We start from the raw sequence: 194,727 nt of genomic DNA, 5'->3' as shown, positions 1-194,727 counted from the left end.
TCGCTAGAAAAATCGTCGTCCTCGCCAATCGCCTCGTTGCCGAAAATCGAACTTGGTCCCCAATCCATGCTTGACCAACAAGACAGATGCTCGACTTCGCTCGAAACGAACGGAGGTTGGGCATCATTCCAACTCTATTGGCCGCTAAAAATCATAACTCAACGTCACCCTGCTGAGTGTGTTGAAATTGCGCGACGACAGCAACGTCTCAGACTCATACTGAACGTTGTAGGACAAGGCCGCCGACCAGCGCGTCGCCACCTTCGTCTCCATCGACGTCAACGCATTGAGCGAATAAACGTCGCTTTCGGCATAGCCCGCCGCGGTCTGCTTGAAGGTCAAGGTCGGACTGGCGCGCCAAGCCAGCGCCATCGACCCGCGCGCGCCCAGCTTGGTTTCCCGCACCCCGATCAGATATTTGGCGTGCCGCACCGATGGGCCGATATCGACCAGCAGGTCCACCGGCTTGCTGACGATCAGCTTGTAACCCACGCCGATCGACGCGGTGTAGCGCTCATCATAGCCGATCGACGTATCCCGCTCGAACTGCGCCAGCCCATAGGCAAAGCCGCGCGGGTCGAACTGGAACTTCGGCTCATAGCCCGCAAAATAGCGTTCGCGCGACGTCACGCCATTGGCCCGGCGATAGTCAGCGGCTGCGCTCAGCTTGTGCGACCATTGAATGCCGTTGCGGGTGGCGGTTGCAGTCCCGCTGATCCCGATTTCGCTGGTGGACCCGGTCGACCGGAACCCGCCTGCCTCGACCCGCCCGGTCCACAATTCAGTAAAGCGCGCTTCACGAATCACCGTGTCATGAGTGGCCTTGGTCCGCTCTTTCCAGCTGTTGACCAGCCGCTGGATTTCGTCCGCCGACCCCGGATTGGTCTGCCGCGCGATCTTCGCCACGGTCGCAATATCCGTCTCATTGCCATTGGCGATCGCCGCCTCCAGCATCTCCCGCACCGAAGGCGGCAGCAGGGCCGGATCGGCTGCATAGGCCGGAGTGGTAAAGAACAGGGCGAGGGGGATCAAACAAGCGCGCATGATCTATGTCATAGTCGCAAGACCGCGAAGGTTAAGCCCCTAAGCGACGGATCGCTCAGATAAGCGCCCTGAACTCCTGCAAAATGTCGCGATACAGCTTGCGTTTGAACGGCACGATCAACTCCGGCAGCGTCTCCGGGTCGGTCCAGCGCCATTCGCGAAATTCAGGATGCTTGGTCTGGATGTTGATATGCTCATCCTGCCCCAGAAAGCGGGCGAGGAACCAGAACTGGCGCTGTCCGCGATATTTGCCGCCCCACAGCTTGCCGACCAGTTCGGGCGGCAGATCGTAGAAATGCTCGTCCTTGGCGGTGGCGATGATCTTCACATGATCGCTGACGATACCGGTTTCTTCGTGCAATTCGCGCAGTGCGGCATCCTTCGCCTCTTCGCCCTCGTCGATCCCGCCCTGCGGCATCTGCCAGGCCTCCACGACATTATCCAGCCGCTGGCCGACGAAAACCTTGCCATCCATATTGACCAGCATGATGCCGACGCAAGGCCGGTATCCGCGTTCCTGTTCTTCGGGCGTCGAAGCCATTTTGTCCCCTGATTACGCTATTTCGACCGCGACATACCCCCCGGAGCCGCCGACATCGTTCCTGTTTCTCGCGCCAAGGATAGGGTGGGTGGCAGCATCCGTCCATTGATCGAATCACCTTTGGACGGATTTGACCGCCACAAATATGACCATCTGCCTTGGCAAGATGCTTTATCGGTCGCTTGGAACCGGTCCTCTCTGGCGGCATTGCAGCACAATGACCACACCCGTCCTGCTCTGGCTTCGCCAGGATCTTCGCCTGACCGATCAGGCCGCGTTGTTGGCAGCCATCGAAGCAGGGCCAGTAATCCCCATCTATATCCTGGACGATGACACGCCGCGCCAATGGGCGATGGGCGGGGCGTCGCGCTGGTGGTTGCACCATAGCCTGTCGCGGCTCGACGAAAGCCTCCGTGCGAAGGGATCGCGGCTCATCCTCCGGCGCGGCAAGTCGGCGGAGATATTGGCGCAGCTCGCCGCCCAGGTCAGTGCCGGCAGCGTCCATGCCCTCCATCATTATGAACCCTGGTGGCGGAACGCGGAAAAGGCGGTCGCTAAGACGCTCGACCTGCACCTCCATGATGGCGGCCTGCTCCTGCCGCCTGGCGCGGTGCGGACCGGGGGAGGGGGCATGTATCGCATTTACACGCCCTTCTCCCGCGCGGTGATGACCCACATGCCGCCGCCCGCCCCGCGCCCTGCGCCCGACCATATTCCCGCGCCAGCGTCATGGCCCGACAGTGATTCGCTGGACGATTGGGGACTGCTGCCGACCAGCCCAGACTGGGCGACCGGCTTCGTGCAGGACTGGACGCCGGGGGAGGCGGGGGCGCAGGCCAATCTCGCCGATTTCCGGGGCGAAGCGCCCGACTATGCCACAGCCCGCAATCTACCCTCGATCGAGGGAACGTCACGGCTCTCGCCACACCTGCACTTTGGCGAAATCTCCCCCGCTACCGTCTGGCATCAGGTCACAGGTTCGGACGAAGGCCCGACAACCTTCCTTAAAGAGCTGATCTGGCGCGATTATGCCCACAACCAGATCGTTGAATTCCCGACCTATGGCTCTGCCAACGCCCGCGGCGAATTTGATGCGCTGCCATGGCGCGACCTGCGGGAGGCCAAGGCTGACTTCACCGCCTGGCAACAGGGCCGCACCGGCTACCCGATCGTTGACGCAGGAATGCGTCAGCTCTGGACGACAGGCTGGATGCACAACCGCGTTCGCATGATCGCGGCCAGCTTCCTGATCAAACATCTGCTGATCGACTGGCGGCATGGCGCGCGCTGGTTCTGGGACACTTTGGTCGATGCCAGCTACGCCAATAACAGCGTCAACTGGCAATGGGTCGCGGGCAGCGGCGTGGACGCCAACATGTTCGTCCGCATCATGGCCCCGCTGGTCCAATCGGAAAAATTCGATGCTGCTGCCTATATTCGCGCGTGGGTGCCGGAACTCGCCGACCTGTCCGACGCCCATATCCATGATCCTGACGCGCACGGCGTCCGCCCTGCAGCCTATCCGGCCAAGATCATCGGCCATCGCGAAGGTCGCGAGCGTGCATTGGCCGCCTATCGCCACGCCAAGGGGTGATTGCAGCGCGGCGCAGCTTGATGCAAGATTGACGTCATGAATGCAGTCGATCCCCGGCGCGGCAAGCGCCCCCTGTCCGTGCGGCGTCCGCCGCGATCGGGGGCCGTCAGCGCGTTCGCCCGCATGATCGGCCCACAATTCCATCGCCTGCTCGATCGTATCGACAGAGGACTGCATCATGGTGCGATCGACGCGACCCTGCCGGACGGCACTCGCAGGCTGCTGGGCGGCCGCGCGCCGGGGCCGGAATGTGAGGTGCATCTGCTCCACTGGCGCGCGCTGCTGCGGCTGGCAACAGGCGGCTCGTCCGGCTGGTATCGCGCCTGGGCGGCGGGCGAATGGAGCAGTCCCGACCCTGTGCCGCTCTTCGCCCTGTTCATGGCGAACGCCGTCGCGCTGGGCAAAGCCGCTCGCCCATGCGGCCCCGCCCGCTGGGCTGGGCGCCTGACCCACTGGGCGCGCCGCAACAGCCGTCGCGGATCGCGCCACAATATCGCCTTTCACTATGATCTGGGCAATGATTTCTACCGCCTCTGGCTCGACCAGAATATGCATTATTCCAGTGCCTTGTTCCTCGATCCTGTCAGCCGGATCGAAAGTCTGGAACAGGCGCAGAGGCGCAAGGTCGATGCGATCCTCGACCGGCTGGACCTGACCGACGGCGCGTCCCTCCTCGAAATTGGCTGTGGCTGGGGCGGTCTGGCCGAACAGGCGATGGAACGCCACCCGATCAGCTACACCGGTCTCACTTTGTCCACCGAACAGGCCGATTATGCCCGCGACCGGTTGGGGTCAGGGGCCGACATCTGCCTGACCGACTATCGCGATGCGCGGGGGCAATATGACGCCATCGCAAGCGTCGAAATGGTCGAAGCGGTCGGCCAGCGCTACTGGCCCGACTATCTTGCCGCCATTCACCGCCTGCTCAAACCCGGCGGCCGCGCCGCGATTCAATATATCCTGATCGATGATGCGATCTTCGAGGGCTATGCGCGTGGGGCGGACTTCATCCAGACCTATATCTTCCCTGGCGGGATGCTCCTGTCCGAAAGCCGATTCCGCGCTCTTGCAGAGCAACAGGGACTGATCTGGCAGGACGTCCACCGCTTCGGCATCGACTATGCCGAAACCCTGCGCCGCTGGCGCGAACGCTTCGACCGCGCCATCGACGAAGGCCGGTTGCCTGCCAGTTTCGACCAGCATTTCGTGGCCTTATGGCGCTTTTATCTGATGTATTGCGAAGGTGGTTTTCGCGGAGGCGGGATCGACGTGGCGCAGGTTACGCTGGTCAAGCCTGCCGGATAGCGCCACCGGGCTTCACCAACCGCATTGCCAGAGCCGTAGCCAGAATAGGCGCCACCACGCCACTGATCATCATCCACAATGGATGCGGGATCGCCCAGAAATTATAGAGAGTCGCGGCCAGGATCACTGCGCCCACTATGGAGATCGCCATCCTGCGATGCGCAATCTTGCCTGCGACAAAACCACCACCAAGCACACCCAAGAACCAGCCCACGACGACAGATAAGAGCAATGGGATTGGCAATGTTGCGGGATTCCCGGCGTCAAGTGTCGCTGGCCACAGCGCGTGACCGATCATCTCAAAACAAATGACAATTAGAATCGCGACGATGATGCCCACAACCGTGGCAAGGATGATCCTTATCATTGCCAATATCCCTCCGCTCAGGAGAGAATATCATCATCCCAATCACGCGTCACGCCCATGAAGGGGTGATCAGTCGACCCGCATCCGATGCCCGGTCGGCGTATCCGCCACGACCAGATTCACGATCGCGTCCGCCACAACTTCCGGTCCCTTGAGCGTCGCGGGATCTTCCCCTGGAAAGGCGCGCGCGCGCATCGCCGTGCGGGTCGCGCCCGGATCGACGATATGGGTGCGGATGGCAGAGATATTCTTCATCTCCTCGCCATAAGCACCCACCAGCGTCTCCAGCGCGGCCTTGGACGCGCCATAGGCACCCCAATAGGCGCGGGGCTTGACGACCGATGACGTCACCGCCACCACCCGCGCATCCTTGCTCGCTCGCAGCATCCAGTCGAACGCCGCGATCAAGGCTTGCGGCGCAGCGATATTGAGCGTCAGCAACCGCGCAAATTCCTTGGCGTCGATCGCGGGCACTGCCGCCAGCGCGCCCAGCGTCGCAGCATTCAGCACCAATATGTCCAGCGCGTCCCATCGCCCGGCAATCGCCTGTGCCAGCCGCCCGATGCTTTCCCCGTCGATCAGGTCCAGCGGCGCTATCGTCGCATGACCGCCCGCCTTGTGGATCGCGTCCTCCACTTCTTCCAGCCCGCCAGTCGTCCGCCCGGTCAGCACGACATGCGCGCCTGCCGCCGCCAGCGCCTGCGCCGTCGCCGCGCCAATGCCACGGCTGGCCCCGGTAACAAGCGCCAGTTTACCGGAAAGAGCCAAATTACCTGAAGGAAGCGTGTCGGTCATAAGTCTCGCCAGTTCAGCGACGCATTATAATGCGCCAGTCCTATCTTCCGTTCGCCCTGAGCTTGTCGAAGGGCCGCACTTCTTGAACAGAAGGGCAGGGCTTCGACAGGCTCAGCCCGAACGGGGTTTAACATATCAGATGAGCGTCGGAGAAGTCCGTCAGGCGACCCGTTCCGCCAGCAATTCCAGCTGGTCGGTGACCACCACATCATCCTGGTCGGTCAGCGTGGTGGGATAGTCGCCGGTAAAGCAGGCATCGCAATATTGCGGCCGTCCACCTTCGCGCCTTGCTTCGCCCAGAGCCTTGTACAGGCCGTCGATCGAGATGAAGGACAGGCTGTCGGCATGGATGAAATCCTGCATCCCGCCCACGTCCAGCTTGTGCGCCAGCAATTTGGTGCGTTCGGGCGTGTCGACGCCATAGAAGCAGCTATGCTTGGTCGGCGGCGAGGCAATCCGCATATGGACCTCCGCCGCGCCAGCCTCGCGCATCATCTGCACTATCTTGAGGCTCGTCGTCCCGCGCACGATCGAATCATCGATCAGCACGATCTTCTTGCCCTGGATCAGCGCCCGATTGGCATTATGCTTCAGCTTCACGCCCAGATGGCGGACCTTGTCGCCCGGCTGGATGAAGGTGCGGCCGATATAGTGGGACCGGATGATGCCCAGCTCGAACGGTATGCCCGATTGCTGGGCATAGCCGATCGCCGCTGGCACGCCGCTGTCAGGCACCGGAATGACATAATCCGCCTCGACCGGATTTTCGATCGCCAGCTGCGCGCCGATCGCCTTGCGGACCGAATAGACGCTGGACCCGTCAACGATCGAGTCGGGACGGCTGAAATAGACATGCTCGAAAATGCAGGGGCGCGGATGCACGTCGCCAAAGGGGCGATGCGACCGGATTTCGCCCGCATTGGTCACGATCACCAGTTCGCCCGGATCGATCGAGCGGATATAGTCCGCGCCTACCACGTCGAACGCGACGGTTTCCGACGCGAACATGATGGTATCGCCCAGCTTGCCCATCACCAGCGGACGAATGCCCAGCGGATCGCGGCAGGCGATCATGCCTTCGGGCGTCATGACGATCAGCGAATAGGCACCCTCGACCTGCTTCAACGCATCGATGAACTTGTCGAGCAGGGTGCGATAGCTGGACGTTGCGACCAGATGGATGATGACTTCGGTGTCGGACGTCGACTGGAAGATCGACCCGCGCCGAATCAGCTCCCGCCGCACCTTCATCGCGTTGGAGATATTGCCATTATGGGCAATGGCGAACCCGCCCGAATTGAGTTCCGCATAAAGCGGCTGCACATTGCGCAGCGAAGTCTCACCCGTGGTCGAATAGCGTACATGGCCGCAGGCGGAACCGCCCGGCAGGCCGCGAATCACCTCGTCCCGGTCGAAATTGCCCGCGACATGGCCCATCGCCCGGTGGGTATGGAAATCATGTCCGTCCCAGCTGGTGATACCGGCGGCTTCCTGCCCCCGATGCTGCAGCGCATGAAGGCCTAGCGCCACGATGGCAGAGGCTGTGTCAGCGCCGGAAACGCCGAAAATGCCGCATTCTTCGCGCAACTTGTCGTCGTCGAAAGGGTTGGTCGTGATCATGGGTGTGAGCGGGTCCATAGCCGATCCTGTCCGACCGCAGGGGCCGGGCTTTGGCGCGCATATAGTCACTCTCGTCCCGTTTGTCGCCCTCCTGTAACAAAAAAGCGTGGCAGGCCGTTCCTTTACCGACCCCGGTGGGGCGAAACGGCCCGGAAGGGCCTTGCCGTCAGAGCGCAATCAGCCAGCCAGCCGCCGCCCCGCCAGCCAATATGGCGGGCGTGACCCACGCGCCCTTGACCCGCCAGGCGATGACAAGGGCTAGGGCGAACAACGCCGCCGCGATCAGCATAGTGTCCACGCGCGCAGCCGTCGCCAGCGCCAGCTGGGCAAAGGTCGCCGCGATGATTCCCACCACCGCCGCCGCCACGCCGGTCAGCAACCGATGTAATGTCGGATTGGCGACCACCGCCTCCAGCCGCTCATAGAACAGCATCGAAAAGGCAAAGGCAGGCAGGAACATGCCCGCCGTCACGGCGAGCGCGCCCAGCGGCCCGCCCGCGACATAGCCCACAAAGGTCGCGAAGATCACCAGCGGCGCAGGCAGCACCCCTGCCAGTGCTATTCCGTCCAGAAACGCCGAATCGCTGATCCACCCGCGCCCGACCGTGTCGGCCCGCACATAGGGGATCGCCGTATAAGCGCCGCCAAAGGTCAGCAGTCCGCCCTTCAGCCCGGCAATGAACAGCATCGCCAGCGTCGCAGGCGCGTGGGTGACGATCGGCCCGGCCGCACCCGTCGCTCCCACGAAATGCTGCATGATCATCGCGCCCAATATCGGCACCAGCAGCACCACAACCGCCACGAAGGGCCGCTCCGCCGCCGCATAGGCCAGTCCTCCGGCCAGCAGGATGATCCAGAATGGCACCGCCATCAGCGTCGCGATCAGCGCCACTATGGCTATGCCAGCCAGTAAACGGTCCTCGATAATATGCTGGCCGATCCGCACCACCGCGCGCGCAATCACCGCCAGCACGACGATCTGCACGCCCAGCAGCACACCGGTCAGCCCGACATGCCCCGCGATCCAGCCGACATAGAGCCAGCCCGCAATCATCATCAGCGCCAGACCAGGCAGCATGAATCCCAGCCCTGCCAGCAATCCGCCGATGCGTCCGCGTGCCATCATCCCCAAATGGACGCACAGTTCATGCGCTTCAGGTCCGGGCAACACCTGCAACACCGCCAGCAACCGGTTGAAGCGCGCAGGCGCGATCCAGCGCTCCTCCTCGACCAGCGCCTGGCGCACCATCGCAATCTGCGCCACCGGCCCGCCAAAGGCGAGCGCGCCGAAACGCAGGAATTTCAGGAACAAGGCGATCAGGCTGATCGGCGGCGGTCGGGTTATATCCATCGGGTCGGTCATGAAAGCGCTCCTGACGCCGCAGGCACGGCGAAGGGAACGGACTTGGACGGACCCCGTCTGACCGGGCGTCCGTGTTGGCCCGATGCTCCAAGCTATCGGCGAAGGCAGCAGGCGATGTCAATATCGTCCCGGCGCCGGCCACATCCAATCTCACCTCTCCATCGATCGGCCCGTCCATCGGCAAAATGCCCTACTGGCCATGCCGCGCCCGCGCGGCTAAAGACGCAGCCCTGATGCATCGTTTCGCCAATCCCGCCCGCTTCCTCAAGATCGCCCGGCCGCTCACCGGCTGGCTGTTCTGGTCCGGTCTCGTCCTGCTGCTGGCGGGCTGCGCCTGTGGCCTTTTCCTGACGCCAGCCGACTATCTTCAGGGGCAGACGGTGCGAATCCTCTACATCCATGTCCCCGCCGCCTGGCTGGGGATGGCGGGCTGGACCGGCATCGCTGTCTCGGCGTTGATGCAACTTGTCTGGCGGCACCCGCTAGCCGCCGTCGCGGGCCGTGCCATCGCCGCGCCCGGCGCGCTGTTTACGGCCATCTGCCTCGCGACCGGATCGATCTGGGGCCGTCCGACCTGGGGGACATGGTGGGAATGGGACGGGCGCATGACCTCCATGCTCGTGCTGCTCTTCCTCTATTTGGGCTATATCGCCCTGGCCAATGCCAGCGCGCGTCAGGGGGCAGGGCAGGGCGGCGTCAGCAACGTCACCGCCATTTTCGGCCTGGTCGGCGCGATCAACATCCCGATCATCAACCGCTCGGTCGTCTGGTGGAACAGCCTTCATCAGGGACCATCGATCACCCTGCGCGGCTCCAGCATCGACATGGCCTTGCTCTGGCCGCTGGGCCTGACGCTTCTGGGCTTTTCCCTCTGGTTCGGCGCGATCGTGCTGATGCGGATGCGGGCGATATTGGCACAGAATAAGGTCGAGGCGCGGATGCAGCGCCTTGCAAGAGGATAGCCCCATGTACCAATGGACCTTCGTCATCGCCGCCTATGTGGTGACCTTGCTGGGAACAGCGACGGTCAGCCTGATCAGCTGGCGCGCCATGCACCGCGCTGAGGCTCAGGCCGAAACATTGGCGAGCCGTCTATGAAAGCCAAACATCAAAGGCTGATCCTGGCGCTGGTCGCGCTGGCTGCGCTGATCGGCGCAGGCCTGCTCGCCGCCTCCGCGCTCAAGGACGAAGCCGCCTATTTCTACGCGCCGGGCGATGTGAAGGCCAAGGGCGTCGAACCCGGCAAGGCGATCCGCCTCGGCGGCATGGTGGTCAAGGGCAGCCTCAAGCGCGCGGCCGATGGCGTCACTATGTCCTTCGACGTTACCGACGGCAAGGCGACCGTCCCCGCCACCTTCAGCGGCATCGCGCCCGACCTGTTCAAGGAAGGCAGCGGCGTCGTCGCCGAAGGATCGTTCGACGCCAAAGGCACCTTCATCGCCACCAACCTGCTCGCCAAACATGACGAACGCTACATGCCCCGCGAACTGGAAGGCATGAGCTACAATGAAACCACCCGCGTATTGCAGGTGGATCAGTGAACCATTCTCAAACCTCCGTTCGCCCTGAGCGAAGTCGAAGGGTTCGACCGACCGCAGGGAGGTCACTTCGCTACGCTCAGTGTAAGGCTTCGACTTCGCTCAGCCCGAACGGAATTTTCATCGTGGCATCCTTTTCATGATCGCTGAAACCGGCCTCGCCGCGCTCTGGCTTGCCGCGTCGCTCGCGCTGCTCCAGCTGGTCCTCGCCTTCGTCGGCGTCAAGGGCAACAAGCCCGACCTGCTCGCCGCCGTGCGCCCCGCCGCCGTGGCGCAGGGCGTCCTGACCGCGATCGCCTTCGCCCTGCTCATCGCCCTCTTCATGCGATCCGACATGTCGGTGCTGCTGGTCGCGACCAACAGCCATTCGGCCAAGCCCTGGCTCTACAAATTCGCCGGGACATGGGGCAATCATGAAGGTTCGATGCTGCTGTGGGTCACGGTCATGGGCGTCGCCGGAGCCGCCGTCGCCCTGTTCGAGCGCGCGCTGCGCCGCGACACGCATATGGCGACGCTGGGCGGGCAGGCCGCGATCAGCCTGGGCTTCTACGCCTTCCTGCTCTTCTCCTCCAACCCCTTTGCCCGCATCGACCCCGCACCAGCGGACGGGCAGGGGCTTAACCCCCTGCTGCAAGACCCCGGCCTCGCCTTCCATCCGCCCACCCTGTATCTTGGCTATGTCGGCTTGTCCGTCGCCTTCTCCTTCGCCATCGGCGCACTGCTGACGCGGCAGGTGGACGCATCCTTTGCCCGTGCGATGCGGCCATGGGTGTTGGGGGCGTGGGTTTTGCTGACGCTCGGCATCACCGCAGGCAGCTACTGGGCCTATTATGAGCTGGGCTGGGGCGGCTGGTGGTTCTGGGACCCGGTCGAAAATGCGTCGCTCATGCCTTGGCTGGCCGCGACCGCCTTGCTTCACAGCGTGACCGTGCTGGCCACTCGCGATGCCCTGCGCGCCTGGACTGTGATGCTTGCCGTGGTCGCTTTCTCCATGTCGATGGTCGGCACCTTCCTCGTCCGCTCCGGCATCCTGACCAGCGTTCACGCCTTCGCTGTCGATCCGACGCGGGGCAGCTTCATCCTCGGTCTGCTCGCCCTCTATATCGGCGGCGCGCTGGCCCTGTTCGGCTGGCGTATCGGTGCCGTCCGCGAAGGCGCGCCGTTCGAACTGGTCAGCCGTGAGACGATGCTGGTCATCAACAACCTCCTGTTGACCGTGATCCTTGGCCTCGTCCTGATCGGGACCCTCTATCCGCTGATGACCGAAGCCTTCGGCCACAAAGTCTCGGTCGGCGCGCCCTATTTCGATCGCATCGCCGGGCCGATCGCGCTGGCACTGATGATCGCCATGGCCGCGGGGCCGCTGGTGCGCTGGCGACGCGATCAGGCGCGGGTCGTTAGCAAACGTTTGCTGATCCCGTTTGGAATCGCTTTACTATTGTCCAGCTTAGTGTCGGCTTTGGCCTGGGGCCGCATCGGCATCCTCCCATTCCTCGGCCTCGTCATCGCCGGATCGGTCGCCGTGGCCAGCCTCGCCCCATTGTGGAAACGCAACCTGCGCCGCACGCCGCTCTTCACCTATGGCATGGTCATCGCCCATCTGGGCTGCGCCGTCAGCTTAGGGGGCATGGCCAGCGACTCCGCCTTCACCGTAGAAAAACTGGTTGCCGCCCGTCCCGGCGACACGATCGAGACCGCAGGCTGGCAGCTCCGCTTCCTCCAGATCCAGCCACTCGCTGGCGACAACTGGACCGCGCTGCAAGCCGACATGGAAGTCCGCCGCAACGGCGCGTCCGTCACCATCCATCCCCAGTCCCGCTTCTTCGCCTCGCCCCCGACCTCGACCAGCGAAGCCGCACTGCTGACCCGCTGGGACGGCCAGCTCTACGTCGTGCTGGGTGAGGAGGTGGAGGGTGGCCGCTGGCAACTGCGCATCTGGTGGAAGCCCTTTGTCACCCTCATCTGGCTCGGCGGCATCATGATCGCGCTGGGCGGCGCGCTGGCCCTGCTGGGTCGCGAACGGCGCGGCTGGCTGATGAAATGGCGGGCGAGGGCGGCGGCATGAGGAAGTTGCTCATCTGGCTCCCGCTTGCCCTGTTCCTGGGTTTCATCGCCCTGTTCGCGAGCGGCCTGTTCCAGCCTGACGACCGCATCATCCACTCACGCCTCGTCGGCCAGCCGCTCCCGGCCTTCACGCTACCCGCCGCCGCCAGCGACCGCCCGTCTCTCGCCAGCGCGCAACTCGCCACCGGCCAGCCGCGCCTGCTCAACATCTTCGCCAGCTGGTGCGTCCCCTGCGCCGCCGAAGCGCCCCAGCTCGATGCGCTCAAGGCCGCCGGTGTCCAGATCGACGCCATCGCCATCCGCGACGCCCGGCCCGATGTCGATGCCTTCCTGAAACGCAACGGCAACCCCTATGCCCGCATCGGCCTCGACGCCCGCAGCGAAGTCCAGATCGCGCTCGGCTCGTCTGGTGTCCCCGAAACCTTCGTCATCGATGGCAAGGGCCGGATCGCCTATCAGCATATCGGCGAAATCCGCGCCGATGACGTGCCGATGATCCTCGACCGGCTGAGGGCCGCACAATGAAGCTGATCCTTCTCCTCTTCGCGCTGATAGCGACCCCGCTGGCCGCCCAGACCGCGCTCCCGCCCGCACCCTATGCCGACCAGCAGCTCGCCGACCCGGCACTGGAGCGTAAGGCCAAGGCACTGATGGAAACCATCCGCTGCCTCACCTGTCAAAGCCAGTCGATCGCCGACAGTAACGCCAGCATGGCTGGCGACATGCGCTCGCAAATCCGCGAACGGATCATGGCGGGCGAACAGCCAGAAGCGATCCGCGCCTGGCTCATCGCCCGCTATGGCGACTGGGTCAGCTATGAACCCACCGCCGCGCCGATCCTCTGGCCGCTCTGGGCCGCGCCGCTGGTGCTGCTGGGGCTGGGCGTCCTGCTCCTGCGTAGCCGAATCAAGCGAAAGGCACGATCATGACCGGCTGGTTGCTCGCCTTCGGCCTCGCTGCCCTGGCCTTCCTCGCCATGCTGCTCATCGGCCGCATCCCTCGATCGGCGCGCGAAATCAGCGCCGCAGCGCTGCTGCTCGGTCTTGCGGGCTATGCCTGGCAGGGCAATCCCGGCCTGGCTGGCGCGCCGCGTTCCATCAAGCAGGTCGAAGAACCTTTCGACGAGAAGCTGGCCGAACAACGGCGCGGCCTTGCCGAACGCTATGGCCCGGCTGGCCAGTGGCTGGTCATGTCCGACGGCTTGGGGCGGCAGGGCAAAACCAAGGAATCGGCCAATATTCTGCTGGCGGGCCTGCGCCAGACGCCCGACGACGCCAATCTCTGGCTTGGCCTTGGCAATGCGCTGGTCTCCCATGCCGATGGTGTCGTGTCGCCCGGCGCCGATTTTGCCTATCGTCGCGCACTCACCCTTGATCCCGATGGACCCGCGCCCCGCTATTTTTACGGCCTTGCCCTTGCCCGCAATGGCCAGTTGCAGGCCGCGCGTGACCTTTGGGCACCCCTTGCCGCCGCGACGCCGCAGGGCAGTGCGATCAGGACGGAACTGGAAGCCAATATCGCGCGTATCGATTCGCTGCTGGCGGCAGGCGGTCCTACCCGTCCATGACCAGCCGTAAGGCCGCATTGCGTGGTCATGGGAGCCGTGATAGGGCGCGGCGGCTTGCGGGGGTGGCGGGATGTTCCGTGATCGCCTTTCAACGGGTGTCGAACAGAGCATGATTATTCGGCTTTTCCTTCGTGGCTGATCTCCTTCCCAACACCGCACCGGCGTCCGCTCAGGACGATCATGATGGCGGCCATGGCCATTCCCGGCAGAAGGCGACGATCAAGCTGGTCGTCGGTGCGATCGGCATCGTGTTCGGTGACATCGGCACCAGCCCGCTCTACGCCTTCCGCGAAACCTTTGCCGGGCATCACCCGCTCACCCTGGATCCCGACCATATTTTGGGCGTCATCAGCCTGATGTTCTGGTCGATGATGCTGGTGGTGACGCTGAAATATGTCAGCATCATCATGCGCGCCGATAATAAGGGCGAAGGCGGTAGCCTCGCTCTGCTGGCGCTGATCAACGGCCAGACCAAGACACAGCGCTGGTCGCGCGGCATCGTGCTGCTGGGCGTGTTCGCCACCGCGCTTTTCTACGGCGACTCGATGATTACGCCAGCCGTGTCGGTGCTGTCGGCGGTGGAGGGGCTTGCGGTCTATAACCCCGCCCTTGCGCCCGCGATCCTGCCCGTGGTCATCGTCATCCTGCTCGGCCTGTTCTGGATACAGGGGCTGGGCACCAACAAGGTCGCGACCCTGTTCGGCCCGATCATGCTGCTCTATTTCGTCACGATTGCGGGTCTTGGCATCCTTTCCATCGTCAAGACGCCAGGCATCCTCTTCGCCTTCAACCCTTATTGGGCCGTGATGTTCTTCGTCACCGACCCCTTGCCCGCCTTTCTGGCGCTGGGGTCGGTCGTGCTGGCGGTCACCGGGGCGGAAGCGCTCTACGCCGATATGGGCCATTTCGGCCGCAACCCGATCCGGGTCTCTTGGCTGGCCTTCGTCCTGCCCGCGCTGATGCTCAACTATATGGGGCAGGGCGCACTACTGTTTCGGGAAGGGGCTGCTGCGCTCCATAGCCCCTTCTACAATCTCGCGCCGCAATGGGGGCAATTGCCGCTGATCATGCTGGCCACCATGGCCGCGATCATTGCATCACAAGCGGTCATCTCCGGCGCTTTCTCGGTTACGCAGCAGGCGATCCAGTTGGGCTTCATGCCCCGCCTGCGCATCGCCCATACCAGCGCCGCGACCGCAGGCCAGATTTACATTCCCCTGATCAACTGGGGTCTGATGGTCATGGTCATTCTGCTGGTGCTGACCTTCAGGACATCGTCCAACCTCACCGCCGCCTATGGCATCGCGGTCACCGGCGCTATGTTCATCGACAATGTGCTGCTGACGGTGGTCCTGTATCGCCTGTGGAAATGGAAATGGTATTATGCCGCGCCGGTGCTGGGGATATTCTATCTGGTCGATGGTGCCTATCTCGCTGCGAACCTGACCAAGGTGCCGGACGGCGGCTGGTTCCCGCTGCTGATCGGCTTCGTCATCTTCACCTTGCTCACCACCTGGTCGCGCGGTCGCCGCTTGGTGCAGGATCGCCTGCGCGAAGCAGCGATGCCGATCCCGGTATTCGTCGCCTCCGCCGCCAATAGCGCGGTGCGTGTTCCCGGTACGGCGGTGTTCATGACGTCAACGCCCGATGGCGTCCCGCACGCGCTGCTCCACAACCTGAAACATAACAAAGTGCTGCACGAGCGGGTGATCCTGCTGACCGTCAAGATCCGCGACGTACCGGTGGTCGAGGATGACGGGCGCTGCAAGCTGGAGGATCTGGGCCGGGGCTTCTTCCGCATGGTGCTGCAATTTGGCTTCATGCAGGAACCGGACGTTCCCGCCGCGCTCAAAAATGTCGCGGGCTGTGGTCAGGCGTTCAAGATGATGGATACCAGCTTCTTCCTGGCGCGCCAGACGCTGCTGCCCTCGGCAAAGCCGGGTATGCCGCTATGGCGGGAAAAAATCTTTGCCTGGATGCTGCGAAACGCGGAAAGCGCGATGGAATTTTTCCGCCTGCCTACAAACCGCGTGGTCGAACTGGGCAGCCAGGTCGAGATATAAAAAGGGCGCAGCCTTTGGCAGGCTGCGCCCCGACTTGCCTATCAGGCCGCGTCGCGATCCTTTGCGGTGATTTCCACAAGCTGACCGCCATTGATGGCGATCTTCTTGGGCTTCATCGCTTCAGGAACTTCGCGCAGCAGGTCGATCACCAGCAGCCCATCGGCCAGGTCCGCCTTTTCCACCCGCACGAAATCGGCCAACTCGAACCGCCGCTCGAAGCTGCGGTTGGCGATGCCGACATGCAGATATTTGGACCGGTCGGCTGGCGACCCTTCATCCTTGCGACCGATCACCTGGAGCAGATTCTGCTGCGCCGTGATGTCGATCTCGTCAGGACGGAAGCCTGCCACGGCCAGCGTCACGCGATAGCGATCTTCCGAGAGCCGTTCGATGTTGAAGGGCGGATAATTGTCGCCCTGGCTCAAGCGTGCGTTGTTTTCGATCAGGTCGAACAAGCGATCGAACCCAACGGTCGAGCGGCGATAGGGGGTCAGGTCAAAGTTACGCATCGTCATAATCTCCCAAAGAGCAAAATGAACCAGCCGAACCCGAAACCGGCGTCCGGCAATACTGCGTCCAGCCCCATATGGCGGCCGGACGCGCTTGATATGGTTCGGGCTTTTGGGGTTTCAAGAGGATTTTATGCGTGTCCAACTCGGCAAGGAGGGACAAGGGTGGACAGTTTGTCCTATCGCCAGGGTGCGATAAAAAGTGCAGACAAAAAAGCGCCCGGATCGTGCTTTTACGATCCGGGCGCTTAATGGACGATTGCTCGTCTCCCCCTTGGCCTGCCTCAACCGCTTCTCAGCCCCCTAAGCTCGAAGCGGGATGCAGTATCCCTGAACCACGGCCTTTTACCTGTGCTTCGAGTGTCTTGCTATGACCGCTGCGGGGCGGAGTCACGGGCAAAATCAGGTGCGTGTGATTTTGCGCCGGTGCCTGTGGCCACGATGCAACAATCTGGCAATGCTTGCCGTTCAAGGACGCTATGCCTAGACGATCAGCCTGTCCCTTCACAAAGGCCGCCCGCGCCACATGATTCTATCCCGCTACGAACGCATGATCGCCAAACGCTACCTGTTGCCGGGCAAGGGGGAGGGTTTCATCTTCCTCGTCGCCGGGATCAGCTTGGCCGCCGTCATGCTGGGTGTCGCTGCGCTCATCATCGTCATGAGCGTCATGAACGGCTTTCGCGCCGAACTGTTCGACAAGATTGTCGGCCTCAACGGCCATGCCGTGGTCCAGGGCTATGGCGGTCGCCTGCCCGACTGGAAATCGGTTCTGGCAGAGGCCAAAGCAACGCCGGGTGTCACCAGCGCGACGCCGATGATCGAACAACCCTTGCTCGCCACCTTCAACGGCCGGGCCGAAGCCGTGCTGGTGCGCGGCATGACCGTGCCCGACATCCGCACCAACAAGACGCTCAAGGGCAAGGTGATCGCCGGCAGTCTGGACAATCTGACCGCCAATAGCGGCAAGATCGGCATCGGATCACGCCTGGCCGAAAATATGGGTATCCAGTTGGGCGACAGCCTGACCGTCATCAATCCCGCAGGCCGCTCCACCCCCTTCGGCACGGTGCCGCGTCAGGTCGCCTATCAGGTCGCCGCCATTTTCGAGGTCGGCATCTATGATTATGATAAAGCCTTCGTCGTCATGCCGATGGAGGACGCCCAGACCCTGCTCCTGCTCGGCGATGTCGTCGGCATGATCGAGGTCGAGACGGTCAATGCGGACAAGGTCGGCCAGATATTGGAGCCGCTGGCAGGCAAGGTCGCAGGCCGCGCCGTCATCACCGACTGGCGACAGATGAACGCCTCCCTGTTCGAAGCGCTGGCCGTCGAGCGGGTGGCGATGTTCGTTGTGCTGTCGATCATCGTGCTGGTCGCGGTGTTCAACATCCTCTCCTCGCTCATCATGCTGGTGCGCGCAAAGACGCGCGACATCGCGATCCTGCGGACGATGGGGGCCAGCCGCGCGGGCCTCGTGCGGATTTTCATGACCGTGGGCGTCACGATCGGCACGCTGGGCATGGTCGCGGGGCTGATCCTCGGCTTCACCTTCCTCTTCTTCCGTCAGAATGTGGTCAACGCGATCCAGTTCGTCACAGGGCAAAATCTGTGGGACCCCTCGATCCGTTTCCTGACCGAACTGCCATCCCAGGCCGATCCGGTGGAGATCGCCACCATCTGCATCATGGCGCTGCTGTTCAGCTTCCTGGCCACCCTCTATCCGGCCTTCAAGGCCGCCAATACCGATCCGGTGCAGGTTCTCCGCTATGAATGATATTCTAAAGGTCACGGGCCTAACCCGCAGCTTCACTCAGGGCGGCGAGACGATCCACGTCCTGCGCGGCGTCGACCTGATCGTGGGTCAGGGCGAGATCGTTGCGCTGCTGGGGCCATCGGGGTCCGGAAAATCGACGCTGCTTCAGGCGGTTGGCCTGTTGGAGGGAGGCTTTGACGGGTCGATCCGCATCGATGGCGAGGAGGCCGCGAAGCTCGATAATGACGGGCGCACCCGCTTGCGTCGCGATGCCATGGGCTTCGTCTATCAGTTCCACCATCTGCTGCCCGATTTCAACGCGACCGAAAATGTCATCCTGCCGCAGGTGATCCGCGACACCGACATGGCGGTCGCGCGCACCCGCGCGGAATCGCTGCTGACATCGCTGGGCCTTGGCCATCGGCTCGACCACCGCCCCAGCCAGTTGTCGGGCGGCGAACAACAGCGCGTCGCCGTCGCCCGCGCCCTTGCCAACCGGCCCGCTTTGGTGCTGGCGGACGAACCGACAGGCAATCTGGACGAGCGCACCGCCGACATCGTGCTGGCCGAATTTTTGCGGCTGGTCCGCGAAGAAGGATCGGCCGCACTGGTCGCGACCCATAATGAACGGCTTGCGGCCAAGATGGACCGGGTGGTCCGGCTGCATGAGGGCGTTTTGGAATAGCCCTCCAATCTTACCCACAGACTTTTCTCCAGCAGGGCTGGTCACGAATCACGCCTTCTGGATAGTATGCCCCATGCCCCACGCCGCTTTCGTTCCGCTCCGCATCTTCTCGTCCTACACCATGCTGGAAGGGGCGATCGATCCCAAGAAGATCGCCAAGCAGGCCAAGGCGCTGGGCTTTCCCGCCGCTGCTATCACGGACCGCAATGGTCTCTACGGCTCGATGGCTTTCTCCGATGCCTGCAAGAGCGAGGGTGTGCAGCCGCTGATCGGTGCGATGCTGGGCATATTGCGGCCGGGTCGTCCGGCCAACGCGGCCCCGGTGCATGACTGGCTGGCGCTCTATGCGCAGGATGAAACGGGCTATGACAATCTGTGCGCTTTGGTGTCGATGGCACATCTGGACCGGCCGCTGGAGGAAGTACCCCATGTCGGACTGGATGTGCTGGAAGGGCACACAGACGGGTTGATCGCCCTGACGGCTGGGGGTGAAGGCGCACTGGCGCGGTTGTTTGCCGAGGATCAGCCCGATGCAGCGCTGTCCTATGTGGAACGGCTGGAAACGCTGTTCCCCGACCGGCTCTACATCGAAATCTGCCGTCGGCTCGATCCGGTCGAGGGGAAGGCGGAGCCGGAATTGCTGGAGCTGGCCTATGCCCGCAACCTGCCGTTGGTGGCCACCAACCCGACCTGCTTTACCGAGCCGCATTTCCACGCCGCACATGACGTCATGCTCTGCATTGCCGACAGCGCTTATGTCGATATGCCCGACCGGCGCACCAGTTCGCCCGATGCCTGGATGAAACCGGCGGCGGAAATGCGGCGCCTGTTCGACGATCTGCCCGAAGCATTGGCCAACACGCTGGTCGTCGCCCAGCGCTGCGCCGTCGCCGCGCCCAAGCGCAAGCCGATCCTGCCCAGCCTGGCCGGCGATATCGAGGGCGAAGCGCGGATGTTGCGCGATCTCGCCAGTGCCGGTCTCGACGCGCGGCTGGCGAAGCTCGGCATCATCGACGAAGCAGCGCGCCAGCCCTATCTCGACCGTTTGAAGTTCGAGACCGACATCATCATCCAGATGGGCTTTCCCGGCTACTTCCTGATCGTTGCCGACTTCATTAAATGGGCGAAGGATCATGATATTCCGGTGGGTCCGGGCCGTGGGTCGGGCGCTGGGTCGGTCGTCGCCTGGGCGCTGCTGATCACTGATCTTGATCCGCTGCAACTGGGTTTGCTGTTCGAGCGGTTCCTGAATCCGGAACGTGTGTCGATGCCCGACTTCGACATCGATTTTTGCGAAACGCGGCGCGGTGAGGTGATCCGCTACGTCCAGCAGAAATATGGCGTCGATCATGTCGCGCAGATCATCACCTTCGGAAAGCTGAAAGCCCGCGCCGTCCTGAAAGATACCGGCCGTGTTCTCCAGATGAGCTATGGCCAGGTGGACCGCCTCGCCAAGCTGGTGCCTAATCACCCGACCGATCCCTGGACGCTGGAACGATCGCTGAACGGCGTGGCGGAGTTTCGCGCGGAATATGACAATGACGCGCAGGTCAAACGGCTGATCGACTATGCGATGAAGCTGGAGGGCTTTCCGCGCCACAGCTCCACCCATGCCGCGGGCGTGGTGATCGGCGATCGGCCTTTGCAGCAACTGGTCCCGCTCTATCGCGATCCGCGGTCGGACATGCCGGTGACCCAGTTCGACATGAAATATGTCGAGGGCGCAGGCCTTGTGAAGTTCGACTTTCTGGGCCTCAAAACCCTGTCGGTGCTGCAAAAGGCGGTCCAATTGCTGGCGGCGCGGGGTGTCACGGTGGATCTGGAAACACTCGCGTGGGACGATCCGGCCGTCTATGACCTGCTCCAGCGCGGCGATACGGTCGGCGTGTTCCAACTGGAATCGGAGGGGATGCGCAAGACGCTGGCGGCGGTGCGGCCAACCAATTTCGGCGACATCATCGCGCTGGTCTCGCTCTATCGGCCCGGCCCGATGGACAATATCCCGATGTTCGGGCGCCGCAAGAACGGGCAGGAAGAGATTGAATATCCCCATATCCTGCTGAAACCGATCCTTGAAGAGACTTACGGTATCTTCGTCTATCAGGAACAGGTGATGCAGGCCGCGCAGATATTGGCCGGTTACAGTCTGGGCGACGCCGACCTGCTGCGCCGCGCGATGGGCAAGAAGGTGAAGGCGGAGATGGACGCGCAGCGTTCGCGCTTCGTCGAGGGGTGTGCGGCCAGCGATATCAAGCCGGCCAAGGCGAACGAATTGTTCGACTTGATCGACAAGTTCGCAGGCTATGGCTTCAACAAGTCGCACGCGGCGGCTTATGCCTTACTCGCATACCAGACGGCGTGGCTGAAGGCCCATTATCCGGCGGAATTCTACGCCGGGTCGATGGCGTTCGATATCCATCTGACCGACAAGCTGACCATATTCGTCGACGATATGCGGCGCATGGGGCTGACCTGCCTGCCCCCCGACATCAACCGTAGTCAGGCGGACTTTTCGGTCGAGCCGATCGCGCATGAGGGCGACGATCCACGTCTGGGCTATGCGGTGCGCTATGCGCTGGGCGGTCTGAAAGGCGTGGGTGAGAAGGCGATGGACCAGCTGGTCGCCGAACGCGACGCTGGTGGACCGTTCAAGAGCCTGGACGATATAGCCGACCGGATCGAACCGCGCCTGCTCAACCGGCGACAGCTGGAGAGTCTGGCGGCGTCGGGTGCGTTTGATGCGATCCATGCCGACCGGGCGGGCGTTCACGCAGCGGCGGAAACGATATTGAGCGTCGCGTCGAGCGCGGCGCAGGCGCGGGAAAGCGGGCAGGGCGGGTTGTTCGGCGATGTCGAGACGCCTCATGCCGATGTCCGCATCCCGCCGCATCAGGCCTGGTCGGTGGCGGATCGGATGGCGCAGGAGAAGGAAGCGTTTGGCTTCTATTTCTCCGCCCACCCGGTCGATCGCTACCGCCATCTGGCCGATGCGCGCGGCGCCAAAAGCTATGGTGCGATCTGCGTGGAGCCATTGACCGGGGAGGCGCGCGCCACTGGCGTCATGGCGGCGATGGTCGAGGACGTACGCTGGCGCGAGACCAAGCGCGGGGCGCGTTATGCGAATGCGACATTTTCCGACAGTAGCGGCCAGTTTCAGGCTAGCTGCTTCGAAGAGGATGCCTGCAAGGCGATCGAGGAACTGGCGCGCGATGGCGATTGTGCGCTGCTCTATGTCGAGCTGGACCGCTTGCCGGGCGAGGAAACGCCGCGCGTGACGGTGCGCAAGATCGAGCCGTTCAAACTGATCGCCAGCGCGTCGCGGATGGAACTGGTGGTCGATGCGACCGATCCGGCAGCGGTCGAGGCACTGGCCGCACTGATGGCGCAGAGCCGGGGCGGGCGGAGCGAATTGTTTTTGCGCACGCCCGCTGAGAACGGGCAGGCGGTGCGGCTGTTCCTGGGCGATGATTTCCTGCTGGGCGCGGATCAGGTCGATGCCATGTCGGTGATTCCCAACCTGACGATCCACCGGTTCGAGCGGATGGAGGCGACGCAGGATGGCTATCGCACCCGCAACCGCCGGGCCGGGATGCGACTGGTCGGCTGACGATCATAGCAGCCGCATCTGCGCGCCTTCGGGCGGGCGGAACAGGTCGGTGCGCAGGATCAGCCGTTCCGCCCCCAGCCCGGCGCGTTTGCGGGCCTTGATGAAACGGGTGCGGATAAGGTCCGCCCATACGCCTTGGCCCCGCATCCGGCTGCCGAAATTGGGGTCATTGTCACGCCCGCCGCGCAATTCGCGGACGATCGCCATCACCCGCGCCGCGCGGTCGGGATAATGGGCGGCGAGCCAGGCGCGGAACAAAGGCGCGACTTCATGGGGCAGGCGGACGGGAATATAGGTGACTTCGCGCGCACCGGCAGCGGCGACGCGGGCGACGATATTCTCAATCTCATGATCGGTGATGGCCGGGATGATCGGCGAGAGGCTGGCATAGACCGGCACGCCAGCGTCAGCGAGTCGTCGGATCGCCTCCACCCGGCGCAGCGGATGCGGCGCGCGCGGTTCGAGCGTGCGGGCGATCGCCGGGTCCAGCGTCGTCACCGAAATCGCGACCGACACCAGCCTGTCGCGCGCCATGGCGGTGAGTAGATCCATGTCGCGCAGGATACGGTCGGACTTGGTGGTGATGAACAGGGGGTGGCGACATTCCGCCAGCAGTTCCAGGATGGATCGCGTAATCCCCCAATCCTTTTCAATTGGCTGATAAGGATCGGTATTGGTGCCGAGCGCGATGGGCATGACGGCGTAATTTTTCTTCGACAGTTCGGCGCGGAGTAATTTGGCGGCGTCCGGTTTGGCAAACAGCTTCGTTTCAAAATCCAGACCCGGCGACAGGTCATGATAGGCGTGGGACGGGCGCGCATAGCAATAGATGCAGCCATGTTCGCAGCCGCGATAGGCGTTGATTGACTGGTCGAAACCGATGTCGGGCGAGCTGTTGCGGGCGATGATCGTGCGGGGATGTTCGATCATCACCTGCGTCCGACGGCGGGGAATGGGGCCGTCGATATCGGTGATGGCGTCAAGCCAGTCCCCGTCAATTTCGCGTTGGGGCAGAGAAAAACGCACACTTTGCGTGTTGAATGTTGCGCCTCGTCCTTTCTCTATTCCCATATAAGGATAAGAACATAAAAGGAACAAAAGGTCAATCGGAAGTTCGTAAAACTAGCCCATATCGCATATGGCAAGTTTGCGTCAGCGCTCCGTCAGGCGGGGCATCAGCTCGACGAAATTGCAGGGGCGGAAACGGCTGTCGAGCTGGCTCACCAAAATGCCGTCCCACGCATCTTTGACTGCGCCGGTCGATCCGGGGAGCGCGAAGATATAGGTGCCGCGCGCGACGCAGGCGGTGGCGCGGGATTGGATGGTCGAGGTGCCGATCGTCTGGTAGCTGAGCCAGCGGAACAGTTCGCCAAAGCCCGGAATTTCCTTGTCCTGCACCTGGGCCAGCGCTTCGGGGGTAATGTCGCGGCCAGTGACGCCGGTGCCGCCGGTGGTCAGGATCACGTCTATGTCCGGGTCGTCGATCCAGGCATGAAGCCGGGCGACGATGGCGGATTTGTCGTCGCGCTCGATGTAGCGGGCAGCCAATATATGGCCCGCGCTTTCCAGTCGTTCGACCAGCGTGTCGCCGGAGCGATCATCCGCCGCGCTGCGGGTGTCGGATATGGTCAGAACGGCGATGCGGACGGGGATGAAGGTCCGGCTTTCGTCGATCGGCATTAGGGTGCAGACCCATAAATTACGAGGATCGAGACAGGATTGTCCGGGATTCTGTGGGAGGAGAAGCGCGAAGAGCGGGCAAAATTGCCCGGTCGAGGGCTTGGACGTGCCACAGGGCCCGGACAATCCTGCCCCGGAGGGGTGGGACGAAAATGGCCGGTGGAGTGGTCGAACGCTTGCAAGATAGTGCTGCCGCTATCTTGCGGCGCGCTCTCCCTCCCACCAGCCATTTTCGTCTCCATCTCGACCTCGTAATTTATGGGTCTGCACCCTTAGTCCGCGCCACCGCCCATGCTGGCGCGACCGTCAGACTGGCTGAGGCGGACCAGCTTCACGCCCTTGGCATTGGGGAAGGTCGGCCACATGCCCTGCGCCATGCCGGTCAGGCAGTCGGCGGTCCCCTTCGCCTGAATCTGGTACATCCAGTAATTGCGCATGACGATGTTCACATAGGCGCGGGTTTCATAATAAGGCAGCGATTCCATGAACAGCAATGGATCGCCCTTGTCCTTGACCTGCGCGTTCCAGCGTTCGACCGGCAGCGGCCCGGCATTATAAGCGGCCATCACCTTGGGCAGCAGCCCGCCGGTGGCGCTCATGTCGCGCAGCGCCTCCAGATAGCGCTGGCCAAATTCCATGTTGGTGGATGGCACGAAGAGTTGTGCGGCTGACTCCAGCCCCATGTCGCTGCCGGTGCCGGGGCGCACCTGCATCAGGCCGCGCGCGCCCGCGCTGCTGACGACATCGGAACGAAAGCCCGATTCCTGCAAGGTGTGGGCGTAGATGAGCGAAGGATCGACCCGCCAGCCACCATCGGGGCGCCAGTCGGGCGCGGGGAAGCGGGCGAAGCTGGCCGGTTGCTTGCCCGCCGGGCCGTTATGGGCAAGCCAGAGTTGGGTCGCGGGCAGGTTGAGCGCGCTCGCCAGGCGAAGCAGCGCGTCATATTGGCCGGTGCCGCCGATCTTCGCCTGATAGCGGAGCATTTCGTCGGCGCGGCCAGTATCGCCGATCGCGGCGAGAGCGATGGCGGCGCGGGCGTTGGGGCTGTCCTTGAGCGCCAGCCATTCAGCCTGGCCGAACCGGGTCGCGACCGGCGGCGCGCCGAGCGGCATCCCCAGCGATTCGCGCGCCAGCAGACCGTAGAAGGTTTCTTCCGAACGGGCGGCGAGTTTGAGATAATTGGCGACCTTGGGCGCTTCGCCGCAGACCATATAGGCGCGCGAGGCCCAATAGGCGCCAGCGGCGCGCATGTCCGCATTGGTGGCAAAGGCCGCGACATTGGCGAAGGCCGGGGCGGCGGCGCGGCAGTCATTCTGACGCCATGCGGCCAGGCCTGCAGTCCAGTGCGCCTGCACCGTCCAGTCGCCACCCGTGCGGGTTTCGAGCGCGCGGGCGGCCATGCGGCGGGCGTTGGCGTCGTCATTTTCGATATAATAGGCCCAGGCAACCCGCTGGCGCACTTCGGTCAGCCCTTCGGGCGTCAGGCCGGTTTCGCCGCTGGCCAGCAGCGCTTCGGCCCCGACCGGATCGTCGGCCTTGACGAAGGCCTGGATTTGGCCCGCCAGCGCGATCGCCAGCGTGTCCGTCTTGGTCGATCCGACATATTCGCGCCGGGGGGCGGACCCCAGCCATACCATTTTCTGCACCTGCGGCAGGGTGGGCAGCATGGTCGCGCCGCGCTTTTCGGCGAGGCGGGAAAGCTGGTCCGCCTTGGGCAGCCAGGCGGCCTTGTTGATGAGGTCGAGCAGGTCGAACAGTTCGACCTTGGGCGATCCCTTGGCGAGATAGAGTTCGGACAAGGCGAGCGGGCGAACAGCGTCCTGCGCATCCAGCGCGTTGATCAGCGTTCTGGCTTCGGCCCATTGCTGGCCCTGAAGGGCGGTGAAGATGGCGCGATAGCTGGCCTTGGCCCCGTCGCCAATCTGGAGCGGGGAAGCGGGCGCGGCGGTGATTGCGGGAGAAATCGGGGCGGTCTCGGCACGGGCGGGCAGCGTTGCAGCCAGTCCCATCGCCATCAGGGCCAGGCTGGACATTTGGGTCGCGGCACGAATCACGGGCGGACTTCCTCGATCAGGCTTTGCAGGGCGCGCCAGCATTCCGCTTTCGCCGCAGGCTGGGTCAGCAGCAGGCGGGGATGAAATGCGGCGACGGCAGGCACAATGCCGCCTTCATGGTTAAAGTCGCGTAAACCATCGGGGGGCGTGGCGGCATCCGTCGGAAGCAGCGCACGGATCGTCCGATCGCCCAGCAGCAGCAGGCGGCGGGGCCGGGCGAGGGCGACATGGGCGCGCATCCGGTCGGCGACGGCAGCCAGATCAGCCGCCTCCACCATGCCGCCAGGCGGGCGGGCGGTGAAGAGGGAGGCAAGATGGATGGTGGAGCGGTCCAGCCCGATCGCGCGCAGCATCGCTTCGAACAGCGCGCCTGCGCGATCGGCCAGCAATTGCCCCGCCGCCATGTCCGCCGGATCGGGCAGGTCGGTGACGACCATCAGCGGCGCGCCCTCGCCACCCATTGGCAATATGGGTGCGCCGGGCCAGCGTCGTTCGGGCTGTTCGGGATCGGTCGCAAGCCAGCCAAGGAACGAATCGAGGCTTTGGGGCTTTTTTTCGATGGTGGCCGACGCCGGAACGGCGCGAATCGCCCCCTTCGCATCCGCGACAGTCATCGGACGCAACCAGTTCACCGGCGATTCGGCCACGGCGCCATCTACGCCCGCGAGCGTCCACCACGCCATATAGGCGTCGGCAGCCGCCGCATGATCCTGCAATTCACCCCGCATACGATCATCTAGGGCCAGAGGTTGACGAGGGGGTCAAGATTCTTCATCGCCATGGCTGGTAAAGTGTTGGAGTAATAAGGCGACTGGATGGACGGGGTGCAGCCCGCCGGTGGCCCATTGGAGGGTTTATGAGCGAACGGGAATCGATGCCCTATGACGTGGTCATCGTTGGTGGGGGACCGGCGGGATTGTCAGCGGCAATCCGGCTGAAACAGCTGGCCAATGACGCCGGGCAGGAACTGGCCGTGTGCGTGCTGGAAAAAGGGTCGGAAATCGGCGCCCATATCCTGTCGGGCGCAGTGATCGACCCGAAGGCGCTGGACGAATTGCTGCCGGAATGGCGCGACATGGGCTGTTCGCTGGCCGAGACGCCGGTGACCGACAATCAGCACTGGTTCCTGACCAAAAGCGGCAAGATGGCGATGCCGCACATCATGACGCCAGGATGGATGCACAATAAGGGCACCTATACCGGATCGCTGGGCAATCTCTGCCGCTGGCTGGCGGAGCAGGCCGAAGGGCTGGGCGTTGAAATCTTCCCCGGATTCGCCGCTGCCGAGATTCTCTACCATGAGGATGGCAGCGTGAAGGGCGTGGCCACCGGCGACATGGGCGTCGACCGTGAGGGTAATCATAAGGGCGATTATCAGCCCGGCCTGGAGCTGCACGCGAAATATACTTTCTTTGCCGAAGGCGCGCGCGGCCACCTGACCAAGATATTGAAGCGCCAGTTTGCGCTGGACGCGGACTGCGAGCCGCAGGTCTATGGTTTGGGCATGAAGGAATTGTGGGACATTGATCCTGCCATGCACAAGCCGGGGCTGGTGATCCATTCGCAGGGCTGGCCGCTGACCGATGCCTATGGCGGCGGCTTCCTCTATCATCAGGCCAATGGCCAGGTGGCGTTGGGCTTCGTCGTCGGGCTGGGCTATCGCAACCCGCATCTTTATCCGTTCGAGGAGTTCCAGCGCTGGAAGCAGCACCCGGAAATCCGCAAATTTCTCGAAGGCGGGCGGCGCGTGTCCTATGGCGCGCGGGCGATCAATGAGGGTGGCTGGCAGTCCATTCCCAAGCTGGTATTCCCCGGCGGCGCGCTGATCGGCTGTTCGGCGGGCTTTGTGAACGTGCCGCGGATCAAGGGCACGCATACGGCGATGAAGTCCGGTATGCTGGCGGCCGAAGCGGCCTTCGCCGCAGTGCAGCGCCAGCGCGGCAGCGACGTGCTGAGCGATTATGAAGATGTGCTGCGCTCCAGCTGGATCGCGGACGAGCTGAAGTTGGTCAAGAATGCCGAGCCGCTGCTGAGCAAGTTCGGCGGCACGATCGGCACCGCGCTGGCGGGCATCGACATGTGGATGCGGACGCTCAAGATCGGCCTGCCCTTCACGATGAAGCACAAGCCGGACAATGAGAAGATCTGGCCCAAGGATGCCTGCGAAAAGATCGTCTATCCCAAGCCCGACGGCGTGGTGAGTTTCGATCGGTTGTCGTCGGTGTTCCTGAGCAACACCAATCATGAAGAGGACCAGCCGGTCCATTTGCAGCTGAAGGACCCTGCGATCCCGATCAGCTACAATCTGCCCCTTTATGACGAGCCGGCGCAGCGTTATTGTCCCGCAGGCGTCTATGAAGTGGTCGGTCAGGAAGAGGGCAATCCCCGCTTCCAGATCAACGCGCAAAATTGCGTCCATTGCAAGACGTGCGACATCAAGGACCCGACCCAGAATATCAACTGGGTCGTGCCAGAAGGCGGCGGAGGACCGAACTATCCCAATATGTAAGCGCCTGATCCCGTTCGTCCTGCTGACAGTCCCGGTGGCGGTGCCCGCCGGGGCGTCGGTCGATCCCCAAGGCGCGCTGCACGCCTATGCGCGGGCGCGACTGGCGGACGGGGATGGCGCGATGGGGCTGGCGGTGGACAGTTATCGCGCCGCATTGGCGCTCGATCCGGACAGCGTAGAGGTCGCGCGGCGATCCTATGTCCAGGCCGTGGAAAGCGGCGACAGGGTGCTGGCGCTGCGATCGGCGCGATTGCTGGACGATCAGGGCGCCTTGCCGCGCGACGGAACTTTGCTGCTGATCGGCGAGGCGCTAGGGCGCAAGGATTGGACGGGCGCGCGGACGCTGACGGCGCGGATGGTGGAGGAGGGGAATTTCTCTTTCCTCGCGCCCATCATCACTAGCTGGATCAGCCTGGGCGAGGGCCGCTACGGCGCGCCGGTGGTGGCGGGACAGGACCGATTTGCCGCGCTGGCGCAGCGTTATGTCGATGAGCATGTAGCATTGCAGGCGCTGGGACGCGGCGACCTGACGGCGGCGGTGCCGGCGATACGGCGAGCGATTTCGCTGCGGGGCGGGGAGAGCGCGGCGTTGCGCGTGACCCTGGCGGCGCAACTGGCAGGGCGCGGCGCGAAGGCCGAGGCGCTGATGCTGCTGCCAGCGGGAGAGGCTATATATGCGCGAGCGCGGGCCGATCTGGCGCGCGGCAAGGTGAAGGCTGCAGCGATCACCCCGGTGCAGGGCTATGCGCGGCTGCTGTCGCGGCTGGCGGTGGATGTCGCGTCTGACCCCAGCGGGTCGGCGATGGGCATACGGCTTGCGCGGACCGCGACCTTTGCCGATCCGGGCGGGGCGGAGGCGCAGCTGGTCGCGGCGCGGCTACTGAGCGCGGGCGGGCTGGCGGTGGGCGGCGTGGCCGAAGCGCGCAAGGTGCCGGTCGATGGCTGGTATGGCGCGTTGGGGCAGGCCGAACTGGTCGATGCGCTGGCGGCGGCGGGCGAGACGCAGACGGCGCTGGCGCTGGCGCGATCGCTGGCGGCGGAACCGGGCGCGGGGAGCGAACGGCAGGTGCGGCTGGGGCGGTTGCTGGCGGATATGGATGATTTTGACGGCGCGGCGGCGGCGTTCCGCGCGGCGCAGGCGGGCTATGGCGAGGGTGAACTGCCCTGGGCGCTGCTGCTGTTCGAGGGGAGCGCACTGGAACAGGGCAAGCGCTGGGACGAGGCGCGGGTCGTGCTGGAGCGGGCGGCGGCGCTGGCCCCCAATGAGCCTATGGTGCTGAACTATCTGGGCTATGCGCAGATCGAGCGGCGGCAGAATGTTACGGCGGCGCTGGAACTGATCCGCAAGGCCAGTGCGCTCAAACCCCAGGATGCCTCGATCGCCGATTCGCTGGGCTGGGCGCATTATGTGACCGGTGATGTCGCGGGCGCGGTGCCGGTGCTGGAGCGGGCGGCGGCTGGCGCGCCGGGCGATGCGACGATCAACGAGCATCTGGGCGACGCGCTGTGGAGCGCGGGGCGACGGTACGAGGCGCGCTATGCCTGGGCGGCGGCGTCGCTGTTCGCGCAGGGGGATGGCGCGGCGCGGATCGCGGCGAAGGTCGAGCAGGGATTGAAGCCAGAATATGCCGCACCCTGATCTGGACGCGGGCGTAATGATCGAATCCGCCTATGCCAAGGTGAATGTCGCGCTGCATGTGCGGGCGCGGCGGGACGATGGCTATCATGCGCTGGAAAGCCTGTTCGCCTTTGCCGAGCATGGCGACCGGCTGAGCGCGGTGGCGACCGATGACGGGGCGATAGACCTCATCATCGACGGGCCGTTTGGCGGGGCGCTGGAGGCAGGGCCGGGCAATCTGGTGGTGAAGGCGGCGCGGGCCTTGCAGAGCTATCTGGGCGACCAGCGCGGCGCGGCGATCCGCCTGACCAAGATATTGCCGGTGGCGTCGGGCATTGGCGGCGGATCGGCAGATGCGGCCGCGACGCTGCGGTTGCTGGCGCGCTTGTGGGACGTGCGGATCGAGGCGGAGGAGCTGGCCGGGCTGGCGCTCGACCTGGGGTCCGATGTGCCTGCCTGCGTCGCCAGCGTGACGCAGATGGTGACGGGGCGTGGCGAAGGGCTGCGGCGGCACCGGGTCGAGGGGCTGGAGGGTATGGCGATGCTGCTGGTCAATCCGGGGGTTGGCCTGTCCACGGCACAGGTGTTCAGCGGTTGGGATCGGGTGGATCGCGGGCCGCTCAACGCGGCTAGTCTGGAGGCGCTGGTGGCGCAGGGGCGCAATGATCTGGAGGCGCCCGCGATGGCTGCGGCCCCGGTGATTGCGCAGGTGCTGGATGCGCTGGCGGGGCAGCGGGGGGTGCGGCTGGCGCGCATGTCGGGGTCCGGCGCGACCTGTTTTGCGTTGTTCGACAGCGATGCGGCGATGGCCGACGCGGCGATGGCGGTGCAGGCGGCGCATCGCGACTGGTGGATGATGGAAACGCGGATCAGGACGGCATGAGCGAGGCTTTCACCCAGATTGACGGCGGTGCGCTCGACGTGCTGATCATCGCCGATCATGCGTCGGCGCGGGTGCCGGATGATATTGACCTGGGCATCGACCCGGTGCTGCTGGCCAATCATATCGCCATCGACATTGGTGTCGCAGAGGTCAGCGCGCTGCTGGCGGCGCAACTGGGCTGCACCGCGATATTGGGCGGCGTATCGCGGCTGGTGATCGACCTTAATCGCGAGGCGGATGCGCCCGGCCTGTTGCCGGTGATGAGCGACGGCCATGCCATATCCGGCAATCGCGACGCTGATCTGGCACAGCGGATGGTGCGATTCCACCATCCCTATCATCATCAGGTCGAGCGGCAGTTGGCGGCGATGACCGCGCCGTTCATCCTGTCGGTGCATAGCTTCACGCCGCATCTGGCCAGCGATCCGGAGCAGAAACGGCCCTGGGATATTGGCGTGCTGTATAATGGTGATGATCGCGCCGCGCGGATCGCGATCCCCCTGCTGGAGGCGGCGGGGCTGATGGTCGGCGACCAACTGCCCTATTCGGGCAAGCAATTGAATGCGACGATGAACCGCCATGCCGAGTCCAATGGCATCCCCTATCTGGGCATCGAGATGCGGCAGGATCTGGTGGGGGACGCAGCGGGACAGCGGCGCTTTGCGGATATTTTGGGGCCGGTGGTGCTGGCTTGCCGGAGGGCTTTGACGTGAGACTTTTGCTCGCCGGATGTCTGTTGCTGGCGGCCTGTGGCGGGGAAACGGGCAAGCTGGGCAACGAGGCGCAGCCGGAGCAGGCGGCGGAACCGGTCGATGACGGCAAGGCCGACTGCGCGATTGGCGCGGATGCGGCCTGGGCGCGAGATTGCCTGATCGAGCGGGCGGGCGATCTGCTGACGATCCGCCATCCTGACGGAGGTTTCCGCCGATTTCGGGTGCTGGCGGACGGGCGCGGGCTGGAGGCGGCGGATGGTGCCGAGATGGCGCGGTTGCAGATCGTCGAGGCCGGGCTGGTCGAAATCCGCATCGGCGGCGATCGCTATCGCCTGCCCGTGAAGGTCGCCGGATCGGCGCCATGAGTGCCGGAACGCCGATCCTGACCGCCGCGCAGATGCGCGCTGCAGAACAGGCTTTGTTTGACGTCGGCGTCGATGATTATGGATTGATGGAAAAGGCGGGCGCGGCGGCGGCGGAGATTATCTGGCGCGCGGGCGGGCAGCGCGACACGCTTGTCCTGTGCGGGCCGGGCAATAATGGCGGAGATGGCTATGTGATCGCCCGGCTGCTGCGCGCGTGGGGCGTGCCTGTTCGGGTGGCGGCGCTGGGGGAAAGTGGCACGGCGTCCAGCCGCCGCGCGCTGGCGGCGTGGGATGGGCCGGTGGAGGCGTTGGCGACGGCTGCGCCTGCGACGCAACTGGTCGACGCGCTGTTCGGCACGGGCCTGTCGCGGGGGCTTGATCCGGCGGTGGCGGCCCGGCTGTGCGACCTGACCGGGGCGGCGAGCCGCAGCTATGCGATCGATCTGCCGAGCGGGGTGGATACGGACAGCGGGGCGCTGCTGTCGGCAGTGCCGCACTTTGGTGTCTGCATCGCGCTGGGGGCGCTCAAGCCTGCGCATCTGCTCTACCCGGCGGCGGGGCATATCGGGCGGCTCGTTTGCGCGGACATCGGCATCCCGGCATCGGATAGGGTTCACCGGCTGATGCCGCCTCGACTCGCCGTGCCGGGGGCGGAGGATCATAAATATACGCGCGGACTGGTTGCCGTGGTCGGGGGCGCGATGGCCGGGGCAAGCCTGCTGGCGGCGCAGGCGGCGGCGCGATCGGGTGCGGGGATGGTGCGGCGACTGGCGGCGGATGACCTGCGTCATGGGGCTGACGCTATCGTGACGGCGGAGGCCGGGACGATCGAGGCGCTCCGCGATGGGCTGAACGATGCGCGGCTGGCGGCGGTGCTGGTCGGGCCGGGGCTGGGGCGTAATGCTGTGGCGCGGGCGCGGCTCGACAAGGTGTTGGGTTGTGGGCATCGGCTGGTGCTCGATGCGGATGCGCTGACGCTGATCGGCGTCGATCAGATACCAGGTGGCGCGATCCTGACCCCTCATGAGGGCGAATTTGTGCGGCTGTTCGGCGAGCTGCCGGGCAGCAAGATCGACCGGGCGCGGGTGGCGGCAGAGCGCAGCGGCGCGGTGGTGATCTACAAGGGCGCGGACAGCGTGATCGCAGCGCCCGACGGGCGGGTGGCGGTGGCGTCGGGCGCGTCGCACTGGCTGTCGACCGCCGGGACCGGCGATGTGCTGGCTGGGCTGGTCGCCGGGCGGCTGGCGGTGACCGGCGATCCATTTGGCGCGGCAGGCGAGGCGGTGTGGCTGCATGGCGATGCCGCGCGGCGGGCGGGCGCGGCTTTTATCGCCGATGATTTGCTTGCCGCGCTGCCAGCGGCTATCGCCGCGCGATTGTGACCGACACTGACCCAGACATCATCATCCGCATCGCCGCCAAGGGCGATGGCCTCACCGCCGATGGCCGCCATGCGGCGCTGACCGCGCCGGGCGACCGGCTGCTGGCCGATGGCACGACCATCACCGGGCCGCATCGCGTCGCGCCGCCCTGCGTCCATTTCCCGTCCTGTGGCGGGTGCGAATTGCAGCATGTTGACGAGGCGAGCCTGGCCGATTTCGTCACTGGTCGCGTGGTCGGCGCGCTGTCGGGGCAGGGCGTCGTGGCGCAGACGGTGTTGCCGCCGCATATCTCACCGCCGATGACACGGCGGCGGGCATCGCTGCGCGCGGCGCGGGCGGGCAAGACCATCACCATCGGCTTTGCCGAAGCGGGCAGTCATACGCTGATTGACCTTCAGATGTGCGCCGTGCTGGACCCGCGCCTGTTCGCGTTGCTGGCACCGTTGCGCGGGCTGCTGCGGCTGATCCTGCCGGACAAACGGGCGGCGCATGTACGCATGTCGCTGATCGACCAGGGGGTCGACCTGCTGCTGGAGGGCGTGAAGGTCGAGGGGCTGGCGGCGGATGAAGGGCTGGGCGACTTTGCGCGGACGCATGGGCTGGCGCGGCTGACGATCGACGAAGGCGACGGGCCACAGACGCGCTGGGAGCCGGAGGCCGCGACGGTGACATTCGGTGGTGTGCCGGTGGCCTTCCCGCCCTTCTCCTTCCTGCAAGCGACGCCCGATGGCGAGGCGGCGCTGGTCGCGATGGTGCGCGACGCCATGCCGGAGACGGGCGCAGTAGCCGACCTGTTTTGCGGGCTTGGCACATTTGCTTTGGCTTTGGGTGCGGGGAGACCGGTTTATGCGGCAGAGGGAGCGCGCGACGTGGTGCTGGCGCTCAAGCTGGCGGGACAACGGGCGCAGCGGCGGATGGTGGCGAATCATCGCGACCTGTTCCGCCGTCCGCTGACGCCTGAGGAACTGAACCGCTTTGCCGCCGTGGTGATCGATCCGCCGCGCGCGGGGGCGCGGGAGCAGGTGATGCAGTTGGCGCAGTCGAACGTGCCGGTGATCGCCTATGTGTCATGCAATCCGGCGAGTTTCGCGCGGGACGCCGTGCACTTGCTGGCGGGCGGATATAGGCTGGATCAGGTCCGCCCGGTCGGCCAGTTTCGCTGGTCTACCCATGTCGAGATGGTGGGGATATTTCGGCGATAAAAACTGTCCCCCGCTGCGGGGGGACGCAGCGAGGGACAGGCACCCTCTCCAAAGGGGAGCTTGAGCCTTTTAGCCCAGCTTGATGACAGTCGCGCGACGGCGGGCGGGGGCCGGTTCGGCGTAGAGGCTGGCCATCGGCTCGTCCGCTACCTCGACCACCGTTTCCGCCGTGAAGCCGTTGAAGCCGGTGCGCATGGCGCAGCCATAGGCACCCAGCATCCCGATTTCGATATAGTCGCCGGTTGCGACATCGTCGGGCAGCATGAACGGACCGACCATATGGTCCATATCGTCGCAGGTCGGACCATAGAAGGAGAAGCCGGTCATCGCTGCGTCGCTTTCCTCGTCGCGCAGCAGCACGACCGGGAAACGCCAGCCGATATGCGCGGCGTCAAACAAGGCGCCATAGGCACCGTCATTGATGTAGAGTTCGGTGCCGCGACGGCGCTCTACCCGGACGATGATGGAGCTATATTCGGCGGACAGCGCCCGGCCGGGTTCGCACCACAGTTCGGACGAATAGCTGACCGGCAGGCTTTCAAAACCGCGGTGGATCGCGTCGAAATAATTTTCGAGCGCAACCGGCTCCATGCCCGGATAGACCGACGGGAAGCCGCCGCCGACATCGATGATGTCGACCGTGACCGCCGCATCGACGATCGCCGCGCGGACCCGTTCGATCGCGTCGCTATAGGCCTGTGGCGACATCGCCTGGCTGCCGACATGGAAGCAGATGCCAAGGGCATCGGCGGCCTGGCGGGTGGCCATCAGCAATTCACGGGTTTCGCCCAGTTCCGCGCCGAATTTCGACGCGAGGGACAGTTCGCTATGTTCCGACGACACGCGCAGGCGGACGCACAGTTCCAGATCGGTGGCGTCATTGGTGGCGCGCATGATCTTTTCCAGCTCGTCGATCGTGTCGAGCGAGAAGGTGCGCACGCCATGGATGGCATAGGCTTCGGCAATGGCTTCTTCAGCCTTGACCGGATGCATGAAGCAAAGCTTCGCGTTCGGCAGAGTTTCCGCGACAAGACGCACTTCCGCGATGGAAGCGACGTCAAAGTGCGAGATACCGCTGTCCCACAACGTCCGAAGCAAATCGGGCGAGGGATTGGCCTTTACAGCATAAAGCGAGCGCCCCGGAAACTTCTCCACGAAGAATCGGGCAGCGCGGGCCGCAGCCTGCGGGCGAATCAGCGTTACCGGTGCTGCCGGTGTGAGGGTGGTCGCTACCCCCAGCGCGCTAGGATGCTTGTGCAATTCAAGGGACCTCCAGTGTCGTTCATGGGCATAAAAAGCTGCCTTGCGGTGGAAGTCCCATGGGGCAGCGGACGGTCGCTATATGCGTAGGGGTCCCCCCTGTAAAGCGCATGTGTAAATTTTGTTGCGCAGGGGGCCATGAAGCGTGGCTCAGGAGAGGCGGGCCTTGAAATCCTGATAGGAAAAGGCGCGAATTTCCCTGAGTTTGTCGGTGGTTGAGTCCCAGAGCCAGATGGCGGGCAGGGGGACGCCGTTGAAGGTGTTGGTCTTGACCATCGAGTAATGCGCCTGATCAAGGAAGGCGATCCGAGCGCCCGGTTCCGCGCCGCCGGGGATTCGATAGTCGCCGATAATGTCGCCAGCCAGGCAGGATGGACCGCCAAGGCGCGTTTCGGGCCCGTCGAATGGCTCGTGGAGCATGGCGGGGCGATAGGGTGCCTCGATCACGTCGGGCATGTGGCAGGTGGCGCTAATGTCGGTGATGGCGACTTCCATGCCATTGTCGATGACGTCGAGTATTTCGCCGACAAGGATGCCCGCGTCGAGCGCCATCGCTTCGCCGGGTTCGAGATAGAGGTTGAGGCCGGTCTGCGCCTTGACGCCCTGGAGGAAGGCGATGAGGTCGTCGCGCTGATAATCGGCGCGGGTGATGTGATGGCCGCCGCCGAAGTTGAGCCATTTGAGGCTGGAGATGTGCGGCATGATATGTGGTTCGACCGCGGCCCATGTGCGCTCCAGGGGGCTAAGATCCTGTTCGCACAGATTGTGGAAATGGATGCCGTCCACGCCAATCAGATGATCGGGCGTCAGCTGGCTGACCGGGAAGCCGAGGCGGCTGTGCGGCTGGGACGGGTCATATTTGGCGACTTCGCCTTCGGGGTTTTGCGGGTTGATGCGCAGGCCGATGTCGAAGCTGTGCCCGGCCGCGCGGGCGGCGTCGATCTGCGGCTTGAAACGGGCGATCTGGCCGGGGCTGTTGAAGATGACATGGTCGGAAATGGTGAGGATTTCGGCCAGGTCCGCAGGCTTGTAGGCGGCGCAATAGGTCGCGACTTCGCCCTGATACTCCTCGCGGCCAAGGCGCGCTTCGTAGAGGCCCGACGCGCAGACGCCGTCCAGATATTCGCCCACGACGCTGCCCAGCGACCACATGGAAAAGGCTTTGAGCGCCCCCAACACCTTGATGCCCGCGCGGTCGCGGACATCGGCAAGGATGGCCAGGTTGCGCCGGATCGCGGCCTCATCCACCACGAAGGCGGGGGATGGGACGCGATACAGGTCGAAATGCGCGAAGGCGGCGGGATCGCCGGCTTTGGTTTCCATGAAACATCCTCCGCCACCTCGTCACCCCAGCGAAAGCTGGGGTCTCACTTCTTTGTGGCGCAACAGAAAAGGGCGATCCCAGCGTTCGCGGGGATGACGGTGATTGTTCAGAATGCCAGCGGCGCGTCCAGTTCCTTTATCTGCCAGGGCAGGCCATGCTTGTTGAGCATGTCCATGAAGGGATCGGGATCGAACTGTTCGATGTTGAACACGCCTTCGCCTTTCCAGGCGCCGGTCAGCATCATCGCCGCGCCGATCATCGCGGGGACGCCGGTGGTGTAGCTGACCGCCTGATTGCCGGTTTCGGCATAGGCATCCTCATGATCGCAGATGTTGAGGACATAGACGGTTTTCTGGACGCCATCCTTGGTGCCGGTCGCAATGTCGCCGATATTGGTCTTGCCCTTTGTCGTCGAACCCAGGCTCGACGGCTCGGGCAGAACGGCTTTGAGGAACTGGAGCGGGATGATCTCCTTGCCCTCATAGATGACCGGGTCGATGCGGGTCATGCCGACATTCTGGAGGACTTCCAGATGCTTGAGATAAGCGTCGCCGAACGTCATCCAGAAACGGATGCGTTTGATTTCGGGATAGAATTTGGCGAGGCTTTCCAGCTCCTCATGATACATGAGAAACATGTTCTTCGGGCCGACCTGGTCGAAGTCGAACGTCTGCTTGTGGCTGAGCGCCGGGCCTTCGACCCATTCCCCGCCTTCCCAGTGACGCGACGGGGCGGTCACTTCGCGGATGTTGATTTCCGGGTTGAAGTTGGTGGCGAAATGCTGGCCATGGTCGCCGCCATTGCAGTCGAGAATGTCGAGCGTGTCGATGGTGTCGAGCAGGTGCTTTTTGATGTAGGATGCGAACACGCTTGTGACGCCGGGGTCGAAACCCGACCCCAGCAGCGCCATGATGCCCGCTTCCTTGAAGCGCTCCTGATAGGCCCATTGCCAGCCATATTCGAATTTGGGCGTGTCGCGCGGTTCGTAATTGGCTGTGTCGAGATAATCGGTCTTGGTCGCCAGACAGGCGTCCATGATGTTGAGATCCTGATAGGGCAGCGCCAGATTGACCACTAGCTTCGGCTGGACCTTCTCGATCAGGGCGATGGTGGCGGCGACATCGTCGGCATCCACCTGCGCCACGTCGATGGTCACGCCGGTGCGGGCCAGCACTGATTCGGCGACCTTCTCGCAACTGACGATGCGGCGGCTGGCCAGCGTGATATGCGAGAATATATCGCTGTTCATCGCCATCTTATGCACCGCGACCGACCCGACGCCGCCCGCGCCGATGACCAGAACCTTGCTCAATCTCGTCTCCATATGCTGTGCGCGGGCGTCCCGCGAAAGCGCCCATATAGGGGCTTGGGATGACAGCGCAAAGACGCAGTGCAATTGCCTTATCTTCGCCCATGCCCTTTAGGTCATGCCTGCATCCATTAGCCCGCCTCAGGCGTATCAGCGCCGCACCCCGACACTATTTGGGATGCGGAGATAGAAGAAGGATGCCCCCCATGAAATTTTCCCCCGTGACGATCGCCCTTGCCAGCATCATAGTGACGGCCAGCGGTGGCGGGATCGCCCAGGCGCAGATGGCCAAGAACCCGATGGTCGGCGGCGCGGCCATGTATCCCACCAAGGATATTGTCGATAATGCGGTCAACTCCAAGGACCACACTACGCTGGTCGCTGCGGTGAAGGCCGCTGGTCTGGTCGATACGCTCAAGAGCGCCGGGCCGTTCACCGTGTTCGCGCCGACCAATGCCGCTTTCGCCAAGCTGCCCGCAGGCACCGTCGATACGCTGTTGAAGCCAGAGAATAAGGCGACGCTGACCGGCGTGCTGACCTATCATGTCGTGCCGGGCAAGATGAACGCCACCGACATTGCCGCCAAGGCCGCAACCAATGGCGGCAAGGCCGTGCTGACCACCGCGCAGGGCGAAACCCTGACCGTGTGGCAGAAGGGTAAGGACTGGTATGTCACCGACGCGAAGGGCGGATCGGCCAAGATCACCATCGCCGACGTCAATCAGTCCAACGGCGTCATCCACGTCATCGACACGGTATTGATGCCCTGATCCCTGTCAAAATGATGTGATGGCCGACGGGCCGATGGCTACCCCTCGCCATCGGCCCGTTTGTTTGCGGGTCAGAAACTCGCGCCGTCCACCTTGGTGATGGTCAGCGTGTCGATGTCGATCGACGGGACGCAGCGCAGGTTGATTGCGCGCATCGGTGCGCTGGCGGACTGGCCGAGCGCGAACGGCTGGGTTCCGCAGGTGCGACAGAATTGATGCGTGATAGCGTGCTTGTAGAAATGATAGTCGGTCAGATGGTCTGCGCCGCTGTCCAGGGCGAACTGGTCGGCGGGGACGAAGGTCAGGACCAGCCCCTTTGCATGGCAATGGGAACAGTTGCAGGTCATCGCGTCGGTCGGCGCGTCGGCGGCGACGGTGAAGGTGACTGCGCCGCAGTGGCAGTGTCCGGTGTAGGGCATGGGGTGGGTTCCTCTCTGCGATAGAGGATAGTCAGCGGACCAGTTTCTTCAATCCCTCCACCGTATCCGCCTCCGCCGCTGGTTTGTCGCGCCGGATGCGCGCGATCCTTGGGAAGCGCATGGCGAGGCCTGATTTGTGGCGTTTGCTGTCGTGGATGCTGTCGAACGCGACTTCAAGCACCAACGTCTTTTCCACCTCTCGCACCGGGCCGAAGCGGGCGACCGTGTTCTGGCGGACGAAGCGGTCGAGCCATTTCAACTCCTCGTCGGTGAAGCCGCTATAGGCCTTGCCCACGGGATGTAGCTCCCCGTCCGCCGTCCAGCAGCCGAACGTATAGTCCGAATAGAAGGAGGAGCGTTTGCCGTGGCCGCGCTGGGCGTACATCATGACGCAGTCGGCGGTCAGCGGATCGCGTTTCCATTTATACCAGAGCGCGGCCTTGCGCCCGGCGACATAGGGGCTGTCGCGGCGTTTGAGCATCACCCCCTCGATCGCGGCATCGCGGGCGCCGGCGCGGATGTCGGCGAGGGCGTCGAAATCGGCTGCGTCGATGGTGGCGGACAAATCAAACCGCTTGGCATCGAGACCGGGCATATAGGCTTCGAGCCGGGCGCGCCGTTGCGCCCATGGTAGGGCGCGCAAATCTTCGTCGCCTTCGAGCAGCAGGTCGTAAAGGCGGACGAAGGCGGGATAGTCGGCCTGCATCTTGGCGCTCACCAGCTTGCGACCGAGCCGTTGTTGCAGGGCGTTGAAGCTGGCTGCCTCTCCACCCTGAAACTCACCGCGCACCAGTAACTCGCCATCCAGCACGGCATGGCCGGTGAAGGCGGCGGCGATTTCGGGGAAGCTGGCGGAGATATCGTCGCCCGCGCGGCTGTAGAGGCGGGTTTCGCTCCCCGTGCCGACGATCTGGATGCGGATGCCGTCCCATTTCCACTCTGCGGCATAGTCCGCCAAGTCCACGCTGTCGGCTTCGAGCGGGTGGGCGAGCATGAAGGGGCGGAAGAAGGGCGTGCCTGCCGGGTCGGGGCGGGCTGCGCGGCCTTCGGCCCAGTCGAACAGGGCGGTGTAGGGCGGGGAGAGGGCGTGCCAGACTTGCTCGACATCATCGACGTCGAGGCCAAATGCCTGCGCGAAGCCGGTCTTGGCCAGGCGGGCGGAGATGCCGACGCGGAGGCCCCCGGTGGCGAGTTTGAGCAGGGCGAAGCGGCCAGAGGCGTCGAGATGATCCATCATCTGCGCGAGGGCATCGGGCGCGGCGGCGCGGCTGGTGGCGTGGAGGCGATCGACCACGGTGGCCAGCGTCAGCGTGCCATCGTCCAGATCGGGCGGTTCGCCTGGCGGTGGAGGCCACAGAAGGGCGACGGTTTCGGCAAGATCGCCGACATAATCGCGGCTCATTTCATAGAGGACTGGATCGACGCGGGCGCGGATCATTTCGCTGATGGCGGAGGATTTGACGGCTTTCAGGTCCAGATTGCCGGTGAGCGCAGCCAGCGCCCAGCCGCGATCCGGGTCCGGCGCGGCGCGGAGATAGGCGGCGATCAGCGCGAGTTTGCCGTTGCGTGAGCGGGTATAGACGAGCGCGTCGAGCAGTTGCGAGAAGGGTCTCATCGAGAGACACCCCCATCCGTTCGGGCTGAGCGAAGTCGAAGCCTTCTACTGAGCGGAGCGAAGGGGCTTCGACTTCGCTCAGCCATACCCTTCGCCAGGCTCAGGGCGAACGGATTATGGAGCATAATCACCCTTCCTCCTCCTCATCGTCCCGCCCGACCAGTGCCAGGGCGCGGGCGCGGATCTGGTGGGTCATGCACCAGTGGAGCAAGGCTTCCTCGCGCCCGTGGGTGATCCAGGTTTCGGTGGGGGCAACCTCGCGGATCGTGTCGGTCAGTTCGTCCCAGTCGGCATGGTCGGACAGGATCAGCGGGAGTTCGACATTCTTCTGCCGGGCGCGCTGGCGCACGCGCATCCAGCCGGACGCCATCGCGGTGATAGGATCGGGCAGGCGGCGGCTCCAGCGGTCGTTGAGGGCGGAGGGCGGGGCGACGATGATCGCGCCGCGCATATCCTTTGCCGCGACGCCGGTGGCGGGGCGCAGGTCGCCCAACTCGACACCGAGTTCGACATAGAGATTGCACATGCGTTCCATCGCGCCGTGGAGGTAGATCGGGTCGTGGTGGCCGCGCGCGCGCAGTTCGCAGATGAGCCGCTGCGCCTTGCCCAGCGCATAGGCCCCGACCAGCACGGAGCGTTCCGGGTTGGCGTGGAGCGCGGCAATCAGCCGGTCGATCTCGCTGCCCGTATCAGGGTGGCGGAATACGGGCAGGCCGAAGGTCGCTTCGGTGACGAAAATGTCGCAGGGGACCGGCTCGAATGGCAGGCAGGTGGGATCGGGTCTGCGCTTGTAATCGCCGGTGACGACGACGCGCTCGCCCGCATGGGTCAGGACGATCTGCGCCGATCCCAGCACATGGCCTGCGGGGACATAGCGGATGGTGACGCCGCCCAGCCGGATTTCCTCGCCATAGCCGACCGGGGTGCCGGACGCGGTGCCGTAGCGCAGCGCCATGATCGCCAGCGTCTCGCGTGTTGCCCAGACATGGCCATGGCCGCCGCGCGCATGATCGGCATGGCCGTGGGTGACCAGCGCCCGATCACGCGGGACGGACGGGTCGATCCACGCATCGGCGGGGCGAACATAGATGCCGGTGGGGTGGGGTTCGATCCAATGGGCCATATAGGTCCAGAAGATGTGAGAGGGCCGCGGGTTCCGCAAGCTGGTCACAGGTACGTAACGCTATCGTCACGGTGACGACGCGCAGTTGCCCTATGGGCCACGCCACGACCCGATAGCGAGGAGGCTTGAACAGCATGGCGGCACCGGCCCATAAAAAGATCACGCGCGCGGTGCATCGCCACCGCCATCTGTCGAAGCAGGGGGTGCTGGAGCGTGCCTTTACCTTTGCGTTCCGGGGTCTGGTCTATGCCCAGATATGGGAGGACCCGGCGGTGGATATGGAGGCGCTGGCGATCACGCCCGATTGCCATGTCGTGACGATCGCGTCGGGGGGCTGCAATGTCCTGTCCTATCTGACCGCCGATCCGGCGAAGATCACTGCCGTGGACCTCAATACCGCGCATATCGCGCTCAACCGATTGAAGCTGATGGCGGCGCGGACTTTGCCCGATCATGCGGCCTTCCATCGTTTCTTCGCGCAGGCGGACAGCCGCGAGAATGTCGCGGCCTATCGCGACGTGGTGGCCCCGCATCTGGACGAGGCGACGCGGCGTTACTGGGAAGGGCGCGACCTCATTGGGCGGCGGCGGATCGGCGGCTTTGCGCGTGGCATTTACAAGCATGGCCTGCTGGGGCGCTTCATCGGCGCGGCGCATCTGCTGGCGCGGCTGCATGGCGTCAATCCCCGGCGGATGCTGGACGCCACGACGCTGGCCGAGCAGCGGGTGATTTTCGAGGCGGAGCTGGCGCCGATTTTCGACAAGGGCTTTGTGCGCTGGCTGACCAGCCAGCCCGCCTCGCTCTTTGGCCTGGGCATCCCGCCCGCGCAGTTCGAGGCGCTGGCGGGCGATGAGCGGATGGACGCTGTGCTGAAAGCGCGCCTGAAGAAACTGGCCTGTGATTTTGATCTGAAGGATAATTATTTCGCGGTGCAGGCGTTTGGGCGGGGCTATGCTGCCAATGACCCTGCAAGCGAGGGGCCGTTGCCGCCCTATTTGCAGGCCGCCAATCATGATGCGGTGCGGGCGCGGGCGGACCGGGTCGATGTGCGGCATGTCAATTTCACCGATTTCCTGCGCGATCAGCCCGCCGCGTCGGCGGATCGCTACATCTTGCTCGATGCGCAGGACTGGATGGACGACGATCAGTTGAACGCGCTGTGGGCGCAGATCACGCGGACGGCGAAACCGGGCGCGCGGGTGCTGTTCCGCACGGCGGGGGAGCCGAGCATCCTGCCCGGACGGGTCGTGGACGCGGTGATGGACCAGTGGGCGTATCAGGCCGAGGCGTCACGCGATTACACCGCGCGCGACCGGTCGGCCATTTATGGCGGCGTGCATCTCTATGTGTTGAGGGACGCGCAATGAGCGACCATGGGCGGTTGATGGACGGCACCTATCGGTGGCAGCGGCATATCTATGATGTGACGCGCAAATATTATCTGCTGGGGCGGGATGGCCTGATCGCCGATCTCGCCCCGCCATCGGGTGGCAGCGTGCTGGAAATTGGCTGCGGCACCGGGCGCAACCTGATCGCGGTGGGGAAGGTCTGGCCCCATGCGCGGCTCTATGGCGTCGATATTTCGGCGGCGATGCTGGATACGGCGCAGATCGCGGTGGAGCGGGTCGGCATGGCCTGCCGCGTCAGGCTGGCGCGTGGGGATGCGGTCGATTTCGATCCGCAAGCGCTGTTCGGGCGAGCGACGTTCGACCGGGTGTTCATCAGCTATGCGCTGTCGATGATCCCCGACTGGGAGGCGGCATTGCGTCAGGCCGCGCTCTGTGTCGCGCCGGGCGGGCGGCTGGAGGTGGTCGATTTCGGACAGCAGGAACGGCTGCCGGGTGCCTGGCGCGCGGCCCTGTTCGGCTGGCTGGCGCGGTTCCATGTGACGCCGCGCGCGGTGCTGGGCGATGCGATCGAGGCGGTAGCGCGCGATGTCGGTGGTGAGCCGAGCGTACGGGCGCTGTACCGCGGTTATGCGGTGCGGGGTGGGGTGGCGATAGGGCAGATGCCCTCATCCAATTTCGCCTAACTGGCTGCGCCAGTAAGGCTGCGTATCCTTCTCCCGATGGGAGAAGGATTTGCGCTCACGCCGCTTTGCGCTCCGCCAGTTCCAGGTCCAGGCGCGACCAGATTTCCACCAGCGCCTTCACCAGATCGCGCATCATCGCTTCGGTGTGGGCGGGGCCGGGGGTGAAGCGGAGGCGTTCGGTGCCGCGGGGGACGGTGGGATAATTGATCGGCTGAACATAGGCGCCATATTCGGCGAGCAAAATGTCGCTGATCCGCTTGGCCTTGACCGGGTCACCCACCATCAGCGGAACGATATGGGTGACGGTATCCATGACCGGGAGGCCGGATTCGGCCATGAGTTGCTTGAGCAGCGCAGCCGACGCCTGCTGGCCCTCACGTTCCTCGCTGGAGCCTTTCAGATGGCGTACGCTGGCCAGCACGCCTGCGACCAGTACTGGGGATAGCGAGGTGGTGAAGATGAAGCCCGGCGCATAGCTGCGGATCACGTCGACGATCATCTGGTCAGCGGCGATATAGCCGCCCATGACACCGAACGCCTTGCCCAGCGTGCCTTCGATGATGGTCAGCCGGTCCGCGACAGCATCCCGTTCCGAAATGCCGCCGCCGCGCGCGCCATACATGCCCACGGCATGGACCTCGTCCAGATAGGTGAGCGCATTGAACTCGTCGGCCAGGTCGCAGATCGCAGCGATCGGCGCGACATCGCCGTCCATCGAATAGACACTCTCGAACGCGATCAGCTTGGGGGCTTCGGGATCTTCGGCCTCCAGCAATTCGCGCAGATGATCGACGTCATTGTGGCGGAACACGCGCTTTTCGCAGCCCGAATTGCGGATGCCCGCGATCATGCTGGCGTGGTTCAGCTCGTCGGAAAAGACAATGCAGCCGGGCAGCAACTTGGCCAGTGTGGACAGCGTCGCCTCGTTCGAGACGTAGCCCGACGTGAACAGCAGAGCCGCGTCCTTGCCATGCAGGTCGGCCAATTCGCCTTCCAGATCGACATGATAATGGGTGTTGCCGCCGATATTGCGGGTGCCGCCGGAGCCTGCGCCGACATCGTGCAGCGCCTCTTCCATGGCTGCCACGACCTTGGGATGCTGGCCCATGGCGAGATAGTCGTTGGAGCACCAGACGGTGATGGGCTTGGGACCGTTATGGCCGTGAAAACAGCGCGCATTGGGGTAGGCACCCCGGTTGCGGAGGATGTCGATAAAAACCCGATACCGGCCTTCTTCATGGAGACGGTCGATCGCCTGCGCAAAGATATGCTTGTAGTTCACGCTCGCCCTATCCCTTGACAACCCGCATCCTCTGGGGCGCCGTTTACCGGCACTCGCTCCCCATTACCAGCGATAACCACTCTCAGTTAGGGGCAAGAATTACGATCAGAGCAATTGGACTTTTTGTCCAAGCAGCAGGATCAGAGCTGTTCGATCCGGTCGAGACCGTATCGGGCGAGCGCTGGAGCCAGCGCGCGGACATGACCATCGACCCGCGTGAACACGGCGATGCCCGGCGCTGGCGCGTCCGGCCAGGGCTGGCCCTGCGTCAGAAAGGCTATGCGCCGGGCGATCCCTTCGCCGCCATGGACGAAGGTCAGCGGGCGCGATGCCGCAGCGGCCAGTTCCGCCTCCACCAGCGGAAAATGGGTGCAGGCCAGCGCCACGGTGTCCATGCGGTCGCCGCCCGGCTGATCGGTCAGGCCCGCCAGCGCAGCGCGGGCGATTGCGGGATCGAGCGGTTCGCCGCGCAGCTTGGCTTCGGCCAGTTGCACCAGCGCGGCGCAGCCATGGCGCAGCATGATGCAGTCCGCGCCATGCTCCGCCGCCAGCCGATCGACATAAGGCTGGCGCACGGTGGCGTCGGTCCCCAGCACCCCGAACACGCGGCTTTTGGACGCCAGCGCGGCGGGTTTTATCGCCGGGACGGTGCCGACGACCGGGATGTCGAGCGCCGCGCGCACATGGCTGAGCGCGATGGTGGAGGCGGTGTTGCAGGCGATGACGGCCAGGCGCGGGCGGTATCGCTCCACCAGCCGCCCCAGCAGCGCCGGCACCCGCGCGGCAATCTCCGCCTCGCTCTTGGTGCCATAGGGGAAGCCCGCGCTATCGGCGGCATAGACGACCGGCGCGGTCGGTATCAGCGCGCGGGCGGGGGCGAGGATGGACAGCCCGCCGACGCCGGAATCGAAAAAGAGGATGGGAGCTTGTGGCGCGACCGTCATTATGGAGGGACATGTCGCGGGATCGGGCGAGGGTGTCAATCCGGCTGGCCTGTCACTTCGGCCTCCGTCCACCATCGCAAATGATGGATATCGTTTCGTTGGGCCAGGATATCGTCCAACACCGCCGCCAGTTTTTCTACCGTTTCGGTGGTAGAGACTTTTCTGAGCCAGCGTCGTATTGCGGGTTTGGACGGTTCGATGAAACAGAGATGCCCATCTGGATATTCGGCATAATGCCCGCAACCGATCGAAAGGGCGAAGGCGTCGTTGGTGAGGGCGATGTGAACGCCCCAATCCTCCTGTGTGACGGCCACGACCTCGAATCCATGTAACGGCAAATTGTCCTTCAGGATGCCGGCGACCATCCCGCCACCTGCGGCTGGAGACGGATCTATAAGGGCGGCAGACCGAAATTCGACATGGCTACGCATGGCGCAACTCCTAGGTGCATTTCTCGCTCAAATCCATTTCTATTGTCCGCGCCGCCTGTCACGCTATGGTCGCCTTACCCTCTTATCGGCGAGACTATGACACCTCCCTGGCTGCTTCCCCTCTTCGTTCTGGTGCTTGGCTATCTGCTGGGTTCCATCCCCTTTGGCCTGTTGCTGACCCGCTTCACCGGGGCGGGCGATTTGCGGCAGATTGGCTCCGGCAATATCGGGGCAACCAATGTGTTGCGAACGGGGCGCAAAGGGCTGGCGGCAGCGACGCTGCTGCTGGACCTGCTCAAGGGCGCGGCGGCGGTGCTGATCGGCGCGGCTTTGATCGACGGTGGCGGGCCTATGGCGGGCGCGGCGGCCTTTATCGGCCATTGCTATCCGGTCTGGTTGCGCTTTGCCGGGGGCAAGGGCGTGGCGACGATGATGGGGGTGGTGACCGCGCTGCACTGGCCCGCTGGCTGCATTTTTGCAGCGGTCTGGCTGGGCGCGCTGTTCGGGACGAAATGGTCGTCGGTTGGCGGCATGGCGGCGGCGGTGAGCGCGCCGGTCGCCTTGTGGTTCATGGGGCGGATCGAACTGGTGCCGGTGGCGCTGGCGATGGCGCTGATCCTGCTGTGGCGGCACCGCGCCAATATCGCGCGGCTGATGCAAGGCACGGAGCCGAAGATCGGGTCCAGCAAAGGGTGAGCGAGCAGGAGCGGTTCGACCGGCTGCGGCTCATCCGATCGCCCCGGATCGGCCCGGTCAGCTATCGGCAATTGCTGGCGCGCTTTGGCACGGCGGGGGCGGCGTTGCGCGCCATTCCCGATCTGGCGGCGCGCGGCGGGGGCAAGGCCAGCGTTGCCGATGCGGGCGCGGTTGAGCGGGAGATTGCGGCGTCGCGGGCATTGGGCGCGCGCTATTTGTTGATGGGGGATGCGGACTATCCCGCTCTGCTTGATCAGTTTGAAGGCGCGCCGCCTGCGCTGATCGTGCGGGGCGACGCTGCGCTGGCCGCTGGCAAATGCATCGCCATGGTCGGTGCGCGCAATGCGTCGGCGGCGGCGGTGCGCTTTGCGCGGACGCTGGCGCAGGATCTGGGGCAGCGCGGGGCGGTGGTCGTATCGGGACTGGCGCGGGGTATCGACACGGCGGCGCATCAGGGATCGGTGGGCAGCGGGACGATCGGCGTCATCGCCTGCGGGCTGGACGTGGTGTTTCCGCCGGAAAATCGCGATTTGCAGGCGCAGATTGCCGAGGTGGGGTTGTTGGTGACGGAGCATCCGCCCGGCGTGCAGCCGCTGGCGCGGCATTTCCCGGCGCGCAACCGGATCATCGCCGGACTGGCGGAAGGCACGGTCGTGGTGGAGGCGGCGCCCAAATCGGGATCGCTTATCACTGCGCGGCTGGCGGGCGAGGCGGGGCGCGAGGTGATGGCCGTGCCGGGATCGCCACTCGATCCGCGCGCGCAGGGCTGCAACCAGTTGATCCGCGAAGGCGCGACGCTGATCCAGAATGCCGACGATGTGCTGGAGGCGGTGGGCAGCATCGACATCCGCATGGTGCGGCAGGGTAGTTTCGATTTCGCAGGCGAACCGGTGTCGAGCGACGTCGCGGCGGGCGAACGAAGCGCCGTGATTGCGCTGCTGGGCCATGCGCCGGTGCCGGTGGATGAACTGATCCGACTGAGCGGGTTTAGTCCGGCGGTGGTGCAGACAGTGCTGCTGGAACTGGAACTGGCCGAGCGGCTGGACCGGCTGGCGGGGGGACGGGTGAGTTTGCGGTGATTATCAATGCCGTCATGCCAGCGAAGGCTGGCATCTCAGGCGGCCGCGCGTAACATTTGCCCCATACGCGGCGGCTGGACCTACATCATGACCAACAAGCCGCGTGGCGTGCTGTATGTTGGCGTGACCAATTCACTCCATGTGCGCGTGGACCAGCATCGGCGCGGCGTTGGATCGGATTTCTGTCGTCAGTATAATCTGCATCGTCTCGTTCTGGCGGAACGCCATGATCATATCGCGGAGGCCATAGCGCGGGAGAAAGCGATCAAGGCCTGGAAGCGCGAATGGAAAATCCGGTTGATTGAGGAAATGAACCCGGAATGGCGCGAACTGTTCGACTTCATCGTGTAGTCGCCTGAGATGCCAGCCTTCGCTGGCATGACGGCAGCGCCAGGGGGCTGGCGCTCCCCCCGCATCTCCCCTAATCACACGCACCGCTTGACGCCCGCCGTCATCGCCTTCCAGACTCGCGCGTACGTGTGAGGCATCAAATTCCGGGGCCGTAAATGCAGCTTGTCATCGTCGAATCGCCTGCCAAGGCCAAGACCATCGAGAAATATCTGGGCGGGGATTTCCATGTTCTGGCCAGCTACGGCCATATCCGCGACCTGCCGGCCAAGGACGGGTCGGTGGACCCCGATGACGGCTTTGCTATGCAGTGGGAAAATTATGGCGACAAGGGCAAGCAGCTCAAGGCCATCAGCGACGCGGCCAAGGGCGCGTCACGATTGATCCTGGCGACTGACCCTGATCGCGAAGGGGAAGCGATCAGCTGGCATGTGCAGGAGGTTTTGCGCGCCAAGAAGGCGCTGCCTGCGGTGGTTGACCGGGTGACGTTCAACGCGATCACCAAGGCCGCCGTGCTGGACGCGATGGCCAAGCCGCGCGCATTGGACGAGGATCTGATCGACGCCTACCGCGCGCGCCGGGCGCTCGACTATCTGGTGGGCTTTACCCTGTCGCCGGTGCTGTGGCGCAAGCTGCCCGGTGCCAAGTCGGCAGGCCGGGTGCAGTCGGTCGCGTTGCGGCTTGTGGTGGAGCGGGAGCGGGAGATTGAGAGCTTCACGCCCCAGGAATATTGGTCGGTCGCGGCGGAGATGGAGCAGGACGGCACTGCCTTTACCGCGCGGCTGGTCCGCTGGAAGGGCGAGAAGATCGAGCGGCTGACGATCGGTCGCGAGGGCGACGCGATGGCGGCCAAGGCCGATGTCGAGGCCGGTCGCTTCACTGTCGAGAAGGTCGAGACCAAGCCGCTCACCCGCAACCCGCCGCCGCCCTTCACCACATCGACCATCCAGCAGGAAGCCGCGCGCAAGCTTGGCTTTTCCGCCAGTCACACGATGCGGATCGCGCAGCAGCTGTATGAGGATGGCGCGATCACCTATATGCGGACCGACGGCGTGCAGATGGACAGCAGCGCCATTTCCGCCGCACGCGCCGCGATCGCGCAGCGCTATGATGGCGGCTATGTGCCGGACAAGCCGCGCATCTACCAGACCAAGGCGAAGAATGCGCAGGAAGCGCATGAAGCCATTCGCCCGACCGACTTTTCACGCGACAAGGTGGGCAGCGGCGATCATGCCCGGCTCTATGACCTGGTGTTCAAGCGGGCGCTGGCCAGCCAGATGGCGTCGGCGCGGCTGGAACGCACCACCATCGACATGAACGACGCCACCGGCACGCATACGCTGCGCGCGACGGGGCAGGTGGTGATCTTCCCCGGCTTCCTGGCGCTGTATGAGGAAGGTCGCGACGATAGCGATGACGAGGACGGCAAGCTGCTGCCGCGCATGAGCGAGGGCGATGCGCCCGCCAAGAAGAAGGTGAGCGCCGAGCAGCATTTCACCCAGCCGCCGCCGCGCTATTCCGAAGCCAGCCTCGTCAAGCGGCTGGAGGAATTGGGGATCGGGCGTCCGTCCACCTATGCCTCGACGTTGCAGGTGCTGAAAGACCGCGACTATGTGCGGATCGAGAAGAACCGCTTTTTCGCCGAGGAGAGCGGGCGGCTGGTGACGGCTTTCCTGGAGCGCTTTTTCGAGCGCTATGTCTCCTATGACTTCACGGCGGGGCTTGAGGACGAACTGGACGATATTTCCGGTGGCCGTGCCCAGTGGCAGGCGGTGCTGGAAGCCTTTTGGAAGGATTTTAAGCCCAAGACCGCTGAGGTCATGGAGCAGAAGCCGAGCGACATTACCGCGGCGCTGGACAAGTTTCTGGAGCCGATGCTGTTCCCGCCCAAGGCCGACGGCAGCAATCCGCGCGCCTGTCCGTTGTGCGCGGAGGGGCAATTGTCGCTGCGTGGCGGGCGGTTCGGGGCGTTCATCGCCTGCTCCAATTACCCCGAATGCAAATATACCCGCAAATTCGGCCAGCCGGGTGGCAAGGATGGCGAGGATACGGGACCGGAAGTGTTGGGGAAACACCCAGAAACCGGGCAGGATATCGTCAAGAAATCCGGCCGTTTTGGTCCCTATATCGAAATGGGTGAGGGCAAGGAGGCCAAGCGCGGGTCGATCCCCAAGGATTTGCCCGACGGCGAACTGACGCTCGACTGGGGCGTCAAATTGCTGAGCCTGCCGCGCGAAATTGGCCTGCACCCCGAAACGGGCAAGCCGATCGTGGCGAATATCGGGCGCTTTGGCCCCTATCTGCTGCATGACGGCAAATATGGGCGACTGTCATCGACGTCGGAGATTTTCGAGGTCGGGATGAACAGCGCGGTGGTGAAGCTCGCCGAGGCCGCCAACCGTGGGCCACGCAGTGCCGGACGGGAGCCGCTCAAGGTGCTGGGCGCGCATCCGCGCACGGAAGCTGAGATCAAGCTGATGGAAGGGCGCTATGGCGCTTACGTCACCGACGGCACGACCAATGCGACCCTGCCCAAGACGGTGGACAAGGACCAGCTGACGCTGGAAGAAGCCGCGCAACTGATCGACGCGCGGGCAGCGGCGGCACCGGCCAAGAAGGGCGCGAAGAAGAAAGCCGCGCCCAAGAAGGCGCCGGCGAAGAAGGCCAGCTCCAAGACGGACGGCGCGGCGAAAAAGCCGGCGGCGAAGAAGGCACCGACCAAGAAGAAGGCGGCGGCGGAGTAAGCGTCGCGCCCATTCACTCCGTCATCCCGCACTTGATGCGGGATCCATTCGGCGCAGCGCTGTGAGAGTAAGCAGCGTAGCGTCGAATGGATCCTGACTTTCGTCAGGATGACGGTGGTGGGGAACTCTTACTCGACCCAGTCCAGCCCGATGTCGCGGTAGATGCCGCGATCATTTTCCCAATCTTCCTTGACCTTGACGTGCAGGTAGAGGTGGACCTTCACCCCCAGCAGGTTCGCCAGTTCCTCGCGCGCTTTTGAGCCGATTTCCTTGAGGCGCTGCCCCCCCTTGCCCAGCACGATGGCGCGCTGGGTCGAGCGGCCGACCAGGATTTGCTGGTGGATTTCGACCGATCCGTCCTGCCGCTCCTTATATTGTTCGGTATCGACGGCAGCCGCGTAGGGTAGCTCGGCATGGAGTTGATGATAAAGCTGCTCGCGGGTGATTTCCGCCGCCAGCATTCGGTCGGTCGCGTCCGACACCTGATCTTCGGGGAAATGCCATGGTCCCTGCGGCATCGCGGCGGCGAAGGCGGCTTTCAGTTCAGGCAGGCCATCGCCGGTCGCGGCGGACACGAAGAAGATTTCGTCAAAGCCCAGCGTGTCGTTCAGCACCTGGGTATGGGTCAGCAGCTTTTCCTTGATGGCGATATCCACCTTGTTGAGGATCAGCCATTTGCGTTCGGTGCGATGCTTGAGCGCTTCGATGATGGGTTCCAGCTTTGGGCCACGGCCCGCCTTGCCATCCACCACCATCGCGATCAGGTCCGCGCCCTGCGCGCCGCCCCAGGCCGCCTGCACCATGGCGCGGTCCAGCCGCCGCTTGGGCGCGAAAATGCCGGGCGTATCGACCAGCACCAGTTGCGCGTCGCCCTCTATCGCGACGCCCATCACGCGGGTGCGCGTGGTCTGCGCCTTGGCACTGGTGATCGCCACCTTCTGCCCCACCAGCGCGTTGACCAGCGTGGACTTGCCCGCATTGGGCGCGCCGACAACGGCAATGACGCCGCAGCGCTGATTGGTTTCTGAAACTTCCAAATTATACTCCGTTCGCCCTGAGCCTGTCGAAGGGCTTTACTTTTCTGTCTTTGATCGCGCCAATGTCGAGATCAACGTCCAATCCTCACGGATCAGCGCCAGCTTCTTCGCCCGGCCCTAACCCTTAGTCTGTCTCTCGGCTTCGAGCGCCTCTATACGTGTGCCGAACGATTGCGACCAGACCAGTTTCACAGGCAGGCGCGATTGCGTGTAGCCAGCGATGCTGCCCGCTTCATGCTGACCGATACGGCTTTCCAGATCGTCGGTATGGCCGACATAGAAACTGCGGTCTGCGCAATGGAGAAGGTAGGTCCAGAAGGGCATCGTCGGATTTAAGAAGAAGTAAGACCCTTCGACAAGCTCAGGGCGAACGGGGTTGTGATGATCACCCCGTCAGCTTCTCCAGCAACGCCGCCGCTGCCGCTGTCTCCGCTTCCTGTTTCGATCCGCCGGTCGCGCTCGCCTCGCCCGCGCCCTTGATCGTCACTGATACGACGAAACGCAGCGCATGGTGGGGGCCGGAGCGGTCCTTGACTTCATATTCGGGGGGCTTGCGCTTGTTGGCGGCAGCCCATTCCTGGAGCGCGGATTTGGGATGGCGGGGGGCGGCGGTCTGGGTATCGACCCGGTCGGCCCAGAGGCGGCGGACGAGCGTGCGCGCTTCCTCCAGCCCCGCCTCCAGATAGAGCGCACCGATCAGCGCTTCCATGACGTCGCCCAGCACATTGTCGCTATTGGCCGCGCCATCGTCGCGCGCCTGCTTGCCCAGCACCAGATGGGTGGGTACGCCCGCTGCGCGCGCTACCTCTGCGCAGGTTTCGCCTGATACCAGCGCATTGAAACGGCGCGACAATTTGCCTTCGGGTTCGCCAGAAAAGCGTTCGAACACCCATTCGGATACCAGCAGCCCCAGCACCCGGTCGCCCAGAAATTCCAGCCGCTCATAATTGACCGGATTGGCGCTGCCATGGGTGAGTGCCTGGTTGAACGGCGCAGGGTCACGCGGCGGACGCCCGATCAGCGCCGCCAGCCAGCCATCGGTGTCGGGCCGGGGTGCCTTATGATTCAAAAGCCTTCCCCGATCCGGTTCCAGCGCGCAGCCGAGAACCAGGTCCAGGGCAGCAGCCAGTTGGCGCTGCCATCGGTCGAAAATACCGAAATCATCGCCTTGCCGACCAGATTTTCCTCCGGGACGAGGCCGATGCCGCCACCATCGACCGCCGGGAAGCGGCTGTCGGCGCTGCGATCGCGATTGTCGCCCATCATGAACAAATGGCCCTGCGGCACCAGCACCGTGTCGCGATCATCCGCTGCGCCGTCCGGCACCAGATCTAGGACGTTATAGCTTTTCGCGGGCGTATCCTTGGTCGCGGGCAGGGTTTCGCGATATTGCGGGTAGCGACACTGCTTGCCACCGCCGGGTGCGGCTTCCTCGAAATCGGGGCGATAGCAGGGGGACTCCGCGCCTTCCTTGGCCGCCGCATCGGTCATATTCGGGGTCACTGGAATAACGAGGTCGGCGACCTTCTGCTTGGGGATGGCCGCGCCGTTGAGGTAAACGGTGCCACCGCGCACGGCGATCATGTCACCGGGCAGGCCGATCACCCGCTTGATATAGTCGTTCCTCTGGCTTGGCGGCGCCTTGAACACCACCACGTCGCCCCGGTTGGGGGTGGACGCGAAAATGCGGCCGGGGATCAGCGGGATGCTGAAGGGCAGCGAATAGCGCGAATAGCCATAGGGCCATTTGGCGACCAGCAGATAGTCGCCGATCAGCAGGCGCGGCTGCATCGATTCCGACGGGATATTGAACGGCGAAATGATGAAACTGCGCAGCACAAAGACGAACAGGCCCAGCCTGGCGAGGAACCAGATAAAGTCCCGCGTTTCCGATTTTGCAGTCATGGGTGGTCGTTCTATCCCTGTGAAATCGCCGATAAGGCGGCCGTCGCGGCTTTTGAGGCTTGCGCCCTGACACGTCAAGCGCGTCCTGACCGATGCAATTGGTCGAAACATTGGCTAAAGAGGCCAAGAATCGGCAGGTGCAGCGCCGGTTTCGATTTCATCGAAGAGGATATTCCATGCCGAGTCCTGCACTGGCGGCCATCGCCGCCCTGCCGCAAGCCGACCTCAAGTCGATTTTCACGACCGATCCCGATCGCCTGTCCAAGCTGGTGCTGACCCAGGGACCGATCCGCTTCGACTGGTCCAAGACGCATTTGACCGATGATCTGATGACCGGATTTCTGGCGCTCGCGGACGAGCAGGGCTTTGCCCGGCGGCGCGACGCGCTGTTTGCGGGCGAGGCGGTGAACAACACCGAAGGCCGCGCCGCCGAACATCCTGCCGAGCGCGGGGAGGGGAACCCCGACAGCGTTGCCCATGCCAAGATGCTGCATAACCGGATGCGCGGCTTGATCGATGCGATCGAGGCCGGGGCGCTAGGCGAGATTCGCCATATCCTGCATATCGGCATTGGCGGCTCGGCCCTTGGCCCCGACCTGATCGTCGATGCGCTGGACGGCGACGGAGTGCGGTATGACGTGGCGATCGTGTCAAACGTCGATGGCACCGCGCTGGAGCGGGCGATCGAGGGGTTTGATCCCCATGCGACGCTGATCGCGATTGCCTCCAAGACCTTCACCACCAGCGAAACCATGCTGAACGCGGCGAGCGCGATCAACTGGATGGTCGAGGGCGGGGTGGATGATCCCTATGGCCGCGTCGTCGCGCTGACCGCCGCGCCCGACCGGGCGATGGAATGGGGTGTCGATGAAACCCGCATCCTGCCCTTTGCCGAGTCCGTGGGCGGGCGTTATTCGCTCTGGTCCTCGATCGGCTTTCCTGCCGCGCTGGCGCTGGGCTGGGATGCGTTTGAAAGCCTGCTGGAGGGCGCGGCTGAGATGGACCGCCATTTCCGCCTGTCCGATCCGGCGCAGAATATCCCGCTTATCGCGGCCTTTGCCGACCAATATTATGCGCGGGTGCTGGGCTGCCAGACCCGCGCCGTGTTTGCCTATGACGAGCGGCTGGCGCTGCTGCCATCCTATCTCCAGCAGCTGGAGATGGAGAGCAATGGCAAGGCGGTGAAGCTGGACGGATCACCCGTCGATGGCCCGACCGCGCCGATCACCTGGGGCGGGGTGGGGACGGATGCGCAACATGCCGTGTTCCAGCTGCTGCATCAGGGGACGATCATCACGCCGGTCGAGTTTATCGCCGCGATCGAGCCGGGCCATGCGCTGGACCCGGCGCATCATCGCGCCCTGCTGGTCAACTGCTTCGCGCAGGGGGCAGCGCTGATGCGGGGCAAGGATAATGCTGCCGATCCGGCGCGCGCCTATCCCGGCAATCGTCCATCCACCACCATCCTGATGGACGATGTGACCCCGCACGCGCTGGGCGCGCTGATCGCCTTTTACGAGCATCGCACCTTTGCCAATGCGGTGCTGATGGGGATCAACCCGTTCGACCAGTTCGGCGTGGAGCTAGGCAAGGAGATTGCCAAGTCGATCGAGAGTGATGGGCCGACGGGGTTTGATCCATCGACCATGGCATTGATCGAGATTGCGCTGGGGGCGGAGTAAATCACAACAGCCGTTCGTTTCGAGCGCAGTCGAGAAACGCGGAAGCGACGCTGCACGCTTCTCGACACGCTCGAAGCGAACGGAGGTGGTTTGGCTACCAGCAGCACGATTCCCGTTTGTAACTCCCGCGCCCAACCGCCATATCCCCCGCACCCAATCGGAGGCCAGGCATGAGCGAGTTTGATTTCGACCTTTTCGTCATCGGTGCAGGATCGGGCGGCGTGCGTGCGTCGCGCGTGGCGGCGGCGCATGGGGCGAAGGTTGCGGTGGCCGAGGAATTTCGCGTCGGCGGCACCTGCGTCATTCGCGGCTGCGTGCCCAAGAAGCTGCTGATTTATGGCGCGCATTTTGCCGAGGATCTGAAGGACGCGCGCCGGTTCGGCTGGAATGTCCCCGACTGCGGCTTTGAATGGACCACGCTGCGCGACAATGTGCTGGGCGAGGTCGATCGGCTGGAGGGTCTCTACAAGAATACGCTCAATAGCCATAAGGTCGAGATGATCCCCGAACGCGCGGTCGTGACCGGTCCGCACAGCGTGAAGCTGGCGAGCGGGCGGGAAGTCACCGCTAAATATATATTGGTCGCGACCGGCGCCTGGCCGATCATGCCGGAGATTGAGGGCGCGGAACATGGCATCACCTCCAACGAGGTGTTCCATCTGGAACAATGCCCCAAGCGGATCGTCATCGTCGGTGGCGGCTATATCGCCAATGAATTTGCCGGTATCTTCCACCAGTTCGGCAGCCACGTGACGATCGTCAACCGGTCCGGCACTTTGCTGCGCGGCTATGACGAACAGATACGCGACCGGCTGCTCCAGATTTCTATGAGCAAGGGCATCAATTTCCGCTTCAATGCGCAGATGGAGCGGATCGAAAAGACCGAGGATGGCACGCTGTGCGTCCACTTCCAGTCGGGCGACCCGGTGGCCGCGGACGTCATCCTGTTCGCGACCGGGCGCAAGCCCAATGTGGACGGGCTGGGGCTGGAGAGCGCGGGCGTCGATCTGGACGACAAGGGCGCGATCAAGGTCGATGACTATAACAAGACGAGCTGCGAGAGCATCTATGCCGTGGGTGACGTCACAGACCGGTTGCAACTGACCCCGGTGGCGATCCGTGAGGGTCACGCCTTTGCCGACACGGTGTTTGGGGGGAACCCGCGCACGGTCGATTATGACTGCGTGCCGTCCGCCGTGTTCAGCCACCCGCCGCTCGCCGGTGTCGGCATGACCGAGGCCCAGGCGAAGAACAAGCTGGGGACAGTGAAGGTCTACACGTCCGACTTCCGCCCGATGAAATATGTGCTGGCGGGGCGCGAGGAGCGGGCGCTCTACAAGATGATCGTGGATGCGACGACCGACCGGGTGGTGGGCCTGCACATGATCGGTCCCGACGCGCCGGAGATATTGCAGGCCGCCGCCATCGCGGTGAAGGCCGGGCTGACCAAGCAGGATTTCGACGACACGGTGGCGTTGCATCCCAGCATGGCGGAGGAATTGGTGCTGTTGAAATAATCCTCCCCGCTTGCGGGGAGGTGGCAGCCCATAGGGCTGACGGAGGGGGCTTGCCAAGCCTCACGCCCCCTCCACCACTGGCTACGCCAGCGGTCCCCCTCCCCGTGCCGGGGAGGATATGAACGTCACCACCAGCGCATCGCGCCAGGCCGGTTGGGCGACATCCACCGCGTGGATTTCCGTCACCCCGTGCAATATCCGTCGATCGTCGATCAGCATCGCGTCGCCCGGTTCCGCCAGCATGAATTCGCCCAGCGCCGTGCCGTCGGGGGCGCCGATGCGGGTCACGCCTTCGCGCACGTTACGCCGCTCGATCAGCATCACGAACACATGATCCACCCCGTCGCGGTGCAGGCCTTCGGGTGTCGGGCGACCGACTTCGCCGGGCTTTGCCTCGATACGGAATTGATGCATTTCGACATGCGCCGGGCCGCTCATCGGGAAATGTGCGGCGCAAAAGGCGAAGATCGCTTGGCAGACCGGATTATCGACCGTGGCCTGCTCGACCGGATCGAACCAGCGCTGCACATCGCCATTGAGCGCATTATAATCGCGGCTCTGATAATGGGGCTGGTGCGGCTGGCGGGTGAAGGCACCATCCTCACAGCGAAAGGTCGCGTGGCGGCGGCGGCGATAGCGTCCGCCGTCGGCCATATAGAGGTCCGGTCCCAGATCGTTCCAGCTATCGGCGAAAGCGCGCCAGTCCGCCATATCGATGCCCAGCTGCGCAAAGGTCTGACTGCCCGACAGGCGTGCATAGCCAATCGTCGCGAGGGCGTCAGTTACGGGGTCGATCAGTGCGCAGTCGGTCATTATGTCTCCCTACTACCCTGCTGAAACGAGCAATAGGGCCGCTTTCCACATGGTGGCGTCACCCGATCCAGTAGGGGACGATCTGGCGATTGTCCGGGTCGACATGGATCGGCCGGTCGGCGGGCGGGAAGGCGCGCTGGTCGCAGCTTTGGCGCGAACAGAGGCGGCAGGTGATGCCGATCGGTGTCGCCGCGCCCTCATCCTCCAGCCGCAGCCCGTCCGCATAGACGAAGTTGGCGGCATGGGCGGTCTCGCACCCCAGCACCACGGCAAAGCGGCGCGGGGTGCGGCTGTAGCTGCCCGATGGCTTCACCAGCCCCTTGGCCATCGACACATAGCGCACCCCATCGGGCGTCTCGCCCAGTTGCACGTTGATCCGGTCGGGGATGGCGACGGCTTCGTGGACGTTCCACAGCGGGCAGGCACCGCCGAAGCGGGCGAATTGCAGCCGGGTGGCGCTGTGGCGTTTGGTGATATTGCCCGCCATATCGACGCGGCAGAAGAAGAAGGGAATGCCGCGCAGGCCGGGGCGTTGCAGGGTGGAGAGGCGATGGCAGGCCTGCTCGAAACTGACGCCAAAGGTGCGGGCCAGACGGTCGATATCGTGACGCATGACCCGCGCTGCTTCCCGAAACGGGGCATAGGGCATCAGCAGCGCACCGGCGGCATAATTGCCCAGGCCGATCGCCAGCAGCCGGTCCGCGCCAGTGACGGGCAGGGCAGCCTTGGTCACCACGTCGGCAATCACCGCCTGCCCCTCCAGCATCATCAACTGGTGCGCCAGCATGAATTTGCGGCTTTCGGTAGGCAGCGCCGCGTTGATGAACAGGCGTCTGTCCGCCGCGCTATAGGATCGCAGCGCGCTGTCTGGCGTGTCGGCGATCAGCGTTTCGATGCCGTGCCGCCGCGCCAGTGCCTCGACCAACATCCCTTCGTCCAGCGCCTGGCCGGCAGTGAAGCTCGCGGCCATATCCTCGGCCAGGCAGTCGAGCGTGTGGACATAATTGCCCGCCTCATGAAACCAGTCGCGTGCGGCCTCCCACGGCAAGCGTGCCTGCACCGTGCTGTCATTGGCGATCGCTTCCTCGATCATGTTGATGCGTTCATTGGCCCGGATATGGGCGTTGTAGAGGTCGAGATAGCGGGCCGCGAATTCGGGGAATTGCAGATGCAATTTCTCGATCCGCTCCGGCTCCAGCGCGACGCCGGGCAGTTCGGGATGGCTGAGCGCGAAGGTGAAGGCGCCCAGCATCTGCTCGTCCTCACGCGCGTCGAAACTGGCCCAGTCGGTGGGAAAGGCATTGGCGAGCGCCGCCTTGACCTTGGCGGTCAGGGGGCGATCGTCATTTTCCATCTGGGACAAATAGGACACGGATATGCCCAGCGCCTGCGCCATCGTCGCCTGATCCATGCGATGGTCGAGCCGCAGCTGGCGCAGCCTTGGTCCTGCAAAGATACGATTGCCGCGTGCCATGATGGTTGCCTGTCCTTTGTCTAATCCAACCGCCGTTCGTTTCGAGCGAAGTCGAGAAACCGGTGCGCGACGTTTCTCGACTTCGCTCGAAACGAACGGAGGGAAGTGTGGGCGACCCTAATTTGCGAAGTGGTGATTTGCAAATTAGCAAATTTGCATTTGCGAAAAATCGCAAAGACGGGAAAAGGGCGGCTATAACGACGTCCGTGTCCTGACCGGAGAGATATGCCTATGTCGAAGCTCGCCATTATCGAACAGCTGGAAGCCAAGCGCGAAGGCGCGCGTATGGGGGGCGGCCAACGCCGCATCGACGCGCAGCATGGCAAGGGCAAGCTGACCGCGCGCGAGCGGATAGAGGTGTTGCTGGACGAGGGCAGCTTTGAAGAGCTGGACATGTATGTCGAGCATAATTGCACCGATTTCGGCATGGATGAGGCGCATATTCCCGGCGATGGCGTCGTCACCGGCTCCGGCACGATCAACGGGCGGCTGGTATTCCTGTTCAGCCAGGATTTCACGGTTTATGGCGGCGCAGTGTCGGAACGGCACGCGATGAAGATCTGCAAGATCATGGACATGGCGTTAAAGGTCGGCGCGCCGGTGATCGGCCTGAATGACAGCGGCGGCGCGCGGATTCAGGAGGGCGTGGCGTCGCTTGCGGGCTATGCGGAGATTTTCCAGCGCAATGTGCTGGCCAGCGGCGTGGTGCCGCAGATCAGCGTCATCATGGGGCCATGCGCGGGCGGCGCAGTCTATTCGCCCGCGATGACCGACTTCATCTTCATGGTGAAGGATAGCAGCTTCATGTTCGTGACCGGACCCGATGTGGTCAAGACGGTGACGAATGAGGTGGTGACCCAGGAAGAATTGGGCGGCGCGGTGACGCACACGACCAAGTCCGGCGTGGCGGACGTGGCGTTCGAGAACGACATAGAGGCGCTGCTGGCGGTGCGCGATTTCGTCGACTTCCTGCCCGCGTCGAACAAGGAACCGGTGCCGGAGCGGCCGAGCGCGGACCCGTGGGACCGGATCGAGCCCAGCCTCGACACGCTGATCCCGGCGAATGCGAACCAGCCCTATGACATGCACGAACTGATCAAGAAGATCGTGGATGAGGGCGATTTCTTCGAGGTGCAGCCCGCGCACGCCGGCAATATCATCTGCGGCTTTGGCCGGGTTGAAGGGCGCACGATCGGCATCGTCGCTAACCAGCCCTTCGTGCTGGCGGGCGTGCTGGACATCAACTCGTCCAAGAAGGCCGGGCGCTTCGTGCGCTTCTGCGATGCGTTCGAGATACCGATCGTGACGTTGGTGGACGTGCCGGGCTTCCTGCCGGGGACCGCGCAGGAGCATAATGGCATCATCAAGCATGGCGCGAAACTGCTGTTCGCCTATGCCGAAGCGACGGTCCCGAAAATCACCATCATCACGCGCAAGGCCTATGGCGGCGCTTATGACGTGATGGCGTCCAAGCATCTGCGCGGCGATCTGAACTATGCCTGGCCGACCGCCGAAATTGCGGTGATGGGTGCCAAGGGCGCGGTCGAGATCATCTTCCGCGGCAAGACAGCGGACGAGATTGCCGAGCGCACGGCGGAATATGAGGCCCGCTTCGCCAACCCGTTCGTGGCCGCGTCAAAAGGCTTTATCGACGAGGTGATCCAGCCGCACTCGACGCGCCGCCGCATCGCGCTGGGCCTGCGCAAACTGCGCAACAAGGCGCTGGAGAATCCGTGGAAGAAGCATGACAATATTCCGCTTTAACTAGAGTTCCCCTCCCGCTTGCGGGAGGGGTTAGGGGAGGGCATGTCCCTCTCGACAGACTATCCGTTGCCGGATCGGACAGGCCCTCCCCCGTCCCCTCCCGCAAGCGGGAGGGGTGACAAGAAGCATGAAACTCGGCCGTCTCAATCATATCGGTGTCGCCACGCCCAGCCTGGAAAAGAGCATCGCTTATTATCGCGATGTGATGGGCGCGACGAAAATTCATGAACCATTCGACCTGCCCGCGCAGGGGGTGAAGGTGTGTTTTGTCGATACGCCAGGGGAAAACGGGACTGTGGGGACACAGATCGAACTGATCGAGCCGTTCGATGAAAGCTCGCCGATCACCGCCTTCATCGCCAAGAACCCGGCCGGGGGGCAGCATCATATGTGCTATGAAGTGCAGGACATTCTTGAGGCGAAGGCCTGGTTCGAGGCGAAGGGCGCGCGGGTGCTGGGCGAACCGCGGATCGGGGCGCATGGCACGCCGATCTTCTTCGTGCATCCCAAGGATATGAATGGCGTGCTGACCGAGATTATGGAGACGCCGAAGGAGGCGCATTGACGGTTTAACCCTCCCCCCACGGGGGGGAGGCGCGAGACTTGGGGGATGCGTAGCAGACCCTTAGTCGCAACGGAGAGGGGGGTACGACGCCCGATGGGTCGGTCACCCTCTCCAACTTCGGCTAGGCAGACAAGCTGCCAAGCCTGCGTATCCTCTCCCCACCGGGGAGAGGGAGTAAGGGTAGAATATGACCGACAAGCCGACGCTGGACCAATGGGCCGCCGCTGCCGCCAAGGAAGTGAAGGGCAAGGATTTGACCTGGGCGACCCCGGAAGGGATCGCGGTCAAGCCGCTCTACACGGCCGACGACGTGACCGTCGATCCCGGCCTGCCCGGTTTCGCGCCGTTCACGCGCGGCGTGCGCGCGTCCATGTATGCCGGGCGTCCCTGGACCATTCGGCAATATGCGGGCTTTTCGACCGCCGAGGAATCCAACGCTTTTTACCGCCGCAACCTCGCCGCCGGGCAGAAGGGGCTGTCGGTCGCCTTCGACCTCGCCACCCATCGCGGCTATGACAGCGACCATCCGCGCGTCACCGGCGACGTCGGCAAGGCAGGCGTGGCGATCGACACGATCGAGGATATGAAAATCCTGTTCGACGGCATCCCGCTCGACCAGATGTCGGTCAGCATGACCATGAACGGCGCGGTCATCCCGATCCTGGCCTTCTTCATCGTCGCGGGCGAGGAGCAGGGGGTCGATCGCAAATTGCTCGACGGGACCATCCAGAACGACATCCTCAAGGAGTTCATGGTCCGCAACACCTATATCTACCCGCCCGAACCCTCCATGCGGATCATCAGCGACATTTTCGGCTATACGTCGCGCGAGATGCCCAAGTTCAACAGCATCTCCATTTCCGGCTATCATATGCAGGAAGCGGGCGCGACGCAGGTGCAGGAGCTGGCCTTCACCATCGCCGACGGCATGGAATATGTGAAATATGGCGTGGCGTCGGGCTTGGACATCGACAAGTTCGCAGGCCGTCTGAGCTTCTTCTTCGCGATCGGCATGAACTTCTTCATGGAAATCGCCAAGCTGCGCGCGGCGCGCGTATTGTGGCATCGCGCCATGACGCAACTGGGCGCGAAGGACGAGCGCAGCAAGATGCTGCGCACCCATTGCCAGACGTCGGGCGTGTCGCTGACCGAGCAAGACCCCTATAACAACGTCATGCGCACCACGATCGAGGCGATGGCCGCGATGCTGGGCGGGACGCAGTCGCTCCACACCAATGCGCTGGACGAAGCCATCGCGCTGCCCACCGATTTTTCCGCCCGGATCGCGCGCAACACGCAGATCGTGATCCAGGAAGAAACCGGCATGACCAAGGTGGTCGATCCGCTGGGCGGCTCTTATTATGTAGAGGCACTGACGCAGCAACTGGTCGACGAAGCTTGGGCGATCATCGAGAAGGTGCAGGCCGATGGCGGCATGGCGAAGGCCGTTGCGGCTGGCTGGCCCAAGGCGATGATCGAGACGGCGGCAGCGGCGCGGCAAGCGCGGGTCGATCGCGGCGACGACGTGATTGTGGGCGTGAACAAATATCGGCTCGCGAGCGAGGATTTCCTCGAAACGCTCGACATCGACAATGCCAAGGTGCGCGAAGGCCAGATCGCCCGGATCAACCGGGTGAAGGCGGAACGCGACAGCGCAAAATGCGATGCGGCGTTGCAAGCGCTGCGCGACGGCGCAGCCAGGCCGTCCAGCCTCGACAACAACCTCCTCGCCCTCGCCGTGGAGGCCGCCCGCGCCCGCGCGACGCTGGGCGAAATCTCTTCGGCGATGGAAGAAAGCTTCGATCGCTACGGAACCCAGCCGACGCCGGTGAAAGGCGTCTATAGCGCGCCCTACGAGGGCGACAGCCGCTGGCAACAGGTACTCGACGGCGTGCAGGCCGTCGAGCGGCGCCTCGGTCGCAAACCCAAACTCCTCATAGCCAAGATGGGGCAGGATGGGCATGACCGGGGCGCCAACGTCATAGCGTCCGCGTTCGGCGACATGGGCTTCGACGTCGTGTCGGGACCGCTGTTCCAGACGCCCGACGAAACCGTGGTGCTGGCGCTGGAAAGCGGCGTCGATGTCGTAGGCGCGTCGTCGCTGGCGGCGGGCCACAAGACGCTGATCCCGGACCTGATCGCCAAGCTGCGCAAAGCGGGCCGCACCGACATCAAGGTGATTGCGGGCGGTGTCATCCCGCCGCAGGATTATGACTTCCTCCGTGACGCGGGCGTCCAGGGCATTTATGGACCAGGCTCCAACGTCGTGGAATGCGCCGCCGACGTGCTGCGCCTCCTCGGCCACAACATGCCCCCCGCCGGGCTGGAGGACGCCGCATAATGATGATCTTAAATCCGTTCGCCCTGAGCCTGTCGAAGGGCCGGCCTGAGCCTGTCGAAGGCTTTGCGCTTCGCTTCGCTCAGCAGACGGCTTCGACTTCGCTCAGCCCGAACGGAGGTGGGGAATGAACGCCGTGACAACCGCCCGCACCGACTGGACCCGCGCCGAAATCGCCGCGCTGTTCGACCTTCCCTTCAACGACCTGTTGTTCGAGGCGCAGTCGATCCATCGCGCGAATTTCCCGCGTAATGAGGTGCAGCTTTCCACCCTGCTGTCGATCAAGACCGGCGGTTGCCCGGAAGATTGCGGCTATTGCAACCAGTCCGCGTCGGCGGAAAGCGGCCTCAAGGCCGAGAAACTGATGAGCGTGCAGGCCGTGATGCAGGCGGCGGCGCAGGCGAAAGATGCGGGCAGCTCGCGCTTCTGCATGGGCGCGGCCTGGCGCAACCCCAAAGAGCGGGACATGCCCGCCATCGTCCAGATGGTGAAGGGCGTGCGCCAGATGGGCATGGAAACCTGCATGACGCTGGGGATGCTGAGCGAAGGGCAGGCCAAGGTTCTGGCCGATGCGGGCCTGGATTATTACAACCACAATATCGACACCTCGCCCGAACATTATGAGAAGGTGATTACTACCCGGACGTTCGACGACCGGCTGGAAACGCTGGAGAATGTGCGTAATTCGGGGATCAATGTCTGCTCCGGCGGCATTGTCGGCATGGGCGAGACGCGCGAGGACCGCGTTGGCTTCCTGCACGCGCTGGCCGTGCTGCCGACCCATCCGCAAAGCGTGCCGATCAACGCGCTGGTGCCGGTCAAGGGCACGGTGCTGGGCAATATGCTGGCCGACACGCCGCTGGCGAAGATCGACGAGATCGAGTTTGTGCGAACTGTCGCGGTGGCGCGGATCGTGATGCCGGAGAGCATGGTGCGATTGTCGGCTGGGCGTGAGAGCATGTCGGATGCGTGCCAGGCGCTCTGCTTCATGGCGGGGGCGAACAGCATCTTCACCGGCGACAAGCTGCTGACCACCGCCAATGCGGGCGACAATGCGGATGCGGCGCTATTCGCGAAGCTGGGCGTGGTGCCTATGCAGGCCGAGGTGAAGGTTGCGATGGAGGCGGCGGAGTGAATTTCACTCCAACCTTCGTCACCCCGGACTTGATCCGAGGTCCAGTTGTTCTTCTGGCGTCGTAAACCACGCTGATTGATTTGTTTGCTCAGCCCGAACGGGGTGAGAGGAAATGACCGTCAAGCCGGACTTGATCCGGCATCCAGAGCGGCAAGCACAACGCCTGCCACCCTGGACCCCGGATCAAGTCCGGGGTGACGAATTGGATATAGGACTGGGGCAAGGATAGAAGATGGCAATCACCAAGATCCTGATCGCGAACCGTGGCGAAATTGCGTGTCGTGTCATGCGCACGGCCAAGAAGATGGGCATCAAGACCGTCGCGGTCTATTCCGATGCCGATGCGCGCGCGCCGCATGTGTTGATGGCCGACGAGGCCGTGCATATCGGCCCGTCGCCCGCCGCTCAATCCTATCTGATCGCCGACAAGATCATCGCGGCCTGCAAGCAGACCGGCGCGGATGCGGTGCATCCGGGCTATGGCTTCCTGTCGGAGCGGGAGAGTTTCCGCAAGGCGCTGGACGCGGAGGGCATCATCTTCGTCGGGCCGCCCGCAAACGCCATCGCGGCTATGGGCGACAAGATCGAGTCCAAGAAGCTGGCGCTGGAAGCGGGCGTCAATGTCGTCCCCGGCTTCGTCGGCGTCATCGATGACACCGAACATGCCGTCAAAATCTCCAACGAGATCGGCTATCCGGTGATGATGAAGGCGTCCGCTGGCGGCGGCGGCAAGGGGATGCGCCTTGCCTATTCCGAACAGGATGTCCGCGAAGGGTTCGAAGCGACAAAGCGCGAAGGCCTCGCCAGCTTCGGCGACGACCGTGTGTTCATCGAAAAATTCATCGAAAGCCCGCGCCATATCGAAATTCAGGTGCTGGGCGACCAGCACGGCAATATCGTTTACCTGAACGAACGCGAATGTTCGATCCAGCGCCGTCACCAGAAGGTGGTCGAGGAAGCGCCGTCGCCCTTCGTATCCCCTGAAATGCGCAAGAAGATGGGCGAGCAGTGCGTCGCCCTGGCCCGCGCGGTCGGCTATTTCAGCGCTGGCACGGTCGAACTGATCGTGTCGGGCGAGGACAAGACCGGCGACGGTTTCTACTTCCTGGAAATGAACACCCGGCTCCAGGTCGAACATCCCGTCACCGAGGAAATCACCGGCGTCGATCTGGTCGAACAGATGATCCGCGTCGCCAATGGCGAGGCGCTGGCCTTCACGCAGGCTGACGTCAAGATCAACGGCTGGTCGATCGAGAACCGCGTCTATGCCGAAGATCCCTATCGCGGCTTCCTGCCGTCCACTGGTCGCCTGGTCCGCTACAATCCGCCCGAAACCGGCGCGGATGAAAGCGGCGCGCTGATCCGCGTCGATGATGGCGTGGAGGAGGGCGGCGAAGTCTCCATGTTCTACGATCCCATGATCGCCAAGCTGATCACCTGGGCGCCGACGCGGCTGGAAGCGATCGACAAGCAGATCGAGGCGCTCGACAAGTTCGAGATTGAGGGGCCGGGCCACAATATCGATTTTGTCTCCGCGCTGATGCAGCATGAGCGGTTCCGGTCGGGCAACATCACCACCGGCTTCATCGCCGAGGAATATCCCGACGGCTTTCAGGGTGCGCCTGCGTCGGCCGAATTGCTGGTGCGACTGTCCGCCATCGGTGCTTTCGCCGCGATGGCGCAGGCCGACCGCGCGCGTCGGATCGACGGACAGCTGGGCAAGCGCCTGCCCCCGCCGACCGGCTGGCAGGTCAAGATTGGGGACGCGATCCATGACGTCGAAATCGACGGGGACGAAGTGACCGTCGATGGGCAAGCGCTCGACATGGCGCTGGAATATACGCCGGGCGATCGCCTGATCGAGGCGGAATTTGGCGACGAGCAACTCGCCGTCCGCATCGCGCCGGTGCGGTCGGGTTTTGTCCTGACCTGCCACGGGGCCAGTCACAAGCTGCGCATCCTGCCCGCCCATGCTGCACCCTATGCTGCGCACATGATCGAAAAAATCCCGCCAGATCTGTCGCGCTTCCTGATCTGTCCGATGCCGGGCCTGCTGGTTGCGCTGCATGTTGGCGAGGGCGACAAGGTTGAGGCCGGGCAGCCGCTCGCCGTGATCGAGGCGATGAAGATGGAAAATATCCTCCGCGCGCAAAAGGCAGGCGTGGTCAAGAGCGTGTCGGCGGCGCAGGGCGACAGCCTGGCCGTGGATGCGGTCATTCTCGAAATGGAATAAGCGCGAGCTGTGTCGCAGGAACAAGGGCCGCTCCGCTGAGGCAGGGCGGCCCTTTGTTATTTAATGTTTCGCTGGGCTGTCGCGCCTTGCCCCGGTCCCGGCCTTTCCCCTAGCAGCCGCGGCATGAGCAGCCTGCGACAGACGATCCTCCGCCTTTCCGCCCTCTTCACGGCCATGATAGCGCTGCCGGCGCACGGTGCCGAAGATGAGCAATATTGGCTGCAGACCATCGCGCAGGGGCCGATCTCCGGCGACATCGTCTATTTTGCCGAGGTGCAGTCGCGCTTTGGCAGGGACATGGACGGGCTGGACCAGATGCTGCTGAGGCCCGCGATCGGCGTCAAACTGTCCGACCGGCTGACCGTCTTTCAGGGCTATGCCTATGTCCGCACGCCGCGGTCCGGTGGCGGGGATACGCGCGAGCATCGCAGCTTCCAGCAGATCAACTGGTCGCTGGGCAAGTTGGCTGGCGGACCGCTCTCCTCGCGCACGCGGATCGAGCAACGCTGGGTGTCGAGCGGCGACGATATGGGCTGGCGGCTGCGGCAATGGTTGCGGCTGGCGGTGCCGCTGACCGGCAAGCCGGGCGGCGTGTCGGCGCTGACCTATGCGGAAGGGTTCGTGGCGCTGAACGATACCGACTGGGGCGCGCGTGAAGGGTTTGACCGGCTGCGCAGCTTTGCCGGGCTGGAAGTGCCGGTGGCGGGCAAGTCGACCGTGGAGGTCGGCTATCTCAACCAATATGTCAAAAATCGCGGTCGGGCCGATGATGTCGACCATGTCCTGCTGGTCACGCTGCAACTGCGCCGCTGAGGCCTTTTTTAGCCTGTCCTATTGCCCCCGCTTCATGCGATATCGGCCCCTGTTCCGCGCGCCGACAGTGGCGGTTGCGCAAAGCGGTGTTGGAAATTTAATTACCCCGTGGGGTAACGCAATTTCACAATTACCGGGAAAAGTGCGAAGTTAAGGGGGCAGGGGATGAGCGGAGCGGTCGGCAGCGACTATGTGATGGACGTCAGGCGCGACCGGCTGGTCATCACCGCCTCAGCGCTCGGCACCGTGTTCGAATGGTATGATTTCTACATCTATGGCGTCCTCGCACCGATCATCGGGCGGACCTTCTTCCCGACCGACAATCCTACCGTCGAACTGCTCTACACGCTGGCGGGTTTCGCGATCGGCTTTGCCTTCCGTCCGATCGGCGCGGCCTTGTTCGGCTATCTGGGCGACCGGCTGGGGCGCAAATATACCTTCCTGGCCACGATCATCCTGATGGGCGTCGCGACGGCTGGGGTTGGCCTCACCCCTTCCGCCGTCAGCATCGGCATTGCCGCGCCCATCATTCTGATCACGCTGCGGATCGCGCAGGGGCTGGCGCTGGGCGGCGAATATGGCGGGGCGGCCATCTATGTCGCCGAACATGCGCCGCCGGGACGGCGCGGTTTTTATACCAGCTTCATTCAGGCCGGGGTGATCGGCGGCTTCATCCTCTCGCTGATCGTCGTGGTCGGCACGCAATGGCTGGTCGGGCCGGAAATCTGGGCCGATTGGGGCTGGCGGCTGCCCTTTCTTTTCTCGCTTGCCCTGCTCGGCATATCGCTGTGGATGCGGCTGATGCTGCGCGAAAGTCCGGTATTCACCGCGATGAAGAAGGCAGGCACCCAGTCGAAAAATCCGATCAAGGAAGCCTTCACCTATCCGGGCAACAAGAAACGGATGCTGGTCGCGATGATCGGTGTCGCTGCCGGGTTCACAGTGATCGCCTATACAGTCATGTTCCAGGCGCTCAGCTTTCTGCAAAGCGGATTGCATGTCACGCAGGGTATGGCGCAGCTATTGGTCGGGGTCAGCGCCCTGGCCGGGGTGGCGTCGATGATCTATTTCGGACATTTGTCCGATCGTATCGGTCGCCGCAAACCCATTATGATCGGGTATGCGCTGGTGCTTGTTCTGCTCATGCCGCTTTACCAGTTCATGGGCGTCATGGCGAACCCGACGCTCAGCACGGCGGCGGAGCGTGCCCCGGTCGTGGTGCGCGGCCCGGACTGCCTGTTCGATCCCTTTGCCAAGGTCCAGCCGACCGCCTGCGGCAAATTGCTCGACCATTTTTCCAAACGCGGCATCCCCTATGACAAGCAGGCCGCGGCCACGCCCGCGGTGCGGATTGGCGATCTGGTCGTCACGGACCTGAGCGCCGATGGCCTTGACGCCGCGTTGAAAGCGGGGGGCTACCCGACCGGCAGCGTGACGCCGGACTGGCCTCGCGCGATGGCAATTTTCGCGGCATTGTTGTTACTCTGGACGCTGTCAGGCGCGACCTATGGGCCGGTCGCGGCGCTCCTGTCGGAATATTTCCCGGCGCGTATCCGCTATTCGTCGCTGTCGATCCCCTATCATATCGGCACTGGTTATTTCGGCGGTTTCCTGCCGCTGGTCAGCCAATATATCGTCGCGCGAACCGGTGATCCCTATGCCGGGCTTTGGTACACATTGGCCGTCGTGGCCCTGGCGCTTACTAGCTGTCTGGTCGCGCTGCCGGAAACCAGAGACCGCCAGCTCGACGCTTAGCACAACCGGGGAATCATCCATGCCACGCGGCGTTGCAAAGCGGGATCTGCCAACCAAGACCTGCCCGGTCTGCCAGCGCCCCTTTGCCTGGCGCAAGAAGTGGGAACGCGACTGGGACAATGTGGTCTATTGTTCCGACCGTTGCCGCAGCGCCCCGCGCCAAGCCTGACACGAAAAAGGCCGCCGCTCCGTTGGGAGCGACGGCCTTTTGTAATCTCTCAGTCGATCAGCGTTCGATGCACATCGCAACGCCCATGCCGCCGCCGATGCACAGGGTCGCCAGACCCTTTTTCGCATCGCGCTTTGCCATTTCATAGAGCAGGGTGGTCAGCACCCGCGCGCCCGACGCGCCGATCGGATGGCCGATGGCGATCGCGCCGCCATTGACGTTGACCTTGGACGCATCCCAGCCCAGTTCCTGACCCACCGACAGCGCCTGCGCGGCAAAGGCTTCATTGGCTTCGATCAGGTCGAGGTCCGCGATCGACCAGCCCGCCTTCTCCAGCGCCTTGCGGCTGGCCGGGGCCGGGCCGATGCCCATGATCGAAGGATCGACACCGCAGGTCGCAAAGCCGGCGATCCGGCCCAAAATGGTCGCGCCGCGCTTCGCAGCGGTATCTGCGGTCATCAGCACCAGTGCGGCGGCGCCATCGTTCAGGCCGCTGGCATTGGCGGCGGTGACGGTGCCGTCCTTCTTGAAGGCAGGCTTCAGCTTCTCCATCGCTTCGATGGTGGCACCGGCGCGGATATATTCGTCGGCATCAACGATGGTGTCGCCCTTGCGGCCCTTGATCGTGACCGGCGCGATTTCGTCGACGAAACGGCCCGATGCCCGTGCGGCTTCGGCCTTGTTCTGGCTGGCGACGGCAAAGATGTCCTGTGCTTCCCGGCTGATCTGATACTTCTCGGCCAGATTTTCCGCGGTGATGCCCATATGATAATTGTTGAAGGCGTCGGTCAGGCCGTCATGGATCATCGTGTCGACCAGGCTGACATTGCCCATCTTGTTGCCCGCGCGCAGATATTGCGCATGGGGAGCAAGCGACATGCTTTCCTGCCCTCCAGCCACCATGATGTTCGCGTCCCCGGCGCGGATCGCCTGAGCCGCCAGTGCAACGGCGCGCAGGCCGGAGCCGCACAGCTGGTTGAGGCCGATCGCGGTGCGCTCGACCGGGATGCCCGCATTGACGGCGGCCTGACGCGCGGGGTTCTGGCCCTGACCGGCGCTCAGCACCTGGCCCAAAATCACCTCGTCCACTTCGTCGGGCGCGACACCGGCCTGCGCCAGCGCGGCGATGATCGCCTGACGGCCCAGTTCATGCGCCGGGGTCGATCCGAACGCGCCCATGAAGCTGCCGACGGCCGTGCGCTTGGCGGCGGTAATGACGATATCTGACAAAGGCTCGATCCTCTATTATTGGGGTCTCTTTTCGCAGGCGCACATAGCATCATCCGCCATGGCTGGAAAGCCATTGGGACAATGGAAACCACAGCGTTTCGCGCGCCTGTCCGCCCACCACCATGCCGACATGACCCAGTTTGAATTGCCAGTCTGTAGCCAATTGGGTCGAAGCGGCGGCAGGGACGATGCGATCCGTCGTCGAGCGGATCGACAGGGTCGGGCAGGCAAGCCCATGTGGATCGACTGTCTGGCCTCCGACACGCCAACGTCCCTCTCCGCTGGCGTTACCGGCATAAAGGTCATCGAACAGATCGCGTCCCGCCGCATAGGTCAGCGGCGGCCCGCCATTGGCCCAATCCTCCACTGCCATAAAGGCGCGCTCTCCGTCCGATCCCGCCGCTACATCGGCAAAAGCGGCGAATTTGCGGATCGTGCGGGCCGGGTCCATCGCCCAGAAACCCGATTGCAGCACCTCCATCGGCACATAGCCCAGCCGATCGCACATGGGCTTGGCTCCGCGCCACAGGGCGCTGATTTCCTGCCGGTCGGCATCGCTGAAACCGTCGAATCGCCAGGGCGAAGCGATCGTCGCCACCGCCCGCATCGGGTGCAGCATGGCAGCGCCCAGCGCCAACGTGCCGCCCAGGCAATAGCCCACCAATATGGGGGGGCGCGGCAGGGAGGCTATCAATGGCAAAAGCCGGTTCGTGATGTGGCCATCCAGCCCCATCATCGCATCCTGAGCCGACGGACTGCCCCAGTCGACGAGCCAGGCGTCATGTCCTGCTGCAGCCATGTGGCGCAGCAAAGATCGGCGTTCGGACAGGTCCAGCACCTGCGGCGGATTTATGAGCGAGGGTACGAAAACCACCGGCGCGCGGCCATTATCAACACCATAGCGCAGCAACCGCGCGCTGCCGACCTGCACCATGCTGGCGGGGGCAGGCGGGGGGGGAGGGCGCTGCGCCTGTTGATAACGGCGCAGGCCGATGAAGGCGCGTTTGCGCAGCTCTGGATCGCCCTCTGTTTCGCGCCATAAAATGTTGAGAAAAAGGGGTAAAGGCCTTGGGCCATGTTGCGGTGCGGCAACGCCCTGTGCTATTGAGGAGTGTGCAGGTGCGGGAGAGGTGTCCATGGCCAAATCTAAAGCGGCTAATGAATCAGAGCCGGTGGTTATCAAGAAATACGCTAACCGGCGGCTTTATAACACCGAAACGTCCAGTTACATCACCCTTGATCTGTTGTCGCAGATGACGCGCGAGGGCCGCGAGTTCACTGTGGTTGATGCCAAGAGCGGCGAGGACATTACCCATAATGTCCTGACCCAGATCATCATGGAAGAAGAACAGCGCGGCGAAAATATGCTGCCGGTCAATTTCCTGCGTCAGCTGATCTCCATGTATGGCGATTCGATGCAATCGATGGTGCCGCAATATCTCGAAGCGTCGATGGATGCGTTCCGCAAGAACCAGTTGCAGTTTCAGGAAGCGATGCAGGGCGCATTCGGCGGCGGCCCACTGGCCGAGATCGCCAAGCGCAACATGCAGATGTTCGAAGCGGCGACCAGCGCGTTCAAGGGCGCTGGCGGGCTGATGCCGGGTGTCCCCGGTATGCCGGGTATGCCCGGTGTGGCGACCCCGGCCGAAGCCGAAAAGGACGATGAGATCGCGGTGCTGAAGGCGCAGCTTGCCGCGCTCAACGCCAAGATCGACAAGCTGGGCTGAACCCCAATGGCAAAGGCCGACCGGCTGGAACGACTGGACGTGCGGCGGGTCGAGCTGGAAGCCGACTATGACGCGGCGCTGATCGCGGCGCTTCAGGTCACGGCAGGCGGGGTTTGGGGCCTGTTCGACCATAAGCCTGACCGGCAGGCGCGTGCCAAGGCCGCGCCGGTCGTCGCGGCGCTGGATGAACTGGCCGCCGATATCGACAATCTGCGCGATCAATTGGGGCTGGAGCCGTTTGCGCTGCACCAGTCCTTTCTCGCCGCACGCGGCCCGGTGGCGTCTGACGCGCCGGGCGAGCCAAAACAGGCGCGGGCCTGGCTCGAAAAACTGGGTGTCGCCGTTAGCTGAACACCAATGTGCGTCGGGGGTGGACGGGGACAGCGCGCATGGCCTATTGCGCGCCGATCCATTCCCTACAGCAGGCAAGCCATTCCCGTGAAACATGCCCTTTCCATCACCCGCGAGCAGGATTTCTCCGCCTGGTATCAGGCCGTCATTTCGGAGGCTGACCTGGCCGAAGAAAGCGGCGTGCGCGGCTGCATGGTCATCCGGCCATGGGGCTATGGCATTTGGGAACGGATCCAGACCCTGCTCGACGCGCGGATCAAGGCGACCGGGCATGAAAATTGCTATTTCCCGCTGTTCATCCCGCTCTCCTATTTCGAGAAGGAAGCCGAGCATGTCGACGGCTTCGCCAAGGAAATGGCGGTCGTCACCCATCACCGGCTGATCCAGAAGGACGGCAAGCTGGTCCCCGATCCCGAAGCGAAGCTGGAGGAGCCGCTGGTCGTGCGCCCCACATCGGAAACGGTGATCGGCGCGGCCTTCAGCCGCTGGGTCCAGTCATGGCGCGACCTGCCTGTCCTCATCAACCAGTGGGCCAATGTCGTGCGCTGGGAAATGCGCACCCGCATGTTCCTGCGCACGACCGAATTTCTCTGGCAGGAAGGCCACACCGCCCACGCCACCGTCGATGAGGCGATGGAAGAGACGATGAAGATGCTGGAAGTCTATCGCAGCTTTGCCGAGGATTGCGTCGCGATGCCGGTCGTCGCGGGCGAGAAGCCAGAAAATGAACGCTTCCCCGGCGCGGTCGCCACCTACTCAATCGAAGCGATCATGCAGGACGGCAAGGCGTTGCAGGCAGGCACGTCGCATTTTCTGGGCACGACGTTTAGCCAAGCGCAGAATATCAAATATCAGAATGCCGAAGGGCAACAGGAGCTGGCGCAGACGACCAGCTGGGGCATGTCCACCCGCATGATCGGCGGCCTGATCATGGTCCATGGCGACGATGACGGGCTGCGCGTCCCACCGCGCGTTGCGCCCTATCAGATCGTCGTGGTGCCGATGCTGCGCGACACCGACGAGGACGCCGCAATCGTCGATTATTGCGCCGATCTGGTGGCACAGCTGAACGCGCTGGACGTGTTCCGTGAGCCGGTGCGGGCGCTGCTCGACCGTCGCCCGGCGAAGGCGGCGACCAAGCGCTGGGGCTGGGTCAAGAAGGGCGCGCCGATCGTGATCGAGGTTGGGCCGCGTGACGTTGCAAACGGCATGGTTTCATGGTTCCGACGCGACGAACTGTATCGTGAGGATGGCAAGTTAAATTCGGTTCTTTCAAAAAAGGAAACCTTCGTGGCAGGTGTCACTGTTACACTTGGCCAAATCCAAGATTCATTGTTCGCCGATGCCAAGGCGCGTCTCGACGGCAGCATCGACAAGTCGATCACCGACATTGATGCGCTCAAGGCCTATTTCAATGCCAGTGCCAAGCCCGGCTGGGCGCTGGTGCAATGGGCAAAACCGACCGGCGAGGCGCTGGAGAAGGTGGTGCAGTGGCTCAAGGGCGAGAAGCTGACGCTGCGCAATGTGCCCAATGATGCGGAGGCCGCTGACGGGGTGTGCGTGTTTACCGGCGAGACGGCGGTCGAGCGGGTGCTGGTGGGGCGGAGTTATTAAACGGGCAAAATCCCCTCCCGCAGGCGGGAGGGGCAGCGAGACTTTATGAGCCAAAGGCGAATTTAGTCGCAGCGAGGTGGGCATGTAGCGAGGTTGCGCTCGCCCACCCCCTAGCCCCCTCCCGCCTGCGGGAGGGGGAACTGGAAATTACAGCACATATTTACTTAGGTCGGTGTCGTGCGCGATCGCGCTCAACTGCTTCTCCACATAGGCAGCGTCGATCACCAGCGTTTCGCCGCGACGGTCCTCCGCCTCGAAACTCACATCCTCCAGCAGCTTTTCCATCACCGTCTGGAGCCTGCGGGCGCCGATATTTTCGACTTCGCCATTCACCTCGGCGGCGATGCGGGCGACCGCGCGGATGCCGTCTGGCGTCAGGTCGATCGTCACTTCCTCGGTCGCCAGCAGCGCGCGATATTGCGCGACGAGGCTCGCCTTGGTGTCGGAGAGGATCGCGACGAAATCCTCCTCGGTCAGCGCCTTTAGCTCAACGCGGATCGGCAGGCGGCCCTGGAGTTCGGGCAGCAGGTCGCTGGGCTTGGCGACGTGGAACGCGCCGGACGCGATGAAGAGAATATGGTCGGTCTTGAGCGGGCCATATTTGGTCGAGACGGTCGTGCCTTCGATCAGGGGTAGCAGGTCGCGCTGCACGCCCTCGCGGCTGACGGACCCGCCGCGCACATCGCTGACCGCGATCTTGTCGATCTCGTCGAGGAACACGATGCCATTTTGTTCGGCGCTGGTGATGGCGACGCGGGCGACGTCATCCTGATCCAGCCGCTTGTCCTGCTCTTCCTCGACCAGTTTGTCCCACGCATCGGCGACGCGCATCTTGCGGCGCTTCTTCTGCTGCTGGCCAAACGCCTTGGACATCATGTCGGACAGGTTGATCATACCGACCTGACCGCCCATGCCGGGGATTTCCATCGGCATGGAGGGGCTGTCGGCGACTTCCACCTCGACCTCGACATCGTTCATCTGATGCTGTTCGATCTTCTGGCGGAAGGAGAGGCGGGTGGCCTCGCTGGCTTCCTTGCCGGTCAATGCGTCGAGCAGGCGGCCCATGGCGGCCTCGGACGCGGCCTCGCGCACGGCTTCGCGGCGGCGGTCCTTTTCCAGGCGCACGGCTTCCTCGACCAGATCACGGACGATCTGCTCGACGTCGCGACCCACATAGCCGACTTCGGTGAATTTTGTCGCTTCGACCTTCACGAACGGGGCGTCGGCCAATTTGGCAAGGCGACGGCTGATCTCCGTCTTGCCGCAGCCGGTCGGCCCGATCATCAGGATATTTTTGGGCGTCACCTCGTCGCGCAAATCATCGGGCAGGTGCTGGCGACGCCAGCGGTTGCGCAGGGCGACAGCAACGGCGCGCTTGGCGTCGTGCTGGCCGATGATATGCGCGTCCAATGCGGCGACGATGGCTTTTGGGGTCAGATTGTCGTTCATTTCGGTCCTTCTCCCCTCCCTTCAGGGAGGGGTCGGGGGAGGGCATGTCGAGGAACGCCGTTACAGGCCCTCCCCTAACCCCTCCCGCAAGCGGGAGGGGGATTCAAGCAGCGCTGTCCAGCGTTTCGATGGTCAGCTGATCATTGGTATAGACGCAGATGTCCGCCGCCACGGCCATGGCCTTGCGCGCCAGCGTCTCCGCGTCCGCTTCATAATCCACCAGCGCACGGGCAGCCGCGAGGGCGAAATTGCCGCCCGATCCGATCGCGGCTACGCCGTTCACCGGCTCCAGCACATCGCCATTGCCGGTCAGGATCAGGGTCACATCCTTGTCCGCGACGATCATCATCGCTTCCAGGTTCCGCAGATATTTGTCGGTGCGCCAGTCCTTGGCTAATTCCACGGCGGATCGCATCAGCTGGCCATTGTGGCGCTCCAGCTTCGCCTCCAGCCGCTCGAACAGGGTGAAGGCGTCGGCCGTGGCCCCGGCAAAGCCGCCGATGACGCTGCCGTCATGCAGGCGGCGCACCTTGCGGGCGTTGGGTTTCATCACCGTCTGGCCCATGGAAACCTGACCGTCGCCAGCGACGACGACCTTTCCATTCTTGCGTACGGACATGATGGTGGTGCCATGCCAGACCGGCATGGCGCTGCTGTTATGGTCGTTCATGGGGCGGCATATGGGACGCTGTGCCGTGTGGTGCAAGTCACCTCAGCAGCGACGACGAAGCGTTGCATTTTGGCGACAATATTCTGACAATTCGTTCAGGAACAAATGTCGATCAATTGACATTGTGCATCGCAACATCAATCATCAGTATCCGCATTTACGGGGGGACTCGCATGACTCTCAAGGCCAGAGCACAGGAAAAGGTCGAGCGCGCGGGCATTTCCAACTATAGTTTCGATCATGACGTGTTGGTCATGTGTGGTGTGCGCTACACGATCGAAGCCTGCAACTGTGGCGAACCGGGGTGCGACGGCGTCCGTCTGCGGAAAAATGCGACAGCCATCGGGCGCGTGTTGCAATAATTCACCGACTATTGGTCAGCGCATTGCGTCTTTCCCGGCGCGACCCACGGACTCGATATCGCGACCCACACCCTGCACCGTGTTGCACGCGGCCAGCGTGGCCAAGATCACCGGGAACAGCGCTTTACGCATCAATCCGTCACTCCATATTTGCGGCGGGACCGTTTTAAGCGCGTGCGCGACGCAGTGCAAAGGCGCAATTTGCGGGACGGGATGCCCCCGCGCTTGACAGGGCGCGCCAGCGATGCCAATGGCCGCCTCCTCCTTACAAGGGGCGCGTAGCTCAGTGGTAGAGCACACCCTTCACACGGGTGGGGTCGCAGGTTCAATCCCTGCCGCGCCCACCATGGCAGAGCGCCATGGCCGGGACAGATTATTTCCCTCCATTGATCTTTTCAGTCTCATCGGGCTAATCATTGCCCTTGATCCGGCGTCCCGTGCGGTCGCCGACCTGAAAGGATGTCGATGCCTCCCTATTGGAAATCCGGCGCAGCGTTTGGCGCGCTGCTCATGCTGTCCGCCACGCCTGTCATGGCGCAGGAGACGCTGACGCTCGAACGGGTCTTTGCCAGCCCCGACCTGGCCGGGCCGCAGCCGCGCGCGCTCAAATTGTCGCCCGATGGGTCGCTCGTTACCCTGCTAAAGCCCCGCGCGGATGAGAAGGAGCGGCTCGACCTGTGGGCGATCGACACACGCACAGGCAAGCAGCGGATGCTGGTCGATTCGCGTAAGACGGGGAGCGGCGCAGCCCTGTCCGAAGCGGAAAAGATGCAGCGGGAGCGGGACCGCTCGGTTGCGGGCAGCAGCGGCATTACCAGCTATGACTGGTCACCCGATGGCAAGAGCATTTTGGTGCCGGTCGATGGCGATCTCTACCTGGCTGCTCTGGATGGCAAGGTGCAGCGGCTGACCGATACGCCCGATGGTGAACTGAATGGCGTGGTCAGCACCAACGGCGGGTTCGTGTCCTTCGTTCGCGGGGGCAATCTGTTCGTACAGCCCATCGGTGGGGCGGAACGGCAGGTGACGCAGGGGGCCAGCGATACCGTCAGTTGGGGTGTCGCCGAATTTGTCGCGCAGGAGGAAATGGACCGGCGGACCGGCTATTGGTGGTCGCCCGACGATGCCCTGATTGCGGTCGCGCGGGTGGATGAAAGCCCGGTCGGCATAGTCACCCGCACCGCGATCGGCGGGGAGGGGACGAAGGTTTATCAGCAGCGCTACCCCGCCGCCGGGACACCCAATGCGATCGTCGATCTCTATGTCATGAAGCCGGACGGGTCGGGGCAGGTGAAGGTCGATCTGGGGTCGGATCGCGACATTTATCTGGCGCGGGTCGATTGGGCGAAGGATGGCCGGACGCTCTATGTCCAGCGCGAGACGCGCGACCAGAAGCGGCTCGACCTGCTGGCGGTCGATCCGTTTACCGGCAAGGCGAAGATCGTCCTCGCTGAAACGGCCAAAAGCTGGATCAACCTCAGCGACAATTTCCATCCGCTGGCTGGCGGCGATTTCCTTTGGTGGTCGGAAAAAAGCGGCCATGGCCATCTCTACCGGGTTCACGACGGCAAATGGACGGCGCTGACCAGCGGCGACTGGGAGGTCAAAACGCTGGTGGCGGTCGATGAGAAGGCCGGGCTAGTCTATTTCACTGGCAATCGCGAAACCCCGCTGGAGCAGCAGCTGTACAGCGCGCCGATCGGCAAGGCCGCTGCGCCGCGTCAGATCACGACCAGCGGCTGGTGGAATGACGCGGTGATGGATGGCGCGGCAAGCCGGGTCGTCATCACCCGCCAGAATAGCGACCAGCCCAAGCAGGTCTATCTGGCCGACAGTAGTGGCAAGCAATTGCAATGGTTGTCGGAAAACGCGCTGAAGGGTGATCATCCCTATGCGCCCTATCTGGCGAGCCATGTCAAAACCCGCTTCGGCACGATCAGGGCCAAGGACGGCACGACGCTCTATACCAAGATCATGACCCCGCCGATCGAACCGGGCAAACGCTATCCTGTGTTCATGATCCATTATGGCGGGCCGGGCGGCGGGCGGCAGGTGATGAACACCTGGTCCGGGGCGCTGAACCAATATCTGGTCGATCGGGGCTGGATCGTCTTTGCGGTCGACAATCGCGGCACGCCCGATCGTGGCAAGGCGTTCGAGGATCATCTCTATCGCGCCATGGGGACGGTCGAGGTGGCGGACCAACTGGCTGGCGTGGATTGGCTCAAGGCCCAGCCGTTCGTCGATCCCAAGCGGATTGCGACCTATGGCTGGTCTTACGGTGGCTATATGTCGCTGAAGCTTCTGGAGAAGGCACCGGGCATATTCGCGGCGGCGGTCGCGGGCGCGCCGGTGACGAAGTGGGAACTCTACGACACCCATTATACTGAACGCTATCTGGGGATGCCGCAGGACAAGGCCAGCGCCTATCCCGCGTCCGGCGCGATCGAGGAGGCGGTGAAGATCAGCGATCCTTTGCTGCTGATCCACGGCATGTCCGACGATAATGTGGTGTTCGACAATGCCACCGCGTTGATGGCGAAGATGCAGGGCGCGGCAGTGCCGTTCGAGATGATGGCCTATCCGGGCCAGACCCACCGCGTCGGCGGGCCGGGGATCAGCGTTCATCTGTGGCGCACGATCGAGGATTTCCTGGCGCGGCGCGGCGTGTCGCCTGACGCAACCAAGCCATAGGCGGCAAGGACGTTGCCGCATCCCGGCAACGTCCAGCGTCAAAAGCTGGCCTTTCGCGCAACAAACGGCTTGCCACTGGACAAATGGCGCAACGCCGCTATGGCGCGCACTTCCGTTATATCTGCATCGGAGTGGAGTGTTCAGTCATGGGTTACAGGGTCGTCGTCGTAGGTGCCACCGGGAATGTGGGCCGCGAAATGCTGACCATTCTCGCCGAGCGCGAGTTCCCGATTGACGAGATCGCCGCGGTCGCATCGTCGCGCTCGCAGGGGCTGACCGTCGATTTCGGTGACAGCGGCAAGACGATCAAATGCCAGAATATCGAACATTTCGACTTTACCGGCTGGGACATCGCCCTGTTCGCCGCGGGCAGCGGCCCGACGGCTGAATATGCGCCCAAGGCGGCAGCGGCCGGCTGCGTCGTGATCGACAATAGCTCGCTCTACCGCATGGACCCGGACGTGCCGCTGATCGTGCCCGAAGTGAACCCAGACGCGATCGACGGCTATAAGAAGAAGAATATCATCGCCAACCCCAACTGCTCGACCGCGCAGATGGTGGTGGCTTTGAAGCCGCTGCATGACGCCGCGATCATCAAGCGCGTGGTCGTCTCGACCTATCAGTCGGTGTCCGGTGCGGGCAAGGCTGGCATGGACGAGCTGTTCGAGCAGTCGCGCAACATCTTCGTAGGCGATCCGGCCGAAGCCAAGAAGTTCACCAAGCAGATCGCCTTCAACGTGATCCCGCATATCGACGTTTTCCTGGACGATGGGTCGACCAAGGAAGAATGGAAGATGGTCGCGGAAACCAAGAAGATCCTCGATCCCAAGATCAAGCTGACCGCCACCTGCGTGCGCGTGCCGGTGTTCGTGGGTCACTCCGAAGCGATCAACATCGAGTTCGAGAAGGAAATCAGCGCCAAGGAAGCGCAGGATATCCTGCGTGAAGCCCCCGGCATCATGCTGGTCGATAAGCGCGAGGATGGTGGCTACATCACTCCGATTGAATGTGTCGGTGACTTCGCGACCTTCATCAGCCGCGTGCGTGAGGACCCGACGGTCGACAGCGGCATTTCGCTTTGGTGCGTCAGCGACAATCTGCGCAAGGGCGCGGCGCTGAACGCGGTGCAGATCGCCGAACTGCTGGGCCGTCGCCACCTCAAGAAGGGCTGAGCCTGCTTCCTTGCGGTCATGCTATCATGATGATAGCATGACCGCATGGGCCAGGTTCTTATCCGCAATCTCGACGACAGCCTGATCGCGGCCTATCGCGAACTTGCGGCGCGTAACCAGCGTTCACTGGAAGCGGAACTGCGTGAAGCGCTGACGCGCGGGCGACCGATGACAAGTGAGCGCCTGCACGCGACGCTCGCGCGCCTCGAAACCATCCGTGCGATGACTCCGAAACATGTCCGGCAGACACCTGCCGAAGATTTGCTCCGGGATGATGATCGCCGCTGATGCTGGTGGTGGATACCAGCGTGGCGGCCCGCTGGGTCGTCGGTAGCGACGATCCGGCGATGTCTGCTGAAACGACCGTGGCGCTTACGCTGCTGCCGCTTCGGCTGATCGCGCCGGACCTGCTGACCGCCGAACTCGCCAACGTGATGTGGAAGAAGGTGCGCGCGCAGGAAATTGATGCAGCACAGGCGCGCGAAGCCGTGGCGATCCTGCCCGATCTTGTCGACCTGATCCCGACCGGACAACTGGCCGATCGAGCGATGGCGATCAGTCTGGCACTGGACCACCCCGCCTATGACTGCTTCTTTCTCGCCACCGCCGAGATGCTGGAAACGGTTATGGTCACCGCTGACCGCAGGCTGGTCCGGCGCTGTGCTGACACGCCTTTTGCAGCGCTGGTTTCGGCGTTGATGGATCGCTCTTCCTGGGCGGAATGACAGGATAGCGCTCTTGCGCCGCCGCGCCTGACGCCATATCGGCAAGCGCCGCCGCTGTGTAAGGATTTGCCCCGATGACCGACCTGCCGATCGAACGCCATGAGATCAAAGGTTTCGATGGCCTGCCGATCACGGTGCATATGGTGGGGGAGGGTCGGGATCTTGTGTTGATCCACGGCTATTTCTCCAATGCCTACACTAACTGGATTCGTTACGGTCATGCCGCAAAACTGGTCGAGGCCGGTTTTCGCCTGATCATGCCGGACCTGCGCGGTCATGGGGAGAGCGGGAAGCCGCATGACATTTCCGCCTATCCGCCCGATGCGCTGACCGATGACGGGCTGGCTTTGGTCGAGCAGCTTGGGCTGACCGACTATGATCTGGGTGGCTATTCGCTGGGTGCGCGGACGAGTGTGCGGATGCTGGCGCGCGGGGCTGCGCCGCGGCGGGTCATCCTGGCGGGCATGGGGTTGCGCGGGCTGGTGCAGACGCTCGACAAGGGCGGCTATTACAAGAATGTCCTCAACAACCTTGGCACGTTCGAGCGTGGCACGTCGGAATGGATGACCGAGGCGTTCCTCAAGACCACCAAGGGCGATCCGGTGGCGATGCTGCATATCCTGAACACCTTTGTCGATACGCCGCGCGAGACGATCGCTGCCATTCAGCAGCCGACCGAGATTATCTGCGGTGCGGACGATCGGGATAATGGCGTGGCGCAGGAACTGGCCGACCTGCTGCCCAATGGTCGCTATGTCGAAATACCGGGCAATCATATGAACGCCGTCACCCGTAAGGAAATGGGGCAGGCGATGGTCGATTTCCTGACTGCTTGACTGTATCGCCCGGCCAAGTCACCTTCCCTTCATAAGTCTATGAGGGGAATTCCCATGAAAATCGCCATCTCGCTTGCCGCACTTGCGGCCGCGCTTACTGCATCGCCTGTTCTTGCCCAGCAGGCTCCTGCGCCGACCGCAGCTGAGGCCGAAGCCTTCCTCGCCAAGGCGGAAAAGGCGATGTTCGATCATTCGCTGATCTCCAGCCGTGCCGACTGGGTCAATTCCACCTATCTGAGCGATGATAGCGACGCGGTCGCCGCTTATTTCGGGGCGATCCGCACGTCGATGAATGTCGATTATGCGCTGGAAGCCGCCAAATATGCGACCGCGCCGGGCCTGTCAGTGGAAACCAAGCGCCGCTTGGACCTGTTGCGCACTGCGCTGACGCTGCCCGCGCCGACTGCGCCGGGCGCGGCGCAGGAGTTGAACGATCTGGCGACCCGACTCCAGTCCGCCTATGGCAAGGGCAGGGGAACACTGAAAGGTCAGCCGATCAACGGCAGCGACATTGAAGAGCAGATGGGGAATAACCGCAACCCCGAAGAACTGAAGGAAATGTGGGTCAGCTGGCACGACAATGTCGGCGCGCCGATGCGCGGCGATTATGCCAAGCTGGTCGATATCGCCAATGCCGGGGCCAAGGAATTGGGCTTTGCCGATACCGGCGCGATGTGGCGGTCCAAATATGACATGCCCGCCGATGATTTCGCCAAGCTGACCGACAAGATATGGGCAGAGGTCAAGCCGCTCTATGACCAGCTGCATTGCTACACCCGCACCAAGCTGAACGAGAAATATGGCGATGCGGTGCAGCCTGCATCCGGTCCGATCCGTGCCGACCTTCTCGGCAATATGTGGGCGCAATCCTGGGGCAATATCTATGATGTCGTGGCGCCCAAAGGGGCGGGCGATCTGGGTTATGATGTGGGCGAATTGCTGAAGGCCAAGGGCTATGTGGAAACCCGCCCCGGTCAGGTCGATACGCCCGACACGCCCGAACAGCAGCGGCGCGGCTATTGGGAAAAGCAGATGTTCAAGATTGGCGAGGGTTTCTATTCCTCGCTGGGCTTTGCGCCGCTGCCCGCGACCTTCTGGGACCGGACCCAGTTCATCAAGCCGCTGGACCGCGAAGTCGTCTGCCATGCGTCGGCCTGGGACCTGGACAACAAGGACGATATTCGCGTCAAAATGTGTACGAAGGTCAATAGCGACGACTTCGTGACCATCCATCACGAACTGGGCCATAATTATTACCAACGCGCCTATCAGAAGCAGAAGCCGCTCTATCTGGACGGCGCCAATGATGGCTTCCATGAAGCGATCGGCGATTTTGTCGCTTTGTCGATCACGCCGGACTATCTGGTGAAGATCGGCCTGCTGGATGCTGCCAAGGTGCCGGGACCGGACAAGGACATCGGCCTGTTGCTGCGGCAGGCTATGGACAAGGTCGCTTTCCTGCCCTTTGGCCTGCTGGTCGACAAGTGGCGCTGGGGTGTGTTCAATGGCACGATCCCACAGAGCCAGTATGAAAAGGGCTGGACGGACCTGCGTCGCCAATATCAGGGCATCGTCCCGCCCGTGTCCCGCGATGAAACGAAGTTCGACGCGGGCGCCAAATTCCATATTCCGGGCAACACGCCCTATACCCGCTATTTTCTGGCAGGCATTTTGCAACAACAATTCTATGAAGCGGCCTGCAAACAGGCGGGCTGGAAGGGGCCGCTCCACCGCTGTTCCTTCTATGGAAACAAGGACGTAGGGGCCAAACTCAACGCGATGCTGGAAATGGGCGCGTCCAAGCCCTGGCCCGATGCGTTGCAGGCCTTTACCGGCACGCGCGAGATTTCGGGCCAGGCGATGACCGCCTATTTCGCGCCGTTGCAGAAATGGCTGGTCCAGCAGAATAAGGGCAAGTCTTGCGGCTGGTAATGCCCAAGTAAAGTCAGTAAAGGCCCCACCCGTGGACCCGGCGATCATCATCATTGCTTTGCTCTTCTTCACCAGCGTCATCATGGCGCTGGCGATGGGGGTGGCGTGGTTACACTTCGGGCGGCAGCGGCATGTGTTGAGCTGGGCGCTGTCCTATTGTGCGGCGATGATCCAGTGGATCGCCAATGCTGGTGGCATCGCCTTGAAAAGCGGGCCACTGATGGCGCTAGCGGCGAGTTGCATCGTCGTCAGCGGCACGCTGGTTCTGGTCGGCGTTCGCCAGCGATCGACGCAAAAAATCCCATGGCGATTAATAATTGGCGCTGGTTGCGTGGCGGCGGCAGGCGGCATCTATGCAGCATTGACCCACGATCGATCGCTTCAGGGCATGATTGTGCCGGGTTATGTCGGCATCTTGATGCTCTGTTCGGCCGCCTCGCTCTGGCCGCAGGGACGGCGGTTCAATGCACCTGAGATCGCGTTTTTCACGATGTTCCTGCTGTTCGCGCTGTTTCAGTCTGCGCTTGCCATCAGTGCCGCTGCCGATCTGGGGCGGGCACCCGGCGCAGGGCTTGCGGCGTATCGGGCCATATTGGGCCTTGGCCTGCCATCCATCTATGTCGGCACTGGCGTGGCTGCTGTCATGGTCGTGGCTGGCGATCTGGCGCACCAGTTGCGGCGGCAGATGCGGCATGATCCGCTGACCAACGTTCTCAACCGGCGCGGACTGGATGAGGCGGCGGCGCGCGCCATCGCCAATGCCCGGCGTTACAACCGGCCGCTGGCGCTGGTGGTGTGCGATCTTGACGGGTTCAAGGCACTGAATGACGGCCATGGCCATATCGCAGGCGACGCCGCCCTGCGCGGCTTTGCCCAGTTGCTGACCAGTGCGGTACGGCGCGGCGACATCGTAGCGCGCATGGGCGGCGATGAATTCGGCCTGCTGCTGGTGGAAACCGAGGCAGCGGCGGCGGCTGACGTCATGGAGCGGGTGCGCGCGGAAATAACATGCCTGATCCTGCCCAATGCCCCACGCGCGCAACTCCGCGCCAGTTTCGGCGTGGCGGAATTGCAGGCAGGCGACGAGAAACTGGACGACATGGTCGCTCGCGCCGACGCTGCGCTCTACAATGCCAAGCGCGACGGCAAGGACCGTGTCGCTATCTGGCGCAACGCGGCCTGAGCCTTTTCTTGTCGGGATTTCCGAGCCGTGAAATGATCCATTTCACTCGAAATCCCTCTTATCGGAATGGCGGTTCGTTGAACGCGCGCAGCTTGCGGCTGTGCAACTTCGCGCCCCCTTCACGGAGCAACTCGCAGGTCATGAGGCCGACGCGCAAATGGCTGGCAATCGCTTCTTCATAGAAGCGATTGGCCTGGCCGGGCAGCTTGAGTTCGCCGTGGATCGGTTTGTCGGATACGCACAGCAGCGTGCCGTAGGGGACGCGAAACCGATAGCCTTGCGCCGCGATGGTCGCCGATTCCATGTCGATGCCGACTGCTCGCGACAGGCTGAAGCGCAGGGCCGAGCTGGAATAGCGCAATTCCCAGTTGCGATCGTCGGTGGTGACCACGGTGCCGGTGCGTAGGCGGCGCTTGAAATCCTCCGGGTCGCGACCGCCCAATACCGCTTCTGCCGCCTGCGCCATCGCCACCTGCACTTCGGCGATGGCCGGGACCGGGATTTCGGGCGGGAGCATGGCGTCCAGCACCTTGTCATCGCGCAGATAGGCGTGCGCCAGCACATAGTCGCCGATCCGCTGGCTGGGCCGCAGCCCGCCGCAATGGCCGATCATCAGCCAGGCTTCGGGCCGCAACACGGCTAGATGATCGCAGATCGTCTTGGCATTGGATGGGCCGACGCCGATATTGACCAGCGTGATGCCGCTGCCGTCGGGCGCGATCAGATGATAGGCCGGCATCTGATGCTTGCGCCAGGCGCTGTCGGCGATCATCTGCGCCGGATCGGCCGTTTCCGGGGTCACATAGACGCCGCCTGCGCCCGACAGCGCGGTGAAGCGGCTACCCTCCCGCTGTAATTCCGCGCAGGCCCAGGCGACAAATTCATCCACATAGCGATGATAGTTGGTGAACAGGATGTAGCTTTGCACATGATCGGCAGGCGTGCCGGTGTAATGTTTGAGGCGCGCCAGCGAAAAGTCCGTGCGCAATCCATCGAACAGCGCCAGCGGCCGATCGCCATCAGCATCGGGCATGAAGAGGCCATCGGCAATCTCGTCGCCAATCTCGGCCAGTTCGGTCGTGGGGAAGTAGCGCGCCAGTTCGGTCGGCGGGGTGCCGTCGAGCGCGCCCATGTCAAGCCCGTCCAGCACATAAGGGAAGGGGATTTGCTGGTGGCTCAGCCCGGTTTCAATCTCCACCCCATAGTCGCGGACGAGCAAGTCGATCTGTTCGGCGAGATAATCGGCGAACATCGCGGGACGGGTAACCGTGGTGACGTATCTACCGGGTTTGGACAGGCGGGCGAAGGAGCGGCCCGGCGGCGGTGCGTCGCTGTCCCCATGATAGGTGATGCGCAATTCAGGATAGCAGAAACGCTGGTCGTGCCTTGCCTGGGGCGGGGGTATGCTGCCGTCGCGGCCATAGGCGCGCATGGCGTCGCGCAATGTGTCGATGGATGTCTGGTAGAGGCGGTCCAGTTGCGCGACCGTGGCGCTGCCGATGCTTTGTGTCATCGCCCCCTGTTACCGCAGTTGCATGACGGAGGAAAGTCGGCGCGCGATCAAAAACGCGCGCCGACGCCCGAAATCAGAGCTGGCCCAGCATATGGTCGGCCGACGACAGCTTGAAGTCGCCGGGTGCCTCAACATTGAGTTCGGCGACGACACCGTCCTTGACGATCATCGAGAAGCGCTGGCCGCGCTGGCCCAGGCCGAATTTGCTGCCATCCATGGTCAGGCCCACCGCTTTTGCGAAATCGCCATTGCCATCGGCCAGCATCGTCACCTTGCCATCGGCGCCGGCAGACTTGCCCCATGCACCCATGACGAAGGCGTCGTTGACGGCGGTACAGGCGATTTCATCGACGCCCTTGTCCTTGAGCGCGTCGGCCTTTTCGATGAAGCCGGGCAGATGCTTGGCCGAACAGGTTGGCGTGTAGGCACCCGGAACGGAAAAAAGCGCGACCGTACGGCCCGCGAAATAGTCATCCGACGCCACGGACTCCGGGCCATCCTCGGTCATTTTCGTGAAGGTCGTGCTGGGAAGGCGGTCGCCTTTGGTAATGGTCATGCATCGTCTCCTGAAACTCACGAAGGCGCAGGTCGTTGCTGGCGGGCGCACTGTCAAGAGCCGGGATAGAATATGCCGCCTGATCCTTGGCATCATCCTGTCTTTGTCTATATTCCGATGATGGACCAGACGACTTTCTTTGGCGGGCATTTTCTGCTGGCGCTTCCCGGCATGGCTGATCTGCGCTTCGACCATAGCGTGATCGCGCTGTGCGTCCATGACTCCGACGGCGCGATGGGCATTGCGGTCGGGGAGGAGATGGAGGGGGTGAGCCTGCATGGCCTGCTCGACAGTTTCGAAATCGACGGCAGCGCGATTCCCGACAGGCCAGTGCTGCGCGGCGGTCCGGTCGAGCCGCGGCGCGGTTTCGTTCTCCATTCGCTCGACTGGTCGGGTCAGGATATGGTGCAGGTCGGCGGGCAATGGGGATTGTCCGGCTCGCTCGATATATTGAAGGCGATTGCACAGGGGCGGGGGCCAAGCCGCTATCTCGTCGCGCTGGGCTATGCCGGATGGGGGCCGGGACAGCTGGAACGCGAGATGACGAGCGACAGCTGGTTCCTGGCACCTGGCAATGCGGATCTGCTGTTCGACGTCCCGACGCATCGTAAATGGGCCGCATCCTATGCGGCGGCCGGCGTTGATGCGTCACATCTGGTCCGAGGCGCCGGGTCGGCCTGACGCGGCTTTCGATGGCCATTAGCGTTAGCACATAAAGAAATCTTTATATTGAGTTGCCACGGGCGGCGGCGGTTGGTAAAGCGCTTGCCATCGCCGCCGCCCGGACTTTTTTCCAGCGGTACAGGCATCATTTCAAGTTTACGGAGACACGACCGTGGCCACCGCTTCCGCCACCCTGGCGCAGGATTATGTGATCGCCGATATCGCCCTGGCCGATTTCGGCCGCAAGGAAATGGATATCGCCGAAACCGAAATGCCGGGCCTGATGGCCCTGCGCGCGGAATTCGGCCCGTCGCAGCCGCTGAAAGGCGCGCGCATCACCGGCTCGCTGCATATGACGATCCAGACCGCCGTGCTGATCGAAACGCTGACTGCGCTGGGCGCGCAGGTTCGCTGGGCGACCTGCAACATCTATTCAACGCAGGACCATGCCGCCGCCGCGATCGCCGCGTCGGGCGTTCCCGTGTTCGCCATCAAGGGCGAAACGCTGCAGGAATATTGGGACTATGTCGAACGCATCTTCGACTGGCACAATGATCCGTCGGGCGTGTGCAACATGATCCTGGACGATGGCGGCGACGCTACCATGTTTGCCCTGTGGGGCGCACGGGTCGAGGCCGGTGAAGAGCTGTTCACGCCGTCAAACGAAGAAGAGGAAATCTTCTGCGCGGTGCTGAAGCGCGTTCTTGCCGAACGTCCCGGCTTCCTGACTAAGACGGTCGCCGCCATCAAGGGCGTGTCGGAAGAGACGACCACCGGCGTCCATCGCCTGTATGAGCTGGCCAAGAAGGGCAAGCTGCCTTTCCCCGCGATCAACGTGAATGACAGCGTCACCAAGTCAAAGTTCGACAATCTTTATGGTTGCAAGGAAAGCCTCGTCGACGCGATCCGTCGCGGCACCGACGTGATGCTGGCCGGCAAGGTCGCGTGCGTCGCGGGTTTCGGCGACGTCGGCAAGGGGTCTGCCGCGTCGCTCCGCAATGGCGGCGCGCGCGTGCTGGTCACCGAAGTCGATCCGATCTGCGCGTTGCAGGCGGCGATGGAAGGCTATGAAGTCGTGACGATGGAAGAGGCCGCCCCGCGCGCCGACATTTTCGTCACCGCGACCGGCAATGAAGGCGTGCTGACCGTCGATCATATGCGCGCGATGAAGAATATGGCGATCGTGTCCAATATCGGCCATTTCGACAGCGAGATCGAGATTGCCGGTCTCCAGAATTTCAAATGGACCGAGATCAAGCCGCAGGTGGACGAAGTTGAGTTTCCCGACGGCAAGAAGATCATCGTCCTGTCGAAGGGGCGTCTGGTCAACCTGGGCAATGCCACCGGCCACCCCAGCTTCGTCATGTCGGCCAGCTTCACCAACCAGACGCTGGCGCAGATCGAGCTATGGACCAAGAGCGAGCAGTATAAGAACGAGGTCTATGTCCTGCCCAAGCATCTGGACGAGAAGGTCGCCGAACTGCATCTGGAAAAGCTGGGCGTGAAGCTCACCAAGCTGAGCCAGAAACAGGCCGACTATATCGGCGTGCCGGTCGAAGGGCCGTTCAAGCCCGACCATTACCGCTACTGATCAGGCAAAAAGGGGGAGGGCGATGCCTTCCCCCTTTTTTCATTGCCCTTCGTTAGTAGGGGCAATTCTTTGCATCGCCTTCTTCCCGCTGCGCCCGACTTGCGTTAGTCCGGGTGCGATTATGGATAGCGACAGGCAGGTTCGGCCGAAATGGGAGCAGAGGGCGCAATGACGCTGACCCCCATGGCCGCCATCATATTGGGTGTCGTGCTGGCCCTATGGCTGGGGGGCGCCGTGTGGGCGCTCGCCACCGGCCAGCGGATGCGGCGCGAGGGGATGCAGGCGCAGGGCAAGCTTGATCGGCTTGCGATGCTGCTGGCTTCCGCGCCTGCCGCGCCCGTCGTTATCCATCCCGATGGCAGGCTGGAGGCGGCCGATCGCCTCGCCAAATGGCTGGGCAAGCCCCGCGTTCCGACCTTTGCTTCTGAACTGATTGCCGCTGACGGCGGGCTGGAACCTGACGATGCCGCCGCGCTGGCGCGCGAGATCGCGTCGGCACAGAAAGCAGGCAAGAGCTTTGCCCTGCCGGTGCGGGGCGTCGGGTCGTCGCGGCTGTTGCTCGTGCGCGGCGCACCTGCCTCGCCCGGTCTGGCATCCAATGGCGGCGTCGTGCTGTGGATTTTCGACGCGACCGACAGCCAGTCCGAAATTCAGGCGCTCAAAGGCCAGGTGGAGCAGCTGCGCGATGCGCTGGAGGCTTTGGCCGGTCTGGTCGAAGCTGCGCCCTTCCCGATGTGGCACCGCACCCCCGACCTGCGCCTCAGCCTCGTCAACAGCGCCTATGTCCGCGCGGTGGACGGCGCCGATGCGCGCGAGGTGATTGGCAGCGGCGTGGAACTGGTCGAGGCGGTGAGCGGACTGACCCCGCAAGCCGCCGCCGCCGATGCGCTGGCGCGGGGCGAACCGGTCGAGCGCATGGTCCCGGCCACCATCGACGGCGAACGGCGCACCATGCGCGTGGTCGATGTGCCGCTGGGCGAGGCCGGAGTGGCTGGCTATGCGGTCGATCAACATGAGCTGGAACAGGCGCGGGTCGAGCATCGCCGTCTGGAGGCGGCGCAACGCGACTTGCTGGATCGGCTGTCGGCGGGCGTCGCGCGCTTTGGTCCCGACCGGGCGCTGCGTTTCTGGAACCAGCCCTTCATCAGCCTGTTCGGCCTGCATCAGGAGCAATTGGCCGACGCGCCCCTGTTCGAGCGGGTGCTGGACCAGATGCGGGATGCCCGCCGCCTGCCCGAACATCGCGACTTTCCCGCCTGGCGCGGGGAACGGCGCGACTGGTTCCTGTCGCCCGATCCGGTCGAGGAAAACTGGCTGTTGCAGGACGGCACCCATTTGCGCGTCTATGCCCAGCCGCTACCCGACGGCGGCCTGCTGCTGATCTTTGAGGATCGCACCGAGCAGGTGCAGCTGTCGAGTGCGCGCGACACGCTGCTGCGGGTGCGGACGGCGACATTCGACAATCTGTTCGAATCGATCGGGGTGTTTTCGTCCGATGGGCGCCTCCAGATGTGGAACAGCCGTTTCCGCACCGTCTGGGGCGCGGACGAGGACATGCTGGCGACCCATCCACGTATCGATGATCTGATGCGCGCGGTGCAGGAACGTCTGGCCAAGCCGCAACAGTCCAATCTGGTGCGCGAACTGGTCCGCGCCGCGACGGTCGAGCGCAAGCAGCGGATTGGCCATGTCGGTTTTGCCGACGGACGCATTTTTGAATTTGCCGCCATCCCGCTGCCCGATGGCAACGCGCTTTTCACCATGCTCGATGTGACTGACAGCCGCCGTGTCGAACAGGTGCTGCGCGACCGCAACGTGGCGCTGGAGCAGGCCGATGAGGTCAAGACCGCCTTCGTCACCAATATGAGCTATGAATTGCGCACGCCGCTGACGACGATCGCCGGGTTCGCCGAGATGATGAGCGCGGGCTATGCCGGGGAACTGAGCGCATCGGCCAAGGACTATGTCGATGGAATCCTGCAAAGCACGGGGCGGCTGTCGATGCTGATCGACAATGTGCTGGACCTGACGCAGGGCGAGGCCGGGACGTTGCCGATCGACCGCGCGCCGGTCGATCTGGCCGCCGTTGCGCGCGCCAGCGCCGATCGCGTCCGTGCCGATGCGAACGCGAAGGGGATTGATCTGGCGGTGACGATAGAGGCCAGCCTGGGTCAGGTGCAGGGGGACGCCCGCCGGATCGGGCAGGCGATCGACCATCTCCTCGAAAATGCAGTGCGTTACTGCGGCAAGAGCGCGCGGGTGCTGCTGCATGGCGATGGCGGGGCGGATCGTGCGCGGATCGTTATTTCCGACAATGGGCCGGGCATCTCCGTAAAACAGCAGAAATTGTTGTTCGATCCCACCGCCCGCGCCGGACAGGCGCGCACCGGGGGCAAGGCCGGGATCGGCCTGCCGCTGGCCCGGCAGCTGGCGCAGGCGCATGGCGGGACGCTGGAGCTGGTATCGCAGGCCGGGCAGGGGACGATGGTGGTGATCGAGCTGCCCCGTGGCTGACGCGGCGCTGCATCTTACGGATGAAGCGGCGATGCTGGATCTGGGCCATCGCATCGCCACCCATGTGCGAATCGGCGATGTCATTGGGCTGGAGGGCGGGCTTGGCGCGGGCAAGACAACGCTGGCGCGGGGCATATTGGAAGCATTGGGACTGGCGGGCGAAGCGCCCAGTCCGAGCTTCGCGATCGTCCAGCCCTATGACGTGCCTGAAGTCCGGCTGCCGGTCGCGCATGTCGATCTCTATCGGCTCGATACGCCGGAGGAGACGGAGGAACTGGCGCTGGGCGACTATCTGATGGAGAGCCTTCTGATCATCGAATGGCCCGACCGGCTGGGCGCGCGGCTATGGTCCCACGCCTTGCGTTTGACCATCACGATTGAGGCGGATGGCGCTCGGCGCTTGACAGCGGACGTGCCCGACGCTTGGACGGATCGATGGTCACAGATATGATCCCCCCCGCCGCCGCGCCGGCTTTCCTCGGCCAAGCCGGATGGGGCGATGCCGCCATCGTGCCGCTGGCCGGGGACGCTTCGTTCCGCCGCTATTTCCGCATCATCGACGGCGGACGCCGCGCGGTGCTGATGGATGCGCCGCCACCGCATGAAGATCCGCGCCCGTTCATCACGATTGCCGAACATCTGCTGGAAGATGGCTTTGCCGCGCCACGGATATTGGCACGCGATCTGGAACGGGGGCTGGTGCTGATCGAGGATTTTGGCGACCTGCGGGTCAAGGAGCATGTTGACGATCAGCCGGATGCGGAACTGGCGGTCTATGGCCGCGCTATCGATCTGCTGGCCGACCTCCACCGCCTGCCCGCCGCGCCGGTGCCGCCTTATGACCGGGCGGTCTATCAACGGGAAGTAGGACTGCTCACCGAGTGGTATTGCCCCGCCATCGGTCTTTCGGTCGATCAGGACGCCTATGTCGCGGCGTGGGACGCAGTGCTGCCGGTCGTCGAACAGTCCGCCAGTCCGACCGTCACCGTGCTGCGCGACTATCATGCGGAAAATATCATGCTGATCGACCGGGCGACGTCTCATGGCCTGGGCCTGCTCGATTTTCAGGACGCACTAGCCGGGCATCCGGCCTATGATCTGGTGTCGCTGTTGCAGGACGCGCGGCGTGACGTGCCGCCGCAGGTCGAGGCGGCGATGCTGGCGCGCTACAAGGCGATTGCTGCGCCGCCAGATGATTTCGACGCGGCCTATGCGGTGCTTGGGGCGCAGCGGAACGCCAAGATCATCGGCATCTTCACCCGCCTGTGGCAGCGCGACGGCAAGCCGCGTTACCTCAGCTTCCTGCCGCGCATGTGGGGATTGCTGGAGCGCGACCTGGCCCATCCCGCGCTGGCCCCGGTGGCGCAGTGGTTCACCGCCAACATACCGGCTGATCAGCGCCATGATGCGCTGGCGGAACATGCTCCAGCATGATCGAGACAGCGATGCTGATGGCGGCGGGCCTTGGGAAGCGGATGCGTCCGCTGACCGCCACCCGGCCCAAGCCGCTGGTCAAGGTGGCAGGTAAGCCGCTGATGGACCATGCGCTCGACCGGCTGGAAGCGGGCGGCATCCGCAAGGTGGTGGTCAATGTCCATTATCTCGCCGACACGGTCGAGGCGCATTTGCGCACGCGCAAGGGCGGCATGGAATTCGTCATTTCCGACGAGCGCGCCAAATTGCTGGAAACCGGCGGCGGCCTGATCCATGCCGCGCCATTGCTGGGCGACAAGCCCTTCTTTTGCGCCAATAGCGACAATTTGTGGATTGACGGACCGCAGGAAACGTTGGGCATGATGCAGCGCATCTGGGACCCGGACAGGATGGATGCGCTGCTGTTGCTGGTGCCGCTGGCGCGGGCGCATTGCCATAGCGGGCCGGGCGATTTCCATATGGACGCTGGCGGCCGCCTGACCCGGCGCAAGACCGCCCATGTTGCGCCCTTCGTTTTTACCGGGGTGGAGATATTGTCGCCCTCGCTGTTGCGCGATCCACCCGCTGACATGTTTTCCACCAACATCTTCTGGAACCGGGCGATCGAGGCGGGGCGGCTCTACGGCGTTTCGCATCAGGGGCTGTGGTTCGATGTCGGCACGCCCAAGGCCATCCCCGTCGTGGAATCCATGATCACCCATGGGTGATCGCGGGCGCCCCGCGCTATTTTCCATTCCGGCGCACCGCGCCTTTTCCGATGCGCTGGTCGCTGGCCTGTTGGCGCGCCATGGTGGCGATCCGATGGCGCTGGCGCAGGGCATGATCCTGTTGCCGAGCAACCGCGCGGTGCGGGCGGTTAGTGATGCGTTTGTGCGGGCGTCGGGGGGCGGGCTGTTGCTGCCCCGGCTGGTGGCGATCGGCGACCCGGACATTGGCGAGCAGGTCGGCAGCGCGCTCGATCCGCTGGGGGAAGGGGAGCCACTGCCGCCCGCGATTGCGCCAATGCGCCGCCAGATGATCCTGGCGCGGATGGTGCAGCAGGTGAAGGGCGATATTGACGCGGGCCAGGCGCTGCAACTGGGGCAGGCGCTGGGCGCAGTGCTGGACCAGATGCAGGTGGAGCGGGTGCCGGTGACGGCCTTGCGCGACCTGACCCTGTCCGATGAATTGTCGCGCCACTGGCAGACGTCGCTGCATCTGTTCGAGATCGTGATTGCCCGCTGGCCGGACGAACTGGCGCGGCTGGGCTGCATGGACCTGACCGAGCGGCGCAACCGGCTGTTCGACCGGCTGGCGGCGCGCTGGCGGGACCATCCGCCGACGGGTTTTGTTGTTGCGGCTGGTATTTCCACGACTGCGCCTGCGGTTGCCGGGCTGCTGCGGCGGATCGGTGAACTGCCCGGCGGCATGGTGGTGTTTGCCGGGCTGGACCAGCATATGGACGATGAGGCGTGGGAAGCGATTGGTCCGTTCGACGCCGATCCGGTCACCGGCCATGCCCCCGCCGGACATGAGAGCCATCCGCAATATGCGCTGAAACGCCTGCTCCACGCCATGAGCGCGACCCGCGACGATGTGGCGCAATGGCGCTGGGGCAGTGAGCATGATGCGCGGGCGGTGCGCGGGCGCAATATCTCGAACGCGATGCTGCCGCCCAAGCTTACCAGCCGGTGGCGCGACCTCAAGACGGCGGATCGGTCGCTGGCGGATGTCGCCGCGCTGGAGGTGGCGACACCGGGAGAGGAGGCGCAGGCCATCGCGATTGCGCTGCGCGAGGCGCTGGAAACGGAGAAACGCACCGCCGCGCTGGTGACGCCTGACCGGCAGCTTGCGACGCGGGTGTCGGCGCATCTGAAACGCTGGGGGATTGAAGCGGACGATTCGGCGGGCCTGCCGCTGTCGCGCCTGCCGCCTGGCACGTTGCTGATTGCGATGGCGCAGGCGGTAGCGGAGCGGTTCGCGCCGGTGCCGCTGCTGACATTGCTCAAGCATCCGCTGGTCATGCGCGGCGAGGGGCGGCTGCCCTGGCTGGACGGGGTGCGGGCGCTGGACTTGCTATTACGCGGGCCGCGGCCGCAGGCGGGGCTGGTGGGCATCGATATGCTGATGGCTGCGCGGGAGGATGACCGGCAGCGCACGGTCCGCGATCAGGTGCGAGACTGGTGGCCTGCCGCGCGTGCTCTGTTGGAACCGCTGGAGCAGGCCTTTGGCGTTGCGACCGATCTGGCGGGGCAACTGGCTGCGATCCGCGAGCAGTCGAGTGTGCTAACGGGTGATGCAGTCTGGGCCGGGCATCAGGGCCATGCCGCCGCCGATCTGTTCGCCGAAATGGAGGCAGCCGCCGATGAAGGCCCGCGTCAGGCGGATATTCGGGCATTGCCAGTGCTGCTCGACCATATGCTGGGCGGGGTGTCGGTTCGCCCGCCGCAGGGGGGGCATCCGCGCATCGCGATATTGGGCCTGATCGAGGCGCGGCTGGTGCAGGCGGACCTCATGATATTGGGTGGCCTTAACGAAGGCACCTGGCCAGGGCTGCCCGCGCCTGATCCGTGGCTGGCGCCGCGTATCCGGCGGGAACTGGGCTTGCCGGGGGTGGAAACGCGCATCGGCCTTGCCGCGCATGATTTCGCCAGTGCGCTGGGCGCGCCGCATGTGCTGATCACCCGTGCGCGGCGGGGCAGCGGTGGGCCTGCGGTCGCGTCGCGGCTTTGGTTGCGACTGAAGGCGATGGCCGGGCCGCAATGGAAGGTGGCGGATCGCTATGCCGCACAGGCGCGGGGGCTGGACACGCCTGCTACGCATAATCCCGTTGCTCGTCCCGTGCCTGCGCCACCGGTTTCGGCCCGCCCGACCGTCATTCCGGTCACCGATGTCGACCGGTTGAAGGCGGACCCTTACGCTTTCTACGCCCGGCGCGTGCTGCGGCTCGCGCGGCTCGATCCGGTCGATGCCGATGCCGGGCCAGCCTGGCGCGGGACGGCGGTGCATGACATCCTCCAGCATTGGGCGGAGGCGGGAACACATGACCCCGCCGATCTGGAAGCGCGCGCCCGCGCCATGTTTAACCGGCCCGAAGTCCATCCGCTGCTGCGCGCGCTGTGGCAACCGCGCCTGATCGAGGCAATCCGCTGGATCGCTGCCGAGGTCGTGCGCGACAAGGCGGACGGGCGCACCATCCTTGCGGTCGAAAAGGAAGGGCGGGCCGACATTGCCGAAGTCACGCTGATGGGGAAGGCCGACCGGATCGACCGGCTGCCCGACGGCACGCTGGGCATCATCGATTACAAGACCGGTAAGCCGCCCAGTGCGCGGCAGGTGAAGGCGGGCTTTGCGCTGCAACTCGGCCTGTTGGGGGTGATCGCCGAACTTGGCGGGTTTGACGGCGTCGGTGGCAAGAAGATCGCGGGCGGTTTTGAATATTGGTCGCTGGCAAAAAAGGGCGATCAGTTCGGCTATCGCGAAAGTCCGGTCGATCCCACTGGCAAGCGCGACAAGATGGTCACAACCGAGTTCACGGCAAAGGTTCATGAACAGTTCGAGGAACTGGCGCAGGCCTTCCTGCTCGGCAGCGCACCCTTCCGTGCCGAGATCAACCCTGAAGTCGCCAATTATGGCGATTATGACCAGTTGATGCGGCTGGAGGAATGGTATGGCCGCGACGATGGCTAAGGGGCTGCAACCCTTGCTGGGCAATCAGGCCCGCGCCGCGGCGCCCGACGCGCATGTCTGGCTGTCGGCGTCGGCGGGCACGGGCAAGACCCATGTGCTGACCGCGCGTGTGTTCCGCCTGCTGCTGCAAGGCGTGCGACCGGAAAATATATTGTGCCTGACCTTTACCAAGGCGGGTGCGGCGGAAATGGCCGATCGCATCCATGACAGGCTCGCCGCCTGGGTGCAGATGGATGACAAGGGGCTGTTTGCCGATCTGGAGGCGCTGGGCGAGGAGTCCGGGCCGGACGCGCGTGACTTTGCCCGTCGGCTGTTCGCCGAAGTGCTGGAATCGACCGGCGGTGGGCTGCGCATCCAGACGATCCATGGTTTTTGCCAGCAATTGCTGACCGCCTTCCCGCTGGAGGCGGACCTGACGCCCGGTTTCAGCCCGCTCGACCAGCGGGAGCAGACCAACCTGGCCCGACAGACGCTGGCCGACATGGTGGTGCGAGCGCATGAGACGGGCGACGAAGCGCTGTTTGCGGCGTTGCAGGCGATCAGCCTGCGGCTGGGCGAGGGCGGGGCGGAGAGCTATCTTCTGCGCTGCGCCGCCAGGGTAGAGGCGCTGGACGCCTTGCCCGATCCGATTACGCCTTGGATCATGGCGGAACTGGGATTGCCGGAGGGCGATATCGACCAGTGGTTGGCTGATCAGTGCGAGGATGCCAGCTTCGACATGCGAACGCTGGACCGGATCGTGCAGGCGAACGTGCAATGGGGCAAGGGTCGCGGGCTGGAACGGTGCGACCGGATCGCCGCATGGCGCGCACTCGATCCGGCCGGACGCGCTGCCACCCTGACCGACCTGCATCGCGCCTGGGCCAAGGCGGATGGCGACATCATGCTGACCAAGGGCTATGTCCCCTCGATCGACGGTTATGCAGAGATGGCGACGCGGCTGTATGACCGCACTGGCGAACTGATCGCGATGAAGCTGCGCGCCGATTATGCCGCGTTGCTAGGGCAGGCGCTTCATGCCGGGCGGGCTTATGCGCGGGCCTATGCGCAGGCCAAGCGGCTGGCGGGGGCGGTGGATTTCGACGATCTGATCGCCCGCGCCGCCGCGCTGCTGGAGCAGGACGGGATCGCCGAATGGATCCGCTACAAGCTGGACCAGCGGATCGACCATATATTGGTGGATGAGGCGCAGGACACCAATGCCGCGCAATGGCGGATCGTGCGGACGCTGGCGGAGGAGTTTTTTGCCACCGAATGGCAGCCGGGCGACAAGGTGCGGACCATCTTCACCGTGGGCGATTTCAAGCAGGCTATCTTCGGCTTCCAGGGGACCAGCCCCGCCAATTTCGCCGCCGCGCAAATATTGTTCCAGCGGGACGCGGACAATAGCGGGCATGATTTCCATGAGCTGTCGCTCGACCGTAGTTTCCGCTCCACCCCGGCAGTGCTGGACGTGGTGGACCGCACCATTGCGACTTTGACGGCTGAGAAGCTGGGGATGGTCGCGGGCGACGTCCGTCATATCAGCGCCAACCGGCATCCGGGCGAAGTGATGTTGTGGAAGCCGGTCGTGGCCAACCTGTCCGATGATGCCGAGGGTGAGGAGGATTGGGCCGCCGATCAGGAGCGGGTGTTGGCGCAGAAGATCGCGCAGCAGATCAAGCAGTGGATCGACGAAGGCGTGATGCTGGAAAGCCGGGGACGTCCGGTGCGCGCGGGGGACATCATGATCCTGGTCCGGCGGCGGAGCGAACTGGCGCGGCTGATCGTGGCGCGGCTGTATGAGGAGAAGGTGGCGGTAGCGGGGATCGACCGGCTGCGGCTGAATGCGCCGCTGGCGGTGCGCGATCTGCTGGCGGCGCTGCGCTTCGCGGTGCAACCCGACGATGAGTTGAACATGGCGTCGCTGCTCGTGTCGCCGCTGCTCGGCTGGACCCAGGACGAGTTGATGCACCGGCTGATCGGGCGCAAGACCGGGCTGTGGCGGCACCTCAACCAGACGCTGGACGATGCGACGTTGCGGCCCCTGCGCGATCTGTTGGCGGTGGCGGATTTCACCACCCCCTATCGCTATCTGGAGGCGATCCTGTCCGGGCCGATGGACGGTCGCCGCCGCCTGATCGAGCGATTGGGGGCCGAAGCGGTCGATCCGATCGAGGAATTGCTCAATGCCGCGCTGGCATTCGAGAGTGACGACCATCCCTCGCTCCAGCGCTTCATTGATTGGTTCGACCGGGGCGAAGTCGACATAGTGCGCGATGCGGCGGCGCAGGGCGACATGCTGCGCCTGCTGACGGTGCATGGGGCCAAGGGGTTGCAGGCGCCGATCGTCATATTGGCCGATGCCTGCCTTGATCCCGACGCGGGCAATCGCGCTGATTCGCTGTTGTGGAACGGCCTGCCGATCCTGGCCCCGCGCAAGCCGGAGCGGCAGGGGCCGATTGGCGAGGTGGCCGAACAGGCGGCTGCGGTCAAACGGGAGGAGCATTGGCGGCTGCTCTATGTCGCCCTCACCCGCGCAGAGGAGAAACTGATCGTCGCCGGATCGCTGGGACCACGAGCGAAGGGCGAAGTGAAGCCCGAAAGCTGGTTCGCCGCGGTCGAGGGCGCGATGGTGTCGCTGGGCGCGGAGTGGGAGGCTGATCCGATCTGGGGCGCGACGCGACGCTGGCGCGGTACCGAGGATTTGCCGTCCAGGAAGGCGGAGCCGGAGACGGCAGAAGAAGGCACGGCGGCGGACATGCCCGACTGGCTGCGTCAGCCCGCCCCGGTCGAGGCGCGCCCGCCGAGACCGCTGGCTCCTTCCGCACCGGTCGAGGATGATGTGCCTTACCCGCCGCCAACCCCGGCGATGCGTGCGGCTGCGGAGCGGGGGCGTTGGCTCCACGCCCTGTTTGAGCGACTGCCTGGCGTGGAGCCTGAGCGCCGTCGCGACGCTGCCGATCGCTGGCTGGTCCAGCAGGGGGCGGGGGATGCCGCCGTCAGGCAGGATGTTATCGCGCAGGCACTGCGCGTGATCGAAGCTCCCGATTTTGCCGATCTGTTCAGCCCCGATGCGCTGGCCGAAGCGCCGATTGCAGCGGTGGTGGGCGAAGCGGTGATTGCAGGGACGGTGGACCGGCTATGCGTCGGGCCGGATCGCATCCAGCTCGTCGATTTCAAGACGGGCCGGGTTGCGCCGCTGGGCGTGGACGATGTGCCGACGGCGCATGTCCGGCAGATGGCTGCCTATGCCGCCGCACTGGGAGTGATCTTCCCCGATCGGGTGATCGAGGCGGGGTTGCTCTACACCAGCGCGCCGCGCCTCATCATCCTTCCGCCCGCCCTGTTGGCGGCGCACAAGCCGGGCTTTGCGCCCACGCAGGAGAATTTGCCGCTCTCACCGGTTGAGCGCGATGCGACGACACCCTAGATAGCGCCTCAAGACAAGGAGACTTTAACATGGCCACCAAGGCAGTTACCGACAGCAGCTTCAAGGCTGACGTGATCGATTCCGACAAGCCCGTGCTTGTTGATTTCTGGGCCGAATGGTGCGGCCCGTGCAAGATGATCGGCCCGGCGCTGGAGGAAATCTCCGATGAACTGGGCGAGAAGATCACGATCGCCAAGGTCAATATCGACGAAAATCCCGACGCGCCCGGTCAATATGGCGTACGCGGCATTCCGACGATGATCCTGTTCAAAAATGGCGAACCGGCGGCCACCAAGGTCGGCGCTGCACCCAAGAGCGCGCTCAAGAGCTGGATCGAGAGCGTTCTCTGATCCGGCCGTTCCGGGCTTCGTTACAGAGACGAGGCCCGGATCATCAGCGGAATAATAGCTCCGCCGCCCTGTCCCACAGGCGCGGCGAGGATGCGCCGAGCAGGCCGCGGCGCGTGTCGCCCACGACATAGGGCGTGCCGTCGAGCCGCTGGCAGCAACCACCCGCTTCGTTCAGGAATAATGTGCCTGGCGCATGATCCCAGGGCAGGGTGCGCGCGAACACCGATACGTCGTTCTGGCCCAGCACCAGCCGGGGATATTGTTCGGCGGCGCAGCGGGGAATATCGACCAGCGCGAACCTGTCCTGCGAGCGGCGGGTGATGTCGGCGCGTTCTTCTGCGCTCATGAAATAGACCGCCAGCGCCGCGATCGGCAGATCGCCGCCACTTTCGCGCGCCTCTACCCGTTCGTCATCGATATGACTGCCGCCACCCAGCATCGCGTGGCAGAGCCGCCCGCTGATCGGATCGAGAATCCAGCCAGCGAGCGTCGTCCCGGCGTCAGCCAGCGCGATCATGATGCCGAAGGGCGGCCTTCCAGCCGCGAAATTGCCGGTGCCGTCGATCGGGTCGATGATCCAGTTGAGACCGTCGCCCGCGCGATCCAGTATCGACGGATCGGCGGCGCAGGCTTCCTCGCCAATGATACCGGCTTCGGGCAGGATCGCGGCCAGTCCTTCGGCCAGCCGGATCTCGCTTTCCTTGTCGGCGATGGTGACCAGATCGTCGGCGTCCGCCTTGGCACTGATCTCGCTGCTCGTCAGATTCTGGTAGCGGGGCATCACAATGTCGCGGGCAACGTCCCGCATCAGCGCGACGACCGGGGCGTGCAGGTCCAGCATCAGCTGCGATAATCGGCGTTGATCGAGATATAGCCATGGGTGAGGTCGCAGGTCCACACCGTCGCGCGGCCTTCGCCCAGACCGAGGTCGACACCGATGACGATATCCTGGCCTTTCAGATGCGCGGCGACCGGGGCTTCGTCATAGCCTTCGACCGCCAAGCCGCCGGTAGCTACCTGGGTCGCGCCGAAGCGGATCGAGAGCAGGTCGCGATCAGCCGGTTCGCCCGCCTTGCCGATGGCGGCCACGACCCGGCCCCAATTGGCGTCCTCACCCGCAATCGCGGTCTTGACCAGGGGTGAATTGGCGATCGACAGGGCGATGCGATGCGCGCTCTCGTCGCTGGTTGCGCCCTCGACACTGATCTCCACGAACTTAGTCGCGCCTTCACCATCGCGCACCACCAGATGGGCGAGTTGGCGGCAGAGGTCCGCCAGCGCGGCGGCAAAGGCGTCCGCCCCTGCGTCGTCCATGCCGGTCAGCGGCGCATTGCCCGCCTTGCCGGTCGCGAAGGCCAGCACCGTGTCGCTGGTGGAGGTGTCGCTATCGACCGTGATGCAGGAGAAAGTCCGCTTGTTGGCGGCCGACAGCATGGATTGCAGCAGCACAGGATCGATCGCGGCGTCAGTGAAGATATAGCCCAGCATCGTCGCCATATCCGGCGCGATCATGCCGGACCCCTTGATGATGCCGACCAGATCGACCCGCGTCTCCCCGACCATGGCGGAGACATGCGCGCCTTTGGCGAAAGTGTCGGTCGTGCCGATGCTGTTGGCGGCATCTCCCCAGCTACAGGGTGTGGCGGCGAAGGCGGCTTCCAGACCCGCTTCGGCCTTGTCGATCGGCAGCGGCACGCCGATCACCCCGGTCGAGGAGATGAAAATGTCCGATGGCAGGCAGGCGAGATGATTGGCGACCTTGGCCGCGATCGCCTCCACCGCCGCGCGGCCACGATGGCCGGTAAAGGCGTTGGCATTGCCCGCATTGACCACAAGCGCCCGCGCCGACCCCAGCGGAATGGCGTCGCGACACCATTCGACTTCGGGGGAAGGGCATTTGCTCTGCGTCGTCACGCCAGCGACGGCGGTGCCTGCGTCGAGTTCGACATAGGTGAGGTCGCATCGTTCCCACGCCTTGTATCCGGCACGCGCGCGGCGCAGCGTGACGCCCGCAATCGAGGGCAGGACCGGAAAGGCGGCGGGGGCGAGGGGGGAGCGATCAGTCATGGCCGTCGCTTAGCGCAATCGCGCCGGTCGTCAAACCAGAGCGAGCGGATTCGCGGTCAAATTTGTTCGCCAGCGTCGCACGCGCCTGTCGGCGATTTGATTGACTATCGGCTGAGCGCTCCCTAAATCGCCGCGCATGTCTGCGCGTGGTCCCTGGTCCGGGGCGCGCTTCCCTATTGTGTCAGGAAATTGCATGTTCGGCGCCCTCGCCAAGTCCATCTTCGGATCGTCCAACGAACGCTATGTGAAGTCGCTGGGCAAGATCGTCGACAAGATCGCGTCGTTCGAGCCGGCGATTCAGGCGTTGAGCGACGAGGAATTGGCGGCGCAGACTGTGCGCTTCCGTGAACGGCTGGCCGCTGGTGAGACACTGGACGACCTGCTGCCCGAAGCCTTTGCCACGGTGCGCGAAGCCGCTGTCCGGGTGCTGGGGATGCGGCATTTCGACGTGCAGATGGTGGGCGGCATCGTCCTGCATCGCGGCGAAATCGCCGAAATGCGGACGGGTGAGGGCAAGACGCTGGTGGCGACGCTGGCGACCTACCTCAACGCGCTGGAGGGCAAGGGCGTCCATGTCGTCACGGTGAACGACTATCTGGCTACCCGCGACTGCGAATGGATGGGCCAGGTCTATCGTTTCCTGGGGCTGACCACCGGCGTCATCGTCCCGAACATCAGCGAGGACCAGCGCCGCGCCGCCTATGCCGCCGACATCACCTATGCGACCAATAACGAGCTGGGTTTCGACTATCTGCGCGACAATATGAAATATGACCGCGCGTCGATGGTCCAGCGCCCGTTCAATTACGCTATCGTCGATGAGGTGGACTCGATCCTGATCGATGAAGCGCGCACGCCGCTGATCATTTCCGGGCCGACCGACGACAAGTCCGAACTCTATGTCTCGGTCGATGCGATCGTGAAGCAGATCACCGAAAGTGATTATGAGAAGGATGAGAAGCAACGCTCCGTCACCCTGACCGAGGATGGTACCGAAAAGATCGAGCGGCTGCTGGAGGATGCGGGGCTGCTCCAGGGCAGCAATCTCTATGATTTCGAGAATACGCAGGTCGTCCATCATGTGAACCAGGCGCTGCGCGCGGTCGTGATGTTCCGCCGCGACATCGACTATATCGTCAAGGACGGCAAGGTCGTCATCATCGACGAATTTACCGGCCGCATGATGGACGGACGCCGCTGGTCGGACGGCCTGCATCAGGCAGTGGAGGCCAAGGAAGGCGTCCAGATCGAGCCGGAGAACCAGACTCTCGCCTCGGTCACCTTCCAGAATTATTTTCGCATGTATCCCAAGATTTCGGGCATGACCGGCACCGCGTCGACCGAAGCGACCGAGTTCTACGAAATCTACAAGATGAACGTCGTCACCATCCCCACCAACAAGCCGGTGCAGCGGATCGACGAGCAGGACAGTTTCTACAAGAATATCGAGGACAAGTTCCGCGGCATTGCCCGCACGATCAAGGAACATGCCGAAAAAGGCCAGCCGGTCCTCGTCGGCACGGTGTCGATCGAAAAGTCCGAAATGCTGTCCGAATTTCTCAATCAGGAAGGCGTCCCGCACGCGGTTCTGAACGCCCGCTTCCATGAGAGCGAGGCGCATATCGTGGCGCAGGCCGGGCGCAAGGGCGTGGTGACGATCGCCACCAACATGGCCGGGCGCGGCACCGACATTCAGCTGGGCGGCAATCTGGAACTGCGGGTCGAGGACGAACTGCGCGATATGCCCGAAGGGCCGGAGCGTGACGCGGCGATCGAAGCGATCAAGGCGGAAATCGCAGCCGAGAAGGCCGAAGTGCTGGCGGCGGGCGGCCTGTTCGTGCTGGCGACGGAGCGGCATGAAAGCCGCCGTATCGACAATCAGCTGCGCGGTCGTTCTGGGCGTCAAGGCGATCCGGGCCTGTCGCGCTTCTACCTCAGCCTTGACGATGACCTGATGCGCATCTTTGGCCCGGACACGATGTTCGCCAAGATGATCCGATCCAACCTGGAAGATGGCGAGGCTCTGCCCCCGTCCAAATGGCTGAGCAAGGCGATCGAGACCGCGCAGAAGAAGGTCGAGGCGCGCAACTACGATATTCGCAAGCAGGTCGTCGAATATGATGACGTGATGAACGATCAGCGCAAGGTGATCTACGAGCAACGCTCCGACATCATGGATGCGGACACGGTCGATGATGTCGTCACCGACATGCGCCATGAAACGGTCAACGACATCGTCGGCAGCGCCTGCCCCCCCGGCACCTATCCCGAACAATGGGATATCGCCAAGCTCAAGGCGCGGACGTCCGAAATACTGGGGCTTGAACCCGATTTCGACGCCTGGCTGACCGAGGATGCGGTCGATCCTGAGATGATCGAGGAGCGGCTGACCGCGCTGGCCAATGCGGCGGTCGAGGAGAAGGTCAAGGAGGTCGATGCGGCCGACTGGCACATGATCGAAAAGTCGATCCTGCTGCAGAGCCTGGACCATCACTGGAAAGAGCATCTTTCGACGCTAGACGCCCTGCGGCAGGTCGTGCATCTGCGCGCCTATGCGCAAAAGACGCCGATCAACGAATATAAGCAGGAAGCCTTCGCCCTGTTCGAGCGGATGCTGGAGAATATCCGCGAGGATGTGACGGGGTCGATCGCCCGCGTGCAGTTTCGCATGGACGCGCCGATGCCGGAATTCGATCTGCCGGTGCTGCCCGATTTCATCACGACCCATATCGACCCGTTTTCGGGCGACGATAACAGCGCCGATTTTGACGCCGGGACTTTTGGCGGGATCACAACGACTATCCCGCGCGCGCCGCTGGCGCTTGCCGGCGAGTTCGCCAATCTGGATATCAGCCGCAATGCGCTCTGCCCCTGCGGATCGGGGCAGAAATACAAGCATTGCCACGGCGCACTGGCCTGATCGCCGGACGGGGCGGGCGAGCCGTTTCTTGCCTGCCGCCCGATTAACCAGCCCGCTTATCGCTTCTGCAAGGTTGCTGCGAGTAAGTTGCATCTGATCCTGGGGGGAAACCGGGAGACAGCCATGCACAGCATCCATTATCGGCCCCAGGTCGAGCGTCGCCGCGAAAGCCGCTTCGTGGCCAATGCCCGCGCGACTTTGCTATGGGATGGCGTCACCGAACCCGTCACTATCCAGAATATCTCCGCCTATGGCGCCCTGGTCACCGGCTTCTATCTGCCGCCCATCGGCGCGTGCGTGACGGTGATCGCCGACTATCTGGAAGTATGCGGCACGGTGATCTGGCGCGGCGTGGAGCGTTGCGGCCTGTTGCTGAGCCGCCAGGTCGATCCGCTGGCGGTCATCGCGGAGCCATCCGTGCGTACCGTGGAAGCACCCCGGCAGCGCGAAATCAGCCTGCGGCGGCTATCGGCGGGCGTTTATGGGTAGCGGTCTGGCGGAAGGGGTGGGATTCGAACCCACGGATACTTGCGCATCGGCGGTTTTCAAGACCGCTGCAATCGACCACTCTGCCACCCTTCCGTCGCCTCGCTTCCTAGCGCCCTGTGCTGGCTTGCCAAGCGCAAAAATCGCCTGTGGCTCGGTTCATCGTCTAAACCGGCCATAGTTGCCATTAAGGGGATTCACCTGCCGTCCGGCCTGTGCAACAACGGGGGAATGAGAGATTCTCTACGTTCGTCTGTATTTTCGCTGTTGCTGGGGCTGGCTGGCGTAACCGCTGGTGCGGTGGTTCCCAGTGCTGCGCTGGCGCAGGATAGCACGGATTTTCGCGCCTATTTGGAAAGCCTGCGGCCCAAGGCGCGGGCGATGGGCATCCGGGACGCGACGCTGGACAGCGTGTTTCCGACGCTGCCCCCTAACCCGCGCGTCATAGCGCTGGACCAGACCCAGCCGGGTGGTGGTGCCTATTCGCCGATCCCCAATTTCGAACCCTATCGCCGCCAGCATGTCGATGCCGCGCGGATCAGCCGGGGCCGGATCGCCTATCAGGCCAACCGCGCGCGTCTGGCGCGGATCGAGGCGGAGACGGGCGTGCCGGAGGAGATCATGGTCGCCATCTATGGCCATGAAACCAATTATGGCAGCTATACCGGCGATTTCGACCTGATCCGGTCGCTGGCGACATTGGCGCATGAAGGGCGACGGCGCGCTTTGTTCGAGCCGGAATTGCTGGCGACGCTCAAGATGCTGGACAATGGCGTGCCGCGCAGCCGCCTGATTGGCAGTTGGGCAGGGGCGACCGGCTATCCCCAATTTCTGCCGTCGGTCTATCTGCGGCTGGCCAAGGATGGTGATGGCGATGGGCGCGCAGACATCTGGACCAGCGAGGCCGATGCGCTGGCGTCGATCGCCAATTATTTCGTGCAGGCCGGATGGCGCCGTGGCCAGCCCTGGGGCGTAGCGGTGTCTGTGCCGTCCAGTTTCGATCGCGCCAGCGTGGCGGCCAAGACCAATCCGGCACGTTGCCCGCGCGTGTTCAACCGGCATAGCCGCTGGCTGACCATGGCCGAATGGCGCAAGCTGGGCCTGTTTCCCGCCAGCGGCATCTGGCCCACCGATACGGTGATGGCGACGCTGCTGGAACCGGACGGGCCGGGCAAGACCGCCTATCTTCTGACCGGCAATTACCGGGCGATTCTGGATTATAATTGCTCCAATTTCTATGCTCTGTCTGTGGGGTTGCTGGCCGATGCGGTCAAATGAAGGGGGTAGGCTGCCGCTGGCAGCTGGAGTGATGCTGCTTTTGGCATCTTGTGGTGGCGGGGAGCAGGTGCCTGTGCCGCCTACGCCGGCGCCATCGCCGCGTCCGTTGGCGCAGGTCGCCATGGTCGCTGATGAACCGGTGACGATCGGTGCGCCCTATAGCGTGGGCCGGGTCACCTATACGCCCGAAGATGCCCCCAATTATGACGCGGTCGGCTATGCAGGCTGGTATGGTGAGGAGTTGCAGGGCAACAAGACCGCCAATGGCGAAACCTTTGTGCCGGGCGCAATCACCGCCGCGCACCAGACATTGCCGCTGCCCAGCTATGTCGAGGTGACCGCGCTGGACACCGGACGGACGATCCTGGTGCGGGTCAATGATCGTGGGCCTTTCGCCAATGACCGGATCATCGACCTGTCGCGGGGCGCGGCCGAGCAACTGGGCGTGATCGGCGATGGCGCGGCGGCGGTGCGGGTGCGGCGGGTCAGCCCGCCCGATCAGGAGCGCGCAACGCTGCGCAGCCATGGCCGGGTCGCCGAGCGACTGGAAACCCCGCCTGCCTTGCTGACGGCGCTGCGGGCCAAGCTGCCCGCCCGATCTGTTACTGCTCCAGCGAAAACCAAGGTCGCAGCCCGGCCAAGCGTCAAGACACCGCCCAAGCCGCTGCGCGCGCGGGACATACGTGAGTCCGCGCCCCAGCCGGCCCGGCAGGATGGTTTCGTGGTGGAACAGGCAGGCGCAGCTTCGGCCCCAACGCCGGTTGCGCCTGCGCCTGTCACCGCGCCAGCGACCGCCCGCTCCTATATCGTCCAGATCGCCGCTTTCTCCTCCCGCGCCCGCGCCGAAACGCTGGCGAAGCGCATCGGTGCCAGGGCGGTCGAGGGGGACGGATTGTGGCGCGTGCGCTTTGGTCCCTATCCCACGCAGGACGCCGCGCAGGCGGGTGTGCGCACAGCGGCAGCCAAGGGCTTTGAGAATGGCCGCATCATGGCTAATGACGCGCGATAGACATCGCGCCCTCCAAGCGATTCCATCCCATTTGAAGGCAGCCCCATGAACAAGTCCGTTGCAGTCCTCCTTTTCACCGGGCTGTTGACCCAGCCGCTGACCGCCGCCGCGCCGCCTTACACCAGCGAAGCGCCCATCGCCTATATGAAGGACCTGTCGTCGGGCGCGGTGCTGTATGACAAGGGTGGCGAGACGCGGATGCCGCCCGCATCGATGGCCAAGATGATGACCGCGCATGTCGCGTTCCGCCTGATCAAGAAGGGCGATTTGAAGCTCGACACCATGTTCACCGTGCGCCCGGAAACCTGGAAGCAGTGGCATGGTCCTGCCGCAGGATCGACCATGTTCCTGTCGGCGGGCGAGCAGGTATCGGTGGAAAATCTGCTGCACGGCATTGTCACCTTGTCGGGCAATGATGCCTGCGTCGTTCTGGCCGAAGGGATTGCTGGGACCGAGCAGGCGTTCGTTGCGCTGATGAATGAGGAGGCCAAGCGCATGGGCCTCAAGAACAGCCATTTCGGCACCAGCAATGGCTGGCCGGACGAAGGCGTGACCTATGTGACCGCCGAGGATCTGGCCAAGCTGGCGCAGGGAACGATCGAGGAAACGCCCGATCTCTACAAGCGCTTCTATGCCACCCGCTCCTTCACCTGGGGCAAGACGATGGGCGGCGCAGACATTGCGCAGGGCAATCGCAATCCGATTTTGGGCAAGATCGCCGGGGCCGATGGCCTCAAGACTGGTCATACCGAAGAGGCAGGGTTCGGCTTTACCGGATCGGCCGAACAGGACGGCCGCCGCCTGGTGATGGTGGTGGCAGGGCTGACCAGCTTTAACGGGCGTATTCAGGAATCCGTCCGCTTCATGGACTGGGGCTTCAAGGCGTGGAAGGCCCAGCCCTTGTTCAAGAAGGGCGCAACGGTCGAAACCGCTGACGTTCAATTGGGCAGCGAAACCAGTGTCGCTCTAGTCGCGCCGCAGAATCTGGCCGTCACCCTGCCGCGCACCGCATCGACCAACATCTCGGTCAAGGTCGTCTATACCGGCCCGATCAAGGCGCCGATCGCCAAGGGGCAGAAGATTGCCGACCTGATCGTGTCCACGCCCGACACACCGCCGCAGGTGATGCCGCTGGTCGCGGGCGCAGATGTCGCCGAAGCGGGCATGTTCGGCCGGTTGTGGAATGGCCTGAAATCGCTGTTCGGGTGATAGAAGGGCGGTTCATCACGCTGGAAGGCGGGGAGGGCGCGGGTAAATCGACCCAGTTGCGCGCACTTGCCGCCTCCCTGCGCGCGCGTGGGCTGGATGTGGTGGAAACCCGCGAACCGGGCGGCAGCGAGGGGGCGGAGGCGATCCGTTCGCTGTTGCTGACGGGCGGTGCGGATCGATGGAGCGCGCGGGCCGAGGCTTTGCTGTTCGCCGCTGCGCGGGCCGATCATGTCGAAAAGACGATCCGGCCCGCACTGGCGCACGGGGCTTGGGTGCTGTCCGACAGGTTTCTCGATTCGAGCCGGGCCTATCAGGGGCAGGGGGCGCTGAACGACGCGGATATAGTGACGCTGCACCGGATCGGTAGCGAGGGGTTTTTGCCCGATCGCACCCTGTTCCTGACATTGCCGGAGGGCGAGGCCGAAGCGCGGGCGCGGGTGCGGGACGGGGACAAGTCTGACCGGATCGGCGGGCGCGACCAGAGTTTTCATCGCGCTGTGGCTGATGCTTTTGCCCGTTTTACCAAGGACGAACCCGCCCGTTTCCGCTCGATCGATGCGTCGGGTGAGGCTGACACGGTGACGGCCCGCCTGCTGGATGCGCTGGCGGATATGCTGCCATGACGTCACTTTTGGGTCATGATGCGCAGACCCGCACGCTGATCGACGCGGCGGCCAGCGGGCGGATGCATCATGGCTGGATATTGAGCGGGCCGAGGGGCATCGGCAAGGGCGGTTTTGCGCGTGCGCTGGCGCTGCGCCTGCTGGCTGACGCAGCAGGTCCGCCGGTGGATGGGGAGGGGCTGGATGTGCCGGAAACCCACCCTGTCCGCCGCCTGATCGAGGCGAGCGCCCATCCCGATTATGCCGAACTCTTCCCGCTGGAAAAGGATGGCGTCACTGCGCGCAACATCAGCGTCGATCAGGTGCGCGGGCTGCACCGGTTGCTCCAGTCCGCGCCGTCGCTCTCGACCCGGCGGATCGTGGTGATCGACAGCGCGGACGATCTGGAGCGGGGTGCGGCCAATGCGCTGCTCAAAAATCTGGAAGAACCGCCCCCCGACATGCTCTTCCTGCTGGTGAGCCATGCGCCGGGGCGTTTGCTGCCGACGATCCGGTCGCGCTGCCGTACATTACGTTTCGATCCGCTGAATGACGGGGCGATGCGCGCGATATTGCGGGGCAAGGATGAGACGCTGTCCCCGGCGGAGATCGACGCACTGATCCGGGCGGGCGAAGGATCGCCGGGCAAGGCGCTGCGCTATGCGGGGCTGAACCTCGCCGACATTGAAAGCGCGATGGCGCGGATCGCGCAGGATGGCGACCGCGATAATCGCCACCGTCTGGCGCTCGCCAAGGCGCTGGCGATCAAGTCCGCCAAGCCGCGATACGAGGCGCTTCTGGAACGCGCGCCCGCCTTCATCGCGCAGGCCGCGCGTAACCGCAGCGGGTCCGCCCTCGGCGTGGCGCTCGACCATTGGGAAAAGGCGCGGCATCTGGCGGGCGGGGCGGTGATCCTGTCGCTCGATCCGGCAGCGGTCGTGTTTGAGCTGGCGGGCCATGTCGCGGCGCTGGCACCGCAATCGGCCTGAAAAGCGGCTTCCCGCCCGGCGCAACAGCCGCTAGGGACGGGACATGTCCAAGCCCTATACGATCACCACCGCCATTTCCTATCCCAATGGCCGCCCCCATATCGGCCATGCCTATGAGGTGATCGCCACCGACGCGATTGCCCGGTTCCAGCGGATGATGGGCCGCGACGTATTCTTTCAGACCGGCACGGACGAGCATGGCCTCAAAATGGCGCAGACCGCGCGCAACCGGGGGATCGAACCGCTGGCGCTGGCCGATGAAATGTCGGGCTATTTCCGTGCCATGAACGATCGGCTTAATATCAGCCATGATCGTTTCATCCGAACCAGCGAAGCGGCGCACCACAGTGCCAGCCAGGCCATCTGGCAGGCGATGGAGGCCAATGGCGACCTGTATCTGGACCGTTATGAAGGCTGGTATTCGGTCCGCGACGAGGCTTTCTACGACGAAAAGGAACTGACCGACGGGGAAGGGGGCGTGAAGCTCTCGCCCCAAGGGACGCCGGTGGAATGGACGGTCGAGGAAAGCTGGTTCTTTCGCCTGTCCAACTATCAGGACAAATTGCTGGCGCTCTATGAGAGTCAGCCCGATTTCATCCGCCCGGACAGTCGCCGCAACGAGATTTTGCGCTTCGTCGAGGGTGGACTGTCGGACCTCTCCATCTCCCGCACCAGTTTCGACTGGGGCGTCAAGGTGCCGGGCAGCGACGGCCATGTCATGTATGTGTGGGTCGACGCACTGACCAATTATCTGACCGGCTGCGGCTATCCCGACGATGCCGACCGCATGGCGCGATATTGGGCGGAAGGCGGCGACATCACGCACATCATCGGCAAGGATATCGTGCGTTTTCATGCGGTTTACTGGCCCGCCTTCCTGATGAGCGCGAAGCTGCCCTTGCCCAAGCAGGTCTTTGGTCACGGCTTTCTGCTCAACCGGGGCGAGAAAATGTCCAAGTCGGTCGGCAATGTCGCCGACCCGATTGAACTGGCGGAGCGGTTCGGTGTTGACCAGCTGCGCTATTTCCTGCTGTCGGAAGTCACGTTCGGCAATGACGGGAGCTATAGTGCGGAGGCGATCGTCCAGCGCTCCAACAGCGATCTGGGCAATGCGTTCGGCAATCTGGCGCAGCGGACGCTCAGCTTCATCGCCAAGAATCTGGAGGGGTACTTGCCCGCCATTCATGGCCATGATCCGGCGGACAGCGAATTGTTCGACCTGATCGACCGGGTGGTGCGCACCGATATGCCTGCCGCCATGGCCGATCTTGCGCCATCAGTGGCGATCGACGCCTGGCTGCGTGCGGCCTTTGCCTGCAACCAGTATATCGATGCGCAGGCCCCCTGGACCCTGCGCAAGACCGATCCGCAGCGGATGGAGACGGTGCTGGCGACGCTCTATATCGCGATCGCGCAGCTGGCCGTCGCCGTGTTGCCGGTGATCCCGGCCAGCGCCACTGCGCTGCTCGACCATATGGGCATCCCCGCCGACAAGCGGACCTATAGCGCGATAGGCGATAATTGGTATTCGCTGCTGGCGGAAAGTGACTTCATCCTGGCTGCGCCCAAGCCGCTCTTCCCCCGGCTCGAACTGACCGAAGCGGACGGGTGACCCCATGCTGATCGACAGCCATTGTCACCTCAATTACAAGGGGTTGGTCGAGGATCAGGAGAATGTGCTGGAACGCGCCCGCGCGTCCGGCATCGACCTGATGCTCAACATCGCCACGCGCGAAAGCGAGTGGGACGCGGTGCTGGACACCGCCATCCGCGCGCCGGACGTATGGGCGACGGTCGGTATCCACCCGCATGAGGCGGACGAGCATCCCCATATCGACACCGCCAAGCTGGTCGCCCGCGCCGCGCATCCCCGCGTGGTCGGCATCGGCGAGACGGGTCTCGATTATTATTACGACCATAGCGACCGTGAGCGGCAGCGCAGCAGCTTCCGTTCGCACATCGTCGCGGCGCGCGACACCGGCCTGCCGCTGATCGTCCACACCCGCGACGCGGAGGAGGATACGCTGGCGGTGATGCGGGACGAGATGGGGAAGGGCGCTTACACCGGCGTCATCCATTGCTTCACCGCCAGCGGGGCCTTTGCCAATGCCGCGCTGGAGATGGGTTTCTACATCAGCATATCGGGCATCGTGACCTTCAAGAGCGCGAAGGATTTGCAGGAGACCGCCGCTCGGCTACCGATCGACCGGCTGCTGGTGGAAACGGACTCGCCCTTCCTGGCCCCGGTGCCGCATCGCGGGCGTCCGTGCGAGCCGGCCTTCGTCGCCGACACCGCAAAATTCCTTGCCAATTTGCGCGGTGAGAGTCTGGAGGATCTGGCCGCCGCCACTTCCGCCAATTTCCGCACATTGTTCAAGAAGGTGGCATGAGCCTCACACTCACGATCCTGGGCAGCGGCACATCGTCGGGGGTGCCGCGCATCGGCAATGACTGGGGGGCGTGCGACCCCGCCGAGCCAAAGAACCGCCGGACCCGCGTGTCGATTCTGGTAGAAAGCGCGACGACGCGGATATTGGTGGACACCTCGCCGGATATGCGCGCGCAGTTGCTGGCCGCAGACGTGATCGCCATCGATGCGATCCTTTGGACGCATGACCATGCCGATCACAGCCATGGCATAGACGATGTGCGGCAGCTTTATCATCATCGCCGCGAGCCGCTGCCCGGCTATGCCCGGTTGCAGACGCTCAGCCTGCTACGCCAGCGGTTTAGCTACGCCTTTGATGGTCGCAACGGCTATCATCCGACCATCGACGGGCGGGTCTTGCCTGATGGTCTGCGGATCGGCGACATCGACATTGTCTGCGTCGATCAGCCTCATGGCGACATTTATTCGACCGGCTTCCGCTTCAGCCATGGCGGCAGGTCCATCGCCTATGCCACGGATTTTCATGAGCTGACGCCGGACATGCTTGCGCTGTATGACGGCGTCGATGTGTGGGTGGTTGATGCCTTGCGCGAAAAGCCGCATCCGACCCATCCGCATCTGGCGTTGACGCTGGACGGCATCGCTGCCGCCCGGCCCGGTCGCGCGATCCTGACTCATATGGACCAGAGCATGGATTATGCGACATTGCACCGCACCCTCCCCAGCGGCGTCGAACCGGGCTATGACGGCATGGTGATAGTCTTGGAACCGGCAGAGCAGGGGGATTGATGGACAGCGGCGATCAGGCGGCATCAACCATCTGGTATGTGCTGGCACTGGTGCTGGTCGGCTCTGCGCTTATCGGTCGGCGGCTCGCCTGGGGCGGGATATTGCGCATGGCGTTGCTGTGGGTTGCGATCTTTGCCGGACTGCTGGGCCTGTTCAAGCTGGCGCAGAATGAAGGCTATCTGACCGGCCGTTGGGCAGAGCAGGGGGATATGGTCGATGAAGCCCCTGCCGCGCCGCCGCCCGCCAAAGCCGAAGGCCAGTCGATCCGCATCCCGGTCGCGCCCGATGGCCATTATTGGGTGGAAGCGACGATCAATGGCACGCCAGCCCGGTTCCTGATAGACAGCGGCGCGACCATCACCGCGCTGTCGGAAAATACTGCGCGGGCGTCGGGCCTCAATTATGATGTCGGCGCGCCGGGTGTGATCATGACCACCGCCAATGGCAAGGTGGAGGCGCGGCGATCCAGCATCGCCAGCCTGGCCGTGGGTCCAATTACGGCGAACGACCTGCCCGTTGTCGTGTCATCCAGCTTTGGTGAGGTCAATGTGATTGGCATGAACATGCTGTCTCGCCTGAAAAGCTGGGGCGTACAAAATGGCGAGATGGTGCTGACGCCATGACCGCCCCAACAGAACCAGGCGCCCCCACCCAGCGCGAGCGGCTGAAGGCCATTATCGGGGGTTCGACCGGCAATCTGGTCGAATGGTATGACTGGTATGCCTATGCCGCATTCACCCTCTATTTCGCGCCGCATTTCTTCCCCAGTCAGGACCGCACCGCCCAGTTGCTGAGCGCGGCGGGCATCTTTGCCGTCGGCTTCCTGATGCGGCCGATCGGCGCGTGGATCATGGGCGTCTATGCCGACCGGCACGGGCGCAAGAGCGGGCTGACGCTGTCGGTGGCGCTGATGTGCGCGGGGTCGCTGCTGATCGCGGTGACGCCGGGTTATGAGACGATCGGGGTCGCCGCGCCGCTGTTGCTGGTGCTGGCGCGGTTGATGCAGGGGCTGTCTATCGGCGGGGAATATGGTGCCAGTGCGACCTATTTGTCGGAAATGGCGGGCAGGAACCGGCGCGGCTTTTTCTCCAGCTTTCAATATGTGACTTTGATCGCGGGGCAGTTGGTGGCGATCTGCGTGCTGCTGGTCTTGCAAGCGACATTGAGCGAGGCGCAACTGGATGCGTGGGGCTGGCGGATACCCTTTTTCATTGGTGGGGCGCTGGCGGTCGTCGTATTCTGGCTGCGGCGCGGGCTGGCGGAGACGCAGAGCTTTGCCGTGGCCAAGGCCGAGGGCGCGCCGAAGTCCGGCTTTGTTGAGCTGCTGACCAAGCATCCGCGGGAGACGGTAACGGTGATGCTGCTCACCGCCGGGGGCACGATCGCTTTCTATGCTTACTCGATCTACATGCAGAAATTCCTAGTCAACACGAGTGGGTTGAGCCGAGAGGCCGCGTCGCAGATCAATGCCGCAACCCTGTTTGTTTTTATGCTGTTGCAGCCGGTTGCTGGCGCGCTGTCGGATCGGATCGGGCGCAAGCCGCTGATGATCGGCTTTGGCGTCATGGGGGTGATCTGCACCTATCCAATCTTTGCGACGCTGGCCGTGACGAAGGATCCGCTGGTCGCCGGGCTGCTGGTGATGGCGGGACTGGTGATCGTGACCGGCTATACCTCGATCAATGCAGTGGTGAAGGCCGAGCTGTTTCCCGCGCATATCCGGGCGCTGGGCGTCGCGCTGCCTTATGCGCTGGCGAACACGATGTTTGGCGGGACGGCGGAACTGGTGGCGCTGTGGTTCAAACAGGCTGGCATGGAGCAGGCATTCTATATCTATGTCAGCGTAATGATCGCCATCTCTCTGGTCGTCTATGTGCGGATGAAGGACACGGCAAAGAATAGCCTGATCCGGGAGGATTGACGCTAAGCCGACAGTGAGCCGGACATATGTGGGCGTTTTGATATGAGGTTTGATTTAACATAATATATATTATCGGACTTAATTTGAGAAGTCTGGTCATCGTCCTGTTGAGCCACTATCGCGGTTGGCATCCCTTTCACCAGTCCAGGTTCCGCCATGTCCACAGCCAGTCCCGCCGACATCATGCCGCTTGCCAATGTCATGGCGCGGTTGCGTGATCCTGATACGGGCTGCCCTTGGGACATCGAACAGGATTTCGCGTCGATCGCGCCATACACGATCGAGGAAGCCTATGAGGTGGCCGACGCGATTGAGCGCAACGACATGGCGGCGCTGCGCGATGAACTGGGTGACCTGCTGCTCCAGGTGGCGTTCCACAGCCGGATGGCGGAACAGGCCGGGCATTTCAGCTTGCAGGATGTGATCGACGGCATCACCCAGAAAATGATCCGGCGGCATCCGCACGTCTTTGGCAAAGGCGCAAGGCGCGAGGATGGCCATGCCCAGTGGGAGGCGATCAAGGCCGCCGAGCGGGCGGAAAAGGAACCGGACCCAAGCGCGCTGGCCGGGGTCGCGATCGCCCTGCCCGCACTGCTGCGCGCCGAGAAATTGCAGAAGCGCGCGGCGCGGACCGGGTTTGACTGGCCAGACAGCGATGGCGCGATCGCCAAGATCGTCGAGGAACTGGACGAGGTGCAGGGCGCGGCGACTCAGGCGGAGCGTGAGGAGGAAGTGGGCGACCTGCTGTTCGCGGTCGTCAACCTCGCACGGCATCTGAAGGTCGACCCGGAAGTGGCTTTACGGGCGGGCAACGCCAAGTTCGACCGGCGGTTCAGAATGATGGAGGCCATCGCCGGGGAGGCTTTCGCCGCCCTTCCGCTGGATGAGAAGGAAATGCTGTGGCAGCGGGCCAAGCGGGCGGAAGTGCCGGCTTGATCCGGGCGGTCACGCCCGCCGATCATGATGCGATCTGGGCCATCATCGAACCAGTGATCCGTGCTGGCGAAACGCTCGCCATCCCGCGCGACATGAGTCGGCAGGCCGCCCTCTCCCTCTGGCTGTCACCCGACCGGACAGTGCGGGTGCTGGAGGAGGATGGCGTGGTGCTGGGCGTTTTCTATGTGCGCGCGAACCAGAGCGGCGGCGGCGCGCATGTCGCCAATGCGGGCTATGTCGTGGCGCAGCAGGCGACCGGACGCGGTGTCGCGCGCCGCATGTGCGCGGCCTCACTCGATCTGGCGCGGGAATTGGGTTTTCGCGCGATGCAGTTTAATTTCGTGGTGTCGACCAATGTCCGGGCGGTGGCCCTGTGGCAAGCCATGGGCTTTGCGGTGGTCGGACGTTTGCCGGGCGCCTTTGATCACCCTGCCCTTGGCACTGTGGATGCGCTGGTGATGTTTCGGGCGTTGTAAGACGCCCCACTTGTCTCAGACATAGTCCAGACAAGGTTTGAAATTGAAACTGATATTTGACAAGTGCTTGCAAAGGCCATAATTTTCTCCCGATCATATGACGGAGGAAATGCGATGCGCCTGACTGTCCTTCTCCCGCTCCTTTGCGCTGTGGCGGCGCCAGCTTATGCCCAGCAAAATGGCACTGGCATTTCCGGCATCCATTTCAACACGGCCAGTCCGATGGGCGTCACGCCCATTACCGGCTTTGGTCCCGACAACTTCCGCAGCAGCCGCTCCACGTCCTTGCAGCAGGCACAGCAGTTGATTGCGTCGGGCGATTATGTGCAAGCTGACAGCCTGCTCGCGACCGTGATCGGCGAGACACCCAGCCGTCAGGCGCGTTTCCTCAAGGGGATGACCAAGCTCGGCCTGGGGGATGCGGTCGCGGCGCGGCGCTATTTCGAACAGAGCCTCTATCGCGGTCGCAACGGGCATCCCGGTGCGATGTCGGGTCTGGCCATTGCGGAAATCCGGCTCGGCAATGCGGATGCCGCGCGCGATATCCTGCACAAGTTGCAGTATCAGCAGGAAAAATGCGGACATAGCTGCGACCGCGCCGGAGCGTTGAAGCAGGCGGTCGGCGTGGTCGAAAAAGCGCTGGCGTAACGCCAGCGCCTACCCCTGCCCGCGTTTCCCGAACCGCGCGAAGGCTGCGTCCGAAAGCCTTACTTCGACGCGGGTTTCTTCGCCCTGCGCATCGCTGGTCAGCACTTCGCCATGTTCGTGGAGCCAGGCCAGCGCCGCGCCATCGGCGGCCGCGATGCGCAGGCCATAGACTTTGGCACCCGCAGTCATTTTGGTGCTGATCGCGCGTTGCAGGTCGGCGACGCCCTCTCCGGTTAGCGCCGACAGGATCACGACATCGTCGCGGCGGGACGCGGTTTCCCTCGCCAAGGCTTCGGCTTGCGCGTCGAGCAGGTCGAGCTTGTTCCACGCCTCGATAATCGGCGGGGCGGCGGGTTCGCCTTCGGCGCGGTCGAGCGCCCCCTCCCCGGCCACGCCCAACTCGCTCAGCACGTCCAGCACATCGTCCCGCTGAGCGTCGCTGTCGGGATGGGCGATGTCGCGGACATGGACGATGAGGTCGGCGGACAGCACTTCCTCCAGCGTCGCGCGGAAGGCGGCGATGAGCTGGGTCGGCAGGTCGGAGACGAAGCCGACCGTGTCGGACAGGATCGCCTTGTCGAGGCCGGGGAGCGCGATCTGGCGCATGGTCGGGTCGAGCGTGGCGAAGAGCAAATCCTCCGCCATGACGTCAGCCCCGGTCAGGCGATTGAAAAGCGTGGATTTTCCGGCGTTGGTATAGCCGACCAGCGCGATCACCGGCCAGGGCGCGCGTTGCCGCCGGGTGCGGTGGAGGCCACGGGTGCGGGTGACCTGATCCAGTTCCTTACGGATCTTGGCCATGCGGTCGCGGATCATCCGCCTGTCCGCTTCGATCTGGGTTTCGCCGGGACCGCCGAGAAAGCCGAAGCCGCCGCGTTGCCGCTCCAAATGGGTCCAGCTGCGCACCAGCCGCCCCGCCTGATAGTCGAGATGGGCGAGTTCGACCTGAAGCCGGCCTTCATTGGTGGCCGCGCGTTCGCCGAAGATTTCGAGGATCAGCCCGGTGCGGTCGATCACTTTCGCACCGACGGCCTTTTCCAGATTGCTTTGCTGGACCGGCGACAGGGCATTGTCGACGATGACCAGTTCGGCCTCTTCCTGAACGACGAGGGTGGCGATCTGGTCCACCTGACCGCTGCCGAACAGGGTGGCGGGCTTGCGGTCGCGGACGCGGAACGCCTGCCCCACCCGCACGTCGATGCCGATGGCCAGCGCCAGCCCGCGCGCTTCCTCCAGCCTTGCCTCGCTGTCCCGGCGTTCCAGCCCGTGGGTTTCGGCATGGACGACCACGGCGCGGGCGCCGCGGGCGACTTCATCATCGGAATCGCGGTTGAATATGGCCATGGGGTTAGCCGGGACTCCCCGCAAGTCGGGCCTTGACCGCGTCGATCGCCGCCGCCGCCTTGTCCCCGTCCGGTCCGCCGCCCTGCGCCATGTCGGGACGGCCACCGCCGCCCTTGCCGCCCAGCGCTTCCACGCCGACACGGACCAGATCGACCGCGCTGATCGTGCCGGTCAGATCGTCAGTGACGCCCACGGCGATGGTGGCGCGGCCATCGACCACGGCGACGATCGCCGACACGCCGCTGCCCAGCGTCTTTTTATTGCCGTCAACGATCCCGCGCAATTCCTTGGGGTCCAGGCCATCGATGACCTGCGCCATGAAGCTGACATTGCCGACCTGTTCGGGACCAGCCGGGGCCGCGCCCGACGCGCCGCCGCCCAGCGCCAGTGCCTTCTTGGCTTCGGCCAGTTCGCGTTCCAGCCTGCGGCTCTGCTCGACCAGCGCGGCGATGCGGGCTGGCACATCTTCCGGCGATGTCTTGAGCGTCGCGGCGGACTGGCGGAGCTTATCCTCCCGATCGACCAGCCAAAGGCGCGCGGCCTCCCCGGTCAAGGCCTCGATCCGGCGTACGCCACTGGAAACGGCGCTTTCCGACACGATCTTGAGCAAGGCGATATCGCCCGTCGCGCGGACATGGGTGCCGCCGCACAGTTCGACCGAATAGTGCGTATCGTCGCCCTTCCCCATGGAAAGAACGCGGACCTCATCGCCATATTTCTCGCCGAACAGCGCCATCGCGCCCGCCGCAATCGCGTCGTCGGGCGTCATGAGGCGAGTCGTGACCTCCTCATTATGGCGGATCTGCGCGTTCACGTCCGCCTCGACCTTCGCGATCTGCGCATGGGTCAGGGCTTCGGGGTGCGAGAAGTCGAAGCGCAGGCGATCGGCGGCGACCATGCTGCCCTTTTGTGTCACATGCGCGCCCAGTTCCTTGCGCAGCGCGGCGTGGAGCAGGTGGGTGGCGCTGTGGTTGGCGCGGATGCGGTCGCGGCGATCGACATCAACGCTCAGTTGAACCGTATCGCCGACCTTGATGCTGCCCGCGCTGATCACGGCCTGGTGCGCGTGGAGGCGACCCAACGGCTTGGATGTATCGGCAACGTCAGCGGACAGACCGCCGAGCGAGGTGATCGTCCCAGCATCGCCATTCTGCCCGCCGCTTTCGCCATAGAAAGGCGTCTGGTTGGTAATGATCGCAACGCTGTCGCCGACCGTGGCGCTATCGACGCGCGCGCCGTCCTTGACGATGGCCAGCACTTCGCCTTCGCCCTTGGTCGAGGCGTAACCGACAAATTCTGTGCTGCCGAGGGTTTCGGCAATGTCGTACCAGATGTCGTCCGACGCTTTTTCGCCCGATCCCTTCCAGGCGGCGCGGGCGGCGGCTTTCTGTTCAGCCATGGCGGCGTCGAAACCGGCGCGGTCGACGCCCAGACCCTGGGTGCGCAATGCGTCCTCGGTCAGGTCATAGGGGAAGCCGAACGTGTCGTAGAGTTTGAACGCGGTTTCGCCGGGCAGCGTGCCGCCCTCCGCCATGCCGGTTGTCGCTTCATCAAGCAGGCGCAGGCCGTTTTCCAGCGTCTTGCGGAAACGGGTTTCCTCGCGCAGCAGTGTTTCCTCGATCAGCGGCTGGGCGCGGACCAGTTCGGGATAGGCCCCGCCCATTTCGGAGACGAGGCTGCCGACCAGGCGATACATGAGCGGGTCTTTGGCGCCGATGATGTGCGCATGGCGCATCGCGCGGCGCATGATCCGGCGCAGCACATAGCCGCGCCCTTCATTGGCGGGCAGCACGCCATCGGCGATCAGGAAGCTGGTCGAACGGAGATGATCGGCGATGACGCGGTGGCTGGCCTGAAGATCGCCGTCGGTCGCGGTGCGGGTGATCGCCCCGCTTTCGGCGATCAGCGCCTTGAATGTGTCCGTGTCGTAATTGTTGTGGACGCCCTGCATGACGGCGGCGATGCGCTCCAGCCCCATGCCGGTGTCGATGCTAGGCTTGGGCAGTTCGCTGACGATCTCATTGGCTTCCTGCTCATATTGCATGAACACCAGGTTCCAGATCTCGACGAAACGGTCGCCATCCTCCTCCGGGCTGCCGGGCGGGCCGCCCCAGATATGGTCGCCATGGTCGTAGAAGATTTCCGAACAGGGACCGCAGGGGCCACTGTCGCCCATCGCCCAGAAATTATCCTTGGTCGGGATGCGGATGATGCGATGTTCGGGCAGGCCCGCAATCTTGCGCCACAGGTCGAACGCCTCGTCATCGGTGTGATAGACGGTCGCAGTCAGCTTGTCGGCCGGAAGCCCCCATTCCTTGGTCAGCAGGGTCCAGGCGTGGGTGATCGCCTGTTCCTTGAAATAGTCGCCAAAGCTGAAATTGCCCAGCATTTCAAAGAAAGTATGGTGGCGCGCGGTATAGCCGACATTGTCAAGATCATTATGCTTGCCGCCCGCGCGGACCGACTTCTGGCTCGACGTCGCGGTCTTGTAGGGGCGGGTTTCAAGGCCGGTAAAGACATTCTTGAACGGCACCATACCCGCATTGACGAACATCAAGGTCGGGTCGTTGTGCGGCACCAGCGGCGCGGACGGAACGATGGTGTGGCCGTTGGCCCCGAAATAGTCGAGGAAGGAGCGGCGAATGTCGTTGGTCGATGTCATGGGGGCGATTTAGTGGGAAGCGGCCCGCCGCACAAGCGGGGCTTTTCGGCTTGTGTGATTGATGAGGGTGTTCAATTCAAACCACCCGTTTCATTCATTTCACACCTATAGCTACGCCACCATGTGCGACCAGTAATCGTGCCGCTTAGCGCACCTAATATGCCGGCAGGAACGGCCCTGAAAAATACGTCGATATTTTGTTCGACGGTCGCAAGAATAATCCCTGGAACAAGAAAGCCAGTCAACGCTCCAGCCCAAAGATAGGTAGTCTCACTTTCTAACTTCCATCTTTTGAGAATAAGCGTGACTGGTATGCCAACCGCGACGGCTGACAGAAATACAAGCACCAAGGGGATTATGATCATCATGATAACGATCCCAATCGCCGATCTTGCATCACCACTAAACGGGAACGAACCCAAAATGGCGATCACCAAAAAGATCGCGGGAAAGGCCACTCCAGCGAGTGTTCCCCACAACACAGCTTCAAAAAAGCCTCGAAGCATAGGAGCATTCAGCCTCATTTGCGGCAACGTGATTGCATCTTACCCAATCGGTTCCTCGATCGACACCGGTGGTTTGGAGAACCATGCTGGTCCCTGAGCGGTCATGTGGAAGCAATCCTCCATCCTCACCCCCATCACGCCGGGCAGATACAGGCCGGGTTCGTTGGAAAAGCACATGCCGACGTCCAGCTTGGTGGTTTCGCCATGGACCAGGTTGACCGGCTCATGCCCCTCCATGCCGATGCCATGGCCAGTGCGGTGGGACAGGCCGGGGAGCGCGTAGCCGGGGCCGTAGCCCTGCGTCTCATACCAGCTGCGCACTGCGTCATCGACGGAGCCTGCGGGCGCGCCGAGCTTTGCCGCCTTGATCGCGATGCTCTGTCCGCGCGATACGTCGTTCCACACCTTGCGCTGTTGCGCGGTGGGGGGTGCGCCGTGGACGAAGGTGCGGCTGATGTCGGATTGATAGTCGCCGACGGTGCAGCCGCAGTCCATCAGCACGACTTCGCCTGCCCGCACGGCTTGCGGCTTGCCGGAGCCATGGGGATAGGCAGCCGCCTCGCCGAGCAGAACGAGATTGAATTCGGGCTTGCCGCCCAGCGCGGTGGTGGCCGCGGTCATCAGCGCGGCGATGTCGGCGGGAGTCATGCCCGCCTTCACCTGCGGATAGGTCCAGCGATAGGCGGCCATGGTGACGTCGGCGGCTGCCTGCATCAGCGCGATTTCGGCGGGCGTCTTGCGCATCCGCAGGGTGCGGGTGACGCTGTCGGGGATCAGGGTTGCGCCGGGCAGCGCGGCCTTCAGGCCATCGACGGCGAAATAGCGCACCGTTTCCTCGATGCCGATGCGACCGCGCGCCAGCCCCCGCTCCTTGAGGAAAGTGGCGATCAGCGCGTGGGGGCTTTCATGCTCCTGCCAGACGCGGACCTCCGCCGGGATGCCGAGCGATTCTTCGATCGAGGGCTTCTCGAAAAAGGGGCAGATGATCAGCGGCGCGCCGGTCGCGGGGATGATGGCGGCAGTCAGCCGTTCGCTGCGCCACCAGCGGACGCCCGTATAATAGACAAGGCTTGCGCCCGGCTCGATCAGCAGCGCATCGATCCCCGCGCGCTGCATCATGGCCTGTGCGCGGGTCAGGCGATCGGCGCGTTCGGGGCGGCCGATCGGTGCGATGTTGCCGGTGAGCGGCGTCAAGGCTTCCGTCGCCCGCTCCTGCGCGAACAGGCGCGGCGTGACCGCGCTTGCCGCCAGCCCCGCCATGGAGGCGAGCACAGTGCGGCGATCAGGCGTAAGCATAGGGACCGCCCGCGGCGAGGGCAGCCTGATAGGCCGGGCGCGCCTGCATCTCGCTGAGCCAGCGCAGGATAGCGGGACGCGAGTCGTTCAGGCCACCGCGCGAGCGGGAGGCTTCGATCGGAAAGCTCATCATCATGTCGGCGGCGGTGAAACTGTCACCGGCAAAATACGGGCGCGACGCCAATTCGCTTTCCAGCCAGTCGAGATGATCGTCCAGCATCCGCTGCACCGTGGGCCGCGCGGGGCGACCGAGCAGGCCGAGCTTGCCGATGATGAGCAGCGCCAGCAGCGGCGGCATCATCGATCCTTCGGCATAATGCATATATTGGCGGTAGCGGATCGCGCCCGGCGCATCGGCGGGCGGGCCGAAGCGTCCGGCGCGGGCGACCAGATAGTCCATGATCGCGCCGGTTTCGATCAGCGCGTGACCGTCCACCTCCACCACCGGAGAGCGCCCCAGCGGATGGATGGCGCGCAGCGCGGCGGGCGCGCGCATCGTCTTGGCGTTGCGCTCGTACCGGACGACGTCATAGGGGTCGCCCAGTTCCTCCAGCAGCCAGAGGATGCGTTGCGACCGGCTGTTGTTGAGGTGATGGACGATGATGGTCATTTGGGTTCCGGCGCTCCGTTGCGGGAAAGTTGCAGCACGTCGGCAAACGCTGCGACGCCAGCGCCCGGCCCCGCCGGATGGTTCCACACCGCGCTGCTGACCGCCAGAAAATCCGCGCCTGCCGCCACCAGCGGCGCTGCATTGTCCGCCGTCACGCCACCGATCGCGACGCAAGGCAGCTCGAAAATCGTGGTCCACCAGCCCAGGATCGAAGGTTCGGCGTGGTGCAGCACATCCTTGGTCGTCGTAGGGTAGAAAGCGCCGAACGCGACATAGTCGGCTCCCGCCTCCCCCGCTTCCATCGCCAGATGGCGGCTGTCATGGCAGGTGACGCCGATCTGCACCTTTGGGCCGAGGATTTTGCGGGCCTCCCGCGGATCGCCATCGCCCTGCCCCAGATGCACACCGTCGGCGCTGAGCCGCTGCGCCAGCGCGACGCTGTCGTTGATGATGAAGGCGACGTCGCGATCGGCGCAGAGCGCCTGCAACGGCGCGGCAAGGTCTGCGATCGCGTCGTCGTTCAGCCCTTTCAGGCGCAACTGGAACGCAGCGACATCGCCGCCGTCAAGCGCGGCAGCCAAGGCGTCCACGAAGGTCGCGTCGATGCTGGGCGGGGATATCAGGTAAAGCTGGCAGGCGGGGCGGAAACCCTGTTCAAACTGATCGGCAAAATGCGGGTCGAGCGCCAGCTCTTCATCGGTAAAATCGGTCATGCCGGGGTGTTAGCCCAGCCAGCATCGTAACGAAAGCCTCTGGCTTGCCCGTCATCCTCCCCTGCAAGGGGAGGTGTCAGCGCGTAGCGATGACGGAGGGGTATCGAGCTATCGATAGGGTGACACCCCTCCGTCTGGCCTTCGGCCCGACACCTCCCCTTAAAGGGGAGGATCAGCCTGTAATCAAACTACCCCGTTACGCCGCGACCGCCGTCTTGGCGACCGATGCGCCGTGGATTTCGTCGATCGCTTCGCCCAGCGATGCGTTGAATTCATCGTCGCTCATCTGGTGACGCAGGTCGTTGAGCAGCGCGCGGCTGAAGCTGGCAATGATGCCGCGATTCTTGGCCAGTTCGACACAGGCTTCGGGACGGGCAAAGCCGCCCGACAGTGCCACGACGCGCAGCACACGGGGATGATCGACCAGCGGGTCGAACAGGCCCGGCTGCACCGGCAGCGAGAGCTTCAACATCACCTGCTGATCGGCGGGCAGCGCGTCGAGCGCCTTGACCAGTTCGTCAAGCAGGATCGCGTCGGCCTCGGCGCGTTCGGGCGACTTGATGTTCACTTCGGGTTCGATGATCGGCATGAGGCCGGCGGCAAGCACCTGCTGACCAATTTCGAACTGCTGCTTGACGACGGCGGCAATGCCGTCGCGGTTGGCCAGGTTGATGACCGAGCGTTCCTTGGTCCCGAACACGCCCAGCGCCTTGGCGCGGTGGAGCAGCACGTCGAGGTCGGGATTGGGCTTCATCACCTGAACGCCGTTCGCCTCATCCTCCAGACCCTTGTCGATCTTGATGAAGGGCACGACGCCGCGCTCGATCAACGCCTGCGGGGTCGGCTTGCCATCGACGGTGCCGTCCATCGTGCGCTCGAACAGGATCGCGCCCAGCACCTTGTCGCCGGTGAACACGGGCGAAGTGATGATGCGGCTGCGCATCGCGTGGATCAGGCCGAACATTTCCTCGTCAGAGCCCCAAGCACCCTCTTCGATGCCATAGCCCTTAAGCGCCTTGGGCGTTGACCCGCCGCTCTGGTCGAGTGCGGCGATAAAGCCTTCGCCTGTCGCAATCTTCTGCTTCTGAACCTGATCCAGCATCTGCACATACTCTCTCTTAATGGAGATGGCGCCGCCCTCTCCAAGGCGGTGCCACCGTTGACCGGTCGTCAGGCCATCAAAGCCTTTACGCCCGGCAAATCCTTGCCTTCCATCCATTCCAGGAACGCGCCGCCCGCCGTCGAAACGAAGGTGAAATCGGCTGCTGCCCCTGCATGGTTGAGGGCTGCCACAGTATCACCGCCACCGGCGACCGAGGTCAACTGCCCTTCCTTGGTCAGCGCCGCCGCCGTGCGGGCGAGCGCCACCGTTGCGGTGTCAAACGGGGGAATTTCGAACGCACCCAATGGCCCGTTCCACACGAGCGTGCGGCAGGTCTTGAGGACATCGGCGAGCGCTTCTACGGCGGCGGGGCCGACGTCGAGGATCATTTCGTCGGCCGCGACTTCATGGACGTTGCAGGTGCGGACCGATGGCGGGTTGGCGGCAAATTCCTTCGCGACCACCACGTCATAGGGCAGATGGATGGTGCAACCGGCCGCTTCCGCCGCGTCGAAAATGGCGTCCGCGGTGGCGGCCAGATCCTTTTCGCACAGCGACTTGCCGATATCGACGCCACGCGCGTGGAGGAAGGTGTTGGCCATGCCGCCGCCGATGATCAGATGATCGACCTTGGTGACCAGATGGTTCAGCACGTCGAGCTTGGTCGAGACTTTCGCGCCGCCCACGACAGCGGCCACCGGCTTGACCGGGGTGCCGAGCGCGGCCTGCAACGCATCGAGTTCGCGCTCCATCGCGCGGCCCGCGAACGACGGCAGCTTGTGCGCGATCCCCGCGGTCGAGGCATGGGCACGGTGTGCGGCGGAGAAGGCGTCGTTGACATAAAGGTCGGCAATCGCCGCCATCGCATCGACCAGAACGGGATCGTTCTTTTCCTCGCCCGCGTGGAAGCGGGTATTTTCCAAAATCGCAATGTCGCCAGGACGCATCACCGCGATGCCATCGGTCGCCGCGTCCCCCTGACAATCAGGGACGAACTGCACTTCACGGCCCAGCACCTGGCTCAAGGGCCGGGTGATCTTGGACAGCGAATATTCGGGGTTCTTCTGCCCCTTGGGACGACCGAAATGGGCGAGGATCAGCACTTTCGCACCACGATCGGCCAATTCCAGCACGGTCGGCATGGCCGAACGCAGGCGGGTATCGTCGCTGACCGAACCGTCCTGCATCGGCACGTTCAGATCCTCGCGCACCAGCACGACCTTGCCGTGGATGTCGCCCATATCGTCGAGTGTCTTGAACGGCTTGGTCATTGGAATTTTCCTATGTTCCCAACCCGTTCGGGCTGAGCGAAGTCGAAGCCCTTTACTGAGCGAAGGCGAAGTGGCTTCGCTACGCTCAGCCGAGCCCTTCGACTTCGCTCAGGGCGAACGGATTTATATGTTCCTTACAGGAACTTCGCCACCACGCCGGTGGTGTCGATCATGCGGTTCGAGAAGCCCCATTCATTGTCGTACCAGCTGAGCACACGGACCAGCTTGCCATCGACCACGGCGGTTTCCAGGCTGTCGACGGTCGAGCTGCGCGGATCGCCATTATAGTCGATCGAGACCAATGGCTCGTCCGAATAGCCCAGTACGCCCTTGAGCGGACCGGATTCCGACGCGGCCTTCAGCAGGGCGTTGACTTCGTCCTTCGTGGTCGGGCGGCTCGGAATGAACTTCAGATCGACGACCGAGACATTGGGCGTCGGCACGCGGATCGACGAACCGTCCAGCTTGCCCTTGAGTTCAGGCAGAACCTCACCCACCGCGCGGGCAGCGCCGGTAGAGGTCGGGATCTGCGAGAGGGCAGCGGCGCGGGCGCGGCGCATGTCGCTGTGCAGCTGGTCCAGCGTGTTCTGGTCGTTGGTGTAGCTGTGGATCGTCGTCATGAAGCCGCTTTCGATGCCGATGGCGTCGTTCAGCACCTTGGCGAGCGGGGCCAGGCAGTTGGTGGTGCAGCTGGCGTTGGAAATGACGATATCATCGGCGGTCAGCGCGTCATGGTTGACGCCGAACACAACGGTGCGATCGACATTGGTGCCGGGCGCGGAAATGATGACGCGCTTCGCACCAGCGGTCAGATGCGCGCTTGCCTTGTCCTTGGCGGTGAAGATGCCGGTGCATTCCAGCGCGATTTCGACGCCCAGCGCTGCGTGCGGCAGGTTGGCGGGGTCGCGCTCCGCGGTCACCTTGATCTTCTTGCCATCGACGACCAGAAAATCGCCATCGACGCTGACGTCGCCCTTCCAGTTGCCATGCACCGAATCGCGCTTGAACAGCAGGGCGTTGGACTTGACGTCGCCCAGATCGTTGATGCTGACCAGTTCCAGGTCATGGTCAGTGCGCGAAAGGATGGCGCGCGCCACCAGGCGACCGATACGTCCGAAACCGTTAATTGCTACCTTCGTTGCCACTGCACTAGCCTCCTGAAGTTGTTGTTCGGTCAGTTGTTGAGAGCGGCCACGATCTGCGGCGCAATCTTTGCGGCGGTCAGGCCGAAATGGTCGTAAAGCGCTTCCGCCGGGGCCGACGCGCCGAAGCTGTCGATGCCAAAGCGCAGGCCCGCGATGCCGGTATGGCGTTCCCAGCCAAAGGTCGTCCCCGCCTCGATCGATACGCGCAGCACATGGTGCGGCAGCAGATCGTCCTTGTAGGACTGCGGCTGCGCCTCGAAATGCGCCCAGCTTGGCATGGACACGACATCGGCCCCAATGCCCTGTTCTTCCAGCGCCTTGGCGGTATCGACCGCGATTTCGACTTCGGAACCAGTGGCGATCAGCACGACCTTGCGGTCGGCGGTGGCGGCGCGCAGGCGATAGGCGCCCTTGGCCGACAGATTTTCAGCCTTTTCGGTGCGCAGCTGCGGCAGGTTCTGGCGGGTCAGCGCCAGCACCGACGGGCCGGTCGCATCCTTCAAGGCGAGTTCCCAGCATTCCGCCGTCTCGACAATGTCGGCGGGGCGATAGACGTCCAGGTTGGGGATCATGCGCATCGACATGACATGCTCGATCGGCTGATGGGTCGGGCCATCTTCGCCAAGGCCGATGCTGTCATGGGTCAGCACATGGATGACGCGCTGCTGCTGGAGCGCGGCGAGGCGGATGCCGGCGCGCATATAGTCGGAAAAGACCAGGAAAGTGCCGCCATAGGGGATGACGCCGCGGTGCAGCGCCATGCCGTTCATCGCGCAGGCCATGCCGAATTCGCGGATGCCATAATAGACATAGCGGCCCGAATAATCATCCTTCGTCAGCGGACCGGTAGACTTGGTCTTGGTATTGTTGGAGCCGGTGAGGTCCGCCGAACCGCCCAGCGTTTCGGGCAGCAGGTCGTTGATCGCGCCTAGCGTCAGTTCGCTGGCCTTGCGGGTCGCGACTTTCTGCGGCGCGGCGATCAGGCTGTCGATATAGGCTTCGAGCGAGAAATCGGCGGGCAGATCGCCAGCCATGCGGCGCGTAAATTCCGCTCCCTTCTCATGGCTTGCAAGCCGAGCTTCCCACGCAGTGCGAACATCGCCGCCCTTGGCGCCAATCGCCTTCCAGGCGGCAGCAATGTCCGTCGGAATAACAAAGGGTGCCGCGTCCCAGCCCAGAAATTCGCGCGCGGCGGCGACCTCGGCCTCGCCCAGCGCGGAACCGTGGACGCCCGACGTGCCTGCCTTGTTGGGCGAACCATAGCCGATCTTGGTCGCGCAGGCGACGAGCGAGGGCCGCGAATCGGCGACCGCTTCGGCCAGAGCGCGGCGCACATCGGCAACGTCATGGCCGTCGCACGAGACGACATGCCAGCCGGTCGCTGCGTAACGGGCGCGGACATCTTCGCTGCTCGACAGGTCGACAGCGCCGTCGATGGTGATCTTGTTATCGTCCCACAGAACGATCAGGCGGCCAAGGTTCAGGTGACCGGCGAGGCCAATCGCTTCATGGTTGATGCCTTCCATCAGGCAGCCATCCCCGGCAATCACCCAGGTGCGGTGATCGACCAGATCGTCGCCGAACTGGGCGTTCAGATGCCGCTCGGCAATCGCCATGCCGACGGCAGTGGCAAGACCCGAACCCAGCGGGCCGGTGGTCGCCTCGACGCCTGCCAGCTCGAAATTTTCAGGATGGCCAGCGCACGGGCTGTGCAGCTGGCGGAAATTGGCAATGTCCTCGATCGTCGGACGTGCATAGCCGGTCAGGTGCAGCAGGCTGTAGATCAGCATCGACCCGTGGCCCGCCGATAGGACGAAACGGTCACGGTCGGCCCATTTGGGCTGCGTCGGATCGAATTTCAGATAATTGCTGAACAACACCGTTGCGACGTCTGCCATGCCCATCGGCATCCCCGGATGGCCGCTATTGGCGGCCTGCACGGCGTCCATGGAGAGCGCCCGGATGGCGTTGGCGAGCGACTTATCGGAAACGGTCATCGGCAGCGTGCGTCTTTCCTGAACAGGACGACCTGCCCGCAGGCTGTGCGGGCGAGTCGAGATCGCGCCTCCTTTGTCGCGTCAAGCCCCATGCGTCAACCGCGGCGGGCCGGAAAGCGGCCTCTTGTGGGTCCAATGATCGCTTTTGTGCCGCGCCAAGTTTCGCTATGCGTGACGAATGGCAAGCGAGCGCATGATGCAGGCAATTGGCACGCTGGAACGTGCAGTGGGTCGGCTCGAACAGGATGTGGCCCGCCTTGCGGCTGCCCCATCCCCCTCCCCACTCCCCATGAGCGGTCAGGATATCGATGTGGACGGCGCGCGCGCGGCGCTGCGTTCGCTCGATGATCTGATCGCCGATCTGAAAGGGCGGACCATTGGCTGAAACCACGCTGCACATTGCCGGACGCCATTATGACATACGATGCCGCGATGGTGAGGAGGCGCATCTGACCCATCTCGCCAGCCTGATCGAGGAGAAGGCGCGCGCCGCGCAGCAGGGGATGCCGGGCATGACGGAGGTGCGCAGCCTGCTGTTCGCCGCTTTGTTCCTGGCCGACGAATTGAACGACTTGCGCCGCGACACCGCCGCCCGCCAGCAAAGGCTGGCGCTGGAGGCAGAGGATGAACCGGCGGCGCAAGCGATCGAGGCGCTGGCCGCGCGGATAGAAAAGCTGCGCGACGGGCTTGCCGCCCGCGCCGCGGACGCCTAGATTGGGGTTGACGGGTACTGCCTGGTACGAGCTTTAGCGAACATCCCTGAGGCGATAATCACATCCTAGGGGGCTGTCCCTGGGCGGGCTCCGGTCCGATCTATATGGTCCCCACCTGACGTTGAGGCGTCAGAGGATTTTCCAGCAAACGGCCAAGGCGGTCCCGTCACCCTTCCAAGGCAAGCGATCCAAATATAGACGTGTTCCCGCGCAGGCGGGAACCCAGTGCATCGGGCCGGACTGGGTTCCCGCCTGCGCGGGAACACGATAGTGAATAGGCAGATTTACGAATGAACGGCGACACCATCGACAAGACGAGCTTGCGCCAGATCGCGCGCGACCGCCGCCGTGCCTTTGTCTCGACGCTCGATCCGCTGGCGCACCGGCTGGCGTTCAAGGTGCTGCCCTCACCCCTCGCCCGGCGCATCGCCGATGCACAGGTGGTCGCGCTCTATATGGGGCTGGACGATGAAGCGCCTGCCCAGCGGCTGGCGCATCAGCTGAGCGCCATGGGCAAGACCGTGGCGCTGCCGCGCGTGCTGGATCGGCTGGGCAGCATGGATTTTCTGCGCTGGCAGCCCGACGACATCTTGCTGCCCGGCCCGTTCCGCACCAGCCATCCCGAACCCGGCAATGGTCCGGTGACGCCCGACGTCATCATCGCCCCGCTGGTCGGGTTCGATCGCGCCCTCAATCGACTGGGTCAGGGCGGCGGCTATTATGACCGCGCCTTTGCCCGCTTCCCCGACGCTTTGCGCATCGGCATCGCCTGGTCGGTGCAGGAGCAGGATGCCGTGCCTGCCGATCCGTGGGACTTGCCGCTGCATATGGTGCTGACCGAAGTCGAACTGATCGAAGGGCCACTGGTATGAGCATCGACCCGCGCCATTATCATCAGCCAAGCTGGCGCAAGCCGGCGGGGATGCTGGCGATCGTCGGGCTGATCGCGCTGTGGGCGGTGATGGTGGCCAGCCTGTCGGGCCTGATCGGCTCGCTGCCGGTCTGGGCGCAGACGCCGCTCTATGTCGTTCTGGGCATCGTGTGGATCTGGATATTACCGCTGCGCCGCCTTCTCGCGTGGATGGAGACGGGCCGCTGGCGGCGCGGCTGATTAACAGCGGTGACAAGCGCACCGCCTGCCTGTATCTGTTCCGTTGAGGAAGCGTAACGGCCTGTCCCCGGTTGCGGAGGCGCGCGCTGCTTCCTGACTGCGGAACGGGGGCAAAGCCATGTCCATGCACCAGTCGATACAGAAGGCGCGCTTATGGCGCGATCCTGCCCCCTGCCCGTCACATCTGAACCACCGGGCGGCGGCCACCGCGCGCCGGGGGAAACACAGCCTGTCGGTGGCCCTTGCCAACCCCCACAGGAGGACGATGCGATGGTTCCCATGAGCAAAAGGCTGTTTGCAGAAGCGTTCGGCACATTCTGGCTGGTTTTCGGCGGCTGCGGCAGCGCGGTGCTGGCGGCGGCCTTCCCTGATGTCGGCATCGGCCTGCTGGGCGTCAGCCTGGCGTTCGGGCTGACGGTACTGACCATGGCCTATTCGATCGGCCATATTTCGGGCTGCCACCTCAATCCCGCCGTTACCGTCGGCCTGTGGGCTGGCGGGCGCTTTCCGGTGCGCGACATCGCCCCCTATATCATCGCGCAACTGATCGGTGCCGTCATCGCGGCGCAACTGTTGCTGTTCATCGCCAGCGGCCAGCCGGATTTTGCCCTGACCGGCACCGGGCTGGCGGTCAACGGCTATGGCGCGCAGTCGCCCGGCGGCTACAGCATGGAAGCGGGCTTTGTGATCGAGGCGGTGCTGACGCTGGGTTTCCTGGTCATCATCCTGGGATCGACCGACAGCCGCGCGCCCGCAGGCTTTGCGCCGATCGCGATCGGGCTGGCGCTGACGCTCATTCACCTGATCAGCATTCCGGTGACCAACACATCGGTCAATCCGGCGCGCAGCACGGGTCCGGCGCTGTTGGTCGGCGGGCTGGCGGTGCAGCAATTATGGCTGTTCTGGCTGGCCCCGATGGTCGGCGCGCTGGCCGCAGGCGGCATCTATCGCTGGCTGGCAAACGAACCGCTGGCTCCCGCGATCACGGGCGACAATCTGTAGCTTCAAGGACAGGCGGGCCGATACTCCATGTGTCGGCCCGTTCATCTGCGCGATTGCGCCATCCCCTGCATCGGCAGGAAATGGCGCGAGTGACGGGGCTCGAACCCGCGACCTCCGGCGTGACAGGCCGGCACTCTAACCAACTGAGCTACACCCGCGCAGGGTGACATCCGTTCGGGACTTTAGTCCCCAGACGATGCTGTCTGATCCACCTTATTCCCACCTTCCGGTCAAGGAAAGTGGCGCGAGTGACGGGGCTCGAACCCGCGACCTCCGGCGTGACAGGCCGGCACTCTAACCAACTGAGCTACACCCGCGTTCGGTGTGGAAGCGCCGTCTATGTGCGTCCGCCGGGACTGTCAACCGTCCGCATCGGCTGTTTTCGCATTCTCGTCACTTTCTTTGCGCGGCGCGACCGTCAGCGTCCCCTGCTCGAACAGGAAACCGGCGATATCGGGCGTGCCAGCGGCCGAGACGACGGTCTGGATGATGATCAGCAGCGGCACCCCCAGCAGCGCGCCCGGCGTCCCCCACACCCAGCCCCAGAAGGTGAGCGACACGAGAATCAGCAACGGGTTCATCGTCAGCCGCCGCCCCAGCACCGTGGGCGTGATCACATTGGCCTCGACCAGATGAAAGCCGACCTGCAAGGCCGCAGGCATCATCGCCACCCACACATCGTCAAACACCATCAGCCCGCCCAGCGCCAGCAGCACCGCAGCCAGCATCGGCCCGAAATAGGGTATGAAGTTCAGCAGCGCGACGATGCCACCCCACATCAGGGGTGACGGCATCCCGATCAGCCACAGTGCCAGCGCGACCGCCAGCCCCAGGCACAGGTTGATGACGGCAATGGTGATGACATAGGCCGACGTCGCATCGACCACATTCTGGATCACCCGCGCCACCGCCAGCGCGCCGTCGAAACTGTCGCGGCTGTTGATCGTGCGCCGCCGCAGCCGGGTCCAGCCCGCCAGGAAGAAGTAGATGATGAGCAGCGCGAACACCATCTGGATGATCGCCGCCGGGGCAGACATGGCGGCAAATTGGAGCAGGGATCGCGGCGTATCAACCGTCGCGGTCTGCGCCGCTGCGACCGGCCCGGTCGCCAGCATCTGCACCGTTTCATCTACGAAGCGCTGGAGGTTGGAATAGAAATCTATGAGCGGGGCCAGGTTCGCCTGAATCTGCGGCAGTCGTTGCGGCAGGATGCGGAACCAGTCGGTGGCCGGCACGATGATCAGCACAAGCGCGGTATTGGCCACCACCAGAAAGCCGATCACGGCCAGCAGCGCGGCCAGCCCCGACGGCAGCCGGTGCCGCTCCATCCATTCGAGCAGCGGCACCAGCGCGATCGCGATCACCAGCGCGGCGGTCAACGGCAGGAAAAACTCCGCCCCCGCGCGCAACGCAAAGGGCAGCGCCAGCATCAGCCCGATCCCCGCCGTCAGCGCGATCGACGCCAGCAGCCGGTCGCGCCTGCGGTTGATTTCCTGCTGTTCGGGCAGTTTCACGGTGGATTGATTCTCCGGTCGAAAGACCAGTCCGATGTGCGCCCGCTGCCACCGGGCGTCAATTTGCAAAGCAGGGCGGGACCATGACCGGGCGCAGGAAAACAGCGGCTTAACCAAATATTGGCCCAGCCGTTCTAGGGACGGACATGGGAACGCAGAACGGGAATGGGCATGAAGGCCGCCACATTGTCATGGATGATCGCGCTGACGGGCCTTGCGGCGTCGCAGGTGGCATGGGCGCAACCGGGCGTCCGGCTCGACACGCAGATGTTCGTCGAGCGGGTGACGACCGACGTTAACGGCCGCTCCCGCCGCATCTTAGCCAGCGCCGACCGGGTTGCGCCGGGCGACCAGCTGATCGTCATCGTCCATTGGCGCAATGACGGCAGCGCGCCGCTGCGCGATCAGGCCGTGGTGCGCCCGCTGCCGCGTGGCGCGCAGATAGACCCGACCGACCCGACCATGCAGGTGTCCGTCGATGGCGGCGCGCATTGGGGCCGGATGGAGCAGCTATGGCTGCCCACGCCACTGGGCGGCACGCGCCGCGCCGTGGCCGCCGATATCACCCATGTCCGCTGGTCGCTACCGCAAGCGGTGCCGCCCGGCCATGCCGGACGGCTCAGCTATCGCGCGACGATGCGCTGAATTTTAATCCACGAACAGCAAGGCGGGGCTTTCGAGCAATTTGCGGATCGCCTGCACATAGCTCGCCGCGTCCCAGCCATCGACGACGCGATGATCGCAGCTGATCGACAGGTTCATCAGCTTCGCCGCGACGATCTCCTTGCCCCGGAATACAGGCCGTTCGATCACGCGGTTGGGACCGATGATCGCCACTTCCGGCCGGTTGATGACCGGGGTCGTGGCGATGCCGCCCAGCGGACCCAATGACGTCAGCGTCAAAGTGGAGCCGGACAGTTCTTCCGACTTCGCCTTGCCCGACCGCGCGGCATCGGCCAGGCGGCGGATTTCGCTCGCCAATTGCCAGACATTGCGGTCCTGCGCGTCGCGGATCACCGGCACCATCAGCCCCGCATCGGTCTGCGTCGCCAACCCCAGATGCACCGATCCATGGCGTGTCACCACCCCCGCCTCATCATCATAGCGGGCGTTGAGCATCGGGAAATCGGGTAAAGTCTTGCAGATCGCGACGATCAGCAGCGGCAGCATGGTGAGCTTGGGCTTGTCGCCCCGGCTGGCGTTGAGCTGTTCGCGCAGCACCTCCAATGCGGTGACGTCGATTTCCTCGACATAGGTGAAATGGGGAATGTGCCGCTTGGACGCGGCCATATTCTCCGCGATGCGGCGGCGCATCCCGATGACCTTGACCTGCTCGTCGGGACGGCGCGCAGACGCACCCGCCGCGCGATAGCCCTGCCCCTGCCCATAGAGCAGATAGGCGTCGAGATCCGCATGGCGGATATGATCGCCTGCGGACTTCACTTGCGCCAGATCGATTCCCAAGTCCTTCGCGCGGGCGCGGACGGCTGGGGAGGCGAGGATGGGGGCGTTGGCCTTCTCCTCCTCTCCTTCAGGGGAGGGGGTCGGGGTGTGGGGCGGTTCGGCAAGTGAAGCGCTATCGTTGACAGGCCCCACCCCAACCCCTCCCCTGAAGGGGAGGGGTTTTTCAGCTTCCGCAATTTCGGTTGCGCCAGCTGTTTCCGCCTCAATCACCTCGACCGGCGGCATGGGCGCAGCGACGTCCTCGCCCTCAACCTCAATCTCCACCAGCATCGCGCCGATCGAGACCTGATCGCCTTCTTCGCCCGCCAGTCGCACGACTATGCCTGCGACAGGGCTTTCCATCTCGACCGTGGCCTTGTCGGTCATCATGTCGGCGATCGGCTGGTCCTCTTCGACCCGGTCACCGACCTTGACGTGCCAGCCGACGATCTCGGCCTGTGCTATGCCCTCACCAATGTCGGGCAGCTTGAATGTAAAGAGGGCCATAAAAAAGCTCCGTTCGTGTCGAGCGAAGTCGAGACACATGACTTGAAACTGCGCTTCCGTTTCTCGACTTCGCTCGAAACGAACGGAAGGTGGTTGAAGGTCAATCCTTCATGATCTTGTTGATGGCTTCGCGGATACGGACGGGACCGGGGAAATAGGCCCATTCCAGACTATGCGGATAAGGCGTGTCGAAGCCGGTCACCCGCTCGATCGGCGCTTCGAGGTGATGGAAGCAGCGTTCCTGCACCTGGGCGAGCAATTCCGCGCCAAAACCGCTGGTGCGGGTCGCTTCATGCACGATCAGGCAGCGCCCGGTCTTTTTCACGGACGCCTCGATCGTTTCGATGTCGAGCGGCACCAGACTGCGCAGGTCGACAATCTCCGCGTCCAACCCCAGCATCGCAACCGTATGCTCAACGACATGGACCATCGTGCCATAGCAGAGGATCGTCAGCGCCCCGCCCGCCCGCGCGATCCGCGCCTTGCCAAGCGGGATGCGATAATAGCCGGTTGGCACCTGCGCGTCGGCATGGCCGGCCCAACTGGTCGCGGGCGTGTCATATTCGCCATCGAACGGGCCGTTATAGATGCGCTTGGGTTCAAAGAAGATGGTCGGATCATTATCCTCGATCGCGGCGATCAGCAGCCCCTTGGCATCATAGGGGGTGGACGGGATCACCGTCTTGATCCCCGAACAATGGGTGAAGATGCCTTCGGGCGACTGGCTGTGCGTCTGGCCCCCGAAGATGCCGCCGCCAAAGGGCGACCGCACCGTCATCGGCGCGATGAACTCGCCCGCCGAGCGATAGCGCAACCGCGCGGCTTCCGACACGAGCTGGTCGAGCGCGGGATAGATATAGTCGGCAAACTGGATTTCCGGCACCGGCCGCAGGCCATAGGCGCCCATGCCCACGGCGACGCCGATGATGCCGCATTCGGTGATCGGCGTATCGAACACGCGGTTCTTGCCATATTTCTGTTGCAGTCCGGCAGTGGCGCGGAACACCCCGCCGAAAAAGCCGACATCCTCGCCCATCACCACGACGGTGGGATCGCGCTCCATCATCACGTCCATGGCGCTGTTGATCGCCTGGATCATGTTCATCTGTGTCGTGTCAGTCATGGCACCATCCTTCCCTCGCCCCTGCGGGGAGAGGGGTGCGCAGACTTGGCAGCTTGCTGCCTAGTCGAAGCTGGGAGAGGGGAAACAGCGGTTGAAAGACGGGACCACGCAGCCCCCTCTCCAACCTTCGCTAAGCAGCAAGCTGCTGAGCTGCGGTATCCTCTCCCCGCCGGGGAGAGGAGATGATGACGCGCCATCACAGCCCCGCCGCCTTCCATTCGTCCAGCATCTGTTGCTGCTGTTCCTTCAGGTGCCAGGGCATTTCCTCGAACACATCCTCGAACATGCTTTCCATCGGATGATGCAGGCCGTGGCCAAGGATGCCGTTCTTCTCCGCTTCGCGCGCGGCGTCACGCACCATCTCGGCCAGTTCCTTGTCCATCGCGGCGTGGCGATCCTCGTCCCAGATGCCCAGGCCAATGCAATGCTGTTTCAGCCGCGCGATCGGGTCGCCCAGCGGCCACAGGCTGCTTTCCTCGGCGGAGCGATAAGCGGTCGGATCGTCCGACGTGCTATGCCCCTCGACGCGATAGGTGAAATGCTCGATCAGCGTCGGCCCGGCATTGGCGCGCGCCCGGTCAGCGGCCCAGCGGGTCGCGGCATAGACCGCCAGCACGTCATTGCCATCGACCCGCAGCCCGGCAATGCCATAACCGACCGCGCGCGCGGCGAATGTCGTGGCTTCCGCCCCGGCGAACCCCGAAAAGCTGCTGATCGCCCATTGGTTGTTGACGACATTCATGATGACCGGCGCGCGATAGACGCTGGCGAAGGTGCAGGCGCTGTGGAAGTCGCCCTCCGCCGTCGATCCCTCACCGCACCAGGTCGCCGCGATCCGCGTGTCGCCGCGCGCCGCGCTCGCCATCGCCCAGCCGACTGCCTGGGGATATTGTGTGGTCAGATTGCCGGAGATGGAGAAAAAGCCCGCCTCCCGCGCCGAATACATGATCGGCAGCTGGCGACCCTTCAGCCGGTCGCCCTTGTTGGAATAAATCTGGTTCATCATGTCGATGATCGGCCAGTCGCGGGCGATGAGGATGCCCTGCTGGCGATAGCTGGGGAAGCACATATCGTCGCGATGCAGCGCCAGCGCCGCGCCGATCGACACCGCTTCCTCGCCGGTCGACTTCATGTAGAAGCTGGTCTTGCCCTGCCGCTGCGCCCGGAACATACGCCCGTCAAACGCGCGGGTCAGCGCCATCGCGCGCAGCATCCGCAGCAGGGTTTCGGGCGGCAGGTTGGGGTTCCATTGCCCCACCGCCGCGCCATTCTCGTCCAGCACGCGCACCAGCCCATAGGCCATGTCGCGCATCGTCGCAGGCTGCGCCGTCTCGTCCGGGCGGGGCGCTGCGTCGGCAGCAGGAATGTCGAAATGGGTGAAGTCCGCGCTCTCGCCGGGGCGGGCGGGCGGCTCAGGGACGTGCAGGCGCAGCGGGGGCAGATTACGCCCGGCTTCACCCTGCAATCGCGCCGAATCATGCGGATCGGTCATCCTGCCTCCTATGCTGCATCGCAATAATGTTGCTTGTTGCTAACATTATATTACGTCACCGCGAAAGGCAAGCCTTCCTTACCCATTTTTCCTTTTCACTATGTCCGGCTCACTGTCGCCTTAGACAGCGACCGGCGCGGAAATATGGGCCTGCGGCGCGTAGTCGGTCACCTCGAAATCCTCGATGGCGTAGCTGAAAATGTCCGAAGGCCGCCGATTGATCCGCAGCCTGGGCGCGCCACAGGGAATTCTCTCCATCTGCTCCTCCACCAGCGCGGCGTGGTTCAGATAAAGATGCACATCGCCGCCCTGCCAGACCACCTCGCCCGGCTCCAGATCGCATTGCTGCGCCAGCATCCGGGTGATCATCGACAGGCCGAATATGTTGAAGGCGAACCCCAGCCCCAGGTCGCAACTGCGCTGGAACAGCAGGCCGTTCAGCTTCCCGTTCGATACCTGAAACTGATAGGTCATATGGCAGGGCGGCAGTGCCATATTGGCGACCTCCGCCACATTCCAGCCCGTGAACAGCAATCGCCGCGACCCCGGCTTCGCCCGGATCGCCGCGACCAGATCGGCAATCTGGTTATGCCCCTGCGCTGCCCGCCGATAGAGGCCATCGCCCGCCGCTTCATAACGCGGCCAGTTGACCCACTGCGCGCCATAGACCGGACCCAGATCGCCCCATTTCAGCGCGAACCCTTCATCCTCTATGATTCGCGCCTCGAACGCATCGCGGTCGATCGCCTCGCCGGTCGCGCGGCGATAGGCGTCGAGCGGCCAGTCGGTCCAGATATGCACACCCTGCCGGACCAGTTCGCGGATATTGGTGTCGCCCGACAGGAACCACAGCATCTCCCGCGCCGCGACCTTCCAATAGACCCGCTTGGTTGTCAGCAGCGGCACCGCGTCGTCGGCCAGCGAAAAACGCATCGTCGCGCCCAGGATCGACCGGGTGCCGACCCCGGTGCGGTCGATCCGCTCGTCACCATGCCGCCAGATGTGGCGCATCAGGTCGAGATATTGCTGCTCATAATGGGGCGTCGTGTCGCGCAAGGGCGGGCATCCTGAACTGAAAGGCTATGGATCGTTACCCGCTCTAGCCCAGCCATGGCCGCCCGCCAATCTCCTGTTCATTCTGGACCATGTTGTCGGGCTTCCTTCACCATAATGGCGCGGCTTGCGCTGGCGAGGCGGAACCGGGCTGGGTCACATTTCTGCCATGGCCGGACTGGACCTGCTCATCCTCGATCGCACCTGGCGTCCCCGCGACCGCGTGCCATTGGCGCACGACTGGCGTACCGTCATCGGCCAGTTGCTGGCGCTGGAGGGGCGATGGCTGGCGATCCACCAGCAACGGCCCGGCGACGCCCCGGCCCTACCCCGCCCAGCCGACATCGCCCTGACCCGCGCCCTCACCCGGCGGCTCCGCCCGCTCGACATGCGGCTGGCCGACCATATGATTGAGGCCGGGGAAAGCCGGTTCAGCTTCCGCGCTGCCGGGCTTTTATGAGACGCAAAAAAAGCCGCTCTGGCCGCTTGCCAGTCCGAAAAGCCGTCTCTATAGGCTGCGGCCTGCCTTACGGGGTCGCTTTACGGCGGCTTCGGCATCGGTCGGGGAATAGCTCAGCCTGGTAGAGCACTGTCTTCGGGAGGCAGGGGCCGGAGGTTCGAATCCTCTTTCCCCGACCAACTTTCTTCACAGCATCATGAACTGATCCACCCCTTCACGGGGAACGGCCATCTGCGCCGGATTTTGTTGCGTCCACGCAACATCCGGCCTGTTCCGCACTGGCCAGCGACTTTCGACAGATGTCATATGTCGAAAGCGCGCGGCCCCAAGTTGCGCAGTCGTAAAAGATGTTTGACCCGGCCCCGCCCTGCCGCGATGATCCCGGCCATCGGTACGGCCAACCGGCCGCATCCCAAGCACAATCCGACCCGCGCAGCGCGGGCATTTGCAGGTGGAGACGAACCTTGCACAGAAGAGATTTTCTGGCCTTTGGCACCATGGGCGTGGGCGGCCTGATCCTGCCGTCGATGTTCGGCAAGGTCATCGCAGCAGAGGAACTGAGCAGCGTCATCGACGTCGCGGTCAAGAAGTCGCTGGCCGACGCAGCGATGAACGCGGCCAAGAGCGCAGGCGCAACCTATTGCGACGTGCGCGTCGGCCGCTACCTGCGCCAGTTCGTCATCACCCGCGAACGCAATGTGGAAAATATCGTCAACACCGAATCGACCGGCGTTGGCATCCGCGTGATTGCTGGCGGGGCATGGGGCTTTGCCGCCACCAACGAGATGACCAAGGAAGCCGTGGCCAAGGCCGCGACCCAGGCGGTCGCCATTGCCAAGGCCAATGCGCCGACCCAGTCCGCCCCGGTGCAGCTCGCCCCGGTCAAGGGCGCGGGCGAGGTCAGCTGGCGCACGCCGATCGTCAAGAACAGCATGACCGTGCCGATCAAGGACAAGGTCGACCTGCTGATGGGCGTCAATGCCGCCGCCATGGATGCAGGCGCGGACTTCATCCGCTCGATCCTGTTCCTGGTCAACGAGCAGAAATATTTTGCCAGCACGGACGGCAGCTATATCGACCAGGATGTCCACCGCATCTGGGCGCCGATGGAGGTCACCGCCGTCGACAAGGCGACCGGCAAGTTCCGCGTGCGCGAAGGCCTGTCCGCGCCGATGGGGCTGGGCTTTGAATATCTGGATGGCGCGGCGTCGGGCAAGACCGTGCTGCCCAACGGCGTCACCGTCTATGGCAACAGCTATGACATGAAGGAGGACGCCATCGCCGCCGCCAAACAGGCGCGCGCGAAGATCAAGGCACCGTCGGTCAAGCCGGGCAAATATGATCTGGTGCTGGACCCGTCGCACACCTGGCTCACCATCCACGAATCGGTCGGCCATCCGCTCGAACTCGACCGGGTGCTGGGCTATGAAGCCAATTATGCCGGCACCAGCTTTGCCACGATGGACAAGCTGAAGGCCAATTTCCAATATGGCAGCGACAAGGTGAATATCGTCGCGGACAAGACCCAGCCCGGCAGCTTGGGCGCGGTCGCCTTCGATGACGAAGGCGTCAAGACCAAGAAATGGGATCTCATTCGCAACGGCAAGCTGGTCGGCTATCAGGCCATCCGCGATCAGGCGCATATCGAGGGCAAGAGCGAGAGCGACGGCTGCTGCTATGCCGACAGTTGGTCCAACGTCCAGTTCCAGCGCATGGCCAATGTGTCACTGGAACCCGGCAAGGCCAAGCAAAGCGTCGCCGACATGATCTCCAATGTCGAGGATGGCATTTACATCATCGGCGACGGCAGCTTCTCGATCGACCAGCAGCGCTACAACGCGCAATTTGGCGGACAGCTTTTCTACGAGATCAAGCAGGGCAAGATCACCCAGCAGATCGAGGATGTGGCCTACCAGATCCGCACCCCGGAATTCTGGAACGCCTGCGCCGGGGTCTGCGACGCCAGCGACTATCGCCTGGGTGGTTCCTTCTTCGACGGCAAGGGCCAGCCTGCGCAGGTTTCGGCCGTGTCACATGGCTCCAGCACCGCGCGCTTCAACGGCATCAACGTCATCAACACCGCCCGTTCGCTCGGTTGATCGGTCAGGGAGAGAAAATATGAGCATCCTTTCCGAAGCACAGGCCAAGGCGATCCTGACCAAGGTCGTGGGCTTTTCCAAGGCGGACGAATGTACCGCGCAGCTGACCGGTTCGATCCGTGGCAATGTGCGCTTCGCCCGCAACGACGTGTCGACCGCAGGCATCACCGACAATATCGAACTGTCGGTGCAGGTCGCCTATGGCAAGCGGGTCGGCATCGCGACCATCAACCAGTTTGACGACGCCGCTCTGGAGCGCGTGGTGCGGCGGGCGGAGGAGCTGGCCAAGCTGGCCCCGGAAAACCCGGAATTCATGCCTGCGGTCGAGAGACAGACCTACAAGCCGACGCCCACATATAGCGCCGCCACCGCCGGGATCACCGCAGACTATCGTGCCAAGGTGGCGATCGATTCGATCGCGCCCTGCCGCGCCGAAAAGCTGATCGCGGCGGGCTATCTGGAGGATCAGGCCGGGTTCGTCGCCTTCATGAACAGCAAGGGCAATTACGGTTACCAGACCGGCACCAGCGCCGATTATACCTGCACCGTCCGTACCGAGGATGGCCGCGGGTCCGGCTGGGTCGGGCATAATGTGCAGGACGTCGCAACCTTCAACGCGGGTGAGGATATCCGCATCGCCATGCGCAAGGCGAGTGCGTCAGCCGAAGCCAAGGCGCTGGAACCGGGCAAATATACCGTCATCCTGGAACCGGCGGCGGCCGCTGGCCTGATCCAGTTCATGTTCTTCTATTTCGACGCGCGATCGGCTGACGAAGGCCGCAGCTTCCTGTCGAAAAAGGGCGGCGGCAACAAGCTGGGCGAACAGGTGTTCGGGCCGCAGGTCAATTTCTTCGCCGATCCGGCCTATCCGGGCGCGGCTGTCTATCCGTGGGACGAAGAAGGCCTGCCGCGCGGGAAAATGCCGATCGTCGAAAATGGCAAGCTCGTGAACATGGAATATTCGCGCTACTGGTCGCAAAAGCAGGGCAAGCCCGCCATGGCGCAGCCGGGCAATCTGATCATGACCGGCGGCACGAAAACGACCGCCGATCTGGTGCGCACGACCGAGCGCGGCATATTGGTGTCACGCACCTGGTATATCCGTATGGTCGATCCGCAGACGGTGCTGCTCACGGGCCTGACCCGTGATGGCACTTTCTATATCGAAAATGGCCAGATCAAATATCCGATCAAGAATTTCCGCTTCAACGAATCCCCGGTCATCATGCTCAACAATGTCGAGGAACTGGGCAAGCCCGTCCGGGTAAAGGGCGACGAAGCGGATGCGCCGATGGTCGTCCCGCCGATGAAACTGCGCGACTTCACCTTCACGTCACTGTCGGACGCGGTGTGAGGCCAATGCGCGCGATATGACGCGGAGCGATTTTCTTCGGTTGATGGCGGGTGGTCTGGCCAGCGCAATGCTGGCCCGGCCGCTCGCCGCCGCCGGGGGCTATGATTTCTGGTTCACGCGGCTGCGCTATGATTCGGGCGACTGGGATGTCGACCAGCGGATGCCGTCCAACCTGATCACGTCGCTGATCGACTATACGACGTTGCGGGTGGACCCGAAGGAGCATGTCATTGCCCTGTCGGACCCCAAAATGCTGACGGCGCCCTTCTGTTATCTCGCGGGGCATAAGCTGGTCGAGTTTTCGCCCGCCGAACGGCGCAATTTCGAACGCTATGTCCGCAATGGCGGCTTCGTGCTGGTCGATGATTGCAACCACGATATTGACGGCCTGTTCGCCCGATCGTTTGAGGCGCAGATGGGCAAGATTTTCGGGGCTAGGGCGCTGAAACAACTGCCCAATGCCCACCCGCTCTACCGGTCTTTCTTCAAATTTGACGGGCCACCCAATACCGGCCTGGAATTGAACGGCTGGGGTGATGATCTGGTCCATGACTATCTGAAAGGGATCGAGATCGAAGGGCGGCTGGGCGTGCTGTACAGCAACAAGGATTATGGTTGCGAATGGGACTATGACTGGCGCAACAAACGGTTCCTGGCCGAGGATAATACCAAATTCGGGGTCAATATCGTGATGTATGCGCTGTCGGTGTGATTTGTAGGCATTCGTCATCCCCGCGAAGGCGAGGATCCATCTCCCACCCCATCCCGGCACGCAAAGTTAGGAGATGGATTCCCGCCTTCGCGGGAATGACGTTATTAATTGAGGTAACGGACTCGTCATGACCAGCATCACCGAAGCCGATATTCAGGGCCAGCTTGCCCGCCTTACCGAATTGCGGTCTGCAATCGGCCAGGCGATCGTGGGGCAAGGGGAGGTTGTCGAACAATTGCTGATCGGCCTGCTGGCGGGCGGGCATTGCCTGCTGGAGGGGGTGCCGGGGCTGGGCAAGACCTTGCTCGTCCGGTCGCTGGGTGAAGCGCTCAAACTGGAGTTTCGCCGCGTCCAGTTCACGCCCGACCTGATGCCCAGCGACATTTTGGGGACCGAATTGCTGGAGGAAGATCATGGCACCGGCCATCGTAGCTTCCGTTTCCAGAAAGGACCGGTATTCACTAACCTACTGTTGGCCGACGAACTCAACCGCACCCCGCCCAAGACGCAGGCGGCACTGCTGGAGGCGATGCAGGAAAAGACAGTGAGCTATGCCGGTGTTACGCACCAGCTGCCCGCGCCCTTCTTCGTGCTGGCGACGCAAAATCCGCTGGAACAGGCCGGCACCTATCCACTGCCCGAAGCGCAATTGGACCGTTTCCTCCTCCACATCCGCGTCGATTATCCGACCGAGCAGGAGGAGATGGATATCCTCGCCCAGACGACGGGAGCAAAGGCGAACGCGGTCCCTGCCGTGATGCATGGCGAGGAGGTGCTGGCGTTGCAGACCTGGGTGCGGCAGGTGCATTTCAGCGATGATCTGCTGCGCTGGGTGACCCGCATGGTCCGCGCCAGCCGCCCCGGCGAAGGCGCGCCGGACGATATCCGCAAATATGTGAAATGGGGCGCAGGGCCGCGCGCCGGCCAGTCGCTGATCTTGGCGACCAAGGCGCGCGCGCTGCTGCATGGGCGGCTGGCCGCCACGCGCGAGGATATCGTCGCGCTGGCCGCGCCGGTGATGCGGCACCGCCTGCTGCTGTCCTTTGCGGCGGAGGCGGAAGGACGCAGCGCCGACGACGTCGTGGCCGCCCTGCTCCGCGCCGTCCCGCTCAGCTGAGCTTGCGGGTGGTCGATCTCATTCCCCCGGACGTGCGCAGCAGGCTGAAAAGCCTGCGCCTCGTCACGCGCCGGGCAGTGGGGTCGCACGGCATTGGGCTGCACCAGAGTCACAGCCGGGGTGCGGGTCTCGAATTCGCGCAATATCGCGCCTATGAGCGCGGCGACGAGTTGCGCCAGATCGACTGGAAGCTCTACGCCCGGTCGGACAAATTCTTCGTGCGCGAAGCAGAGCGGGAAAGCCCGGTCGCGGTATGGATATTGACGGACGCCAGCGCGTCCATGACGCAGGCCGATGCTGCCCGCCCCGACTATCGCCGCTTCGACGCGGCAAAAGCGCTGGCCGCCTGCATCGCCGATCTGGCGATGCGGCAGGGCGACCGTTTTGGTTGGATGGCGCTGAGCGATCAGGGGCTGACGCTGCTGCCCCCTGCCAGCGGCGCTCGCCAGCGCGACCGGCTGTTGCTGGACCTGATCGCGGTGGACGCGGTAGGCGGCTTTGCGCGGGAGGATCAGCTTGGGCCGGTGTGGGAGCGGATCGGCGCGCGCGATCTCGTCATCCTACTCAGCGACTGTTTCGATCCCGGCGCGGTCGATCTGGCGGAAAAGCTGGCCGCTGCGGGGCGCGAAACGCTCGTGATCGAAATGCTGACCGTCGCCGAGCGCGATTTTCCGTTTGATGGCGGCTACCGCTTCCGTGACCCTGAAACTGGCGAGGAGTTGCTGGCGGATGGGGCGGCGTTGCGCAGCGAATTTCTGGCCCGTTTCGGCGCGGCGCGGGACGCGCTCCACGACCGGCTCGATGCTATGGGCATCCGTTATGCCACTCATATACTGGACCAGCCGATCGACCTGCCCCTGCGCCGCCTGTTCGGTGCGCATGAAGCGGCGGAATATTCATGACGCCAGCCCTGTTGCTGCCCGGCTCACTGGCGGCGCTGCTGGCGCTCGTCATCCCGCTGGTCATCCATATCGCCCGGCGCAGCGAACAGGTGCCGACCGATTTCGCCGCCTTGCGCTGGCTGCGGCAGAAGCCCAAGCCCCGATCCCGACTGCGGTTCGACGAATGGGCGCTGCTGTTGCTGCGCCTTATGTTGTTGGCGCTGGTGGCCTTGTGGCTCGCCCATCCGGTGCTGTTCGGGGCAGGAGACCGCACGCCGGTCGTCGCGATGGTCCCCGGTGTCGATCCAACGCGCGCGCCGACTGGCGACGTCCAAACCGTATGGCTCGCGCCCGGCTTTCCGCCGATCGACCAGCCATCGCCGACCGGGACACTGCCGGTTGCCAGCCTGATCCGCCAGCTCGACGCGGACATTCCGGCAAGGGTTCCGCTGACCATCATCACGCCGCAAGTGATTGAAGGCGCCGATGCCGACCGCCTGCGCCTCTCTCGCAAGGTGGATTGGCGCATCGTGCCGGGTGTCATGCCCGCGCCACGCACCCTGCCTGTCATCGTGCCGTTGCTGTCGATCCGGCACGATGACCAGCATCGTGGCGGCGTCCGCTATCCGCGCGCCGCTGCGCTGGCATGGCAACCTGCTGGACGCGCAGCGACGATCGACATTGGCTCACTCGATGCGCCACTGCCGGACCAGCGCCACCTCCTCATCTGGCTGGGCGGCGGTACGATGCCGGACAGGCTGAACCGATGGATTGCGCAAGGTGGAACAGCATTGCTTGCTTCGGACATGCAGGCCCCTGCGGACAAGCCGCGCGCCTTGCTATGGCATGATCCCCTCGGCGTGCCGTTGGTCGAGGCGATGCCGGTGGGCCGCGGGCGGCTGTTGCGTTTCACCCGCCCCCTGACACCGGCCACGATGCCAGTCCTGCTGGAGGCTGATTTTCCAGCACAGCTTCGCACTGTGCTGGCACCCGCCCCGCCAGTGCCAGCGCGGGTCGCCGCAGCCGATTATGCCCCGCTCACTGGCGCGCGCGCTTATGACCAGCCGCCGCAGGATGTGCGCCCGTGGCTCGCCATGCTGATCGCGGCGCTGCTCATCGCCGAACGCTGGCTGGCGACCCGTCGCAACCGGGGAACCAGTCCATGAGCGCGGGGGATTTGCTTAGGCGCTGGACGGCCCCTGCAAGACGTCGGGTGTTAGCCGACAGTCTGGCGCTTGCCATCCCGCTGATTTTGGCGCTCGCCGCAATCGGCTGGCGCTTGTCCGACATGGTCGCTGCCGTAGTGATTGTCGTGATCGGTTCGGCGATCGCCATGTTGGTCGCCCGCCATCGCGCCCAGCGCTACGACCAGCGCTGGCTGGTCCGCGCGCTGGATGCCAATCGACCGGATTTGGAGGACAGCGCTGACCTGTTGTTCGCTGACCCGGCCATGCTCGGTCCACTCGAACGGCTCCAGCAGGCGCGTCTGGCCGACCGGATCGACGGCGACAGCCCACAAAGCCTGAATCCCGACTGGTCGCGCCGCCTGATCCTGATCCTGTGGATCGCAGGCTTGATCGTGATCGGACTGGTGCTGTTCTGGCCTCGCCCCGGCCACGGCCCGCCGACGCTGGCCCCCAGCACCGAAGCACTCCCAGCAACGCCCGGCATCCCGCGTCTGGTCGCCCAAAATTTGCGGATCATCCCGCCAGCCTATACCGGCCTGCCGCCGCGCGATTCAGCGTCGCTGGACGCCCGCGCGCCGATTGGATCGCGGATCGAATGGACGTTGCGTTTTGATCCACAAGCGACTGTCCCCGCGATCCAGCCGGTCGGTGGTGCGCGGCTTGCCCTGCGCCGGGATGGTGCCAACTGGATTGCAAGCCGCTTGCTCGACGCATCCTTTCTCTATCGTGTCGATCCAGCCTCTGGCCGTGGCCCGACGCCGCCACTCCACCGGATCGATGCCATTGCCGATAGCCCGCCGCAGGTGAGGGCAATCAGTCCCGCCGCCAGCCTGACGATGGTGGCGCAAGGCCAGCGTAGCTGGTCGCCAGTCTTTACCGCGACGGACGACTATGGCGTCGCCGCCACTGCCCGACTGCGCGTCACGCTGGCGATCGGCGAAGGGGAGAATGTGACCTTCAGCGAACGTGAGATCGCTCTGTCCGGCAGCGGTCCGGCGCGCGACCGGCGTTTTACCCCCCGGCTGGATTTCAGCGCTCTGGGCTTTGGCGCGGGCGGGGATATGGTGGTGCAGCTGATCGTGCGGGACACGCGCCAGCCCGTCGCCAACGAAGTGCGCGGCCCCAGCCTGATCCTGCGCTGGCCATCGCCCAAACAGCCCGAAAGCAGCGGCCTCCAGGGCATGGTCAACACCACCCTGCCCGCCTATTTCCGCAGCCAGCGCCAGATCATCATCGACGCTGAAACGCTGATCAAGCAGAAGCGCCGCCTTGCCGCCGATCGCTATCTTGCCCGTTCCGCCAGCATTGGCGGCGACGAGCAGATATTGCGCGGCCGCTATAGCCAGTTTCTGGGCGGCGAGGAGGAAGGCACGCCCGAACCGCCCACCAATGACGGCGAGCAGCATAGCGACGATGACGGCCATGATCATGGCGGGCTGCCGCGCCAGCCCGCGCCCGGCTTTGGGGCGCCGGAGGATGTGCTGGCCGATTTCGGCCACCCCCATGACGATTCGCCCGCCTCCAGCCTTGATCCCGAAACCCGCGCGATCCTGAAAAAGGCGGTCGATGAAATGTGGCAGTCCGAACTGCAACTGAAACAGGGGCATCCCGATCTGGCGCTGCCCTACGCCTATCGCGCACTGCGCTTCATCAAGGAGGTGCAGCAGGCGACGCGCATCTTCCTGTCGCGGGTCGGGCCGGAACTGCCGCCGATCGACGCCAGCCGCCGCATGACCGGCAAGCGGGAGGGGCTGGCGAGCCGGGTGCTGGGAATTGCGCCTGTCGAGGGACGCGATGGTCCCGCCGCCGCAGCCTGGCGCGCTTTGGGCGATGGGCCGGGTGCGATCCGGGGGCCGATCGCGCTGGACGCGCTCGATCGCTGGGCGCGGGGGCAGGCCGCGCATCTGCCCGATCCGCTGGCGCTGTCGGGCGCGATCGACGCGGTACGGCGCGACCCGGCCTGCGTCGCATGTCGCGCCAAGCTGCGCGCCTTGCTGTGGACCGCGATGGCGCGGCCACCCGCGCATCTGACCCGCCGCCAACCCGCTGACGCCAGCGGCGCAAGGTATCTAGGCGCGATGGGAGGCGGCACGCCATGACCGCGGCATGGATCACCGCTAGCCTGTTGGGCGTGGCCGTGCTGCTGGCGAGCACGCGGCTGATCCTGTGGTATCGCAGCGCCGCTGCGCCATCGCCCAAGCGCCTGATCGCGCTGCTGTTGCTCCAGCCAATCTGCGCGGTGCTGCTGTTCCTTACGCTGTTCCCGCCTGCGGTGACGACGGGTCGCGCCACGCTGCGGATTGCAACGCACGGAACGCAGCGCCTTGCCGCTATGGGCAGCCCGCTCATCCTGCTGCCTGAATCCCCGGACATTGGGGCTGGTGAGCGCGTGCCGGACCTTGCGACCGCGCTGCGTCGGCATCCCGGCACCAGCGAGATTATCGTGCTGGGCAACGGCCTGCCGCCGCGCGACATGGAGGCGGCCAAGACTGTTGCCGTCCGCTTCGACCCGCCGCCGCAGCGTCCGGGGATCAGCCATGTCGCTCCCCCAGCGATCGTTGCGCCGGGAAGCAGTTTCAGCATCGGCGGCCAGTTAAGCGCCCTGCCCCGCGCCACCGTCGAGTTGCTGGACCCCGCCGGGCAGGCGACGGACAGCGTTCAGGCTGATGCCGATGGGCGCTTCACGCTGACCGGCACGACGCGTGCCGCCGGAGCCGTGCTGTTCGCGCTGCGCGTGCGAGATGGGCGACGCGCCGTCGAACAGGCCAGCGTGCCGGTGCTGGTCGCCGACAGCACCGCCCCGCGCCTGCTGATCCTCTCCGCCGCGCCCAATGCCGAAATCAAATATTTGCGTCGCTGGGCCACCGATGCAGGCTTTGCCGTCACGACGCAGATGAGCGCAGGTGGCGGGATCGCGCTGGGTGATGCGCCGATCACGATCGACGGCGCGACGCTGCGGCGATTCGATGTCGCCATCATCGACGATCGAAGCTGGGCGGCGCGGCGCGGCGTGGTCATGGGCGCGGTGCGGGACGGGCTGGGCCTGATCCTGCGCGTCAGCGGGCCGATCGATGCGACAACGCGCGGCCAGTGGCAGGCGCTGGGCTTTGGCTTGGCAGGCAAGGATGGCGTGGCACCGCTCGCTTTGCCCAAGCCTCCCACGCCCGCCATCGCCCGCACCCGTCAGGGCATTGGCAGCGACGATGTGCCAGCCGATGTCGCCCTGCCCGACGAGATGCTGCCAGAGATCAGCCGCCTTGGCCTGACACCAGAGGGCGGCGATGCCGTGCCGTTACTCCGCGATGCTGGCGGCGCGACGCTGGCGGCCTGGCGGGCGGTCGGCACCGGGCGGGTTGCGCTCTTCACCGGGATCGACAGCTATGCGCTGACGTTGACAGGCTATCGGACCCTCTATGGCGACTGGTGGAGTGCGATGCTGGCGACTGTCGCGCGCCCCGCGCCCGGCATGACCCCGATCACCACGACAGGCTGGGCGAGCGGGCGCATGGTCCTGTGCGGCCTGTCCGCTGCGGCACAGGTCGAACGCCCGGATGGAAGGATGGCGAAGCTACTGCCCGTGGGCGGTTGCGCCGCTTTCTGGCCCGACAAGGCGGGTTGGCATTTGCTGCGCAAACCCGGAGACAGCCAGCCGACGCCCTTCTACGTCCAGCCCGCCAATGCCCTGCCGGTCATGCGCGCAGCGCGGGATCGGGACGCCATGCTGATGCTGCGCCCGCCAGCACAGGACGACCGGGCGGCGACCGGGCAGCCAAGCCCCGGATCGTCCTGGCCGTTCGCTTTGGGCTGGCTGCTGGTCAGTGCGCTGCTGTGGTGGCTGGAACGGGCGCGGATCGGTCGGGCGGCTGTGCCTCAATCGGCGAAGTAAAAGTCTCGCAGCGCCCGCGCGTCATGCAAGGCGTTGTGAGGCACCCGGCTGTTGGCGGCCGCGCTGAAGCCCGCGGCGTTGATCAGTTCCAACCGCAGACCGAAATCGACCCCGGCCATCAGCGCCGGTCCCTTGACCAGCAGGGCGCAGAAATGGGCCAGATCTTCCGGCCAATCGGCGATGATCAGCGGATCGTCATCCCCCTCCAGATACGCGGCGACATGATCGGCCGCATCCACCCGGTTGAGTTCCAGATATATGCCCGGCGGCACATGGCGCAGATAGGGGACGACATGCTGCGCCACCCATGGCTCGACATCGTCGGGCAGTGGCAGCGCAACGTAAAATTCCTGGTCGCCATGTTCCGGCACCAGCGCGACGCTGATCAGCGCGCCGCCAAAGCCGTTAAATTCGGTGTCGAGAAAATAGCGCATGAAAAGAGGAACTGCCTGCCGTTCGATATGTCTGGCCATCGCGCGACGGCATCTGGCACATGCCTGTAGCATTTGCGCCGTGCTTGCCAAGCTGCCATGCGCGCCAGCGACCTATCATAAGGAAAGACGCCAGCATGAACCCGCGCGAATATCTTGGCTCTGCCGCCATTCCGGGCGGGGAGGAATTGAAGCTCTACCGCCGGGGTGGCGATTTTATGATCGTGCTGGATCGCAACGAATTGATGAGCAGCCGGATGAGCGGGTCGGAAAAGGCGCTGGCGGTGATGACGATCGAACGGCTGGCGGGGCGCAAGGCACCGCATCTGCTGATCGGCGGCTATGGCATGGGCTTCACTCTGCGCGCGGCGCTGGCGATCTTGCCCGCCGATGCGCGAATCACGCTGGTCGAACTGGTGCCGGAGATCATCGCATGGGCGCGCGGGCCGATGGTCGAGCTGGCGGCCGGATGTCTGGACGATCCCCGCGTCGAACTGGTCATGGGCGATGTGGCGACGGCGATTGCCGAGGGCCAGGGCAGCTATGACGCGATACTGCTGGATGTCGATAATGGTCCCGACGGGCTGACCATGGCGGCCAATGACCGGCTCTATTCCGCGCAGGGCCTGGCGGTGGCACGCGATGCGCTGACCCCCGGCGGCATATTGGCGGTGTGGTCGGCGGGATCGGACGATGCCTTTACCCGCCGCCTGCACAATGCTGCTTTTGCTGTCGATGAAGTAGTGGTCAAAGCGCGCGACAATGGCAAGGGACCGCGCCATGTCATCTGGTTCGCGGCGAAACGTTGATCCCTAGATACCGTCCGGCACTACAGGCCATCCGCCCTGTTCCAGCGCCGCGCTGAGCGCCGCGACGCACTGCTCAAGCGCACTCGCATCGGTCGATCGCACCACGAAGTTCGCGCCGGTGCGGCCTTCGCGGAAAAAGGGGTAGCTGCCGATCTGGCAGCCATCATGCGCGCGTTCGGCGGCACCCAGCAGGTCTGCAATCTCGCTTTCCGCGACCCAGCAGCCGATGGTGGCGGAGAGGACCGGCAGGCCGCCCTCCAGCGTTCCCGTCAGGCTATCGAGCATTCCGGCGGTGATATGCGGCACGCCCGCCATGATGAAGATATTGCCATGGCGGATGCCCGGCGCGCCCGACATACGGTTTTCGATCAGGCTGGCCCCGGCAGGCACCCGCGCCATGCGGAGCCGCGCTTCGGTCAAGCCGCCGCGCGTTTCATAATAGCCCGCGAGCATCGCCCGCGCCTGTGGATGCACCTCCACGGCCACGCCCAGTGCCGCCGCGATCGCATCGACGGTGATATCGTCATGCGTCGGGCCGATGCCGCCAGTGGTGAACAGATAGTCGTTGCGCGCGCGCAGGATATTGACCGACTCGATGATCGCATCATTGTCATCCGCCACCACACGTACTTCGCGCAGGCGGATGCCCTGAACGTTCAGCCATGTCGCAATCTGGCTGACATTCTTGTCCTGGGTGCGGCCAGAAAGGATTTCGTCGCCGATCACGATCAGCGCTGCGGTCCAGATGCGGGTGGGATCGGCCATGGCGCGTCCATAGCCTGCCCTGTCCGCCCTGCCTAGCCGCCCCTCTCGCATTATGGCGCATCTGCCCCTATAGTCATGCCATGACCGAATATATGACGATGACGGCCGATGCGCCGATTTCCCGTTCGTCCGCGATCAAACTATACGACGCGGCCGGTTTTGAAGGTATGCGCCGCGCCGGTCGGCTGGCGGCGGAGATGCTCGACGCGCTGGTGCCGCATGTCGTGCCGGGCGTGACGACGGGCGAGTTGGACGACATTGTGCGGCGCATGACGCTGGATGGTGGCGGCGTGCCTGCGACCCTGGGCTATCGCGGCTATACCCATAGCTGCTGCACGTCGATCAACAATGTCATCTGCCACGGTATCCCCGGCGACTATCGGCTGAAGGATGGCGACATCGTCAATATCGACGTTACCCCGCTGGTCGATGGCTGGCATGGCGACACGAGCCGGATGTTCATCGCTGGCGACGCGCCGATCAAGGCGCGGCGGCTGGTCGAGGTGACCTATGAGTGCCTGATGCTCGGCATCGAGCAGGCGAAACCGGGCAACCATCTGGGCGACATCGGCCATGTGATCCAGCGGCACGCCGAAAAGCACCGCTATGGCGTCGTGCGCGATTTTTGCGGCCATGGCCTGGGTCGGGTGTTCCATGACAGCCCCGAGGTCGTGCATATCGGCCGTCCCGGCACGGGTCCGGAATTGAAGCCCGGCATGTTCTTCACAATCGAGCCGATGATCAATATCGGCAAGCCCGGCGTCAAGATGATGGACGATGGCTGGACCGCGGTCACGCGAGACCGGACCCTGTCCGCCCAGTTCGAACATAGTATCGGCATCACCGAAACGGGGTGCGAGATTTTCACCAAAAGCCCTGCCGGACTGGACGCGCCGCCCTATAGCTGAGCGCGCGCCATGCCCTGCTTAAAAAACGGGCAGTTTGACGCAGAAATGCCCTGAATCCGGGCAATATGGACAAAGATTGCTGCATCGCCGAAAGCATGTTCTAGCGATTCGCCATTTGGCACGGTAATTGGATATCAAGAGGGACGGCGCTTGGCCTTTGGGGGGACATGACGATCGTCACTTGAGGAGAGAGGGATGCGGGTCGCGCCCGCATTCGGTCGTGCGTCATGGGTTGGGATTACAAGTGATGAAAAAGATAGAAGCGATCATCAAGCCGTTCAAGCTGGACGAGGTGAAGGAAGCGCTCCACGAAGTGGGCGTGTCGGGCATTACCGTGACCGAGGCCAAGGGCTTTGGCCGGCAGAAGGGCCATACCGAACTCTATCGCGGCGCTGAATATGTCGTCGATTTCCTGCCCAAGGTGAAGCTGGAAGTCGTCGTTGATGATGCGTTGGCGGACCGTGTGGTCGAGGCGATCTGCGCCGCCGCGCAGACCGGGCGCATCGGCGACGGCAAGATTTTCATTTCCAACGTCGAGGGCGCCGTGCGGATCCGCACCGGCGAGCGGGACAGCGACGCGATCTGAACTCACGCAAATTCTCGTCACCCCGGCATCGGGGCGACGGAACAACGGGCATCCATCTACCCCTTCGGGGGGGTAACAACGAGAAGGGCAAGCGCACATGGCCAATACGCCAAAAGACATTCTCAAGATGATCGAAGAAAAGGAGATCGAGTGGGTCGATGTCCGTTTTACCGATCCCAAGGGCACCTGGCATCACCTGACGATGTGCGCGAACGTCATTGGCGAAGATGAACTGACCGACGGCCTGATGTTCGACGGCTCCTCGATCGAGGGCTGGAAGGAAATCAACGAATCGGACATGATTCTGAAGCCCGATCTGGACGCGGTGTTCTTCGACCCGTTCAGCGCGACGCCGATGATGATCCTGGTGTGCGACATTGTGGAACCCGAAGATGGTTCGCTCTATTCGCGCGATCCGCGTTCGACCGCCAAGCGCGCCGAAATGTTCCTCCAGTCGACTGGCCTTGGCGACACCGTCTATATCGGCCCGGAACCTGAATTCTTCATGTTCGACAGCGTCGAATTCGACAACACCTACAGCAGCAGCTTCTACAAGCTGGACGATGTCGAGCTGCCGACCAACACCGGCACGAAATATGATGGCGGCAATATGGGCCACCGCCCGCGCGCCAAGGGCGGCTATTTCCCGGTCGGCCCGGTCGACGTGACCACCGACATCCGTGCGGAAATGGTGACCACGCTGATGGAAATGGGCCTGCCCATGGACAAGCATCACCATGAAGTCGCAGGCAGCCAGCACGAACTGGGCCTGACCTTCGGCAAGCTGGTCGAAACCTGCGACCGCATCCAGGTCTATAAATATGTCGTGAAGATGGTGGCGCAGGCCTATGGCAAGACCGCGACCTTCATGCCCAAGCCGATCAAGGCGGACAATGGTTCGGGTATGCACACGCATATCTCGATCTGGAGCAAGGGGCAGAACACTTTTGCCGGTGACGGCTATGCCGGTCTGTCCGACACCTGCCTCTATTTCATCGGCGGCGTGATCAAGCACGCCAAGGCGCTTAATGCCTTCACCAACCCGACCACCAACAGCTACAAGCGTCTGGTGCCGGGCTTTGAAGCCCCCGTTCTGCTGGCCTATTCGGCGCGCAACCGGTCGGCTTCCTGCCGTATTCCTTACGGTGCCGGCACCAAGGCGAAGCGCGTCGAATTCCGCTTCCCCGATCCGCTCGCCAACTCCTACCTCGCCACGTCAGCGCTGCTGATGGCGGGTATCGACGGGATCGAGAACAAGATTCATCCCGGCGAAGCCATGGACAAGAATCTGTACGACCTGCCGCCGGTGGAACTGGCCAAGGTGCCGACCGTGTGCGGCTCGCTCCGCGAAGCGCTGGAAAGCCTGGAAAAGGATCAGGACTTCCTGCTCAAGGGCGGCGTGTTCACCAAGGACCAGATCGACGCCTATATGGAACTGAAATGGCCCGAAGTGTATCGCTGGGAAATGGCGCCTTCGCCGGTCGAATTCGACATGTATTATAGCGGCTGATCTTTTTCAGCTCTGTACAAAGGAAAAGGCCCGGTCGCTTCCAAGCGGCCGGGCCTTTTCCTTTGCAGTCACGATCGGGCAAAATTTCTTTACAGGCGCGAAATGTTAAGGCTGTCGGCCTATGGTCCGGCGGAAATTGACCAAAGGCAGGGCAGTAATGCGGAACGAGCGGATTGGGAGCGCGCGGGCGAAGCGGGGCGACATGCTGTTCGCTGCGCCATGGTCTGCGCTCGAACGGCTGCTGCTGGCGGCGATCTGCGCCGCGACGCTATTCTTTGCGCTGGTGACGCCGCCTTTTCAGGCGCCGGACGAAAACCAGCATTATATGAAGGCGCTGCTGCTGTCCGAAGGCGGCGTGCTGGCGACGCAGCGTGGCGAGGCGATCGGCGCGCAACTTCCCCGCGCAGCGATCGACCTACACGCTGTGGATTTCCCGACCGATGTGCCAGTCACTCTGCGCCGGTTCGAGACCGCAATGCTGGCGCACAGCTGGAACGCGGATGCTTCGCGGCCCGGCACCGTCTTCGCCGAATTTCCCAATGTCGCGAGCTATGCGCCGACGCTTTATGCGCCGGGCGCGGCGGGCCTGCTGATCGGCGATGCGCTGGGCCTGCCGCGGCTGGGCAGTTTCTATGCCGGGCGGATCGTCAATGCGTTGATCGCGCTGGCTCTGCTTATCGCGGCGCTGCGGCTGCTGCCTTTTGGCCGGATCGCAATGCTGGGCGTCGCGCTGCTGCCGACCTTTGCCTATCAGATCGGCTCGCTCTCGCCCGATGCGGTGATCAACGGCATGGGTTTCCTGGGGCTGGCACTGGCGCTGCGCGTCGGTTTCATGGGGCAGGCATCGGCGGGACTGGTTCTGGCAGCACCACTGCTGGCGCTGGCCAAGGGCGTCTATCTGCCGTTGATGGCGGCGGGGCTGCGCTGGCCGCAGCATCGGCGCGATATGCGGCCGTGGCTAATCCTGGGCGCGATGGCGCTGGGTGCCGCGGTGTTCGTGGGCTGGATGAAATTTTCAGGCGGCAGTCAGGCGCTCTACCATATCATGTCGCGCAAGACCGGCGAGAGCGTGATGACCGCGCCGCTGGCCGACCAACTGGCGGTGATTCTGAACGATCCGGTCGGCTATGTCCGCATCCTGACGTCGAGCGTGATCGAGCGCGCGCCGGTCTATGCGCTTCAGATCGTCGGGCGCTTTGGCTGGAACGCCATCCTGCTGCCGTTGGTCGCTTATCCGCTGGCGGCGGTCATGCTGGGCGCAGCTGTGCTGAGCGGAGCGGAGGCGCGCTTTGGCGTGGGCCAGCGCCTCTGGTGGCTCGCTGTCGCGGGCGGGGTCGCGCTGCTGATCGAAACCGCCATGTATCTGACCGGCACGCCGCCGGGCGCAGATTTCATCCAGGGGACGCAGGGGCGCTATTTCCTGCCTGTCCTGCCGCTGGTGCTGCTGGCGCTCTCGCCCGACCGGGCGGTGCGCGGCGCGCGGACAGTGCTTGGCACCTCAGCGGCAGCCCTCCTGCTAATCGCGATGATCAGCGCCTATGACAGTTTCTGGGTCCATGGCTTTGTCACCAGCGACGGGATGCCGCCGCATGACGGCCTGACGCGGGCGTTGCTGCTACCCTCGCCGCGCTGGTAGCCAGACGCGGCACAAAGCGAGCCAGCCCAGCCCTTCGATCCATCCGGCGGTCACGTCGCTTGGCCAATGCACCCCCAGCCAGACGCGGCTAATCCCGATCAGCGCGATCATCACGCACGCCGCCCAATTGGCACTGACCCGTCCCGCCAGCATCGCCAGCGCGCCGAACATCATCATATTGCCCGCCGCATGGCCGCTGGGAAAGCTGTAGCTGTGGACGATGTCGAGATGGGGCAGCAGGTCCGGGCGCGGCGCGGCGAATATCTGCTTGAGGATCAGGTTCAGCGCGGTGCCGCCCGCCATCATCAGCGCCAGCCAGAGCGCGTCGGCGCGACGATGCCGCCACAGCAGCGCCGGCAGGACCAGCGCCAAAATCGCAAGCCTGCCGATCGTATCGCCGATCGCCGTCGCCAGCCGCATCAGTGGCGTCAAATGCTGGCCAAGCCCGCTATCGCGCGCTGCCCCGGCCCAGCCCATCAGCCCGCCATTCAGCCCGTCGAGCCAACCGGCCCGCTGAATCAGCGCAACGCCCAAGACGCAAAAAAGCGCGAGAGCCAAAGCCCCCGCGCCTTTCTTTGCTGTCCAGCGATCAGATATGGAGCGCGCGACCATAGGCCGCCAGCACGCTTTCATGCATCGATTCCGAGATGGTCGGATGCGGGAATACCGTGTGCATCAATTCCGCCTCGGTCGTCTCCAGCGTCTTGCCGATGGTATAACCCTGGATCATCTCGGTCACTTCCGCGCCGATCATGTGTGCGCCCAGCAGTTCGCCGGTCTTGGCGTCGAATACCGTCTTGGTGAAGCCTTCGGATTCGCCCAACGCGATCGCCTTGCCATTGCCGATGAAGGGGAACATGCCGACCTTCACCTCGTAACCCGCTTCCTTGGCCTTGGCCTCGGTCAGGCCAACGCTGGCGATTTGCGGGTGGCAGTAAGTGCAGCCGGGAATGTTGCGCACATCCATCGCGTGGGGGTGGACATCTGTGTTGCCCAGCGCCTGCGCGATCGCCTCGGCGACGATGACGCCTTCATGGCTCGCCTTATGCGCCAGCCATGGCGGCGCGGTGACGTCGCCGATCGCCCACATGCCATCGACATTGGTGCGGCCATAGGCGTCGGTCTTGATATGGTAGCGCTGGTCGGGTTCGATCCCGACATCTTCCAGACCCAGATTTTCGACATTGGGGACGATGCCGATGGCGACGATGACATGGCTATATTCAGCCTCGATCGCCTTGCCTGCCTTATCCTTGATGGTCGCGGTCACGCCCTTGTCGCCGGTCGCGATCTTCTCGATCTTCGCGCCGGTCAGCACGGTCATGCCCTGCTTCTTGACCGCCTTTTCGAGGAAGGCGGACACGTCTGCATCCTCGACCGGGACGATGCGGTCCATCATTTCGACCACGGTCACGTCAGCGCCCATGTCATTATAGAAGCTGGCAAATTCGATGCCGATCGCGCCGGAGCCGATGACCAGCAGCTTGGTCGGCATTTCGGGCGGCGTCATCGCGTGACGATAGGTCCATACCCGCTTGCCGTCGGCCTTGAGCTGCGGCAGGTCGCGCGCGCGCGCGCCGGTGGCGATGATGATATGCTTGGCCGTCAGTTCCTCGACCTTGCCGTCCTTGGTGACAGTCAGCTTGCCTTTTCCGGTAAGCTTGCCATCGCCCATATGGACGCTGATCTTGTTCTTCTTCATCAGGTGGGTAACGCCCTGATTAAGCTGCTTGGCGACGCCGCGCGAACGCTTGACCACCGCTTCGATGTCGGCGGTGATATTGTCCGCCGCCAGGCCATAATCCTTGGCGTGCTGCATATAGTGGAAAATTTCGGCGGAGCGCAGCAAAGCCTTGGTCGGGATGCAGCCCCAGTTGAGGCAGATGCCGCCCAGATTTTCGCGCTCGACAATGGCGGTTTTCAGGCCAAGCTGCGCAGCGCGGATCGCAGCGACATAGCCGCCGGGGCCGGAGCCAAGAACGATAAGATCGTAGGTATCAGCCATGGGTCACACTCGCTTCTGGTAATTAGGCTTCCGCAATCGGCGGAACGGAACGGGGCTGGCGATCCTCTCCGATCGCCACGAAGGTAAAGGTCGCCTGGGTCACGCGATAGGAACGGTCGTCATGACGGGCGCGCCGCCAGGCTTCGACCATGATCTTCATCGACGTGGAGCCGACCGACGCCAGGCTGGCGAACACCGACACTTCATCGCCGACGATGACCGGGCGCAGGAACGTCATCCCCTCGACCGCGATCGTCACCGCCCTGCCTTTTGAATGACGGGCGGCAACTGATCCAGCTGCCGAATCCATCAGGCTCATCAACCAGCCGCCGAAAATATCCCCGTGGGGATTGGTATCGGCGGGCATGGCGATGACGCGCACCGCCGGACTATATTCCGGCGGCTGCTCGTCGATCAGCGGCATCAGGCCAGCATACCGATCGGGTTTTCGATCAGTTCCTTGAATGCCTTCATCAGGCGCGCGCCGTCAGCGCCGTCGATGGCGCGATGGTCGAAGCTGCCGGTCGCCGACATGACGGTGGCGATCTGGAGGCTGTCGTCGATGACATAGGGCCGCTTGTCGCCCGCGCCGATCGCCATGATCATGGCCTGGGGCGGATTGATCACCGCCTCAAACTGCTTGATGCCGAACATGCCCATATTGGAGAGCGAAGCGGTGCCGCCCTGATATTCGTTGGGCGACAATTTACCCGCCTTGGCACGATCGGCCAGGTCTTTCATCTCGGTCGAGATGGCAGCGACGCCCTTGGCATCCGCGCCGGTCACGATCGGGGTGATGAGGCCACCGGGGATCGACACGGCAACGCTGATGTCGGCGCGCTTATATTGCAACATCTGGTCGCCGGCGAACTGGACGTTGCATTCGGGGACTTGGATCAGCGCGACGCCCAGCGCCTTGATCAGCAGGTCGTTGACCGACAGCTTGACCTTGCGGCTGGCAAGGCCAGCGTTCAGTTCGCCGCGCAGCTTGAGCAGCTTGTCGAGCTGAATGTCGACGGTCAGGTAGATGTGCGGCACCTGCTGCTTGGATTCGGTCAGGCGGCGCGCGATCGTCTTGCGCATACCGCTCAATTTGACGACTTCGTGCGGGATGCCGAAATCCTGCGCGCCGCCGGCGGCGGCGGGTGCCGGGGCTGCTGTAGGAGCCTTGGCAGCGGGAGCAGCGACAGGTGCGGGTGCAGCGGCTGGCGCAGCAACGCCTTCCTTTGCGCCGTCCAGGTCGCCCTTGACGATGCGGCCGTTGGGGCCAGTGCCGGAAACAGCGGCCAGATCGATGCCCTTGGCCTGCGCCAGACGGCGGGCGAGCGGGCTGGCCTTGACGCGGTCGTCGGTGGAGGCTGGCGCAGCAGGAATGGCGTCAGCCTTTGGCGCGGCAGCGGCGGGGGCTGCGGCCTCTGCCTTGGCCGGAACGGCGTCGGGCTTGGGTGCGGGCTTGCCGCCACTGGCAGCGGCGGTCGCGACATCCTCGCCCTCTTCGGCGATGATGGCGATGACGGTGCCGACCTTCACGCCTTCGGAGCCTTCGGACACCAGTATCTTGGCGACGATGCCTTCATCGACCGCTTCAAATTCCATTGTCGCCTTGTCGGTTTCGATTTCCGCCAGCAGATCGCCGGACGATACCGTGTCCCCTTCCTTAACCAGCCATTTGGCCAGCGTCCCTTCCTCCATTGTCGGGGACAAAGCGGGCATCTGGATCGTCTTGCTCATGCGTTCGGGGCCTCTTCTTATCTGTACGGCACGCGCCAATGGCTGCCCGTTTTCACCCATTCGCCGGATCGGTCAAGCGAGCGCTTGCGGAAGGGGCAAATATGGCCCACATTTCACCGCACTGGTTCGTTGGATCGGTAATGACCCCCGGCGGGGCCATCAAAGCGACGCGGGGGCGATGGAAAGTGCGGACATATCTGGTTGTCGTGGACGAATCGCCGGAAGCGGAAACCGCGCTGCGTTTTGCTGCGCGCCGGGCAGCCCAGACGGGCGGCGCGGTCCGCATCCTGGCGCTGATTCCGCCTGCCGAGTTCGTCCAGTGGGGCGGCGTGCAGGCGACGATGGAGGATGAGGCGCTGCAACGTGCCGAGGCGCTTGTGACCAGCGCTGCGGGGACGCTGACCGACGAGTCCGGCATCCGCCCCAGCATCACCGTGCGGCAGGGCGATGCGGTGACCGTAGTGCGCCGGACGCTGGACGAGATGGACGATGTCGCCGCGCTGGTGCTGGGTGCCGCGGCTAGCGGGCCGCCGGGTACGCTGGTATCGCACTTTGCCGGGGCGGACGCTGGGCGTATGCCCTGCCCGATCATGATCATTCCGGGCGCACTGGATGCCGAGGCGATCGACCGGTTGAGTTGAGATTGTCACCCCGATCAAATTTTCGATTTCATCTATCCAACTAACACCCGTTCGGGCTGAGCCTGTCGAAGCCTTGTCCTTCTGATCAAGAAGGGCAGCCCTTCGACAAGCTCAGCGCGAACGGAGCAAATGTGCGCAAGCTGTCATGGGATGGGTCCGCGCAATCACCGCTTATGCTTGCCCCGCTTGCTACCCATATGGCGCACATTGATCGGCCGTCCGCGATGACTGCCCGGTCGGGTGCGGTCGCGTTTGATCGGGCCGCCGCGTGAAGGTGGCGCGTTGGGCAATTCGAAGCGCAGCGCGCCGTTGATCGGATCGGCCTCCGCCAGTCGCAATTCCAGCCGCTGGCCCACGGTATAGCGATCGCCGCTTTCCACGCCTTCCAGCGCTCGGCCCGCTTCGTCATAGAAGAAGCGTTCGCGGCCCATGGTCGATACCGGGACCAGCCCGTCGCCGCCCAATTCCTCGACGGTGGCGAAGAAGCCGAAATTCTGGACCCCGGTGATCCTTGCCTTCACGATTTCACCGACATGGGCGGCGAGGAAGACGGCGACGTAGCGGTCGACCGTGTCGCGTTCCGCTTCCATGGCGCGGCGCTCGAACTGGCTGATCATTTCGCCGACGCGGCCCATATTCTCATAATCCTCGACACTCAGCGAGGATTTGGCGGGGATGGTGCCGCCCTTGGGCGCGGGCAGTTCCAGGCCATGGGCGCCGACCAGCGCGCGATGGACCAGCAGATCGGCATAGCGGCGAATGGGTGAGGTGAAATGGCCGTAGGAGCCGAGCGCCAGGCCGAAATGGCCCATATTGACCGGGCTGTAATAGGCCTGGGTCTGGCTGCGCAGGATTTGCTCCATGATCAGCGGCTTTTCCTCCGCTTCCCCTACCCGCTTGATCAGATGGTTGAAGGTCGCGGGGCGAATGACCTGTCCCAGCGCGAAGTCGATGTCGAAGGTCGCGAGATACTCCTTGAGCGCGACCAGCTTGTCGCGGCTGGGCGGTTCGTGGACGCGGTACATGACCGGCGCTTTTTTCTGCTCCAGCGCCTTGGCTGCTGCCACATTGGCGGCGATCATATAATCTTCGATCAGCATATGGGCGTCGAGCCGTTCGCGCACAGCGACGCTGACGATCTTGCCCCATTCGTCCAGCACCACGCGCCGTTCGGGCAGGTCGAGCGCCAGCGGTTCACGCTTTTCCCGCGCCTTATGGAGCAGCGCCCAGCAGGCCCAGAGCGGCCTCAGCGCAATGTCGAGCATCGGGTGATCGGCCTTGCCGTCGATCGCAGCTTGCGCATCTTCATAGGCAAGCACGGCGGCGACGCGGATGATCGCGCGGGAAAAGCGCCATGACGTCACCTTGCCAGCGGCGTTGATGACAAGGTGGCAGGCCATCGCCGCGCGGTCCTGCCCGGCGCGGAGCGAACACATGTCGGAGGAAAGCTGGTGCGGCAGCATCGGCACGACGAGGTCGGGAAAATAGACGCTGTTGCCGCGCTTGCGCGCTTCGCGGTCCAGCGCACTGCCGGGGCGGACATAATAGCTGACGTCCGCGATGGCGACGATGGCGCGGAAGCCGCCGGGGTTGCCCTCATCCTCGTCCGGGGTCGCCCAGACCGCATCGTCATGGTCGCGGGCGTCCACCGGGTCGATCGCGACGATCGGCAGATGACGCAGATCCTCGCGCTTTTCGGCATGGAGCGAGAGAGCCGAAGCCGTGACCGCTTCCTCCTCCACTGCGTCGGGAAAGACGTGGGGGATGCCATGTTTGTGGATGGCGATCATGCTGAAGCTGCGCGGGGCGAAGGGGTCGCCGAGTATGTCGGTGATGCGGGCGGAAATGCGCGGCGGGCGACCGGTCGGTTCGGCGAGGACGAGATCGCCCTTTTTGGCCGAGCCAAGATCGCTGATCGGCGTGTCCTTGCGGATGCGTTTGTCGACCGGGCGGAGCCATAGCTTGCCGTCGGCCATTTCCTCGACGACGCCGAGCAGCATTTCGGTTGCCTTGGGCAGCTTCTTCATCGGATGGGCGATCCAGCCCTTCCCGGCTTCCTCGGTGCGGGCGAGGATGCGGTCGCCAACGGTCAGCGCGCCGCGTTTGCCGCGCTCGACGATGCGCAGGCGGGGCGCGGGCTGGCCTTCGGCTTCCCACCGTTCGGGGGTGGCAATCAGGGTAGTGTCGTCGACATCGATGATGCGCAGTACCGTCACCTTGGGTACGCCGCCCAGCTTGTGGAAAGCACGGGCGGGGCCGAGGTCGATCAAGCCTTCGTCGGCCATGTCTTTGAGCAGAGCCTTGAGCGCGATCTTTTCCTGGCCCTTGAGGCCGAACGCCTTGGCGATTTCGCGCTTGCCCGCTGGCTGGTCGGACGTGGTGATGAAATCCATGATTTCGTTGCGGGTCGGGAAACCGGCGGGGCGCACCTTATCGCGGGCGGGGCGCTTGGGGGGCGAAACCTTCTTGTCGTTTGATGTCATGGGACAGCTATAGGGGGCGCGCCAGCGCTACGCCAGAGGGATGGCAGAGGGGCAGAATGTTGGAAATGCGACGCTTAACTTCGCATATTTCCCGGTGATTGCGATATTTTCGGTCCTTGGTGAGTAATAATAATATAAGATGCACTTGTGCGGATTTACGCGGGAAAGAGCCGGGTGGCGGTATAGCAGGATGGGGGTTTGTAGGACAGGAGATCGGCGCGCCGTTTCCCCTCTTCCAACTTCGCCTAAGCGGCACGCCGCCAAGGCTTCGTATCCTTCTCCCCCAAGGGGAGAAGGTTTATACCGAGAGCCTGCGGGCGCGGTCGCGCCAGGCTTCGGCTAGGACCGGGGTGTTGGCGAGGGTGCGGACGGCGGACGGGTCGCTTTTGTGGCCGCCGCCGATCAGCAGGCGAAAGACGCGGGCGATGCTCCAGTCGGGGAGCGGGCGGTCGATCAGGGTCATGGCGGTGCCAGCCTGCGCTTCCCCCTGCTGGATCACGCGGAAATAGAGGCCGCTGCGCGCGGTTTTCACGATGGTCGCCATGACGTCGCGTGCGGCGAAGCGGTGGTCGAGTTTCCAGCAGGGCTGGCGGCCATGGCTGACCTCCACGATCGCGCTGCCCAAGGTGAAGCGATCGCCCAGGCAAATCTCATCCTCGGTCATGCCGCGCGAGGCGATGTTTTCGCCAAAAGCACCGGGCGCGTCGAGCAAGGGCTGACCTGGTTTGCGGTCGCGCCACCAGCCATAATGATCCTGCGGGTAGAGGTGGATCGCCTTGTCCCAGCCACCATGATGGATCGGGTCGGCGACCTGATTGCCCACGAAGCCGTCCCATGTGATCTGCACCGGGCCAGTGACAGGCGTCTTGGCGATGGCGCTATAGTCGCCGTCGCGAAAGGGGACGGGCGTGCCGACAAGCAGCGCGTCGATGGTCATGAAGGACGTGTCCATGCCCCGTCATGCCATGGCTCCGCCGACGATGCGAGAGGCCGGCTGCAAGCCAGTGGCGTCAGGCGGTGTGGATTTCGGAACTGAGTTTGAGCACCTGTCCGCCATTGTCGGCGTGGATCAGATAGGCGGGATTGGCGGGCGATCCGTTCCGGCGGACAGGCACGCCTTCGATATGGCGCTCAACGGGACGGTCGAACCGTTCCGCTATATGTCCCCGGCCGACGCCCTGCCCCCAATTCCATCTGACTCGCGCACCTTTACGGAATGTCTGCGGCATCGGGGCATCCTCTCTCCCTTGGGCGCAACCGCGTCAGCCGGTGTCCCAATCCTAACTAAGGGCATAATTCCCAAAGGCTTACCCGGTTCCCTTGGGTTTTCACATTTCTTGGGCTAAGGGGGCTGCGATGGATGCTAGCGGCCTTCGCATTGCCCTGTTCAGCGGCAATTATAATTATGTGCGCGATGGGGCCAATCAGGCGCTCAATCGCTTTGTCGGCTATTTGCTGCGGCAGGGCGCGGCGGTGCGGGTCTATTCGCCCACCACCGATACGCCGGCCTTCGCGCCCGCAGGCGACCTGATCAGCACGCCGTCCGTGCCGGTGCCCGGCCGCAAGGAATATCGGATTCCCTATGCGATGTCGGCCAGGGTTCGCCGCGATCTCAAGGCGTTCGCGCCCAATCTGATCCACCTGTCCAGCCCCGATCCGCTGGGCCATCGTGCGCTCAGCTGGGCGCGGCAGAACGGTTTGCCGACGGTCGCATCGGTGCATACGCGGTTCGAGACTTACCCGCGTTACTACGGCCTGGCGTTTCTGGAGCCGGTGATCGAGGGGATATTGCGCCGCTTCTATCGCCGCTGCGACGCCATCGTCGCCCCGTCCGAATCGATGGCGCAACTGCTGCGCGAACAGCGGATGAGCTATGATGTCGGTATCTGGACGCGCGGCATAGACCGGGAGATTTTCAATCCGGGCCGGCGCGATCTCGATTGGCGTCGGTCCATCGGCATCAGCGATGACATGCCCGCCATCGGCTTTATCGGTCGGCTGGTGATGGAAAAGGGGCTGGACGTATTTTCCGACACGATCGACCAGCTTGCGACGCGCCAGGTGGCGCACAAGGTGCTGGTGGTGGGCGAAGGCCCGGCGCGCGAATGGTTCCAGAACCGCCTGCCCGGCGCGATCTTCACCGGTTTCCAGCAGGGGCATGATCTGGGCCGCGCGGTCGCCAGCATGGATATGCTGTTCAACCCGTCCGTGACCGAGACGTTCGGCAATGTCACGCTGGAGGCGATGGCGTGCGGCGTGCCGACTGTTGCGGCGCGTGCGACAGGCAGCGAAAGCCTGCTGAGCGACCGGGTGACCGGGCGGCTGATCCGCCCCGGCGCGATCGGAGCCTTTGCCGATGCCTTGCAGGATTATTGCCTGGACTGCGATGCGCGCGGACAGGCGGGCGCAGCGGCGCAGACGCGGGCGGAGCGCAATGGTTGGGATCAGGTCAATCAGGCGCTGGTCGATACCTATTTGCGGATCATCCGCCAGCGTGAGCAGGGCATGATGCCGCGATCCAGCCCGGTTCCCTGAGCGCGCATTCATCCCTATATCACCAGGCATGGCCGATCTTTTCGCTTCCGATGATGCCCTGACCGGCGCTGATGCCGTCAGCGATACTGCGCCGCTGGCCGACCGTTTGCGTCCGCGCACGCTGGCGGAGGTGGTCGGGCAGGAGCATCTGACCGGGCCGGAGGGGGCGATCGGGCGGATGGTGGCGGCGGGGCGACTATCCTCCATCATCCTGTGGGGACCGCCGGGCACTGGAAAAACCACGACAGCGCGCCTTTTGGCCGATGCGGTAGGGATGCGGTTTGAGCCGATTTCGGCAGTATTTTCCGGCGTTGCGGACCTGAAGAAAGTCTTTTCCGCGGCCAAGGAGCATGGCCGTCGCGGCGACAAGACCCTGTTGTTCGTGGACGAAATCCATCGCTTCAACCGGGCGCAGCAGGACGGATTTCTGCCCTTCGTTGAAAATGGCACTGTGACGCTGGTGGGTGCGACCACCGAAAATCCGAGTTTCGAGCTGAACGCGGCCCTGCTGTCGCGGGCGCAGGTGTTGATCCTGCGGCGGCTGGATGCGGCGGCGCTGGAGCAATTGCTGGACCGGGCCGTGGCCGTGACGGGGCGTCCCCTGCCGCTGGATGCAGACGCGCGCGAGGCGCTGGTGGCGAGTGCGGATGGCGACGGGCGCTTTTTGCTCAATCAGGTCGAGACGCTCTATGCAATCGACATAGCAGAGCCGCTCGATCCGGCCGGGCTGTCCGCCCTGCTCCACCGCCGGGTCGCGGTGTATGACAAGGATCGAGAGGGGCATTACAACCTCATTTCCGCGCTGCATAAGTCGCTGCGCGGGTCGGACCCGCAGGCTGCGCTTTATTATATGGCGCGGATGCTGGTGGCGGGCGAACAGCCGCTTTATGTGCTGCGGCGGCTGGTGCGCTTTGCCGCCGAGGATATTGGCCTCGCCGATCCGCAGGCGCTGGTCCAGTGTCTGGCGGCCAAGGAGGCTTACGACTTTCTGGGCAGTCCCGAAGGCGAAGTGGCGATCGTGCAGGCCTGCCTCTATTGCGCGACCGCGCCCAAATCCAACGCGGCCTATATGGCGATGAAGGCGTCGTTCAAATCGGCGCGCGACACCGGATCGCTGATGCCGCCGCAAAACATCCTGAACGCGCCGACCAAGCTGATGAAGGATGTCGGCTATGGCAAAGGCTATCAATATGACCATGACGTGGCGGACGGCTTTTCCGGCGCAAATTACTGGCCGGACGAGATGACGCCGCAAACTTTCTATGCGCCGACCGACCGGGGCTATGAAGCGCGGATCGCCGAGCGGATCGCCTATTGGCAGCGGTTGCGGGCGGAGCGCGGCGCAGGGTGACGCCCGGCTTCACGCGCTTTGCCGCGATCGACTGGTCCGGGGCGAAGGGCGCGCGGCATAAGGGGATTGCGGTCGCTTTGTGCGAGGTGGGGTGCGCGGTGCCGCGGCTGGTGGAGGCACCGGACGGAGTCTGGTCGCGGACGGGCGTGGCCGATTGGCTGGTGGGAGTAGCGGGCGAGGCCCCTACCCTGTTCGGGTTCGATTTCAGCTTTGCGCCGCCCTTTGTGGCGCGGGGTGGCTATCTGCCGGGTGACGCCGTGCCGGACAATGGGCCGGACTTCTGGGCCTATGTCGATGCGGTTTGCGAGGATGCGGATCTGGGCGCGGCGAGCCTGCTGGAGGTGGCGCACCGGCGGCATTTCTATTTCGGCAAGGCGGACGGGGTGAAGGCCGACTATATGCATAATCGCGCGTGCGAGGCGCATTATCTGGCGGGTGGCGGGGGCAAACCATCCACCGTCTATGACGCGATCGGCGCGGCGCAGGTGGCCAAGGCGAGCTTTGCCGGGATGCGATTGCTGCACCGGGTGCGGGGCGATGTGCCGGTATGGCCGTTCGATCCTTTGCCCGCGCACGGGTCGCTGATCGTGGAAATCTATACCAGCCTTGCCGCGTCAGCGGCCGGACGGGCGAAGGGACGCGCCAAGATGCGCGATTCTGTGGCGCTCAATAATGCGCTGGAGAGAATCGGGTCGGAGCGGCATGAGGGCGCAATGCCGGACGATCATGGTGCGGACGCGATTGTGACGGCGGCGTGGATGCGGGCGGTAGCGGGGCAGGATGCGCTGTGGACGCCAGCCCCGCTCGATCGACAAATTGCTGCAACGGAGGGCTGGACGTTCGGCGTCATCTGATAGTAAGGGCGTGTCGCCTGACTGGTGCGCCGGATTAGCACAGTGGTAGTGCAGCGGTTTTGTAAACCGAAGGTCGCGGGTTCAAATCCTGCATCCGGCACCAGTTAGCGCGATTCCCCCCACGATGCGTTCAGCGCCAAGCCCCAAACGCAAAATGGGGGCCGACATTGCTGTCGGTCCCCACTGCCGTCGGGTCATGCGATCCGCTTCTCTGGCGAGAGGCGATCATCGGCCCGACGTTGTCCTGGCGCGCGCCTGAAAGGCTGTTTGCCAAGGACTGCTCCGGATCGGGCCAAGGACAGCCAATCCGGCTCTGGTCCTCCAATATCCGATGCCCGACGTTCACTTTCGCGCGTACCCGGCAGCGTTCCTTTGGACCGATCCGTTGGTTGATGTCGCCCTTGCGAACGACGCCTTCCAGCGAACCTTCAGAACAGCATTAAATTCCTGTTTTACCAGGGATTTCTGGAAATGGATCGCTCCGTTTCCTACTGTTCCGATAGAGGGATGCTCTCACCAAAAGCGAGTCGCGCAAAGCGGAATCGGCAGTGGCGCGTATCAGAACTGTCATAAAGCTGTGGATAACTTTTCTGCGTCTGTCAGGGGATGCATTCCAGCCCGACTGCGCAAGGATGAACATCCCCACTCCGGCTTGCATCACCCGTTCGTCCCTGCCGGGCGTCCGTTCGCCTCAAAATTTAGTCGATTATAAACAAAGACTTATCTCGTTGTGACAGGTTCATGCAACCTCAGCCAAAGTGCAGGGGTTCAAGCGTCAAATCAACGCAAATGGAGGAGATACTCATGCGTAAAGCCCTACTCGCCCTGGCCGCCGTCTCGCTGGCCGTTCCGCTGTCCATGGCCGTGCCGACCGATGGCGCACAGGCGCGCAAGGATTATCGTTACAAGGAATGGCGCGGTCGCGATGGCCGGACCTATTGCCGCAAGTCCAATGGCACGACCGGCCTGATCGTCGGTGCCGCCGGTGGCGCGCTGCTGGGCCGGGCGATCGATACGCGCGGCGAACGCACGACCGGTACGATCCTGGGTGCCGTTGGCGGCGGTCTGCTCGGCAAGGAAGTCGACAGCAAGCGTCGCTGCCGCTAACCCGGCCCAACAAAAAGGCCGCTTCGCGTCGGAAGCGGCCTTTTTTAGTGGCTCAAAAGGCGTGACGCTCAGTTCGAGGCAGCGCCGCGCGCTTCGTCAACCTTGAACGTGACCTGCTGGCCGCCGGAAACGCCCGAAACCTTGCCGTCTTTGACCGAGAGGTTGAAGGCAACCGCATCGGGGAAACGACGGCCAGAAATGACCTTGCCGGACTTGGTATCCTTGACGTCATAGACGTAGGTATAGCCTTCGTGGGTGAAGCGCTGCTTGGCGGCTTCTTCAGCCTGGGCAGGGGCAACGAGGGCAACAAAAGCGCCAAGGGCGCTGGCGGCAACAAACTTGGACAGCATTCGCATGGGTAAACTCCTTGTGAATGCCGATCAAACACCTCTGTAATATTCTTATTCTGTTGAGGCGCTTCTATGTCGCAGCGCAGCAAAGCGACAATCGCAAAAAGCGCCGGAACAGTTGCGCAGAACGCAACCGGAACGATTCTGACGCCTTAAGCCTTTGATAGTGCAACAATATGATCGAACTCGGCCTTTGACACCGGTGACACGGACAGGCGTGATTGGCGCAGCATGACCATGCCAACCAGCGCCGGATCGGCCTTCATCGTCTTGAGCGTGACCGGTTTGGCGAGCTTTTCGCGGGCGTGGACATGGACAGCGATCCATTTGCCGCTCTCGTCCGTACTGTCGGGGGCTGCTTCCTCGACAATTTCCATGATGCCCACGGCCTCTACCCCGATATTGCTGTGGTAGAAGAGCGCCAGGTCGCCCCGGCGCATCGCCTTCATATTGATCTGCGCGGTGTGATTGCGCACGCCGTCCCATTCCGCCTTCCCCTTGGCGACCAGGTCGTCATAGGAAAAAACGTCGGGTTCCGATTTCATCAGCCAATAGTTCATTTTGCCTCCTTGCATCACCGCTTCGCCGCGATCAAGGATGGGAATATCGGTGCGCGTTCCTTATGTTGCGCCCCCTGCCCCAGAGTTTTCGGACCCATATTTTCGGAGAAGTATAAAGTGTCGCAATCGGTGCTGGATCAGGTGCCCGTCCTGTCGATGGCGGAGTTGAGCAAGGCGGATTTCGCGCAAGGATTTGGCGAATCCTTCCAGCGATTCGGCTTCGCGATGGTGCGCGATCATGGCATGGACCCGGCGCTGATTGATGCGGGATGGACGCTGGCCCGCGACTTTTTCGCCCTGCCTGAAGCCACCAAGCGCGCCTATGATGCCAAATATAATGGCGGACAGCGCGGCTATACCGCGTTCGGCACCGAAATCGCCAAGGGCGCGAGCGAAAATGATCTGAAGGAATTTTGGCATGTCGGGCGCGATCTGCCGCCGGGCGATCCGCTGGCCGAGACGATGCCGCCCAATGTCTGGCCCGAAGAATTGCCCGCATTCCACCCCGTCTTTTCCAAACTCTATGCCGAGTTCGACCGGGTCGGCGCGGAATTGCTGTCGGCGATCGCGCTCTATCTGGGGCTGGAGGAACGCTGGTTCGACGGGCCGATCGACCGGGGCAATTCGATCCTGCGATTGCTCCATTATCCCCCGGTATCGCCGGAAGCGCCGGGCATCCGCGCGGGCGCGCATGAGGATATCAACCTCATCACCCTGTTGCTGGGGGCCGAGGAAGGCGGGCTGGAACTCAAAGACCGCAACGGCAACTGGCTGCCGGTGGTGCCGCCGCCCGGCGCGCTGGCGATCAATGTCGGCGACATGCTCCAGCGGCTGACGAACCATATGCTGCCGTCGACCAGCCACCGCGTGGTCAATCCGCCGCCGGAGCGACGCGGCCATTCGCGCTATTCGATGCCCTTCTTCCTGCACCTGCGCCCCGACGTGATGATCGACGCGCTGCCGCAATGTGTGAGCGACGCCAATCCGCGCCGCGACCCGCCAATCAGCGCGCATGACTATCTGACCGAGCGGCTGATCGAGATCGGGCTGATCAAGAAGGGGTGAATTGCCCGCTCCCGCGAAGGCGGGAGCCTAGTTGAAGCCCCGGAACTGGACTCCCGCCTTCGCGGGAGCACATTCCGTCATTTGGAGCCGTTATTTCCGGCTGCGGCCAAGCGTGATGCCGATGTCCTCGCCACGTTCGGACAGGGCCAGTTTGACGATCTTCACTTCGACATGGGTCACATTGTCGCCCTGAAGGAAGATAGTGTCGATGATATGGTCGGCCACCGCTTCGATCAGGGTGAAATGGACGCCATCGGGCAAGGCGGTCGAGGCCGCATGTTTGAGGTCCATATAATTTTTGGACTGCGTCAACGGCGTGTCGGGATCATAATGATCCGCGATCGTCAACCGCGCGCGGATGGAGATGCGCAGCGGCTGGGGGAGATGGGTCTCCTCCGAATAAATGCCGGTCAGCACATCGACATGGAGGTTATTGACCTCCAGCGTCAAAAAATCGTCAAATCCAGTCTGCATGGCCCGCCATATCCGGCCCTTTCCTGCTGTCAGGCGGGGCCAGTTTAGTCTTTCATTTTGCGATGCGGGCGGTAAAGCCCGCCGCTCCCGGCGCGGTCCATGCGCCATTGATGGCGGATCGGCAAGACGTGTCTATGATTGTCCCTCTTGAAAGCCAGCGGCCAGACGCGATCGAGCGGCTGCTCGACGATGCGTTCGGCACGGACCGGCATGGACGGACGGCCTACCTGATTCGCGGGACGGTGGCGTGGATTCCTGCGCTGTCCTTTGCGGTGGTGGACGATGGCGGCGCGTTGATCGGATCGCTGCAAAGCTGGCCGGTGGCGTTGACGCAGGATGACGGAACGCAGCGGCCCTATATCATGGTCGGCCCGGTGGCGGTCGATCCGGCGCATCAGGGCGGTGGCCATGGCCGGGCGATGATGGACGCGGTGGTCGCGGCTGCAAAGGCGCAGGGGACCGCGCCGCTGATGATGATCGGCGACCCGGAATATTATGGCCGTTTCTGGGGCTTTAGCGCCGATGATACCGGCGGATGGCGCGTGCCCGGCCCGGTCGAGCAAAGGCGCTTGCTGGCGCTGTCGGTCGATGGTCGCGCGGTGGGTGGCACGGGGATGCTTGGTCCCGATATTCGCGTCACCGCCTGATTCCCCCTTTGCCATCGGGGCGCAGCGATCCTATCTGCTAGGCCATGCCGATGGACCCATTACCCGACCTGGCCGACCTGTCGCTGAGCGACATTGCGCGTCTGCTTGCCGAAAAAAAACTGCCGCCGGTGGAGAAATGGAACCCGGCCCATTGCGGCGACAGCGAGATGCGGATCGCGCGCGACGGCACATGGTTTCATCAGGGATCGCCGATCGGGCGCGAGGCGATGGTGCGTCTGTTTTCCACCATATTGCGGCGTGAGCCGGATGGCAGCTATGTGCTGGTCACCCCGGTCGAGAAGCTGAGCATCGCGGTCGAGGATGCGCCGTTCGTGGCGGTCGAACTCAAGAGCGAGGGCGAAGGGCGCGAACGGGCGCTGGCGTTTAGGCTGAATACCGGCGACCTGATCGCGGCTGGGCCGGACAATGCGCTGCTGATCCGCGAGACGGCGGACGGGCCGCACCCCTATCTGCATGTCCGCGCCGGGCTGGAGGCGCTGGTCGTGCGCAGCGTCTATTATGAGCTGATGAATCTGGCGCTGGATGAAGGGGCCGAGCGGGTCGGCCTGTGGAGCAATGGCGCCTTCTTTCCCCTGGACGGCGCGGCATGACCTTGGCGGAGCGGCTGCGCGCCGCGCTGGCCGAAGGGCATAGCCGCGATGGCGTATTTCTGCCGTCCGACACGCGCGATCCGCGCATTGATGGGGATATTGCACTGGCCCCTGCCGCCGTGCTGGTGGCGATCACCGACCGGGCAGAACCGGGGCTGATCCTGACCCAGCGGTCCGAACGGCTGCGTAAACATGCGGGGCAGATCGCCTTTCCCGGCGGGCGGGTCGATGCGAGCGACGCTGACGAGATTGCAGGGGCGCTGCGGGAGGCGGAGGAGGAGATCGGCCTGCCGCCGCATCTGGCGCAGGTGATCGGCACGTCCGACCGTTATCATACCTTCACCGGATTCGACATCGTGCCGGTGCTGGCGGTGATCCCGCCCGACCTTCCGCTGCGGCCGCAGGAGAGCGAGGTGGCCGACTGGTTCGAACTGCCGCTCGCCTATGCGCTCGACCCGGCCAACCGGACCCAACATGCCGTCGAATTTGAAGGAGTGGTGCGGCACTATTATGAGATTATGTGGCAGGACCGGCGGATATGGGGCGTGACCGCCGCGATCCTGGCAAACCTGTCGCGCAGGCTGGGCGCGGCATGAGCGTGCTGTTGCCCGATGCGCCATGGCGGCATCGTCCGGGGCTTGATGATGTGCTGGTGGCGCTGGATGCGGCGGGCGGCAAGGCGCGCTTCGTCGGTGGGGCGGTGCGCGATGGACTGCTGGGGCTGCCGGTCAACGACCTGGACATTGCGACGACATTGGACCCGCATGATGTGGTCGACAGGCTGAAGGCTGCGGGAATCAAGGCGGTGCCGACGGGGATAGAGCATGGCACGATCACCGCAGTGATTGCGGGCTGGCCTGTGGAGATCACGACGCTGCGTCGCGACGTCAGCACCGACGGGCGGCGCGCGATCATCGCCTATACCGACGACTGGCGCGAGGATGCGGCGCGGCGGGACTTTACGATCAACGCGCTCTATGCCGATCCGCTGAGCGGGGAGATTACCGACTTTTTCGGCGGAATAGCTGACCTGGAAGCGCGGCGTTTGCGCTTCATCGGCGATGCTGACGCGCGGATTGCCGAGGATCATCTGCGCATATTGCGCTATTTCCGCTTTCTGGCGCGCTATGGCGACGATGAGTTGGACAATGTCGCCTATGCCGCCTGTGTCGCGGCGGCCAACAGCCTGATGGCGCTGTCACGGGAGCGGATTGCCGATGAGTTGCTGAAATTGTTGGGGGTGGCGGCACCGATCCATGCGCTGCGGCTGATGGTGGAGGGCGGGATATTGACGCCGGTCCTGCCCGAAGTGGATAGCGCGGGAATCGACAGGCTGGCGCGGTTGATGGCGCGGGAGGAAGCGGCGGGCGTCGCGCCGTCGGCGCTGCGGCGGCTGGCGGCCCTGTTGCCGCCCGATGCGGCGCGGGCCGATCTGGTGGGCGCGCGGCTCAAATTATCGAACAAGGCGCGCAAGCGGTTGACGACTGCGCTGGAGGCTGGACTGGGCGATGCGCCGATCCGGGCGCTGGCTTGGCATATCGGGGTTGAGGGAGCGGTCGACCGGTTGCTGCTGGATGGTGATGCTGACCTGTCGGGCGTGGCTGCGCTGGATGACTGGACGCCGCCCAAGCTGCCGATCAGCGGCGGAGCGCTGATCGCGCGGGGGCTGGCGCCTGGCCCTGATGTCGCCAAGGCATTGAATATCGTGCAGGATATGTGGGTGGCCGAGGACTTCCCGGATGCCGCGCGGGTTAGCGCAATCGCCGATCAGACCGTTTCGAAATTCCAGCGGGCGCGCCAATAGTCGAAGGCATCATTTTCCGCCATCGGCCTGGCGAAATGATAGCCCTGCCCCTGCCAGCACCCCATTTTCTGGAGCGCGTGGGCGAGCTCCTGTGTCTCTATCCCTTCGGCCGTGACCTTGAGATTGAGCGATTCGGCGAGCGAGAGGATGGTGCGGACGATGACCGTCTTATCGCGATCCCCCAGCATGGACGACACGAAGCTGCGGTCGATCTTCAATATGTCGATCGGCAGGCTGTGCAGGCTGGCGAGGTTGGAGAAGCCGGTGCCGAAATCGTCCATCGCGATCGACATATGCAAATCCTTGAGCGCGAACAGCAATTTGCGCGCCTTGTCGGGATCGGCGATGATCGCGCTTTCGGTGACTTCGGCTGTCAGACGATGCCCGGCGATGCCCGAATAGCGCAGCGCTTCCTCGAACATGGACGCCACATCATCGCGCGCCATCTGGATCGGCGAAAGGTTGACGTTGACGCCGACGGGCATGGGCTGGCCGAATTTGGCGTCCCAGCGCGACAAGGCCTGCGCCGCTTCATAGGCGGCCCAGCGGCCAAGCGGAGTGATGAGGCCGCTTTCCTCAGCCACGGCGATAAATTCGACCGGGGATACGTTGCCCAGTTCCTCGTCATCCCAACGAGCGAGCGCCTCGAACCCGGTAATCTCGCCGGTCTGGAGGTGGATGAGCGGTTGATAGGCGAGCGACAGGCCGCCCTGGGCCAGTGCGTCGCGCAGCCGGCTTTCGATCGAAAAGCGACGCTGCGCTTCCTTGAGGACGCCGTTGCGGTAGATTTCCACCTTGCCGCTGCGCTTGGCGATCTTGACCGCGGCCTGCGCCTTGCGGACGATATCGTCGGGATCATCGCTCAGGCTGGTCGACAGGGCGCAGCCGATCGCGCAGTCGACCCGGATTTGCAGATCGCTCAGCCGGATCGGCGAACTAAGCGCTTCCTTGATACGCTGAACGATATGCAATGCGTCCGACAAGCCATTGTTGAGACGGGCAAATATCGCAAAATCATTGCCGCCGATGCGCGCCAGCACATCGCCCTGCCGCAGGCTGGATTTGAGCCGCTTGGCAACCGTGATCAGCAATTCGTCGCCCGCCATGGGGCCGAGCGATTCATTGACCCGGCTGAACCGGCTGAGGTCTATGGCGATGATGCCGAACTGGGCATTGTCGGGCCAGACCGTGTTGCTGATCCGGTCGTCAATCTCTTCGCCGAAACCGGTGCGGTTCGGCAGTGCGGTCAGGCCGTCCGAGAGCAATTCGCGGCGCAGATTCTTTTCGATCGTGCGTTCGCTGGTGCGGTCGGTCGCGGTGAACAGATAGAGTTCGGGGTGATCCGCATCAGCCGGCAGTCGGCCGATGGTGCACATGAAATATTCCGGCCCCAGCTTGCCATCACGGCGGATTTCGAAACTGTCGGCGGTCTGATTCGACTGAATGAACTTCAGTATGCGTTCGCGCCATGTCGTCGCAGCGTGCGAGACGGCACCGTCTTTTTCCTGATGCTGGCGAAAGGCTTGCAGAAAACGATCATTGCCTTCGACCAACGACAATATGCTGTCATGATGCGATAAAATGGCCGCTGCCTGCGACAGGGCAGCCAGCCATTGGGTCGGTGCTACCACGTACGACGGATGCGCGCCCGCTATCCCTGAGACAGGGTCCTTGCTGGTCTTTCCGACTGGCCAGTTGCGCACCGAAATGGATTCCATGCGTTGGCCATATCGGGAAGCGGTAAATTTTCAGGAAACGATCCAGCAACCGTTGTAAAAAATGGTCATTAAAAGCGATTGTCGCGCGGGAAGCCGGTGGGCGGCATCCGCCCGGCTGCCCCGCGTGCGACTTTCCAGGGCGTCATGTCCGATTCGGTGCGGGTCCGTCCGGTTTCACCACCCATGGTCCAGCTGAGGCCATCGGACAGACGGAAGGCGATGGCGTCGGACAGGCCACCGTCGCGATAGCGCTGCATCTGCACCCCCTGCCCGCGCGCCATGCGGGGCATTTCATCCAGCGCGAATACCAGCAGCTTGCGATTCTCGCCGATCACCGCGACGCTGTCTGCCCCTGGCGCGACCGGGCGAATGACGGCGAGCTTCGCGCCGGTGCGGATATTGACGACCTGCCGCCCTTTACGGGTCTCGGCCATGATCTCCGCCATAGCCGCAATGAAGCCACGTCCGTCAGAGGAGGCGAGCAACAGGTCGGTGCCAGTGCGCGCGGGCATGAAGGCGACGATGGTGCCTTCATTGTCCATATCGACCAGCGAACGCACCGGATCGCCAAAGCCGCGTCCGCCCGGCAGCTTGTCCGACCCCAGCGTATAGATGCGGCCAGTGGAAGTAGCGAGCAGCAGCTTGTCGGTGGTGTAGGCGTGGAAGGCAAATTGCGGGCCGTCGCCTTCCTTGAATTTCAGCGTATCGGCGGCGGCAAGATCGCGGTGACCGCTCATCGCCCTGATCCAGCCCCGTTCGGACAGGATGACGGTGATCGGTTCGCGCTCGATCATCGCCTCCAGCGGGATTTCCCGCGCGGGTCCGGCTTCCTCGACCAATGTGCGACGATGGCCAAGGACAGTGTCCGGGCCATAGCGTTTGCGCAGCGCGGCGATGTCGCGCTTCAGCTTGGCGCGCTGGCGCTGCGGGCTTTCTACCAGCTTTTGCAGATCGTCCCGTTCCGCCACCAGATCGGCATGTTCGCGGCGCAACTCCATCTCTTCCAACTTGCGCAGCGAACGCAGCCGCATGTTGAGGATGGCTTCGGCCTGCCGGTCGGTCAGGGCAAATTCGTCCATCATCACCAGCTTCGGCTCATCCTCTGTACGGATGATCTCGATCACCCGGTCTAGGTTGAGATAGGCGATGATATAGCCGTCGAGCAGTTCGAGCCGGTCGGCAATCTTGGCAAGGCGATGCTGCGCGCGGCGGACCAGCACGTCGATCTGATGCTTGAGCCATTCGACCAGCACGGCGCGCAGCCCCAGCACGCGCGGCGTATGGGTGGCGTCCAGCACGTTCAGATTGAGCGGGAAGCGGTTTTCCAGATCGGTCAGGCGGTAGAGGCTATCTTTGAGCACCTGCGGATCGACATTACGCGTCTTGGGCGTGATGACGATGCGGATCGTCTCATCGCTTTCGTCGCGCACATCCTCCAGGATCGGCAGCTTCTTGTCGTTGATGATGGCGGCAATCTGCTCGATCAGCTTGCCCTTCTGCACCTGATAGGGGATTTCGCTGACGACCAGTTGCCAGGTGCCGCCGCTCAATTTTTCGATGCCGGTCGGTTCCCAGACGCCCTGGTCGTCCTTGCCGGTCGAAAAGCGCGCACGGGTGCGAAACGCGCCGCGCCCGGTGGCATAGGCTTCGGCGATGATCGCCGGGCTATCCACCAGCACGCCGCCGGTCGGGAAGTCCGGCCCCTTCACCACCGCCATCAGCGCGGCATGTGTCGTATCGGGATCGTCGATCAGCAAAGCTGCGGCGTCGAGGATTTCGGTGACATTGTGCGGCGGGATGCTGGTCGCCATGCCGACCGCGATGCCGCTGGCGCCATTGGCGAGAAGGTTGGGGAAAAGACCGGGGAAAATCTCCGGCTCTTCATCTTCGCCATTATAGGTCGGGCGGAAATCGACCGTGCCTTCGTCCAGCCCCGCCATCAGATCCGCGGCTGGCTGGGTCAGGCGCGCTTCGGTGTAGCGCATGGCGGCCGCATTATCGCCGTCGATGTTGCCGAAATTGCCCTGCCCGTCGACCAAAGGCGTGCGCAGGACGAAATCCTGCGCCAGCCGCACCATTGCGTCATAGACGCTGCTGTCGCCATGGGGGTGATATTTGCCGATGACATCGCCCACGACGCGGGCGCATTTCTTGTAACTGGTGCCGTTGCGGGCCGGGTTGGCGACCAGCACGTCAGGCGACGCGCCGGACGGTTCCATCTTGAGCAGTCGCATCGCCCAGAGCAAACGGCGATGCACCGGTTTCAGCCCGTCGCGCAGATCCGGCAGCGACCGCGCCGTGATGGTGGACAGCGCATAGACGAGATAGCGTTGCGACAACGCAGCGTCGAACGGATGGTCCTTGATACTGTCGAAGGGATCGCGAAAATCGGTCATCGGAGACGGCCTAGCAGGCAGATGAGAGGAACGGAACGGGAATTTCGCAGGATCAGAAGCCGGTCAAAAGTATGTCGAGCGCGCGCACAATGTCATCCTGACGGTGGTGCAGCATCGTGACGGGTTGTTTCAGCAGGCGCGAATGGACAGCGCCGGCCAGATGCGTAGCCATCATCCGCCGCTCACCTTCTATGTCGAAGCAGGGGTGCAGCGCCGGCAGGGCCGCGGGCATTTCATCGGGCGGCAATAGCGGAACGACCAGACGGGTTCCCAGATGATCGACATGATCGCTCTGGCAATCGAGGACAAGGCCCCGATCCGGCAGCCGGTACACGCCAAAGCGCGCCATCAGAACTGCCGATATTTGTCGAGCGGCAGCTCGTTATTCTCGGCCCAGACGTTCCATGCTGCGATCGCCTCCTTATTCTCCTCCTGCCAGCGTCGTCCGCGTTCGGCGGCGATTTCCTTGCGCAGCGCATCTTCGCACGTCCGTGACAGATTGATCCCCAAATTCCGCGCATCCGCGACCAGCCCTGTGTCCAGCGACAGGTTGGTTGCCTTTCGCGTCCCGATCCGTTCATGCTTGGTCACAACCGACTCCTGCATATCCTATGCGCATGAACATACGCATCATCCGTCACGGGGCAAGTAGCGTCCCTCCGGGTCGTCGGCAATGGCGGCGGCGAATTCAGCACTGATCCAGTCGCGAAACGCCTTCACCTTGGGCGTGTTGCGAGCGTGGGGCGGATAGACGATCCAGTAGCTGGCAAATTCGCGGACATAGGAGGGCATGGCCTCGACCAGCAGGCCCGCCTCCACCTCCGCCTTCCACAGGAACAGGTTGAGGATGGCGATCCCCTGCCCGCCAATGGCGGCGCGGCCTTCCATCACCTGGCTGTCGAGCGCGATGCCGGGCGGCCCATCAGCCGGGTCAGCCTCCACCCCCATGGCCGCGAACCATTCATGCCACCACATATCGTCGGGCGACAGGCGCGGCAGGGCGTGGAGCGACTGCGCATCGGCGACGGGACCGTTGCGCGCCAGCCAGGCCGGGCTGCACATCGGCACGAGGCGATTGTGGGTCAGCAGCCGTGCCTCCAGCCCTGGCCAGTCGCCCTTCCCGCCGCGGATCGCCAGATCAGCCCCGGCGCGGGCGAGATCGACCACGGCATCCTCTGCCTGAATTCGCACCGCCAGCCCAGGATGGCGCATCTGGAATGCGCCGATCCGGGGGGCGAGCCAGAGATGGGCGAAGCTGTTGGTGCAGCTGATGGTGAGGACGGTCGAATGATCCTGCGCCAGCGCGGCGAAACCCTGCCGCATCTGATCGAAAGCGCGGATGATGACCGGCGCGACTTCCCGCCCCTTGTCGGTCAAAAGCACGCGGCGACCGGCGCGCTGGAACAGGCTCAGCCCCAGCCGTTCTTCCAGCAATTTGACCTGATAGCTGACGGCGGCCTGGGTCATGCCCAGTTCGTTTGCGGCTGCCGTGAAATTTTCGAGCCGGGCGGCAGCCTCGAACACGCGGACGGCGGAGAGCGGGGGCAGGACGGACATGGCTTTACATAAGGCAGGCTTATTATCACTGTCCATGCTTTTGTTGGTGATCGCTACGGAAACGGCGCATTGCGGGTTTCGCAAAGCTGCACTATTTCAATCGAAAGGATCGCGACCATGCGCGACCAGTATGACGCCCAGTTGTGGACTGAGAACCATGTCGAAACCAGCGCCGGGATCGACCGGCTGATAGCGCGGATCATGCAGGCATTCCGCGTGCTGCATGGCATAAACTGGTCGGCCCCCTGGTCCGACGAGGGCCGGTGCGGCGCGTAAAATCGAGAACGGGGCTTGTGTATCGCGGGCGAGACGCCACTTTGCGCCCGTGTTCGATCATCCCCTTCCCCCGCCCCCGCCCGCGCTGTTGACCGGTGCCGCGCTGTTTCTCGACTTTGACGGGACGCTGACGCCCATTAGCGCCACCCCGGACGGGGTGATCGTGGACGATGGGCTGGTGCAGTTGCTCCTGACATTGCGGGATCGGCTGGACGGGCGGCTGGCTATCGTCAGTGGACGGTCGGTTGAAACGTTGCGCGCGCTGGGCTTTGGCGATTTCCTGCTGGCCGGGACGCATGGGCTGGAATTTGCGCGGCCGGGCGGCGCGATCGAGGCGCCACCGCGCCCGGCTGCGATTGACGATGCCGAAGCCGCCTTCCATGCCTTTGCCGTCGACAAGCCCGGCGTGCTGGTCGAGCGCAAGTCGATCAGCGTCGGACTGCATTATCGCGGCGCGCCGGTCTGGCAGGAGGCCGCCCATGCGTTGGCGCGCCAATGGGCGGATCATGATGGGCTGGCGCTCCAGCAGGGCAAGATGCTCTACGAGTTGCGGCCCGGTGGGGCCGACAAGGGCAGCGCGGTCCATGCGCTGATGGCGCAGGGGCCGATGGCGGGTGGCGTGCCTGTGTTTATCGGCGACGATGTGACCGATGAGGAGGGCTTTGCCGCCGCCGCCGATCTGGGCGGGGCTGGCATATTGGTCGGGCCGAAGCGGGCGACACGCGCGGCATATAGTTTGGAACAGGTTGCGGCCGTCAGGCATTATCTGAATGAAGGGGTCGCGCGGCTCGGTTGATCCGCGTCCCCTCCACCAGCCAGATATGCATGAGGGGCAGACCGATAAACAGCATCCACCACCCGCTATCGGGCGGCGACGCCCGCACGTTGGACCTTTGGCCGATCGGCAATTGCCAGGCGTCGGCCTTGATCGACCGGGCCGGTCGCATGGTGTGGGCCTGCGTTCCGCGCGTCGATGGCGATCCGGTCTTTTCCGCGCTACTGGACGATGCGGAATGGGAGGATGAGGCAGCGCGCGGCTTCTGGGCGATCGAACTGGAAAATTGCGTTGCGGTGGAGCAGCATTATTTGCGCAACACGCCGGTGCTGGTCACGCGGCAGAGCGATGCGCAAGGCAATGCGATCGAGATTTTCGATTTCTGCCCGCGCCACAAGCATAAGGGCCGTATGTATCGGCCGGTCGCCTTTGCCCGGATCGTGCGCCCGGTGGCCGGTTCGCCGCGCATCAGGGTGCGGCTGCGCCCGACGACAGCGTGGAATGCGGAAAGCGTGCCGATCAGCTATGGCTCCAACCATATCCGCATGGTGCTGTCCTACATGGCGATGCGCGTGTCGACCGATGCGCCCATTGGCCTGATCGCGCAGGAAAGCTGGTTCCGACTGGAACAGGACGCGCATTTCTTCATGGGGCCGGACGAGGGTTTTTCCGATGCGCTGCGTCCTGCGATCGAGCGGATGCTGGACGACACGATCGAGGAGTGGCGGCTGTGGGTGCGGGGTCTTGCGATCCCGGCGGAATGGCAGGAAGCGGTCATCCGTTCGGCCATCACGCTGAAACTGTGCCAGCATGAAGAGACTGGCGCGATCGTCGCCGCGCTGACGACCAGCATCCCCGAACATGCCGATTCGGGGCGGAACTGGGACTATCGCTACTGCTGGGTGCGCGACGCTTATTATACGGTCGAGGCGCTCAACCGGCTGGGCGCTCTCGATGTGCTGGAGAGCTATCTCGTCTATCTGCGCAACATCGTCGATGGCGCGAAGGGCGGGCATATCCAGCCGCTCTATGATGTGCGCGGCAAGGCGACGCTGACCGAGTGGGAGGCCGACAAGCTGCCCGGCTATCGCGGCATGGGTCCGGTCCGGGTGGGCAATGCCGCCTATAGCCAGATCCAGCATGACGCCTATGGCCAGATCGTGCTGTCGTCGGTGCAGGGCTTTATCGACCAGCGGCTGCTGCGCATGGCGGGCCATGCCGATTTCGAGGCGCTGGAGGCGGTGGGCGAGCGGGCCTGGACCGTCTATGACCAGCCGGACGCGGGCCTGTGGGAATTGCGGACCCGCGCGCATGTCCACAGCTATAGTGCGGTCATGTGCTGGGCGGCGTGCGACCGGCTGGCCCATGCGGCGCAGGCGCTCGACCTGCCGCTGCGCGCGGCGCACTGGCAGAACCGGGCCGATACGATGAAGGCGCGGATCGTCGAGGCCGCGTGGCGAGCGGACAGTCAGGCGATCTCCGCGAATTTCGAGGATGATTCGCGCGACGCATCGCTGCTGCAACTGCTCGATCTGCGCTTCCTGACGGCGGATGACCCGATGTTCATGGGCACGCTGGCGGCGCTGGAGGCGGACCTGCGGCGCGGCAACGACATGCTGCGTTACAGCACGCCCGACGATTTCGGCGAACCGGTGACCGCGTTCAACGTCTGCACCTTCTGGCTGATCGAGGCATTGTATCGCACGGGTCGCACGGAGGAAGCGCGCAGCCTGTTCGAGGAGATGTTGAGTCGCCGCACCGCCGCAGGTCTATTGTCGGAGGATATTGATCCGGCGACCGGCGAATTGTGGGGCAATTATCCGCAAACCTATTCGCTCGTCGGCATCATCAACTGCGCCGTCCTGTTGAGCAAACCGTGGAGCGTGATGCGATGAGCCGCCTGATAGTCATCTCCAACCGCGTGTCGCGGCCCAACAAGTCGGGCAATCAGGGTGGGCTGGCGGTCGCGCTGGCGCAGGCCTTGCGCGAAAGCCGGGGGACGTGGATCGGCTGGTCCGGCGAGGTCACCGACAATTTCACCGGCCATATCGGCTTTTCCGAGGATGACGGCGTCAAGACGGCGACGATCGACCTGGAAGAGCAGGATGTCGACGAATATTATAACGGATACGCCAACAAGACGCTGTGGCCGCTGTTCCATTTCCGCATCGATCTGGCCGAATATGCGCGCGATTTCGAGGGCGGCTATAATCGCGTCAACCAGCGCTTTGCCGACACCGCCGCGCCGCTGATCGAGCCGGAAGATGTCATCTGGGTCCATGATTATCACATGATCCCGCTGGGCCAGATGCTGCGCGACCGGGGCCATCGCAACAAGATGGGCTTTTTCCTGCACATCCCCTGGCCGCCCACCCGGCTGCTGGTCTCGCTGCCCCACCATAGCAAGCTGGTCAGCACCCTGTTTGCCTATGATGTCGTGGGTTTCCATACCGAGGAATGGCTGGAATCCTTCCGCCACTATGTCGAGCGCGAGATGGGTGGCAGCGTGAATGGCGATTTCGTCACCGTGGGCGACCGGACGATCCAGGCGGTTGCCTGCCCGATCGGCATCAACGCGAAGGAATTTGCCGACGCCGCCGTCAGCCAGCCCGCGCAGGACATGCACGAACAGGTCCGTCGCTCCCTGCAGGACCGGGCGATGATCGTGGGGGTCGACCGGCTGGACTATAGCAAGGGGCTGGAGGAGCGCTTCACCGGCTATGCCCGCTTCCTGAAGGATCATCCCGACTATCATCGCAAGGTGGTGCTGACCCAGATTGCGCCGCCATCGCGCGGCGAGGTGGAAAGTTACCAGCAGATCCGCGCGACGCTGGATGCGTTGGCGGGCCGGATCAACGGGCAATATAGCGATGTCGACTGGAGCCCGATCCGTTACGTCAACCAGGGCTATCCGCGCGATAAGCTCGCGGGCATCTATCGCAGCGCCCGGATCGGGCTGGTGACGCCGCTGCGCGACGGGATGAACCTGGTCGCCAAGGAATATGTCGCAGCGCAGAACCCGGACGATCCGGGCGTGCTGATCCTGTCGCGCTTTGCCGGGGCCGCAATGCAGCTGAAAGATGCGTTGCTGATCAACCCCTACAGCCCGGAAGAAATGTCCGACGCAATCCTGCGCGCGCTCTCCATGCCGCTGGAGGAGCGGCAGCGGCGTTGGCGCGCGATGATGGATAGCGTCGAGCAGCAGGATATCAGCTGGTGGCGGCAATGCTTCACTGGCCGGTTGATGGCGGTGGAGCGTGACACGGCGCGGGTTGAGCCGGAGGGCGCAGACGGCTAACAACAGCAGATGATCGAGGATGATGATGAACCGCGCGGGCTGGCCGCGACCCTGCGCGCCCGGTCGGGCGTCATCATCGGCGCGGTTGGCATGGTCGCCTGGTTGGCGCTGATCTGGGCGATGTTCGGGGACGTGCTGTAGGCGGATTTTGGTTGGCGCATCGTTGAACATTGAGCAGACTTGCAGATGGGCCGCACCGGCCCGGAAAGGCGCTCATGTTCGATCGACGTTCCTTCCTTGGCGGCGCGGCGGCAGCGGGGCTGGCCCAGCCGGTCGCCGCGCAGGCGCTGGACACCATTCCCCTGCCCGCCGCCGATCTCCATGGCCGGAATGAGGACGCCTATTGGGCGGCGCTGCGCCAGCAATTCCTGATCCCGGCCGATGTCGTGAACCTGAATGTCGGCACCGTTGGCTCCTCCCCCCGCCCCGTGCTGAAAGCCATTTTCGACGGTTTCGAGACGACCGAGCAGATGACGCAGGCGGGATCGGAAGATTATCCGATCTGGGGATACGGGTCGTGGGAGGCCTATCGCAAGCCCTTTGCCGATTTCATGGGCGCGACCGTCGATCAGATGGCGATCCTGCGCAATTGCACCGAGGCGAACAGTTATGTCGCCAACGGGTTCGACATGAAGCCCGGCGACGAAGTGCTGATGTCGGACGAGGAACATGGGTCGGGCGAAATGCCCTGGATGCTGCGCCAGCGCCGCTATGGCGTGGTCGTCAAGAAATTCGCCATGCCCAAGCCGCCCAGGGACGCGGCGGACATTTTGAACCGCATCAATGATGCGATCACGCCCAGAACCCGGATCATCTTCGTCAGCCATATCAGCACGGCCACCGGCGTGGTCCTGCCCGCCAAGGAGATTGCCGCGCTTGCCCGATCAAAGGGCATCCTGTCGGCCTTTGACGGCGCTCATGCCCCCGGCATGATCAAGGTCCACCTCAATGACATCGGCTGCGACATCTATACCGGGTCGATGCACAAATGGCTGTTCGCGACCAAGGGGACCGGCTTCCTCTATCTGCGCGACGAGGATGTGATGGACCGGGTGTGGAGTACGGTCGTGACCGGCGGCTATGACGATCCGACGCGCAAGGCGGACCGCTATATGCAGATCGGATCATCCTGCATCCCGACGCTGATGGGCCTCAATGCCGCGATCGGTTTTGCCAATATGATCGGGATGGATCGGATCGAGGCGCGCAACCGGATGCTGGCGGACTATATCCACGACGCCATGGTGAAGCGCGGCGCGCAAAGCTGGACATCGCCCGACCCGGCGCTGCGCGGGGCGATCGCCACGGTCAATGTGCCGCCGGTGCAGCGGATGGAATTGCAGGACTGGCTGTGGACCAACCACAAGGTCCGCATCCGCGGCGGCGCACCCAGCAAGCTGCGGCTGGCGACGCCCTATTTCCTGAGCAAAGCGGATATCGATCGCTTCCTGGGGCTGTTCGACGAATTTCGCAGGATGAAGGGGATCAGTTGAAGCCCTTCTCCCCTTGGGGGAGAAGGATATGAAGCCTTACGAGCGCAGCGAGTTAGGCGAAGTTGGAAGAGGGGGCGGGCGCTGCGCAATCTCCGATCTGCCCAAGGGGAGAGGGAACAGGGTGCAATTGCACGTCTGCACGCTTTGCTCTATGGGCGAGGCCCAAGCAGCCCCGGCACCCGCTGATCCTTCTCGATTCGCGATTGTCGGGGCGCAGTATTTTTGACCAGACAGGAACGCGCATGGCCCGTCGCCGCCAGATTTACGAAGGCAAGGCAAAGATCCTTTATGAAGGCCCGGAACCGGGCACGATCATCCAATATTTCAAGGATGACGCAACCGCCTTCAACGCGCAGAAGAAGGGCACGATTTCCGGCAAGGGCGTGCTGAACAACCGGATTTCCGAGCATATCTTCACGCTGCTCGGACAGATCGGCGTGCCGACCCATTTCATCCGTCGCCTCAACATGCGCGAGCAGCTGGTGCGTCAGGTGGAGATCGTGCCGATCGAAGTCGTGGTGCGCAACGTCGCCGCCGGATCGCTCAGCAAGAAGCTGGGGATCGAGGAAGGCACGCAGTTGCCCCGCACGCTGATCGAATATTGCTACAAGGATGATGCGCTGGGCGATCCGCTGATCTCCGAAGAGCATATCGCCTGCTTCGGCTGGGCGACGCAGGAAGAGATGCACGACATTGCCGACATGGCGATCCGCATCAACGACTTCATGTGCGGCCTGTTCGCCGGCATCGGCATCCGCCTGATCGACTTCAAGCTGGAGTTCGGGCGCCTATATGACGGCGATTACAGCCGCATCATCCTGGCCGACGAGATCAGCCCCGACGGCTGCCGCCTGTGGGACGCGGTGACCAACGAGAAGCTGGACAAGGACCGCTTCCGCCGCGATCTGGGCGGCGAAGTGGAAGCCTATCAGGAAGTCGCGCGCCGCCTCGGCCTGCTGCCTGAAGGGCTGGACACCACGGTGCTGGACCTCGACACCCATCGCAAGAAGCGCGAGAAGGAATAAGGCCTTCGATCCACCGTCATCCTGACGCAAGTCAGGATCCAGGGTTGGTGCAATGCCGCCCTGGATGCCGGATCAAGTCCGGCATGACGGTTTTGGATTACGCCATCAGCGCGTCGGCGATCAGCTTGATGCCCAGCAGCACCATCAGCACATAGATGAGCGTATAGAAGCGCGCGGCGTCGACCCGGCGCACCAGCGCCACGCCCGCCAGCGTCGCGACCACCGCGACAGGGACCAGCATGGCGGTCGCGATCAGATTGGCGCGGGTGAATTGGCCCAGCGCGGCATAGGCTGGCACCTTCATCCAGTTCATCGTGGCAAAGGCGACCGCCGTGGTCCCGACCAGCCTGTCGCGTGGCAATCGTTTGGGCAGCACCCACATCTGGAACGGGGGTGAGCCGGCATGGGCGATCTGGCTGGTAAAGCCGCTGGCAACGCCGAACAGCATCCCCACCCAGTCGGGCGAGGTGGACGGCAGGACGATCGCCCCGCCCCGCTCGACCCACAGCCGTTGCAGCCCGAACAGCATCGAGATTGCGCCCAAAACGCCCAGCACCGTGGTTTCAGGAACCTGCGCGGCGAACAGATAGCCCAGCGCCACGCCAACCGCCATGCCGGGCAGCATCACCCGCAGGATATGCCCGTCCCAGCTTTTGCGGAATGCCCAGACGCTGACGGCGTCTTGCAGGATCAGGATCGGCAGCAGGATCGCCGCGCCGCGCACCGGATCGACGCCGAGCGCCATGATCGGCATGGCCAGCGCGCCCACCCCCGCAAAGCCGCCCTTGGCAAGGCCCGAAATGGCGACGGCGACAAAGGCGCAAGCGAGATAAACATAATCAGGCGTCATACCGGTCGCCTAGCGCAAGGGACAGGCGATTGGCATTGAAAAACGCTCAACGATTGGCGCGATAGCCGATCATCAGGCCGAAGCTGAAGGTCGCAAGCAGGGCAAGCTGCACCTTTCCATGCGGGTCGTCATAACCCACAATCTGCTGTCCCCATGCGAACAGCCCGACAAACATCGCCAGCGCCAGCCCGGACATGCCCCAATGCTTCCCCCGAATTTCTACAGCCTGACAGTATCGCCTGAGATACTAACAAAAGCATAATGGCTTGCCTCCCCGCCGCGTGGGGACTAGGGGAGCCGCAAAGTCGATACCCCCGCAACCGCATGGTTCGGTCCTGTCCTTGTCAAGGAGTTCGCCCCTCATGAAAGCCCGCATCTTCGTCACCCTCAAGGGCGGTGTCCTCGATCCGCAGGGCCGGGCGATCCACCATGCGCTGGAAGGCCTGGGCTTTGATGGCGTCAATGATGTGCGCGCGGGCAAGCTCATCGAGCTGGACCTGGCCGACGGCACAAGCGACGAGGATATCGACGCCATGTGCCGCAAGCTGCTGGCCAATACGGTGATCGAAAACTACCGCATCGAAAAGGTCGCCTGAGCCATGAAGAGCGCCGTCATCGTCTTTCCCGGCAGCAATTGCGACCGCGACCTGGCAGTGGCGTTCGAGGCCGCGACGGGCGCGAAGCCGACCATGGTGTGGCATCGCGACACGGACCTACCCGACGACATCGACCTGATCGGCGTGCCGGGCGGCTTTTCCTATGGCGACTATCTGCGTTCCGGCGCGATGGCCGCGCGGTCCCCGGTGATGCAGGCGGTGGCGCAGGCGGCGGATCGCGGCGTCTATGTGCTGGGCATCTGCAACGGTTTTCAGGTGCTGACCGAAAGCGGCCTGCTGCCCGGCGCGCTGCTGCGCAATGCCGGCGGGCATTTCGTGTGCCGCGACGTCGCGCTGACGGTGGAGAATGCGCAGAGCGCCTTCACCAGCCGCTATGCTGCGGGCGAGGCGATTTCCTATCCGGTCGCGCATCATGACGGCAATTATTTCGCCGATGATGCGACGCTCGACCGGCTGGAAGGCGAAGGCCGGGTCGCGCTGCGCTATGCCGAAAACGTCAATGGCTCGGCGCGCAATATTGCGGGCATTTTGAACGACAAGGGCAATGTGCTGGGCATGATGCCGCACCCTGAACGGGTGATCGAGGCCGCCCATGGCGCGACCGATGGCAAGCGGCTGTTCGACGGGCTGATCGAAGGACTGCTGGCGCGGGCTTGAATGCGATTTAACAAAGCCTCCGTTCGTTTCGAGCGAAGTCGAGCATCTGTCTTGTTGGTCAAGCATGGATTGGGGACCAAGTTCGATTTTCGGCAACGAGGCGATTGGCGAGGACGACGATTTTTCTAGCGACGGC

Annotated in this window: 180 protein-coding genes and 6 tRNA genes; 114 read left to right on the top strand and 72 right to left on the bottom strand. The window is 63.8% G+C overall.

Going from position 1 to position 194,727, the window contains the following annotated elements; all coding sequences use genetic code 11:
- Positions 1–144: 144 nt before the first annotated feature.
- Both Q0D44_RS07865 and Q0D44_RS07860 read right to left on the bottom strand, forming a co-directional pair.
- Positions 145–1,044, bottom strand: coding sequence for a DUF481 domain-containing protein (locus Q0D44_RS07865; RefSeq protein WP_294134987.1), 900 nt, complete (start codon positions 1,042–1,044; stop codon positions 145–147).
- 55 nt (positions 1,045–1,099) lie between these two features.
- Positions 1,100–1,585, bottom strand: a complete 486-nt coding sequence (locus Q0D44_RS07860; protein ID WP_119745946.1) for an RNA pyrophosphohydrolase — start codon at positions 1,583–1,585, stop codon at positions 1,100–1,102.
- A 217-nt stretch (positions 1,586–1,802) separates the two neighbouring features.
- Between Q0D44_RS07860 and Q0D44_RS07855 the strand changes: the two genes are divergently transcribed.
- Together Q0D44_RS07855 and Q0D44_RS07850 are read left to right on the top strand one after the other, a co-directional pair.
- Positions 1,803–3,179 (top strand): deoxyribodipyrimidine photo-lyase, encoded by a 1,377-nt coding sequence (locus Q0D44_RS07855; RefSeq protein WP_294134984.1) that lies wholly within the window; start codon positions 1,803–1,805, stop codon positions 3,177–3,179.
- A gap of 36 nt (positions 3,180–3,215) precedes the next feature.
- On the top strand, positions 3,216–4,484 hold the full coding sequence (locus Q0D44_RS07850) for a cyclopropane-fatty-acyl-phospholipid synthase family protein (protein ID WP_294134982.1): 1,269 nt from the start codon (positions 3,216–3,218) through the stop codon (positions 4,482–4,484).
- Here the strand turns inward: Q0D44_RS07850 and Q0D44_RS07845 are convergent.
- The 4 genes from Q0D44_RS07845 to chrA form a co-directional block, all read right to left on the bottom strand.
- Positions 4,468–4,851, bottom strand: a complete 384-nt coding sequence (locus Q0D44_RS07845) for a hypothetical protein (RefSeq protein ID WP_294134980.1) — start codon at positions 4,849–4,851, stop codon at positions 4,468–4,470. The genes Q0D44_RS07850 and Q0D44_RS07845 overlap by 17 nt on opposite strands.
- A 69-nt stretch (positions 4,852–4,920) precedes the next feature.
- Positions 4,921–5,646, bottom strand: a complete 726-nt coding sequence (locus Q0D44_RS07840) for an SDR family NAD(P)-dependent oxidoreductase (RefSeq protein ID WP_294134978.1) — start codon at positions 5,644–5,646, stop codon at positions 4,921–4,923.
- Between the two features lie 159 nt (positions 5,647–5,805).
- Entirely contained in the window at positions 5,806–7,284 is a 1,479-nt protein-coding gene (purF, locus tag Q0D44_RS07835) for an amidophosphoribosyltransferase (RefSeq protein WP_294134976.1), read from the bottom strand.
- Positions 7,285–7,432: 148 nt separating this feature from the next.
- Complete coding sequence (gene chrA, locus Q0D44_RS07830; protein ID WP_294134973.1) at positions 7,433–8,629, bottom strand: chromate efflux transporter; 1,197 nt, start codon at positions 8,627–8,629, stop codon at positions 7,433–7,435.
- A 233-nt stretch (positions 8,630–8,862) separates the two neighbouring features.
- On the opposite strand from chrA, the gene ccmC reads away from it, so the two are divergent.
- The 8 genes from ccmC (at position 8,863) to Q0D44_RS07790 (ending at position 15,861) form a co-directional block, all read left to right on the top strand.
- Positions 8,863–9,591 (top strand): heme ABC transporter permease CcmC, encoded by a 729-nt coding sequence (ccmC, locus tag Q0D44_RS07825; protein WP_294134914.1) that lies wholly within the window; start codon positions 8,863–8,865, stop codon positions 9,589–9,591.
- A gap of 4 nt (positions 9,592–9,595) precedes the next feature.
- Complete coding sequence (locus Q0D44_RS07820; protein ID WP_294134911.1) at positions 9,596–9,727, top strand: hypothetical protein; 132 nt, start codon at positions 9,596–9,598, stop codon at positions 9,725–9,727.
- Entirely contained in the window at positions 9,724–10,170 is a 447-nt protein-coding gene (gene ccmE / locus Q0D44_RS07815) for a cytochrome c maturation protein CcmE (RefSeq protein ID WP_294134909.1), read from the top strand. Before Q0D44_RS07820 ends, ccmE begins: the two co-directional genes overlap by 4 nt.
- 136 nt (positions 10,171–10,306) lie before the next feature.
- A complete protein-coding gene (locus Q0D44_RS07810; protein WP_294134906.1) occupies positions 10,307–12,232 on the top strand; it encodes a heme lyase CcmF/NrfE family subunit in 1,926 nt (641 codons plus the stop codon).
- The gene (locus Q0D44_RS07805; RefSeq protein ID WP_294134904.1) at positions 12,229–12,756 is read left to right on the top strand and encodes a redoxin family protein; all 528 of its coding nucleotides are present in this window, start codon (positions 12,229–12,231) and stop codon (positions 12,754–12,756) included. The genes Q0D44_RS07810 and Q0D44_RS07805 overlap by 4 nt, the downstream gene beginning before the upstream one ends.
- Entirely contained in the window at positions 12,753–13,160 is a 408-nt protein-coding gene (locus Q0D44_RS07800; RefSeq protein ID WP_294134902.1) for a cytochrome c-type biogenesis protein, read from the top strand. The genes Q0D44_RS07805 and Q0D44_RS07800 overlap by 4 nt, the downstream gene beginning before the upstream one ends.
- Positions 13,157–13,798 (top strand): cytochrome C biosynthesis protein, encoded by a 642-nt coding sequence (locus Q0D44_RS07795; RefSeq protein WP_294134900.1) that lies wholly within the window; start codon positions 13,157–13,159, stop codon positions 13,796–13,798. The genes Q0D44_RS07800 and Q0D44_RS07795 overlap by 4 nt, the downstream gene beginning before the upstream one ends.
- 131 nt (positions 13,799–13,929) lie before the next feature.
- The gene (locus Q0D44_RS07790; RefSeq protein WP_294134897.1) at positions 13,930–15,861 is read left to right on the top strand and encodes a potassium transporter Kup; all 1,932 of its coding nucleotides are present in this window, start codon (positions 13,930–13,932) and stop codon (positions 15,859–15,861) included.
- 41 nt (positions 15,862–15,902) lie between these two features.
- Here Q0D44_RS07790 and Q0D44_RS07785 read toward each other — a convergent pair whose 3' ends face one another.
- Positions 15,903–16,376, bottom strand: coding sequence for an Hsp20 family protein (locus tag Q0D44_RS07785; protein WP_182913916.1), 474 nt, complete (start codon positions 16,374–16,376; stop codon positions 15,903–15,905).
- A gap of 520 nt (positions 16,377–16,896) precedes the next feature.
- Here Q0D44_RS07785 and Q0D44_RS07780 point away from each other — a divergent pair.
- From Q0D44_RS07780 to dnaE, 3 genes are all read left to right on the top strand, one after another.
- Positions 16,897–18,147: a lipoprotein-releasing ABC transporter permease subunit gene (locus tag Q0D44_RS07780; RefSeq protein ID WP_294134893.1), complete on the top strand. Its 1,251-nt coding sequence runs from the start codon at positions 16,897–16,899 to the stop codon at positions 18,145–18,147.
- On the top strand, positions 18,140–18,811 hold the full coding sequence (locus Q0D44_RS07775) for an ABC transporter ATP-binding protein (protein WP_294134891.1): 672 nt from the start codon (positions 18,140–18,142) through the stop codon (positions 18,809–18,811). Before Q0D44_RS07780 ends, Q0D44_RS07775 begins: the two co-directional genes overlap by 8 nt.
- A gap of 73 nt (positions 18,812–18,884) precedes the next feature.
- On the top strand, positions 18,885–22,418 hold the full coding sequence (dnaE, locus tag Q0D44_RS07770) for a DNA polymerase III subunit alpha (RefSeq protein ID WP_294134889.1): 3,534 nt from the start codon (positions 18,885–18,887) through the stop codon (positions 22,416–22,418).
- A 3-nt stretch (positions 22,419–22,421) separates the two neighbouring features.
- Here dnaE and Q0D44_RS07765 read toward each other — a convergent pair whose 3' ends face one another.
- From Q0D44_RS07765 to Q0D44_RS07750, 4 genes are all read right to left on the bottom strand, one after another.
- Complete coding sequence (locus Q0D44_RS07765) at positions 22,422–23,489, bottom strand: PA0069 family radical SAM protein (RefSeq protein ID WP_294134887.1); 1,068 nt, start codon at positions 23,487–23,489, stop codon at positions 22,422–22,424.
- An 81-nt stretch (positions 23,490–23,570) separates the two neighbouring features.
- Complete coding sequence (gene moaB / locus Q0D44_RS07760) at positions 23,571–24,098, bottom strand: molybdenum cofactor biosynthesis protein B (RefSeq protein ID WP_294134885.1); 528 nt, start codon at positions 24,096–24,098, stop codon at positions 23,571–23,573.
- A gap of 272 nt (positions 24,099–24,370) precedes the next feature.
- Positions 24,371–26,152, bottom strand: a complete 1,782-nt coding sequence (locus Q0D44_RS07755) for a lytic transglycosylase domain-containing protein (protein WP_294134882.1) — start codon at positions 26,150–26,152, stop codon at positions 24,371–24,373.
- Positions 26,149–26,880: a uracil-DNA glycosylase family protein gene (locus Q0D44_RS07750; RefSeq protein ID WP_294134879.1), complete on the bottom strand. Its 732-nt coding sequence runs from the start codon at positions 26,878–26,880 to the stop codon at positions 26,149–26,151. The genes Q0D44_RS07755 and Q0D44_RS07750 overlap by 4 nt, the downstream gene beginning before the upstream one ends.
- Positions 26,881–27,008: 128 nt before the next feature.
- On the opposite strand from Q0D44_RS07750, the gene Q0D44_RS07745 reads away from it, so the two are divergent.
- Genes Q0D44_RS07745 through Q0D44_RS07715 form a run of 7 tightly spaced genes read left to right on the top strand, consistent with a single transcriptional unit; the run spans position 27,009 to position 34,824 of the window.
- Entirely contained in the window at positions 27,009–28,661 is a 1,653-nt protein-coding gene (locus Q0D44_RS07745) for an electron transfer flavoprotein-ubiquinone oxidoreductase (RefSeq protein ID WP_294134877.1), read from the top strand.
- Between the two features lie 19 nt (positions 28,662–28,680).
- Positions 28,681–30,300: a tetratricopeptide repeat protein gene (locus tag Q0D44_RS07740; RefSeq protein WP_294135013.1), complete on the top strand. Its 1,620-nt coding sequence runs from the start codon at positions 28,681–28,683 to the stop codon at positions 30,298–30,300.
- A complete protein-coding gene (locus Q0D44_RS07735; RefSeq protein ID WP_294134874.1) occupies positions 30,287–31,162 on the top strand; it encodes a 4-(cytidine 5'-diphospho)-2-C-methyl-D-erythritol kinase in 876 nt (291 codons plus the stop codon). The genes Q0D44_RS07740 and Q0D44_RS07735 overlap by 14 nt, the downstream gene beginning before the upstream one ends.
- On the top strand, positions 31,159–31,875 hold the full coding sequence (locus Q0D44_RS07730) for an N-formylglutamate amidohydrolase (RefSeq protein WP_294134871.1): 717 nt from the start codon (positions 31,159–31,161) through the stop codon (positions 31,873–31,875). The genes Q0D44_RS07735 and Q0D44_RS07730 overlap by 4 nt, the downstream gene beginning before the upstream one ends.
- Positions 31,872–32,240 carry a hypothetical protein gene (locus Q0D44_RS07725; RefSeq protein ID WP_294134868.1) on the top strand — a complete coding sequence of 123 codons (369 nt, stop codon included), beginning with the start codon at positions 31,872–31,874 and terminating at the stop codon, positions 32,238–32,240. Before Q0D44_RS07730 ends, Q0D44_RS07725 begins: the two co-directional genes overlap by 4 nt.
- Positions 32,237–33,622, top strand: coding sequence for an NAD(P)H-hydrate dehydratase (locus Q0D44_RS07720; RefSeq protein ID WP_294134866.1), 1,386 nt, complete (start codon positions 32,237–32,239; stop codon positions 33,620–33,622). Before Q0D44_RS07725 ends, Q0D44_RS07720 begins: the two co-directional genes overlap by 4 nt.
- Positions 33,619–34,824, top strand: coding sequence for a class I SAM-dependent RNA methyltransferase (locus Q0D44_RS07715; protein WP_294134864.1), 1,206 nt, complete (start codon positions 33,619–33,621; stop codon positions 34,822–34,824). The genes Q0D44_RS07720 and Q0D44_RS07715 overlap by 4 nt, the downstream gene beginning before the upstream one ends.
- Before the next feature lie 69 nt (positions 34,825–34,893).
- On the opposite strand, the gene Q0D44_RS07710 is transcribed toward Q0D44_RS07715, so the two are convergent.
- The 3 genes from Q0D44_RS07710 to Q0D44_RS07700 all read right to left on the bottom strand — a co-directional run bounded on the left by Q0D44_RS07710 (position 34,894) and on the right by Q0D44_RS07700 (position 38,720).
- Complete coding sequence (locus Q0D44_RS07710; protein ID WP_294134861.1) at positions 34,894–36,084, bottom strand: type III PLP-dependent enzyme; 1,191 nt, start codon at positions 36,082–36,084, stop codon at positions 34,894–34,896.
- Between the two features lie 150 nt (positions 36,085–36,234).
- A complete protein-coding gene (locus tag Q0D44_RS07705) occupies positions 36,235–37,407 on the bottom strand; it encodes a carboxynorspermidine decarboxylase (protein ID WP_294134858.1) in 1,173 nt (390 codons plus the stop codon).
- A gap of 107 nt (positions 37,408–37,514) precedes the next feature.
- A complete protein-coding gene (locus Q0D44_RS07700; protein ID WP_294134855.1) occupies positions 37,515–38,720 on the bottom strand; it encodes a saccharopine dehydrogenase family protein in 1,206 nt (401 codons plus the stop codon).
- A 203-nt stretch (positions 38,721–38,923) separates the two neighbouring features.
- Here Q0D44_RS07700 and Q0D44_RS07695 point away from each other — a divergent pair, with 203 nt between their 5' ends.
- Positions 38,924–39,487, top strand: a complete 564-nt coding sequence (locus tag Q0D44_RS07695) for a fasciclin domain-containing protein (RefSeq protein ID WP_294134852.1) — start codon at positions 38,924–38,926, stop codon at positions 39,485–39,487.
- 71 nt (positions 39,488–39,558) lie between these two features.
- Here the strand turns inward: Q0D44_RS07695 and Q0D44_RS07690 are convergent, their stop codons facing one another.
- From Q0D44_RS07690 to Q0D44_RS07680, 3 genes are all read right to left on the bottom strand, one after another.
- Positions 39,559–39,906, bottom strand: a complete 348-nt coding sequence (locus Q0D44_RS07690) for a GFA family protein (protein WP_294134844.1) — start codon at positions 39,904–39,906, stop codon at positions 39,559–39,561.
- A 31-nt stretch (positions 39,907–39,937) separates the two neighbouring features.
- On the bottom strand, positions 39,938–41,521 hold the full coding sequence (locus Q0D44_RS07685; RefSeq protein WP_294134841.1) for a cisplatin damage response ATP-dependent DNA ligase: 1,584 nt from the start codon (positions 41,519–41,521) through the stop codon (positions 39,938–39,940).
- A 127-nt stretch (positions 41,522–41,648) separates the two neighbouring features.
- Positions 41,649–42,644, bottom strand: a complete 996-nt coding sequence (locus tag Q0D44_RS07680; RefSeq protein WP_294134837.1) for a ligase-associated DNA damage response exonuclease — start codon at positions 42,642–42,644, stop codon at positions 41,649–41,651.
- 134 nt (positions 42,645–42,778) lie between these two features.
- Here Q0D44_RS07680 and Q0D44_RS07675 point away from each other — a divergent pair, with 134 nt between their 5' ends.
- Both Q0D44_RS07675 and Q0D44_RS07670 read left to right on the top strand, forming a co-directional pair.
- Complete coding sequence (locus Q0D44_RS07675; RefSeq protein ID WP_294134835.1) at positions 42,779–44,011, top strand: DUF3419 family protein; 1,233 nt, start codon at positions 42,779–42,781, stop codon at positions 44,009–44,011.
- The gene (locus Q0D44_RS07670) at positions 44,008–44,676 is read left to right on the top strand and encodes a methyltransferase domain-containing protein (protein WP_294134830.1); all 669 of its coding nucleotides are present in this window, start codon (positions 44,008–44,010) and stop codon (positions 44,674–44,676) included. The genes Q0D44_RS07675 and Q0D44_RS07670 overlap by 4 nt, the downstream gene beginning before the upstream one ends.
- Positions 44,677–44,731: 55 nt before the next feature.
- Here the strand turns inward: Q0D44_RS07670 and hemA are convergent, their stop codons facing one another.
- The 3 genes from hemA to Q0D44_RS07655 all read right to left on the bottom strand — a co-directional run bounded on the left by hemA (position 44,732) and on the right by Q0D44_RS07655 (position 47,333).
- Positions 44,732–45,958, bottom strand: a complete 1,227-nt coding sequence (hemA, locus tag Q0D44_RS07665) for a 5-aminolevulinate synthase (protein WP_217674892.1) — start codon at positions 45,956–45,958, stop codon at positions 44,732–44,734.
- A gap of 140 nt (positions 45,959–46,098) precedes the next feature.
- Positions 46,099–46,902, bottom strand: coding sequence for a glutamate racemase (murI, locus tag Q0D44_RS07660; protein WP_294134817.1), 804 nt, complete (start codon positions 46,900–46,902; stop codon positions 46,099–46,101).
- A gap of 35 nt (positions 46,903–46,937) precedes the next feature.
- Positions 46,938–47,333 (bottom strand): hypothetical protein, encoded by a 396-nt coding sequence (locus Q0D44_RS07655; protein ID WP_294134815.1) that lies wholly within the window; start codon positions 47,331–47,333, stop codon positions 46,938–46,940.
- Between the two features lie 96 nt (positions 47,334–47,429).
- Between Q0D44_RS07655 and plsY the strand changes: the two genes are divergently transcribed.
- From plsY to topA, 4 genes are all read left to right on the top strand, one after another.
- Complete coding sequence (gene plsY, locus Q0D44_RS07650) at positions 47,430–48,029, top strand: glycerol-3-phosphate 1-O-acyltransferase PlsY (RefSeq protein WP_294134812.1); 600 nt, start codon at positions 47,430–47,432, stop codon at positions 48,027–48,029.
- Complete coding sequence (gene dprA / locus Q0D44_RS07645) at positions 48,026–49,108, top strand: DNA-processing protein DprA (protein WP_294134811.1); 1,083 nt, start codon at positions 48,026–48,028, stop codon at positions 49,106–49,108. Before plsY ends, dprA begins: the two co-directional genes overlap by 4 nt.
- A gap of 63 nt (positions 49,109–49,171) precedes the next feature.
- Positions 49,172–49,459 carry a GIY-YIG nuclease family protein gene (locus tag Q0D44_RS07640; protein WP_294135010.1) on the top strand — a complete coding sequence of 96 codons (288 nt, stop codon included), beginning with the start codon at positions 49,172–49,174 and terminating at the stop codon, positions 49,457–49,459.
- A 155-nt stretch (positions 49,460–49,614) separates the two neighbouring features.
- Complete coding sequence (gene topA / locus Q0D44_RS07635) at positions 49,615–52,200, top strand: type I DNA topoisomerase (protein ID WP_294134809.1); 2,586 nt, start codon at positions 49,615–49,617, stop codon at positions 52,198–52,200.
- A 128-nt stretch (positions 52,201–52,328) separates the two neighbouring features.
- On the opposite strand, the gene era is transcribed toward topA, so the two are convergent.
- The 4 genes from era to lepB form a co-directional block, all read right to left on the bottom strand.
- Entirely contained in the window at positions 52,329–53,237 is a 909-nt protein-coding gene (gene era, locus Q0D44_RS07630; protein ID WP_294134806.1) for a GTPase Era, read from the bottom strand.
- A gap of 117 nt (positions 53,238–53,354) precedes the next feature.
- Positions 53,355–53,561, bottom strand: coding sequence for a GIY-YIG nuclease family protein (locus Q0D44_RS07625; RefSeq protein WP_294134803.1), 207 nt, complete (start codon positions 53,559–53,561; stop codon positions 53,355–53,357).
- A 61-nt stretch (positions 53,562–53,622) separates the two neighbouring features.
- Positions 53,623–54,306, bottom strand: a complete 684-nt coding sequence (gene rnc, locus Q0D44_RS07620) for a ribonuclease III (RefSeq protein ID WP_294134802.1) — start codon at positions 54,304–54,306, stop codon at positions 53,623–53,625.
- Entirely contained in the window at positions 54,303–55,142 is an 840-nt protein-coding gene (lepB, locus tag Q0D44_RS07615; RefSeq protein ID WP_294134799.1) for a signal peptidase I, read from the bottom strand. Before lepB ends, rnc begins: the two co-directional genes overlap by 4 nt.
- A gap of 176 nt (positions 55,143–55,318) precedes the next feature.
- Between lepB and pgi the strand changes: the two genes are divergently transcribed.
- Positions 55,319–56,824, top strand: a complete 1,506-nt coding sequence (gene pgi / locus Q0D44_RS07610) for a glucose-6-phosphate isomerase (RefSeq protein WP_294134797.1) — start codon at positions 55,319–55,321, stop codon at positions 56,822–56,824.
- A gap of 170 nt (positions 56,825–56,994) precedes the next feature.
- Positions 56,995–58,341 (top strand): glutathione-disulfide reductase, encoded by a 1,347-nt coding sequence (gene gor / locus Q0D44_RS07605; protein WP_294134794.1) that lies wholly within the window; start codon positions 56,995–56,997, stop codon positions 58,339–58,341.
- Positions 58,342–58,422: 81 nt separating this feature from the next.
- Here the strand turns inward: gor and Q0D44_RS07600 are convergent, their stop codons facing one another.
- Together Q0D44_RS07600 and Q0D44_RS07595 are read right to left on the bottom strand one after the other, a co-directional pair.
- Positions 58,423–59,154, bottom strand: coding sequence for a 2OG-Fe dioxygenase family protein (locus tag Q0D44_RS07600; RefSeq protein ID WP_294134791.1), 732 nt, complete (start codon positions 59,152–59,154; stop codon positions 58,423–58,425).
- Positions 59,155–59,212: 58 nt separating this feature from the next.
- On the bottom strand, positions 59,213–60,628 hold the full coding sequence (locus Q0D44_RS07595; RefSeq protein WP_294134788.1) for a helix-turn-helix transcriptional regulator: 1,416 nt from the start codon (positions 60,626–60,628) through the stop codon (positions 59,213–59,215).
- A 231-nt stretch (positions 60,629–60,859) separates the two neighbouring features.
- Here Q0D44_RS07595 and Q0D44_RS07590 point away from each other — a divergent pair, with 231 nt between their 5' ends.
- From Q0D44_RS07590 to Q0D44_RS07555, 8 genes are all read left to right on the top strand, one after another.
- Positions 60,860–62,392 carry an acyl-CoA carboxylase subunit beta gene (locus Q0D44_RS07590; protein WP_294134786.1) on the top strand — a complete coding sequence of 511 codons (1,533 nt, stop codon included), beginning with the start codon at positions 60,860–60,862 and terminating at the stop codon, positions 62,390–62,392.
- Between the two features lie 127 nt (positions 62,393–62,519).
- On the top strand, positions 62,520–62,957 hold the full coding sequence (gene mce / locus Q0D44_RS07585; RefSeq protein WP_294134782.1) for a methylmalonyl-CoA epimerase: 438 nt from the start codon (positions 62,520–62,522) through the stop codon (positions 62,955–62,957).
- 187 nt (positions 62,958–63,144) lie between these two features.
- Positions 63,145–65,298, top strand: coding sequence for a methylmalonyl-CoA mutase (gene scpA, locus Q0D44_RS07580; RefSeq protein WP_294134780.1), 2,154 nt, complete (start codon positions 63,145–63,147; stop codon positions 65,296–65,298).
- A gap of 124 nt (positions 65,299–65,422) precedes the next feature.
- Entirely contained in the window at positions 65,423–66,430 is a 1,008-nt protein-coding gene (bioB, locus tag Q0D44_RS07575) for a biotin synthase BioB (protein ID WP_294134778.1), read from the top strand.
- 232 nt (positions 66,431–66,662) lie between these two features.
- Positions 66,663–68,663, top strand: coding sequence for an acetyl/propionyl/methylcrotonyl-CoA carboxylase subunit alpha (locus Q0D44_RS07570; protein ID WP_294134775.1), 2,001 nt, complete (start codon positions 66,663–66,665; stop codon positions 68,661–68,663).
- Positions 68,664–68,786: 123 nt separating this feature from the next.
- A complete protein-coding gene (locus Q0D44_RS07565; RefSeq protein ID WP_294134772.1) occupies positions 68,787–69,476 on the top strand; it encodes a DUF2490 domain-containing protein in 690 nt (229 codons plus the stop codon).
- A gap of 165 nt (positions 69,477–69,641) precedes the next feature.
- Positions 69,642–71,231: an MFS transporter gene (locus Q0D44_RS07560; RefSeq protein WP_294134769.1), complete on the top strand. Its 1,590-nt coding sequence runs from the start codon at positions 69,642–69,644 to the stop codon at positions 71,229–71,231.
- Between the two features lie 19 nt (positions 71,232–71,250).
- Complete coding sequence (locus tag Q0D44_RS07555; RefSeq protein WP_294134766.1) at positions 71,251–71,400, top strand: DUF2256 domain-containing protein; 150 nt, start codon at positions 71,251–71,253, stop codon at positions 71,398–71,400.
- A 57-nt stretch (positions 71,401–71,457) separates the two neighbouring features.
- On the opposite strand, the gene Q0D44_RS07550 is transcribed toward Q0D44_RS07555, so the two are convergent.
- Positions 71,458–72,630: an acetyl-CoA C-acetyltransferase gene (locus Q0D44_RS07550; protein WP_294134764.1), complete on the bottom strand. Its 1,173-nt coding sequence runs from the start codon at positions 72,628–72,630 to the stop codon at positions 71,458–71,460.
- A gap of 49 nt (positions 72,631–72,679) precedes the next feature.
- Complete coding sequence (locus tag Q0D44_RS07545; RefSeq protein ID WP_294134762.1) at positions 72,680–73,768, bottom strand: alpha/beta hydrolase; 1,089 nt, start codon at positions 73,766–73,768, stop codon at positions 72,680–72,682.
- On the opposite strand from Q0D44_RS07545, the gene phaR reads away from it, so the two are divergent.
- From phaR to proS, 3 genes are all read left to right on the top strand, one after another.
- Positions 73,767–74,357 carry a polyhydroxyalkanoate synthesis repressor PhaR gene (gene phaR / locus Q0D44_RS07540; protein ID WP_217672347.1) on the top strand — a complete coding sequence of 197 codons (591 nt, stop codon included), beginning with the start codon at positions 73,767–73,769 and terminating at the stop codon, positions 74,355–74,357. The two genes, Q0D44_RS07545 and phaR, sit on opposite strands and share 2 nt — an antisense overlap.
- A gap of 6 nt (positions 74,358–74,363) precedes the next feature.
- Positions 74,364–74,708: a hypothetical protein gene (locus tag Q0D44_RS07535; RefSeq protein ID WP_294134759.1), complete on the top strand. Its 345-nt coding sequence runs from the start codon at positions 74,364–74,366 to the stop codon at positions 74,706–74,708.
- An 87-nt stretch (positions 74,709–74,795) separates the two neighbouring features.
- Complete coding sequence (gene proS, locus Q0D44_RS07530; protein ID WP_294134756.1) at positions 74,796–76,322, top strand: proline--tRNA ligase; 1,527 nt, start codon at positions 74,796–74,798, stop codon at positions 76,320–76,322.
- A gap of 147 nt (positions 76,323–76,469) precedes the next feature.
- Here the strand turns inward: proS and hslU are convergent, their stop codons facing one another.
- Positions 76,470–77,771, bottom strand: coding sequence for an ATP-dependent protease ATPase subunit HslU (gene hslU / locus Q0D44_RS07525; RefSeq protein ID WP_294134754.1), 1,302 nt, complete (start codon positions 77,769–77,771; stop codon positions 76,470–76,472).
- Between the two features lie 103 nt (positions 77,772–77,874).
- Positions 77,875–78,441, bottom strand: a complete 567-nt coding sequence (hslV, locus tag Q0D44_RS07520; protein WP_294134751.1) for an ATP-dependent protease subunit HslV — start codon at positions 78,439–78,441, stop codon at positions 77,875–77,877.
- A gap of 173 nt (positions 78,442–78,614) precedes the next feature.
- On the opposite strand from hslV, the gene Q0D44_RS07515 reads away from it, so the two are divergent.
- A complete protein-coding gene (locus Q0D44_RS07515) occupies positions 78,615–78,803 on the top strand; it encodes a hypothetical protein (protein ID WP_119745793.1) in 189 nt (62 codons plus the stop codon).
- Positions 78,804–78,818: 15 nt separating this feature from the next.
- On the opposite strand, the gene Q0D44_RS07510 is transcribed toward Q0D44_RS07515, so the two are convergent.
- Positions 78,819–78,935, bottom strand: coding sequence for an entericidin A/B family lipoprotein (locus Q0D44_RS07510; RefSeq protein ID WP_294134748.1), 117 nt, complete (start codon positions 78,933–78,935; stop codon positions 78,819–78,821).
- Positions 78,936–79,075: 140 nt separating this feature from the next.
- On the opposite strand from Q0D44_RS07510, the gene Q0D44_RS07505 reads away from it, so the two are divergent.
- The 8 genes from Q0D44_RS07505 to Q0D44_RS07470 all read left to right on the top strand — a co-directional run bounded on the left by Q0D44_RS07505 (position 79,076) and on the right by Q0D44_RS07470 (position 87,345).
- Positions 79,076–79,150: transfer RNA gene (locus Q0D44_RS07505), tRNA-Val, on the top strand.
- Positions 79,151–79,268: 118 nt separating this feature from the next.
- Positions 79,269–81,497, top strand: a complete 2,229-nt coding sequence (locus tag Q0D44_RS07500) for a S9 family peptidase (RefSeq protein WP_294135007.1) — start codon at positions 79,269–79,271, stop codon at positions 81,495–81,497.
- A gap of 146 nt (positions 81,498–81,643) precedes the next feature.
- Complete coding sequence (locus tag Q0D44_RS07495; protein ID WP_119745791.1) at positions 81,644–82,669, top strand: aspartate-semialdehyde dehydrogenase; 1,026 nt, start codon at positions 81,644–81,646, stop codon at positions 82,667–82,669.
- Positions 82,670–82,714: 45 nt separating this feature from the next.
- Positions 82,715–82,957, top strand: coding sequence for a hypothetical protein (locus Q0D44_RS07490; RefSeq protein ID WP_294134740.1), 243 nt, complete (start codon positions 82,715–82,717; stop codon positions 82,955–82,957).
- Positions 82,957–83,394, top strand: coding sequence for a type II toxin-antitoxin system VapC family toxin (locus tag Q0D44_RS07485; RefSeq protein WP_294134737.1), 438 nt, complete (start codon positions 82,957–82,959; stop codon positions 83,392–83,394). The genes Q0D44_RS07490 and Q0D44_RS07485 overlap by 1 nt, the downstream gene beginning before the upstream one ends.
- Before the next feature lie 74 nt (positions 83,395–83,468).
- The gene (locus Q0D44_RS07480; RefSeq protein ID WP_294134735.1) at positions 83,469–84,230 is read left to right on the top strand and encodes an alpha/beta fold hydrolase; all 762 of its coding nucleotides are present in this window, start codon (positions 83,469–83,471) and stop codon (positions 84,228–84,230) included.
- A gap of 54 nt (positions 84,231–84,284) precedes the next feature.
- A complete protein-coding gene (locus Q0D44_RS07475; RefSeq protein WP_294134733.1) occupies positions 84,285–86,162 on the top strand; it encodes a M2 family metallopeptidase in 1,878 nt (625 codons plus the stop codon).
- Positions 86,163–86,193: 31 nt separating this feature from the next.
- On the top strand, positions 86,194–87,345 hold the full coding sequence (locus Q0D44_RS07470; RefSeq protein WP_294134730.1) for a GGDEF domain-containing protein: 1,152 nt from the start codon (positions 86,194–86,196) through the stop codon (positions 87,343–87,345).
- Between the two features lie 58 nt (positions 87,346–87,403).
- On the opposite strand, the gene Q0D44_RS07465 is transcribed toward Q0D44_RS07470, so the two are convergent.
- Together Q0D44_RS07465 and Q0D44_RS07460 are read right to left on the bottom strand one after the other, a co-directional pair.
- A complete protein-coding gene (locus Q0D44_RS07465) occupies positions 87,404–88,858 on the bottom strand; it encodes an AMP nucleosidase (protein WP_294134727.1) in 1,455 nt (484 codons plus the stop codon).
- Between the two features lie 73 nt (positions 88,859–88,931).
- Positions 88,932–89,414 carry a peroxiredoxin gene (locus Q0D44_RS07460; RefSeq protein ID WP_294134724.1) on the bottom strand — a complete coding sequence of 161 codons (483 nt, stop codon included), beginning with the start codon at positions 89,412–89,414 and terminating at the stop codon, positions 88,932–88,934.
- 120 nt (positions 89,415–89,534) lie between these two features.
- Between Q0D44_RS07460 and Q0D44_RS07455 the strand changes: the two genes are divergently transcribed.
- The 9 genes from Q0D44_RS07455 (at position 89,535) to trxA (ending at position 103,047) form a co-directional block, all read left to right on the top strand.
- Positions 89,535–90,095: a YqgE/AlgH family protein gene (locus tag Q0D44_RS07455; protein ID WP_294135006.1), complete on the top strand. Its 561-nt coding sequence runs from the start codon at positions 89,535–89,537 to the stop codon at positions 90,093–90,095.
- Between the two features lie 154 nt (positions 90,096–90,249).
- A complete protein-coding gene (gene ahcY / locus Q0D44_RS07450) occupies positions 90,250–91,668 on the top strand; it encodes an adenosylhomocysteinase (RefSeq protein ID WP_294134722.1) in 1,419 nt (472 codons plus the stop codon).
- A gap of 168 nt (positions 91,669–91,836) precedes the next feature.
- Positions 91,837–94,182, top strand: a complete 2,346-nt coding sequence (locus Q0D44_RS07445; RefSeq protein ID WP_294134719.1) for a PAS domain-containing sensor histidine kinase — start codon at positions 91,837–91,839, stop codon at positions 94,180–94,182.
- Entirely contained in the window at positions 94,175–94,633 is a 459-nt protein-coding gene (gene tsaE, locus Q0D44_RS07440; RefSeq protein WP_294134717.1) for a tRNA (adenosine(37)-N6)-threonylcarbamoyltransferase complex ATPase subunit type 1 TsaE, read from the top strand. Before Q0D44_RS07445 ends, tsaE begins: the two co-directional genes overlap by 8 nt.
- The gene (locus Q0D44_RS07435; RefSeq protein WP_294134714.1) at positions 94,630–95,616 is read left to right on the top strand and encodes a phosphotransferase; all 987 of its coding nucleotides are present in this window, start codon (positions 94,630–94,632) and stop codon (positions 95,614–95,616) included. Before tsaE ends, Q0D44_RS07435 begins: the two co-directional genes overlap by 4 nt.
- Positions 95,613–96,323, top strand: a complete 711-nt coding sequence (locus Q0D44_RS07430; protein ID WP_294134711.1) for a nucleotidyltransferase family protein — start codon at positions 95,613–95,615, stop codon at positions 96,321–96,323. Before Q0D44_RS07435 ends, Q0D44_RS07430 begins: the two co-directional genes overlap by 4 nt.
- Positions 96,316–99,285 (top strand): double-strand break repair protein AddB, encoded by a 2,970-nt coding sequence (gene addB, locus Q0D44_RS07425; protein ID WP_294134706.1) that lies wholly within the window; start codon positions 96,316–96,318, stop codon positions 99,283–99,285. The genes Q0D44_RS07430 and addB overlap by 8 nt, the downstream gene beginning before the upstream one ends.
- A complete protein-coding gene (addA, locus tag Q0D44_RS07420) occupies positions 99,266–102,697 on the top strand; it encodes a double-strand break repair helicase AddA (protein WP_294134704.1) in 3,432 nt (1,143 codons plus the stop codon). Before addB ends, addA begins: the two co-directional genes overlap by 20 nt.
- Before the next feature lie 29 nt (positions 102,698–102,726).
- Positions 102,727–103,047 carry a thioredoxin TrxA gene (trxA, locus tag Q0D44_RS07415; RefSeq protein ID WP_294134703.1) on the top strand — a complete coding sequence of 107 codons (321 nt, stop codon included), beginning with the start codon at positions 102,727–102,729 and terminating at the stop codon, positions 103,045–103,047.
- 43 nt (positions 103,048–103,090) lie between these two features.
- Here the strand turns inward: trxA and Q0D44_RS07410 are convergent, their stop codons facing one another.
- Positions 103,091–103,891 carry an inositol monophosphatase family protein gene (locus Q0D44_RS07410; protein ID WP_294135003.1) on the bottom strand — a complete coding sequence of 267 codons (801 nt, stop codon included), beginning with the start codon at positions 103,889–103,891 and terminating at the stop codon, positions 103,091–103,093.
- Complete coding sequence (gene argJ / locus Q0D44_RS07405) at positions 103,888–105,114, bottom strand: bifunctional glutamate N-acetyltransferase/amino-acid acetyltransferase ArgJ (RefSeq protein ID WP_294134702.1); 1,227 nt, start codon at positions 105,112–105,114, stop codon at positions 103,888–103,890. The genes Q0D44_RS07410 and argJ overlap by 4 nt, the downstream gene beginning before the upstream one ends.
- Before the next feature lie 193 nt (positions 105,115–105,307).
- Between argJ and secA the strand changes: the two genes are divergently transcribed.
- Together secA and Q0D44_RS07395 are read left to right on the top strand one after the other, a co-directional pair.
- Positions 105,308–108,034, top strand: a complete 2,727-nt coding sequence (gene secA / locus Q0D44_RS07400; protein ID WP_294134701.1) for a preprotein translocase subunit SecA — start codon at positions 105,308–105,310, stop codon at positions 108,032–108,034.
- Positions 108,035–108,157: 123 nt separating this feature from the next.
- The gene (locus Q0D44_RS07395) at positions 108,158–108,523 is read left to right on the top strand and encodes a PilZ domain-containing protein (RefSeq protein WP_294134700.1); all 366 of its coding nucleotides are present in this window, start codon (positions 108,158–108,160) and stop codon (positions 108,521–108,523) included.
- A gap of 5 nt (positions 108,524–108,528) precedes the next feature.
- Here the strand turns inward: Q0D44_RS07395 and Q0D44_RS07390 are convergent.
- A tRNA-Ser gene (locus tag Q0D44_RS07390) sits at positions 108,529–108,616 on the bottom strand.
- Positions 108,617–108,751: 135 nt separating this feature from the next.
- Between Q0D44_RS07390 and Q0D44_RS07385 the strand changes: the two genes are divergently transcribed.
- From Q0D44_RS07385 to Q0D44_RS07325, 13 genes are all read left to right on the top strand, one after another.
- Positions 108,752–109,798 (top strand): lytic murein transglycosylase, encoded by a 1,047-nt coding sequence (locus Q0D44_RS07385; RefSeq protein WP_294134698.1) that lies wholly within the window; start codon positions 108,752–108,754, stop codon positions 109,796–109,798.
- Between the two features lie 31 nt (positions 109,799–109,829).
- A complete protein-coding gene (locus Q0D44_RS07380) occupies positions 109,830–110,807 on the top strand; it encodes a septal ring lytic transglycosylase RlpA family protein (RefSeq protein WP_294135000.1) in 978 nt (325 codons plus the stop codon).
- Between the two features lie 45 nt (positions 110,808–110,852).
- On the top strand, positions 110,853–112,016 hold the full coding sequence (locus tag Q0D44_RS07375) for a D-alanyl-D-alanine carboxypeptidase family protein (protein ID WP_294134696.1): 1,164 nt from the start codon (positions 110,853–110,855) through the stop codon (positions 112,014–112,016).
- Positions 112,013–112,639, top strand: a complete 627-nt coding sequence (tmk, locus tag Q0D44_RS07370) for a dTMP kinase (protein WP_294134998.1) — start codon at positions 112,013–112,015, stop codon at positions 112,637–112,639. The genes Q0D44_RS07375 and tmk overlap by 4 nt, the downstream gene beginning before the upstream one ends.
- Entirely contained in the window at positions 112,636–113,607 is a 972-nt protein-coding gene (locus Q0D44_RS07365; RefSeq protein WP_294134695.1) for an AAA family ATPase, read from the top strand. The genes tmk and Q0D44_RS07365 overlap by 4 nt, the downstream gene beginning before the upstream one ends.
- A gap of 43 nt (positions 113,608–113,650) precedes the next feature.
- A complete protein-coding gene (metG, locus tag Q0D44_RS07360) occupies positions 113,651–115,219 on the top strand; it encodes a methionine--tRNA ligase (protein WP_294134693.1) in 1,569 nt (522 codons plus the stop codon).
- 4 nt (positions 115,220–115,223) lie between these two features.
- Entirely contained in the window at positions 115,224–115,997 is a 774-nt protein-coding gene (locus tag Q0D44_RS07355) for a TatD family hydrolase (protein ID WP_294134690.1), read from the top strand.
- Positions 115,994–116,785 (top strand): MBL fold metallo-hydrolase, encoded by a 792-nt coding sequence (locus Q0D44_RS07350; RefSeq protein WP_294134688.1) that lies wholly within the window; start codon positions 115,994–115,996, stop codon positions 116,783–116,785. The genes Q0D44_RS07355 and Q0D44_RS07350 overlap by 4 nt, the downstream gene beginning before the upstream one ends.
- Positions 116,785–117,408 carry a TIGR02281 family clan AA aspartic protease gene (locus tag Q0D44_RS07345; RefSeq protein WP_294134685.1) on the top strand — a complete coding sequence of 208 codons (624 nt, stop codon included), beginning with the start codon at positions 116,785–116,787 and terminating at the stop codon, positions 117,406–117,408. The genes Q0D44_RS07350 and Q0D44_RS07345 overlap by 1 nt, the downstream gene beginning before the upstream one ends.
- Positions 117,405–118,706 (top strand): MFS transporter, encoded by a 1,302-nt coding sequence (locus tag Q0D44_RS07340; protein ID WP_294134683.1) that lies wholly within the window; start codon positions 117,405–117,407, stop codon positions 118,704–118,706. The genes Q0D44_RS07345 and Q0D44_RS07340 overlap by 4 nt, the downstream gene beginning before the upstream one ends.
- A gap of 156 nt (positions 118,707–118,862) precedes the next feature.
- Positions 118,863–119,642, top strand: a complete 780-nt coding sequence (gene mazG / locus Q0D44_RS07335) for a nucleoside triphosphate pyrophosphohydrolase (RefSeq protein WP_294134680.1) — start codon at positions 118,863–118,865, stop codon at positions 119,640–119,642.
- Positions 119,606–120,118 (top strand): GNAT family N-acetyltransferase, encoded by a 513-nt coding sequence (locus tag Q0D44_RS07330; protein ID WP_294134678.1) that lies wholly within the window; start codon positions 119,606–119,608, stop codon positions 120,116–120,118. The genes mazG and Q0D44_RS07330 overlap by 37 nt, the downstream gene beginning before the upstream one ends.
- A 114-nt stretch (positions 120,119–120,232) precedes the next feature.
- The gene (locus Q0D44_RS07325) at positions 120,233–120,766 is read left to right on the top strand and encodes a tetratricopeptide repeat protein (protein WP_294134676.1); all 534 of its coding nucleotides are present in this window, start codon (positions 120,233–120,235) and stop codon (positions 120,764–120,766) included.
- Between the two features lie 9 nt (positions 120,767–120,775).
- On the opposite strand, the gene hflX is transcribed toward Q0D44_RS07325, so the two are convergent.
- From hflX to tkt, 10 genes are all read right to left on the bottom strand, one after another.
- On the bottom strand, positions 120,776–122,110 hold the full coding sequence (gene hflX / locus Q0D44_RS07320; RefSeq protein ID WP_294134673.1) for a GTPase HflX: 1,335 nt from the start codon (positions 122,108–122,110) through the stop codon (positions 120,776–120,778).
- 4 nt (positions 122,111–122,114) lie between these two features.
- Positions 122,115–124,772: an alanine--tRNA ligase gene (gene alaS / locus Q0D44_RS07315; protein WP_294134671.1), complete on the bottom strand. Its 2,658-nt coding sequence runs from the start codon at positions 124,770–124,772 to the stop codon at positions 122,115–122,117.
- 71 nt (positions 124,773–124,843) lie between these two features.
- Entirely contained in the window at positions 124,844–125,296 is a 453-nt protein-coding gene (locus Q0D44_RS07310; protein WP_294134670.1) for a hypothetical protein, read from the bottom strand.
- Positions 125,297–125,317: 21 nt separating this feature from the next.
- Complete coding sequence (locus tag Q0D44_RS07305) at positions 125,318–126,574, bottom strand: Xaa-Pro peptidase family protein (RefSeq protein WP_294134669.1); 1,257 nt, start codon at positions 126,572–126,574, stop codon at positions 125,318–125,320.
- Positions 126,561–127,184, bottom strand: a complete 624-nt coding sequence (locus Q0D44_RS07300) for a glutathione S-transferase (protein ID WP_294134667.1) — start codon at positions 127,182–127,184, stop codon at positions 126,561–126,563. Before Q0D44_RS07300 ends, Q0D44_RS07305 begins: the two co-directional genes overlap by 14 nt.
- Positions 127,181–127,897, bottom strand: a complete 717-nt coding sequence (thiE, locus tag Q0D44_RS07295; protein WP_294134665.1) for a thiamine phosphate synthase — start codon at positions 127,895–127,897, stop codon at positions 127,181–127,183. Before thiE ends, Q0D44_RS07300 begins: the two co-directional genes overlap by 4 nt.
- A gap of 196 nt (positions 127,898–128,093) precedes the next feature.
- Entirely contained in the window at positions 128,094–128,999 is a 906-nt protein-coding gene (locus Q0D44_RS07290; protein WP_294134996.1) for a fructose bisphosphate aldolase, read from the bottom strand.
- A gap of 68 nt (positions 129,000–129,067) precedes the next feature.
- Positions 129,068–130,270, bottom strand: coding sequence for a phosphoglycerate kinase (locus tag Q0D44_RS07285; RefSeq protein WP_294134663.1), 1,203 nt, complete (start codon positions 130,268–130,270; stop codon positions 129,068–129,070).
- Positions 130,271–130,404: 134 nt separating this feature from the next.
- Positions 130,405–131,415: a type I glyceraldehyde-3-phosphate dehydrogenase gene (gap, locus tag Q0D44_RS07280; protein WP_294134662.1), complete on the bottom strand. Its 1,011-nt coding sequence runs from the start codon at positions 131,413–131,415 to the stop codon at positions 130,405–130,407.
- Between the two features lie 29 nt (positions 131,416–131,444).
- Positions 131,445–133,412 carry a transketolase gene (gene tkt, locus Q0D44_RS07275; protein ID WP_294134660.1) on the bottom strand — a complete coding sequence of 656 codons (1,968 nt, stop codon included), beginning with the start codon at positions 133,410–133,412 and terminating at the stop codon, positions 131,445–131,447.
- 193 nt (positions 133,413–133,605) lie between these two features.
- Here tkt and Q0D44_RS07270 point away from each other — a divergent pair, with 193 nt between their 5' ends.
- The 5 genes from Q0D44_RS07270 (at position 133,606) to aqpZ (ending at position 136,238) form a co-directional block, all read left to right on the top strand.
- On the top strand, positions 133,606–133,797 hold the full coding sequence (locus Q0D44_RS07270) for a hypothetical protein (RefSeq protein WP_294134658.1): 192 nt from the start codon (positions 133,606–133,608) through the stop codon (positions 133,795–133,797).
- Complete coding sequence (locus Q0D44_RS07265) at positions 133,790–134,125, top strand: cell division protein ZapA (RefSeq protein ID WP_294134654.1); 336 nt, start codon at positions 133,790–133,792, stop codon at positions 134,123–134,125. The genes Q0D44_RS07270 and Q0D44_RS07265 overlap by 8 nt, the downstream gene beginning before the upstream one ends.
- A gap of 290 nt (positions 134,126–134,415) precedes the next feature.
- Complete coding sequence (locus Q0D44_RS07260) at positions 134,416–134,997, top strand: 5-formyltetrahydrofolate cyclo-ligase (protein WP_294134651.1); 582 nt, start codon at positions 134,416–134,418, stop codon at positions 134,995–134,997.
- A complete protein-coding gene (locus tag Q0D44_RS07255) occupies positions 134,994–135,236 on the top strand; it encodes a DUF2842 domain-containing protein (protein WP_294134649.1) in 243 nt (80 codons plus the stop codon). Before Q0D44_RS07260 ends, Q0D44_RS07255 begins: the two co-directional genes overlap by 4 nt.
- A 270-nt stretch (positions 135,237–135,506) precedes the next feature.
- Positions 135,507–136,238 (top strand): aquaporin Z, encoded by a 732-nt coding sequence (aqpZ, locus tag Q0D44_RS07250; protein WP_294134647.1) that lies wholly within the window; start codon positions 135,507–135,509, stop codon positions 136,236–136,238.
- 81 nt (positions 136,239–136,319) lie between these two features.
- Here the strand turns inward: aqpZ and Q0D44_RS07245 are convergent.
- The 3 genes from Q0D44_RS07245 to Q0D44_RS07235 form a co-directional block, all read right to left on the bottom strand.
- Positions 136,320–136,396, bottom strand: a tRNA-Asp gene (locus Q0D44_RS07245).
- An 82-nt stretch (positions 136,397–136,478) separates the two neighbouring features.
- Positions 136,479–136,555, bottom strand: a tRNA-Asp gene (locus Q0D44_RS07240).
- 42 nt (positions 136,556–136,597) lie between these two features.
- Positions 136,598–137,752, bottom strand: a complete 1,155-nt coding sequence (locus Q0D44_RS07235) for an AI-2E family transporter (protein ID WP_294134645.1) — start codon at positions 137,750–137,752, stop codon at positions 136,598–136,600.
- A 171-nt stretch (positions 137,753–137,923) separates the two neighbouring features.
- Between Q0D44_RS07235 and Q0D44_RS07230 the strand changes: the two genes are divergently transcribed.
- Positions 137,924–138,397, top strand: coding sequence for a hypothetical protein (locus Q0D44_RS07230; protein WP_294134642.1), 474 nt, complete (start codon positions 137,924–137,926; stop codon positions 138,395–138,397).
- 3 nt (positions 138,398–138,400) lie between these two features.
- Here the strand turns inward: Q0D44_RS07230 and Q0D44_RS07225 are convergent, their stop codons facing one another.
- The 4 genes from Q0D44_RS07225 to thyA form a co-directional block, all read right to left on the bottom strand.
- Complete coding sequence (locus Q0D44_RS07225) at positions 138,401–139,702, bottom strand: dihydrolipoamide acetyltransferase family protein (protein ID WP_294134640.1); 1,302 nt, start codon at positions 139,700–139,702, stop codon at positions 138,401–138,403.
- Between the two features lie 100 nt (positions 139,703–139,802).
- Entirely contained in the window at positions 139,803–140,807 is a 1,005-nt protein-coding gene (locus tag Q0D44_RS07220; protein ID WP_119747468.1) for an alpha-ketoacid dehydrogenase subunit beta, read from the bottom strand.
- A gap of 214 nt (positions 140,808–141,021) precedes the next feature.
- Positions 141,022–142,317 (bottom strand): 3-methyl-2-oxobutanoate dehydrogenase (2-methylpropanoyl-transferring) subunit alpha, encoded by a 1,296-nt coding sequence (locus tag Q0D44_RS07215; RefSeq protein ID WP_294134638.1) that lies wholly within the window; start codon positions 142,315–142,317, stop codon positions 141,022–141,024.
- A gap of 120 nt (positions 142,318–142,437) precedes the next feature.
- Positions 142,438–143,373, bottom strand: coding sequence for a thymidylate synthase (gene thyA, locus Q0D44_RS07210; protein ID WP_294134636.1), 936 nt, complete (start codon positions 143,371–143,373; stop codon positions 142,438–142,440).
- Between the two features lie 166 nt (positions 143,374–143,539).
- On the opposite strand from thyA, the gene Q0D44_RS07205 reads away from it, so the two are divergent.
- The 10 genes from Q0D44_RS07205 to Q0D44_RS07160 all read left to right on the top strand — a co-directional run bounded on the left by Q0D44_RS07205 (position 143,540) and on the right by Q0D44_RS07160 (position 155,066).
- The gene (locus Q0D44_RS07205; protein ID WP_217672272.1) at positions 143,540–143,830 is read left to right on the top strand and encodes a JAB domain-containing protein; all 291 of its coding nucleotides are present in this window, start codon (positions 143,540–143,542) and stop codon (positions 143,828–143,830) included.
- A gap of 102 nt (positions 143,831–143,932) precedes the next feature.
- Positions 143,933–144,009: transfer RNA gene (locus Q0D44_RS07200), tRNA-Pro, on the top strand.
- 285 nt (positions 144,010–144,294) lie between these two features.
- Positions 144,295–145,929, top strand: a complete 1,635-nt coding sequence (locus tag Q0D44_RS07195; protein ID WP_294134625.1) for a TldD/PmbA family protein — start codon at positions 144,295–144,297, stop codon at positions 145,927–145,929.
- A 19-nt stretch (positions 145,930–145,948) separates the two neighbouring features.
- Positions 145,949–147,283 (top strand): TldD/PmbA family protein, encoded by a 1,335-nt coding sequence (locus tag Q0D44_RS07190; RefSeq protein ID WP_294134622.1) that lies wholly within the window; start codon positions 145,949–145,951, stop codon positions 147,281–147,283.
- A 16-nt stretch (positions 147,284–147,299) separates the two neighbouring features.
- The gene (locus Q0D44_RS07185) at positions 147,300–147,995 is read left to right on the top strand and encodes a DUF4159 domain-containing protein (protein ID WP_294134619.1); all 696 of its coding nucleotides are present in this window, start codon (positions 147,300–147,302) and stop codon (positions 147,993–147,995) included.
- A gap of 127 nt (positions 147,996–148,122) precedes the next feature.
- Complete coding sequence (locus Q0D44_RS07180; protein WP_294134613.1) at positions 148,123–149,112, top strand: MoxR family ATPase; 990 nt, start codon at positions 148,123–148,125, stop codon at positions 149,110–149,112.
- Between the two features lie 8 nt (positions 149,113–149,120).
- Positions 149,121–150,014, top strand: coding sequence for a DUF58 domain-containing protein (locus Q0D44_RS07175; RefSeq protein ID WP_294134610.1), 894 nt, complete (start codon positions 149,121–149,123; stop codon positions 150,012–150,014).
- Positions 150,011–151,159 carry a BatA domain-containing protein gene (locus tag Q0D44_RS07170; RefSeq protein ID WP_294134608.1) on the top strand — a complete coding sequence of 383 codons (1,149 nt, stop codon included), beginning with the start codon at positions 150,011–150,013 and terminating at the stop codon, positions 151,157–151,159. The genes Q0D44_RS07175 and Q0D44_RS07170 overlap by 4 nt, the downstream gene beginning before the upstream one ends.
- Positions 151,160–151,206: 47 nt before the next feature.
- The gene (locus tag Q0D44_RS07165; protein WP_294134606.1) at positions 151,207–153,279 is read left to right on the top strand and encodes a DUF4175 family protein; all 2,073 of its coding nucleotides are present in this window, start codon (positions 151,207–151,209) and stop codon (positions 153,277–153,279) included.
- Entirely contained in the window at positions 153,276–155,066 is a 1,791-nt protein-coding gene (locus Q0D44_RS07160; RefSeq protein WP_294134603.1) for a carboxypeptidase-like regulatory domain-containing protein, read from the top strand. Before Q0D44_RS07165 ends, Q0D44_RS07160 begins: the two co-directional genes overlap by 4 nt.
- On the opposite strand, the gene Q0D44_RS07155 is transcribed toward Q0D44_RS07160, so the two are convergent.
- Positions 155,051–155,500, bottom strand: a complete 450-nt coding sequence (locus tag Q0D44_RS07155; RefSeq protein ID WP_294134994.1) for a hypothetical protein — start codon at positions 155,498–155,500, stop codon at positions 155,051–155,053. The two genes, Q0D44_RS07160 and Q0D44_RS07155, sit on opposite strands and share 16 nt — an antisense overlap.
- 134 nt (positions 155,501–155,634) lie before the next feature.
- Between Q0D44_RS07155 and Q0D44_RS07150 the strand changes: the two genes are divergently transcribed.
- Positions 155,635–156,306 carry a spermidine synthase gene (locus Q0D44_RS07150; protein ID WP_294134600.1) on the top strand — a complete coding sequence of 224 codons (672 nt, stop codon included), beginning with the start codon at positions 155,635–155,637 and terminating at the stop codon, positions 156,304–156,306.
- Between the two features lie 3 nt (positions 156,307–156,309).
- Here Q0D44_RS07150 and Q0D44_RS07145 read toward each other — a convergent pair whose 3' ends face one another.
- On the bottom strand, positions 156,310–157,071 hold the full coding sequence (locus Q0D44_RS07145; protein ID WP_294134597.1) for a molybdopterin-binding protein: 762 nt from the start codon (positions 157,069–157,071) through the stop codon (positions 156,310–156,312).
- Positions 157,072–157,151: 80 nt separating this feature from the next.
- Between Q0D44_RS07145 and map the strand changes: the two genes are divergently transcribed.
- From map to Q0D44_RS07125, 4 genes are all read left to right on the top strand, one after another.
- Positions 157,152–157,979: a type I methionyl aminopeptidase gene (gene map, locus Q0D44_RS07140; RefSeq protein ID WP_294134594.1), complete on the top strand. Its 828-nt coding sequence runs from the start codon at positions 157,152–157,154 to the stop codon at positions 157,977–157,979.
- Positions 157,980–158,226: 247 nt separating this feature from the next.
- Entirely contained in the window at positions 158,227–158,565 is a 339-nt protein-coding gene (locus tag Q0D44_RS07135) for a P-II family nitrogen regulator (RefSeq protein ID WP_043151458.1), read from the top strand.
- A 97-nt stretch (positions 158,566–158,662) separates the two neighbouring features.
- Positions 158,663–160,075: a type I glutamate--ammonia ligase gene (gene glnA / locus Q0D44_RS07130; protein ID WP_294134584.1), complete on the top strand. Its 1,413-nt coding sequence runs from the start codon at positions 158,663–158,665 to the stop codon at positions 160,073–160,075.
- 157 nt (positions 160,076–160,232) lie between these two features.
- The gene (locus Q0D44_RS07125; protein ID WP_294134582.1) at positions 160,233–161,711 is read left to right on the top strand and encodes a DUF2142 domain-containing protein; all 1,479 of its coding nucleotides are present in this window, start codon (positions 160,233–160,235) and stop codon (positions 161,709–161,711) included.
- On the opposite strand, the gene Q0D44_RS07120 is transcribed toward Q0D44_RS07125, so the two are convergent.
- From Q0D44_RS07120 to Q0D44_RS07105, 4 genes are read right to left on the bottom strand one after another with little or no spacing between them, the layout of a single operon-like run.
- The gene (locus Q0D44_RS07120; RefSeq protein ID WP_294134580.1) at positions 161,691–162,323 is read right to left on the bottom strand and encodes a phosphatase PAP2 family protein; all 633 of its coding nucleotides are present in this window, start codon (positions 162,321–162,323) and stop codon (positions 161,691–161,693) included. The genes Q0D44_RS07125 and Q0D44_RS07120 overlap by 21 nt on opposite strands.
- A complete protein-coding gene (gene lpdA / locus Q0D44_RS07115; RefSeq protein ID WP_294134576.1) occupies positions 162,301–163,716 on the bottom strand; it encodes a dihydrolipoyl dehydrogenase in 1,416 nt (471 codons plus the stop codon). Before lpdA ends, Q0D44_RS07120 begins: the two co-directional genes overlap by 23 nt.
- Positions 163,717–163,738: 22 nt before the next feature.
- The gene (locus tag Q0D44_RS07110) at positions 163,739–164,140 is read right to left on the bottom strand and encodes an acyl-CoA thioesterase (protein WP_294134573.1); all 402 of its coding nucleotides are present in this window, start codon (positions 164,138–164,140) and stop codon (positions 163,739–163,741) included.
- A complete protein-coding gene (locus Q0D44_RS07105) occupies positions 164,140–165,447 on the bottom strand; it encodes a pyruvate dehydrogenase complex dihydrolipoamide acetyltransferase (RefSeq protein ID WP_294134571.1) in 1,308 nt (435 codons plus the stop codon). Before Q0D44_RS07105 ends, Q0D44_RS07110 begins: the two co-directional genes overlap by 1 nt.
- A 185-nt stretch (positions 165,448–165,632) precedes the next feature.
- On the opposite strand from Q0D44_RS07105, the gene Q0D44_RS07100 reads away from it, so the two are divergent.
- The gene (locus tag Q0D44_RS07100; protein ID WP_294134992.1) at positions 165,633–166,088 is read left to right on the top strand and encodes a universal stress protein; all 456 of its coding nucleotides are present in this window, start codon (positions 165,633–165,635) and stop codon (positions 166,086–166,088) included.
- 164 nt (positions 166,089–166,252) lie between these two features.
- On the opposite strand, the gene rnr is transcribed toward Q0D44_RS07100, so the two are convergent.
- The 3 genes from rnr to Q0D44_RS07085 all read right to left on the bottom strand — a co-directional run bounded on the left by rnr (position 166,253) and on the right by Q0D44_RS07085 (position 169,800).
- Entirely contained in the window at positions 166,253–168,571 is a 2,319-nt protein-coding gene (gene rnr, locus Q0D44_RS07095) for a ribonuclease R (protein ID WP_294134569.1), read from the bottom strand.
- A gap of 298 nt (positions 168,572–168,869) precedes the next feature.
- Positions 168,870–169,523, bottom strand: coding sequence for an MOSC domain-containing protein (locus Q0D44_RS07090; protein ID WP_294134566.1), 654 nt, complete (start codon positions 169,521–169,523; stop codon positions 168,870–168,872).
- Between the two features lie 58 nt (positions 169,524–169,581).
- A complete protein-coding gene (locus tag Q0D44_RS07085; RefSeq protein WP_294134564.1) occupies positions 169,582–169,800 on the bottom strand; it encodes a DUF2945 domain-containing protein in 219 nt (72 codons plus the stop codon).
- Between the two features lie 127 nt (positions 169,801–169,927).
- On the opposite strand from Q0D44_RS07085, the gene Q0D44_RS07080 reads away from it, so the two are divergent.
- The 5 genes from Q0D44_RS07080 to Q0D44_RS07060 all read left to right on the top strand — a co-directional run bounded on the left by Q0D44_RS07080 (position 169,928) and on the right by Q0D44_RS07060 (position 174,418).
- Positions 169,928–171,106: a glycosyltransferase family 1 protein gene (locus Q0D44_RS07080; RefSeq protein ID WP_294134562.1), complete on the top strand. Its 1,179-nt coding sequence runs from the start codon at positions 169,928–169,930 to the stop codon at positions 171,104–171,106.
- A gap of 28 nt (positions 171,107–171,134) precedes the next feature.
- Positions 171,135–172,457 (top strand): replication-associated recombination protein A, encoded by a 1,323-nt coding sequence (locus Q0D44_RS07075; protein WP_294134559.1) that lies wholly within the window; start codon positions 171,135–171,137, stop codon positions 172,455–172,457.
- Positions 172,454–173,311 carry a hypothetical protein gene (locus tag Q0D44_RS07070; protein WP_294134990.1) on the top strand — a complete coding sequence of 286 codons (858 nt, stop codon included), beginning with the start codon at positions 172,454–172,456 and terminating at the stop codon, positions 173,309–173,311. Before Q0D44_RS07075 ends, Q0D44_RS07070 begins: the two co-directional genes overlap by 4 nt.
- Positions 173,312–173,339: 28 nt before the next feature.
- Positions 173,340–173,414: transfer RNA gene (locus tag Q0D44_RS07065), tRNA-Thr, on the top strand.
- A gap of 701 nt (positions 173,415–174,115) precedes the next feature.
- Positions 174,116–174,418, top strand: coding sequence for a glycine zipper 2TM domain-containing protein (locus tag Q0D44_RS07060; RefSeq protein ID WP_006959876.1), 303 nt, complete (start codon positions 174,116–174,118; stop codon positions 174,416–174,418).
- A 68-nt stretch (positions 174,419–174,486) separates the two neighbouring features.
- Here the strand turns inward: Q0D44_RS07060 and Q0D44_RS07055 are convergent, their stop codons facing one another.
- The gene (locus Q0D44_RS07055) at positions 174,487–174,768 is read right to left on the bottom strand and encodes a hypothetical protein (protein WP_294134989.1); all 282 of its coding nucleotides are present in this window, start codon (positions 174,766–174,768) and stop codon (positions 174,487–174,489) included.
- 152 nt (positions 174,769–174,920) lie between these two features.
- Positions 174,921–175,328, bottom strand: coding sequence for an EVE domain-containing protein (locus tag Q0D44_RS07050; protein ID WP_119747533.1), 408 nt, complete (start codon positions 175,326–175,328; stop codon positions 174,921–174,923).
- 117 nt (positions 175,329–175,445) lie between these two features.
- On the opposite strand from Q0D44_RS07050, the gene Q0D44_RS07045 reads away from it, so the two are divergent.
- Positions 175,446–176,393 carry a 2-oxoglutarate and iron-dependent oxygenase domain-containing protein gene (locus Q0D44_RS07045; protein ID WP_294134550.1) on the top strand — a complete coding sequence of 316 codons (948 nt, stop codon included), beginning with the start codon at positions 175,446–175,448 and terminating at the stop codon, positions 176,391–176,393.
- Between the two features lie 90 nt (positions 176,394–176,483).
- On the opposite strand, the gene Q0D44_RS07040 is transcribed toward Q0D44_RS07045, so the two are convergent.
- On the bottom strand, positions 176,484–176,867 hold the full coding sequence (locus Q0D44_RS07040) for a dihydroneopterin aldolase (protein ID WP_294134547.1): 384 nt from the start codon (positions 176,865–176,867) through the stop codon (positions 176,484–176,486).
- A gap of 134 nt (positions 176,868–177,001) precedes the next feature.
- On the opposite strand from Q0D44_RS07040, the gene Q0D44_RS07035 reads away from it, so the two are divergent.
- The 4 genes from Q0D44_RS07035 to Q0D44_RS07020 are packed head-to-tail and all read left to right on the top strand — an operon-like array spanning position 177,002 to position 179,929.
- The gene (locus tag Q0D44_RS07035) at positions 177,002–177,514 is read left to right on the top strand and encodes an N-acetyltransferase (protein WP_294134544.1); all 513 of its coding nucleotides are present in this window, start codon (positions 177,002–177,004) and stop codon (positions 177,512–177,514) included.
- A 44-nt stretch (positions 177,515–177,558) separates the two neighbouring features.
- The gene (locus tag Q0D44_RS07030; protein WP_294134541.1) at positions 177,559–178,125 is read left to right on the top strand and encodes a DUF1285 domain-containing protein; all 567 of its coding nucleotides are present in this window, start codon (positions 177,559–177,561) and stop codon (positions 178,123–178,125) included.
- The gene (locus tag Q0D44_RS07025; protein WP_294134538.1) at positions 178,122–178,721 is read left to right on the top strand and encodes a CoA pyrophosphatase; all 600 of its coding nucleotides are present in this window, start codon (positions 178,122–178,124) and stop codon (positions 178,719–178,721) included. Before Q0D44_RS07030 ends, Q0D44_RS07025 begins: the two co-directional genes overlap by 4 nt.
- Positions 178,718–179,929 (top strand): CCA tRNA nucleotidyltransferase, encoded by a 1,212-nt coding sequence (locus tag Q0D44_RS07020; protein WP_294134534.1) that lies wholly within the window; start codon positions 178,718–178,720, stop codon positions 179,927–179,929. The genes Q0D44_RS07025 and Q0D44_RS07020 overlap by 4 nt, the downstream gene beginning before the upstream one ends.
- On the opposite strand, the gene Q0D44_RS07015 is transcribed toward Q0D44_RS07020, so the two are convergent.
- The 5 genes from Q0D44_RS07015 to Q0D44_RS06995 all read right to left on the bottom strand — a co-directional run bounded on the left by Q0D44_RS07015 (position 179,893) and on the right by Q0D44_RS06995 (position 185,600).
- Positions 179,893–181,647 (bottom strand): bifunctional diguanylate cyclase/phosphodiesterase, encoded by a 1,755-nt coding sequence (locus tag Q0D44_RS07015; RefSeq protein WP_294134532.1) that lies wholly within the window; start codon positions 181,645–181,647, stop codon positions 179,893–179,895. The genes Q0D44_RS07020 and Q0D44_RS07015 overlap by 37 nt on opposite strands.
- 68 nt (positions 181,648–181,715) lie before the next feature.
- On the bottom strand, positions 181,716–184,043 hold the full coding sequence (gene parC, locus Q0D44_RS07010) for a DNA topoisomerase IV subunit A (RefSeq protein WP_294134530.1): 2,328 nt from the start codon (positions 184,041–184,043) through the stop codon (positions 181,716–181,718).
- 52 nt (positions 184,044–184,095) lie between these two features.
- Positions 184,096–184,392 (bottom strand): CcdB family protein, encoded by a 297-nt coding sequence (locus tag Q0D44_RS07005; RefSeq protein ID WP_294134527.1) that lies wholly within the window; start codon positions 184,390–184,392, stop codon positions 184,096–184,098.
- The gene (locus Q0D44_RS07000) at positions 184,392–184,649 is read right to left on the bottom strand and encodes a type II toxin-antitoxin system CcdA family antitoxin (protein ID WP_294134524.1); all 258 of its coding nucleotides are present in this window, start codon (positions 184,647–184,649) and stop codon (positions 184,392–184,394) included. The genes Q0D44_RS07005 and Q0D44_RS07000 overlap by 1 nt, the downstream gene beginning before the upstream one ends.
- Positions 184,650–184,673: 24 nt before the next feature.
- Positions 184,674–185,600: a LysR substrate-binding domain-containing protein gene (locus Q0D44_RS06995; protein WP_294134519.1), complete on the bottom strand. Its 927-nt coding sequence runs from the start codon at positions 185,598–185,600 to the stop codon at positions 184,674–184,676.
- Between the two features lie 117 nt (positions 185,601–185,717).
- Between Q0D44_RS06995 and Q0D44_RS06990 the strand changes: the two genes are divergently transcribed.
- The 7 genes from Q0D44_RS06990 (at position 185,718) to purC (ending at position 192,467) form a co-directional block, all read left to right on the top strand.
- On the top strand, positions 185,718–185,876 hold the full coding sequence (locus Q0D44_RS06990) for a hypothetical protein (protein WP_294134517.1): 159 nt from the start codon (positions 185,718–185,720) through the stop codon (positions 185,874–185,876).
- Between the two features lie 49 nt (positions 185,877–185,925).
- Positions 185,926–186,672: a trehalose-phosphatase gene (otsB, locus tag Q0D44_RS06985; protein ID WP_294134515.1), complete on the top strand. Its 747-nt coding sequence runs from the start codon at positions 185,926–185,928 to the stop codon at positions 186,670–186,672.
- Positions 186,673–186,701: 29 nt separating this feature from the next.
- Complete coding sequence (locus Q0D44_RS06980) at positions 186,702–188,546, top strand: glycoside hydrolase family 15 protein (RefSeq protein ID WP_294134513.1); 1,845 nt, start codon at positions 186,702–186,704, stop codon at positions 188,544–188,546.
- Complete coding sequence (gene otsA / locus Q0D44_RS06975; RefSeq protein ID WP_294134511.1) at positions 188,543–189,949, top strand: alpha,alpha-trehalose-phosphate synthase (UDP-forming); 1,407 nt, start codon at positions 188,543–188,545, stop codon at positions 189,947–189,949. Before Q0D44_RS06980 ends, otsA begins: the two co-directional genes overlap by 4 nt.
- 9 nt (positions 189,950–189,958) lie before the next feature.
- On the top strand, positions 189,959–190,090 hold the full coding sequence (locus Q0D44_RS06970; protein ID WP_294134508.1) for a hypothetical protein: 132 nt from the start codon (positions 189,959–189,961) through the stop codon (positions 190,088–190,090).
- A gap of 74 nt (positions 190,091–190,164) precedes the next feature.
- A complete protein-coding gene (locus Q0D44_RS06965; protein WP_294134506.1) occupies positions 190,165–191,442 on the top strand; it encodes an aminotransferase class V-fold PLP-dependent enzyme in 1,278 nt (425 codons plus the stop codon).
- 242 nt (positions 191,443–191,684) lie between these two features.
- Entirely contained in the window at positions 191,685–192,467 is a 783-nt protein-coding gene (gene purC / locus Q0D44_RS06960; RefSeq protein ID WP_006959912.1) for a phosphoribosylaminoimidazolesuccinocarboxamide synthase, read from the top strand.
- A 97-nt stretch (positions 192,468–192,564) separates the two neighbouring features.
- Here the strand turns inward: purC and Q0D44_RS06955 are convergent, their stop codons facing one another.
- Entirely contained in the window at positions 192,565–193,317 is a 753-nt protein-coding gene (locus Q0D44_RS06955) for a sulfite exporter TauE/SafE family protein (protein WP_294134497.1), read from the bottom strand.
- 46 nt (positions 193,318–193,363) lie between these two features.
- Entirely contained in the window at positions 193,364–193,513 is a 150-nt protein-coding gene (locus tag Q0D44_RS06950) for a hypothetical protein (protein ID WP_182913972.1), read from the bottom strand.
- Between the two features lie 166 nt (positions 193,514–193,679).
- Here Q0D44_RS06950 and purS point away from each other — a divergent pair, with 166 nt between their 5' ends.
- Both purS and purQ read left to right on the top strand, forming a co-directional pair.
- Positions 193,680–193,913: a phosphoribosylformylglycinamidine synthase subunit PurS gene (purS, locus tag Q0D44_RS06945; RefSeq protein WP_006959918.1), complete on the top strand. Its 234-nt coding sequence runs from the start codon at positions 193,680–193,682 to the stop codon at positions 193,911–193,913.
- A 3-nt stretch (positions 193,914–193,916) separates the two neighbouring features.
- The gene (gene purQ, locus Q0D44_RS06940) at positions 193,917–194,591 is read left to right on the top strand and encodes a phosphoribosylformylglycinamidine synthase subunit PurQ (protein WP_294134484.1); all 675 of its coding nucleotides are present in this window, start codon (positions 193,917–193,919) and stop codon (positions 194,589–194,591) included.
- The last annotated feature ends 136 nt before the right edge of the window (positions 194,592–194,727 follow it).

This window comes from Sphingobium sp. (genome assembly GCA_023266575.1).
Taxonomy (GTDB): Bacteria; Pseudomonadota; Alphaproteobacteria; order Sphingomonadales; family Sphingomonadaceae; genus Sphingobium.
The sequence above is the reverse complement of the archived record's forward strand: the minus strand, read 5'-3'. Positions and strand labels throughout refer to the sequence as shown.

Bases quoted from the DNA above. Each gene is read 5' to 3' on its own strand.
- Q0D44_RS07865 (WP_294134987.1), bottom strand. From the start codon at position 1,044: ATGCGCGCTTGTTTGATCCCCCTCGCCCTGTTCTTTACCACTCCGGCC.
- Q0D44_RS07860 (WP_119745946.1), bottom strand. From the start codon at position 1,585: ATGGCTTCGACGCCCGAAGAACAGGAACGCGGATACCGGCCTTGCGTC.
- Q0D44_RS07855 (WP_294134984.1), top strand. From the start codon at position 1,803: ATGACCACACCCGTCCTGCTCTGGCTTCGCCAGGATCTTCGCCTGACC.
- Q0D44_RS07850 (WP_294134982.1), top strand. From the start codon at position 3,216: ATGAATGCAGTCGATCCCCGGCGCGGCAAGCGCCCCCTGTCCGTGCGG.
- Q0D44_RS07845 (WP_294134980.1), bottom strand. From the start codon at position 4,851: ATGATAAGGATCATCCTTGCCACGGTTGTGGGCATCATCGTCGCGATT.
- Q0D44_RS07840 (WP_294134978.1), bottom strand. From the start codon at position 5,646: ATGACCGACACGCTTCCTTCAGGTAATTTGGCTCTTTCCGGTAAACTG.
- purF (WP_294134976.1), bottom strand. From the start codon at position 7,284: ATGGACCCGCTCACACCCATGATCACGACCAACCCTTTCGACGACGAC.
- chrA (WP_294134973.1), bottom strand. From the start codon at position 8,629: ATGACCGACCCGATGGATATAACCCGACCGCCGCCGATCAGCCTGATC.
- ccmC (WP_294134914.1), top strand. From the start codon at position 8,863: ATGCATCGTTTCGCCAATCCCGCCCGCTTCCTCAAGATCGCCCGGCCG.
- Q0D44_RS07820 (WP_294134911.1), top strand. From the start codon at position 9,596: ATGTACCAATGGACCTTCGTCATCGCCGCCTATGTGGTGACCTTGCTG.
- ccmE (WP_294134909.1), top strand. From the start codon at position 9,724: ATGAAAGCCAAACATCAAAGGCTGATCCTGGCGCTGGTCGCGCTGGCT.
- Q0D44_RS07810 (WP_294134906.1), top strand. From the start codon at position 10,307: ATGATCGCTGAAACCGGCCTCGCCGCGCTCTGGCTTGCCGCGTCGCTC.
- Q0D44_RS07805 (WP_294134904.1), top strand. From the start codon at position 12,229: ATGAGGAAGTTGCTCATCTGGCTCCCGCTTGCCCTGTTCCTGGGTTTC.
- Q0D44_RS07800 (WP_294134902.1), top strand. From the start codon at position 12,753: ATGAAGCTGATCCTTCTCCTCTTCGCGCTGATAGCGACCCCGCTGGCC.
- Q0D44_RS07795 (WP_294134900.1), top strand. From the start codon at position 13,157: ATGACCGGCTGGTTGCTCGCCTTCGGCCTCGCTGCCCTGGCCTTCCTC.
- Q0D44_RS07785 (WP_182913916.1), bottom strand. From the start codon at position 16,376: ATGACGATGCGTAACTTTGACCTGACCCCCTATCGCCGCTCGACCGTT.
- Q0D44_RS07780 (WP_294134893.1), top strand. From the start codon at position 16,897: ATGATTCTATCCCGCTACGAACGCATGATCGCCAAACGCTACCTGTTG.
- Q0D44_RS07775 (WP_294134891.1), top strand. From the start codon at position 18,140: ATGAATGATATTCTAAAGGTCACGGGCCTAACCCGCAGCTTCACTCAG.
- dnaE (WP_294134889.1), top strand. From the start codon at position 18,885: ATGCCCCACGCCGCTTTCGTTCCGCTCCGCATCTTCTCGTCCTACACC.
- Q0D44_RS07765 (WP_294134887.1), bottom strand. From the start codon at position 23,489: ATGGGAATAGAGAAAGGACGAGGCGCAACATTCAACACGCAAAGTGTG.
- moaB (WP_294134885.1), bottom strand. From the start codon at position 24,098: ATGCCGATCGACGAAAGCCGGACCTTCATCCCCGTCCGCATCGCCGTT.
- Q0D44_RS07750 (WP_294134879.1), bottom strand. From the start codon at position 26,880: ATGCGGGGTGAATTGCAGGATCATGCGGCGGCTGCCGACGCCTATATG.
- Q0D44_RS07745 (WP_294134877.1), top strand. From the start codon at position 27,009: ATGAGCGAACGGGAATCGATGCCCTATGACGTGGTCATCGTTGGTGGG.
- Q0D44_RS07735 (WP_294134874.1), top strand. From the start codon at position 30,287: ATGCCGCACCCTGATCTGGACGCGGGCGTAATGATCGAATCCGCCTAT.
- Q0D44_RS07730 (WP_294134871.1), top strand. From the start codon at position 31,159: ATGAGCGAGGCTTTCACCCAGATTGACGGCGGTGCGCTCGACGTGCTG.
- Q0D44_RS07720 (WP_294134866.1), top strand. From the start codon at position 32,237: ATGAGTGCCGGAACGCCGATCCTGACCGCCGCGCAGATGCGCGCTGCA.
- Q0D44_RS07705 (WP_294134858.1), bottom strand. From the start codon at position 37,407: ATGGAAACCAAAGCCGGCGATCCCGCCGCCTTCGCGCATTTCGACCTG.
- Q0D44_RS07695 (WP_294134852.1), top strand. From the start codon at position 38,924: ATGAAATTTTCCCCCGTGACGATCGCCCTTGCCAGCATCATAGTGACG.
- Q0D44_RS07690 (WP_294134844.1), bottom strand. From the start codon at position 39,906: ATGCCCTACACCGGACACTGCCACTGCGGCGCAGTCACCTTCACCGTC.
- Q0D44_RS07685 (WP_294134841.1), bottom strand. From the start codon at position 41,521: ATGAGACCCTTCTCGCAACTGCTCGACGCGCTCGTCTATACCCGCTCA.
- Q0D44_RS07680 (WP_294134837.1), bottom strand. From the start codon at position 42,644: ATGGCCCATTGGATCGAACCCCACCCCACCGGCATCTATGTTCGCCCC.
- Q0D44_RS07675 (WP_294134835.1), top strand. From the start codon at position 42,779: ATGGCGGCACCGGCCCATAAAAAGATCACGCGCGCGGTGCATCGCCAC.
- Q0D44_RS07670 (WP_294134830.1), top strand. From the start codon at position 44,008: ATGAGCGACCATGGGCGGTTGATGGACGGCACCTATCGGTGGCAGCGG.
- murI (WP_294134817.1), bottom strand. From the start codon at position 46,902: ATGACGGTCGCGCCACAAGCTCCCATCCTCTTTTTCGATTCCGGCGTC.
- Q0D44_RS07655 (WP_294134815.1), bottom strand. From the start codon at position 47,333: ATGCGTAGCCATGTCGAATTTCGGTCTGCCGCCCTTATAGATCCGTCT.
- plsY (WP_294134812.1), top strand. From the start codon at position 47,430: ATGACACCTCCCTGGCTGCTTCCCCTCTTCGTTCTGGTGCTTGGCTAT.
- topA (WP_294134809.1), top strand. From the start codon at position 49,615: ATGCAGCTTGTCATCGTCGAATCGCCTGCCAAGGCCAAGACCATCGAG.
- Q0D44_RS07625 (WP_294134803.1), bottom strand. From the start codon at position 53,561: ATGCCCTTCTGGACCTACCTTCTCCATTGCGCAGACCGCAGTTTCTAT.
- lepB (WP_294134799.1), bottom strand. From the start codon at position 55,142: ATGACTGCAAAATCGGAAACGCGGGACTTTATCTGGTTCCTCGCCAGG.
- pgi (WP_294134797.1), top strand. From the start codon at position 55,319: ATGCCGAGTCCTGCACTGGCGGCCATCGCCGCCCTGCCGCAAGCCGAC.
- gor (WP_294134794.1), top strand. From the start codon at position 56,995: ATGAGCGAGTTTGATTTCGACCTTTTCGTCATCGGTGCAGGATCGGGC.
- Q0D44_RS07600 (WP_294134791.1), bottom strand. From the start codon at position 59,154: ATGACCGACTGCGCACTGATCGACCCCGTAACTGACGCCCTCGCGACG.
- Q0D44_RS07595 (WP_294134788.1), bottom strand. From the start codon at position 60,628: ATGGCACGCGGCAATCGTATCTTTGCAGGACCAAGGCTGCGCCAGCTG.
- Q0D44_RS07590 (WP_294134786.1), top strand. From the start codon at position 60,860: ATGTCGAAGCTCGCCATTATCGAACAGCTGGAAGCCAAGCGCGAAGGC.
- mce (WP_294134782.1), top strand. From the start codon at position 62,520: ATGAAACTCGGCCGTCTCAATCATATCGGTGTCGCCACGCCCAGCCTG.
- scpA (WP_294134780.1), top strand. From the start codon at position 63,145: ATGACCGACAAGCCGACGCTGGACCAATGGGCCGCCGCTGCCGCCAAG.
- bioB (WP_294134778.1), top strand. From the start codon at position 65,423: ATGAACGCCGTGACAACCGCCCGCACCGACTGGACCCGCGCCGAAATC.
- Q0D44_RS07570 (WP_294134775.1), top strand. From the start codon at position 66,663: ATGGCAATCACCAAGATCCTGATCGCGAACCGTGGCGAAATTGCGTGT.
- Q0D44_RS07565 (WP_294134772.1), top strand. From the start codon at position 68,787: ATGAGCAGCCTGCGACAGACGATCCTCCGCCTTTCCGCCCTCTTCACG.
- Q0D44_RS07560 (WP_294134769.1), top strand. From the start codon at position 69,642: ATGAGCGGAGCGGTCGGCAGCGACTATGTGATGGACGTCAGGCGCGAC.
- Q0D44_RS07555 (WP_294134766.1), top strand. From the start codon at position 71,251: ATGCCACGCGGCGTTGCAAAGCGGGATCTGCCAACCAAGACCTGCCCG.
- phaR (WP_217672347.1), top strand. From the start codon at position 73,767: ATGGCCAAATCTAAAGCGGCTAATGAATCAGAGCCGGTGGTTATCAAG.
- Q0D44_RS07545 (WP_294134762.1), bottom strand. From the start codon at position 73,768: ATGGACACCTCTCCCGCACCTGCACACTCCTCAATAGCACAGGGCGTT.
- Q0D44_RS07535 (WP_294134759.1), top strand. From the start codon at position 74,364: ATGGCAAAGGCCGACCGGCTGGAACGACTGGACGTGCGGCGGGTCGAG.
- hslU (WP_294134754.1), bottom strand. From the start codon at position 77,771: ATGAACGACAATCTGACCCCAAAAGCCATCGTCGCCGCATTGGACGCG.
- hslV (WP_294134751.1), bottom strand. From the start codon at position 78,441: ATGAACGACCATAACAGCAGCGCCATGCCGGTCTGGCATGGCACCACC.
- Q0D44_RS07515 (WP_119745793.1), top strand. From the start codon at position 78,615: ATGACTCTCAAGGCCAGAGCACAGGAAAAGGTCGAGCGCGCGGGCATT.
- Q0D44_RS07510 (WP_294134748.1), bottom strand. From the start codon at position 78,935: ATGCGTAAAGCGCTGTTCCCGGTGATCTTGGCCACGCTGGCCGCGTGC.
- Q0D44_RS07500 (WP_294135007.1), top strand. From the start codon at position 79,269: ATGCCTCCCTATTGGAAATCCGGCGCAGCGTTTGGCGCGCTGCTCATG.
- Q0D44_RS07495 (WP_119745791.1), top strand. From the start codon at position 81,644: ATGGGTTACAGGGTCGTCGTCGTAGGTGCCACCGGGAATGTGGGCCGC.
- Q0D44_RS07490 (WP_294134740.1), top strand. From the start codon at position 82,715: ATGGGCCAGGTTCTTATCCGCAATCTCGACGACAGCCTGATCGCGGCC.
- Q0D44_RS07485 (WP_294134737.1), top strand. From the start codon at position 82,957: ATGCTGGTGGTGGATACCAGCGTGGCGGCCCGCTGGGTCGTCGGTAGC.
- Q0D44_RS07480 (WP_294134735.1), top strand. From the start codon at position 83,469: ATGACCGACCTGCCGATCGAACGCCATGAGATCAAAGGTTTCGATGGC.
- Q0D44_RS07475 (WP_294134733.1), top strand. From the start codon at position 84,285: ATGAAAATCGCCATCTCGCTTGCCGCACTTGCGGCCGCGCTTACTGCA.
- Q0D44_RS07465 (WP_294134727.1), bottom strand. From the start codon at position 88,858: ATGACACAAAGCATCGGCAGCGCCACGGTCGCGCAACTGGACCGCCTC.
- Q0D44_RS07460 (WP_294134724.1), bottom strand. From the start codon at position 89,414: ATGACCATTACCAAAGGCGACCGCCTTCCCAGCACGACCTTCACGAAA.
- Q0D44_RS07455 (WP_294135006.1), top strand. From the start codon at position 89,535: ATGGACCAGACGACTTTCTTTGGCGGGCATTTTCTGCTGGCGCTTCCC.
- Q0D44_RS07445 (WP_294134719.1), top strand. From the start codon at position 91,837: ATGACGCTGACCCCCATGGCCGCCATCATATTGGGTGTCGTGCTGGCC.
- Q0D44_RS07435 (WP_294134714.1), top strand. From the start codon at position 94,630: ATGATCCCCCCCGCCGCCGCGCCGGCTTTCCTCGGCCAAGCCGGATGG.
- Q0D44_RS07430 (WP_294134711.1), top strand. From the start codon at position 95,613: ATGATCGAGACAGCGATGCTGATGGCGGCGGGCCTTGGGAAGCGGATG.
- addB (WP_294134706.1), top strand. From the start codon at position 96,316: ATGGGTGATCGCGGGCGCCCCGCGCTATTTTCCATTCCGGCGCACCGC.
- addA (WP_294134704.1), top strand. From the start codon at position 99,266: ATGGCCGCGACGATGGCTAAGGGGCTGCAACCCTTGCTGGGCAATCAG.
- trxA (WP_294134703.1), top strand. From the start codon at position 102,727: ATGGCCACCAAGGCAGTTACCGACAGCAGCTTCAAGGCTGACGTGATC.
- argJ (WP_294134702.1), bottom strand. From the start codon at position 105,114: ATGACTGATCGCTCCCCCCTCGCCCCCGCCGCCTTTCCGGTCCTGCCC.
- secA (WP_294134701.1), top strand. From the start codon at position 105,308: ATGTTCGGCGCCCTCGCCAAGTCCATCTTCGGATCGTCCAACGAACGC.
- Q0D44_RS07395 (WP_294134700.1), top strand. From the start codon at position 108,158: ATGCACAGCATCCATTATCGGCCCCAGGTCGAGCGTCGCCGCGAAAGC.
- Q0D44_RS07385 (WP_294134698.1), top strand. From the start codon at position 108,752: ATGAGAGATTCTCTACGTTCGTCTGTATTTTCGCTGTTGCTGGGGCTG.
- Q0D44_RS07380 (WP_294135000.1), top strand. From the start codon at position 109,830: ATGCTGCTTTTGGCATCTTGTGGTGGCGGGGAGCAGGTGCCTGTGCCG.
- Q0D44_RS07375 (WP_294134696.1), top strand. From the start codon at position 110,853: ATGAACAAGTCCGTTGCAGTCCTCCTTTTCACCGGGCTGTTGACCCAG.
- Q0D44_RS07365 (WP_294134695.1), top strand. From the start codon at position 112,636: ATGACGTCACTTTTGGGTCATGATGCGCAGACCCGCACGCTGATCGAC.
- metG (WP_294134693.1), top strand. From the start codon at position 113,651: ATGTCCAAGCCCTATACGATCACCACCGCCATTTCCTATCCCAATGGC.
- Q0D44_RS07355 (WP_294134690.1), top strand. From the start codon at position 115,224: ATGCTGATCGACAGCCATTGTCACCTCAATTACAAGGGGTTGGTCGAG.
- Q0D44_RS07350 (WP_294134688.1), top strand. From the start codon at position 115,994: ATGAGCCTCACACTCACGATCCTGGGCAGCGGCACATCGTCGGGGGTG.
- Q0D44_RS07345 (WP_294134685.1), top strand. From the start codon at position 116,785: ATGGACAGCGGCGATCAGGCGGCATCAACCATCTGGTATGTGCTGGCA.
- Q0D44_RS07340 (WP_294134683.1), top strand. From the start codon at position 117,405: ATGACCGCCCCAACAGAACCAGGCGCCCCCACCCAGCGCGAGCGGCTG.
- mazG (WP_294134680.1), top strand. From the start codon at position 118,863: ATGTCCACAGCCAGTCCCGCCGACATCATGCCGCTTGCCAATGTCATG.
- Q0D44_RS07325 (WP_294134676.1), top strand. From the start codon at position 120,233: ATGCGCCTGACTGTCCTTCTCCCGCTCCTTTGCGCTGTGGCGGCGCCA.
- hflX (WP_294134673.1), bottom strand. From the start codon at position 122,110: ATGGCCATATTCAACCGCGATTCCGATGATGAAGTCGCCCGCGGCGCC.
- alaS (WP_294134671.1), bottom strand. From the start codon at position 124,772: ATGACATCGACCAACGACATTCGCCGCTCCTTCCTCGACTATTTCGGG.
- Q0D44_RS07310 (WP_294134670.1), bottom strand. From the start codon at position 125,296: ATGAGGCTGAATGCTCCTATGCTTCGAGGCTTTTTTGAAGCTGTGTTG.
- Q0D44_RS07305 (WP_294134669.1), bottom strand. From the start codon at position 126,574: ATGCTTACGCCTGATCGCCGCACTGTGCTCGCCTCCATGGCGGGGCTG.
- Q0D44_RS07300 (WP_294134667.1), bottom strand. From the start codon at position 127,184: ATGACCATCATCGTCCATCACCTCAACAACAGCCGGTCGCAACGCATC.
- thiE (WP_294134665.1), bottom strand. From the start codon at position 127,897: ATGACCGATTTTACCGATGAAGAGCTGGCGCTCGACCCGCATTTTGCC.
- Q0D44_RS07290 (WP_294134996.1), bottom strand. From the start codon at position 128,999: ATGCTGGATCAGGTTCAGAAGCAGAAGATTGCGACAGGCGAAGGCTTT.
- Q0D44_RS07285 (WP_294134663.1), bottom strand. From the start codon at position 130,270: ATGACCAAGCCGTTCAAGACACTCGACGATATGGGCGACATCCACGGC.
- tkt (WP_294134660.1), bottom strand. From the start codon at position 133,412: ATGACCGTTTCCGATAAGTCGCTCGCCAACGCCATCCGGGCGCTCTCC.
- Q0D44_RS07270 (WP_294134658.1), top strand. From the start codon at position 133,606: ATGATGCAGGCAATTGGCACGCTGGAACGTGCAGTGGGTCGGCTCGAA.
- Q0D44_RS07260 (WP_294134651.1), top strand. From the start codon at position 134,416: ATGAACGGCGACACCATCGACAAGACGAGCTTGCGCCAGATCGCGCGC.
- Q0D44_RS07255 (WP_294134649.1), top strand. From the start codon at position 134,994: ATGAGCATCGACCCGCGCCATTATCATCAGCCAAGCTGGCGCAAGCCG.
- aqpZ (WP_294134647.1), top strand. From the start codon at position 135,507: ATGGTTCCCATGAGCAAAAGGCTGTTTGCAGAAGCGTTCGGCACATTC.
- Q0D44_RS07230 (WP_294134642.1), top strand. From the start codon at position 137,924: ATGAAGGCCGCCACATTGTCATGGATGATCGCGCTGACGGGCCTTGCG.
- Q0D44_RS07225 (WP_294134640.1), bottom strand. From the start codon at position 139,702: ATGGCCCTCTTTACATTCAAGCTGCCCGACATTGGTGAGGGCATAGCA.
- Q0D44_RS07220 (WP_119747468.1), bottom strand. From the start codon at position 140,807: ATGAACATGATCCAGGCGATCAACAGCGCCATGGACGTGATGATGGAG.
- Q0D44_RS07215 (WP_294134638.1), bottom strand. From the start codon at position 142,317: ATGACCGATCCGCATGATTCGGCGCGATTGCAGGGTGAAGCCGGGCGT.
- Q0D44_RS07205 (WP_217672272.1), top strand. From the start codon at position 143,540: ATGGCCGGACTGGACCTGCTCATCCTCGATCGCACCTGGCGTCCCCGC.
- Q0D44_RS07190 (WP_294134622.1), top strand. From the start codon at position 145,949: ATGAGCATCCTTTCCGAAGCACAGGCCAAGGCGATCCTGACCAAGGTC.
- Q0D44_RS07185 (WP_294134619.1), top strand. From the start codon at position 147,300: ATGACGCGGAGCGATTTTCTTCGGTTGATGGCGGGTGGTCTGGCCAGC.
- Q0D44_RS07180 (WP_294134613.1), top strand. From the start codon at position 148,123: ATGACCAGCATCACCGAAGCCGATATTCAGGGCCAGCTTGCCCGCCTT.
- Q0D44_RS07170 (WP_294134608.1), top strand. From the start codon at position 150,011: ATGACGCCAGCCCTGTTGCTGCCCGGCTCACTGGCGGCGCTGCTGGCG.
- Q0D44_RS07160 (WP_294134603.1), top strand. From the start codon at position 153,276: ATGACCGCGGCATGGATCACCGCTAGCCTGTTGGGCGTGGCCGTGCTG.
- Q0D44_RS07155 (WP_294134994.1), bottom strand. From the start codon at position 155,500: ATGCGCTATTTTCTCGACACCGAATTTAACGGCTTTGGCGGCGCGCTG.
- Q0D44_RS07150 (WP_294134600.1), top strand. From the start codon at position 155,635: ATGAACCCGCGCGAATATCTTGGCTCTGCCGCCATTCCGGGCGGGGAG.
- Q0D44_RS07145 (WP_294134597.1), bottom strand. From the start codon at position 157,071: ATGGCCGATCCCACCCGCATCTGGACCGCAGCGCTGATCGTGATCGGC.
- map (WP_294134594.1), top strand. From the start codon at position 157,152: ATGACCGAATATATGACGATGACGGCCGATGCGCCGATTTCCCGTTCG.
- Q0D44_RS07135 (WP_043151458.1), top strand. From the start codon at position 158,227: ATGAAAAAGATAGAAGCGATCATCAAGCCGTTCAAGCTGGACGAGGTG.
- glnA (WP_294134584.1), top strand. From the start codon at position 158,663: ATGGCCAATACGCCAAAAGACATTCTCAAGATGATCGAAGAAAAGGAG.
- Q0D44_RS07125 (WP_294134582.1), top strand. From the start codon at position 160,233: ATGCGGAACGAGCGGATTGGGAGCGCGCGGGCGAAGCGGGGCGACATG.
- Q0D44_RS07120 (WP_294134580.1), bottom strand. From the start codon at position 162,323: ATGGTCGCGCGCTCCATATCTGATCGCTGGACAGCAAAGAAAGGCGCG.
- lpdA (WP_294134576.1), bottom strand. From the start codon at position 163,716: ATGGCTGATACCTACGATCTTATCGTTCTTGGCTCCGGCCCCGGCGGC.
- Q0D44_RS07110 (WP_294134573.1), bottom strand. From the start codon at position 164,140: ATGCCGCTGATCGACGAGCAGCCGCCGGAATATAGTCCGGCGGTGCGC.
- Q0D44_RS07105 (WP_294134571.1), bottom strand. From the start codon at position 165,447: ATGAGCAAGACGATCCAGATGCCCGCTTTGTCCCCGACAATGGAGGAA.
- rnr (WP_294134569.1), bottom strand. From the start codon at position 168,571: ATGACATCAAACGACAAGAAGGTTTCGCCCCCCAAGCGCCCCGCCCGC.
- Q0D44_RS07090 (WP_294134566.1), bottom strand. From the start codon at position 169,523: ATGGACACGTCCTTCATGACCATCGACGCGCTGCTTGTCGGCACGCCC.
- Q0D44_RS07085 (WP_294134564.1), bottom strand. From the start codon at position 169,800: ATGCCGCAGACATTCCGTAAAGGTGCGCGAGTCAGATGGAATTGGGGG.
- Q0D44_RS07080 (WP_294134562.1), top strand. From the start codon at position 169,928: ATGGATGCTAGCGGCCTTCGCATTGCCCTGTTCAGCGGCAATTATAAT.
- Q0D44_RS07075 (WP_294134559.1), top strand. From the start codon at position 171,135: ATGGCCGATCTTTTCGCTTCCGATGATGCCCTGACCGGCGCTGATGCC.
- Q0D44_RS07060 (WP_006959876.1), top strand. From the start codon at position 174,116: ATGCGTAAAGCCCTACTCGCCCTGGCCGCCGTCTCGCTGGCCGTTCCG.
- Q0D44_RS07055 (WP_294134989.1), bottom strand. From the start codon at position 174,768: ATGCTGTCCAAGTTTGTTGCCGCCAGCGCCCTTGGCGCTTTTGTTGCC.
- Q0D44_RS07050 (WP_119747533.1), bottom strand. From the start codon at position 175,328: ATGAACTATTGGCTGATGAAATCGGAACCCGACGTTTTTTCCTATGAC.
- Q0D44_RS07040 (WP_294134547.1), bottom strand. From the start codon at position 176,867: ATGCAGACTGGATTTGACGATTTTTTGACGCTGGAGGTCAATAACCTC.
- Q0D44_RS07035 (WP_294134544.1), top strand. From the start codon at position 177,002: ATGATTGTCCCTCTTGAAAGCCAGCGGCCAGACGCGATCGAGCGGCTG.
- Q0D44_RS07030 (WP_294134541.1), top strand. From the start codon at position 177,559: ATGCCGATGGACCCATTACCCGACCTGGCCGACCTGTCGCTGAGCGAC.
- Q0D44_RS07025 (WP_294134538.1), top strand. From the start codon at position 178,122: ATGACCTTGGCGGAGCGGCTGCGCGCCGCGCTGGCCGAAGGGCATAGC.
- Q0D44_RS07020 (WP_294134534.1), top strand. From the start codon at position 178,718: ATGAGCGTGCTGTTGCCCGATGCGCCATGGCGGCATCGTCCGGGGCTT.
- Q0D44_RS07015 (WP_294134532.1), bottom strand. From the start codon at position 181,647: ATGGAATCCATTTCGGTGCGCAACTGGCCAGTCGGAAAGACCAGCAAG.
- parC (WP_294134530.1), bottom strand. From the start codon at position 184,043: ATGACCGATTTTCGCGATCCCTTCGACAGTATCAAGGACCATCCGTTC.
- Q0D44_RS07005 (WP_294134527.1), bottom strand. From the start codon at position 184,392: ATGGCGCGCTTTGGCGTGTACCGGCTGCCGGATCGGGGCCTTGTCCTC.
- Q0D44_RS07000 (WP_294134524.1), bottom strand. From the start codon at position 184,649: ATGCAGGAGTCGGTTGTGACCAAGCATGAACGGATCGGGACGCGAAAG.
- Q0D44_RS06995 (WP_294134519.1), bottom strand. From the start codon at position 185,600: ATGTCCGTCCTGCCCCCGCTCTCCGCCGTCCGCGTGTTCGAGGCTGCC.
- Q0D44_RS06990 (WP_294134517.1), top strand. From the start codon at position 185,718: ATGCGCGACCAGTATGACGCCCAGTTGTGGACTGAGAACCATGTCGAA.
- Q0D44_RS06980 (WP_294134513.1), top strand. From the start codon at position 186,702: ATGAGGGGCAGACCGATAAACAGCATCCACCACCCGCTATCGGGCGGC.
- otsA (WP_294134511.1), top strand. From the start codon at position 188,543: ATGAGCCGCCTGATAGTCATCTCCAACCGCGTGTCGCGGCCCAACAAG.
- Q0D44_RS06970 (WP_294134508.1), top strand. From the start codon at position 189,959: ATGATCGAGGATGATGATGAACCGCGCGGGCTGGCCGCGACCCTGCGC.
- Q0D44_RS06965 (WP_294134506.1), top strand. From the start codon at position 190,165: ATGTTCGATCGACGTTCCTTCCTTGGCGGCGCGGCGGCAGCGGGGCTG.
- purC (WP_006959912.1), top strand. From the start codon at position 191,685: ATGGCCCGTCGCCGCCAGATTTACGAAGGCAAGGCAAAGATCCTTTAT.
- Q0D44_RS06955 (WP_294134497.1), bottom strand. From the start codon at position 193,317: ATGACGCCTGATTATGTTTATCTCGCTTGCGCCTTTGTCGCCGTCGCC.
- Q0D44_RS06950 (WP_182913972.1), bottom strand. From the start codon at position 193,513: ATGTCCGGGCTGGCGCTGGCGATGTTTGTCGGGCTGTTCGCATGGGGA.
- purS (WP_006959918.1), top strand. From the start codon at position 193,680: ATGAAAGCCCGCATCTTCGTCACCCTCAAGGGCGGTGTCCTCGATCCG.
- purQ (WP_294134484.1), top strand. From the start codon at position 193,917: ATGAAGAGCGCCGTCATCGTCTTTCCCGGCAGCAATTGCGACCGCGAC.